Origin of the sequence: Streptomyces nitrosporeus (assembly GCF_008704555.1) — a bacterium.
GTDB lineage: Bacteria > Actinomycetota > Actinomycetes > Streptomycetales > Streptomycetaceae > Streptomyces > Streptomyces nitrosporeus.
On sequence record NZ_CP023702.1, the window covers coordinates 4524601 to 4745000 of the forward strand.

The window sequence follows — 220400 nt, forward strand, 5'->3', positions numbered from 1 at the left end:
CGGCCAGTACTTCGTTACCTTACCTAATCTTTAACGCTTTCTTGACGCCTTTGTGTGTTCCTACGAGGGCTGCGCAAATGGATGCATCTCCATACCGCGTCCGAGTGACCTGGGCGGGGCGCCTATGGTTGCTCCTGCACTCCCAGGACCACCCTGCCCCTCGAAGGACAGCGATGCCCGCCAACACAACCGCCCCTTCCGGTGCTTCCGATGCGAAGAAATCCGGCAGGAAGAAGGGGCGACGCGCTCGCCTGCTCGTGATCGTCCTGGTGCTGGCGCTCGTCGCGGGTGTCGGCTACGGGGGGTACTGGGCCGTGTCCACGGTCCGCGCGTCGTACCCGCAGACCACCGGCACCCTCGAACTCAAGGGCCTCACCGGTGACGTCGAGGTCAAACGCGACGGCTACGGCATCCCGCAGATCTACGCGGACACCGACGCCGACCTCTTCCGCGCGCAGGGCTTCGTGCAGGCGCAGGACCGCTTCTGGGAGATGGACGTCCGCCGGCACATGACGTCCGGGCGGCTCTCCGAGATGTTCGGTTCCGGACAGGTCGAGACGGACGCCTTCCTGCGCACCCTGGGCTGGCACCGGGTCGCGCAGAAGGAGTACGACGAGGTCCTGAACGAGGAGACCAAGAAGAACCTCCAGGCGTACGCGGAGGGCGTGAACGCGTATCTGGAGGGCAAGGACGGCAAGGACATCTCCGTCGAGTACGCGGCGCTCGGCCTGACCAACGACTACGCGCCCACCGAGTGGACCCCGGTCGACTCGGTCGCCTGGCTGAAGGCCATGGCCTGGGACCTGCGCGGCAACATGCAGGACGAGATCGACCGCTCGCTGCTGACCAGCAGGCTCGACGAAAAGCAGATCGAGGACCTGTACCCGGACTACCCGTTCGACAAGAACAAGCCGATCGTCGAACAGGGCGCCGTCTCCCCGGTCACCGGGGAGTTCGACCCGGACGCCCAGCCCTCGGACGGCATCGGGTCCCAGACCCCGCAGGGTGCGACCCAGGGGCTGAACACCCAGCTCGCGGCCCTCTCCGACACGCTGGACGAGATCCCGGCACTGCTCGGCCCCAACGGCAACGGCATCGGCTCGAACTCCTGGGTGATCTCCGGCGAGCACACCACCACCGGGGACCCGCTGCTGGCCAACGACCCGCACCTGGCGCCGATGCTGCCCTCGCTCTGGTACCAGATGGGGCTGCACTGCCGTGAGGTCTCCGAGACCTGCGGATACGACACCGCCGGGTACACCTTCTCGGGCATGCCCGGTGTGATCATCGGCCACAACCAGGACATCGCCTGGGGCTTCACCAACCTCGGCGCCGACGTCACCGACCTCTTCCTGGAGAAGGTCTCGGCCGACGGATACCAGTACGACAACAAGACCCGGCCCTTCGTCACCCGTGAGGAGACCATCAAGGTCGCCGGCGGCAGGAGCCGGAAGATCACCGTCCGGGAGACCAACAACGGCCCCCTGATCTCCGACCGCAGCGCCGAACTGGAGAAGGTCGGCAAGAGGGCCCCGGTCACCAACTCGGCCCCCGACCGGGGCGACGGCTACGCGGTCGCGCTGAAGTGGACCGCGCTGGAGCCCGGCAAGTCCATGGACGCCGTGTTCGAGCTCAACCGGGCCAAGGACTTCAAGAGTTTCCGGGCCGCGGCCGCGCACTTCGAGGTGCCCTCGCAGAACCTCGTCTACGCCGACACGGAGGGCCACATCGGCTACCAGGCGCCCGGCAGGATCCCGGTCCGCCTCAAGGGCGACGGCACGATGCCGAGCCCCGGCTGGTCCTCCGAGTACGGCTGGGAGGAGGAGCCCGTCCCCTTCGAGGAACTGCCCTACGAGTACGACCCGGAGCGGGGTTACATCGTCACCGCCAACCAGGCGGTCATCGACGACACCTACGACCACATGCTCACCAAGGACTGGGGCTACGGCGCCCGCAGCCAGCGGATCAACGACCTGATCCAGAAGAAGATCGACGGCGGGGAGAAGATCTCCACCGACGACATGCAGTCGATGCAGATGGACAACCAGAGCGCGATCGCCGCCGAGCTGGTGCCGGAGCTCAAGAAGATCACCATCAAGGACCAGAGCGTCCGCGAGGCCCAGAAGCTGCTGGAGGGCTGGGACTACACCCAGGAGCCCGACTCCGCGGCGGCCGCCTACTTCAACGGCGTCTGGCGCAACATCCTCAAGCTGGCCTTCGGCAACAAGCTCCCCAAGGAGCTCCGGGCCGAGGGCGACTGCATCTACGTGAAGCCCGCGGTGGCCACCGGTCCGGTGGACGAGCAGAACAAGCTGGTGCGCGAATGCGGCCAGCGGGACCCCGACTCGGCGCAGCCGGACGGCGGCGACCGCTGGTACGAGGTCGTCGGGTCCATCCTCGACGACCAGGACAACGACTGGTGGAAGGTGCCCGCCCAGGGGCGCGAGGAAGCCATCGACACCCGTGACCAGCTCTTCGCGCGCGCCATGGAGGACGCCCGCTGGGAGCTGACCGCCGAACTCGGCAAGGACATCACCACCTGGAGCTGGGGCCGGCTGCACCAGCTGACCCTGCGCAACCAGACGCTCGGCAAGGAGGGGCCCGGCCTGCTGCAGCGGGCGCTCAACCGGGGCCCGTGGCACCTCGGCGGCGGCGAGGCCGCGGTCAACGCGACCGGCTGGAACGCGGCGGGCGGCTACGACGTCATCTGGGTCCCCTCGATGCGGATGGTCGTCAACGTGGGCGAGTGGGACAAGTCCCGCTGGATCAACCTCACCGGTGCCTCCGGGCACGCGTTCAGCGCCCACTACACCGACCAGACCGACAAGTGGGTCGACGGGGAACTGCTCGACTGGTCCTACGGGAAGGACGCAGTGGACGGGTCGACGGTCGACACCCTGACGCTCAAGAAGCCGTAGGCGCGCTTCCCCGGCCGGGGCCCCCTTCCTGACCGGGATCCCCTTCCCGGCCCGGGTCCCCTTTCTGGCCGCAGGGAAGATCCCGGCCGGGGAAGCGCCGTACTCCGGCCGGTGTGACCACGGCGTGCACGGGGTGGTCGTGCGGCTCCTCCGGGACCCGTGCGACCACCTCGTCGTCGTACAGCAGGACGACCAGGGCCGGGTGGGCCCCGGCGGCAGCGAGCCGGGCCAGTACCCGGTCGTAGCTGCCGCCGCCGCGGCCCAGCCGCATGCCCCGGCGGTCCACGGCGAGTCCGGGCAGCAGGACCGCCCCGGCCGCCAGCACGGCCCCGGGCCCCAGACGCGCCCCGTCGGGCTCCAGCAGTCCGCGGCCGGCGGGGACGAGGTGCCCGGCACCCTCGTAGAGCGCCCAGTCCAGGTCGTTGTCGGCCATGAGGACCGGCAGCAGGACCCGCACGCCCCGGGCGCGCAGCCCGTCCAGCAGGGCGTGGGTGCCCGGCTCGCGCCCCACGGAGACGTAGGCGGCCACCGTCCGCGCGGCGGTCAGTTCCGGGAGGGCCGAGGCCGTCCGGGCGAGGACCTCGGCCGTGTCCCTGACCTGCTGCGAGGTCAGCAGCCTGCGGGCGGCCAGCAGTTCGCGCCGCAAGAGAGCCTTTCGCGACATGTCATCGTTCAAGGGGTTTCCGCATACCTCTCATATGGTCTTCCACGGGGACGAAGTTAACCGGACGCTCACCTTCCGCCCATACGCAGCGGTTACAGTTCTGCGCATGACTCAGTCGCGCCCCAGGATCAGCAAGGCTGTCATCCCAGCCGCTGGTCTCGGCACCCGGTTCCTGCCGGCAACCAAGGCCACTCCCAAGGAGATGCTGCCTGTCGTCGACAAGCCCGCGATCCAGTATGTGGTGGAAGAAGCGGTCGCCGCGGGCCTCTCCGACGTACTGATGATCACCGGCCGGAACAAGCGTCCCCTGGAGGACCACTTCGACCGGAACTACGAGCTGGAATCGGCGCTGACGCGCAAGGGGGACGGCGAACGGCTCTCCAGGGTCCAGGAGTCCAGCGACCTGGCCACCATGCACTACGTCCGCCAGGGCGACCCGCGCGGCCTCGGCCACGCAGTCCTGTGCGCCGCACCGCACGTGGGCGACCAGCCCTTCGCGGTCCTCCTGGGTGACGACCTGATCGACCCGCGCGACCCGTTGCTCGCCCGCATGATCGAGGTGCAGGAGCGGGAGGGCGGCAGCGTCGTGGCCCTCATGGAGGTCGAGCCGGAGCAGATCCACCTGTACGGCTGCGCGGCCGTCGACGGGGCCACCGACGGCGATGTCGTCCGTGTCACGGGCCTGGTGGAGAAGCCCGACCCCGCGGAGGCGCCCAGCAACCTCGCCATCATCGGCCGTTACGTCCTGGGCCCCGAGATCTTCGGGATACTGCGCCGGACCGAGCCGGGCCGCGGCGGCGAGATCCAGCTCACCGACGCCCTCCAGATGCTCGCCGAGAACGAGGACGCGGGCGGCCCGGTGCACGGTGTCGTCTTCAAGGGGCGCCGCTACGACACCGGCGACCGTGGCGATTATCTCCGTGCCATCGTCAGACTGGCGTGCGAACGTGAGGACCTGGGGCCGGACTTCCGGACCTGGTTGCGCAGTTACGTCAGCGAGGAGTTGTAACAGCTTGAGCGGCACGATCTGGTCGGTGGACGAACACCTGGACGACATCCTCGCCGCGGTGCGGCCGCTCGAACCCATCGAGCTGCAACTGCCCGAGGCCCAGGGCTGTGTCCTGGTCGAGGACGTCATGGTGGCGGTCTCGCTCCCGCCCTTCGACAACAGTTCGATGGACGGGTACGCCGTCCGGGTCTCCGACGTCGAGGGCGCGAGCGAGGAGTTCCCCGCCGTCCTCACGGTCGTCGGAGACGTCGCCGCGGGCGCCGACGGGCTGGCGGACGGCCGTTCCGTCGCCCCCGGCGAGGCCGCGCGCATCATGACCGGCGCCCCGCTCCCGGCGGGCGCCGAAGCCGTCGTCCCGGTCGAGTGGACGGACGGCGGCACGGGCGGCGGCCCGGCCACCGCCATGCGCGCGCACAGCGACGCGCCGGAAGGGGCGAGCGGCGAGGTCCGCGTCCACCGGCCGGTGAAGGCGCGTGCCCACGTCAGGGCCAAGGGCAGCGACGTACGGACCGGCGATCTGGCGCTGCGCGCGGGCACGGTCCTGGGGCCCGCGCAGATCGGGCTGCTCGCGGCGATCGGCCGCCCCTCGGTGAAGGTGCGGCCCCGCCCCCGGGTGGTCGTCCTGTCCACGGGCAGCGAACTCGCCCAGCCCGGTGAGGAACTGTCCGGCGGGCAGATCTACGACTCCAACAGCTTCGCGCTGACCGCCGCCGCCCGGGACGCCGGGGCCATCGCCTACCGTGTCCCCGCGGTGGCCGACGACGCCGAATCGCTGCGCGCCACGATCGAGGACCAGCTGATCCGCGCGGACATCCTGGTCACCACGGGCGGGGTGAGCGTCGGCGCGTACGACGTGGTCAAGGAGGCCCTTTCCTCGGTGGGGGAGCGTCCGGCACAGGAGACCGGCGACGGGGACGACGGGCCGGCCGGGGGCGTCGACTTCCGCAGACTGGCGATGCAGCCGGGCAAACCGCAGGGCTTCGGGACGATCGGCCCCGACCACACACCGCTGCTCGCGCTGCCGGGGAACCCGGTCTCCTCCTACGTCTCCTTCGAGCTCTTCGTGCGCCCGGCGATCCGGACCCTGATGGGGCTGGAGGACGTGCACCGCCCGAGGGTCCGGGCCGCGCTGGACGTGCAGGAGCCGCTCTCCTCGCCGTCCGGCAAGCGGCAGTTCCTGCGCGGGAGGTACGACGCGGAGGCCGGCACCGTGACGCCGGTCGGCGGTCCCGGGTCGCATCTGGTCGCCGCCCTCGCCCAGGCCGACGCGCTGATCGTGCTGCCCGAGGACATGACCTCGGCCGCGCCCGGCACTCCGGCCGAGGTGATCCTCCTCCGCTGACGCGGGCCCGGTGGCGGTACGGTATCTGGCGCTGTGCCTTCCGGGGGGAGCCCCCGGGCCCCCGGTCCGCACACCTGTGCCGGCCGCGGGGCGACCGGCGCCCTACCGCTAGGCGGAGTGAGTTGAGTACGCAGAACAGGCTGACGCACATCGATGAGGCGGGCGCGGCCCGCATGGTCGACGTGTCGGAGAAGGACGTCACGGCGCGGGTCGCCCGGGCGAGCGGGCGGGTCCTCGTGTCGCCGCGTGTCGTCGAACTCCTGCGGGGCGAAGGCGTCCCCAAGGGTGACGCGCTGGCCACCGCGCGGATCGCGGGGATCATGGGTGCCAAGCGCACCCCGGAGCTGATCCCGCTCTGCCATCCGCTGGCCGTCTCGGGTGTGAAGGTCGATCTGGACGTCGCCGACGACGCGGTGGAGATCCGGGCCACGGTGAGGACGACCGACCGTACGGGTGTCGAGATGGAGGCCCTGACGGCCGTCTCGGTCGCGGCGCTCACCGTGATCGACATGATCAAGGCGGTCGACAAGAGCGCGGTGATCACGGATGTCCGCGTCGAGGCGAAGTCGGGCGGCAAGTCCGGCGATTACCGGCGCCCCGCGCCGGACGGGGCGGGCGCGTGACCGGCCCGTCGGAGGCGGGGTCCGTGGCGGGCGGCGGGGAGCCCGCGGCCGGCGGCGCGCCCACCTCGCCGTACGCGGCTCTCGTCGTGACCGCCTCCAACCGGGCCTCGGCCGGCGTCTACCCCGACCGGGGCGGGCCCCTCGTCGCACAGGGGCTGCGGGAACTCGGCTTCGCCGTCGACGGCCCGCAGGTCGTCCCGGACGGGGACCCGGTGGAGGCGGCCCTGCGAGCCGGGGTGACGGCCGGTTACGACGTGATCGTCACCACCGGCGGTACGGGCGTCTCGCCCACCGACCGCACCCCGGAGGCCACCCGCCGCGTCCTGGACCGCGAGATCCCGGGCATCGCCGAGGCGATCCGGGCGGAGGGCCGCGACAAGGTGCCCACGGCCGCTCTGTCGCGGGGACTCGCGGGCACCGCCGCCGGCACCCTCGTCGTGAACCTGCCGGGCTCCACCGGCGGCGTACGGGACGGACTCGCCGTGCTGGGACGCCTGCTGGTGCACGCCGTCGACCAGATGCGCGGCGGGGACCACGTCCCCGGCCCCGGACCGCACCCCCGAACCGGCCCCGCGGTGCCCGGTGAGCCCCACCGGACCGGAGGCCCCGCGGCGCCCGGGGCTCCCGCCGTGTCCGCAGATCCCGCAGTGTCCGCAGACCGCTCCGTGCCCGGTGACCGTGCCCGACCCGGGAGCCCGAACTGAACGTCCTGACCTGGCCGGTGACCCTGTCCGACGGCGAGATCACGCTCCGCCCGATCAGGCTGCGGGACCAGAGCGCCTGGCGCGAGGTCAACCGGCGCAACCGCGACTGGCTCCGGCCGTGGGAGGCGACGGTCCCGCCGCCGGCGCCGGGCGCCCCGGCCGCGCGCCGCCCCACCTACCGGCAGATGATCCGGCACCTGCGCTCCGAGGCGCGGGCGGGCCGGATGCTGCCCTTCGCCATCGAGTACCAGGGGCGCCTGGTCGGGCAGTTGACGGTCGCCGGCATCACCTGGGGCTCCATGTGCTCCGGCCACGTCGGTTACTGGGTCGACCGGGCCGTGGCGGGCCGCGGGGTCGTACCGACCGCGGTGGCCCTCGCGGTCGACCACTGCTTCCGTACGGTCGGACTGCACCGCGTCGAGGTGTGTATCCGGCCGGAGAACATGCCCAGCCGGAGGGTCGTGGAGAAACTCGGATTCCGTGCGGAGGGACTGCGTCCGCGTTATCTCCACATCGACGGCGCGTGGCGGGACCACCTCGTCTTCGCGCTGACCGCCGAGGAGGTGCCCGACAGCCTCCTCCGGCGTTGGCGCAGGGCACGGCCGGGCACACCGCCGACCGCGGGGGCGCCCCACACGCCCGGGGCGCCACCGACACCGGATACGCCAGAGAAATAAAATAAGTGTTCGAATTCGATCGCCCGGTGGTCCCAAATGGGCTGACTTGTATCGGCTGACGATCCGAAGAAACACAAAAAAAGTCCCCGAGAACAGCCGGATCGTGCGACACACCGGGCCAATTGGCGGATGCCGCCGTGCAAATCCCTCTACGGTGTGAACGTGAGCAGCAGCGGCCTCATCTACGCAGTCATCGTCGGTGCCTGGGCCGCCTACCTGGTGCCGATGTGGCTCCGCAGGCAGGACGAGCTCAATGAGGCCCGTCCCACGGAACGCTTCAGCACCGCCATCCGGCTGCTGTCCGGACGGGCGGCCATGGAGCGCCGGTACGCCAAGGAGCTGCGGGAGCGCGAAGCCGGGGAGGCGCCTGGCGACGTGGACCCGGACGCCGTCACGGACCGACTGGAGTCCGTCGACGTCCGGGCCTTTTCCGCGCCCGTGACACAGGCGGAAGCCCGTCCGCAGGCGCCGGCACCCCCGGGGCCCGCGCGCCGTACGCGTACGCCGGAGGGGGAGGCCGAACGTGAGCGGCGCGCCCGGCGCTCCCAGGTCCTGGCGCGCCGACGGCGTACGACCACCGTCCTGTTCCTGGCGTTCACGCTGGGCGCGATGGTCGCGGCGGTCGGCGGACTCCGCTTCCTGTGGGCGCCCGCCGTCCCGGCGGTGCTGCTGAGCGCGTACATCGTGCATCTGCGCGGGCAGGAACGCCGCCGCTTCGTCTTCGCCATGGACCGGCGCCGGGCCGAGGTCGCGGCCCAGCGGCTTCGTGAGAACCGCCCGCGCGGGCACCAGCCGGCCGCGCCGGCTCCGGGCGGGGCCGACGAGGAGCCCGAGGCGGGCCGCCCGCACCCGGTCCCCGCCCAGGCGGTCTCCCCGCAGGAGGCGGGCCGCCGCGCGCTGGTCGAGCAGACGGACCACGCGGAGTGGGTGGACCAGCAGCGCGAACGGGGCCCGGCCCAGGGCGACAGCTGGGAGCCGGTCCCGGTGCCGCTGCCGACCTATGTCACCGCGCCGGTCGCCCCGCGCGCCACGAGCGGCGCGGAGACCGGTGACCCGGAGGCATGGAGCGCCGCCCGTTCCAGCCCGGCCGACCCCTCCCGTACGGGCACCTCGCACCCCGCCGCCCCGGAGCGGGACGCCGCTCCGCGCCGGCGCGGCGGCCAGCCCAGGCGCTCCCGTGACCGGGGCCGGACACCCCTCTTCGACCAGTACGACGGCGAGGACCGGCCGCGCGCGGCCAACGAGTGAGACCCGGTCCGGCCCCACCTCGGTGACCTGCCGGGATACGGATTTCCGAGCACCCCTGTGAGGGTGCTAGAGTTTCACACGTCGCAAGGGCCTGTGGCGCAGTCTGGTAGCGCACCTCGTTCGCATCGAGGGGGTCTGGGGTTCAAATCCCCACAGGTCCACAGACGACAGTTCGCGAGTAGCTCTCGTGAACGTCACGGGATCCCGTCCGGTCGCAAGACCGGGCGGGATCTCGGCGTTTCAGGGGGAGTAGCCGCCAAACCGGCCACAGCGGGAAGGCGTTCCCGCCCGATGGGTCCGGGATGCGCCGAGCCCGGCGGGCGGGGGGCTGTGCTGTCAGCCGCACTGCCAGGTGGACATCGCCCGTTCGAAGCATCGCTCGGCCAGGTCCTCCGGGCGGATCAGCCAGTACAGGACCCCGGCGTCGCCCCACATCATGTCCGCGGCGTCCTCGCTGTCGAACTGGGCCAGAAGGACCCGGCGGCCTGCCTCCTCGGAGAGCCGCGGGTCGTCCCAGGACGCCGCGCCGCCCATGACCGCCTCCGCGATCTCGATCTCCACCGGATTCTGCACCGAGCGGGCGTGGCCGCCGATCCGGTGCCCCGCCTCGTCACCGAGATCCCCCAGTGCGTCGAGGAACTCCTGGGCGCAGACCGGGTGGTCGTACCGGTTCCCGAGAGGGGCGTGCGGAGCGAAGGCGTCCCGGACGGACGGGTGCCAGGGCTCGGCCGCCGTCATCTCCACGCGGGCGGTCAGCGGCACCGCCGGGTAGGGGGCGATCCCGTCGGGAGTCCCGCGCTCCGACACCTCCTCGCCGGCCGCCACGTGGAACACCCGGGAGCCTGCCCAGCTCTCCCGGTCCTCGGCCAGGACGAGAGCGTCACCGTCGTCCAGTTGACCGTCGGAGTAGAAGAAGAGCAGGGTCCCCGTTTCGGGCAGATCGATGTCCAGCGCGGCCGACGGCAGGTGCGCGCGGTCGACCGGGGCCTGCCGGGGCCGCTCCGGTCAGTCCTGGCGGACCAGCGGCTTGGCCATGCAGATGCTGCTGTCGTACTCGCGGTAGTAGCCGAACTTCGCGCAGACCTCGTAACCGGAGGAGGTGTAGAGCGCGATGGCCTCCGGCTGCTGGTCGCCGGTCTCCAGGACCATGCGGGTGCGGCCTGCCGCCAGCGCGTCGGCCTCCAGGGCCGCGAGGATGCGGCGGGCGAGGCCCCGGCCGCGGCCCTCGGGGACGACGAACATGCGCTTGATCTCGGCATCGCCGTCGGAGTAGCCCTCCGGGTTCGCGTCCTGGCTGCGCCAGCCGCCGGTGGCCAGGGGGGCGCCCTGCTCGTCGTAGGCGAGGAGGTAGAGGCCGCGCGGCGGGTCGAACATGGTGGGGTCGAGCGGTGTGAGGTCACCCTCGTCGCCGTAGCGTGCGGCGTATTCGAGCTGCACCTGGTCGTTGAGTTTGACGGCGTCGGGATGGTCGAAGGGGCGGGACTGGATAAACATGCGAGTCATGGTACAGCTATGCACTAGGTGAAGTAGGTACTGTTTCCGGATGCTGACTGTTACTTCCGCCAATGTCAATGGACTCCGAGCCGCCGTGAAGAAGGGGTTCGTCGAGTGGCTGGGGCGGACCGAGGCCGATGTGATCTGCCTCCAGGAGGTCCGTGCCGAGCCGGGCCAGCTGCCCGAGGAGGTGCGGGAACCCGAAGGCTGGCACGCCGTTCACGCTCCGGCCGCGGCCAAGGGGCGTGCGGGGGTGTCCGTCTACAGCCGGCGCGCGCCGGAGCGTGTGCAGGTCGGGTTCGGCGGCTTCGCGGGACCGGAGGGTGAGGAATTCGACACCGCCGGCCGGTACCTGGAGGTGGACCTCCCGGGGGTGACGGTCGCGAGCCTGTACCTGCCCTCCGGTGAGGCCGGTACGGAGAAGCAGGAGGAGAAGGAGCGCTTCATGGCGGTCTTCCTGCCGTATCTGAAGGGGCTCGCCACCCGGGCCGCGGCCGAGGGGCGCGAGGTGGTCGTCTGCGGTGACTGGAACATCGCGCACCGGGAGGCCGATCTCAAGAACTGGAAGGCCAACAAGAAGAACTCCGGCTTCCTCCCCGAGGAACGCGCCTGGCTCACCAGGGTGTTCGACGAGGCGGCGTACGTGGACGTGGTCCGCGCGCTGCACCCGGACGAGGAGGGCCCGTACTCGTGGTGGTCCTACCGCGGGCGGGCGTTCGACAACGACGCGGGGTGGCGGATCGACCTGGTCGTCAGTTCGCCTCGCCTGGCCGGGCGCTGCGTGAAGGCGTACGTCGAGCGGGCGGCGAGCCACGCGGAGCGGTGGAGTGACCACGCACCCGTGACCGCCGTGTTCGACGTGTAGGAACCGGCTGCGGAAAGCCCCGCCCGGCTGTCTTGCTCGCCGTCGCCGGACGGGGCCGTAGGGAGAGGCGGCGCTGAGCGCGGTTCATGCCTTCTGGCGAGGCCAGGCACTCACGGCCCCGCCCGCGGGGCCTAAGAACGCCGTAGGGCACTTCTGGTGCTCGCTCGGGAGCTGGGCGGGGTCCTCGTGGTCCAGGATCACGTCCCGCAGGATGCCGACCCGTCCCGCGGTCTCCCACGCGCTGCCCGATGTCCGCCGAGGCGACCGTCAATGCCCCCCGGGGTGGCGCCGCAAGTAGACGTTGCAGTCGCTGACGGTCGTCCAGTCGCCCACGACGCGAGCCCGGCCCCGTACTGCGGCGAGCTCAGTGCAACCCGCGCACCCTTCGGCGGGGTCCGGCTCCCGCTCCAGGTCCAGCGGCAGTTCGATCGGCGGGGTGCTGTAGCGCGTGGGCTCACTCATGGCGCGATCGTCGCGCCGGTCGTCAGGACGGGGGAACCTCGTACGTTCCCCACTTCGGGACGTCCCGTCGCGTGTAGAACGTCCCTCAGGATGTCCGGGAGTCCAGGGGGCGCAAGTATGCAGAACGAGCGACTTCGAGCCGTCATGGAGGCCGGCGGTTGGACGCACGCCGCTCTGGCCGACGTCACGGGCGTCGACCCCAAGTCCGTGGAACGGTGGGTCAACCTCGGGCGCACTCCGCGCCGGGCAACTGCACTGGCGGCAGCGGAAGCGCTTGGAGAAGACGTGCATGCCCTGTGGCCGGCACTCCGGCAGGCGCGTGCCGCACGCGCCGTGAGCCCCGAACTCGTCGCCTTGTACGGACAACGGGCGGATCTTCCCGTGTCGGTCTTCGTCGATCTCTTCTCCCAGGCACGGCAGCGAATCGACGTGCTGGTGTACGCGGCCGTCTTCCTACACGAGGCGTACCCCCGCCTCAACGACCTCCTGCACCAACGGGCCGACGACGGATGCGCGGTCCGCATCGCGGTGGGTGACGCCGACGACCCCAACGTCCAGCAGCGCGGACGGGAAGAGAAGTTCGGCCACGGCATCGAATCCCGCTGCCGACTCGCGCTCCTGCACTACCGACCCCTCACGGACGTACCGGGAATCGAGCTGCGCACCCACGGAACGACCCTCTACAACAGCCTGTACCGCGCCGACGATCAGATGCTGCTCAACGCACACGTGTGGGGCGTCAACGCCTACGGCGCGCCTGTGTGGCACCTCCGGCGCCACGGCGACGGGGGCATGTTCGACACCTACGCGGGGAGCTTCGACGCCGTATGGGAAATGGCCCACCCCGTGGAAGGCTGAGCATCGTGGCCCGCACCGAGTACTACGACGATCCGAACGCCCCCCGGCCGAACAGCCTGGTCGTGGCAGCCTCTGCCGTCGTCACCGACGGGTACGGCCGCGTACTTCTCCAGCGGCGCCGGGACAACGACTTGTGGGCGCTGCCGGGCGGAGCCATGGACATGGACGATTCCCTGCCCGGCACGGCCGTGCGAGAAGTCAAGGAGGAGACCGGTCTGGACGTCGAGATCACGGGACTCGTCGGCACGTACACCGACCCCCGCCATGTCATCGCCTACAGCGACGGAGAAGTGCGTCGGCAGTTCAACGTCTGCTTCACCGCCCGGGTCGTCGGCGGCGCCCTGGCCATCTCCGACGAGAGCACGGAGCTCCGCTTCGTGGCGCCCGAAGAACTCGGCTCGCTTCCCATGCACCACACGCAACGGCTGCGCATCCGGCACTTCCTGGAGCACCGCGCCACCCCGTATCTGGGGTAGGGCCACGAACCGCCCGACAGGAGGAAGCCTCACCGGCGGCCACACCGCCGCCCCGTTTCGACCTGCCATCTCAGCGACAGAGGTCCATGATGATGTCGTCGAAGTCAGGGAACTCCGCTGCGGCCTGTTCGATCACGGTGGCTGCCGGCTGACGCTGGTCGGGCGCGAACCGCTCTGCGACGGCCGCCAGCTCGCTGTTCGGGCGCGGAGTCCGATCCGGCTCGTACGAGGTAACCGCCTCCCATGGGCCGAAGCCGTCGGCCAGTAGCCAGAGGAAGCCTCCCAGATCACGTGCGACAACTCCGGTCTCCCCTTCGGATCCGAGGAAGACGACAGGCTGATCGGCGAGGAGCAGCCCTGGCCGGACCAGCCAGAAGGCCGCGTACCCACCTGAGCCGTCCTGGCCGAACACGCGGAAGTCGTCCCCGCGCAGTTCGCCGTTTCCGGTCCACGCCCGGAACCACTCAGTGGTCTCCTCGGCGGGCAGGAAGGCGGTGAAGGGCTCGAAGTCGACCCCATCACCACCCGCGTAGTCGAACGGAGCGGCCAAGGCGGCGGCAAGCGCGGCGGGGAACCGCCGGTCGTCATCAGGCATCATCCGCACACGCTAACGGTGCGGTCAGACACCGATGACAAACAGCCGAGGTCCCTTCAAGGGGGCATCCCGCAAGAACACCCCGATGGCACCCAGCCGGTCTTGACGGCTGCCGGAGCCTCACACGGAAGTCCCTTGGTGCGGGCCCGGCATACGCGGACCGAGTAGCCGTGTGCGGGGACCCGGTACATGCGGCCCCTGCAGGAGGCACGGTGCGGAGCACCGAGCAGGAGCGCGCCGGTGTCCTTTCGGGTCCCGGCTGGCACATCGTCTACCAGGTGGCGACCGCGGGCCTCGCCGGCCGTGCGGTCAAGGCGTGGGTGGAACGGGCGGCCACGCACGGCGAGCGGTGGAGCGACCACGCGCCGGTGACGGTGACGTACGGGGAGAAGTAGCGGGGGAGCGGGGAGGAGAGGGGCGGTGCTTCCCGCGGTCCTACGCGGTCCCGTCGGTCCGCGGGTCCTCCTTCTCCCGTAGCCGCCGGTCCAGGGCCATCGACAGCTCCGCGTCGACCACCGCCCGGGAGAGGGTGCGGAGCTGGTCCTCGGTGGCGTGTGCGGTGTGGGTGCGCAGGATGCCCACGAAGAGGGCGGCGAGGTCCTCCGCGTGGCGGCGGACCTCGCGGCCCGAGTCGAGCACGGCGGCGAGCGGCACTCCCTGCCGTACGAGCTCCGAGGAGACCTCCAGCAGGCGGCGGCTGATGTGGACGATCTCGTCGCCGTCGGTGGCGACGTAGCCCAGTTCCATGGCGGTGGCCAGGTTGTCCGGGGTGACGTCGTCCTTGAAGTAGTCGGCGAGCTGCTCGGGGGTGAGGCGTACCGGGGTCTCCTCGGTCGGTTCGCCCAGGCCCAGCACCTCGGCCAGGTCGCGCCCGCTGTCCAGGGTGGTGGCCAGGTCGGCGATCCCGTTGAGGGTGTGGCCGCGTTCCAGCAGGCCGGCGATGGTGCGCAGCCGGGCCAGGTGGTGGTCGTCGTACCAGGCGATCCGGCCCTCGCGGCGCGGTGGCCGGATCAGTCCGCGCTCACGGTAGAAGCGCAGGGTGCGCACGGTGATCCCGGCCTCCTCGGCCAGTTCCTCCATGCGGTACTCGCGGTGCTCGCGTCTTTCGGCCACATCGGAACCCTATGTTGTACCGCCGGTAACTTTCCTTGGTATGCCCCCTACCCATCGGTACGGAGCTGCTCTACCCTCCCAATCATGCCAGTGATTGCTGGCAGAGTCGTGTGGACGTACCGCGGGAGGCGGCAGCATGGCCCAGCACGAGCACGTACGAGTGGCGGTGATCGGATCCGGATTCGGGGGCCTGGGGGCGGCGGTCCGGCTGCGCCGCGAAGGCATCACCGACTTCCTGGTCCTGGAACGGGCCGCTTCCGTCGGCGGCACCTGGCGGGACAACAGCTACCCGGGCTGCGCCTGCGACGTACCGTCCCACCTCTACTCCTTCTCCTTCGCGCCCAACCCCGACTGGCCGCGCACCTTCTCCGGGCAGGAGCACATCCGCGCCTACCTGGAGCGGGTGGCGGACACCTTCGGGCTGCGCCCGCACATCAGGCTCGGCCACGAGGTCACCCTCATGCGCTGGGACACCGACCAGCTGCACTGGGTGATCGACTCGGCGAACGGCACCACCGTCACCGCGGACGTGGTCGTCTCCGCGACCGGCCCGCTCTCCGACCCCAAGATGCCCGACATACCGGGGCTCGCCGGCTTCACCGGGAAGGTCTTCCACTCGGCGCGGTGGGACCACGGCTACGACCTCTCCGGCAAGCGGGTCGCCGTGATCGGCACGGGCGCCTCCGCCATCCAGATCGTCCCGGAGATCCAGCCGCAGGCCCGCAGGCTCACCCTCTTCCAGCGGACCCCGCCCTGGGTGATGCCCCGCATGGACCGCGCGATCAGCGGGGCCGAGAAGTGGCTGCACCGCACGCTCCCCTTCACCGGCACCGCACGCCGCGGACTGCTCTGGGGGATCAGGGAGTTGCAGGTCGGCGCCTTCACCCGGCACCCCGACCAGCTCGGCCTCGTCGAGAAGATAGCCAAGGCCAACATGGCGCGGGCGGTCAAGGACCCGCAGCTGCGGGCCAAGCTGACACCGTCGTACCGCATCGGCTGCAAGCGCATCCTGCTCTCCAACGCCTACTACCCGGCGCTGGCGGAGCCCAACGTGGACGTCGTCGCCTCCGGCCTCGCCGAGGTGCGCGGGTCCACCCTGGTCGCCTCGGACGGCACCGAGACCGAGGCCGACGTGATCATCCTCGGCACCGGGTTCCATGTGACGGACATGCCGATCGCGGACCGCGTCGTCGGCGCGGAGGGCATCACGCTCGCCGAGTCCTGGAAGGACGGCATGGAGGCGCTGCGGGGTGCGAGCGCGGCCGGCTTCCCCAACTGGATGACGATCATCGGCCCCAACACGGGACTCGGCAACTCCTCGATGATCCTCATGATCGAGTCCCAGCTGAACTACATGGCCGACTACCTGCGCCAGCTGGACGCCCTCGGCGGACGAGCCGCCCTCGGCGCGCGGCGCTCCGCCGTCGGCGCCTGGAACCGGCGGGTCCAGGACCGGATGCGGCGCACGGTGTGGAACACCGGCGGCTGCACCAGCTGGTACCTGGACTCCAGTGGGCGCAACACCACCGTCTGGCCGGGCACCACGGCCGAGTTCCGGCGGGCCACCCGCACGGTCGACCTGTCGGAGTACGAGGTCATCCGGCCCCCGGGGCAAGGGAGTTCGGACCGGGCCGCGCGCGGCGGAGCGGGCGCCACCGGACAGGACGCCTTCGCCGAGGGGAGCGCCCGATGAGCCGGCTGCTGCACCGCGGGGACGCCCCGCCCGTGCCCGTACGCGAACTGACCGCCGTCTCCGCCGACGGTTCGCGGATCCACGTGGAGCTGCACGGCCCCGACGACGCCCCCGCCGTGGTGCTCGCCCACGGCTGGACCTGCAACACCCACTTCTGGGCGGCGCAGGTGCGCGCCCTGGCCGCCGATCACCGGGTCGTCGTCTACGACCAGCGGGGCCACGGGCGTACGCCGGAGCCCGTCAACGGCGTCTACAGCACGAAGGCGCTCGCCGACGACCTGGAAGCCGTGCTGCGCGCCACCCTCGCGCCGGGGCGCAAAGCAGTGCTCGCCGGGCACTCCATGGGCGGGATGACCCTCATGGCGGCGGCCGGCCGGGAAGCCGTCCGTGAGCACGGCGCGGCCGTACTGCTGTGCAGTACCGGGAGCGTGCGGCTGACCGCCGAGTCGACGGTGCTGCCGATACGGGCCGGTGCGCTGCGCACCCGGCTGACCGCGGCCGTGCTCGGTGCCCGGGCACCGCTCGGGCCGGTCACCGCGGTCTCGAAGTCGGTCCTCAAGTACGCGACGATGGGACGGGGTTCGTCGCCGGAGCGGGTCGACATCTGTGCCAGGATCGTCCATGCGTGCCCTCGCGGGGCGCGCGTCGCCTGGGGGCGTGTACTCGCCGGACTCGATCTCCAGGCAGGCGTACGGGAGCTGCGGCTGCCGACCGCGGTGATCGCGGGCACGGAGGACCGGCTGACGCCGCCCGTGCACGCACGGGCCATCGAGGCCGCCCTGCCGCACAGCCTCGGGCTCACCGAGCTGACGGGCGTGGGGCACATGACCCCGGTGGAGGCACCCGAGGCGGTCACCGCCGGACTCCGGCGGCTGGCGGAGCGGTACGTCACTGTGAAAGGCGCGGCGCAGGCCGTGAGTGAGGAGGAGGTCGCATGAGCGGCAGTCGGAGTCTCGAAGGGCAGGTCGTCGTCGTCACCGGTGCGGCGCGCGGTGTCGGCGAGCTGCTGGCCCGCAAACTGTCGGCGCGCGGCGCGAAGCTGGCGCTGGTCGGACTGGAACCGGACGAACTGAAGAAGGTCTCCGAGCGGCTGCACTCGGACAGCGACCACTGGCACGCCGACGTCACCGACCACGAGGCGATGGCCCGGGTCGCCCGCGAGGTCAAACAGCGCTTCGGGAAGATCGACGTCGTCGTCGCCAACGCCGGGGTCGCCACGGGCGGGCCCCTGGTGGACTCCGACCCCGTCGCCTGGCGGCGGGTCATCGAGGTCAACCTGATCGGCGGCGCGGTGACCGGGCGGGCCTTCCTCCCGGTGCTCATGGAGAGCCGCGGCTACTTCCTCCAGATAGCCTCGCTGGCCGCCATGACCCCGGCGCCGATGATGAGCGCGTACTGCGCCTCCAAGTCGGGCGTGGAGGCGTTCGCCCACAGCCTGCGGGCGGAGGTCGGCTACCGGGGGGTGAAGGTCGGCGTCGGCTATCTGTCCTGGACCGACACCGACATGGTGCGCGGGGCCGACGAGGACGACGTCATGCGGGAGTTGCGGCAGCGGCTTCCCTGGCCCACGAATCGCACCTATCCGCTCGGCCCGGCCGTGGACCGGATCGTGGCCGGTATCGAACGGCGCTCCGCGCACGTCTACGCCCAGTGGTGGCTGCGCGGGATGCAGTCCGTCCGCGGATACCTGCCGATGGTGATAGGGGTCGTCGGGCAGCGCGAGATGAAGCGGTTCGGGCCCCGGCTGGACGGCGTCTCCAAGGGGCTCGTGGGGGCCGGCGGCACGGCCGACCAGGAGGAGCGGGCGCAGCACCACTGACCCGCGGGCGCGACGCCGTCGGCCCCTGCACACACCGTCATTGATCGAAATGCGTCGGATGTCCGGGTATGTAAGTCTGAGCGAGGCCCTGAAGGGGCTGTCCCGCACACTCATGGAGGAGTGAACAGATGGGCATCGCAGACCAGTTCAAGGACAAGGCGCAGGAACTCGCCGACCAGGCCAAGAAGCAGAAGCAGGGCCGCGGCGACGAGGACCGTTCGCAGGAGCGCCCGGACCGCGCCGGCAAGCAGACCGACCCGCGTGAGCGGGCGCGGGACGCGGCCGAGCAGACGCGCGAGCGCTTCGACCGCTGACGCCGTGCCCTTGGTGAGGGGCGCGCCCGGGAGACCGGGCGCGCCCCTTTCCATGTGCGGGTGCGGGTGCGGGTGCGGGTGCGGACGAGGGCGGGGCCGCGCCCGGGACGGGGCCGTCAGCGGGGCGGCAGGGGCGGCCTCCGGAGGTCGGGGACCGCGTCGTAGGTGGGCGGGGTGGCCGCCGGGCGGGCGTCCAGCAGCTCCAGGGCCACCCTGACCGCGTCGTCCAGCACCGCGTGCCGCCCCTCGGCCCAGTCCAGGGGGGTGCGCAGGGCCTCCAGGTCGGGCTCGACGCCGTGGTTCTCGACGGACCAGCCGTAGGCGTCGAACCAGGCCGCGTTCATCGGCACGGTGATCACCGTGCCGTCGCCGAGCCGGTGCCGGCCCGTCATCCCGACCACCCCGCCCCAGGTCCGCTGCCCCACCACGGGCCCCAGTTCCAGCAGCCGGAAGGCCGCCGTGATCATGTCGCCGTCGGAGGAGGTCGCCTCGTCGGCCAGGGCGACCACCGGTCCCCGCGGCGCGTTGGACGCGTAGGACACGGCCTGGGCGTTGCGTGTCAGGTCCCAGCCGAGGATCGTTCGGGACAGGGTCTCGACGACCAGTTCGCTGATGTGGCCGCCGGCGTTGCCGCGTACGTCCACGATGAGCGCCGGGCGGGACACCTCCAGCCGCAGGTCCCGGTTGAACTGGGCCCAGCCCGAGCCGCCCATGTCCGGGATGTGCAGGTAGCCGCACTTGCCGCCGCTCAGTTCGCGTACCACCTCCCGGCGCTTGGCCACCCAGTCCTGGTAGCGCAGCGGGCGTTCGTCGACCAGCGGCATGACCGCGACGCGGCGGGGCCGGCCGCCGCCCTCGCCGCCGGCCGGGCGGAACGTCAGCTCGACCGTGGTGCCGCCCGCCGCGGTGAGCAGCGGGTAGGGGCCAGCCACCGGGTCCACCGGCCGGCCGTCGACATGGGTGAGGACCGAGTCCTCACGGATGCCGGTGCCGGCCAGCGGGGAGCGCGCCTTGGAGTCGGACGAGTCGCCGGGCAGGATCCGCCTCACGGTCCACTCGCCGTCCCGGCACACCAGATTGACGCCGAGCAGCCCGATCGCCCGCTGGTAGTGCGGGGGGCCCTCGTTGCGGCGGGCGGGGGACACATAGGCGTGGGAGGTGCCCAGCTCCCCCAGGACCTCACGCAGCAGATCGGCGAACTCGTCGGGGGAGGCGACCCGTTCGACGAGGGGGCGGTACTGCTCCAGCACCCCGTCCCAGTCGATGCCGCACATGTCCGGTTCCCAGAAGTAGGCCCTGATGATGCGCCCCGCCTCGTCGTACGCCTGGCGCCACTCGGCGGCCGGGTCGACGTCGTGGAGGATGCGGCGGAGGTCGAGGTAGACGGTCGAGTCGTTGTCGCCGGGCTCGCCGGCCGGTACGGCCCGCAGCTCGCCGTCGTCCATGACGACCAGCCGGGACCGGTCGCCGCTGACCGCGAACCAGTCGAGGTCGCCGACGAGTTCGGTCCTGCGGGCCTTGGCGATGTTGAAGTGTTCGAGCGTCGGGCGGCCGGACATGTCCGCGGGGTTGGCGAAGGTCTCGCCGAGCGCGCCCGAGATGGGCCAGCGCAGCCAGACCAGCCCGCCCCCGCTCACCGGTTGCAGTGCCGAGTACTTCGACGCGGAGACGGGGAACGGCGTCACCCTGTTTTCCAGGCCCTCGAACTCCACGGTGACCGTGGGCCCTTCGACCGGGCCCTCGGCGATGTCCACCGGGTCCAGTCCGCCCGCCGCCGGACGGCCGTCGGGGAGCAGGGCGAAGGGCGAGGGGGTCGCGGAGGAGAGGGGCACCAGGTAGGGGCGGCAGCCCAGGGGGAAGGAGAGGTCGCCGGTGTGGACGTCGTACACCGGGTCGAAGCCGCGCCAGGAGAGGAAGGCCAGATAGCGGCCGTCACCGGTGAAGACGGGGTTCTCGTCCTCGAAGCGGCCGTTGGTGACATCGACTATCACCGGGGCGCCGGGGCCGCTGATCCTGGCCAGCTTGATCTGCCGCAGGGAACGGCCGACCCCGGGGTGCGACCAGGTCAGCCAGGCGCCGTCCGGAGAGAAGGCCAGGTCGCGGACCGGGCCGTTGACGGACCGGATCAGTTCGGTCACGGCCGCGGGCGGGAACGGCGGCGCGTCCCCCTTGCGGAACTCCCGCAGCCGCCGCCGTCCGCCGGACCCGTCCGTCCGCGCCCCCTCCCCGGCTCCGCCCCCTTCCCCGGCTCCGCCCCCGTCCGTGCCCGTACCGCCGGTCCCGTCCGCGGCGGCGGCCGTGTCCGCGGCGGCAACCGTGCCTGCGGCGGCCGTGTCCGCCCCAGCGGTCACCCCTGTCTCATCGGTCCCATCAGATCCACTGGTTTCACCGGCTCCACCGGCTCCACCGGCTCCACCGGTTTCGCCGGTCTCGTTGGGCTCCTGAGTCCCGGGGGTCCCGGGGGTCCCGTGGGGCCCGTCCGTCCCGTCGGCCTCATCGGCCCTGTCCGTCCCGCCGGTCCCGGTGAGCCCGTCGATGAGTACGGCGGTCTCGTCCTCCGTCACGTCCAGGAGCAGCAGCCGCCCGTCGTTCGACGCGACGGCGAGGCGTTCGCCGTCTGGGTCCGAGACCATCTCGTGGACCCGGCCCAGCAGGCCGGAGGCCAGCCGGCGCGGCCGCCGGTCGCCGCTGGCCCGTGGCAGGTGGGAGATCTCGACCGCGTCCTCCCCGTCCGCGTCGGTGACGTACGCGATCCGTCCACTGCTGCCCAGCATCTCCGGCAGCCGGACGCGCACCCCGGGGGTGTCGGCGATGGTGCGGGCCGGCCCGTCGCGGTGCGTGAGCCAGTACAGGCTGCCGCGTACGGAGACGGCGCTGGCGCGGCCCGTCTCGTCCACGGCCAGCGCGTCCACGTGGCTGGCGGCCGGGACCTGGTGGACGCGGCGGCCGGTCCTGGGGCCGCCGAGCCGTACCTCCAGTTTCCGCGGGGTGGCGTCGCGGTCCTCCAGGTCCTCGACCAGCCACAGCTCGCCCGCGCACTGGTAGACGACCCGGGTGCCGTCGCTGGAGGCGTGCCGGGCGTAGAAGGCGTCGTGGTCGGTGTGGCGGCGCAGGTCCGTGCCGTCCGCCAGGCAGGAGTAGAGGTTGCCGACCCCCTCGTGGTCGGAGAGGAAGGCGATGCGGCGCCCCACGAACATCGGGGCGTCGAGGTGGCCGCCGATGTCCGGCAGCAGGCGTTCGCCGTGCAGCCAGAGCCGCCCGGTGGCCCCGCCCCGGTAGCGCTTCCACGCGGCCGGCTCGTGCGGGGGCTTGCCGGTGAGCAGCAGGGTGCGGCGCTCGCCGTCGATGTCGGCGACCGCGATGTCGGAGACCGGGCCCCAGGGGAGCTTGCCGCCGGGGCCGCCGTCGGTGGGGAGGCTGTAGGCCCACGAGAAGTAGGAGAACGGCTGGTTGTGCGAGGACACCGCGAGGATCTGCGAACTCTCACCCGGGTCGGGGGTCCAGCCGCAGACCCGGGCGTCGGTGGACCCCCAGTAGGTGAGTCTGCGGGCGGGTCCGCCCTCGACGGGGACGAGGTGGATCTCTGGGTCCAGGGTGCGCCAGGTCGTATAGGCGATGCGGCTGCCGTCGGGCGAGAACCGGGGATGGCCGACCCGGGTCCGGTCGACGGTCAGCCGCCACGCCCGGCCGGGGCGGTGCCCGGCCGGGACGAGCGGGGCGACCCACAGGTCGTCCTCGGCCGCGAAGCACAGCAAGTCCTGGTGGAGGTGCGGGAAACGGAGATACGCGACGTCGTCACTCACTCCTCAATGCTTTCCGTGCGAAGGGCCCGGGGCAACTCGTGTCGCACGACGACTTGTGTCGCACGACACAAGCGAAACGTTTTCGTTTCGCGCGGGGCCGGGAGTAACGTCGAAGTGTACGAAACGGTTTCGTTCGGTATTGATCATGCTGCCGGGCGTCGCCGGTATGATCCCGCAGGCACGACGGACACGGAGGAGGTCGACAGGTGGCACGCACCCGGCTCACGCCCGAACGTGAGCACGAGCTGTACACCGCCGTACTCGATCTGCTCGGTGAGGTCGGGTACGAAGCCCTGACCATGGACGCCGTCGCCGCCCGCACCCGTTCCAGCAAGGCCACCCTCTACCGCCAGTGGGGGAGCAAGGCCGAGCTGGTCGTCAGGGCACTCCGCAACGACAAGCCGGTGCATCTCGCCGAGATCGACACCGGAACGCTGCGCGGCGACTTCCTCGCCGTGCTCGGGCGGAGTGACGACTGCCGGATGGAGAAGAACTCCGCGCTGCTGCGGGGTCTGAGCCATGCCGTCCACGACAACCCCGACCTGTTCCAGGCCCTGCGCGAGCTGCTGATCGAGCCGGAGATGACCGGACTCCAGCTGCTGCTCGAACGGGCGGTGGAGCGGGGAGAGGTGCGTCCGGACAATCCGGCGCTCTCCTATGTACCGCACATGATGATCGGCGCCTTCGCCGCCAGGGAGCTCATCGACGAGCGCCCTGTCGACCGGGCGTTCCTCCTCGACTACGCGGAGTCCGTGGTGTTCCCCGCCCTCGGCGTCTGACGTCCCCGCTTCGTCACCCCCTCCCCTCCGTACGACCTGTTCTCCGACCGCTCCACCTGACACCTGACACGCCGCTCTCGTCGTCGGGCTGGTTCCTCACGCCCTTTTCCGTACAACGACCTGACCGGGAGTACCCCTCCGTGGCTGCATTCCTTTACAAAGTCGGGCGGTTCGCCTTCCGGCGCCGCTGGTACGTCGCCCTCGTCTGGGTGGCGTTGCTGGGGCTCGCCGGCTTCGGCGCCGCCTCGGCCTCCACCGCCACCTCCAGTTCCTTCTCGATCCCCGGTACGGAGGCCCAGAAGGCCTTCGATCTGCTGGAGAAACGTTTCCCCGGTGGCAGTGCCGACGGAGCGACCGCACGTGTCGTCTTCAAGGCCCCCGAGGGCGAGAAGGTGAACGACGCCGGCAACAAGGCGGAGATCCAGGAGATCGTCGGCGAGCTGGAGTCCGGCTCGGACCAGATCGCCTCCGTCGCCGACCCGTTCGCGGCGAACGCCGTGAGCCAGGACGGCTCGACGGCGTACATCTCCGTCTCCTACGAGGTCAGCTCGATGGAGCTGACCGACGGGACGCGGGAGGCCCTCGAAGAGGCGGGCGAGGCCGCGCGGGGTGACGGGATGACCGTGGAGATCGGCGGTGACGCGCTCCAGGTGATGCCGGAGACGGGTGTCACCGAGGTCATCGGTGTCGCCGTCGCGGCCGTGGTCCTGGTCATCACCTTCGGTTCGCTGATCGCCGCGGGTCTGCCGCTGCTGACCGCGCTGATCGGCGTGGGCATCGGGGCGTCGCTGATCACCGCCCTGGCGAACGTGCTCGACCTGGGCTCCACCACCGCCATCCTCGCGACGATGATCGGTCTCGCGGTCGGCATCGACTACGCGCTCTTCATCGTCTCCCGCTACCGTGCCGAACTGGCCGAGGGCCGCGAACGCGAGGAAGCGGCCGGGCGGGCGGTCGGCACCGCCGGATCCGCGGTGGTCTTCGCCGGGCTGACGGTGGTCATCGCCCTGGCGGGCCTCGCCGTGGTCAACATTCCGATGCTGTCGAAGATGGGCTTCGCCGCGGCCGGCACGGTCGCCGTCGCGGTCCTGATCGCCCTCACCCTGGTCCCCGCGCTGCTCGGCATCGTCGGCAAGCGGATCATGGGACGCAAGGCGCGCAAGGCCGCCGAGGTGAAGGACAAGCCCGAGGCCAAGCCCAACATGGGCACCCGCTGGGCGCGGTTCGTGCTGCGCCGGCCGGTCTGGGTGCTGCTGGTGGGGGTGCTGGGGCTCGGCGCCGTCGCAGTTCCGGCCGCCTCGCTGGAGATGGGTCTGCCGGACGACGGCTCGCAGCCGAAGAGCACCACCCAGCGCCAGGCCTACGACCTGCTCTCCGACGGTTTCGGCCCCGGGTTCAACGGGCCGCTGCTGGTCGTCGTCGACACGAAGGGCAGCTCCGACGGCAAGGCCGCCGTCGACCGGGTCTCCCAGGAGATCGAGGGCATCGGGCACGTCGCCGCCGTCACCCCGGCCACCTTCAACGAGGCCGGCGACGCCGCGACCATCACGGTCGTCTCCAAGGACCGGCCGAGTTCCACCGACACGGAGGACGTCGTCCACGCCATCCGTGACGCGGGCACGGACATCAAGGACGAGACCGGCGCCGAGGTACTGGTCACCGGCGCCACCGCGATGAACATCGACTTCTCCGAGAAGATGAACAACGCGCTGCTGCCCTACCTGGCCCTCGTCGTCGGGCTCGCCTTCCTGCTGCTGATGGTCGTCTTCCGTTCGCTGCTGGTGCCGCTCAAGGCGGCCCTGGGCTTCCTGCTCTCGGTCGTCGCGGCCCTGGGCGCGGTCGTCGCGGTCTTCCAGTGGGGCTGGCTCGCCTCGCTCTTCGGGGTGGAGCAGACCGGGCCGATCATGAGCATGATGCCGATCTTCATGGTCGGTGTGGTCTTCGGCCTCGCCATGGACTACGAGGTCTTCCTGGTCACCCGTATGCGGGAGGCGTACGTCCACGGGGAGACGCCCGGACAGGCCGTCGTCACCGGCTTCCGGCACGGTGCGCGGGTGGTCACGGCCGCCGCGGTGATCATGATGGCGGTCTTCGCCGGCTTCATCGGCTCCAGTGAGTCGATGATCAAGATGATCGGCTTCTCGCTGGCCATCGCGGTCTTCTTCGACGCCTTCGTGGTGCGGATGGCCATCGTGCCGGCGGTGCTCGCCCTGCTGGGCAGGCGTGCCTGGTGGCTGCCGCGATGGCTGGACCGGATCCTGCCCAACGTGGACGTGGAGGGCGAGGGGCTCCGCAAGGAGCTGGCGTCCGACGGTCCGCCCGAGGGCCCGTCCGGCAGGGAGCGCGAGCCGGCCCGCGTCTGAACGCCGCCGGACCGGAGCGGGAGCGCTCCGGTCCGGTCCGGCCGGAGCGGTCACCGCTCCGGCTCCGAAGACCCCGGGGGCCGTACGAGCGGAACGCGGCCCCGAAGACCCCGGGGCCGTGTGAGCAGAACACGGCCCCGGAGCGCCGGGCACCTGTGGGGACGGGGTCCCGGGGCGGCGGAAGGCCCCCGTGCACATGGCGCGGGGGCCTTCGTCCTGCCCGGCTCCGCGGCCGGGGGACCGGTCTCAGGCCCTGACCGCGGAGGGGCCGGGGGCGGGCCGGGTGCCGCCGTCGGCCCCGGCCTCCTCGTGCGTGCGGCGCAGGAAGCGGATCACCGGCGCGCTGTCGAACTGCAGCACGGCGACACCCTCGGGGGAGTGCAGCTCCACGATCAGCTGGACGCGCCCGCAGGGCCAGACACGGATGTCGCCGCTGGTGACGGGGGAGCGCAGCCCGCCCTCCAGGGCGTCCCGGTCCACGGCCCACTCGATGCCGCCGGGGAACCTGATGCGCACGGTCCGCGGCGCACCGGGGTCGTACCCCAGCACCACGGGTACGGGGCGCGGGTCCGGGCCGTCGGTGATGAGCCGGGCGCGTGCGGGTTCGTGGATCGCGTCGGACATGACCGGCTCCTTGAGTAGGGGCGTAACTACATATAAATGTCCCATATTTTGCACTTTGGGCATGTTGAGTATGGGTGTAGTTGTGATCTGTGCGCTCTTGCGAGTCATTTGCAGGAGCGCACTATCATGGAGCGTTTGCGTTCCTGCCCCCGCACCTAGCCCCCGGAAGCGGAGCCGCCCCATGCATGTACCCGACGGATTCATCAACGCACCCGTCTCGGCCGTCGCGGGCGTGGCCGCCGCAGGCGCGGTCGCCGTCGGACTCCGCGGCGCCCGGAAGGAACTCGACGAGCGCACCGCGCCGCTGGCCGGACTGGTGGCGGCGTTCATCTTCGCGGTGCAGATGCTGAACTTCCCCGTGGCCGCCGGGACCAGCGGACACCTGCTGGGCGGCGCGCTCGCGGCGATCCTCGTCGGACCGTACACCGGGGTCCTGTGCATCGCCGTCGTGCTGCTGATGCAGGGCATCCTCTTCGCCGACGGCGGCCTCACGGCGCTGGGCGTGAACATCACGGTCATGGGCGTCGTCACCGTCGTCGTCTCCTACGCCCTCTTCCGCGCGCTGACCGGTGTGCTGCCCCGCACCCGCCGCTCGACGACCGCGGCCGCCTTCCTCGCCGCGCTGGTCTCGGTGCCGGCCGCGGCCGCCGCCTTCACCCTGGTCTACGCGATCGGCGGGACCACCGACGTACCCCTGGGCAAGGTCCTCACCGCGATGGTCGGTGTGCACGTCCTGATCGGCGTCGGCGAGGCGTTCATCACCGCGCTGACCGTCGGCGCGGTGCTGGCCGTACGCCCCGACCTGGTGCACGGCGCGCGCGGGCTCACGGCCCCGCTCAAGCTCCGCGTCGACGGCGAGCTCGTCGACGCCCCGGCCGCGGAACCGGCGCCCTCCGCCGCCCGCACCCGCTCCACGCGCCCCCTCAGGGCAGCCGGGCTGGCCCTGGCGGTCGTCCTCGCCGGGTTTCTCTCCTTCTACGCCTCGGCCGCCCCGGACGGACTGGAGAAGGTCGCCACCGACCAGGGCATCGACAAGAACGCCAAGGAGCACGGGGCGGCCGACTCGCCGCTCGCCGACTACGGCGTGGAGGGAGTCGAGAACACCCGGATCTCCGGCGGCCTCGCCGGGGTGATCGGGGTCGGTGCCACGGTCGTCGTCGGCAGCGGGGTGTTCTGGGCCGTGCGCCGCCGCACCCGGCGGGAAGCGGACCACACCCCGCAGGGAACCCGCTGACATGGGCGCCGGCCACGCCCACGCCCTCTACCGGCACGGCCACTCCCCGGTGCACCGCCTGCCGCCCCACTGCAAGCTGGTCGCGGTCCTCTGCTTCGTCGTGGCCGTGGTCTCCACCCCGCGCGAGGCGATGTGGGCCTTCGCGCTGTACGCGGCGCTGCTCGCCGGAGCCGCCGCCCTGGCCCGCGTCCCGGCGGGCTTCCTGCTGAAGCGGCTGGTCATCGAGGTGCCCTTCGTGGCGTTCGCGCTGCTCATGCCGTTCGTCGTACCCGGGGAGCGGACCGAGCTGCTCGGCCTGACCGTCAGCGTCCCCGGCCTCTGGGGCGCCTGGAACGTCCTCGCCAAGGGCACCCTCGGGGTGGCCGCCTCGGTACTGCTCGCCTCCACCACCGAACTGCGCTCCCTGCTGCTGGGCCTCCAGCGCCTTAGGCTGCCCCCGCTGCTCGTGCAGATCGCGTCCTTCATGCTCCGGTACGGCGACGTGATCACCGACGAGCTGCGGCGCATGTCGATCGCCCGCCGCTCGCGGGGCTTCGAGGCGCGCGGCATCCGGCACTGGGGGGTCCTGGCCAAGACGGCGGGCGCCCTGTTCATCCGCTCCTACGAACGCGGTGAACGCGTCCACCTCGCGATGATCAGCCGCGGATACACCGGCACCATGCCGGTGATCGACGAGGTGACCGCCTCCCGGGCCCAGTGGGCGTACGCCTCGGTGCTCCCCCTGCTCGCCCTCGGAGTCTGTCTGCTGGGATGGACCGTATGAGCCGACCCTCCCGACCCGCGCCCTCCCTCGAAGTCAGCGGACTCGCGTACGCCTACCCCGACGGCCACCAGGCCCTCTTCGGGGTCGACCTCACCGTCGGCCGGGGCGAGCGCGTCGCCCTCCTCGGCCCCAACGGGGCGGGCAAGACCACCCTCGTCCTGCACCTCAACGGCATCCTCGAAGCGGGCGCGGGAAGCGTCCGCGTCGCCGGACTGCCCGTACGCAAGGAGAACCTGGCGCAGATCCGGCGCCGGGTCGGCATCGTCTTCCAGGACCCCGACGACCAGCTGTTCATGCCGACCGTACGGGAGGACGTGGCCTTCGGGCCCGCCGCCGCCGGACTGCGCGGGGCGGAACTGGAGGAGCGGGTCACGGCCGCGCTCGCACGCGTGGGGATGGAGGAGTTCGCGGCCAGGCCCCCGCACCACCTCTCCTTCGGCCAGCGCCGCCGGGTCGCCGTCGCCACCGTCCTCGCGATGGAACCGGAGATCCTCGTCCTGGACGAGCCGTCCTCCAACCTGGACCCGGCGTCCCGCCGTGAACTCGCCGACATCCTGCGGGCCCTGGACGTCACCGTGCTGATGGTCACCCACGACCTGCCGTACGCGCTCGAACTCTGCCCGCGCGCCGTCATCCTCAGCGACGGCGTCATCGCCGCCGACGACCGTACGCAGGAACTCCTGTGTGACGCCGCGCTGATGCGCCGGCACCGGCTGGAGCTGCCCTTCGGGTTCGATCCGCGCTCCGTGGCCGTACCGCGGGGATGAGAGGTCGTACCGCGGGGGTGAACGGACGGCGACCCGCCAGCCGTTCCGCCCGGGGTGCGATGCACCATGGAGGGATGAGCGGGAGTGCGGGAGCAGGCGTGGACGTACGGGGCACGGTGGCACCAGGGTTCGAGGCGGTGCGGGACGCCTTCGTCCGTAACTTCGAACAGCGCGGCGAGCGGGGCGCGGCCGTGGCCGTCTACCGGCACGGCCACAAGGTGGTGGACCTGTGGGCCGGCACCCGGGACGTCGACGGCAGCGAACCCTGGGCCGTGGACACCGTGCAGATCGTCCGCTCCGCCGGGAAGGGCGTCGCCGCCGCCGTGCCGCTGCTGCTGCACCAGCGCGGGCAGCTGGACCTGGACGCGCCCGTCGGCACCTACTGGCCGGAGTTCAAGGCGAACGGCAAGGAACGCGTCCTGGTACGCCACCTCCTGGCGCATCGCGCCGGGGTGGCCGCCCTCGACACCCCGCTGACCCCCGCCCAGGCGGCCGACGGGGTCACCGGGCCGCGGGCGGTCGCCGCGCAGCGGCCCTGGTGGGAGCCCGGGGAGGACCACGGCTACCACGCCCAGACCTACAGCTGGATCATCGGCGAACTGGTGCGCAGGGTCACCGGCCGCACCATCGGGCGCTGGATCGCCGAGGAGATCGCCCGTCCGCTCGGCCTGGACTTCTGGTTCGGCCTCCCCGCCGACGAGGCCCACCGGATCGGCCGGCTCGGCCCGGTCGAGCCCCCGGCGGCCGGCGACGGGGGCGGCGCCCTGCGGATGCGGCCCAAGCGGTCCGTGGTCGAGGCCTACCGCGACCCCGGCTCCCTGACCCGGCGGTCCTTCGGGGCCATCGACCCCCTCCCGGACGAGAACGACCCCGGCTACCGGGCGGCCGAGCTGCCCGCCTCCAACGGAGTGGCCACCGCACGCGGCCTGGCCCGCTGCTACGCGGCGATGATCGGCGAAGTGGACGACGGGCAGAGGCTGTTCGCGCCCGCCACCCTGACCCTGGCCCGCACCGAGGAGTCCGCGGGGCCCGACCGGGTGCTGGTGGTCAACACCCGCTTCGGCCTCGGCTACATGCTGCACGGCCCGGCCGCCCCGCTGCTGGCGCCCGGCTCCTTCGGACACCCCGGCCGGGGCGGCTCGCTGGGCTTCGCCGACCCCGAGTCCGGCACCGCCCTCGGCTATGTGACCAACGGCCTGCAGAAGGGGGTCACCGCCGATCCCCGTGCCCAGGCCCTGATCCGGGCGATACGGTCGGCGGGTGACTGACATCCGCACCGCACGTTTCCACGGCCACACCGCACTCGTCACCGGCGCGGGCCAGGGCATCGGCGCCGCCACGGCCCGCCGGCTGGCCACGGAGGGCGCCGCCGTCCTCGTCACCGACCTGGACGGCGACCGGGCCGCCCGCACGGCCGGGCAGATACGCGAACAGGGCGGCACCGCCGCCTGGCTGGCCTGCGACGTGGGCGACGCCGAGGCCGTCGGCGCGGCGGTGGCGCACGCCGTCGCCGCCTTCGGCGGCCTCGACGTCCTGGTCAACAACGCCTACGCCAACCACGAGGACGCCCCGCTCTTCGAGGACGAGGACGAGGCGGCCTGGGCCCGCACCCTCGACATCACGCTGACCGGCGCCTACCGCTGCTCCCGGGCCGCGCTGGGGCACCTGGCGGCCTCCGGGCGGGGCGCGATCGTCAACATCGGCTCGGTCAACGGCGAACAGGACTTCGGCGGCCACGCGTACAGCGCCGCCAAGGCGGGCCTGGCCTCCCTGACCCGTACGCTCGCCGGCCACGCCGGACCGCGCGGCGTACGCGTCAACCTGGTGGCCCCCGGCACCATCCGCACCGCCGCGTGGGCGGGCCGCGACGACGACCTGGCGCGGGCGGCCGGGCTGTACCCGCTGGGCCGGCTCGGCGAGCCGGAGGACATCGCCGCGGCCGTGGCCTTCCTGGCGTCCGGGGACGCGGCCTGGGTCACCGGGACGACGCTGCGGGTGGACGGCGGGCTGATGGGCGTCAACACGGGCTTCCGGAAGGCGATGCGGGGGGAGTGACCGGCCGCGGGGTGCCGCCGGGAGCGGATGACGCCCCGGCGGCACCGGCGGTTCAGGCACCGGCGGTTCAGGCACCGGCGGTTCAGGCACCGGAGGTCCTGCGCGCCGGTTCAGGGACCGCCGGTTCAGGGACCGGCGCGCAGGACCACCGGCTCAGGGACCGGCGCGCAGGACCGCCGCCACGACCGGGCCGGCCGCGTCGCCGCCGTGGCCGCCGGACTGGACGACCGCGGCCGCCGCGAGGTCGTTGCTGAAACCGGTGAACCAGCTGTTGGAGGTGCCCTGTCCGTCGACCTCGGCGGAGCCGGTCTTGGCGCCCTTGTCGCCGCCGACGGAGGCCATGGCGGCCTTGCCGGTGCCCCAGCTCGCGGTGGCCCGCATCATGTCGTTGAGCTGTGCGGTGACGTTCTGCGGCAACGAGCGCGAGGCGGTGGCGATCTGACGGCCGTCCAGCTCGGGGGCCACCAGGATCGGCTGGCGGAACGTCCCGGTGCGGGCGGTCGCGGTGATGGACGCCACGTTGAGGGCGTTCATCTGGACGGTGCCCTGCCCGATGTACTGGGCCGCCGCCTCACCGCCGGTCTCGTCCGGCACGCTGCCGTCGAAGGTGACCACACCGGTCTGCCAGTCCAGTCCGATCCCGAAGACCTCCCGGGCCTCCTTGGGGAGGGCGGAGTCGTCCTTGGTGTCGTCGATCAGCTTGATGAAGGCGGTGTTGCAGGACCGGGCGAAGCTGGTGGTGAAGGGGGAGCCGGCCGGCAGTTCGAAGTGGTCGAGGTTGTGGAAGCTGCGGCCCTGGTAGAGCACGTCCTTCGGGCACTCCGCCGGCTTGCCCGCCGAGGCGAGGCCCTTCTCCATCAGCATCGCGGCCGTCACGATCTTCAAGGTGGAGCCGGGTGCCTGCTTGCCCTGCAGGGCCGCGTTGAACTCGGTCACCGGGCTGTTCGCGACCGCGCGGATCGCGCCGGTGGACGGCTTCACGGCCACCACGGACGCCTCGCCGAACTGCTTGACCGCCTTCTCGGCCGCCGCCTGGACGTCCGCGTCCAGCGTGGTCCGCAGCTTGCCCGGTTTCCCCTCGGTGAGGGTCAGCAGGGTGGTGTCCGGCAGTTTCTCGTCGGCCGGCTCGATCCAGGTCTCGATACCGGGGGATCCGCCCGCCTTGTCACCGTACTTCTGGCGCAGGGTGTCCAGGACCGGCCCCAGCGACGGGTACGTCTCCTTGTCCAGCACCTTGCCGTTGTGGTCGACGGCCTCGATCGCCGCCGTCGAGGACTCCCCGGTCCTCAGCACCGCGCCCTCGGTCAGCTGCGGGTGGATCACCGCCGGCTGCCAGTCGACCAGCGCCCGGCCGGTGGTCAGGCCGCGCACCACGGTCAGTTCGGAGGAGTACGACCAGGGCTTGCTCTTCCCCTCGTACGACACCGTGGCCTTCACCGTGTACGGGACCTTCGCGCCGACGGCCTGGCCCGGGGTGATCACGGCCTTGCTGACGTGCACGTCCTCGGTGTACCCGGTCAGCAGCGGTTCGGCCGCCGTCTGGTTGTTCGTCAGCACCGCCGCCGCGGCGGCGTCCCCGGAGGCCCACGCGTCGAGGAAGTCCTTCGAGGTCTCGGCTATCTCCTCCTCGGTCGGCGGGCCCGTCTTCACCTCCCCGGACGCGGACGTGGTGCCCGTGCCGCCGGTCCCGCCGAGTCCGAGCACGTTGTACGCCCCGTAGCCGGCTCCCCCGGCCAGCAGGACGAACGCCCCGCCGATCACCGCGACCTTCGCTCCACTGCGCATGCGAGCGCTTCCCCCTCCCCGTAGCCCCCTTGAACGCGTTCAAGTCCAAGGGGATTTCCTCGGGACTCTACGGGACGGCTGTGACACACGAGGCGGCCGTTACCGGACCGGAACCGCGCCGTGAGAGCGCTTACCGACCCCGGCCGGCTCCCACCGCGCCGGTTTCCGGCCGGTCGCCGGTCCGGTCCGCTCAGATCCAGCTGTCCAGCCACATGCGGTCCCGCCAGGCGTTCTCCGGGAGCGAGGCGCCGGTGTAGACGGGCCAGAAGTAGACGAAGTTCCAGATGATCAGGAGCACCAGCACACCGGCGACGACGGCGCCCACCGTCCGTCTCCGCTCGCCGGCGGGATCTCCCTCCCCGACGCCCTCCTCCTCGGCGAACTCCTTCCCGGCGAACCCCTCCCCGGCGCTCTCCTTCCCGCCGCCTCCGTCCGTCTCCTCCCGCACGCCGCCCGCCTGGGACGCCGGGCCGAGCAGCGCGCCGACCATCATCGTCACCGCCAGGCACAGGAAGGGGACGAACACGACCGCGTAGAACAGGAAGATCGTCCGCTCCTGGTAGAAGAACCACGGCACCCAGCCCGCCGCGACCCCGCACGCGATGGCACCCGCGCGCCAGTCGCGCCGGAAGGCCCAGCGCCACAGCACGTACAGCAGGGCGGCACAGGCCGCCCACCAGAGCAGCGGGGTACCGATCGCCAGGACCTCACGGGCGCACTTGCCGGTCTCCGAGGCCGCACAGCCCGCCTGCTCCTCGTAGAAGTACGAGACGGGCCGGCCCAGCACGATCCAGCTCCACGGGTTGGACTCGTAGGTGTGGCCCGAGGTCAGGCCGACGTGGAACTCGTACACCTGGGTCTCGTAGTGCCACAGGCTGCGCAGCCAGTCCGGAAGCCACGACCAACTGCTGTCCCGGCCCGCGGTGGCCGCCCAGTCGCGGTAGTAGCCCTTGTCCGTGACGATCCAGCCGGTCCAGGACGCGAGGTACGTGGCGAGGGCGACCGGCACCGTCGAGAGGAAGGCGGGGAGCAGGTCGCGCAGCACCACGGCCCGGTACGGCTGCAGGGCCCCGGCCGTGCGGCGCGCGCCGACGTCCCAGAGGACCGTCATCACACCGAACGCGGCCAGGATGTACAGCCCGTTCCACTTCGTGGCGAACGCCAGGCCGAGCATCAGGCCGGCGGCGAGCCGCCAGGGGCGCCATCCGAGGCGCAGGTTCTCGGCCACACCGGCGTCCGGCCGCAGCACACCGTCCTCGTCGACCGGCAGCGCGGCGGCCAGCTTGCGGCGTGACCGGTCGCGGTCGACGAGCAGGCAGCCGAAGGCCGCCAGCACGAAGAACATCAGGACGAGGTCCAGCAGCGCGGTCCGGCTCATCACGAAGTGCAGCCCGTCCACGGCCAGCAGCGTGCCCGCCAGGCAGCCCAGGAACGTCGAGCGGAACAGCCTGCGGCCGATCCGGCACAGCATCAGGACCGAGACGGTGCCCAGCAGCGCCACCATGAAGCGCCAGCCGAACGGCGTGAACCCGAAGAGCTGCTCCCCGAGGCCGATGATCCACTTGCCGACGGGCGGGTGGACGACGTAACCCGGTTCCACGGGGACCGGCACCGAGGACGGGTCCTGGAGAATCAGCTTGTCGACGTCCTTGGGCCAGGCGCCCTCGTACCCCTGGTTGATCAGTGCCCAGGAGTCCTTGGCGTAGTACGTCTCGTCGAATATCACCGCCTTCGGGCTGCCGAGGTTCCAGAACCGCAGCGCCCCGGCCACCAGCGCCACCAGCAGCGGCCCGCCCCAGGCGGACCAGCGCACCAGCCGGCCGGCCAGGGACGGCGGCACGGCGAGCACGTCCCAGAACTGGCGTCCTGGGCTGGTGTACGGCGGCACCAGGCGTTCGCGCAGCCCTGTCTCCGGCCGCGGGGTGTAACCGAAGCGGCGCAGCCGCTGCTGCCAGGACGGCGGCTGGTCGCCGGCGCGGTCCCCGGCGTCGTTGCCCTGCCGGGCTTCGGGCGCAGTACTCGTCACCGCGCCATCGTAGGGAACGCATCTGTGCGAGGGGTGACGTCCGTGCTGGGAGGATGGCCGATGTGACTGGAACGACTGGAACGCTCGTACTCGCAGGGACCCCCATCGGCGATGTGGCGGACGCCCCGCCGAGGCTCGCCGCCGAACTGGAGGCCGCCGACGTGGTGGCCGCCGAGGACACCCGGCGGCTGCGCAGGCTCACCCAGGCGCTGGGCGTCCACACGTCGGGGCGCGTCGTCTCCTACTTCGAGGGCAACGAGTCGGCGCGCACCCCCGAACTGGTCGAGGCGCTGGCGGGAGGCGCGCGGGTGCTGCTGGTGACCGACGCGGGCATGCCGTCCGTGTCGGACCCCGGCTACCGGCTCGTCGCGGCGGCCGTGGAACGGGACATCAGGGTCACCGCCGTGCCCGGGCCGTCCGCGGTGCTGACCGCGCTGGCGCTCTCCGCCCTTCCCGTGGACCGGTTCTGCTTCGAGGGCTTCCTGCCGCGCAAGGCGGGCGAGCGGCTCGGGAAGCTGCGGGAGGTCGCGGACGAACGGCGCACGATGGTCTTCTTCGAAGCCCCGCACCGGCTGGACGACACCCTGGCCGCGATGACCGAGGTGTTCGGCGCGGACCGCCGCGCCGCGGTGTGCCGGGAGCTGACCAAGACGTACGAGGAGGTGAAGCGGGGACCGCTGGGTGAACTGGCCGTGTGGGCCGCCGACGGGGTGCGGGGCGAGATCACCGTCGTGGTCGAGGGGGCGCCCGCCACCACCGGGGAGAAGCCGGACGCGATGGAACTGGTGCGCAGGGTGCGGGTGCGCGAGGAGGCGGGGGAGCGGCGCAAGGAGGCCATCGCGGCGGTCGCCGCCGAGGCGCAACTGCCCAAGCGGGAGGTGTTCGACGCGGTGGTCGCGGCGAAGAACGCGGACCGGACCGGACGGGACCAGGGTAAAGGTCTAGCCTGAAAAGTAACCCGAAAAGTAAAGCGCGAGCCGTGTGAGGGGCCCGCGCGAAGAGGCTGGGCCATGCGGAGCCCAAGAGTGCCTCAACACTCGGCAGGTCCGGTGCGCCGCCGTCCCCGGAGGAGTCCACTGGAGGGTGGACCACCCCTCCGGGTCCCATCGGACCGGGGTGCTTGCCGGAGTGTGCTTGTCCGGCGGACAAGAGGAGCGGGCATGAGTGAGATCGCAGCGACCACCGTGCACGAGGCGTACGCCTTCGCGTGCATGAGATGCGGATACGGCTGGGAACAGGCCTACGAGATAGAGCACCACGTGGACGGGTCCGGCCGCCCGTACGTCGTGTACCGGGCGAACGGGGAGCGGGTGCCCTCGCCCCTGTCCACGCCGACCTGCGCGAACTGCGAGGGCCATGTCGTCCGGATCATGCGGGCCGGCCGGGTCTCGCTGGCCCAGCAGTTGCTCCCGCCCCGCAGGGCGGCCCGCAAGGCCGCGGCCCGTGAGGCGGCGGCCCGCAAGGCGGCGGCCCGTGAAGCGGCGGAACGGCAGGCCGCGGAACGTGAGGCCGCGGAACGGCAGGCGGCCGGGGAGGCCGGGCGGTCCCCGGCCGCCCTCGCGCCGGCCGGGGGCGCCGCGCGGCCGCACCACCGGCAGCTGTCCGGCCTGCTGCGCCCCTTCCACCGGCGGTGACCGGCCGGGGCGGCGGTGACCGGCGCCCCGGCCACCGCCGCGCCCGGTGTGAGGACGGCGGGTGCGCTCGGCCGCCGCGGCGCGGGCCCGCCTTTCGTAGAGTGCGGGCATGAGCCGTACCGAAGCCCCTCCGCTGCCCGAGCCCCTCGCCGTTCCGGTGGCCGACTCGCACACCCATCTGGACATGCAGGACGGAACCGTCGAGGAGGGCCTGGCGCGGGCCGCGGCGGTCAACGTGACCACCGTCGTCCAGGTGGGCTGTGACGTGAAGGGTTCGCGCTGGGCGGCCGAGACGGCGGCCGCCCACCCCGCCGTGCACGCCGCCGTCGCCCTCCACCCCAACGAGGCGCCGCGCATCGTCCTGGGCGACCCGGACGGCTGGTCGCGCCAGGAAGCCAGGGAGGCGGGCGGGAAGGCCGCCCTGGACGAGGCGCTCGCCGAGATCGACGCCCTGGCCGCCCTCGACCACGTACGCGGGGTCGGGGAGACCGGTCTCGACTACTTCCGTACGGGCCCCGAGGGGGTCGCCGCACAGGAGGAGTCGTTCCGGGCGCACATCGAGATCGCCAAGCGGCACGGCAAGGCGCTGGTCATCCACGACCGGGAGGCCCACGCGGACGTGCTGCGGATCCTCGCCGACGCGGGCGCCCCCGAGCGGACCGTCTTCCACTGCTACTCGGGGGACGCCGAGATGGCACGGGAGTGCGCGGCGGCCGGGTACTTCATGTCGTTCGCCGGCAACGTCACCTTCAAGAACGCCCAGCCGCTGCGTGACGCGCTGGCCGTGGCACCGCTCGGCCTCGTCCTCGTGGAGACGGACGCCCCCTTCCTCACCCCGGCGCCCTACCGGGGGCGGCCGAACGCGCCCTACCTGATCCCGGTGACGCTCCGGGCGATGGCGCAGGTGCGGGGCATCGGCGAGGAGGAGCTGGCCGCCGCCGTCTACGACAACACCGCGCGGGCCTTCGACTTCTGACCCGGCCCGCACGGCCGCCGGCGGGAACGCGGACCGGGCGGGCCCTTCGCGCCGCCCGGGCCGGTGCGGGAGCTCCGCCGCCCGCACCGGCCGTAGGCTTACCGGGTGAGCACCACAGAGCCCGACGCCCTCCTGGGCCCCGCAGACATTCGCGAGCTGGCCGCAGCGCTGGGCGTACGCCCCACGAAGCAGCGCGGCCAGAACTTCGTCATCGACGCCAACACGGTCCGCCGGATCGTCCGGACCGCCGGGGTGCGGCCCGACGACGTGGTCGTCGAGGTCGGGCCCGGACTGGGGTCGCTGACCCTGGCGCTGTTGGAGGCGGCCGACCGGGTCGTCGCCGTCGAGATCGACGACGTGCTCGCGGCGGCCCTCCCGGCCACCGTCGCCGCCCGGCTCCCGGAGCGTGCCGGCCGCTTCGCCCTGGTCCACTCCGACGCCATGCTGGTGACCGAACTGCCCGGCCCGGCGCCGACGGCGCTGGTCGCCAACCTTCCGTACAACGTCGCCGTACCCGTGCTGCTCACGATGCTGGAGCGCTTCGCGACCATCGAGCGGACCCTGGTGATGGTGCAGGCCGAGGTCGCGGACCGGCTGGCCGCCCGGCCCGGTAACAAGGTCTACGGCGTCCCCTCCGTCAAGGCCGCCTGGTACGCCGAGGTGAAGCGCGCCGGTTCCATCGGCCGCAACGTGTTCTGGCCCGCCCCCAACGTCGACTCCGGCCTGGTGTCGCTGGTGCGCCGTGCCGAACCGATCAGGACCACCGCGAGCCGCGCCGAGGTCTTCGCCGTGGTCGACGCCGCCTTCGCCCAGCGCCGCAAGACCCTGCGCGCGGCCCTGGCCGAATGGGCCGGCTCCGCACCGGCCGCCGAGGCGGCCCTGGTCGCGGCGGGCGTCTCGCCGCAGGCCCGGGGCGAGTCGCTGACGGTCGAGGAGTTCGCCGCCGTCGCCGAGAACAAGCCCGTCGGGGACAGGCCCGCGGTGGACGGATCCGCGGTGGACGGATCCGCCGTGGACAAGACCCCCGGGAGCGGTTCATGAGCGTCACCGTCCGGGTGCCCGCCAAGGTCAACGTCCAGCTCGCGGTCGGTGCCGCGCGCCCCGACGGCTTCCACGGCCTGGCCAACGTCTTCCTCGCGGTGGGCCTCTACGACGAGGTCACCGTCACCCCGGCCGACGCCCTGCGCGTCACCTGTTCCGGCCCGGACGCCGCACAGGTCCCGCTGGACCGCACCAACCTCGCGGCCCGCGCCGCCCTCGCCCTGGCCGAGCGGTACGGCATCGCACCCGATGTGCACATCCACATCGCCAAGGACATCCCCGTCGCCGGCGGTATGGCGGGCGGCAGCGCGGACGGCGCCGCGGCGCTGCTGGCCTGCGACGCCCTCTGGTCCACCGGCGCCGGGCAGGAGGAGCTGCTCGCCATCTGCGCGGAGCTGGGCAGCGACGTGCCCTTCAGCCTGCTCGGCGGCGCGGCGCTGGGCGTCGGCCGGGGCGAGCTGCTGACGCCCGTCGAGGTGGGCGGCACCTTCCACTGGGTCTTCGCGGTCGCCGACGGAGGGCTCTCCACCCCGGCGGTGTACGGCGAGTTCGACCGGCTCACCGCCGGCACGGACGTCCCGGAGCCGGCCGCCTCCCCCGCCCTCCTGGACGCCCTGCGCAAGGGGGACGCCGCAGCGCTCGCGGATACGCTGAGCAACGACCTGCAAGCCGCCGCACTCTCGCTGCGCCCCTCGCTGGCCGGCACCCTGGAGGCGGGCACCGCCGCGGGCGCCCTGGCGGCCCTGGTCTCGGGGTCCGGGCCGACCACGGCGTTCCTGGCGGCGGACGAGGAGTCGGCGCGGAAGGTGGCCGGCGCCCTGGCGGCCTCGGGCACCTGCCGCAGCACACGGGTGGCGGTGTCACCGGCCCCGGGGGCGACGGTCCAGCGGCCGTAGGGGCGGCACGGGACGGTACGTGGCCCCGTCCCCGGCCGCACGGCGGAAGCGGGGAGGACGGGCCTTGGTACCGGCTCCCGGCCCCCGGCTCGTCTCGGCTCAGTTCAGCCGAAGGCTCTTCTTCGCCAGTTCGTAGGCGGGCAGCATCCGCCGGTGCTCTTCGAGGTCCGGCCCGCCCAGATGCACCACGACCGGGCCCTCGGGGGTGGTGAGGGCGAAGGCGCGCCCGGGCCCCGGCTCGTCCCGCGCCTCGCCGCCCACCGTGTAGGTGACCTCCGCCGCCGCCACGGAACCCGCCTTCACCGGGGTGTACACGGCCTCGCCCGCTCCCGGTTCGTCCGCGACGAACGCCTCCAGCACGGCCTTCGGGTCCGTATCGGGGCCCGCGCCCGTGCCCGGCGGCGTGCCCGTCCAGACCCGGAGGTAGCCGATGTGGCCGGCCGGTTTGGCGTCGATCTCGCAGACCAGGACCACCGTGCCCTGCTCGGCCAGGGCCGTGAAGTCGGCTCCGGGGTCCACATCGACGGCCTCCGGCTCCCAGTCCGCGGCCAGGTCGAAGATGACCGGCAGTTCGCACGCGGAGCCGGCCGCACCGAGCCGCGGGCCCTTCGCGAGGGGAGCCTTCGTGCCGGTACCGCCGTCCACGGCCGGCCGCTCCGCCGGCGCCTTCGAACCGGCCCCGACGCCGTCCGCCGAGCAGCCGGCCAGGGCGAGAGCGGCCGGACCCGCCGCCAGGACCGCCCGAAGAGCGCTACGCACCGTGCCCCGTGTCATGAAGTCCCCACCCGCGGATGTGTCCGCACCCCGCTGACCTGCGGACCGGCCCCGTGGCCGGTCGCCGCACGCTACCGCACCGGCGGCGGCGACTACCCTGGGACGTCGAGCACACGTCGAGCGGTCCCCCTCGGTGTGGACCCCCCGGACAGGAGTGAAATGGCCGTCAATCTGGTCAATGTCGAGCAGGTCAGCAAGGTGTACGGCACCCGTGCCCTGCTCGACGGCGTATCCCTCGGTGTCTCCGAGGGCGACCGGATCGGTGTCGTCGGCCGTAACGGCGACGGCAAGACGACGCTCATCCGGATGCTCGCCAAGCTGGAGGAGGCCGACACCGGCCGCGTCACGCACAACGGCGGACTGCGCCTCGGTGTCCTGACCCAGCACGACTCGCTGGACCCGCAGGCCACCATCCGCCACGAGGTCATCGGCGATCTCGCCGACCACGAGTGGGCGGGCAGCGCCAAGATCCGGGACGTGCTCACCGGCCTGTTCGGCGGCCTGGCCCTCCCCGGGTTCGAACACGGCCTGGACACCGTCATCGCCCCCCTCTCCGGCGGCGAGCGGCGACGGATCGCCCTGGCGAAGCTGCTCATCGCCGAGCAGGACCTGATCGTCCTCGACGAGCCCACCAACCACCTCGACGTCGAGGGCATCTCCTGGCTGGCCGGGCACCTGCGGGCCCGGCGTTCCGCGCTCGTCTGCGTCACCCACGACCGCTGGTTCCTCGACCAGGTCTGCACCCGCATGTGGGACGTCCAGCGCGGTGCGGTCCACGAGTACGAGGGTGGCTACAGCGACTACGTCTTCGCGCGGGCCGAGCGCGAGCGGATCGCCGCGACCGAGGAGGCCAAGCGGCAGAACCTCATGCGCAAGGAGCTGGCCTGGCTGCGGCGCGGCGCCCCCGCCCGTACGTCCAAGCCGCGCTTCCGCATCGAGGCGGCCAACGAACTGATCGCGGACGTACCGCCGCCGCGCGACACCAGCGAGCTGATGAAGTTCGCCAACGCCCGGCTCGGGAAGACGGTCTTCGACCTGGAGGACGTGACGGTCCAGGCCGGACCCAAGACCCTGCTCACCCACCTCACCTGGCAGCTCGGCCCCGGCGACCGCATCGGCTTGGTCGGGGTGAACGGCGCGGGCAAGACCTCCCTGCTGCGCGCGCTCGCCGACGCGGCCCGCAGCCAGGGCGACGTCCAGCCCGCGGCCGGGAAGATCGTCGTGGGCAGGACCGTCAAGCTGGCCTACCTCTCGCAGGAGGTCGCCGAACTGGACAAGAACCTGCGCGTCCTGGAGGCCGTGCAGCAGGTACGCGACCGGGTCGACCTCGGCAAGGGCCGCGAGATGACCGCCGGCCAGCTGTGCGAGCAGTTCGGCTTCTCCAAGGAGAAGCAGTGGACGCCCGTCGGGGACCTCTCCGGCGGTGAGCGGCGGCGGCTCCAGATCCTGCGGCTGCTGATGGACGAGCCCAACGTCCTCTTCCTCGACGAGCCGACCAACGACCTCGACATCGAGACCCTGACCCAGCTGGAGGACCTCCTCGACGGCTGGCCCGGATCGATGATCGTCATCTCCCACGACCGGTTCTTCATCGAGCGGACCACGGACCGGGTGATGGCCCTGCTCGGTGACAGGTCGCTGCGGATGCTGCCGCGCGGGGTCGACGAGTACCTGGAGCGCAGGCACCAGATGGAGGCGGCTGCCACCCCCGCGTCCGCCGCCGCCCCGGCCGCGCCCAAGGCGGCCCCGGTGAACACGGTCTCGCCGCAGGCGGCGCGGGCGGCCAAGAAGGAACTGCAGAAGGTCGAGCGGCAGCTCGACAAGATGTCCACCCGGGAGACCGAGCTGCACGCGCAGATCGCCGCCCACGCCACCGACTTCGAGAAGGTGGCGAAGCTGGACGCCGAGCTGCGCGAGCTCGTCGCGGAGCGCGATGAGCTGGAGATGCGCTGGCTGGAGCTGGCCGAGGACGCCTGACCGGAGTCCGGTCCCGGCCCGCCCGTGACGGGGAGGCGAGGGGGCGCGGGGGAGGGCGCGGGGGGAAAACGGCCCGGGGCGCGCCCATGTGACGTACCGTCCGGTTCTTTCCTCGCCGACAGGCGCCCACGGGCGCATAACGGCGGCATCACGGGCCGGTTCGCCCTTGGGAACAGGGGCTGGACCGAACCGGTGCCCGGTGCTGGGCGGGTGGTACAAAGAAGCCCCGCTCGACTGTCGTCACACCGCGCACTCCGTGCCCGGTTCGCTCCTTCCGGGGGAACGCACCCGCCGGAATCGCGGGGGAGGCCGAACCGGGCACCGGACCGCACCGCACGAAGGGGGACGTGCTGATGACCCAGCCGCCCAGCCAGCAACCGCCGCAGGGAGGCTTCGGGGCTCCGCAGGAGCCGCCGCAGGGGACCCCTCAGCCGCCGCCCCAGGCCCCGCCGCCCCCCGCGGCCCCGCCGCAGGCACCCCCGTCCGCACCGCAGACACCGCCCGCGCAGCCCGGTTACGGCTACCCGCAGGGCCCCGGCCCGTACAGCCAGCAGCCGGGTCCGTACGGTCAGCAGCCCGGCCCGTACAACCAGCAGCCGGGTCCGTACAACCAGCAGCCCGGTCCGTACGGTCAGCAGCCGCCCGGCCCGTACGGGCAGAACCCGCCGCCCCCCGGCCCGTACGGTCAGCCGGGTCCCGGCGGTTACGGCTACCCGCAGCAGCAGCACCCCGGGGCGCCCGCGCCCGGCGGGTCCGGCGGCGGGTTCCTCAAGGGGAAGCCCGCCGTCGTCATCGGCGCGGCCCTCGCCGTACTGCTCGTCGTCGGCGGTGGCGTCTACCTCGCCACCAGCGGCGGCGACGACCCGAAGAAGCCGGTCGCCGGACCCGGCCCGGGCACGGACGAGCCGAGCGCCTCGCCCACCGTCGACGAGGGCGACGGCAAGGGGGACGGCCGGGAGACGGACGACGACCTCAACGCCGGCCGCAAGCCGGGCGAGGCGAAGGTGCTCTGGCTGGCCAAGAACGACATCGACCTGCCCCGCAACGGCGCGGACGTACACGGCCCCTGGACCGTCGGCGACACCCTCGTCAGGGGCATGTACCGCTCGGTCTCCGGCTACTCGCTGGCCGACGGCAAGCAGAAGTGGACCCTGAAGCTCCCCGCCGACCTGTGCGCGGCACCGCACAACCCCACCGCCGACGGCAAGATCGTCATCGGTGTCATGAACGGCACCACCGACAAGGCGGACTGCGCCGACCTCCAGATGATCGACCTCAACACCGGCAAGGCCGGCTGGAAGAAGTCGGTCGAACAGAACGGCGCCTGGGACCTGCTGGGCGACATCGGCCTGGCGATCAGCGGCGACACCGTGACAGTCGGCCGCACCGGCAACTCCAACGCCTACCGCGTCAGCGACGGCAAGGAGCTGTTCGCCACCCCCTCCGGCACCTGCAAGCCGTTCGCCTTCGCGGGCGGCCCCAAGCTGATCGCCGCCGCCAGCTGCCGCACCGACGACCTGGACAACCCGCAGCACCGGATCCAGGAGCTCGACCCGGCCACCGGCAAGGCCAAGTGGACCTACGAGCCCAAGCGCGGCTGGGAGGTCGAGAAGGTCTACTCGGTGAGCCCGCTCGTCGTCTCGCTCACCCAGCGCGAGAAGAAGCAGCGTGCCGTCATCGCCCTCAAGGAGAACGGCACACTGCGTTCGGGGATGATCCCCGACGAGGGCGACGAGTTCTCCGTCGACTGCGGCAACGACTTCGCGGTCTTCGGTGAGCAGCTGGAGGGCTGCACCGGAATCGCCGCCGACGCGAACACCCTCTACAGGGCGACCAAGGACGACACCAGCGGCTCCGGCGGCCGCACCAACAGGATCATCGCCTTCGACCTGGACACCGGGAAGCCGAAGTGGAAGGCCCCGGCTCCCGCCGGACGCGTCCTCAAGCCGATCGGCATGGAGGCCGGCAAGGTGCTGCTCTACATGGAGCCCACCTACGAGAAGGGCGGCGCGATCGCCACCCTCGCGCCCACCGGCGGCGCCTCCACCGTCCTGCTCCAGCACCCCGACTCCACCAACCGGATCGAGAGCGGCTTCTTCACCTCCAGGACCGTGTGGACGGGCGGCCGTTCCGTCGTCGTCAGCACACGTGTCAGCGCCTCCAACGACGAGGAGGAGAAGGAGCAGACGACCATGATGGCCTTCGGCAAGTGACAGGCCGCCCCGGCACCCGCAGCCCCTTCTCTTCGGATTCCCCAGAGGTACGCACGCCATGACCCAGCCGAACGACGAGTCGCCCCAGGGCGGTTTCGGCGCACCGCAGGACCCGCCCCCCGGCGGCTTCGGCGCGCCCGCCCCGCCGCCCTCCGACGCCTTCAGCAAGCAGCCCCCGCAGGCACCGCCGCAGCCCTCCGCGCCCACCCCGCCCGCGGGTGGCTTCGGCGCCCCGCAGGCACCGCCGCCCGGCGGTTACGGCGCCCCGCAGACGCCCCCGCCGCCCGGCGGTTACGGCGCCCCGCAGACGCCCCCGCCCGGACAGCCGCCGCAGGACCCGGCGTACGGCTACCCGCAGGCACCGCCCCCGGGCGGCCCCGCCGGACAGCCCGGCTACGGCTACCCGCAGGGCCCCCCGCCCGGACAGCCGGGCGGGTACCCGCAGCAGGGGTACGGCTACCCGACCACCCCGATGCAGCAGCAGTACGGGACGCCGCCGGCCGGCGGCGGCGGGAAGTTCAGCACCCAGATGAAGATCATCGTCGCCGCGGCCGTCGCGGTGGTGCTGATCATCGGCGGCGGTGTCCTGTACGCGTCCGGCGGTGACGACGGCGGCAGCGGCAAGGAGACCGAGGCGTCCTCGGCCGGCGCCGAGGGCGGCGAGGGCAAGGGCGGCGAAGGCGGCAAGGGCGGCGGACCGGCCGGCGGCGGCGAGAAGGCCCCGGCCGAGACCAAGGCGAAGGTGGCCTTCCAGCTGCTCCAGCCGAAGGTCACCGACACCACCACCGTCCACGGCTCCTGGATCACCGACAAGGCGTATGTGAAGACCGGCGTGTACGAGGTCGCCGCGTACGACCCGGCCAAGGGCACCAAGCTGTGGTCCGTCCCGCTGAAGGGCCAGCTCTGCGCCGCCTCCCGGCACATGAGCAAGGACTACCGGACGGCCGTCCTCTTCGAGGAGGGCAAGCCGACCAAGGAGAACAAGTACCCCGCCTGCAACCAGGTCGGCGTGCTCGACCTGAACACCGGCAAGCTGCTGTGGAGCAAGTCCGTCACCTCGGCCGCCAGCGGTGACCGGCCGGTCAAGTTCAGCGAGGTCACCCTCAGCGGCACCACCGTCGCGGCCGGCGGGACCGGCGGCGGCGCCGCCTTCGCCCTCGCCGACGGCGCGGAGCTGTGGAAGCCGAAGGCCGACGCCGACAGCTGCTACGACATGGGGTACGGCGGCGGCGAGGCCCTCGCCGCCATCCGCAAGTGCGGTTCCTACGACGAACCGAAGCTCACCGTCCAGACCCTGGACCCGGCCACCGGCGCACCGCTGTCCTCGTACGACATGCCCGCGGGCGTCGAGTACGCGAGCATCGTCTCCACCCGGCCGCTCGTGGTGGCCGCCGACGTCGGCGACACCGCGGGTGACGGCAGCGGCATCTCGGACTTCTTCTCCATCGACGCGGCCACCGGCAAGCTGATCGTCCGGATCTCGGCCGACGCCGACCGCTACGGCGCCCGCTGCGGTTCCACCGAGGTCGAGACCTGCCAGGGCGTGGTCGTCGGCGACAACAGGCTGTACCTGCCGACCGAGGAGCACGAGGGCGGCGGCGACTACGGCAACACCAACGAGATCGTCGCCTTCGACCTGACCACCGGCAAGCTGGCCGGCGGCAAGGCCGACGCGGGTGACCGCTGGACGCTGCGGCCGCTGCGCATGGACGGCGACAACGTCATCGCGTACAAGGAGCCCCCGTACGACAAGGGCGGCCAGATCGTCTCCCTCGACGGCTCCACCCTCGAACAGACCGTCCTGATGGAGAACCCGGACGACGAGGCACTCCGTGACGCCGAGTCCAGCTTCTCGGGCGACTACGCCGAGATCCTCTACGAGAAGGGCAGGCTGTTCATGTCGGAGAAGATGCTCAGCAAGCCCAGTTCGAGCTCGCCCGACGAGAAGCGGTACCTGGCGATCTCCTACACGACCACCGGCTGACCCCTTCCCGGGGTGAGCAGCGGCCCTGCCGGTCGATCAACCGACCGGCAGGGCCGATCGTTTTCTGCCTGCCGGCCGGCCCGGACGACACAGAATCCGGCATTCACCGTCGCTCCTGTGCGGTAGAGGACACACCACGTCGAACAAGCGTGTAACTTGCCGGGTCAAAGGACGGCCGGGGGGCTGTTCCGGGTGGTGCGGCACAGGGGGTTTGCTCGAATGGGCGTGCGGCTCATGGTGGTCGACGACCACCGTCTGCTCGCCGAGGCACTCGCCTCGGCACTGAAACTGCGCGGGCACCGGGTGCTCGCGGCGGCGGCGCCGACGGCGGGAGCCGCCGACCTGGTGGTCAGCAGGGCGCCGGAGGTGTGCCTCTTCGGCACGGCGGCACCGGCCGCACCGGGTGCCTTCGACCCGATCGCGCGGATCGGCCGGGAGCGGCCCCAGGTGGCCGTCGTGGTGCTCGGCCCGGTGCCCAGCCCGCGCGGGATCGCCGCCGCCTTCGCGGCCGGCGCGGCCGGTTACGTCCGCCACGACGAGCGGATCGAGGGCGTGGAGCGCGCGATGGCCAAGGCCCGCGCCGGAGAGGCGGCGGTCGCCCCGCAGCTGCTGCGGGGCGCGTTCACCGAACTGCTCCACCCGCCGGCCGGACCGGACGACGAGGGGCAGCGGCTGCTGCGGATGCTCACCCCCCGCGAGGTCGAGGTGCTGGTACGGGTCACCGAGGGCGACGACACCCGGCTGATCGCGGCCGGCATGGGGATCGCGCCGAGCACCGCCCGTACGCACGTCCAGCGGGTCCTGATGAAGCTGGGGGTCGGCTCCCGGCTGGAGGCGGCGGCGCTCGCCGCCCGTACGGGACTGCTGGACCGGGCCGTCGCGGGAACGCCCTCCGGGGCGGCCCGTACCGGGTGATCCGCACAGGGTGATCCGTACCGGTTGATCCGCCGGGGCGCCGGGGGTCCGGGCCCCCGTGCCGGCGCACGGCGTGGTCCGGGCCCCTCGGGGTGCGGGCCGGCTCCCCGGCGCTCCGGGTGCCTCGTCGCGCACCCGGGAGGGGCGGGGCTCCCTCCGGCGGGGCTCCCTCCGGGCGAGCCCGGATGATTCCGGATGAGCCCGGGTGAGTCCTGGTGAGCCCGGGTGAGGAAGAGAAGAGCACCGGCACCGGTACCGCGAGGCCCGTCCCGAGGTTGATGTGGACGGGCCTCGGCCTTCGCGCCCAGGAACTGAACGTGCTCGATGCCGTTCTCTGTTTGAACGTGATCGAACGGAGCGGCATGCTCCGGACCGTCCGCCCCTGCCTCACAGTGCGGTCCGCGGAGGCCGGAGCGATTGACGTGTATGTTTACTCGTGATTAATTGTGTTCGGTTATGTTTGGTGCGTGGTTTCTGGAGGAGCCTGGTGAAGAAGACGGTGACGGCCCTCGCCGACGGTCGTGAGCTGATCTACTACGACCGCGCGGACGGCCGCGTGCGCGACGCCGTCGACCGGCGGCCCCTGGCCGCGGTCTCGACCTCCTCCGAGGTCCGCCGGGACCCGCTGCTCGGCGACAGTGTCGCCGTCGCCTCGCACCGCCAGGGGCGCATCTACCACCCGCCGGCCGACGAGTGCCCGCTGTGCCCCTCCACCGGGGGGCGGCTCAGCGAGATCCCCGACGACGGGTACGACGTCGTCGTCTTCGAGAACCGCTTCCCCTCGCTCGCCGGTGACTCCGGCCGCTGCGAGGTGGTCTGCTTCACCTCCGACCACGACACCTCCTTCGCCGGCCTCACCGGCGAACAGGCCGCCCTGGTCCTCGCCGCCTGGACCGACCGCACCGCGGAACTGGCCGGGCTCCCCCAGGTCGCCCAGGTCTTCTGCTTCGAGAACCGGGGCGCCGAAATCGGCGTCACCCTCGGCCACCCGCACGGGCAGATCTACGGCTACCCCTTCGTCACCCCGCGCACCGGGCGGATGCTGGACTCCGCGCGGGCCCACCGCGAGGAGACCGGCCGCAACCTCTTCGACGACGTCGTCGCCCGCGAGCTGGCGGGGGAGCGGGTCGTCCTGGAGGGCGAGCACTGGGCCGCCTTCGTCCCGTACGCCGCGCACTGGCCGTACGAGGTCCACCTCTACCCGCGCCGCCGCGTCCTGGACCTGCGCGACCTCGGCGAGGACGCCCGCGCGGAGTTCCCGCGGATGTACCTGGAACTCCTGAGGCGGTTCGACCGGATCTTCGGCCCCGGCCAGCCGCCGACCCCGTACATCTCGGCCTGGCACCAGGCCCCCTTCGCGGCGCCCGGCCGGGAGGAGTTCGCCCTCCACCTGGAGCTCTTCACCATCAGGCGGACCACGGGCAAGCTGAAGTTCCTCGCCGGCTCGGAGTCCGGCATGGACGTGTTCATCAACGACGTGCCGCCGGAGGCGGCGGCCCGGCGACTGCGAGAGGTAGCGAGCCAGTGAGCACCCCCCCGAAGAAGTACCTGGTGACCGGCGGCGCGGGATACGTCGGCAGTGTCGTCGCCGCCCACCTGCTGGAAGCCGGCCACACCGTCACCGTCCTCGACGACCTCTCCACCGGCTTCCGCGAGGGCGTCCCGGCCGGGGCCGAGTTCGTCGAGGGCCGCGTCCAGGACGCCGCGAAGTGGCTGGACGCCTCCTACGACGGGGTGCTGCACTTCGCCGCTTACTCCCAGGTCGGCGAGTCCGTCACCGACCCCGAGAAGTACTGGGTGAACAACGTCGGAGGCACCACCGCCCTCCTCGCCGCGATGCGCGACGCCGGGGTACGCACCCTGGTCTTCTCCTCCACCGCGGCGACCTACGGCGAGCCGGTCTCCAGCCCGATCACGGAGTCCGACCCGACCGCGCCCACCAGCCCCTACGGCGCGAGCAAGCTGGCCGTCGACCACATGATCACCGGAGAGGCCCGCGCCCACGGCCTGGCCGCCGTCTCCCTGCGCTACTTCAACGTGGCCGGGGCCTACGGCAGCTGCGGCGAGCGGCACGACCCCGAGTCCCACCTCATCCCGCTGGTCCTCCAGGTGGCGCTCGGCCGCCGCGAGTCGATCTCCGTCTACGGGGACGACTACCCGACCCCGGACGGCACCTGCGTCCGTGACTACATCCACGTCGCCGACCTCGCCGAGGCCCACCTGCTGGCCCTGGAGGCGGCCACCGCCGGGGAACACCTGATCTGCAACCTCGGCAACGGCAACGGCTTCTCCGTACGCGAGGTCGTCGAGACCGTCCGCCGGGTCACCGGCCACCCCGTCCCGGAGACCACCGCCCCGCGCCGCGACGGCGACCCCGCCGTCCTGGTCGCCTCCGCGGCCACCGCCAGGGAACGGCTCGGCTGGCGGCCCTCCCGCGCCGACCTGGCCGCCATCGTCGCCGACGCCTGGGCGTTCGCCCGCCGAGAGGAGACCAGCACCTCATGACCGGCCGCACCGGGCCCACGGCCCCCTCCGCCACCACCGCGCCGCCCGCCCTCCCGGACGAGCGGGCCGTGGCCGCCGGGCTCGTCACCTCGTTCACCGGGCTGTACGGGAGGGCGCCCGAGGGCGTCTGGGCCGCACCCGGACGCGTCAACCTGATCGGTGAGTACACCGACTTCAACGACGGCTTCGTCATGCCGCTGGCCCTGCCGCACGCCGCGCTCGCCGCCGTCGCCCGCCGTACCGACGGCGAGCTGCGCCTGCACTCCACCGACGTGCCCGGCGGGGTCGTGTCGCTGCGCGTCGACGAGCTGGCCCCCCACTCCGGGCACGGCTGGGCCGCCTATCCGGCGGGTGTCGTCTGGGCCCTGCGCGAGGCCGGCCACCCGGTCACCGGCGCGGACATCCAGCTCACCTCGACGGTCCCCGTCGGCGCGGGCCTCTCCTCCTCCGCCGCCCTGGAGGTCGTCACCGCCCTCGCCCTGAACGACCTCTTCGGGCTGGGCCTCGGCGCCCCCGGACTGGCCGTGCTCGGCCAGCGCGCGGAGAACGCGTTCGTCGGCGTGCCCTGCGGGGTCATGGACCAGATGGCCTCCGCCTGCTGCACCGACGGCCACGCCCTGTACCTCGACACCCGCGACCTCACCCAGCGCCAGGTCCCCTTCGACCTGGCGGCCCACGGCCTGCAGCTCCTGGTCGTCGACACCCGGGTCAAGCACGCGCTCGGCGACGGGGCGTACGCCGAGCGGCGGGCCGGCTGCGAGGCGGGCGCCCGCGCGCTGGGCGTCCCCACCCTGCGCGACCTGCCCTACGAGGGCCTGGACGCGGCCCTGCGGGAGCTGGAGGCGGCGGGCGTGGACGAGTCCGTCGTGCGCTACGTCCGCCATGTGGTGAGCGACAACCACCGGGTGGAGCAGATCATCGCCCTGCTCGACGGGGGTGACATCCGGGCGGCCGGCCCGGTGCTCGACGACGGGCACCGCTCGCTCCGCGACGACCTGCGGGTCTCCTGCCCGGAGCTGGACCTGGTGGCCGGGGCGGCGAAGGCGGCCGGGGCGCTCGGTGCCCGGATGACCGGCGGCGGCTTCGGCGGCTCGGCGATCGTCCTGGTGGAGCGGGAGGCCGCGGGCCCGGTCGCCGACGCGGTGACCGGGGCCTTCCTCTCGGCCGGGCACGCCGCCCCGGGCATCTTCCCCGCCGTCCCCTCGGCCGGAGCCCGCCGCCTGGAACCGGCGGAACCGGCCGCCTGACGGCCCGGCCTCCCCGACGGGCAGGAGGAGCCCTCGGACAGGACAGTGAACTTCCCGAAGGGCAGGGAGCTCCTGGAGGGGACAGTGAACTTCCCGAGGGGCAGGAAGCTCCCGGACGGGACAGGAAGCGACACGACCCGATGGAACACGTCGCTTTCTGTCCGTTCGGGTTTCACTTCAGCCCCGAAACAGAGCAGGCGCCCCACCCTCACCGGCCCGCGCCACCAGTTCCGCGAATCACCCTCCACCGCCGCCCGCCCGCCGTACGCTGATGCTCAGCACCGGTGGGGGCCGGTGCTGTTTCAGGGGACGAGACAGTCGGATACGACGCCCGGGAGGAACCCGGCCGGACACGGCGGCGGCCGTGTGCGGCGGGCCTCGAACGATCCGGGCGTCGTATCCGCAGTGGTCCGTCCACCGCCGTCGGGGCCGGCCGCGCAGCGGCGCCCAAGGAGCAGACGCAGCATGGGGGTGCCTGTGGCTCGGATCCGGGTTCTCGTGGTCGACGACCACCGCATCTTCGCGGAATCACTCGCGGCGGCCCTCGCGGCCGAACCGGACGTCGACGTGGCGGCGGCGGGCAGCGGCCCGGCGGCCCTGCGGTGCCTGGAACGCGCCTTCGCCGAGGGCCGGCGCTACGACGTGATGCTGGTCGACGCGGACCTCGGCGTCCGGGACGCCCCGGGCCGCGCGGGAGCCCTCGGCGGCGCCCCGGCCCTCCCCCCGCCCGGCGGCGTCCCGGGCGAGGACGCCCCGGACGCCCCGGAGGACGGCATCTCCCTGGTGGCCGGGGTGCGCGCCGGCCGGCCGTCCGTCCGCACGGTGGTGCTCGCCGAGAGGGACGACCCGGTCCGTGCCGCGCTCGCGCTCCAGGCGGGGGCCTCGGGCTGGGTGGCCAAGGACTGCTCCCTGCAACGCCTGCTGGCGGTCATCCGGGGCGTCCTGCGGGACGAGACGCATCTGCCGCCCGCCCTGCTGACCGGCGTACTGCGGGAGCTGACCACCGCCCGGAGGCACCGGACCGAGAGCGAGCAGCTGGTGGAGTCGCTGACCCCGCGCGAACGCGAGGTGCTGCGCTGCATGGTCGCGGGCCTCGGCCGCAAGGCGGTCGCGGAGCGCCTCTTCCTCTCCCCGCACACGGTGCGTACCCATATGCAGAACGTGCTGGGGAAGCTGGGGGTGCACTCGACCCTGGCGGCCGTGGCGATGGCCCGCCGGGCAGGCGTCGGACCGGCGGTGCCGGGGCCGGGACAGCCCTCAGCCGGGGATGTTGTCGAACGGGGCGGTCAACCGGCGTAGCAGCGCCGCCAGTTCCTGCCGCTGCTCAAAGGAGAGCTCGCCGAGGATGGCGCGCTCCTGGTCCAGCAGTCCCGCGAGCGACCGGTCGGCCTTGTCCTGGCCCTCGGCGGTCAGCCGCACCAGCACCCCGCGCCGGTCGCTGGGGTCGGGCAGCCGCTCCACCAGGTTCTTCTTGGTCAGCCGGTCGATGCGGTTGGTCATGGTGCCGGAGGTGACGAGCGTCTGGGTGAGGAGCTGGCCGGGGGAGAGCTGGTACGGAGCGCCGGCGCGCCGCAGCGACGTCAGTACGTCGAACTCCCAGGGCTCCAGATGGTGCTCGGCGAAGGCGGTCCGGCGGGCCCGGTCGAGGTGGCGGGCCAGCCGGGAGACGCGGCTCAGGACCTCGAGTGGTTCCACGTCGAGGTCGGGGCGCTCACGGCGCCATGCAGCGACCAGTCGGTCGACCTCGTCCTCCATGGTGATCAGTGTAGAGGGTGCCTCGACATGAAGTCTCTTGTTTTCAAGTATCTTGACGTCGAGCTACTGAGGTGGTGGCCCTGACCTCATACTTCCATCACTCCGGGGCCCCGGGGGACGGTTCCTTCGGCGCCCGCCCGGCCGGCCGCCCCTTCTTCCGGCGGCCGGCCGTCCGCCGGTCAGTTCTTGCGGTGGCCGATCAGTCGCGGCTTCGACTCCAGGTTCTCCAGCCCGTGCCAGGCCAGATTCACCAGGTGGGCCGCCACCTCCGCCTTCTTCGGCTTGCGGACGTCCAGCCACCACTGCCCCGTCAGCGCCACCATCCCCACCAGCGCCTGCGCGTACAGCGGGGCCAGCTTCGGGTCGAAGCCGCGGGCCTTGAACTCCAGACCCAGGATGTCCTCCACCTGGGTCGCGATGTCGCTGATCAGCGACGCGAAGGTGCCCGTGGACTGGGCGACCGGCGAATCCCGCACCAGGATCCGGAAACCGTCGGTGTACGTCTCGATGTAGTCCAGCAGTGCGAACGCCGCCTGCTCCAGCAGCTCACGCGGGTGACCCGCGGTGAGGGCACCCGTCACCAGGTCCAGCAGCTGCCGCATCTCCCGGTCGACCACGACGGCGTACAGACCCTCCTTGCCGCCGAAGTGCTCGTACACCACCGGCTTGGACACGCCGGCACGGGCCGCGATCTCCTCGACCGACGTCCCCTCGAAACCCTTGTCCGCGAAAAGGGTGCGTCCGATGTCCAGCAACTGCTCGCGGCGCTCCTTACCCGTCATCCGGACCCGCCGGGCCCGGCGGGTGGGTGCGGGTCTGCTCTTCTCGCCGCTGCTGCTTGAGTCGGTCGCCACGTCCTCAATCATGCAGGGTCGGCGCCGACGGGCTTGCGGCGGGAGGTGATTCGCGCGGCATCCGGCCAGCGCACGTCGTGCGCCCAGCCCAGCTGCTCGAACCAGCGGATCAGCCGGGCGCTGGAATCGACCTGGCCCCGCATCACCCCGTGCCGCGCGCACGTCGGGTCGGCGTGGTGCAGGTTGTGCCAGGACTCGCCGCACGAGAGCACCGCCAGCCACCACACGTTCCCCGAGCGGTCACGCGACTTGAAGGGCCGCTTGCCGGTGGCGTGGCAGATCGAGTTGATCGACCAGGTCACGTGGTGCAGCAGTGCCACCCGCACCAGCGAACCCCAGAAGAACGCCGTGAACGCGCCCCACCACGACATCGTCACCAGCCCGCCGACCAGCGGCGGAATGCCCAGCGAGATCACGGTGAACGTCACGAAGTGACGCGAGACCGCCCGCATCGCCGGGTCCTTGACCAGGTCGGGCGCGTACTTGTTCTGCGGGGTCTGCTCCTCGTTGAACATCCAGCCGATGTGCGCCCACCACAGACCCTTGAGGAGGGCCGGGAGGGTGTCGCCGAAGCGCCACGGGGAGTGCGGGTCGCCCTCTGCGTCGGAGAAGCGGTGGTGCTTGCGGTGGTCGGCCACCCACCGCACCAGCGGTCCCTCCACCGCCATCGAGCCCGCCACCGCGAGTGCGATGCGCAGGGGCCGGTTCGCCTTGAACGAACCGTGCGTGAAGTAGCGGTGGAAGCCGATCGTGACGCCGTGGCAGCCCAGGTAGTACATGAAGACCATCAGGCCCAGGTCCAGCCAGCTCACACCACGGCCCCAGGCCAGTGGTACCGCCACGACCAGAGCCACGAACGGCACCACGATGAACAGCAGCAGTGCGATCTGCTCGATCGAACGCTTCTTGTCCCCGCCGAGCGTGCCGGAGGGCGGTGGAGTACCCGGTCCGGCGGACGGCATCCCGTCGTCGACGACTTCGGTACTGGTGGTCATAGGGGAGTCCCCCGGTGTTGAGGAAATATGACGGTATGACCGGGCTACGGTTCCGTAACCTACGGCAACGTAAGTATGGCAGCGATGAGGCCCACGACACACGACCCGCGCCGCCGTCCACCCTCTGACACCTGCCCCCGCCCCCCGGCACGAACCGCCCCGAAGGGCTGTGAACGCCCCCGCCACCCCGCCACCTATCCTGGGAGGGTCGGACAGCGCGGTCCGCACTCTGCGTTTCCCGGGGGTGACGTGAACACGCGACGCCCCCGGACCACTGAGACAGAAGTGCCCGCCCGTCTCCCGCCGCACCGCCCGGGGAGACCACGCGAGGCACCTCCTCACATCACTGCAAGGAGCCGCACACTGTGAGCAGTGCCGACCAGACCCCCGCCGCCACCACCGAACTGCGGGCCGACATCCGACGCCTCGGCGACCTGCTGGGCGAGACCCTCGTACGCCAGGAAGGCCCGGAACTCCTCGACCTCGTCGAACGCGTCCGCGCCCTCACCCGCACTGACGGCGAAGCCGCCGCCGAACTCCTCGGCGACACCGACCTGGAGACCGCCGCGCAGCTCGTCCGCGCCTTCTCCACCTACTTCCACCTCGCCAACGTCACCGAGCAGGTCCACCGCGCCCACGAGATGCGCGACCGCCGTGCCGCCGAGGGCGGCCTCCTGGCCCGCACCGCCGACCGCCTCAAGGACGCCGACCCCGAGCACCTGCGCGAGACGGTCAAGAACCTCAACGTCCGCCCCGTCTTCACCGCGCACCCCACCGAAGCGGCCCGCCGCTCCGTACTCAACAAGCTCCGCCGCATCGCCGAACTCCTCGACACCCCCGTCATCGAGGCCGACCGCCGCCGCCACGACCTGAGGCTCGCCGAGCACATCGACCTCATCTGGCAGACCGACGAGCTCCGCGTCGTACGGCCCGAGCCCACCGACGAGGCCCGCAACGCCATCTACTACCTCGACGAACTCCACGCCAACGCCGTCGGAGACGTCCTGGAGGACCTCGCCGCCGAACTCGAACGCGTCGGCGTCGAGATCCCGCCCGGCACCCGCCCCCTCACCTTCGGCACCTGGATCGGCGGCGACCGCGACGGCAACCCCAACGTCACCCCCAAGGTCACCTGGGACGTCCTGATCCTCCAGCACGAACACGGCATCACCGACGCCCTCGAACTCATCGACTACCTCCGCGGACTGCTCTCCAACTCCATCCGCTACACCGGGGCCACCGACGAGCTCCTCACCTCGCTCCAGACCGACCTGGAACTCCTCCCCGAGATCAGCCCCCGCTACAAGCGGCTCAACGCCGAAGAGCCCTACCGCCTCAAGGCCACCTGCATCCGCCAGAAGCTGGTCAACACCCGCGAACGCCTCGCCTCCGGCACCCCCCACCGCCCCGGCTGCGACTACCTCGGCACCGCCGAACTCATCCACGACCTCACCCTCATCCAGACCTCCCTGCGCGAACACCGCGGCGGCCTCTTCGCCGACGGCCGCATGGACCGCACCATCCGCACCCTCGCCGCCTTCGGCCTCCAGCTCGCCACCATGGACGTACGCGAGCACGCCGACGCCCACCACCACGCCCTCGGCCAGCTCTTCGACCGGCTCGGCGAGGAATCCTGGCGCTACGCCGACATGCCCCGCGACTACCGGCAGAAGCTCCTCGCCCGGGAACTCCGCTCCCGCCGCCCCCTCGCCCCCACCCCCGCACCGCTCGACGAGGCCGGCGAGAAGACCCTCGGCGTCTTCCACACCATCAGCCAGGCATTCGAACGCTTCGGACCCGAAGTCATCGAGTCCTACATCATCTCCATGTGCCAGGGCGCAGACGACGTCTTCGCCGCCGCCGTCCTCGCCCGCGAAGCCGGACTCATCGACCTCCACGGCGGCTGGGCCAAGATCGGCATCGTCCCCCTCCTCGAAACCACCGACGAGCTCCGCGCGGCCGACGTCATCCTCGACGAGATGCTCGCCGACCCCTCCTACCGCCGCCTCGTCTCACTCCGCGGCGACGTCCAGGAGGTCATGCTCGGCTACTCCGACTCCTCCAAGTTCGGCGGCATCACCACCTCCCAGTGGGAGATCCACCGCGCCCAGCGACGCCTCCGCGACGTCGCCCACCGCTACGGCGTACGCCTGCGCCTCTTCCACGGCCGCGGCGGCACCGTCGGCCGGGGCGGCGGCCCCTCCCACGACGCGATCCTCGCCCAGCCCTGGGGCACCCTCGAAGGCGAGATCAAGGTCACCGAACAGGGCGAGGTCATCTCCGACAAGTACCTCATCCCCGCACTGGCCCGGGAGAACCTGGAACTGACCGTCGCGGCCACCCTCCAGGCGTCCGCCCTGCACACCGCACCCCGCCAGTCCGACGAGGCACTCGCCCGCTGGGACGCGGCCATGGACACCGTCTCCGACGCCGCCCACGCCGCCTACCGCAAGCTGGTCGAGGACCCCGACCTGCCCGCGTACTTCCTCGCCTCCACCCCGGTGGACCAGCTCGCCGACCTGCACCTGGGCTCGCGGCCCTCCCGCCGCCCCGGCTCGGGCGTCTCGCTCGACGGACTGCGCGCCATCCCCTGGGTGTTCGGCTGGACCCAGTCCCGCCAGATCGTCCCCGGCTGGTTCGGCGTCGGCTCCGGCCTCAAGGCCCTGCGTGAAGCCGGCCTCGACACCGTCCTGGAAGAAATGCACGACCGGTGGCACTTCTTCCAGAACTTCATCTCCAACGTCGAGATGACACTCGCCAAGACCGACCTGCGCATCGCCCGCCACTACGTCGACACCCTCGTGCCCGAACCCCTCAAGCACGTCTTCGACGTCATCGAGGCCGAACACGCCCTCACCGTCCAGGAAGTCCTCAAGGTCACCGGCAGCACCGAACTCCTCGGCACCAGCCCCGTCCTCCAGCAGACCTTCGCCATCCGCGACGCCTACCTGGACCCGATCTCCTACCTCCAGGTGTCGCTCCTCGCCCGCCAGCGCCAGGCCGCCGAACAAGGCGAGGAGCCCGACCCGCTCCTCGCCCGCGCCCTGCTCCTCACCGTCAACGGCGTCGCCGCGGGCCTCCGCAACACCGGCTGACCCCACCCGCACACCACCACGGCAGGGCCGCATCCACCGGGAACACCGGCGGGTGCGGCCCTGCCTCACAACACGGCGGAACAACCGCGGTTCCGCCTCACAACGCGGCGGAACGACCGCGGTTCCGCCTCACAGCGCGGCGGAACAACCGCGGCCCGCCTCACAACGCGACGAACACCGCCCCCAACAGGACACCGCCCGCCACACCCGCACCCCACGCCACCCGCGACAACCGCAACCCACCCGCGATCACCACCGCGGCCAGCACCAGCGCACCGCCCAACGGCACCCACGCATGCAGAAAACCCGGCACCCCGGTGCGCACCACCTCACCCGTACCGGGCTTCACCACCACGGGGAAACGATCCCCCTCACCCACCGCCACCGACCGCTCGATCGTCACCCCGCCACGCGGCACCGACCGCGCATCCGGCGAGAACGACCCCGAACACACATCCTCACCACACCCGGTCACCGCCATCGTCCCGTGCTCCCGGCCCTCGTCCAGCACGATGTGATGCGCCGTCCCCCACGACGCCCACACCCCGCCGGCCAGCAACAACACGACGACACAACTCGCCGCGCACACACGGCCGTACCCCACCAGCCTCCCGGCCGCGCTCCGCTTCATGGACGCCGATCCTTGGCCAGGCCCCCGCCCCCGGTCAACCTATGGCCGAAAAACACCCACCGGGCGCCAGAAAAATCAGCAGTTGTACGACGACTGCGCCCGCTCCAGCCCATCCGCCACCAACGACTCCACCGCATCCGCCGCCCGGTCCACCAGATACCCCAGCTCCTTGCGCTCCCCGGACGAGAAGTCCTTCAGCACGAAATCAGCGACCTGCATCCGCCCCGGCGGACGCCCGATCCCGAACCGCACCCGGTGGTAATCCGGACCCATCGCCTTCGTCATCGACTTCAGCCCGTTGTGCCCGTTGTCACCCCCGCCCAGCTTCAGCCGCAACGCCCCGTAATCGATGTCCAGCTCGTCGTGCACCGCCACCACACGATCCACCGGCACCTTGTAGAAATCCCGCAACGCCGTCACCGGCCCACCCGACAGATTCATGAACGACATCGGCTTCACCAGCACCACCCGACGACTCAGCGGACCCGGCGGACCCATCCGCCCCTCCACCACCTGCGCCTGCGCCTTCTGCGCCCGCTTGAACTTCCCGCCGATCCGCTCCGCCAGCAGATCGGCCACCATGAACCCGACGTTGTGCCGGTTCGCCGCGTACTCAGGACCAGGATTGCCGAGACCCACGATCAACCAAGGGGCAGTGGCATCGGACATCAACGCTCGGACTCCTCGCAACAGCCGTACAGGACGGACACACCTACACACGGACAGAACAAACGGGGCGGCGCCCCCCGGAAGGGAAACGCCACCCCGTCAGTGAAACAGGTGGAACGGGAGGACTCAGGCCTCTTCGCCCTCGGCGGCCTCACCGGCGGCCTCCTCGGCCTGCGCGGCCACGACCTGCAGCACCACGGCGTCCTCGTCACCCGCGAGCGAAGAGCCCTTCGGCAGCGCGATGTCCTTCGCCAGAACCGACGCACCCGCGTCCAGGCCCGCCACCGACACCGTCACCGACTCCGGGATGTGCGTCGCCTCGGCCTCGACCAGCAGCGTGTTCTGCACGTACTCCAGCAGGTTGCCACCCGGAGCCAGCTCGCCCTCCACGTGCACCGCGATCTCCACGTTGACCTTCTCGCCGCGCTTCACGGTCAGCAGGTCGACGTGCTCCAGGAAACCCTTCAGCGGGTCACGCTGCACGGCCTTCGGGATCACCAGAGCGTCCTTGCCGTCGATCTCCAGACCGATCAGGACGTTCGGCGTACGCAGCGCCAGCAGCAGCTCGTGCCCCGGAAGCGAGATGTGAACCGGCTCGGCACCGTGGCCGTAGACAACGGCGGGAACCTGGTTGGCACGACGGATACGACGCGCCGCACCCTTACCGAACTCGGTACGGACCTCGGCGGCCAGCTTGATCTCAGACATGACGCACTCCTCGCAAGGTGACGAAAAATCGATGGTCACCCGGCCCACGACAGGCCTGCTACGAAGAGCGCGTCGATAACGGACCGCCGCCTCATGAACCCATGAGAACGGCCTCCCTCGCCGAGCAACTCCACAAGTCTACCCGGCGGGAAGGCCGCACCCAAAGTCGATCAGCCGGGACCCGCCGCGGAACACCCCGCGGCCGGCCCCGCACGACTACTTGTCGTCCTCCTCGAAGAGGCTCGTCACCGAACCGTCCTCGAAGACCTCACGCACCGCACGCGCGATCGTCGGCGCGATCGACAGCACCGTGATCTTGTCCAGCTCCAGCTCACCCGGGGTCGGCAGCGTGTCCGTGAACACGAACTCACTCACCTTCGAGTTCTTCAGCCGGTCCGCCGCCGGACCCGACAGCACACCGTGCGTCGCCGTCACTATGACGTCCTCCGCACCGTGCGCGAACAACGCGTCCGCCGCCGCACAGATCGTGCCGCCCGTGTCGATCATGTCGTCGACCAGCACACACACCCGGCCCTCGACGTTGCCGACCACCTCGTGCACGCTGACCTGGTTCGGGACGTCCTTGTCACGCCGCTTGTGCACGATCGCCAGCGGCGCGTCCAGACGGTCGCACCAACGGTCCGCCACCCGCACCCGGCCCGCGTCCGGAGACACCACCGTCAGCTTCGACCGGTCCACCTTCGCACCCACGTAGTCCGCCAGGATCGGCAGCGCGAACAGGTGGTCCACCGGACCGTCGAAGAAGCCCTGGATCTGGTCCGTGTGCAGATCGACCGTGAGGACCCGGTCCGCACCCGCCGTCTTCATCAGGTCCGCGATCAGACGCGCCGAGATCGGCTCACGGCCACGGTGCTTCTTGTCCTGGCGCGCGTACCCGTAGAACGGCACGATCACCGTCACCGACCGCGCCGACGCGCGCTTCAGCGCGTCCAGCATGATCAGCTGCTCCATGATCCACTTGTTGATCGGAGCGGTGTGGCTCTGGATCAGGAAGCAGTCCGCACCACGGGCCGACTCCTGGAACCGCACGTAGATCTCACCGTTGGCGAAATCGAAGGCCTTCGTCGGCACGAGGCCCACACCCAGCTGGTGCGCGACCTCCTCGGCCAGCTCGGGGTGGGCGCGGCCGGAGAAGAGCATCAGTTTCTTCTCGCCGGTCGTCTTGATCCCGGTCACAGCACAGTCTCCTCAGACATGTATCTGGCACCGCGCGCATGTGTCCCGACGTGCGACGAGCCAGCCGAATTTGGGTGAGCACCTATCACGGTACGCCGACTTCGGCGCACCTGTTTCCGGTCAGCTTTCGCCGTCGGACTCCTCAACAGCCGCCTGAGCCGCCTGAGCCGCCGCACTCCCCGGACGCTTCCGGGCCACCCAGCCCTCGATATTCCGCTGCTGGCCCCGGGCGACAGCCAGGGAACCGGCCGGCACGTCCTTCGTGATCACCGACCCCGCCGCCGTATAGACCCCGTCCCCGACCGTGACAGGCGCCACAAACATATTGTCCGACCCGGTCCGGCAGTGGGACCCGATCGTCGTGTGGTGCTTCGCCACCCCGTCGTAGTTCACGAAGACACTCGCCGCACCGATGTTCGTGTGGTCACCGATCGTCGCGTCACCCACATAACTCAGATGCGGAACCTTCGTCCCCTCGCCGATCGTGGCGTTCTTCATCTCCACGTACGTACCGGCCTTGGCCTTCGCCCCCAGCCGGGTACCGGGACGCAGATACGCGAACGGGCCGACCACGGCCCCGGGACCGACCTCCGCCCCCACCGCCACCGTGTTCTCCACCCGGGCACCCGCACCGACCACCGTGTCCGTCAGCCGGGAGTCCGGACCCACCTCGGCGTCCTCGCCCAGGTGCGTCGCACCCAGCAACTGCGTCCCCGGATGCACCACCGCGTCACGCTCGTACGTCACCGTCACGTCGATCAGCGTCGACGCCGGGTCCACCACCGACACCCCCGCCAGCATCGCCCGCTCCAGCAGCCGCTCGTTCAGCAGACGCCGCGCCTCGGCCAGCTGCACCCGGTTGTTGATCCCCAGGATCTCCCGGTGGTCACCCGTCCGCGAGGCCCCGACCCGGTGGCCCGCCTCACGCAGGATCGACAGCACATCGGTGAGGTACTCCTCGCCCTGGCTGTTGTCCGTACGCACCTGCGTCAGCGCCTCGCCGAGCAGCCGGCCGTCGAACGCGAACACCCCGGAGTTGATCTCGCGGACCGCGCGCTGCGCCTCGGTGGCGTCCTTGTGCTCCACGATCGCGGTGACCGCCCCGGAGGCCGCGTCACGGATGATCCGCCCGTAACCGGTGGCGTCCGGTACCTCGGCGGTCAGCACGGTGACGGCGTTCGCGTCGGCGGCGTGGGCGGCGGCGAGGGCGGACAGCGTCTCGCCGGAGAGCAGCGGGGTGTCGCCGCAGACCACGATCACGGTGCCCTCCACCGCGCCGCCGAGGTCCTCCAGGGCGATCCGGACGGCGTTCCCGGTCCCCTTCTGCTCGGGCTGGAAGACGGTGCGCACGGGGATCTCGCCGTCGGCCAGACGGGCGGTGACCTGATCGCTGCCGTGGCCGACGACCACGACCAGGTGCTGCGGAGACAGTTCGTGGGCGGCGGCGACGACGTGTCCGACGAGCGGGCGCCCGGCGATCTCGTGCAGGACCTTGGGGGTCTTCGACTTCATGCGGGTGCCCTCACCCGCTGCGAGGACGACGACGGCGGCCGGGTGGGGGACGCTCACGGATATGCCCTTCGGCTTCGGGTGATGGACATCCGCAGGATACCGGGGGCGTCGGGGCCGGAACCGGGCACAGGCCCCGACCGTGGGTCGGGGCCTGTGGCTGTGGCTCCGCCGGCTGGATTCGAACCAGCGTCTCAAGGCTCCAAAGGCCTGCGGGATGCCGCTACCCCACGGCGGATCACTGCGTCAGACCATACCCGAGGGCGAGTTGGCCCTGTTCCACGATGCCGCTCCACCAGCCCTCGATCCGACGGTACAACTCGGCTCCCCGGGAGACGCGGATGACCAGGCAGCCCCGGTATTCGTCGCCCACGTTCTTCCGCACGGTCTTCGGGTTGTGCTTCTTGAGGGTCGTCCTCTGGAAGACGGAGACGTCCACCCCCGCCAGTCCGGCCCAGTACGATTCGGCGGCCGCGACGTCCGCGGTTTCGTGGATCATGACGCGGAAACGCAGGTCGTCCCGGGCGATGCCGAGCAGGTCCAGCCACGCGAGGTACACCTCGACCACCCCGGGGTCACTGTTGACGAAAGCGACGGTCTCGCGACGGTCGTAGGCCTTGTCCTTGGCTCCTTCCGCCCAGTAAAGAGCCGCACCGACCAACAGCAGTTCCCGGTCGGTCAAGGCCCCGACCTCCGCCTTCGCGGCTGCCTTCGTGCGTTGCCGCGCCGTGTCGCGCAGGGCCAGTTCGTGTTCCCAGCGCTTCCTGCCGGCGAGCCGGGCCTGCTCGACCGCCGTTCGGCTGCGCTCCGGCTTCGGCAGGTCCCGCACCCAGAGCGAGATCGAGCTCTTCGAGCACCCCAGCTCCACCTGGATCCGGTCGTAGGTCATCCCCTGGAGCCGGAGCTCCCTCGCCTTCGCCCGGAGGTCGTCCTTCGCGTTCGGGCGCTTCGTCCACTCGGGAGGCGGCTCGCCCTCCAGGAGCCGGTTGAGGAGGTCGTTGTTGTGGACGCGGAGCCGGTCGCGGATCCGGCGCCGGCTGAGCCCTTCCCGCCGCAGTGCCACCGCCTGCTCGCGCAGGGACTCGAAGTCCGCGTATCTGCTCGGAGCATTCGTCATGCGAACACCCTCGTCCGGAATGCGGGCTTCCGGCCCTGAAAGGGCGGCGGTTCACCGGGTCGTGGGATCTACCCACTATTGCGTGACGATGGGTGACTGTCTGTGCTGGTGGACTCTTCGGAAAAGCGGATGCGCGCGCCCGTAGGCTGGACGGCATGACCGCAACGGGGGCAGACCGGGAGGCGGCGGGATCGACCACCCGCGGCTACTGGTGGTGGGAGCGGCGGCGCGGTGTCGCCTTGGACGTGGGGCTGGCGCTGGTCTCGGCGCTGGAGTGCGCGCTGGAGGGGATCGAGTTCGCCGGGGACACCGGGCTGCCGGTGCCGCTCGGGGTGGTGTTCGGGCTGCTGGCGGGTTCGGTGCTGCTGGTGCGCCGGCGGTGGCCGATCGTGGTGGTGCTGGTGTCGATCGCGACGACGCCCGCCGAGATGGGTTTCCTGATGGGGCTGGTGGGGCTGTACACGCTGGCCGCTTCGGAGGTGCCGCGCAGGATCACGGTCGTGCTGACGGGGATGACGTTCGTCGGCGCGTTCATCGTGGGTTACGTGCGGTTGCGGCAGAGCGTGAGCGGGTACGCGGGCGCGGGTCCGGGGCCGGAGGACTGGTACGTCCCGTTGGTGTCGCTGTTCATGGCGCTGGGGCTGACGGCGCCGGCGGTGCTGTCCGGTCTGTACATCGGGGCCAGGCGGCGGCTGATGGAGAGCCTGCGGGAGCGGGCGGATTCGCTGGAGCGGGAGCTGTCGCTGCTCGCGGACCGGGCCGAGGAGCGGGCGGAGTGGGCGCGTACGGAGGAGCGGACGCGCATCGCCCGGGAGATGCACGACGTGGTGGCGCACCGGGTGAGCCTGATGGTGGTGCACGCGGCGGCGTTGCAGGCGGTGGCGAGGAAGGACCCGGAGAAGGCGGTGCGGAACGCGGCTCTGGTGGGGGACATGGGCCGACAGGCGCTGACGGAGCTGCGGGAGATGCTGGGGGTGCTGCGGAGCGGTGCCTCGGTGGGGGGCGCGGGGGGCGGCCGGGTTCCGTTGGCGCAGGTGGGGCGGGTGGCCGCGGTGGCCGCGGCGGCTCCGGAGGACGGTCCTCGGCTGAGTGAGGTGGAGGCGCTGGTGGCGCAGTCGAGGGAGGCGGGGATGGCGGTGGAGCTGTCGGTGGAGGGGGAGTCGGGCGCGTATGCGCCGGAGGTGGAGCAGACGGCGTTCCGGGTGGTGCAGGAGGCGTTGACGAACGTGCACAAGCATGCGGCGGGTGCGCGTACGTGGGTGCGGCTGGCGCATCGCGGGGACGAGGTGGCGATGCAGGTGGAGAACGGTCCGGCGGACGGTGCCGGGGCGGCCGCGGGCCTGCCGAGCGGGGGGAACGGCCTGGTGGGGATGCGGGAGCGGGTGCTGGGGCTGGGGGGTGTGTTCGTGTCGGGGCCGACGGACGCGGGCGGGTTCAGGGTGTCGGCGGTTCTGCCGGGCGGGAGCGCGGGGTGATCCCCGGGGCGGTGTGACCCGGGGTGGGGTGGTCCGGGGCCGGGACCAGGGGTGGGGCCGCGGGGTCAGCCGGTGTGGGTGAGGCGGGTGGGCTGGGTTCCGGTGATGAGGGTGGTGAGGGCGCGGTCGATGTCGGAGCCGAGGTACCAGTCGCCGGTGTGGTCGATGGAGTAGACGCGTCCTTCGGTGTCGATGGCGAGGACGGCTCGGCCGTTTCCTTCTTCGCCGAGGGGGGCGACTTCGGTTTCGAGGGCGCGTCCGAGGTCGTTGAGGGTGCGTGCGAGGTGGAGTCCGCGGAGGGGGTCGATGCGGAGGGGGGAGGGGGCGATCTGCCGGCCGGGTGTGGTGGTGGTGATGTGGAGTGTGCCGAATTCGGCCCAGGCCTCGACGGCCGCGGGGAAGACGGCGTGCCGGTGTCCGGCGGGTGAGGTGTGGGCGCGGAGGGTGTCGGCCCACTCCTCGGCCTGGCGGATGTTCCAGCGTCCTGGCTGCCAGCCGGCTTCGCGGAGGGTGGCGTCGACGGGGGCGGGGAAGCGGGTGGAGGGGGTGCGGTCCTGCTGGGCGGGGAGGCTGTCGGGTCGGCGCATGGGCGGGGTCAGCTCTTCTCGGTGGTGGTCGCGCCGGGGGTGAGGTCGACGGGGCGTACGCCGAAGTGGGCGAGCATCGCGGTGCAGGAGCGGCAGGGGGGTGCGTAGCTGCCGTGGAGGGGGTCGCCGTCCTCGCGGATGTGGCGGGCGGTGAGGCGGGCGTGTTTGAGGGCGCGGCGGGCTTCGCCGTTGGTGAGGGGTTTGCGCTGGGCTCGTTTGGAGCGGCTGCTGTCGGCCGAGGTGAGCTGGCGTGAGAGGAGTATGGCTTCGGGGCAGCGGCCGGTGAAGCGTTCCCGCTGGTTGCTGGTGAGGGTGTCGAGGAAGTCCTGGACGAGTGGGTGCAGGGTGGGGGGCCGGTCGCCTTTTCCGGCGGTGCAGGTGAGTGTCTCCCCCCGTACGGACAGGGCTGCGGCCACGGCGGGGAGGATGCCGTCCCGGCGGTGGCGGAGGTGTGGTGTACGGCTGGGTTCGGTGGTGCTCCAGCTGAGTCTTGGGTCTCCGGATGTGACTGTTTGTGCAGGGTACATGTTGTGGATTTCCCTCCCGCAATCCCCCGAGTTGCGGGGGACAGCCTGCCAAATGGGCTGGGTGGTGGGAAAGCTGGGGCGGTATATGGGGGTGGCGTGTCGCGCCCGGGGAGCCGTTCCGGTGTGTGCCGGTCACCTTGTGATGACGGTGTGTGAGGGTTGGCCGGTGGGCGGGAGCGGGTGTTGCGCCAGCGCTTAGGCTGTGCGGAACACCAGACGCAGCAGGGGGCAACCGCCATGACGACAGGTCGGCTCGGGCAGCAAGCCGCGCCACCGAACGCGGCCTATGCCGGGCAGGTCGTGCACTTTCCGGATCCGGTGAGGGCGTCCCGTCATCCGAGGGGTGTGCGCGTGGACGAGGGGGGCCGGCCGGTCTTCTCGCCGTACGCGCGTGCGGCGGCTGAGATCGCGGAGCCGCCCCCGGGGTTCGGTGTCGACGAGCTGCGGCTGACGGATGTGGTGTCGGCGAACGCGGCGATGGCGGCGAGCGGGCATGAGCTGTGGGACACGGTCTCGCCGGTGGCGACGCCGCACGGCTGGACGTGGCATCACGTGGCGGGCAGCCGGCGGATGGAGCTGGTGCCGGTCGAGGTGAAGGCGTTGTTGCGTCATCACGGTGGTCTGGCGACGGCTTCGGTGGACCAGGAGCGGCGGGGTACGCGGCCGTTGCAGGAGACCCGGCCGGTTCATTTCCGTCTGCCGAAGGGTGCGGTGGCGGTGAGTGAGCAGCAGGTCCTGGGGGTCGAGGAGGATCTGGGGTACCGGCTTCCGGGTGCGTACCGGTCGTTCCTGAAGGCGGCGGGGGGTTCGGCGCCGGTGGGTGCGGCGCTGGACGCGGAGCTGGGTCTGCTGGTGGACCAGCCGTTCTTCACGGTGCGTGAGGAAGCGGCTGTGAACGATCTTGTTTATGTGAACAAGTGTCTGCGGGATCACTTCACCAAGGACTACCTGGGTGTGGCTTTCGCCCAGGGCGGGATCGTCGCTGTGAAGGTGCGGGGCGGTGATGTGGGGTCGGTGTGGTTCTGCGTGTACGACGACGCGCGGGACCGGGACGGCTGGTCGGTCCAGGAGCGGGCGGAGCGGCTCCTGTTGCCGTGTGGTGCGGATTTCGACGTGTTCCTGCAGCGGTTGGCGGGGAATCCGCCGGAGCTGGAGACGGTGGCGAACCTGATGGTGGACGGTGGCTTCGCGCGGGCCGTTCCGGTGGAGGGGTGAGCGCGGGATGGTGACGTTCGCGCAGGCGCAGGAGCGGGCGGACGAGTGGGTCAACGGTGATGTGCCCGCTTATCAGCACCGTGAGGTGCGGGTCCGTGAGTTCGAGCTGGGTTTTGTGGTGTGGGCCGAGGACCGGGCGGAGGGTCCGGTTTCGGACGGCGGGTCGCAGCGGCTGGTGATCGCCCGGGACAGTGGTGAGGCCACGTTGTGGCCGGGGCTGCCGGTGGGTGAGGTGATCCGGCGGTACGAGGAGGAGTACGGGGCGGATGTCGTGGCTCCGGCTGCTCCGGAGCGGCCGCAGCGTATCGACCTGAACCAGACGTCGTTTCTGCTGACTCCGCCGGAGTGGCTCCAGGAGGCGGCGGACAAGCTGGGGATCGGTGAGGGGGCCGGGGGGCCGGAGGGGGCGTCCTCGGCGTCGTCCGCGTCGTCGTCCGCCGGGTCCTCGGCCCCGGTGGCTTCCGATGTCTCCGCCGCGCCTTCTTCTGCTTCCGCGCCCGCGGCGTCTGCCGCTCCTGCGGTTCCTTCCGCGCCGGCGGCTCCGGCCGGTCCGGGGCCGGTGGACGCGGACGGGCCGGCGTGGCCGGAGGCCGGCGGCGCTCATGAGCCGACGGCGTCGGACGGTGTGCCGGCCGGGAGTACCCCGTGGGCGGGTACGGATACGAATGCCGGGTCGGACGAGGGCGGGGTGCCGCTGCCCGCGACGGTGTTCGCGCCGCCGCTGTCGGGTTCGGACGACGACGGGACGCCTCCTTCGCGGGTGTCGGCGGACGCGCCGACGGCGCTGATGTCGGGCGGGAGCCAGCTGCCGCCGACCGCGGTGGTTCCGGGGCTCGGACCGCAGCAGGGGCAGGGGGCTGCGGCTTCCGCGGGTCCGGGGGCTCCGGCTCCGGCGGGCCCCGGGGCGCCGGGTGGCGCGGGTCCCGGGCCGGCCGCCGGTCCGGGTGACATCGCGGACGCGGCGACCAGCAAGGCGGTCGTGCCGCCGCGTGGAGCGCGGGGTGCGGGTCCGACGACTCCGCCGCCGCCGGGGGCTCCCGGTACGCCCGGGGCGCGGCCCGGTGCCGCTCCTCCGCCGCCCCCGGGGCCGGGTGCGCCCGGTGCTCCGGCCGGGAACTACGTGCCGACGCAGATGGTGTCGCAGCTGGGCCCGCCGCCCGGCGGGCCGGGTGTGCCCGCGCCTCCGGGTGCGCCGGGTGTGCCTCCGGCTCCTCCCGGTCCGACCCCTCCGCCGCCCGGTGGCGGGGTGCATCAGGCGGCGACGATGTTCGCCGACGCGAGCCCGGGCGGGCCCGCCGCGCCGCAGCCTCCGGGCCCGCCGGGCGCCCCGGGTGTGCCCGCGCCTCCGGGTGCGCCGGGTACGCCTCCGCCTCCTCCCGGTTCGACGCCGCCGCCCGGTGGCGGGGTGCACCATGCCGCGACGATGCTGGCGGGTCCGCCCGGCCCCGCCGCGCCGCAGCCTCCGGGCCCTCCCGGCCCGCCCGGTGCGCCGGGTGCGCCGTCGGGTCCGCCCGCGCCGCCGCCCGCCGGTGTGCACACGCCGCCGCCTCCGGGGGCGTACGGCTATCCGCAGCAGCCGTCCGGGCAGCCGACGGTGGGTCCGGGGTATCAGGCGGTGCTGCGGTACCGCGCGCCGGACGGCAGCGAGCAGCAGCTGATCCGCCGTTCCGCGCCGGGTACGCCGCATCCGGAGTGGCAGATGCTGCATGAGCTGCGGGCGATGAACGTGCCGCCGCAGCAGGTCATCGAGCTGCACACGGAGCTGGAGTCCTGTGAGCTGCCGGGTGCGTACTGTGCGCGGATGATCCGGGAGATGTGGCCGCAGGTGCGGATCACGAGCGTGGCTCCGTACGGGACGGACCACGCGAGCCGGCAGCAGGGTGTGCGGGCGTTGCTGACGCATCAGGGTGAGCTGCACCAGGTGGCGGACGGTCCGGCCCGGCCTGCGCCGGTGCGGGCGCCGTTGCCGCAGGTGGCTCCTGCTCCGGCGATTCCGCCGGAGGCGTTGGCGGAGGAGATGCTGGGGGCGTTCGGCCCGCAGGGCGTGCTCCGTTTCGATCAGCGTGCGGTGTCGCGGCAGGGTGTGCCCGAGACGGTGGCGCGGACCCTGGTGTGGGCGGGTCTGCCCGCTGACTTCGGGCCGTTCTTCTGGGCGCAGCCGGGGAACCCGGTGGTGCCGACGCTGGGTGAGCTGGCGGCGCAGCGTCAGGTGCGGCCGGCCTCGGACGCGGGTTCGTATCTGGTGATGGGTTCGGACTTCGGCCGGGCGATCTGTGTGCAGTACGGCACGGCGAACATCGTGGCGGTGCCGGTGGAGGCGGGTCCGGGTGGTCAGCCGGTGCCGCCGCAGTTCGTGAACACGGGGCTGCCGGAGTTCGTGCGGTCGATGGCGTTGCTGGGCCGGATGTGGCGGCTGCGGTACGGGCTGAATCCGGAGCAGGCGGGCCGTTGGACAGTCGATTTCCAGGCGCAGTTGGCGGCTCTGGACGCGGCGGCGCTGGCGTCGCCGGAGAGCTGGTGGTCGGTTCTGCTGGAGCAGATGTGGGACGGGCTGTTGTGATCTGACCCGTCTTGGAATCCGCTGGGCGTGGCGCCCGGGCCCTGTGGGGTCCGGGCGTTTCCTTTTTTGTTCCTTCTGTGATGCCGGTCGCTTCCGTCTTGTTTGTGGTTGATCGATTCCGACTTCCGGCATCAATTGCCGCATCCTTGACGTATTGCTTGGTGGTCGGGCGTCCGAGAGCGGGAAGAGGCTTCAGGGATGAGTGGTGGACCGGTGTCCGCGTACGGCTTCGTCGGGGTGCGGGGGCGTGGTTACCGTCCGGAGCAGGTGGACCGGGTCGCGGCGGCTCTGGTGGGGGAGCGGGACGAGGCGCTGGCGCTGCTGGCGCGGCTGACGGCGCTGGAGGAGGAGCTGGCGGCGGAGTCGGCGCGGCTGCGCGAGGTGGTGGCGTCGCTGGTGGCGCCGACGTACGCGGAGCTGGGGGAGCGGGCCCAGCGGATCCTGGCGCTTGCCGAGGCGGAGGCGGAGGCGGTCCGGGGCGCGGCCTCGAAGGAGGCGCAGGCGTGGCGGGACGAGGCCGAGGAGGAGGGCCGGGGGGTCCGGGAGGCGGCGCGGGCGGAGGCGGAGTCGGTGCGGGCGGCCGCCGGGGCGCGGGCGGAGGCGCGGCTCGCCGAGGCGGAGGAGGCGGCCGGGGCGCTGGTGCGGGAGGCGCGTGAGGAGGCTGCCCGGGTCCGTGAGGCCGCGGAGTCGGAGATGGCCGGGACCCGTCGGCGTACGGCGGGTGTCCTGGCGCACCAGGAGCAGGAGCACGCGGAGAGGGACAAGGCGGCCCGGGCGGAGTTCGAGGCCGCGGAGGCGGCGGCCGTGGCGCGTGAGGCGGAGCTGGAGGCGCGGGGGGAGGCGTTGCTGGAGAAGGCGCGGCGGCGGCTCGCGGAGGCGGAGGAGTCCGCCCGGCACGGTCAGGAGGACGCGCAGGCGCGGGCGGAGGAGTTGCTGTCGCGGGCGCGGATGGCTCAGGAGCGGGTGGTCCGGGAGACGGAGCGGGTGTTGCGTGAGCACGAGGAGGCCCGCGAGGAGGTGCAGGCGCACATGGCGCATGTGCGGGCGTCGCTGGCGGCGTTGACGGGGCGTACGGCGGCCACCGGGAGCTGAGGGGCGGCCTCGCGGTTCCGGCTGGTTCCGCTCCGGCCGGTCCCGGTGCGGAGGGCCCCGGTGCGGAGGGTCCCGGCCCGGCCGGTTCCGGTGCGGAGGGTTACGGGTGCGGGGTGGGCCGTCGCCGGGGTGGGCCCGGTGGTGGGGGGGGGTCTCCACCCCGGCGGCGGTCCTGTCCGTGGTGCGGTGCCCGCTACTTGATGCCGAGGAGCTGTTCCAGCGGGTCGATCGCGAAGTAGACGAGGAAGAGCACCGCGGTGCCCCAGAGCAGCCAGTGGACTTCCCGGGCCTTGCCCAGGCATGCCTTGATGACGACGTAGGCGATGAAGCCGGCGCCGATGCCGTTGGTGATGGAGTAGGTGAACGGCATGACGACGATGGTGAGGAAGGCGGGGACGGCGAGTTCGTAGCGGTCCCAGTCGATGTGCTTGACCTGGGTCATCATCAGGAATCCGACCGCGACGAGGGCGGGGGACGCGGCCTGCATCGGGACGATGGTGAGGACCGGGGTGAAGAAGAGGGCCAGGGCGAAGAGGCCGCCGGTGACGAGGTTGGCGAAGCCGGTGCGGGCGCCTTCGCCGACGCCGGCGGCGGACTCGATGTAGGTGGTGGCGGAGGAGGCCGAGGCGGCGCCGCCGGCGACGGCCGCCGCGCCGTCGATCAGCAGGACGCGGCCGAGCCCCGGGACCTGGCCGCGTTCGTCCAGGAGGCCGGCTTCGGCGGTGACGCCGACGACGGTGCCCATCGTGTCGAAGAAGTCCGACAGGATGAGCGTGAAGATGAGCAGGACGACGGTCAGGACACTGATCTGCCCGAAGGAGCCGAACAGGTCGAACTGGCCCAGCAGTCCGAAGTCGGGGGCGGCGACGGGGTTGTCGGGCATCGAGGGGGCGGTCAGGCCCCAGGTCCTGACGTCGGCGATCGCGTTGACGGCGATGGCGAGGACGGTCATCAGGACGATGCTGATGAGGATGGCGCCCTTGACCTTGCGGGCGAGCAGGACGACGGTCACGAGTACGCCGAGGCAGAAGACCAGCATGGGCCAGCCGGTGAGGGCGCCGGTGCCGAGCTGGACGGGGACGGTGGAGTTCGCCGCGTCCGGGATGCGGGTGACGAACCCGGCGTCGACGAAGCCGATGAAGGCGATGAACAGGCCGATGCCGACGCTGATGGCCTGCTTGAGTGCCTGAGGGATGGCGTGCATGATCGCCTGGCGCAGGCCGGTCGCCACCAGGACGCAGATCAGCAGGCCTTCGAGCACGATGAGGCCCATGGCCTCGTCCCAGGCCATCAGGGGGGCGACCTGGTAGGCGACGATGGCGTTGATGCCCAGGCCGGCGGCCAGGGCGAGCGGGAGGTTGCCGCCGACCCCCATGATCAGGGTCATCACCGCGGCGACGAGCGCGGTGGCGGTGACGAGCTGGACCGGGTCGAGCTGCTCGCCGAACTTGTCCTTCGCGCTGCCGAGGATGATCGGGTTGAGCACGAGGATGTACGCCATGGTGAAGAAGGTGGCGAACCCGCCGCGTATCTCCCGGCCGTAGGTCGATCCGCGTTCCCTGATGTGGAAGAACCGGTCGAGGGCGCCGCCGGGTTCGGTCGGCGGGGTATCGGCCGGGCTGGTCTTGCTGGGGTGCATGACTGCGTCTCCTGGGCCTGCAGATGATCGGGGGAAGGGGGGTCGCCGTTGCCCGGTGCGGGTGACGGGCTGCCCGGGGTACGGGCGGGCGGCGCCTTGCGAGCGGATCATACGTGCCGGAGCCGCTCCTGCAACTGGCGTGTTTTACAAGACAGTTGATGCCCGAAAACCTTCTGTCGGTTCCTACGGAAACGGTGGTGACCTATCCCGCCAAACCGCCATGGGCACGACATCGGCCATGGATTTCCGGGTGACGGGCCCCCTACTCTCTGTGCGTGCATCCACCGCTCCCCTTCAACGCGCGCGCTGCCCGGGCCCTGCGTGAAAAGCTCGGGATGGCCCCCGGTCACGTCGCCTACGGCATGCGGGCCTCCTTCGGGACGGCCCATGTCACGCCCGAGCACGTCGAGGCGTGGGAACGCGGCACGGCCCTGCCCGACGCGGGCGAGGTCGCGGCCCTCGCGGGTGCCCTGTGGTGTCATCCCAGCGAACTCATGGGCCGCCCGCGCACCTTGCGTGAGCACCGCATCGCCCGCGGGATCCCGGCGGAGGACGTCGCCCGCGGTACGGGCCTGCGCCTCGACGCCTACCACCACATGGAGGAGACGGGCCGGTGGACCGGTGACAAGAGGCAGTCCGCGAAGCTGGGCGCCCTCCTCCAGCTGCCCCCGCGGGACTTCATCGCCGTCACCGGTCTGGAGGGCGAACTCGCCCGCCTCCTCACCGAGGCGGTCACCACCCGGTGGCAGGCCCACGTCCGGGCCGTGGCCAGACTCATCTCGATGGAGCGCAAGCAGCTGCACGGGCCCCTGGACGCCATGTACCACGAGTACCAGGCCCTGATGACGGCCACGCTCAGCCGGGCCGGCGGCACCACCGCCTCCGGCGAGGACGGGCGGCGCTACCTGGAGGAGATCGTCGACCACTTCTGGACCCGGCTCCCGGACCAGCCGTAGGCCGCGCGCCCGGGGGCCGGTCCGGTGGCCGGGCACGGGCGGACCGGGCCGCCCGGCCGGCACCGGCGGCCGGTTCAGTCCGCGGCGGCCGGGGTGGTGTCCTCGTGCTCGGCCAGGACGGGGAAGCGGCGCGGCGCCATGAACACCAGGACCAGGAGCGCCAGTACGGCCGCCACGGCCGCGCCGGTGAAGACGTGGTCGACGGCCGTGTCGACGGCGCGGCGCAGATGGTCGGTCGCGGCGCCGGTCAGCGCCGCGGGATCCTCCAGGGCGTGGGAGACGCCGTCGAGGTCCCCGGGCAGCCCGGGGACGGGTGCGTCGGTGAGCCGGGCCGCGAGCGCGGTGTTGGCGACCGCCCCGAAGAGCGCGGCGCCCAGGCTCTGGCCGACCTGGCGGCAGAAGAGTACGGAAGCCGTCGTGGTGCCCCGCTCGGACCAGCCGACCGTGGACTGGACGCCCACGATCAGCGGGAGCTGGAAGAGGCCGAGGGCGGCGCCCAGCAGCAGCATCAGCAGGGCGGGGTGCCAGGCGGAGCCGGGGTAGGGCAGCAGCGGGAAGGCGAGCAGCACGAGCAGGGCGCCGGTCATTCCGGTGATCGCGGTGCGGCGGAAGCCGATGCGGTTGTAGACGCGGTCGGCGAGGGCGGCGGAGACGGGCCAGCTGAGGGTCATGACGGAGAGGACGAAGCCGGCGGCGATCGGGCCGAGTCCGAGTACCGACTGCGCGTAGGTCGGCAGGAAGACGGTGGGCGCGATCATCAGCAGGCCCATCGCGCCGAGGGCGAGGTTGACCGAGGCGATGGTGCGGCGGCGCCAGACCCAGCCGGGTATGACGGGTTCGGCGGCGCGCCGTTCGATGAGGACGGTCAGGGCGGCCAGTGCGAGGCTCGCGCCGATCAGGGCGAGGGAGGGGGCGGACAGCCAGGGCCAGGCGACCCCGCCCTGCACGAGCGTGGTCAGCACCAGCGCTCCGGTGGCGAACACGGCGAGTGCGCCCGCCCAGTCGACGCGGGGGCGCGGGGTGGTGCGGGAGCGGGCGGGTTCGTGGAGGTGGCGCAGTACCAGCCAGAGGGCGAAGGCCCCGATCGGCAGGTTGATGAGGAAGATCCAGCGCCAGTCGGCGTAGGCGGCGAGGAGGCCGCCGACGGCGGGCCCGGCGACGGCCGAGCCGGCCCAGACGGTGGACAGCCGGGCCTGGATCCTGGGGCGTTCCTTCAGGGGGTAGAGGTCTGCGGCGATGGTCTGCACGGTGCCCTGGAGGGCGCCGCCGCCGAGGCCCTGGACGACCCGGAACGCGATCAGGGCGGCCATGTTCCAGGCGGCGGCGCAGAGCAGGGAGCCGGCGAGGAAGAGGACGATGCCCGCGAGGAGGACGGGCTTGCGGCCGAAGGTGTCGGAGAGCTTCCCGTAGACGGGCAGGGTGACGGTGACGGCGAGGAGGTAGCCGGAGAACAGCCAGGAGAACACGGCGAACCCGCCGAGGTCGCCGACGATCTGCGGGACCGCGGTGGCGACGATGGTGCCGTCGATCGCGGCGAGTCCCATGACGAGCATGAGTGCGGCGGCGACGGGCCGGCGGCGGTCGCGGTCGTCTGTCGGGGCCGCCGGGGCCGCCGGGGCCGCGCGGGTCGCCGGGGTGGCCCGGGCCGTCCGGGTGCCGTCGCGTCCGGGCGCCGTCGCGGCCGTGCCGTCGGGGCCGGGCGCGGGCGCGGTGGTGCCGTCCGGGGCCGGGGCGGGGGAGGCGTCCGGCGGGGTGCCGCCGCCCGGCGGCCCGCCGCCGGCGCCGCTCGTCCCGCCCGCCCCGCCCGCTTCGCCGGTGCCGCTCGTACCGGCTGTGCCGGCGGCGCCGCTCGTACCGGCTGTGTCGTCCGCACTGTTCATGCCGCCCCCCACAGGACTTCCTTCACTGTGCACGCACTTTCCGGGGGTCACTGTCTCACCGCGGGCGGCGCGGCGGGTACGGAGGACCGGTGGCTGAGACCCCCTACTCAGGACCGTCTCCAGGAGCCCGGACCCCTAGGGGAGTTGCCGTATTCCGCCCCGGGGGGCGTTCCTCCCGGCGGAGGACGTGCCGGGGCGGCCGCGTTCCTTAACGTGTTCTTACACCGCAACGTGTTCACGCGCCGCAACGCGCTCCCGCACCGCCGGTGCGGCTGACCACAGCGGACCGGGTGGGGAAAACCCCACCGGAAGACTGCGCCGGGCACCAGCGCGCCGGACCCCCCTCGCGGACAAGACTCGGAACGTACACCGAGACGTCCAGGCACTGACCGACATAGGAGACTTACCGTGACAACGGCTGTGACCATTCCCAGGCACGGGGACACTGGAGGGCTTACGGCCGTCGCCGCACGAGCGCGGCAGGTCGTCAAGGCGTACGGGGCGGGGGAGACCCGGGTCGTGGCGCTCGACCACGTCGATGTGGACATCGCCCGCGGCGAGTTCACGGCGATCATGGGGCCGTCGGGGTCCGGCAAGTCGACGCTGATGCACTGCCTGGCCGGCCTGGACACCGTGACCTCCGGGCAGATCCACCTCGCCGACACCGAGATCACCGGGCTGAAGGACAAGAAGCTCACACAGCTGCGCCGGGACCGGATCGGTTTCATCTTCCAGGCGTTCAACCTGCTGCCGACGCTGAACGCGCTGGAGAACATCACCCTGCCGATGGACATCGCGGGCCGCAGGCCGGACGCCGGCTGGCTGGACCAGGTCGTGGAGACCGTGGGCCTCGCCGGGCGTCTGAAGCACCGGCCCACCCAGCTCTCCGGCGGTCAGCAGCAGCGGGTCGCGGTGGCCCGGGCGCTGGCCGCCCGCCCCGAGATCATCTTCGGTGACGAGCCCACCGGGAACCTGGACTCGCGGGCCGGTGCCGAGGTGCTGTCCTTCCTCCGCAAGTCGGTCGACGAGCTCGGCCAGACCATCGTCATGGTCACCCACGACCCGGTGGCCGCCTCCTACGCGGACCGGGTGCTCTACCTCGCCGACGGATCGATCGTCGACGAGATGCGTGACCCGACGGCCGAGCAGGTCCTGGACCGCATGAAGGACTTCGACGCGCGCGGGCGGACGTCATGACCGTCTGGAAGACCTCCGTGCGCAACTTCCTCGCGCACAAGGGGCGGATGGCGCTGTCGGCCGTCGCCGTCCTGCTGTCGGTGGCGTTCGTCTGCGGGACGCTCGTCTTCACCGACACGATGAACACCACGTTCGACAAGCTCTTCGCGGTGGCGTCCTCCGACGTCACCGTCAGCCCGAAGGCGGCCGGCGAGGCCGACGAACTGCCCGGGAACGGCCGGCCCGCGACCCTTCCCGCCTCGGTCGTCGAGCAGGTGAAGAAGGCCGACGGGGTGCAGGACGCCGAAGGCGGCGTGATGAGCATGTCCGTCACCGTCGTCGACCGCCACAACGAGAACATGGGCTCCGAGACCGGTGCCCCGACGATCGCCGGCAACTGGACGCGCAACGACCTGCGTTCGATGGAGATCACCTCCGGCCACGCCCCGCGCGGGCCCACCGAGGTCATGGTCGACGCCGACACCGCCGAGAAGCACCGCCTGGAACTGGGCGACGAACTGCGCACCGTCGCGGTCACCGGTGAAATCCGGGCGAAGATCAGCGGCATCGCCACGTTCACCGTGACCAACCCCGGTGCCGCGGCCGTGTTCTTCGACACCGCCACCGCGCAGGAGGAACTGCTCGGCGGGGCCGGCCTGTTCACCCACGTCAACGTCACCGCCCGGCCGGGTGTCGGGGACGACCGGCTGAAGGAGGACGTCGCCTCCGCCCTCGGCGGCGCCGGCACGTACAAGCTGCAGACGCAGAAGGAGGCGGCCGAGGCCAACAAGGACTCCATGGGCTCCTTCCTGGACGTGATGAAGTACGCGATGCTCGGCTTCGCCGGGATCGCCTTCCTCGTCGGCATCTTCCTGATCGTCAACACCTTCTCGATGCTGGTGGCCCAGCGGACCCGTGAGATCGGCCTGATGCGGGCGATCGGGTCCAGCCGCAAGCAGGTCAACCGGTCGGTGCTGGTCGAGGCGGTACTCCTCGGCGTCGTCGGGTCGGTCCTCGGGGTGGGCGCCGGGGTCGGGCTCGCCGTCGGGCTGATGAAGATGATGGGCGCCATGGGCATGGAGCTGTCCACCGAGGACCTCACCGTCGCCTGGACGACCCCGGTGACCGGCCTGGTGCTCGGTGTCGTGGTGACCGTCCTCGCCGCCTACATCCCGGCGCGCCGGGCCGGGAAGGTCTCCCCGATGGCGGCCCTGCGGGACGCCGGGACCCCCGCGGACGCCAGGTCCGGCTGGGTCAGGGCCGGTATCGGCCTGGTCCTCACCGGGGCCGGCGCCGCCGGGCTCTGGGCGACGGCGCGGGCCGACGAGGCGGGCGAGGGCTCGCTCTACCTCGGCCTGGGCGTGGTCCTCACCCTGATCGGCTTCATCGTGATCGGCCCGCTGCTCGCCGGGATCGTCGTACGGGCGCTGAGCGTCGTCGTGCTCAGGCTGTTCGGACCGGTCGGACGGCTCGCGGAACGCAACGCGCTGCGCAACCCCCGGCGCACCGGGGCGACGGGTGCCGCGCTGATGATCGGCCTCGCGCTGGTGGCGTGCCTGTCGGTCGTCGGCTCCTCGATGGTCGCCTCGGCCACCGACGAGCTGGACAAGTCGGTCGGTACCGACTTCATCGTCCAGTCGGGCACCGGCCAGCTGATCGTGCCGCAGGCCGCGGAGGCGATCGAGGAGGTCCCGTCCGTCGAGTACGTCACCCACTACAAGGTCCTCAAGGCGAAGCTCACCAACCCCGACGGCTCCTCGGGGGAGGAGCACGTCACCGCCGCCGACCCGACGTACCCGAAGGACCTGCGGCGCGAGACCGTCGCCGGTGACCTGGCGAAGGCGTACGGCGAGAACGCGATGTCGGTCGGCTCGGACTACGCCGCCGCGCACGGGATCGAGGCGGGGGACAGGATCACCGTCGCCTTCGAGGCAGGGAGGACGGCGGAGCTGGAGGTCGCCGCGATCACCTCGGACGACACCAGCGTGGACCAGGGCGCGATGTACATCAGCACCGCGACCGCCGGACGGTACGTGTCCGCGGAGGACCTGCCGGCGGACATGATCATGTTCGCCTCCGCCGTGGACGGCAAGGAGAAGGAGGCGTACGAGGCCCTCCAGGAGGCGCTCGCCCCCTACCCGCAGTACAAGGTGCAGAATCAGGCCGACTTCAAGCAGGACCTGAAGGACCAGATCGGCCAGCTGCTGAACATCGTGTACGGCCTGCTGGCCCTGGCGATCATCGTCGCGGTGCTGGGCGTGGTGAACACCCTGGCCCTCTCGGTGGTCGAGCGGACCCGTGAGATCGGCCTGATGCGGGCGATCGGCCTCTCCCGGCGCCAGCTGCGCCGGATGATCCGGCTGGAATCCGTGGTCATCGCCCTGTTCGGCGCGCTGCTGGGCCTCGGGCTGGGGATGGGCTGGGGGACGTCCGCCCAGAAGCTGCTGGCCCTGGAGGGCCTGGGCGTCCTGGAGATCCCGTGGCCGACGATCCTCACCGTGTTCGTCGCCTCGGCCTTCGTCGGACTGTTCGCCGCGCTGGTCCCGGCCTTCCGGGCGGGCCGGATGAACGTCCTGAACGCGATCGCCACCGACGGGTGAGGCGGATGCCGTGAGACCGCTCCGCCGCCCCCGGCGGGGCAGCCCTTAGGATGGCCGGGCCGGCCCCGGGACGTTCCTCCAAACGTCCCGGGGCCGCTCGCGTCGGGACACCGCCCGGACGGTACCGCTGTCCGGGCGGCGACGTTCCCTCGCGCGGGTGACACACCGGCGTCGTAGGCTGGGAACCCCCGGCCCGTTCCACGTGTCGGGCCCTTCGCGTTGCTCACTCGCCACACCGGACGGAAACCTTCATGAGCCTGCACGGTCTGCTGGACGTCGTCGTCACCGATCCGGCGCTCTCGGAAGCGGTGAAGGCCGCGTCCGACGGCCACCGGGCCCACGTCGACCTGGTCGGCCCGCCGGCCGCCCGCCCCTTCGTGGTGGCCGCCCTGGCCCGGGAGGCCGGGCGGCCGGTCCTCGCGGTCACCGCGACGGGCCGCGAGGCGGAGGACCTGGCGGCCGCGCTGCGGACGCTGCTGCCGCCGGACACGGTCGCGGAGTACCCGTCCTGGGAGACCCTGCCGCACGAGCGGCTGTCACCCCGCTCGGACACCGTGGGGCGGCGCCTGGCGGTGCTGCGGCGGCTGACGCACCCGCGCCCGGACGACCCGGAGACCGGTCCGGTCTCGGTCGTCGTCGCACCGGTCCGCTCGGTGCTCCAGCCGCAGGTCAAGGGGCTCGGCGATCTGGAGCCGGTGGCGCTGAGCAGTGGGCAGAGCGCGGACCTGAACGAGGTCGTGGACGCGCTCGCGGCGGCCGCGTACGCCCGGGTCGAGCTGGTCGAGAAGCGCGGCGAGTTCGCCGTGCGCGGCGGGATCCTGGACGTCTTCCCGCCGACCGAGGAGCACCCCCTGCGGGTGGAGTTCTGGGGCGACGACGTCGAGGAGATCCGCTACTTCAAGATCGCCGACCAGCGGTCGCTGGAGGTCGCCGAGCACGGGCTGTGGGCCCCGCCCTGCCGTGAGCTGCTGCTGACCGAGGACGTGCGGCGGCGCGCGGCGGCACTGGCCGAGGCCCATCCCGAGCTGGGGGAGCTGCTCGGAAAGATCGCCGAGGGCATCGCGGTCGACGGCATGGAGTCCCTCGCGCCGGTCCTGGTCGACGAGATGGAGCTGCTGCTGGACGTCCTGCCGGAGGGGGCCATGGCGCTGGTCTGCGACCCGGAGCGGGTGCGGACCCGGGCGGCCGACCTGGTCGCCACCAGCCAGGAGTTCCTCCAGGCGTCCTGGGCGGCCACGGCGGGCGGCGGCGAGGCGCCGATCGACGTCGGGGCGGCGTCGCTGCGGGGCATCGCGGACGTCCGGGAGCGGGCCCGTGAACTGGGGATGATGTGGTGGACCGCGTCCCCGTTCGCCGCGGACGACGAGGACACCGACGAGGACACCCTGAAGCTGGGGATGCGCGCTCCGGAGACCTACCGGGGCGACACCGCGCGGGCGCTGGCCGACACCAAGGGCTGGCTGGCCGACGGCTGGCGCACGGTGTACGTCACCGAGGGGCACGGCACGGCGTCGAGGATCGCCGGGGTGCTGGGCGGCGAGGGGATCGCGGCCCGGGTCGACCAGGTGCTGACCGGGATCGAACCGTCGCTGGTGCACGTGGCGTGCGCGGCGCTGGACCACGGGTTCGTGGACCCGGGCCTGAAACTGGCGGTGCTGACCGAGACCGATCTGACGGGGCAGCGCACCGCCAGCAAGGACCTGGGGCGGATGCCGGCCCGCCGGCGCAAGTCGGTCGACCCGCTGACCCTCGAATCGGGCGACTACATCGTGCACGAGCAGCACGGGGTCGGCCGGTACATCGAGATGGTCCAGCGGACCGTGCAGGGCGCGACCCGCGAGTACCTCCTCGTGGAGTACGCCCCCGCCAAGCGCGGCCAGCCCGGCGACCGGCTGTACATCCCGACCGACCAGCTGGAACAGGTCACCAAGTACGTCGGCGGGGAGGCGCCCACCCTGCACCGGCTGGGCGGCGCGGACTGGACGAAGACGAAGCAGCGGGCGAAGAAGGCGGTCAAGGAGATCGCCGCCGACCTGATCAAGCTGTACTCGGCGCGGATGGCGGCCCCCGGGCACCCCTTCGCCCCGGACACCCCCTGGCAGCGGGAACTGGAGGACGCCTTCCCGTACGCGGAGACGCCCGACCAGCTGTCCACGATCGCCGAGGTCAAGGAGGACATGGAGAAGTCGGTCCCGATGGACCGGCTGATCTGCGGCGACGTCGGCTACGGCAAGACGGAGATCGCGGTGCGCGCCGCGTTCAAGGCGGTCCAGGACGGCAAGCAGGTCGCCGTGCTCGTCCCGACGACACTGCTGGTCCAGCAGCACTACGGCACGTTCACCGAGCGGTACGCCCAGTTCCCGGTCAATGTGCGGGCACTGAGCCGGTTCCAGTCCGACACCGAGTCGAAGGCGACGCTGGAGGGGCTGAGGGACGGCTCGGTCGACCTGGTCATCGGGACGCACCGGCTGTTCTCGTCGGAGACGAAGTTCAAGGACCTGGGCCTGGTCATCGTCGACGAGGAGCAGCGCTTCGGTGTCGAGCACAAGGAGCAGCTGAAGAAGCTCCGCGCCAACGTCGACGTCCTGACGATGTCGGCGACACCGATCCCGCGCACCCTGGAGATGGCGGTCACCGGCATCCGCGAGATGTCGACGATCACCACCCCGCCGGAGGAGCGGCACCCGGTCCTGACCTTCGTCGGGCCGTACGAGCAGAAGCAGATCGGCGCGGCGGTGCGGCGTGAACTCCTGCGTGAGGGCCAGGTGTTCTACATCCACAACCGGGTGGAGTCGATCGACCGGGCGGCGGCCAGGCTGCGGGAGATCGTCCCGGAGGCGCGGATCGCGACGGCGCACGGGCAGATGGGCGAGGGCGCGCTGGAACAGGTCGTCGTCGACTTCTGGGAGAAGAAGTTCGACGTGCTGGTCTCCACGACGATCGTCGAGTCCGGCATCGACATCTCCAACGCCAACACGCTGATCGTGGAGCGCGGCGACAACTTCGGCCTCTCCCAGCTGCACCAGCTGCGCGGGCGGGTCGGCCGCGGCCGGGACCGGGGGTACGCCTACTTCCTGTACCCGCCGGAGAAGCCGCTCACCGAGACCGCGCACGAACGCCTCGCGACGATCGCCCAGCACACGGAGATGGGCGCGGGCATGTACGTGGCGATGAAGGACCTGGAGATCCGCGGGGCGGGCAACCTGCTCGGCGGCGAGCAGTCCGGGCACATCGCGGGCGTCGGCTTCGACCTGTACATCCGGATGGTCGGTGAGGCGGTCGCCGACTACCGGGCGGCGGTGGACGGCGGGGTGGAGGAGGAGCCGCCGCTGGAGGTCAAGATCGAGCTCCCGGTCGACGCGCACGTCCCGCACGACTACGCCCCCGGTGAGCGGCTGCGCCTCCAGGCGTACCGGTCGATCGCCTCGGCCAACAGCGAGGAGGACATCCGCGCGGTACGGGAGGAGCTGACCGACCGCTACGGCAAGCTGCCCGAGCCGGTGGAGAACCTGCTGCTGGTGGCGGGTCTGCGGATGCTGGCGCGGGCCTGCGGGGTGGGCGAGATCGTGCTCCAGGGCCCGAACATCCGCTTCGCGCCGGTGGAGTTGCGCGAGTCGCAGGAGCTGCGGCTGAAGCGGCTGCACCCGAAGGCGGTCATCAAGCAGTCCGCCCACCAGATCCTCGTCCCGCGCCCGACGGCGGGCAGGATCGGCGGGAAGCCGGTGGTCGGCCGTGAACTCCTGGCGTGGACCGGGGAGTTCCTGACGACGATCCTGGGTTCGTAGGGCGCGGCCCTGCCGCTGTCCGTCCCGCCGGGCCCCGCTGCCCGTCCCGCCGGCCTCCGCTGCCCGTCCCGCCGCCCGGGGTGTCCTTCCGGACGCCGCGGGCGGCGGCGCCCGGCCTTGTCGCGTCGGGCGGACAACCCCTAGGCTCGGCCGGGTGACTGCCGGGTCGGCCATGGGCCACACACGAGTGGGGCACCCGGCCCCGGCGTGAGCCCGGGGCGGGCGAGAGCCCCGCCGTTCCTCCGCTTCCCTCCCTCCCCTTCGGCGCCCGTACGGGGCGCTTCCCAGCGGATCCCAGGAACCGGAGACACATCCCCGTATGTCGTACGACCAGCAGCGCTCGCGCGCGCTCACACCATCGGACACCGTCCGGCTGGACCACACCGCCGTGTACGCGTCGGACCGCCGTCTGTCGGCCGAGTTCATCGCCGTGATCCTGGGCCTGGAGGTCGGTGCCCCCTTCGGACCGTTCCTGCCCGTCGACCTGGGCAACGGCGTGACGCTCGACTACTACGAGAAGCGCACCGAGCCGATCCAGTCCCAGCACTACGCGTTCCTCGTGCCCGAGGACCGGTTCGACGCCGCGGTCGCCCGCCTGGAGGCGGTCGGGGTCACCTACTACGCCGACCCCGGTCACACCGAACCCGGCCGGACCGACAGTCTCTTCGGCGGCCGGGGTGCCTACTTCGAGGACCCGGACGGGCACAACATGGAGATCATGACCCGGCCGTACGCCCGTCCGTAGGGGCCGCCGGGCGGGGCGGCGGCGCGGCCGGCTGCGCGTCGCCGCCCGCCCCGCGGGCGAAGACCAGTCCGGCGAGGGTGCGGAAGGCGTCCTCCGGGGCCCGGCCCTCCAGGGCGCCGGACAGGTTGCCGCTGAGCAGCAGGGTGGCGAAGCCGTGGGCGAGGGACCAGGCGGCGACGCCGGCCAGGCGGGCGTCCTCACCCCGGGCCGCTTCGGGCAGCCCGTCGACACCGGAGCGCAGCGCCTCGGTGGCGCGGGCCCTGGCGGCGAGCAGGGCGGGGTCGTCGGCACGGTGGAGCTCCGGGCGGAACATCACCTGGAAGTGCGCGGGGTGCGTGGAGGCGAACCGTACGTAGGCCACGCCCCGTTCCTGGAGGCCGGGGGCCTTGGCCAGGGCGTCGGCGAAGAGCGCGTAGCCCTCGGCGGCGACGGCGGTGAGCAGACCGGTGCGGTCCTTGAAGTGGTGGGCCGGCGCGGCGTGCGAGACGCCGGCCCGGCGGGCCAGGTCGCGCAGGGACAGGGCGTCGGGGCCGTCGGCCGCGATGACGTCGAGGGCGGCGGTCAGGACGGCCCGTCGCAGGTCGCCGTGGTGGTAGGTGCGTTCGCCTGGCATGGACGTAACCGTACGACACATCTAGTCATTGACAAGTCCGCAGGCGCGGCCACATGCTGGGCAGAGATCTAGACGGTGACAAGATGCGGGGAGACGGGGGGCCTGACATGGCCGACGAGCTGGGGAACGTACGCCGGATGTGGCACCTGCTGGAGCCGCTGCACGCCGTTTTCTACTACGCGCCGGAGGTGACCGAGGAGGCCGCCGCCCTCGGGTACGCCACGGACGGCCGCTGGCCCGGCTACTTCGCGTGGCGGGCGGCACCGCTGGGGGCGGTGGGGGCGGACGAGGTCACGGCCGCGTTCCACAGCTTCAGCCCGGTCATGGTCGGCACCCATGTCCCGGCCGCCTGGTCCGTCGCCGCGCCGGACGCCGTTCTCGCGGCCCGTACACGGGCGGTGGACCGGGCGTACCGGGCGCTGTTCGGTGACCGGGTGGGCGGTGCGGAGTTCGCCGAGGCCGCCGCCCTGGCCCGCCGGGCCGCCGGGGCGGCGGACGTCACCGGCCGGCCGCTCGCCGGGGCCAACGCGGTGCTGCCCTGGCCCGACGCGCCGCACCTGGTGCTCTGGCAGGCCGCCACGGTGCTGCGCGAGCACCGGGGAGACGGCCACATCGCGGCGCTGGGCGCTGCGGGGCTGGACCCGGTGGAGTCACTGGTGTCCTTCGCGGCGGTCGGCGCGGCCCCGCCCGGGGTGTTCGCGAGCCGGGGGTGGAGCGCGGCGGAATGGGCGGCGGCCCGCGAGCGGCTGGCCGCCAGGGGGCTGGTGGAGGCGGACGGCTCGGCCACACCGGCCGGGCGGGCGCTGCGGGCGGAGGTGGAGCGGCGGACGGACGAAGCCGCGGCGGGCCCCTGGGAGGCGCTGGGCGCGGAAGGGCGTGAGCGGCTCGTGGAGCTGCTGGGGCCGCTGTGGGTGGAGGCGATCGGTTCCGGGCTCCTGCCGTCCGAGACGACGCTGGGCATCGGCAAGGTGTGAGGGCGGGCCCGGACGGGTCCCGGGCACGGCCCCTCCGGTGGCCGCGGCCCCTGCGCCTACGCTGGTCCGCTGTGACGCCTCCTTCCGCCGTACGCCGCCCTTCCCGCCTCCTCCCGCTGGTGCCGCTGGCCCTGGCGGGCACACTCGCGCTGACCGGGTGCGACGCCCTGACCGGTCCGCCCGCGCCGGAGCCGGCGCGTACGGCCGCCGGGGGCACGGCACTCCGGGCGGTGGAGGAGCTCCCGGTGAAGGGCAGGGCGCCGCGCACCGGGTACGAGCGGAGCGCGTTCGGGTCCGCCTGGGCGGACACCGACCGCAACGGCTGCGGAACACGCGACGACGTCCTGGCGGAACAGCTGGACGACGTGAAGCGGGACGCGGACGGCTGCAAGGTGCTCAGCGGGGTCCTGGACCCCGACCCGTACACCGGTACCCGGATCGTGTTCCGGCGGGGCCGCAGCAAGGTGGACATAGACCATCTCGTCGCCCTGTCCGACGCGTGGCAGAAGGGCGCCCGGCAGTGGAGCGCCGGGAAGCGGCGGGCCTTCGCCAACGACCCGCTCAATCTGGTGGCCGCCGACTCGTCCGCCAACCGCCGCAAGGGCGACGGCGACACCGCGACCTGGCTGCCGCCCAACAAGGGGTACCGCTGCGTGTACGTGGCGGGACAGGTGGCGGTGAAGGCGAAGTACGGGCTGTGGGTGACCGCCGCCGAGCGGGACGCCATGCGGAAGGTGCTGTCCGGCTGTCCGGACCGGAAACTGCCGGCCGGTGGTGCTCCGACCGAGGCGCCGTCCCGTTGAGGGGCCCGTGGGACGGTTGTGAATACTGGGGCGCATGTGGAAGTGGCGGCTGACAGCCGCGGGGATCAACCTGCTGCTCGGGATTCCGGCGGTCGTGCCGTTGTTCCTGATCTGGTACTACCTGGCGAACGGGCCGCTCGCGGACGCCGGCCTGACCTCCCGTGAGCCGACCGAGAACGACGGCATGACGCTGTGGCTGGTGATCGTCGTGCCGGTGGTGGCGGTCTTCGGGATCATCTGGTGGCTCGCCAACGACTGGGTGCGGCCCAGGGTCTCGCTCGCGCCCGGCACGTACTGGACGGCGGGGGCGGTGCTCACGCTCTGGCCGGTGTGGGCGGCCATCGTCACCTCGGTGGCCTGAGGGCGGAAACAGGCTGGCGGGTGGACGCGGGCGCTGCCTACCGTGACGGCATGGACCTGGAGATCACCACCCTCGCCGAGCGGCCCGAGCTCGCCGGCGCGCTCGACGAGATGCCCGACACCTGGCCCCGGTTCGTGCTGGAGGACCTGGTCGGCTGGGCCAACTTCCCCCGGATAGCGGTGGAGTTCCCCGAATTCGTACTCGTCGCCACCGATCCGCGGGGCGCCGTCGCGGCCCGGGGGTACAGCGTGCCGTTCGCCCTCGGCGCGAAGGGGCGGGGCGGACTGCCCGAAGGCGGGTGGGACCAGGTGCTGTTGTGGGCCTTCTCCGACCTGCGGCACGGCCGGACCCCGGACACCGTCAGCGCGATCGAGATCACGGTGGCGGCCGGACGTCTGGGACAGGGGATCTCCGGGCGGATGGTCGCCGCGATGCGGGAGAACACCCGGCGGCTGGGATTCGGGGAACTGGTCGCCCCGGTCCGGCCGAGCGCGAAGCACGCCGAGCCCACGGTGCCGATGGAGGAGTACGCCCGGCGGACCCGGCCCGGGGACGGGCTGCCCGCCGACCCCTGGCTGCGCGTCCACGTCCGGGCGGGCGGGGTGGTCGACTCGGTGGCGCCGGTCTCGATGACGGTGAGCGGTTCCCTCGCCCGGTGGCGGGAGTGGACGGGGCTGCCGTTCGACACGGAGGGGCCGGTCCGGGTGCCGGGGGCTCTCGTCCCGGTGCACTGCTCCCTCCGCCACGGCCACGCGGTGTACGTCGAGCCGAACGTGTGGGTCCGGCACCGGATCTGACGTAACGGATCTGACGCACCGGATCCGACGCAACGGACCTGTCGGGGGCGGCTCCCGCCCCGGAACGGCTCCCGTTCCGGGGCGGGAGCCGCCCCGGGGCGGCCCGTCAGAGCTTCACGTCCCACTGGCTGGCGTCCCACTCGAAGCCCGGGCTGACCTCGACGGTCAGGTTCTTGGCGTCCGCGGGGGCGTCGAAGGCGAACTTCACCGTGGCCTTCTTGCCCGGCAGCACCGTGCCGGTGAAGCCTTCACCGATCGTGCCGTCGAAGATCTGCTCCGCCTCCACGCCGTCGGAGCCGGCCCGGGCGTTCACCGTGGCGAGCGCGGTGTCGAACTTCTCCTCCGACTTGTTCTCGATGACGACCTCGACCGTGTACGCCTTGTCGCCCTCGGTGTGGCCGATGGCGAACTCGTCGGGCGTGTACGCGGCGGCCTTGCCGACCGTGACCTCCAGGCCGTCGTCGTACGCGGCCGTGTCACCGCCCGCCAGGGTGCCGGCGTCCGTCCCGCCCCCGTCCTTCGGCGCGTCGTCCTGCGCGGCCTTCCCGTCACCCGGTACCACCGAGGCCGAACTGCCCGACAGCTCCTTGTCGATCTCCTCCACCGCGTCGCCCACGGCCTTGAACGTGATGACCGCGCCGACGACCGCGAGGACCAGGGAGACGAGGCCGAGGACGGCACCGAAGGTGGTCACCCCCTTGTTGGTGGCCTCGCCGCGCTTGACGCGGCCCCGGCCGGCCAGGCCCAGGACCAGGGCGATGAGGCCGAGGACGCCGGCCAGCCAGAAGAGCAGGGGGATCAGGCCCGAGACGGCGCCGATGAGCCCCAGGACGAGAGCGGCGATACCGAGCCCGTTGCGGGCCGGACGTACCCCGGGGGCCTGGGCGGGGCTGTAGGGCTGCTGGGGCTGCGGCTGCTGCGTGTACTGGGACATGGGTGCGCCCTCCGGCGAAGAACAAAAACATGTGAGCGGATTCGACCACCGCATGCTGCGGCGACGGGTCAATCACACCAGAGCTTGTGAATCGAGTCAACACGGTTCACGTTGAACGGTCGAGTTGTCGTTGTGAACCGTTGCGCCGCCATCAGTCGGTATGCTCACCGGCACGACGGATCTACTGGGGAGGCAGTCGGTGCCCGAGAACTCGGCAGAGGTGACCGCGGCGGGGATCGCCCGGCTCGCGGGCGTGGGCCGCGCGGCCGTCAGCAACTGGCGCCGGCGTCACCCCGACTTCCCCCGGCCCGTCGGCGGCACCGACACCAGTCCGTCCTTCTCCCTCCCCGAGGTCGAGCAGTGGCTGCGGGACCAGGGCAAGCTGGCCGAGGTACCGCTGCGTGAACGGGTCTGGCAGCAGCTGGCCGGCCATCCGGCCGGTGCCGTCACCGCGCTGATCCACGCGGGCTGCGCCCTGCTGCTCGTCCGGGACAGGCCCGCCGCGTGGCTGGAGATCGCCGCGGGGCCGGACGCGCGGATGGCCGAGGACCTGCCGGGCGCCCTGGACGAGGTCCTCACCAGGCGCCTCGGCACCGCGCGTGCCGTCCACACCCCCGGCCCGGCCGGACTGCTGCCCTCCGTCCCCCTGCTGCGGTCCACCGCCGAACTGGCGGCGGAGGCGGGGGCCCACCGGGCGTTCGAGTTCCTCTTCGTCCGCCAGCTCGACGCCAACCCCCGCCAGTACACGCTCACCCCGCCCGACCTCGCCGCCCTGATGGCGGCCCTGGCGAAGGAGGACGGGCCCGCGGGCGGGCCCGCCCGCGGGGCCGCCCGCCGGCCCGCCCGCACGGTCCTCGACCCCGCCGCCGGGACGGGTGCCCTGCTGCGCGCGGTCGCCGGGCCCGCGGCCCTGTACGGGCAGGAGGCCGACCCCGACCTCGCCGCGCTCACCGCGCTCCGCCTCGCCCTCCGCTCCAAAAGCGCGTCCGGAGCGGCCGGGACGCCCGGGGCCCCCGGGGGGGACGACGGCCGGGGCGTGATCGACGTACGGGCCGGCGACACCCTGCGGTACGACGCCTTCCCCCGGCTCGCCGTGGACGTGGTGCTCTGCCACCCGCCGTTCAACGAGCGCAACTGGGGCCACGAGGACCTGGCCTACGACCCGCGCTGGGAGTACGGACTCCCCGCCCGCACCGAGTCCGAACTCGCCTGGGTCCAGCACGCGCTGGCCCGGCTGCGCGAGGGAGGCACCGCCGTCCTGCTGATGCCGCCGGCCGCGGCCTCCCGCCGCTCCGGCCGCCGGATCCGGGCCGACCTGCTGCGCCGCGGGGCCCTGCGCGCCGTCGTCGCGCTCCCGGCCGGCGCCGCGCCCCCGTACGGCATCCCGCTCCACCTCTGGGTGCTCCGCAAGCCCGGGGCGGGGGACCGTCCCGCGCCCGACCTCCTCGTCGTGGACACGGCCCGGACACCCGATCCGGCGGCCGGAGCGGGCGGACCGGCGGCCGGCGGGCGCGACCGGATCGACTGGGGTGCCGTGAGGGCCGCCGCGGTCGAGGCATGGCAGGCGTTCGACCGGAGCACCACGGACGCCGCCCCCGCCGGTCCGGCCGCCGACCGCCCCGGGACCAGCCGGGCGGTGCCCGTCATCGAACTGCTCGACGACGACGTCGACCTCGCGCCGGCCCGCCATCTGCCCTCCCCGGCCACCGGAGGCGGCGCCGGCGAACTCGGCCGGGTGCGCGACCGGCTGGACGCCACCCTGAAGCTGACCGCCCGCCTCACCCCGCCGCCCCCCGCACCCCGCCGCCCGTCCCGGCGCACCCTCACCACGGTCGGCGAACTCGCCCGCTCCGGCGCCCTGCACCTGCGCACCGGCACCGGTGCGGGCAGCGCCGCCGCCCCCGTCCTGACCGAGCACGACGTCCTCGGCGGCACCCCGCCCAGCGGCACCGCCACCGGCCCGGCCGCCCCGGACGACGAACCGCTCCTGCTGGAGGCGGGCGACGTCGTGGTGCCCGTCCTCGGTGCCGCGCCGGTCGCCCGGGTCGTCGACGAGGCCACCGCCGGGGCCGTGCTCGGCCGCAACCTCCAGTTGCTGCGCCCCGACCCGGCCGCCCTCGACCCCTGGTTCCTCGCCGGGTTCCTGCGCGGCACCGCCAACAACCGGCAGGCCAGCAGCTACGCCTCGACCTCGGCCCGGCTGGACGCCCGCCGGCTCCAGCTGCCCCGGCTCCCGCTGGCCGAACAGCGTGGTTACGGCGCCCGTTTCCGGGCCCTCGCGGAGTTCGAGGACGCCCTGCGCACCGCGGGCCGGCTCGGCGGACAGCTGGTCCAGGGGATGTACGACGGGCTCACGGACGGCACGGTCGCCCCGGAGTGACGTGACGGGAAGCACAACGGTTGCGCACAACCGTGAGCCGGTTGTCCGTGTCGGTGTATACGCTCACTGCACACCTCCGGCCTTCGGTTCCCCCAGGAGCGGCACATGCACGGCTACGGCTACCCGCCGCAGCGGCCACCGGCGTACACCCCGCCGCCGAGGACGCTGGTCGCGCTGCGGGTGATCTTCGTGCTGCTGACGCTCATGAGCTGCGGGTTCGCCTCGTGGGCGTCCCTGCTGCGGCTGGCCCTCGTCACCCGCAGGGCGCTGGACTGGGTGCTGATGGCGGTGGTGATCGCGCTCAACACGGCGATGCTCGCCTACATGTTCACCATCCCCGAGGACCAGCCGGAGCTGACGGACGGCCAGGCCCTCCTCTTCCTCGGCTGGATGTTCTGCTCCGTGGGCGGCACCGTCACCTACTACCTCTGGGCGGAGATCCGGCACTTCGCGGTCCGGCGCGGCCTCCCCGCCCCGGTGGCGTACCCCGGTCCCCTCCCTCCGCAGGGCCACAGCGCGGTCACCGTCCCCGGCCACGGCTACCCGCCGGCCGCCCCCGCCCCGCCCCCGCGGGCCGTCCCCGCGCCCGCCCCGCCGCCCCGCCCCGTCACCCCCTACCCGCCCCAGCGCCTGGACCAGGTGCGGGCCGAGCTGGACGAGCTGAGCGACTACCTCCGCAAGGAGGGCGGCGACAGGTGAACGGGCGTGTCATCGCCGGGCGCTACGAACTGGCGACCCTGCTCGGACAGGGCGGGATGGGCCAGGTCTGGACGGCGTACGACCAGCGGCTGGACCGCCGGGTGGCGGTGAAACTGCTGCGCCCGGACCGGGTCGCCGGACCGTCCGCCGGTGAGGCCGCCGACGAGGTGCGCCGCAGGTTCGTCCGGGAGTGCCGGGTCACCGCCCAGGTCGACCACCCCGGGCTGGTCACCGTCCACGACGCGGGCGACGACGACGACGACCTCTACCTCGTCATGCAGTACGTCGAGGGCGCCGACCTCGCCGACCACCTGGCCGAGCACGACCCCTACCCGTGGCCCTGGGCCGTCGCGGTCGCCGCCCAGCTCTGCGCCGTGCTCTCCGCCGTCCACGCGGTGCCGATCGTCCACCGCGACCTGAAGCCGCGCAACGTCATGGTCCGGCCGGACGGCACCGTCACCGTCCTCGACCTGGGTGTGGCCTCCGTGCTGGACTCCGACACCACGCGCCTGACGCACACCGGTTCGCCGATCGGCTCCCCGGCCTACATGGCCCCCGAGCAGGCGATGGGCGGCGCCGTCGGCCCGTACACCGACCTGTACGCGCTCGGTGTGCTGCTGCACGAACTGCTCAGCGGTGACGTGCCGTTCGCCGGCTCCACCGCCCTCGGGGTGCTGCACCGCCACCTCTACGAGCCGCCCGTCCCCGTCCGCGGCCGCCGCCCCGAGATCCCCGAGGCCCTGGAGCACCTCGTGCTGCGGCTGCTCGCGAAGGACCCGCAGCACCGCCCGGCCTCCGCGCAGGAGGTGTACGAGGCGCTGCGCCCGCTGCTGCCCGTACACGGTTCGCCGGCCGGCCCCCTCGACCCGACCAGGCCCTTCCTGCGGCCGCAGGCGCCGTGGCCGGACCGGGCCGCCGCGCTGCCCCCCATGCCGTCCGCGGCCCCGGCGCCCGCCGCCCTCCCCCGGCAGCAGGCGCCCGCCCCGCCCGCCCGGAGGGACGTCGCGAAGGCGGTCGACGAGGTCAAGCGGCTGCTGGGCGAAGGCCGGATCACCCAGGCCGTCGACATCCTCGGCGACCTCCTCCCGGCCGCCGCGGCCGAGCACGGCGAGCACTCCCCGGTCGTCCGGATCCTGCGCAAGCAGTACGCGGCCACCCTGATGGACGACGGCCAGTACCGCCGCGCCCTGCCCGAACTGCGCCGCCTCGCCGACGACCGCGCCACGGAGTCCGGCCCGGCCGACACCCAGGCCCTGCAGTTCCGTTACGACGCCGCCCTGTGCCTGGAGCAGCTGGGCGAGGCCGCCGCCGCGCTCGCCGAGTACCGCGCGGTCCTCCCGTACTACGAGAACACCTACGTGGCCCCCGCCTCCGTCCCGGGCCGCGCCTTCGACATCCGCCACCGCATCGGCCATCTGCTGCTCGCGGTCGGCGACCACGCGGCGGGACGCGCCCAGTTGCAGGCGCTGCTGTACGACGCGGAGCGGACGTACGGCCCGCACCACCCGCTCCCCGCCGAGCTGCGCAGACAGCTCAGCCACCAGCAGCACGTCCGGGGCGGCTGACCCCGGACCGCGGCCCTCCGGGGGCGGGCGGCGGGCCCCCGCATCCCCAACTCCTCGCGAATCGTTGGTCGAACCGGTGGCCCCAGCCACCTCCACTGCCTAACATCGATCAACGCAAGGCTTGTGCACCGATGCACAAACTCTCCCCGGGAGGCTCCTTTGCACCGCCGTCGTCGCACCGCGCTCGCCGTCACCGCCGCAACGCTCCTCGCGGCACCGCTGCTCTCCGCCTGCGGCAGTGAGGCGCACCCAGGGGCCGCGGCCGTCGTCGGCGGCGACCGTATCGAGATGTCCGCGATCCAGGCGCAGGTCGCCGACGTACGCGGCGCCCAGGAGGAGTCGGGGCAGTCCGGGAAACTCGTGAAGGAGTCCGGCCAGCTCACCCGGGCCAAGCTGCACAGCACGGTCTTCGCCCGGGTCCTGGACCGCGCCTCCGAGGACGCCGGGGTGAGCGTCAGCCGCAAGGAGATCCAGCAGGCCCGCAGTGCCACCGCCGCGCAGGCCGGCGGCGACGAGGGGATGCGGACCGCCATGCTGGAGCAGTTCTGGCTGGCCCCGGACCAGATCGAGCAGGACCTGCGCACCCGGATCCAGCTCCAGAAGCTGGCCCTGGCGCTCGGTGCCGACGTCCAGAGCCCCGAGGGCCAGCAGACCGTCACGAAGGCGCTCACCGACGCGTCGAAGGCCCTGGACATCGACATCAACCCGCGCTACGGCGCCTGGGACGACCAGAAGGTCCAGCTCAGCACCTACGCCTCCCCCTGGATCAAGCAGGTCACGCGCTCCCCGCAGCAGGGGCCCGAGACCGGCGCCTGACCGCGGCGGCCGGACCGGCCGCGGGCCCGGAGCCCGGACGGCGCGCGGTAGGTTCGGTGTGTGAACGCTGAAGATCCCGGCCGCGTCGTCCTGCTCACCGCCAGCCACCGGGTCGCGCCCGGACTGCTGTCCTGGCCCGCCTGGCGGACACTGCACGCCGCGGACCGGGTGCTGTGCGCCGAGCCGGACCACCCGCAGCTGCCGTATCTGCGCGAGGCGGGCGTCACCGTGGAGCAGGCCGCGCCGACGGCCGAGGAGCTCGTCGACGACTGCGCCGGCGGCCGGACCGTGGTGGTGCTGGTGGGCGGCGAGGGCAACCGGCCGCTCACCGACGGCCTGGCCCGGCTCGGCGGGTCCGGCCGGGTGCGGATGCCCGACCTGGAACTGCTGCCCGGTTCGTACGACCTGCCGGGCGCCCGCCTCCTGGACCTGGTCCAGGTCATGGACCGGGTCCGCCGGGAGTGCCCGTGGACCTCGCGGAAGACGCACCGGGGCCTCGCCAAATACGCCATCGAGGAGGCGTACGAACTCGTCGAGGCCATCGAGGAGGGCGACCGCGAGGAGCTGCGCGAGGAGCTGGGGGACGTCCTCCTCCAGGTCGTCTTCCACGCCCGGATCGCCCAGGAGGACCCGGACGAGCCGTTCTCCGTGGACGACGTCGCGGCGGCTCTCGTGGACAAGCTGATCCACCGCCACCCCCATGTCTTCGGCGACGAGACCGCCGAGACCCCGGAGGACGTCCACGCGCACTGGCTGCGTACGAAGGCGGTCGAGAAGCAGCGGGAATCGGTCACCGACGGGGTGCCGGTCGGGCAGCCCGGACTGGCGCTGGCGGCGAAGCTGGGCAGCCGGGTCCGGCAGGCCGGTCTCGACGTCCCGCTGCCCGGCGACGGCTCTGTCGGCCACCGGCTGCTGGCACTCGCCGTGCGCGCCGAGGAGGAGGGCACCGACCCCGAGGCGGCACTGCGGGCCGCCGCGCGCACCTACCGGGACGCGATCCGCGCGGCGGAGGGCCTGGGCCCCGCCCGGGGGTCCGGAGCCGGGGACACGGCGCCCGGCAGCCCGGAGCCCGGCCCCCGGCCCTGACCCGCCGGCCGGGCCCCGGACCGGCCCCGACCCGTCGGCCGGTCCCCCGGCGCCCGGACCGGCCGGACCCCCGGCACCCGGGCGGAGAGCCCTGGGCGGACGCCGGGCACCCGGCAGGACGGGGCCCTGGCCGGACCTCCGGCACCCGGCCGGGCGGAGCCCCGGAAGGGGTCCCGGATAACGTCGTGGGGTGAACGACTGCCCCGCCCGCCCCGCCCCCGAACTCTTCACCTGGGAGTTCGCCACCGATCCCTACCCCGCCTACGCCTGGCTCCGCGAGCACAGCCCCGTGCACCGCACCACACTGCCCAGCGGCGTCGAGGCATGGCTGGTGACCCGGTACGCGGACGCCCGGCAGGCCCTCGCGGACAGCAGGCTCTCCAAGAACCCCGCCCACCACGCGGGGACGGCGAACGCCAAGGGGAAGACGGGCATCCCGGGGGAGCGCAAGGCGGAGCTGATGACGCATCTGCTGAACATCGACCCGCCCGACCACACCCGGCTGCGCCGGCTGGTGACGAAGGCGTTCACCCCGCGCCGGGTCGCGGCGTTCGCGCCCCGCGTACAGGAGCTGACGGACCGGCTCATCGACGGCTTCGCGGACAGGGGTGAGGCCGATCTCATCCACGAGTTCGCCTTCCCGCTCCCCATCTACGCCATCTGCGACCTGCTCGGGGTGCCGCGCGAGGACCAGGACGACTTCCGGGACTGGGCGGGCATGATGATCCGCCACGGCGGCGGACCGCGCGGCGGGGTGGCCCGGTCGGTGAAGAAGATGCGCGGCTACCTCGCCGAACTGATCCACCGGAAACGGGAGAACCCGGGCGACGACCTGATCTCCGACCTGATCCGGGCGAGCGACCACGGCGAGCACCTCACCGAGAACGAGGCCGCCGCGATGGCCTTCATCCTCCTCTTCGCGGGCTTCGAGACGACCGTCAACCTGATCGGCAACGGCATTCACGCCCTGCTGCGCGAACCGGAGCAGCGGGAGCGCCTTCAGCGCTCCCTCGCGGAGGGCGGGACGGAGCTGCTGGAGACCGGCATCGAGGAACTGCTCCGCTACGACGGACCGGTGGAACTCGCCACCTGGCGCTACGCGACGGTCCCCCTGACGCTGGGCGGGCAGGACATCGCCGCGGGGGACCCCGTGCTCGTGGTGCTGGCCGCCGCGGACCGGGACCCCGCGCGCTTCCCCGAGCCGGACGTCCTGGACCTCGCGCGAAGTGACAACCAGCACCTCGGATACGGGCACGGCATCCACTACTGCCTCGGCGCGCCGCTCGCCCGGCTGGAGGGCAGGACCGCGCTGGCGACCCTGCTGACGCGCCTCCCCGATCTGCGGCTCGCCGTGGGGACAGCTGATCTGCGGTGGCGCGGCGGGCTCATCATGCGGGGGCTGCGCACCCTTCCGGTGGAGTTCGGGGCACCGGGCCGGACCGAAGAAAGTGACGCCCCGTCAATTCTGTGACTTTCGCGTGATCTCCGCTGCATCGACTTGTGACACCCGTTCGAGTCCCGCTAGGTTCACCGTTCGACTCTCCAGTCACCTGTCAGTCACACGGAAGGCAATCCCATGGGCTCCGCGAACGGCAGACACCGCCGCCCTCGCCAGGCACCGGCCATCGTCGTCACCGCAGGCGTGACGGGATCGGCGATCGCCATCCCACTGCTCGGCGCCACCGGCGCGAACGCGGCCGAGGCATCCACCTGGGACCGGGTGGCCGAGTGCGAGAGCGGCGGCATGTGGAGCGCCGACCTCGGCAACGGCCGCTACGGCGGCCTCCAGCTGTCCCAGGACACCTGGAAGTCGTACGGGGGCACGGTGTACGCGCCCCGCGCCGACCTCGCCAGCCGCTCGCAGCAGATAGCGGTCGCCGAGAAGGTGCTGGACGACCAGGGTCCGCAGGCGTGGGCCAGTTGCGCGGTGGTCTCCGGGCTGGTGCTCGACGGAGGGCTGCCGGGCGTGGACCCGGGCGGCGACCCGGCGGACACCTCCCTGCCCGGATCCACCGGATCCACCGGGGAGACGACGCGCGAGACGGACGAGGACACGGCGGACGAGGTGTCCGGCGCCGCGGAGGACGACGCCGAGGGCGGTGCGGGGGACGGGGCGAAGGACCCCGCGGCCGACGCCGGCGCGGCGGACGACGGCGGACGGAAGGGGAAGGCGGGCACGCCCGGAGGGAAGGAGACCCCCGGGGACTCCGGCGGATCCGCGCCCTCGGCGTCACCCTCCACCGCCCCCGAGCCCGAGGCGTCCCAGAGCCCCGGCCGCACCGGAGGCGGGAAGCACCGCGGCGCGCCCGCTCCCGAGGCGGGTACGGGGACGGGGGCGGACGCGGGACGCGATACCGGCCGGCACGCCTCCCGCGGCGACTCTGGCGCGCGCGAGGACTCCGGCGCGGACGGCACCTACACGGTCCGCGAGGGCGACAACCTCTGGTCGATCGCGGGCGCCCAGGACGTGCCCGGCGGCTGGACGGCCCTCTACGAGGCCAACAGGGGCGAGGTCGGCTCCGACCCGGACCTGATCCTCCCGGGCCAGGACCTCGACCTGGCGGCCGCGGGCACCGGAGCGGCCGGCGGCACGGCGGCCGGCGATGACACGGCGGCCGGGGACGCGACCGCCGGGGCGGCCGGCGGGAAGACCGCCTCCGGCCACTGATCAAAACGGGAAAACACCCCGAAAACAAGGGTAGTTAAGGGGCCTATGTCCACTTATGCGTAAGTGAGACATGGGTCTCTTTGCTGTTCGCGGCGGGCCTCGCCCGTCCGGTCCGTCCGTATCGGCTCCGACCTGCGGAAATAATCCCCTGCCCCCCTTCGGTACGTGCTGATTGCGCGTTATGTCCAGCTTTGAATGTCGGGGTTGGGTGTGTTTACGGTCGGAGCCGCTCGCACCGCGGGCACCTTCGACCGTCACGCCGAATCCTGCCGTCGGCCGAAGGGAACAGACGCGTCATGCGCCGTAGGCAGGAGCGGGGGACCCAGGTAGGTGCCGGAGCGGACCGTCGGGAAGACGGTCGGACCGGCTCGGGGTGAAGTCGCTCGCCAGTGCGGGCGACCGGGCAGCTCACAGCCCGAACCCGACAGCTCACCTCGTAGGCGTCGGTGAGGAGAACCATGCTGCTTTCGAACAAGGGCAAGCACCGTCGTACCTCCAGGGCCGTCCGCATCGCCACGATGGCCGGTGTCGCCGGTGCCGCCGTCGCCGTCCCGCTGATGGGTGCCACCGGCGCCTCCGCCGCGTCCGTCGAGACCTGGGACGCCGTCGCGCAGTGCGAGTCCGGTGGCAACTGGTCCATCAACACCGGCAACGGCTACTACGGCGGCCTGCAGTTCTCGCAGTCCAGCTGGGCCGCCGCCGGCGGCACGCAGTACGCCGCGCGGGCCGACCTGGCCACCAAGGAACAGCAGATAGCCACCGCCGAGAAGCTCCTCGACCTCCAGGGGCCGGGCGCCTGGGCGTGCGCCGGAGCCGGCGGTCTGACGAACGACGGTGTCGACCCCGGCGTCGACACCGGTGCCGCCGCGAACGGCGACACCGACCCGCAGGCCGCACCGGAGCGCGAGGCCGAGCAGCCCGCCACCCGCAGCGAGAAGCGCACCGCTCCCGAGGAGACCGTCACCACCCCCACCGGTGAGAAGGTCCAGAAGGGTGACGGCGAGTACGAGGTGAAGACCGGCGACACCCTCAGCAAGATCGCCGGTGCGAAGGACGTCAAGGGCGGCTGGGAGAAGCTGTTCGAGCTGAACGACGACATCGTCAAGGACGCCGACCTGATCTTCCCGGGTCAGCAGCTCCACCTGAAGTAGTCCGGGATCCTCCTCCCCGGACGGCCACCCGGCCCGGCGCACCCACCCCCCTGTGCGCCGGGCCGGCGGCGTGCCGGGGGCTTCCCGGAAGGGCTTTCGGGGCGCCGCCGGAACGGCCTCCTGGGGGGTGAGTGTTCAACAGTTGTAGTTACCTGCCAGTAAATTTCTGAAGAAACGCCCGTAATGCGGGTGCTTGAGACCTTTTTCGTCCCAGGGGACGGGCGGTCGGCCGACGCAGCGGGCCGGGCCGGTTAGGCTCGTGTCGCTAGGCCACCGTGACCCTGGACAACCAGTGTCAGATCCCAGAAGGAGATGCCTCGTGCCGTCCATCGACGTCGTCGTAGCCAGGGAAATCCTCGACTCCCGGGGGAACCCCACGGTCGAGGTCGAGGTTGGTCTCGACGACGGCAGCACGGGTCGTGCTGCCGTTCCGTCCGGTGCTTCCACGGGTGCGTTCGAGGCCATCGAGCTCCGTGACGGCGACCCCAACCGCTACCAGGGCAAGGGCGTCGAGAAGGCCGTCCTCGCCGTGATCGAGCAGATCGGTCCGGAGCTCGTCGGTTACGACGCCACCGAGCAGCGCCTCATCGACCAGGCGATGTTCGACCTGGACGCGACCGAGAACAAGGGCTCGCTCGGCGCCAACGCCATCCTCGGCGTCTCGCTGGCCGTGGCGCACGCCGCGTCCGAGGCCTCCGACCTCCCGCTCTTCCGCTACCTCGGCGGCCCGAACGCGCACCTGCTGCCCGTTCCGATGATGAACATCCTGAACGGCGGCTCGCACGCCGACTCCAACGTGGACATCCAGGAGTTCATGATCGCGCCGATCGGCGCCGAGTCCTTCTCCGAGGCCCTGCGCTGGGGCGCGGAGATCTACCACACCCTGAAGAAGGTCCTGAAGACCAAGGGCCTGTCCACCGGTCTCGGCGACGAGGGCGGCTTCGCCCCGAACCTCGAGTCCAACCGCGCCGCCCTCGACCTCATCATCGAGGCCATCAAGGAGGCCGGCTACGTCCCCGGCCGCGACATCGCGCTCGCCCTGGACGTCGCCGCGTCCGAGTTCTACAAGGACGGCGTCTACGAGTTCGAGGGCAAGTCCCGCTCGGCCGCCGAGATGACCGAGTACTACGAGGAGCTCGTCTCCGCGTACCCGCTGGTCTCCATCGAGGACCCGCTGTACGAGGACGACTGGGCCGGCTGGAAGGTCATCACCGACAAGCTGGGCGCCAAGGTGCAGATCGTCGGTGACGACCTCTTCGTCACCAACCCCGAGCGCCTCTCCCGCGGCATCGAGGAGGGCTCCGCCAACGCCCTCCTCGTCAAGGTCAACCAGATCGGTTCGCTGACCGAGACTCTGGACGCCGTCGAGCTGGCCCAGCGCAACGGCTTCAAGTGCATGATGTCCCACCGTTCCGGCGAGACCGAGGACGTCACCATCGCCGACCTCGCGGTCGCCGTGAACTGCGGTCAGATCAAGACCGGCGCCCCGGCCCGTTCGGACCGTGTCGCCAAGTACAACCAGCTGCTGCGCATCGAGGAGATCCTCGACGACGCCGCGGTCTACGCGGGCCGTTCGGCGTTCCCGCGCTTCCGTCACGAGGGCTGACGGCGGTCCGGGGCTCTCGCCCGGACCGTTTCGCCGGGCCCCGGGCCCGGCGGGGCGATCCCGGACGGGAGCCCCGGGGGCGCAGCCTCCGTCCGTCCCCGCACTCGGTCCCGTACCGTGTGCGGGGACGGACGTGCGTAACGGGGAGGCGTGAGAGATGGCCGGGAAGGACCGCGACCGGTTCTCCACCACGACCAGGCTGCGACTGCTCGGCGAGCAGACCGCCGCCCGCGTCTACCGCTCCCAGAGCCGCCGTCAGGCGCGCCGCTCCCGGCTGACCGGGCGGGCCGCGTTCCTGGCGCTGATCGTCTGCTCCCTGGTGGTCGCCCTGGCGTACCCGATGCGGCAGTACATCTCCCAGCGCGACCAGATCGCCGAGCAGGAGAGGCTCTCGCGTCTGGCCCGTGAGCGGACCGAGGAGCTGAGGGACGAGAAGGCGCGGCTCAAGGACGACGCCTACATCCGGCGTCTGGCCCGCGAGCACCTGCACTACGTGCTGCCCGGCGAGACCGGTTACACGGTGATCGACCCGGACGCGGCGTCCGCCCGCGAAGGCGGGCGGGACGGGGACGGCAAGCCCTGGCACTCCAACCTCTGGGACGGGGTCGACAGCGCGGACCGCGAGTGAGCCCGCTCGCGTACCGTCCCCGGCACGCACCACCCCGCCCCGCCCTCCGTACGGACGGCGGCGCCGGGATCCGTACACACCACTGATCGAACGACGACCTTTCAAGGCAGGCATGGACACGCCCCCTCCGCAGACCGAACCCACCGAGCCGACCGCCGCGGACATCGCCGCGTTCGAGCAGCAGCTCGGGCGGCCGCCGCGCGGTCTGCGCGCCATCGCGCACCGCTGCCCGTGCGGCAACCCGGACGTGGTGGAGACACAGCCCCGTCTGGAGGACGGCACCCCGTTCCCGACGACGTACTACCTGACGTGCCCGCGTGCCGCTTCCGCGATCGGCACGCTGGAGGCGAACGGCGTCATGAAGGAGATGACCGAGCGCCTCGGGACCGATCCGGAGCTGGCGGCGGCCTACCGGGCGGCGCACGAGGACTACATCGCGCGCCGGGACGCCATCGAGGTGCTGGAGGGCTTCCCCAGCGCCGGAGGCATGCCGGACCGGGTGAAGTGCCTGCACGTCCTGGTCGGCCACTCGCTGGCCGCCGGCCCCGGGGTGAACCCGCTGGGGGACGAGGCCATCGCGATGCTGCCCGAGTGGTGGGCGAAGGGCCCCTGCGTCACCCCGTGCGGCGGGTCCGGCGAGTCCGGAGAGTCCTGAGCGTGCCGGACGGCCGGGGCATCCGCCCGGCCGTCCGCGTCCCCCGTCCCCGCGCGGCCCCGGCGTCCGCGCACCGGTGTGCCGTCCTGGCGCCCGTACCACCCCAGGAGCCAGCCCCATGACCCGCGTTGCCGCCATCGACTGCGGTACCAACTCCATCCGCCTGCTCGTCGCCGATGTGGACCCGGCCACCGGGCGGTTCACCGAACTGACCCGCCGGATGGAGGTCGTCCGGCTCGGGCAGGGCGTCGACCGCACCGGACGGCTCGCCCCCGAGGCGCTGGAACGCACCTTCGCCCGCTGCCGCGAGTACGCCGCCGTGATCGCTGAACTCGGTGCCGAGCGGATCCGGTTCGTCGCCACGTCGGCCTCCCGGGACGCCGAGAACAGCGAGGTGTTCGTCCAAGGTGTGCGGGACATCCTGGGCGTGGAGCCCGAGGTGGTCACCGGTGACCAGGAGGCCCAGCTCTCCTTCGACGGGGCGACCAGGGAACTCGCCGGTGACGACCGCCTGGCCCGGCCCTACCTGGTCTTCGACATCGGCGGCGGCTCCACCGAGTTCGTGGTCGGCGACGACGAGGTGCGCGCGGCCCGTTCCGTGGACGTGGGCTGTGTACGCATGACGGAACGCCACCTCGTCCGGGACGGGGCGGTCATCGACCCGCCCACCCCCGAACGGCTCGCCGCGATCCGGGCGGACATCGAGGCTGCCCTGGACCTGGCCGGCGAGACGGTCCCCCTGGCCGAGGCGGAGACCCTCGTCGGCCTGGCCGGGACGGTGACCACGATCGCCGCCATCGCGCTCGGGCTGGAGGAGTACGACAGCGAGGCGATCCACCACTCCCGGATCTCCCTGGAGCAGGTACGGGAGATCACCGGGCGGCTGTGCGCCTCGACGCACGAGGAGCGGGCGGCGATCCCCGCCATGCACCCGGGCCGGGTCGACGTGATCCCGTCGGGAGCGCTCGTCCTGCTCGCCGTGATGGAACGGACCGGGGCACGCGAGGTCGTCGTCAGCGAGCACGACATCCTCGACGGGATCGCTCATTACGCGGCGAGCGGGGCACGTTGAGGGGCGGTGCCCCGCGATACGGGTGCCGGGCGGGGCGTCACAGGTTGCGGTGGACGTCCCGCCGGTCGCCCACCTTGACGACCAGGATGACGAGTTCGCCATCGTTGATCTGATAAGCGATCCGGTAGCTTCCGACCCGCAGCCGGTAGAGCCCGGACGGGCCGGTGAGTTTCCTGACGTCGGCGTCCTGGCGGTACGGGTCGTCACCGAGTGCGGTCAGCGCGGCCAGGACGCGCATGGCGTCCGGCCGGCTGATGGCCCGGAATTGCCGCTGCGCCGCCGTGGTGAACCGGAAGGCGTACTTCACGCCGCCTCGCCGTCCCGCTCGGTGAACAGGTCCGCCAGCAGTTCCGCCATGGTCACGGTGGCGCCGCTCTCAGCCAGCACCGCTTCGGCCTCGCGCGCCAGCATCACGTCGGCCGCTTCCTCCAGCGCTTCGAAGTCCGAGATCGGCACCACGGCGGCCACCGGGACGCCATTGCGCGTGATGACGGTCGGGACGCCTTCTTCAGCCCGGTTGATGTGGTCGGAGAGGTGCGCGCGGGCTTCCCGCACGGTCACGGTGTTCTCACTCATGAGGTGAGTGTACGCATGTACGTGTACACGCGGCATCTGCCCGGAGTCCCCTCCGTGGGCGATGCCCGGCGGATCGCGCGGTCCGCCCTCGGGTGGCCGTGCCCCGGGGTGCGGCGGGGATCGCTCAAGCGCGTCCTGGCCTGCACTGTTGAGCGGCCGGAAGCCCTCCCGGGGCCCTCGGAAGGCGGGGTTTCGCGGGGTGCTCCGGCGAACTTCGTGAACTTCTTCACAAGAGATTTGGTCCCTGCGGGCGAAGTTCTGCCCCGAAGGGCCCTTCCATATCGCCGGAGGGCTTCCGCGGAGCCGGGGCGGGGGGATGCCCGGAGAGGGGCGCGGGTGCGTCCGGGGCGGGCGGTCTGGCCTTTCCGGCGGCTCAAGGGCCAGCTCACAGGCGGTGAACAACGTCTGTGATCCCGCCTTGGTTCCCCTGCCGGGTCATGACCTGGGTCACGCGGGCGGCGAAGTGTAGCAGAGGGTCGCGTATACCTTGTGAAGGGGCTCACGAGCACTGCTCCGAAAGGGGGTGGATACTCGATGGCATGAGCACCACGGAGCGTCCCAGGATCCTCGTTGTAGGCGGTGGGTACGTAGGCCTGTACGCAGCTCGTCGCATTCTGAAGAAGATGCGCTACGGGGAGGCGACCGTCACGGTCGTCGACCCCCGCTCGTACATGACGTACCAGCCCTTCCTCCCCGAAGCTGCGGCCGGCAGCATCTCGCCCAGGCATGTCGTCGTCCCGCTGCGGCGCGTCCTGCCCAAGGCCGAGGTCCTGACCGGTCGTGTCACGACCATCGACCAGGACCGCAAGGTCGCCACCGTCGCGCCGCTCGTCGGCGAGACGTACGAGCTGCCCTTCGACTACCTGGTCATCGCGATGGGCGCGGTCTCCCGTACCTTCCCGATCCCCGGCCTCGCCGAGCAGGGCATCGGCATGAAGGGCATCGAGGAGTCCATCGGCCTGCGCAACCACGTCCTCGAGCAGCTGGACAAGGCCGACTCGACGACCGACGAGGAAGTCCGCCGCAAGGCCCTCACCTTCGTCTTCGTGGGCGGCGGGTTCGCCGGTGCGGAGACCATCGGCGAGGTCGAGGACATGGCCCGCGACGCGGCCAAGTACTACTCCAGCGTGAGCCGCGAGGACATGCGGTTCATCCTGGTCGACGCCGCCGACAAGATCCTTCCCGAGGTCGGCCCGAAGCTGGGCGCGTACGGCAAGGAGCACCTGGAGAGCCGTGGCGTGGAGGTCTACCTCTCCACCTCCATGGACTCCTGCGTCGACGGCCACGTGGTGCTGAAGAACGGCCTGGAGGTCGACTCCAGCACGATCGTGTGGACCGCCGGTGTGAAGCCGAACCCGGCGCTGGCCCGCTTCGGCCTGCCGCTCGGCCCCCGCGGTCACGTGGACACCTCCGAGAAGCTCCAGGTGCAGGGCACCGACTACATCTGGGCCGCGGGCGACAACGCCCAGGTCCCGGACATGGTCGGCCGCCGTGCGGGCAACCCCAACGCCTGGTGCCCGCCGAACGCCCAGCACGCGCTGCGTCAGGCCAAGGTCCTCGGCGACAACGTCATCTCCGGCATGCGGGGCTTCCCGCAGAAGGAGTACAGCCACGCCAACAAGGGTGCGGTCGCCGGTCTCGGCCTGCACAAGGGCGTCGCGATGATCGTCATGGGCAAGATGAAGATCAAGGTCAAGGGCCGTCTCGCCTGGTACATGCACCGTGGCTACCACGGCATGGCGATGCCGACCTGGAACCGCAAGATCCGGATCTTCGCCGACTGGACGCTCGCGATGTTCCTCAAGCGCGAGGTCGTCTCGCTCGGCGCCATGGAGACGCCCCGCGAGGAGTTCTACGAGGCCGCCAAGCCGAGCCCCGCGCCGGCCGCCGCCAAGCCCGAGGGTGAGAAGGCCAAGGCCTCCTGAAGGCCCGGGCCTCCTGGCCCCCCGGCGCCTCGGGCGCCCGTACGTCACCGAAGGGACCGTCCGCCATCCGTGGTGCGGACGGTCCCTTCGGGGTTCCCGCCCACCGCCCACCGCCCACCGCCCACCGCCCGCCGCCCCCCGCCCCCGCCCTCGGCCGGTGAAGTGGGTGGTTGATGCAGGTATTTTGCCGTTCCGTTGCGTTCCGCCGGGATGACGGAGTGTCGCGGCGCTGTTGTCGTTCACGGACCTCGCCGCGCCACCGAGGTGTCGTGGCCTGGTTCATGCATGGTTGTGCGAATTTGGGCATGTTCGGGAAACACCACCACGGAGGTGTACGCCATGGCAGACGCCGCGTCGCGGCTGACGGCTCTCGCCGAGGAGCTGCTGGGAGAACCACTGCCGGTCCGGATCCGGGCCTGGGACGGCAGCGAATCAGGCCCCCCGGGCGCGCCCGTGCTCGTCCTGCGCCATCGCCGTGCCCTGCGCAGGCTGCTCTGGAAGCCGGGTGAACTGGGCCTGGCGCGCGCCTGGGTGGCCGGTGAGATCGACGTCGACGGTGACCTGTACACCGCTCTGGACTCGCTGGCCGCGCTGATCTGGGAACGCGGCGACACCGAGGGGGCCGTGCACCCCGTCCGCGACCCGAAGGTGCGCGCGTTCGCCCGTGGCCTGGTCGCGCTGGCCGGTCCCTGGCCGCCCCCGCCCCCGCCCGCCGAGGAGGTCCGCCGCCGCACCGGCCCGCTGCACACCAAGCGGCGCGACAAGGAGGCCATCAGCCACCACTACGACGTGGGCAACGACTTCTACGCCCTGGTGCTGGGGCCGTCCATGGTGTACTCCTGCGCCTACTGGCAGGAGGGCGGCACGCTGGAGGAGGCCCAGCGCGACAAGCTGGACCTGGTCTGCCGCAAGCTGGCGCTGAAGGAGGGCGACCGCCTCCTGGACGTCGGCTGCGGCTGGGGCTCCATGGCCATCCACGCCGCACGCGAGTACGGTGCCCGGGTCACCGGCGTCACCCTCTCCGCGGAACAGGCGGCCTTCGCCCGCAAGCGCATCGCGGAGGAGGGCCTCACCGACCGGATCGAGATCCGGGTCCAGGACTACCGGGACGTCCGGGACGGTCCGTACGACGCCATCTCCTCCATCGGCATGGCCGAGCACGTCGGCTCGGTCCGCTTCCGCGAGTACGCCGACGACCTGTACGCCCTCCTCAGACCCGGCGGCCGGCTCCTCAACCACCAGATCGCCCGGCGCCCGGAGAAGGACGAGGCGGCGTACCGCATCGACGAGTTCATCGACGCCTATGTCTTCCCCGACGGCGAACTCGCCCCGGTGGGCCGCACCGTGGCCACCCTGGAGGAGGCCGGGTTCGAGGCGCGGGACGTCGAGGCGATCCGTGAGCACTACGCCCTGACGCTCCGCCGCTGGGTGGCCAACCTGGAGCAGCACTGGCAGGAGGCCGTACGGGCGACCTCGCCCGGCCGCGCCCGGGTCTGGCGGCTGTACATGGCGGCCTCCGCGCTCTCCTTCGAACGCAACAGGATCGGCGTCAACCAGATCCTCGCGGTCCGCCCCCGGGAGGACGGTGCCTCCCCGATGCCCCTGCGGGCCCGTGACTGGACGGCCTCGGCCCCGGGCTGACCCCCGCGTGCGGGGGCCGGTGCCCGCCCCGCCGGCACCGGCCCCCTCGGGCCTCCGGAGAGAAAGGGAGCTGGGAGACCCGAGGGCCCTCAGGTCCGCTTCCTGCTCGCCCTGCGCTCCTCGACCGCCTCCCGGCGCTTGACCTCCTGCTCCCACAGGGCCTGGAACTGCAAGGCCCGCTCATCGAGTTCGAGCGGCTCGTCCTCCTCCTTCCACAGCCCCTGCTCCTTCAGCAGGCGCACATGGACCTCCACCGGAGGCTCCGGGTCGAAATCGCTGGGACGCGGTCCCTCCGGCCCGTCGGGGCCGACCCGGACCAGCCGCTCGACCCGGGTGACGCGGAAACGGTATCCGTCCACGCTCAGGGTGTTGCAGCGCTTCTCGTCCAGCACGTCGGCCGCGCGCGCGTACTCCGCCCGTTTCCCGTCCGGGAGATCCATGGTGAACGGGGCCATCACCCGCAGCCAGCTCGCCAGGCCGTCCCGGGCCTCCTGCGGCGTCACGTCCGCCGACCCCGGATTGTGCGGGGTCCACCGTCCGTCCGTCCGCTCGGAGATCATGAAGACGGGCGGCAGCAGCACCCCGCCGGGATACTCCACGGCGGCACGCAACGCGTCCTCCCGGACCTCCGGACCGGCGCCGGGCGAGGTGCCGATGAACCGCACGAGGTCCAGCTTGAGCAGACTGTCCGACAGCCCGGTGCTGATGTACGGATCGACGACGAACCCCTTGGTGCGGGAACGCGTCCGGTGGTTCGCGCCGGTCTCCGCGGGGTCGGGGTCGGGGTCCGAGGGGCGGGGCGGTTCGGGGCCGCCGTTGCCCATGCGGATGAACTTGGCGGCGCGCACGATCCGGAACCGCTCGCCGAGGACGCGGATCTCGTCCACGACTTCCCGGTCCATCCGCAGCGCCGCCGCCATCCACGTCTTCTGCGCCTTCTTCTCCCCGGCCTCCCCGGCCGCCGAGGAACGCAGACGGAAGTGCGAACCCAGCGAGTCCCGGGCGCCCTGGGGGGTGTCGGTGCCGTATTCGGACAACTCCCAGCCGCCGGCCTCGTGCTCCCTGGCGTGGAAGAACTCCGCCAGGCCCACACCCATCAGATCGGGGTAGAGCTCGCGTGCCTGCCAGGCCTCCTGCTCGGCGAAGGCGGCGATGGGCCCTTCCTGCGGGGCGACCCGGAAGGTGAGATAGCCGGGCGCCCTGTCCCTGTAACCGGTCATGTACGCACTGTGCCCGAAGCGGACGGGGCTCCGCCGGGGAACGGGAAAACGGAGGCGGGTGTACGGGAGTTCGCACAGGCGGGCGCCCGGGAGCCCGTACGGGCACGGCGGGTGTCCGGGAGCCGGGTACAGCCACAGGCGGGCGCCCGGGAGTCCGTACGGGCAGGCGCGCGGAAGCGCCCGTACAGGCGGGTGCCCGGCTCCTCGCGCGCACGGGTGCCCGGCCGGAAGGTCCGGCCGGGCACCCGCGGCCCTGTACCGGGCCCGCCGCTATTCGGTCTTGATCGCCGTCAGCATGTTCAGCTTCGCGCCGCTGCGGGCCGGCCACAGGGAGGCCAGCACCCCCACCAGCCCTGCCAGCACCAGGAAGACCGCGATCCGGTCCCATGGGAGGACCAGGGCGTAGCCGGGGACCGAGGACGACACCGTCTTGCCGACCGCCCAGCCGAGGAACATGCCGAGCCCGACACCGATCACCGCCCCGAAGAGCGAGATGACCACGGCCTCCAGCCGGATCATGCGCTTGACGCGCCGCCGGTCGAGCCCGATCGCCCGCAGCATGCCGATCTCCTGCTGACGTTCGAAGACCGACATCGCCAGCGTGTTGACGACACCGAGGACCGCGATCACCAGGGCCATCGCCAGCAGCGCGTACATGATGTTCATCGCCGTGTTGACGAACCCGCCGAACATGTCCCGGATGCCCTGGCGGTCCATGACGCTCATCGCCGGGTTGTCACCCAGGGCGTCGACGATGGCCTGCTCGTTGGCCGCGCTCTGGCCGCCGTCCATGGCCAGCCAGACCTCGACGATCTGGGGGAGGCTCTCGTGCCGGTCGGCCACGTCCTTGGCGAGCAGCACGGGGGAGAGGAACTCGTTGCCCTCGTAGAGCGCCCCGACCTTCAGGTTCTCCTTCTTCTCGTCCTGGAACTCCACGGCCACGCTGTCGCCGGTCTTCCAGCCCCGTGACTTCGCCGTGTCGGCGGCGACGGCGATCGCGCCGTCGCCCAGGGAGTCCAGCGAGCCGGAGACCGTCGTGAGCGCGAACACCTTCTCGATGTCGCCGGGGGTGACCGCGGACGCCGAGACGCCCCCGTCCCCGACGGTCAGCCAGACCGCCTGCTGCGGGGAGACGGCGGCGACGCCGTCCGCCTTCGACAGGGCGGTGAGGGCGGACTCGTCGAGCGGCTCACCGCTGGCCATCGAGACCATGTAGTCGGCGCGGATGTTGTCCGTGGTCATCTTGTCCACGGCCCGGCCCAGGGTCACACCGAGCACCGAGATGCCGGTGACCAGGGTGAGGCCGATCGCCAGCGCGGAGGCGGTGGCCCCGGTACGGCGCGGGTTGCGGACCGCGTTCTGCGCGGCCAGCTTGCCGGAGACCCCGAAGACCTTCCGCAGCAGCGGGCGCGCCAGCGCGATCACCGGACGCGAGAGCAGCGGGATCAGCACGATGACACCGAGCAGCGCGAGGAAGGCGCCCCCGGCGACGAGCGCGCGGCCGGTGTCGGTGCTCCGGGTCGAGCCGGCGACGACCACGGCGGCGCCGAGCAGGGCGAGCACCCCGCCGACCGAGTTCCGCAGGACCAGCGACCTGGTGGTGGCCACCGCGTGCACACTGCTCATCGCCGCCACCGGCGGGACCTTCGCCGCGCGCCGGGCCGGCAGCCAGGCGGCGACCACGGTGACCAGGATGCCGACGACGAAGGCGGAGACGACGGCGGTGGGGGAGACGACCAGCGGTCCCGCGGGGATCTTCCCGCCGAACGCGCCCATCGCCGAACGCAGTCCGATCGCGAGGCCGAGACCGAGCAGGAGGCCGGTCACCGAGGCGATCAGCCCGACCACGCCCGCCTCCAGGAGGACGGCGCGCTTGACCTGGCGCCGGGAGGCGCCGACCGCCCGCATCAGGGCGAGTTCCCGGGTGCGCTGGGAGACCAGCATGGTGAAGGTGTTGGCGATCAGGAAGACGCCGACGAACAGCGCGATGCCGGCGAAGGACAGCAGGATGGTGTTGAGCCCCTTGAGGCCCGCCTCGGTCATGTCGGCTTCCTCGGCCGCGAGCGCCGCGCCCGTCTTGGCCTCCGCGTCCTTCGGCAGCAGCGGTTCCACGGCGGCCAGCAGCCGCTCGTCCGAGGCGCCGGGGGCGGCGACGACGGTGACGTCCCGGAACTCGCCGGGCCGCAGGTAGAGCCGCTGGGCGACCTCGGTGTCGAAGAGGACCAGGCTGCCGCCCGCGTTGACCGCGCCGTCCTCGGTGGTGAAGACACCGGCCAGGGTGTACTCCTTCACCGGGCCGGTCGTGGCGACCCGCACCTTCTCGCCGACGGTGTACTCGCCCTTGCGGGCGGTCTCCTCGTCGAGGGCGATCTGGCCGTCCTCCACCGGGCCGGTGCCGTCGGTGAAGTCGTACTGGCGGTCCTCACCGTTCTCGCCGGGGGTGAAGTTGGAGCCGGTGTTGGACCAGCCGTTGCCGATCAGCTTGCCGTCGGGGCCGGCGACGCCGGCGAAACCGGAGACCCGGCCGGTGGCCTCGGCGACCCCGTCCAGGTCCCGGATCTTCTCCAGGGTGGCCTCGTCGACGGCGGCGGTCTCCTCGTCGCCGCGCTCGGCCCAGGTGGTGACGGCCACGGCGACGTCGTCGTAGCTCTTCCTGGCCTGGTTGTGGAAGGCGTTGCCGAGGGTGTCGGTGAAGACCAGGGTGCCGGAGACGAAGGCGACGCCGAGCATCACGGCGAGCACGGTCATCAGCAGTCTGGCCTTGTGCGCGAGGACGTTGCGCACAGCGGTACGGAACATGTCGTCAATTCCAGGGAGGAGTGGGGAAGGCGGAGGGGGAGGGCGGCAGCCGGACGGTCAGCTGGTACGGCCCTTCGCGTCGAACGCCTTCATCCGGTCCAGCACCGCCTCGGCGGTGGGGCGCGGCATCTCGTCGACGATCGCGCCGTCGGCGAGGAAGATCACCCGGTCCGAGTAGGAGGCGGCGACCGGGTCGTGGGTGACGATCACCACGGTCTGGCCCAGCTCGCGTACCGAGTTGCGCAGGAAGCCGAGCACCTCGGCGCCGGAGCGGGAGTCCAGGTTCCCGGTCGGCTCGTCACCGAAGATGATCTCCGGCTGGGAGGCCAGGGCGCGGGCCACGGCGACGCGCTGCTGCTGGCCGCCGGAGAGCTCGGTGGGGCGGTGCTTCAGGCGCTCGGCCAGGCCCACCATGCCGATGACCTTCTGGAGCCACGCGGCGTCCGGCTTACGGCCGGCGATGTCCATGGGCAGGGTGATGTTCTCCAGCGCCGTCAGGGTCGGCAGCAGGTTGAACGCCTGGAAGATGAAGCCGATCTTGTCCCGGCGGAGCTGGGTGAGCTGCTTGTCCTTCAGGGTCCCGAGTTCCGTGTCGCCGATGCGCACCGAGCCGCTGCTGAAGCTGTCGAGGCCGGCCACGCAGTGCATCAGCGTGGACTTCCCGGAGCCCGAGGGGCCCATGATCGCGGTGAACTCGCCCTGCGGGAAGTCGACGGACACCCGGTCCAGGGCGACGACCTGGGTCTCACCCTGGCCGTAGACCTTCGACAGCTCCGTGGCGCGGGCGGCGACCGCGGTGGTGCGGTGGACGGCGGTGGTGGTCACAGGGATTCTCCTGGGTCGGTGAGGCGTGGGCGGTCCGTGGCCGCTGGGGAACCCTCCCATCGTCCCGGCCGTTCTCCTCGGGGGCGTCAGTCCCCGTACCCGTTCCCGGGGCCCTCTTGAGTCGCACCACCGGGGCGGCGGCGTACTCCTCGGGTATGACACCGACCCTGAGGGGTTCCGTCCTCAGCGGGGCGGGGCGGTCGATCCGCGGGGGACCAGCCGGGCCGCCGCGTCCTCGAAACCGGGGGCCGACCCCTCGTCCACCATCGTCAGCAGGGTGCGTGCCGCGTGGGCCCCGTACGCCGGGATGTCCCGGCTCAGCGCCGTCAGCGCGGGCCGTACGACCCGGGACAGCTGGGAGTCGTCCCAGGCGACGAGCGAGAGGTCGGCGGGCACGTCCAGGCCCATTTCCTGGGCGACCGAGAGCCCGGCGACGGCCATGATGTCGTTGTCGTAGATGACGGCGGTCGGCCGCGCGGGCGCGCTGACCAGGCGGCGGGTGGCGTGTGCGCCCTCGTCGCCGGAGTAGTCGGTGTGGACGACCACCGGTTCCTCCAGGCCCAGTCCGGCGCTGATCTCCCGCTGGGCGCGGTCGCGCAGCCGGGTGTGGACCAGTTCCGGCAGCCCGGCGACCCTGGCGATCCGGCGGTGGCCGAGCGCGGCGAGGTAGGTCAGGGTGTCGCGCAGCGCCGCGGAGTCGTCCGACCACACCGGGGTGAGGGAGCCGGCCGCCGAGGGGTGGCCGATGACCACGGCCGGCAGGCCCAGCCCGGCGACCCCCTCGATGCGCGGGTCCCGGTCGCGTACGTCCGCGAGGAAGACCCCGTCGACCCGGCCCTCGCCCCACCACCGCTCGTACATCTCCAGTTCCTGTTCCGGGTCGGTGACGACCTGGAGCAGCAAGGCGCAGCCGCGGGTGGCCAGTTCGGTCTCGATGCCGCTGATCAGCTCCATGAAGAACGGTTCGACGCCCAGCATCCGGGCCGGCCGGCACAGGGCCAGCCCGACGGTGTCGGCGCGTGCCCGGGTGAGGGCGCGGGCCGCGCTGTTGGGCCGCCAGCCGATCTCCTGGGCGATGGCCTTGATCGAGGCACGGGTCGCCGGGGAGACGCCCGGCCGGTCGTTCAGGGCGTAGGACACCGCGACTTTGGAGACCCCCGCACGGCGCGCGATGTCAGCGATCGTGGGGCGGTGTTTGGGCATGCGACCTCGCTTAACCGGTTCGTGATCTGAAGCGCATCCTAACCACACCCTCTGACCTGCGTCTTCGGATACAGGTCCAGACCTCTCGGAGATCTGCGGGAAAAGTCATGTGGGAGCGCTCCCGCTCTCTTGACACCGTCTTGGGCCGCACATACCTTTCCGGCACTTACCCGGTTCAGTAACTCCGCTCGCAGGGACGGCGGGGGAAAAGGAGGGGCCATGGGGACCCACGCCCGTGTGCGGATCACCGCCGCGCTCGCCGTGTTCACTTTCGCCGCGACCGCGTGCACGGGGGGCGGAACGTCGGGTACGACCGCCGGGCCGGGGAGCAAGGGGGGCTCGCTCCCGCGCAACGAGACGCTGTACACCACCGGCACCCAGTGGGGCCCGCCGGCCAACTACAACCCGCTGCGCGACTGGGACCACGCCACCGGCACCAAGGGCCTGGTCTACGAGACCCTGTTCCACTTCGACCCGAACGAGGGCAAGCTGAAGCCCTGGCTCGCCGAGTCGGGCACCTGGACCGACGACAAGACCTACGACGTCAAGCTGCGCTCCGGCATCACCTGGGCCGACGGCAAGCCGCTGACCGCGAAGGACGTCGCGTACTCCTACGGGCTGGGCAAGATCGAGGCGTCCTCCTTCAACTCCCTGTGGAGCTGGCTGGCCGACGCGAAGGCGGTGGACGGGACGACCGTCCGCTTCACCTTCAAGGAGGCCCGCTACCAGGAGTGGGACTACACCCTCTACGGCCGGCCGGTCGTCCCGGAGCACATCTGGAGCTCGCGCACCGAGGAGGAGATCCTCAACGGCGTCAACGACAAGCCGGTCGGCACCGGGGCGTACAAGCTCAAGAGCAAGAGCCAGGACCGGGTGGTCTGGGAGCGGCGCGACGACTGGTGGGGCACGAAGGCCCTCTCCATGACGCCGGCCCCGCGTTACATCGTCGACGTCTCCAACCCGAGCAACGAGGTGGTCATCGGCCAGCTCGGCCAGGGCCAGCTGGACCTCAGCAACAACTTCCTGCCGGGGGCCTCCTCCCTGGTGAAGAGCAAGAAGGTCGTGTCGTACTACGACGACGCGCCGTACATGCTCTCCGCCAACACCGCCTGGCTGGTGCCCAACACCACCAAGAAGCCGATGGACGACGCGGCCTTCCGCCGGGCGCTGGCGGCCTCGGTCGACACCGGGAAGATCGTCAAGGGCGTCTACGGCGAGCTGGTCAAGCCCGCCTCCCCGACCGGACTGCTCCCGCAGTGGGAGCAGTTCGACGACAAGGCGCTGATCGCGGAGAAGGGCTTCGAGCACGACGCCGCAGCCGCGAAGAAGGAGCTCGCGGACGCCGGCTACAAGGACACGGACGGCGACGGCTTCGTCGAGAACAAGGACGGCAAGCCGCTCTCCCTGAAGCTGGCGGTGCCCTCCGGCTGGACCGACTGGATGGAGGCGGCCAAGGTCATCGCCTCCGGGGCCAAGGACGCGGGCATCAAGATCACCACGGAGTTCCCCGACCAGAACGCGCTCACCGAGCAGCGCGGCAAGGGCGACTTCGACCTCGTCATCAACAACGAGCGCCAGCTGTCCAACACCCCCTGGACGTACTACGAGTACATGTTCAAGATGCCGGTCCAGGAGCAGCAGAACACGGTCAACTTCGGCCGCTACGAGAACGAGAAGGCCTGGAAGCTGGTCCAGGAGCTGGGCGGGGTCAGGACCGACGACACCGCGGGCATGAAGAGCACGATCTCCGAGATCCAGGACATCCAGCTGACCGAGATGCCCATCATCCCGCTCTGGTACAACGGCCTCTGGTCGCAGTCCACCACCGGTACCTGGACGAACTGGCCGTCGGACGCCGAGGGCGCCCCGAAGACGGCACCGGCCCTGTGGCGCAACTGGCTGGAGCTGGGCGGCTTCGAGACGCTCACCCAGATCAAGCCCGCCAAGTGACGCGGCGGCAGGGGCCGCCGGGCGGGACCGCCCCGGCCGCGGACCGCCCGCACGCCCCAGCCGCCCCATGACCGCCCCGCCGCGTCCGCGCCGACCTGACCGGTGCGCACGCGGCGGGGCTCAGAACCGGGAGCCCCCTCTTGCGCCGCTACTTCGCCCGCAAACTTCTCGTCTACGCACTGACCTTCGTCGTCGCCGTCACCGTCAACTGGATGATCCCGCGCTTCATGCCCGGCGACCCGGTGGCGGCCATGGTGGCCCGCGCCCGGGTCTCGCAGCCCGAGGCCGCCGAGGCCATGCGCTCCTACTACAACAACCTGTTCGGCTTCGACGAGCCCCTGTGGCAGCAGTACCTGCACTTCTGGGGCGCCCTCCTCCAGGGCGACTTCGGGATCTCCATCTGGGTCTTCCCCACCCCGGTCGGCGACGTCCTCCTCGACGCCCTGCCCTACACCCTGGGGCTGATGATCCCCTCCGTGCTGCTCAGCTGGTTCGTCGGCAACTGGATCGGCGCGCTCTCCGCCCGCCGCAAGGTGCTCGACAACACCGTCCTGCCGGTCGGCTACCTGCTGACCGCCATGCCCTACATGTGGATCGCGGTGATCCTCGCCTGGGGGCTCGGCGGGAAGGCCGGCTGGTTCCCCCTGTCGGGCGGCTACAGCCTGGACATCCAGCCGGGCTGGACCGCGGACTTCGCCCTGGACGCGCTGAGCCACTGGGTGCTGCCGTTCCTCTCCCTCTTCCTGGTCGCGCTCGGCGGCTGGGCGATCGGAATGCGCAACATGATCATCTACGAGCTGGAGTCCGACTACTCCTCGTACCTCTCGGCCCTCGGCGCGCCCCAGCGGCTCATCCGCCGCTACGCCTTCCGCAACGCGGTCCTGCCCCAGGTCACCGGTCTGGCGCTGCAACTGGGCGTCCTGGTCGCCGGCGCCCTGGTCACCGAGATCGTCTTCGCCTACCCGGGGCTCGGCTCGCTGATCCTGGCCTCGATCCAGAACCAGGACTTCTTCCTGCTCCAGGGCGCGTTCCTGTTCATCGTCATCGGCGTACTCATCGCCAACTTCCTCATCGACCTGGTGTACGTCGTCGTCGACCCCCGCACCCGTACGGGCATGGCAGGAGGCACGTCATGAGCACACGGCCCGACCCGGCGCCCGAGACGGCCGCCGCCCCCGCCGCGCCCTCGGCCCCCGGCGCCGCACCGGCGAAGCCCGGCAGCGAGTGGCTGCACTACGCGGTCCGCAACCCGAAGCTGATCATCGGCTTCTCCCTCGTCGTCGTCCTGCTCGCGATCGGCCTCCTCGGCCCGCCGCTGCTCGACAACGGCAACCCCAACGAGTACGTCGGCCCCCAGGCGTCCGCCCCCGACGGCACGTACTGGATGGGCACCACCACCTTCGGTCAGGACGTGTACGCGCAGTTCGTGCACGGGCTGCGCTCGACCTTCCTCGTCGGGGTCGTCGGCGGTGCGATAGCCGCCGTCATCGCCATGCTGGTCGGCTTCCTCGCCGGCTACCGGGGCGGTGTCCTGGACGAGGTCCTCAGCATGCTCACCAACGTCGTCCTGGTGATCCCCACCCTGGCGGTCCTGCTGATCATCAACGCGTACATGGGGGTGCGCAGCGTCGCCGTGCAGGGCCTGTTCATCGGTCTCACCTCGTGGCCGTGGGCGGCACGGGCGATCCGGGCGCAGACCTTCTCGCTGCGCACCCGGGAGTTCGTGGACCTGGCGCGGCTCAGCGGCAGCGGCACCTGGCGGATCGTGTTCCGCGAGATCGCGCCCAACATGAGCTCCTACCTCTTCATGATGTTCATCCTGCTCTTCGGCGGGGCCATCCTGATCGCCTCCTCGCTGGACTTCATCGGGCTCGGGCCCACCGAGGGCGTCTCGCTCGGGCTGATGCTGCAGAGCGCCCAGCAGTGGAGCGCGCTCCAACTCGGCATGTGGTGGTGGTTCATCCCGCCGGGCGCCGGGATCACCGCGATCGTCGGCGCGCTGTACATCGCCAACGTCGGCCTCGACGAGGTCTTCAACCCGAAGCTGAGGGAGTCCTGAACCCATGACCCTGACCGTCGACGACCTGCGGGTCCACTACCGCACGCTGCGGGGCGAGGTCCGGGCGCTGGACGGCGTCAGCTTCTCCCTGGCGGACGGCGAGATCCTGGGCCTGGCGGGCGAGTCCGGCTGCGGCAAGACCACCCTCGGCAAGTCCCTGATCCGGCTGGACGGCCGGATGCGGCACGCGGGCGGCACCGTCACCCTGGACGGCGAGGAGCTGCCGCTGTCCGACGACCGCGCGATGAACGCCTACCGCTTCCACAAGATCTCGCTCGTCCCGCAGTACTCGATGAGCGCCCTCAACCCCACCCGGCGTATCGGCCGCATGATCCGCGAACTCCTCGCCTCCCGGGGCGTCAGCGTCGACACGGCCGAACTGCACCGCAGACTCGCCCTGGTCGGCCTGGACCCCGACGTCCTGGAGCGCTTCCCGATCGAGCTGTCCGGCGGGATGAAGCAGCGCACCGTCATGGTGATCTCCACACTGCTGGACCCGGCCGTCCTCGTCGCCGACGAGGTGACCTCGGCACTGGACGTCTCCAACCAGCAGGCCGTCGTCGGCGCCCTGACCGGGCTCCGCGACAAGGGCCTGGTCAACAGCATGATCTTCGTGACCCACGACCTCGGCCTGACCTCGCACATCGCCGACTCGATCATGGTGATGTACGCGGGCAAGCTGGCCGAGAAGGCCCCCACGAGGGAACTGACGACCAAGCCCCGCCACCCGTACACCAAGATGCTGATCGGCTCGCTGCCCCAGGTCGGCGCCCGCTACAAGGACAAGCCGCTCAGCGGCATCGAGGGCGCCCCGCCCTCCTTGCTGAACCCGCCCGCCGGCTGCCGCTTCCGTGACCGCTGCCCCCTCGCGGACGAGCGGTGCGCCGAGGAGCCGCCCGCCGTCGAGATCGCCCCCCGCCACACCGTCGCATGCTGGAAGGCGGCCTGATGCTCACCCTCGACCGCGTCACCAAGACCTTCCGGGCCGGCGCCTTCGGCGGCGGTTCCGTCACCGCCGTCGACCGGGTGTCCTTCTCGGCCGCGCCCGGTGAGCTGGTCTCCCTCATCGGGGAGAGCGGCAGCGGGAAGTCCACCATCGGCCGCATGGTCCTGGGCCTCACCGAGGTCACCTCCGGCAGCCTCACCCTGGACGGCGAGCAGGTCAGGCCGGGCAAGGACTTCTACCGCCGGGTGCAGGGCGTCTTCCAGGACCCCTTCAGCTGCTACAACCCCGTCTTCAAGGCCGACCGCGTCTTCGCCCTGGTCCGCCGCGCCTACCACCCGGGCGTCGGCGACAAGGAGTGGGCCGACCGTGTCGAGAAGGCCGTACGCGACGTACGCCTGGACCCCGGCCAGGTACTGGGCCGCTACCCGCACCAGCTCAGCGGGGGCCAGCTCCAGCGCCTGCTGATCGCCCGCGCCCTCCTGCTCGACCTGCGTTTCCTGGTCGCCGACGAGATCACCAGCATGCTCGACGCCTCCACCCGCATCGACGTGCTGAACCTGCTCGCCGGCCTGAAGGAGCGCGGCCTGGGGGTCCTCTACATCACCCACGACCTGTCGCTGGGCACCTACCTCGCCGAGAAGACGGTGGTACTGCGCAACGGCCGGGTCGTCGAGCACGGCGACACGACCAAGCTGTTCGCGAACCCGGCGCACCCCTACACCCGGACCCTGCTGGCCGCCGTGCCCCGGCTCAACCAGCCCTGGACCCCGGCCGAACCGGTGGAGAGCTGTGCCTACCACGACGCCGGCCGGGCCGCGTCCGGCGGCGGCCTCCACGAGACGGAACCCGGGCACTTCGTCGCCTGCGCCCAGCTCCCCGCCTGCGGAAGGAACCTCGCGTGACCCTGCGCCACCTGCCCCTGCACGACGGCTGGACGCTCACCGCGGACGGCCCCGTGCCCGTCGGGCTCCCCACAGGCGGCGTCCCGGCGGCCGTACCCGGCACGGTCCACACCGACCTGCTGGCCGCGGGGCTGATCGACGACCCCTACCTCGACGACAACGAGACCCGTCTCGGCTGGATCGGCCGCACCGACTGGACGTACCGCACCACCTTCGAATGGGCGGCCGACGCACACGAGTTCACCGATCTGTGTTTCGACGGCCTCGACACCGTCGCGACCGTCCTGCTCAACGGCACCGAACTCGGTTCCACCGCCAACCAGCACCGGAGCTACCGCTTCCCGGTCCGCCCGCTGCTCCGCGAGGGCGAGAACACCCTGGCGGTGCGCTTCACCGCCCCGTACACCTATGCCGAGGCCCTGCGCGAGAAGCTGGGCGACCGCCCCGGCGCCTACACCGAGCCGTACGCCTTCATCCGCAAGATGGCCTGCAACTTCGGCTGGGACTGGGGCCCGACCCTGGTCACCTCCGGCATCTGGCGCCCGGTCGCCCTGGAGTCCTGGAGCGGCCCGCGCATCGCCGGGGCCAAGGTGCTCGCCGACCTCGACGACGACGGGGTGCCGCGCCTCACCCTCACCCTGGACGCCGACCGCGCCGGGGGCGGCGAGCTGGCGGCCTCGGTCTCGGTGGTGGGCGCGGGCGCGTCCGCCGCCTTCCTCCTCCCGGCGGGCGAGGACCGCGCCACGGTCACCCTCTCCGTCCCCGGCGCCGAGGTCTGGTGGCCGCACAGCCACGGTGCCCAGCCGCTGTACGACGTCGTCGTCCGGCTGGGCGAGGACGAGGTCCGGACCTTCCGGACCGGCTTCAGGGGCGTCGCCCTGGAGCGTGAGGCCTTCCGGATCTCGGTCAACGGCGAGCCGGTCTTCGTACGCGGGATGAACTGGATCCCCGACGACTGCTTCCCCTCCCGCCTCACCCGGCAGCGCGTGTCCGAGCGGCTGGACCAGGCCCTCGCGGCGAACGTCAACCTGATCCGGGTCTGGGGCGGCGGCCTCTACGAGAGCGACGACTTCTACGAACTCTGCGACGAGAAGGGCCTGCTGGTCTGGCAGGACTTCCCCTTCGCCTGCGCCGCCTACCCGGAGGAGCAGCCGCTGTACGACGAGGTGGCCGCCGAGGCCCGCGAGAACCTCGTCCGCCTCGCCCCCCACCCGTCGCTGGTGCTGTGGTGCGGCAACAACGAGAACCTGGAGGGGCACGCCGACTGGGGCTGGCAGGAGAAGCTGGAAGGCCGCACCTGGGGGTACGGCTACTACCACGGCCTGCTGCCCGCGATCTGCGCCGAGACCGACCCCACCCGCCCCTACTGGCCGGGCTCCCCCTACTCCGGCTCCCCGGACCTCCCCCCGCAGGACCCCGCCTCGGGCACGGTCCACCTCTGGGAGGTCTGGAACCGGGTGGACTACCGCCACTACGCCGACACCGCCCACCGCTTCGTCGCCGAGTTCGGCTTCCAGGGCCCGCCCGCGTACGCCACCCTGCGCCGCGCGGTGAGCGGACCGCTGGGCCTGGGCGCCCCGCTGATCGCCCACCACCAGAAGGCGGAGGACGGCGACGCGAAGCTGCTGCGCGGCCTCGGCGACCACCTCCCGCAGCCGGCCGGCTTCGACGACTGGCACTGGCTCACCCAGCTCAACCAGGCCCGCGCCGTCGCCTTCGGCATCCGCCACTTCCGCTCGCACACGCCGTACTGCATGGGCGCGATCGTCTGGCAGCTCAACGACTGCTGGCCGGTGGTGTCCTGGTCGGCGGTGGACGGCGACGGCCGCCGCAAGCCGCTCTGGTACGCCCTGCGCCAGGTCTACGCGGACCGGCTGATGGCCCTGCGCGACGGCGCCCTGCACCTCGTCAACGACTCCTCCCGGGCCTGGCGGGGCACCCTCGTCCTCGCCCGGTACGGGCTGGACGGCACCCTGCTCGCCGAGACGGAGACCGAGGTGTCCACCGCACCCCGCGACGTGAGCCGGGTCCCCCTCCCCGCGGCGCTCGCCACCCCGGGGGACGCCGCCCGCGAGGTGCTGGTGGCCCGGCTCGGGGAGCTGCGCACGGTGGAGTTCTACGAGGAGGACACCCGCCTCGCGCTGCCCCCGGCCCGCTACGACGCGGAGGTCACGCCCCTCACCCACAGTGACGGAACGGACACCGTTTACCGGGTGGAGATCACCGCGCACACCCTGCTGCGGGACCTCGCTCTCTTCCCCGACCGGCTGGATCCGGCGGCCGAGGTGGACGACATGCTCATCACCCTGCTGCCCGGCGAGAGCCATGTCTTCCACGTCAGGGGGGCCGTGCTGAAGGACCCGGAGGCACTGGGAACCGCGCCGGTCCTGCGGTGCGTCAACGACACCGTCGGACGCTGAGGTGGCGTGGGCCTGGCGAACGGTGGCCAGGCCCTGGCGAATCGGCCGTACGGGTGCGGCGACTTTCCGTCAATCCCGTACGGCGGAGTACGTGACCGGCCGACCGCCCGAGCATGTGGTGATGCGGTGCGCGACGTCTGACGACCCATCAAACGGTCAATAAAATAAGACAACATCGAGCACGTGTTCAGCTGTTCGGGGGAACTCCCCGGATAGGGTCATGTGCCGAACAGCAAAACCGCGCGCCCATGCCCGGGTGGTGGAATGCAGACACGGCGAGCTTAAACCTCGCTGCCTCCTCGGGGGCGTGCCGGTTCAAATCCGGCTCCGGGCACCACCTGCTCGGCGGGTGGGTCCGGGGGGCCGCCCGATGATTCAGCTGTCAACTTCTTACACCACTGGTTCACCCGAACGCGAGTCCTTCGGGATTATCACCGTAAGTGAACGGCCGTACGTGCGGGAGCAGGGGATGTCCGGGCTCCCGGCCCGGCCGGTGGCGAGGCGTCCGGCCCCCGGGTTCGCGGGGGCCGGACGTGCCCGGTGCGGTGCCGTGTCCGGCGCGGGGTCAGGCCGTCGGGGCGGGCGCCGTTTCGAGGGCCGGGCCGGGGGCGGGAGCGGACTTCTCCGGGGAGCGCTGTCCGGTGGCGGCCTTCCCGGTGTCCGAGGTGCCGGAGGTGCCGGAGCCGGGCGGCAGGGGGGTGCCGGTCTTCTTCTCCCGGTGCGCCAGCCACAGGTCCACCACGAAGTGGAGCACCAGGCCCGCCGCGCCCCAGAGCGCGATCGTCAGGAGGTCGCGGCCGAGGCCGTGGCCGTCGAAGTAGACCAGGGTGCGGACGGCGTCCACGGCCGCCGGCAGCGGCAGGACGTCCTGGAGGGTGCGGAAGACGTCCGGGACCATGTAGACGGACAGGCCGCCGCCGGAGGCGGGTACGCCGGCCAGCAGCAGTACCGCCATCGCCGGAATGACCGCGAAGAGTCCGAGCGTACGGGTGAGGACGCCGGTGGCCAGCGAGACGCTGAAGACGGTGACCGCGCCGAGGCCGATCAGCTCCAGGGCGTGGCCGTCGACCGCGCCGATCAGGACGTCGAAGAGGAACCACAGCCACAGGGACATGCCGACCGCCCAGCCGGCCAGCTTCGGCAGGAACTGGCGGGTCCGCCTCAGCTCGGGGGCACCGCCGCGCAGCACCGACATGATGAGGAAGCCGGCCATGATCCAGGACATGGCGACGTACATGCTGTTGCTGCCCATGGTGTCGTCATCGGTGAGCGGCTTGACGTCGGTCAGTTCCAGGGGCGTCTGCTGTCCTGCGGCGACCTGCTGGAACACCGCCCGCAGCGTCGTCTGCTGGCTGGACCCGGCGGCCGAGGAGGTGTAGAGCGTCGCCGGGCCGCCCGGGGCGGACGGCAGCACGTACGCGCCGACGACGTCCTGCTCCATGATCCAGTCCTTGGCCGCCTCGGCCGACGTCCCGGTACGGATGTCCAGCATGGCGCCCAGCTTCGGCTCCAGGCCGCCGGCCACCTGCTCGGCCTGCTGGGCGGAGGCGGCCACCACGACCACGGGCATGTCGTGGACCTGCGGCTTGTGCATCGAGGCGCTCATGGTGCCGACGACGGCCACCAGGATGCAGAGCGGGAAGGCGATCGCGGCGAGGTAGCGGGTTCCCTTGGACCGCACCGGGCCTCCCGCGAGTGCGGGCAGCGGGGTGCTGATGTCGGTGACCGGGGGAGCGGCCGGGATCAGGTGACCGGAGCGGCGCTCCTTCAGCAGGGAGAGGGCGAAGGCCGCGACGAGCCAGACGCCCAGGGTCAGCAGGTACCCGCCGGCGCCGCGGCCGTCGAAGTAGAGGAGCGCGCGCAGCGACTCGCCCGCGGCCGGGAGCGGGAGTATCCCGTGCAGCCACTGGAAGAAGCCCGGCATGGTGTGGATGGGCAGTGCCAGGTTGGAGGCCGGCATGCCGAAGCAGACCCACAGCAGCATGCCGAAGAGGACGGCCAGCGGCCCGACCAGCTTGGTGAACAGCAGCTGCGTCATGCCGACCGCGCCGATGGTCAGCATGCCCACGCCGAGGAACTGCGGGTAGTGGCCGTCCACCGCGCCCACGACCGGGCCGAGGATGGTCCAGATGATCGTGCTGGTCACCGCGGCCCAGCCGATCAGGAGCGGCACGAAGCGGCGCAGGGTCAGCAGGAACGGCATCGACATCGTCAGGATGCTCAGCGGCACGTAGCCGGCCAGCATCATGCCCATGCCGGCGAAGAGGACCGCGGTGCCCGACATGTCGCCGTCGGGGAGCGGGGCGGCTTCCCGGGTCGTGATCTGCCACTGGTGCTCGGCGGCCACCGGTGCCAGGAGCTGCTGCACCGTGCTCGCCTGGGAGGCCCCGGCCGCCGAGGCCGTGTGGATCACGGCCTCGCCCTCGCCACCCGCGGGTATCTCCAGCGCGCCCGCGATCTCGCGGTCCTCGATCAGACCGAGGGCCTCACCGGTGGTGGCGACCAGCCGGGCCTCGACCGGGCCGCCGGGCAGGGCGTCCAGCGCCGAGACGACCGCCCGCGCCGTCTGTCCCGAGCCCACGACGGCCACCGGTGTGTCCTTGGGGGCGGGCGCGTGCATGGTCCCGACGTAGCTCGCGTACATCATCGTCACCATCAGGAACGGCATGGCGAAGAGGGCGACGTACCGGGCGATCCGGGCCTTCCGGTTCTCCCCGCCCGGCGCGGGGGCGCCGGCCGGAGGGCCGCCGGGGCCGTCGGTGGGCGGGGCGGTGGTGGATGACTCCACGGAATCGTGCTCCTAGGTGGATCTCGGCAGGGCGTCCGCGGCGGCCGGGGCCGGACCCGAACGGTCCACAGCGGCCGGCGACGGGAGGGATCCTCGGCCGCCGGGGCCCAGAAATAAGCCGCATGACTTACGAATGACTTCCAATATAAGTCATGTGACTTACTCATGCGTCCGTGCGCTACTTTGGCGCTCCCGCCACGCATCACCGCCAGGAGGCGACGACCCCCGATGGCCAGATCAGACGCGGCGCGCACGGCGCTGCTCGACGCCGCCGAACGCCTCTTCGTCCAGTCGGGCATCTCCCAGGTCTCGGACCGCAAGGTCGCCGAGGCCGCCGGAAACACCAACCACTCGGCCGTGGGCTACTACTTCGGGGGGCGCGAAGGGCTGCTGAGTGCGCTGCTCACGCGCCACCTCTCGTCCCTGGAGGAACCGCGCCGGGTGATGTTCGAGCACTCCGGCTCGCTCCTGGAGGACGTACGCGCCCTTGTGGTGCCCGCGACCGACGCCCTGGCCGAGCTGCCCCCGCCCACCTGGCGGGCACGGTTCATCAGCCAGGCGCTCCACGACCCCGTCGCCATGGCGCTGATGCGGGGGATGGAGGACGCCGCGCCCACCGCGGCGCTCATCGTCCGCTCGGTGGCCGCACGGCTGGACCACCTGCCGCGCGCGATCGTCCGGGGGCGGGCCGCCCTGATGTCCCACATCATCACTTCGGCCTGCGCGGACATGGAGGGGCGCGCGGCCCGCGACGGCCGGGCCCCGGGCTGGCACTCGGCGGGCGACTTCCTCTCCGACGCCATCGCCGGGATGCTGACGGCACCGGTCAGCCGCCGGCCGGATGCGGCGACGGAGGACGGGTACGAGAAGTACCTGGCCTGACGTGGTGTTCCGGAGCGGGGCGGAGAGAGTTCTCCAAAGATCCTCCTCTGGCACTAGGGTCATTGTTTTGCCTAGCCATTACTCTTGACGCAAGGCCACGCACGGTGGCCATGGAGGAGTGAGATGAGGAGCAGCAACCCGGTCTTCTCGCGACGGGGGTTCAGCCGCGACAACGGCCACGCGGGCTTCAACGCGGCGCCGCAGGCCGGGGCCGCGACCGCCGGCGCCAACCCGTACGCCCAGGGGACCGCCAACCCGTACGCCACCAACCCGTACGCCCAGCCGGACACGCAGTACGGCGCGCCGCAGGCGCCCGCGCGTTCCGGGGCGATGACGATCGACGACGTCGTCACCCGTACGGCGATGACGCTGGGCACCGTGGTGCTCACCGCAGCCCTCTCCTGGGCGCTGCTGCCGGTCGACGCGTCGAACATCGGCACGTCGTACGGCATCGCGATCGGCGCCGCCCTGGTGGCGTTCGTCTTCGCGATGATCCAGTCGTTCAAGCGCAAGGCGTCGCCGGCGATCATCCTCGCCTACGCGGCCTTCGAGGGTGTCTTCCTCGGAGTCATCTCCAGCGCGGTCAGCACCTACATCGGCCCCGGCACGGTGATGCAGGCGGTCATGGGCACCATGTGTGTCTTCGCCGGTGTCCTGCTCGCGTACAAGATGCGCTGGATCCGCGTCACCCGCCGCTTCTACGGCTTCGTGATGGCCGCGGCGGTCGGCTTCGTGCTGCTGATGATGGTCAACCTGCTGTTCAGCGTCTTCGGCGGCGGTGACGGTCTGGGCTTCCGCAGCGGTGGCCTGGGCATCCTCTTCGGGATCATCGGCATCATCCTCGGCGCGTGCTTCCTCGCCCTGGACTTCAAGCAGGTCGAGGACGGCGTCAACTTCGGCGCGCCGCGCGAGGAGGCATGGCTGGCGGCCTTCGGCCTCACCATGACCCTGGTGTGGATCTACCTGGAGATGCTGCGTCTGCTCTCCATCCTCAACGGGGACGACTGACCCCGGCGGACGTCATGACCGGAGCGGCCCGCAGGCACCACGCCTGCGGGCCGCTCCGTCTTGGTCCTGCCCCGCCCTGTCCTGCCAGGGCGTGCGCTGTCCTGCCGGGGCGTGTCCTGTCTCCGGTCGGAGTGCGGTCTGTCCGGCTGGGGCGCGTCCGGGGCCCGCTGGCCATGGCTCCGCGGGGGCGCGTAGGGTCGCGGGGTGCTCGATACGACCCCTCTGACCGCCGCCGTGGAGCGGTTCGCCGACCGGCTGCGCAGTACCCCGCAGAGCCGGCTGCAACGCGGCGTCGCCGCGGAGGCCCTGGCCGTCGCCAGGGACCTCGCCGCCCGTGCCCAGCGCATCGAGTCCCCCGGCCGGGAACCGCGTGTCATGCCGGACGCCGGGATGTTCACGGTCGGCGACCAGGTCGCCGTCGCCGGCCGGGACCTGGCGGTGGCACTGGAAACGGCCTCGTCCGGGGAGCTGGACGAGGCCGTGCGGTACGTCGAGGAGGCCGCGGAGCGTACGTTCGCCCGCTCCGGCTTCTAGGGCGGACTCTCTCGGAGGGCCCCTGCCGGTGGGGGGCCGGGCCCCGGTCTGCCGGTGGGGCCGGGCCCTAGAAGGAGGCGATGACGCGGTCGGCGAGGATGTAGACGTTCTCGTCGCCGCAGGAGAAGGTCAGCGCGTACGCACCGGAGACGCCGGAACCGCCCAGCAGCACGGGCTGTTCACCGTCCCGCAGCGAGGCGGCGAGCCGCTCGGCGGTCTCCCGGTGGCCCGGGGTCATACAGAGCGTGGTGCCGTCGGCGAAGACGTACACGTCGAGGGTGCCGAGCGGACCGGGCCGTACGTCGGTCAGTTCGGTGCCGGTGTCGGCGAGCAGTTCGAGCCGTTCCACGGTGCGCTCGTGATCCGTGACCACCGGCGTCTGCACGGGGACGAAGTCCGGGTGCGAGGGGTGGCGGCGGCGGGCCGCGGCCAGTTCGGGCGAGTCCTCGGCGAACTCCACCGACTCGGTGATCTCGGGCAGGTCGGTCAGCTCCGCGAGTTCGTCCAGCGCCTCGGTGGAGTCGAGGTCCATCGCCTCCAGGCCGGCGAAGTCGCTCTGCCGGGGCATGAAGAACGGTGCGTCGTCGCCGAGGCCGGTGAGCCCGCCCAGCAGGGACGGCGCGTCGGCGGCGTCCCGCGCTTCCTGGGCCGCCCAGAACGCGCGGGCCTCGGCCAGCTCCCGCTCCCGCTCCTCGGCGAGCGCGTCGGCGACCGCCGCGCGTATCTCCTCCGCGGAGGCGGCACTCCGGTTCTGCTGCTCCGGTACGGAGGTGAGACGGCCGCGCCCCTCCGCGAGTTCGGCACGCAGAGCGACGACCTGCTTACGGAGTCCGTGAGCGGCGTGCAGCGCGGCGGCACCGACAGCCGTCGCGGCGGCGGTGGTCAGCAACAGGGCAAATGGCATGGCGCTCACTGACGTACTCCCGGATTCGATCGACACCCCCCGACTTCCTACATCAGCTTGGCCTGTACCGGTACGCGGTGTCAGTGCATTACGTCACGAAATGGACAGGTCTTTGGACCCGCCGATCCGGTCCGTACCGGCTGTGACCTGCAAAGACGAATCTCCCCTGGGACACAGATCACATCCTGGGGGAGATTCGGTCACGTTCCGGGCTCGGCCGGGTTCGAGGCGGCCCGCACATGGGAGAGGGGCACCGCCCACCGCTGCGGGCAGGTGCCGTCCTCCTGCGTCGGACGGCCCCTACCCTCCGCTACGGCTCAGCTCGGTTCAGCTCAGCCGCTCGATGACCATGGCCATGCCCTGGCCGCCGCCCACGCACATCGTTTCCAGGCCGAACTGCTTGTCGTGGAACTGGAGGCTGTTGATCAGCGTGCCGGTGATGCGGGCACCGGTCATGCCGAAGGGGTGGCCGACGGCGATCGCGCCACCGTTGACGTTGACCTTCTCCAGCGGCAGGCCGAGGTCACGGTAGGAGGGGATGACCTGGGCGGCGAACGCCTCGTTGATCTCGGCCAGGTCGATGTCGCCGATGGTCAGCCCGGCGCGCTTCAGCGCCTGCTTGCTGGCCTCGACCGGGCCGTACCCCATGATCTCGGGGGAGAGGCCGGAGACACCGGTGGAGACGATCCGGGCCAGCGGGGTCAGGCCCAGCTCGCGCGCCTTGGTGTCGGACATGATCACGAGCGCGGCGGCACCGTCGTTGAGCGGGCAGCAGTTCGCGGCCGTGACGAGGCCGTCGGGGCGGAAGACCGGCTTCAGGCCCTGGACGCCCTCCAGTGTGACGCCCGCGCGCGGGCCGTCGTCCTTGGAGACGACCGTGCCGTCCGGCGTCGTCACCGGGGTGATCTCGCGCTCCCAGAAGCCGTTCTTGATGGCTTCCTCGGCCAGGTTCTGCGACCGTACGCCGAACTCGTCCATGTCCTGGCGGGTGACGCCCTTGATCCGGGCCAGGTTCTCCGCGGTCTGGCCCATGGCGATGTACGCGTCCGGGATCAGGCCCTCCTCGCGGGGGTCGCTCCAGCTCGCTCCGGACTCCTCGGCGCGGGCGGCGGTGCGGGCCTCCGCCTCGGCGAAGACCGGGTTGTGCGTGTCCGGCAGGCTGTCCGAGTTGCCCTTGACGAAGCGGGACACCATCTCGACACCGGCCGAGATGAAGACGTCGCCCTCGCCGGCCTTGATCGCGTGCAGCGCCATGCGGCTGGTCTGCAGCGAGGAGGAGCAGTACCGGGTGACCGTGCAGCCGGGAAGATGGTCCATCCCCATCTGCACGGCGATGATGCGACCCAGGTTGTTGCCCTGCTCGCCGCCCGGCAGACCGCAGCCGAGCATCAGGTCGTCGATGTCCTTCGGGTCCAGCTCGGGGACCTTGGCCAGCGCGGTCTGGATGATGGTCGCGGTCAGGTCGTCCGCGCGCAGGTCCTTGAGGGACCCCTTGAACGCCCGGCCGATCGGCGAACGGGCAGCAGAGACGATCACGGCTTCGGGCATCACGCGGCTCCATGAGGGCTGGAAGGCTGGATGGGCTGGACTGTCTTGGAAGTTACCCGTACGTATCGCCGAGGTCACCCGGCAGGCCATGTGATGAGGGCCTCTTTTCTAAGCAACCGCTCAGTCGCCCGGCTTGTTCCCTGCCGCCCACCCGCCCGCGTGGCCGTCCGCCTGTCCCCCGTCCCGCCGTCCCGCCGTTCGCTCAGGCGGGCCGTCGCGTCGCTCCCGGCCCGGGTTCTGACCCCGGCTCAGGTTCGGCCCCCGGTCCTGGTCCGGCCCCCGGCCCGGCAGGCCCTGCCGCTCCCGCGTCCGCCGCCTCCGTATCCATCGGTTCCGCACCCATCGATTCCGTGTGGGCGGGCTCCGTGTGGGCGGGCAGCCGGCGCCGGCGCCGGTGCTTGAGCAGGGCCCAGGGGGCGCGGGCCGCGGTGACCTCCGTACCGGCCTCACGCGCGGCCTGGGAGGCCGCCTTCGCGACCGGCAGCATGTCCTCGCTCCGCGTCACGTCGAGGTGGTCGGACTCCGGCCAGACCCCCAGCACCGCACAGAGCGTGGGCAGCATCGCCATCGCCGCGGTCGCGTACCCCTCCGCGGAGGGGTGGTAGTTGTCCGGGCCGAACAGTTCCCGCGGGTTCGCCTCGAACTCGGGGCCCAGCAGGTCGCCCAGGGAGACCGTCCGGCCGCCCTGTTCGACCGCGCCGATCGTCTGTGCCGCCGCCAGCTGCCTGCTCACCCGGCGGGCCAGCCAGCGCAGCGGCTGGTACACCGGCTCGATGGTGCCGAGGTCGGGGCAGGTCCCCACGACCACCTCCGCGCCGGCCGTCCGCAGTCTGCGTACGGCCGTGCTCAGACACCGCACCGACTGCGTCGCGGGGATCCGGTGCGTCACGTCGTTGGCGCCGATCATGATCGCGCAGACGTCCGGCGTGCCCGTCGGGTCCGCCAGCACCAGGGAGACCTGCCGTTCCAGGTCGTCCGAGCGGGCACCGGGCAGCGCCACGTTCCGCAGGTCGACGGGCCGCTCCGCGACCGCGGCGAGCCCGGACGCCAGTAGGGCACCCGGAGTCTGCCCGGCCCTGCGTACCCCTTGGCCCGCCGCCGTCGAGTCACCCAGTATCACGAAGCGCAGCGGGTCGGCGGGCCCCGCGAACGCCACCCCGTACCGGCCGTCGGCGCTGGGCGGGACCGGTGCGATGCCGCCTCCCACATGCCGTTTCGCCAGCTGTACCTCGGCCAGTACCAGGCCTACCGTCGCCGCACCGATCAGCCCGACGCTCCCACCGCCGTAGGCCGCGCCCGCCGCGATCCGCCGTGCCACCCTCGCTCTCGACACAGTCCGGTCCACCTCCTCCTCGCCGTACAGCCGTACACAGCACTACCTGCCCCGCACGGGGCACCGTCCAATCGCTTCACCACCTGCCGGGCCCGCATACGCATACTCTTGCCTGACCATCTCGGAGACCCCGGAGTACACGGTGCAATTCCACGATTCGATGATCAGTCTGGTCGGCAACACCCCGCTGGTGAGACTTCGTAACGTCACAGCGGGCATCCAGGCGACAGTGCTGGCCAAGGTCGAGTACTTCAACCCGGGCGGATCGGTGAAGGACCGCATCGCCCTGCGCATGATCGAGGCGGCCGAGAAGAGCGGCGAGCTGAAGCCCGGCGGCACGATCGTCGAGCCGACCAGCGGCAACACCGGCGTGGGCCTCGCCATCGTGGCCCAGCAGAAGGGGTACCGCTGCATCTTCGTCTGCCCCGACAAGGTGTCCACGGACAAGATCAACGTGCTGCGCGCCTACGGCGCGGAGGTCGTGGTCTGCCCGACGGCGGTCGACCCCGAACACCCCGACTCGTACTACAACGTCTCCGACCGCCTGGTCCGTGAGACGCCGGGGGCCTGGAAGCCCGACCAGTACTCCAACCCGAACAACCCGCGTTCGCACTACGAGACGACGGGCCCGGAGCTCTGGGAGCAGACGGAGGGGAAGATCACCCACTTCGTCGCGGGCGTCGGCACCGGCGGCACGATCACCGGCACCGGCCGCTACCTCAAGGAGGCCAGCGAGAACCGGGTCCAGGTCATCGGCGCGGACCCGGAGGGTTCCGTCTACTCCGGCGGTTCCGGCCGTCCGTACCTCGTGGAGGGCGTCGGCGAGGACTTCTGGCCGAGTGCCTACGACCGCACGGTCACGGACGAGATCGTCGCGGTCTCGGACAAGGACTCCTTCCAGATGACCCGCCGCCTGGCCAAGGAGGAGGGGCTGCTCGTCGGCGGTTCCTGCGGGATGGCGGTCGTCGGGGCGCTGGAGGTCGCGAAGCGGCTCGGCCCCGACGACGTGGTCGTCGTCCTGCTGCCGGACAGCGGCCGTGGCTACATGAGCAAGATCTTCAACGACGAGTGGATGGCTGACTACGGCTTCCTGGAGGACGCCGGCACCTCCGCGCGGGTCGGGGCCGTCCTCGACTTCAAGGAGGGGCCGCTCCCGTCGCTCGTGCACATGCACCCCGAGGAGACGGTCGGCGAAGCCATCGACGTGCTCCGCGAGTACGGCGTCTCGCAGATGCCGATCGTGAAGCCGGGAGCCGGGCACCCCGACGTGATGGCCGCCGAGGTCATCGGATCGGTCGTCGAACGCCAGCTCCTGGACGCCCTGTTCAACCAGCGCGCCACGCTCTCCGACCCGCTGGAGAAGCACATGTCCAGCCCGCTGCCGCAGGTCGGTTCGGGTGAATCCGTCGAGGACCTGATGGCGGTGCTCAGCGGCGCGGACGGCTCCGACGCGGCGGTCGTGCTGGTCGAGGGCAAGCCCAAGGGGGTCGTGAGCAGGCAGGATCTGCTGGCCTTCCTCGCGAAGGACGCGGCGCCCAAGCGCTAGCGCTCCGGACGAGAGGGCGGCCCGGGTGCTTCTCAGGAGCCGGGCCGCCCGTCCCGGCGCCGAGGGCTTCCCGGGCTTCCGGGCTTCCCGGGCTTCCGGGCTTCGCGAAAACGGTACGGGGGCGTCACGTGCCTGCAGCACCCGCTTAACACGGCTCCGGCACAGTAAGGGGTGTCGGCAGGGAAACCCGCCGGCACCCGATACGGCGACACGGATGACGGAGCGGCTCCCGGCCTTCCGCAGTCGCCCCGGACGCGACATCCGGCCCTGACCCGGACCGCGTCCCTCGTGGGGACCGCCGTCGTCCCGCCCCCCGGGCAACCGGGGGTGCGGCGGTCCCCGCGACATACCCGTGCACGGGGCCCGACGGCCCGGCCGCTGCGTGAACAGCGCGGTCAGTCACCGCCAGTCCGAGTCAGCGTGCTTATGGCGGAGCCAGGGCCATGTACGGGCCGCGTGCACCGCGTTCACACCGAAGATGCCCAGCCAGGCCACGATGAGCCCCTCGATCCCCGCGTTGGCGACACCGATCGCCGAGAGCGGGATGGCGAGCACCAGCGAGACGACCCCGAAGCCGAACCGCTCCCCGAAGGTTCCCGCAGGCTGCCTGCCCGGCTGCGCACCGTTCCGCGCGACGGCCATCTGCTGCTCGGCGAGGTGCCGGCGCACCCGCCGTTCCATCGTGCTGTCGAGCCGCTGATCGACCTTGTCGAGAAAGGAGTCGACCAGCGCGGTCTCGTACTCGGGGCCGAGTTCGGCACGGGCCTGCAAGGTGGCGTCGAGCTCGCGCCGGAGCTCGGGGTCACGGGCTTCCATACGTTTCACCGTACGGAGCCGAGACCGGAGGGACAGTGGGGCTAACCCCCCTGTTCGGCCGGGCAGCCGGGCGGCGCGACGGTGTCACTCCTCGCGGAAGAGTTCCTCGGCTGAGGCGGCGGTGGTGGCGCGGGTGAGCCAGCGACCCAGGACCTGGGACTCCTGGCAGCCGGTGATCCTGGCGCGGTCTTCCTCGGTGAGGGCGATGCCGCGTGCTTCGAGGAACAGCAGAAGGGCTTCCGCGCGGCCCTCCGTACGGCCCTCCGTACGGCCTTCATCCCGGATTTCCTGGGAGAGGGGTGAGGTGTAGAAGGAGAGGTCCACGGCCACCAGGTTCCTCCATTGCTGTGCGGCGGGGCGGTTGCCCAGGCCTTGTGCGGTGAGCTCGACGATGGGGGCGGCGATTGTGTCCGGGGCGTCCCGGAGCGCTGCGGACAGCGTTTTCAGTATGGCACCGATGTCCGGATCGCCTGCGTGTGTGATAGCGGAGAGCGTGGCGAGCGCCAGGTCTTTGCGGGCCTCCGCCACGTCGGTGACGGCGGGGATGTTGTGGGGCCCCGCGACCAGTGGATGAAGGGTGAGTACCGGCCACTGGGGCGCGCCGAGAGGAACAGGGCGGGCTGCCCAGCGAGCGGTGGCGCTGTCCTGGCAGACGATCAGGAGAGTGGTGGGCAGCCGGTACTTCTCGATGAGGTAGGAGAGGTAGTAAAGGCTGTCCCGTAGTCCGTGGTGGAGCAGCGTGCGGCGTCAGACGCGGTGCATCGCAAGGCGGAGGGGCGTTCGCATACTGGATGTATGCGGACGTTCCGACAACGCCGCGAGGTGCCGTGGCTGTCGTCGCACGCCCGCCAGGGATTACGGGAAAGCCTTTAGGCCCAGCTCGTCTGTTTGCCGGGGTCCTTCTTGCCCTGGGCCTCGACGGCGAGGAGGAAGGGGCCGTCGCCCTCGGTCTCGATACGCAGAAGGGTGTCGACGCGTCGTTCCAGGGGCCGGGCCTCGGTGAGGTCCGTGGTGAGGATCCTGGCGGAGGAGACGGGCGGAAACGGGACTCCGAGGACTTCGGAGACGCTGGTGAAGAGGCCCGGGTATTCCTGGAAGACGCGGTGCATCGCTTCGTGGGGTGCACTGACCATGGGTGGTCCGTTCGGTCGCGGGTCATGCGGCTGTCTGTGCGGGGCTGGGGCTGGGGCTGTGGTTGTTGTTGTGGCAGTCGCGGCAGTGGCCGGGGTGGCGGGAGCGGAAGGCGCGGTCGCAGCGGTCGCAGTTCTGGAGGGGGATGGTGATTCTGCGGGGTTGTGCGGCTTCCAGTTCGGTTGTGCTGGGGGGTTGGGGTGGGAGGAGGGTGGTGAGGCGGTGGCGTACGAGGCTGGCGGGGTGTTTGACGGGGTTGGGCAGGTCGTGGGTGAGGGCGTGGCGGATGGTGTCGGGGTGTGTTTCGCGTTCGAGCCAGGCGGCGACGCCGGGGGCGAGTGTGGTGACGTCTTGTTCGGACAGGGTGAGCCGGGGTGTGTGGCGGGGGAGGTCGGCGAGGAGTGTGGTGGCTGCCTGGAGGAGTTCGGGGGTGCTTGTCCGGGGTTGGGGGAGTGGTGGTCGGGGTGTGGTGCGGGCGGTGGGGAGGGGGACGCGCGGGGTTGTGGGGGGTGCGGGGGCCGGTTCCGGGGCCGGTGCTGGGGCTGGTGTGGGGGTGGGCTCGGGCGTCGGGGTGGGCTGGTGTGTGGCCGCCGGTGCTGATGCCGGGGCCGGGGCGAGTGCGGGTTCCGGTGTTTTCCGTGCCTTGCGCTGCCGGGGTGCCGGTGCTGCGGCAGGTGTGGTGGTGGGCTGGTTGTAGGAGATGGTGCGGGTGATGATGCGGCCGTCGGCCAGGCGTACGCGGCTGCGGTGGAGGTAGCCGGTTGCTTCCAGTTCGCGTAGTCCGGCGGCGATGCGGTGTTCGCTCTCGGGGAAGCGTCCGGCGAGGTGTCGGACGGTGGCTTTCGCGCCGGTGGGCAGGGACTGGATGTGCAGGGCCAGTCCGATGGCGACGAGTGAGAGTTGCCGGTGCTGGGCGAGGTGGTTTCCGGCGACGGTGAAGCTGGAGGTGTGCCGGACGTTGACGTGAATGACGCCGGAGGCGGGCGCGAGGTCCCCGGGGGCGGGGGACTGGGCGCACGGGGGCGCGATAACCTGCTGGATACCCATCGGGAAGCCTTCTTCTTCCTCGGTGGTCAGGCCCTCGGCCGGGATTGGTGTCCCGTCGGGGGCCGTCTCATGTCTGTGGTTGTCGAGGTGAGCTTATGCACGGCAACCCACCTCAAATCCAGCTGAGTTGCCCTATGTCACCCGAGTGAGTGACACGACCTGAACGGGGTCGGGTTGGGTGGGGAAGTTCATTTCTTTCCTTACTTGAAAGCCTTTTACCTCGTGGGCCACCGCGACGCGGTTCCCCATGTCGCGGCTCACCGGGTCGCGGGTTTCCACGACCCGGTGGGAGGCATCACGGCACGAGGTCGATTTCCGCCCAGACCGTCTTACGCGGCACAGGTCCCTGGTACACACCCCAGCGGTCCGCGAGCGCCGCTACGAGCAGCAGGCCCCGTCCGGAATCGCCCTCCGGAGAGAGGGGGGCCGGCGTGGGCAGAAGCTCGCTGCGGGTGTCGGAGACCTCGACCCGCAGCAGCTTGTCGTCACGGACCGTCAGGTCCAACCGGAAGTCGCGCCCCCGGACCCGGCCGTGCGTCGCGGCATTGTTCGCCAGCTCGGCGACGACCTGCGCGGCGGCCTCGGAGGTGAAGCCCCAGTCGGCGAGATGGGCGGTGGCCAGCAGTCTGGCCAGGCGCGCTCCCCTCGGGGTGGGGGAGAGAAGCACGGTGAACTCCCGGGCGGGAGCGGAATTTCCGGTTCGGGTGATTTCTTGGCTCACATCACTCAGCGTGGCCATCCGGGGCTACTCTGTGAAGTGTCAGCGCGTGTACGGACGGTGACTGTCCAGAGGTTGTCCGCGTGTGTCCATGGTGTACGGCCTCGGACGCATCGGTACGGGGAAAGTGGGTGTCGCATGACTGAGGAGAGCGTCAAGGGCTGGTCGGCCGATGACTTGGAGGAACCGGACCGCGATATCGATCCGGAGGACGATTCCGGCGCGGTGGTCGCCGTGGTGGGGCGGCAGATTCGCCTCTGGCGGGAGTCCGCAGGGCTGCGTGCTGGAGAGCTGGGCGCGGCCATCGGGTACGGCGAGAATCAGGTCTACAAAGTGGAGGCGGGGAAACGCATTCCGAAGCCTGGCTTCCTGGACAAGGCGGATGAGGTCCTGGGAGCGGGCGGGAAGATCGCCGCATTGAAGAAGGACGTGGCCGAGGCGCGTTACCCGAAAAAAGTTCGGGACCTGGCGAAACTGGAATCGGAAGCAGTCGAGTTGGGGGCGTACGACAACCACAACATGAACGGCCTGTTGCAGACCGAGGACTACGCCCGCGCGTTGTACGGGATGCGGCGCCCGTCCTTTGCGCCGGACCAGGTCGAACGCTATGTGGCAGCTCGGATGGCGCGACAGGAGATCTTCGGCCGTCAGCCGCTCACCATGCTGACCTTCGTCCAGGAAGAGGTAACCATCAGGAGGCCGCTCGGCGGCAGGGCGGTTGCTCGGCGCCAGCTGGAACGGTTGCTGGAGATCGGCCAGTTGCGCAATGTGGAGATCCAGGTGATGCCGACGGACCGCGAGGACCACGCGGGCATGGGTGGTCAGCTCCAGCTGCTGAAGTTCGATGACGGCACGGCGGTGGGACACTGGGAAGGGCAGCTCTCCAGTCGCCTGATCTCTGATCCCAAGGAGATCCGGATCGTTGAGCTGCGGTACGGCATCCTCCGGGCCCAGGCGCTCACCCCGCGAGAGTCGTTGGCCTTCATCGAGAAAGTGCTGGGAGAGTCATGATCCGCAAGTTGTCAGGTGGAGACGGACCCGAGCTGAAGTGGGTCAAGAGCAGTTACAGCAGTAATGACGGCCCGGCGTGCGTCGAAGTCGCCGAGGTCGGCAGTGCGGTCAAGGTCCGTGACTCGAAGAACCTCACCGGGCCGCGTCTCGGGTTCGGTGCGGACGCCTGGTCGGACTTTCTGGTGTACGCGGCCGACGTCTGAGCTGCGAGTTCCCCCTCGGTTCGGCAGCTCGGCAGCTCAGCAGATCAGCCTCGGCGAGGGCGGGCGTACAACCTGGTCGCGGGCCCCACGCCCGGGCCCCGCGCCCGGGCTGATTCGAGGCGGGATCGCCCGGGCGCGGGCGGGCGCCGTTCAGAGCGGGGTCGCCTCCGCCAGGAACGCCTCCGGGGTGACCGCGTAGCCCAGGGCGTTGATGACCGCGATCGGAGTGCGGTCGAACAGAACGGTAGGGGTGGACCGGATGCCGCTGTTCTCGAAGGCCAGCGAGACCTGGGCCGCCCAGGGCAGGTACTTCCCCTCCAGGACGTTCTGGCGGAAGTCTCCCGACTGCAGGGCTTCGACCTCGTCGGCCAGACGCAGCAGGTAATTCCGGTCCGAGAAGGAGTCCTGGTCCTCACTGGGCTGTTCGGCGTACAGCGCGCGCAGATAGTGCATGAACGGCTTCTGGCCCACGTCGACGGCGGCTCCCAGTGCGGCCACCGCCTCCAGGGAGCCGCTGCCGCCGGCCGAAGCGTCGAGAAAGGTACCGAAATGATGGTCCACCGCGAAGCGGCCCTCGTCGGCGGCCTGCTCCATGACGGCGCCGAGATCGAGCTCCATGCGCTTGCAGTAGGGGCAGCGCGGGTCGGCGTAGACACTCAGCACGTGCGTGGCGTCCTCGTCCCCGTAGCGGACGATGACGCCGCCGGGGCCTGTCGTGTTGGCTGGGATCATGGTCCCAGGGTCGGCAGAGGGCCGTTGTCCCGCAATGTGAGCCGACCCGGCTGTATATAGACATTCATCCCCTGTGCTGGCTGAATGGGATGGTCGGCACCGGTGGTGGTGCGCGGGATCTGCGGAGGGGACGGCATGAGCGGGAGCAGCCCGGCTGCGCGGTTGCAGGGGCTCTTCGAGGGGCACAGGCTCACGCCCACCCAGCGGCGGATCGCCCACTCCCTGGTGCGTAGGGCCGCTGACGCTCCCTTCCTGTCCAGTGTGGAACTGGCCGAGCTGGCCGGTGTCAGCCAGCCCTCGGTGACGCGTTTCGCGGTGGCGCTCGGCTTCGACGGGTACCCGGCACTGCGCAGGCACCTCCGGGAGTCGGTACCCGCCGACGGGGAGACGGGGGCGGAGGCGGCGGTGGAACCGGTGTACAACGCCTACCAGCAGGCGGTTCTCGCCGAGATCGAGAACCTGCGGCAGCTGGCCGGGCTGCTCGGTGATCCCGGACCGGTGGAGCGGGCGGGCCGGCTGCTGGCCGGGTCGCGGCCGCTGCCGGTGCTCGGGCTGCGGGCGGCGTCCTCACAGGCTCGGGGGTTCGGTTACTTCGCCGCCAAGGTGCACCCCGACGTCCGGGTGCTCGACGAGGGCGGCAGCATGCTGCACGACCGGATCGAGGCGGCCCGGCGCGCAGGGGCGAGCGCCCTGCTGTGTTTCGCGTTGCCCCGGCATCCCCGGGAGGTCGTCGATGCCCTCGCCTACGCGCGGGAGCGGGGGCTGACCGTGGTGACGGTGGCCGATTCCGCCTTCGCCCCGGTCGCGGCCCACAGCGATCTGCTCATCCCCGCCGCCGTGGGCACGGGGCTCGCCTTCGACACCGCCTGCGCACCGATGCTGCTGGGGCGTGCACTACTGGAGGCGATGTGCGACGGGCTGCCCGAGGCGCAGGCCCGGTTGGAGGAGTTCGACGCGGCGGCGGCGGCGCGGGGGCTGTTCGTGGAGTGAGGCCGGCCGGGGAGCGGAGCCCTCCGGCGGGCCCGCGGGAAGCCCTTCCGCTCCCGCCGGGCTTCGCGCGGACAACCGGGTCAGCGATGCATGGTGAGGTCTCCGGCCAGGCCGGCGACGAGGAAGCCCGCCGCGAAGACCGCGAAGCTGACCAGGGTCATCAGTGCGAGCTTTCGACGGCCGACCCCGGGCGCCGTGTGAGGGCCCTCGTGCTCCCCGGTGTGAGGACCGTGGGATCCGTGGGGTCCGTGGGCTCCGGGCATGTTCCCGTGACCGGCCAGTGCGGCGCCCGCCAGGGCCACGGCAGCCGCCTGGGGAAGAGGGCCGGGACCTTTTCGGACGGTCATCATGCCGTGCTTGAGGCCGTGATCGACCAGCCACCAGTTCATCGGCAGGGCGACCACGAAGCCCGCGCACAGGGCGATGGACATCACGAACCAGAACCGCGCACCGCTGGGGTGCATCGCCTGCATGTCGTGGCTCATCCACGGCACCATCACCGCGGTCATCCCGCCCATGACGGAGTTCATCGACAGGAGCTCGGACATGAACGTCCTGGTCAGCGACTCGCGGTAAGTGCCGAACATGCTTTTCATGAACAGCGCCTGGAAGACCGTCCAGCCGAACAGGAAGCCGAACGCGTACTCGACGAGGACGTCGACCCACATGAGCAGCCCCAGTCCGGAGGTGACGACCGCGGCGGCGACGATGCCGATGCCGTCACCGGCCACGCAGTGCATCGTGGAGCCGACGACCTGGCGCCACTTCTTCGCCACATAGACCTCGTGTGTGCCGGGCAGTGGCTCCCGGCAGCTCAGCACGTACAGCAGGGCCCCGAACAGGCCGCTGAACGCGGTGATGACGACGAAGCCCCACTTCATGACAGCGGCCTCGGGCGTACTGCGGATGTCCACAGCCACGAACACCACACTGATCGCCACCTGGATGAACCACAGCAGCATCACGCCTTCGAGCATGTCGGTCTCCCTCGTCCCCTGCTCCGTCCCGGCACCCGCCGCCGAAGAACCAGCAAAGCACCGCATACACCCCTTTCCGGGCCTGGTGGGGGCGTGTCCGCAGGTGAGGTGATGACGGCTCCGCGCCGTGGTCCCCGGCTCCGTGCCGTGGTGCACGGCCGGGACCGGACGGCGCCGGGGCCCGGGTCTTTCGGGGGTACGGCCCTTGCGGAAGCACGGCCGCCGGATTCTCACGCCCTCCTCATCTGCGGCCACTAATCTCCGGCCTCGGCAGAACCGGAGACAGCCGTGGGAGGAGTGGGGACGTGAGGCGCGGAGCGCAGTCGTTGGCGAGGGTGGCCGTGATCGTACGGGCGGGAGCCGCGCCGATGTGGTGGCCGGGGGTGCTGGCCGCCGTGGCCGGGTCGTTCGTACCGGGTCTGACGGGACGCCGGATCGGGCTGCTGGCCGGTGCCGCGCTGTTCCTGGTGACGGCGGCCGTGGTGGCCACGGTCCGGACGGGGCGGTACGCGCGGCTGGCGGAGACGGCCACCCGGGCCGGGCGGGGAGACTTCCTCCAGGACCGGGACGTGACCGTACGCGCGTGGCGGCGCGGGCACCGGTGGTGGCTGCTCGCCGCGTTCGTGGCGGCGGTGGGGAGCGCGGTCGCGGTGCCGGGTGCCGGTGGACTGCTGCTGGCCGGGGCGGGGGCCGGGCTCTGGCTGAAAGCGGTACGCATCGGGCGCCGGGAGCTGAAGGATGACGCCCTGTACTGGGTGCGTACCGACCGGGTGGAACGGGGGCGCCCGGCGGGTGCCCAGGTGGAGGAGTACCGGACCACCGGGCCGATGGCCGGTGACGCCGCACCCGGCGGGGCGCGGCGTCACCGCCGGTGAGCCGGAGGTCAGACCTCCAGTTCGCCCTCGATCTTCTTCAGCTGGTGCCGGGCCATCGCCAGGTTGGCCCGGCCGGAGTCCAGCACCAGGTAGAGGAACAGGCCGTTGCCGCCCCGGGCCCTGAGCAGCCGGATCAGGTGGTACTGGCTGCCCAGCGTGATGAGGATGTCCTCGATCTCGTCCTTGATGCCCAGGTGCTCCATGGTGCGGAGCTTGGCGCGCACCACATCGGTGTTGCCTGCGGCCGCGACCTCCAGATTGAAGTCCTTGCCGCCGCCGAGGGTGCCCAGGGCCATGCCGCTGGTGTAGTCGACGAGGGCGACACCGGTGGCGCCCTCGATCGACGCCATCGCTTCCTTCAGTGCCGTTTCGGTGTTGGCCATGAGTGCTCGGTTTCCTTTCGCCGGCCGGCCGGGCGGCCGGGCCGTGTTCTGGCTGGTGCGGATGGTGGACGGGGTGTGGGATTCGGGTCGCCCGCGTCGGCGCGGCCGGGGGTGCCGGGCCTGCCGGCCACGCCGGGCCGGGCGCCTCAGGTGGTGTCCGGGGTGGGGCGGCGGGGGAGAGTGCCGGACTGCGCGGGGCGGGGCGGTGGCACCGGGCGGTCGGCACGTTCCTGTGCCGCGTCCACGAACTCGCCTATCCGGGCGCTGGACCTGCGGCCCTCCAGATGGAGCCGGCCGACGTTGATGCGGTCCTCGGCGAGCAGGGTCAGGACGGCGGCGGAGCCGGCCGCGTAGGTGGCGATGTAACCGTCCCCGCCCCGGATCAGCAGCTCGCGGAAGCCGCCGCGTCCGGTGGCGTCCGTCATCCGGATCGCCACACCGAGGGCCGCGGCGGTCAGGGCGGCGATCCCCTCGGCCTCGATGCCCGGGGTGTCCTGGGCGACGATCAGGCCGTCGGTGCTGGCGGCCAGCGCGCCGGTCAGGAGCGGTACCCGTGCCCGTAACCGCTGGAGTTCGGCGAGGACGTCCTGCATGCCGGCCTCGGGCACCATCAGCTGTCTCCTCCCGGCACGCTGTCTGAGCGCGCGAATCACAGGGCCTCCAATGCGTCTCTGAGCCTGCGCAGCAGGGCGACGTCGGGATCGGCCGTGACCTCGGGGAGCGTGATCGGGCCGGCCCCGGAGGCATGGCCGGGCGAGGTGAGGCGAACCGTTTCGACCAGCCCCGCCGCCGCGAGCCGGCGCAGGTCGACCAGGATGTGGAAGGCGGAGCGGCCCAGTTCGCGAGCGATGTCCGCGGCCGTACGCACACCGTCCACCAGCTCCAGGACCCGGCGTTGGCGGGGCGGGACGGGCACGTCGGCCGGCTGGGCCGTGGCGGCGAGCGGGGCACTGTCGGTGTGCGCGTCGGGCCAGATCCGGTCGAGGAGTTCCCGGCGCCGGAGCGTCTCGCGCTGCACGGCGTCCACGGGGACGGGGTGGACCGGCCCGATCCAGTGGGAGACGCCGTACCGGAAACGGGCGGGCGTCCGTGTCGGGGCGAGGGCGAAGAAGGAGGCGTCGTACAGGGCACCCAGGTGGCACAGCTCCAGCGCGCCGCCGGGCACCCGGCCGCTGTCCACGAGGTAGCGGCCGACCCGCTGCCGGGCGCCCGCCTGGGCGACCGCGTCCCACCAGCCTTCGCTGCGTAACGCGCCGCCGGTGGTGAGCAGGACGTCGATGCCGGGGGTGGCCGGGCTCTCGGCGTGGACGACCTGGCCGTCCGCGAGGTAGAGGGTGCCGTTGTCCCGTATCAGCGCACCGGTGGCCCGTTCGGTGGCGAGCCGCTGGAGCATCGGGGAGGGGAGGGTCGTGCCGGGTGTCCCGGGGCTCGCGGTGGCGGCGGACCTCATGCCAGGACCAGCCGCTCGGCGATCTCACCCAGTTTGATGCGGGCGAGAGCGAGGTTGCCTTCCGCGCGGTCGAGCCAGAGGTGCAGGAAGACACTGCTGTCGAACGCCGTCTCGACGAAACGGAGTATGTGGTAGCTGGACGCGGTGGTGACGATGACGTCCTCCACCGAGGTGGTGGCCGGTGCGGTGGGGGCCAGGTCCTCCCGCGTCCGCGCGAACGCCGGCTGCTCCGCGGCCATGCGCGCCACCTCGGCCGTCTCCGCGGCCGTCGCCTCGTGGTCCCCGTTGGGCGACTCGCCGATCGTGCCGAGGGCGAGACCGCTCGTCCAGTCGACGACCGCGGCACCCCGGGCTCCGGGCAGCCTCATGACGTCGAGCAGGCATTCGTCGATTCCGGGCACGGCTGGCTCCCCTCCCCACTGGCGTACGGCTGTGTTGGAGAGGCTACGCAACGTGCATGCTCCAGGAGGGAGTTCTGGCATTTTCCGCTGGAACATGCGCGTGATCGTGTAGAGGAAAGCGCAGGAACGGGGGCGCACCGGGCGGAATGCATTCGTCCGGTTGTCCGATGACGTGCGTTGGGCCTATGCCAACTTGAAGTCGCAGGTCAAAGGGCTGGTGTGACCGGTACTCGTGATGCTCACGCTGGTCGTGGGCGACTGTCTGCGCGGTAGATCATCCGTCAGCGGTTGGTCGGCCGGTTCTTCGGTGCTCGAATGGGTGGCGGGAGCGTGCTTCCCGAGCAGGAACGGGCCGGACTCCGACGCTCGAGCTGCTCGCCGTACGCTGCTGGGATGCACGCAGACAGCACTCGGGACGCTCGCGCCCTCTTCCTCAATGGCACTGTCGGCGTGGGCAAGACAACCGTTGCCGAGGCCGTCGGCGACCTTCTCGCCGACGCCGGGATCTCTCATGCCGTCATCGATCTCGACTGGCTGCGCAAGTCGTGGCCCGCGCCTCCCGGTGACCGGTTCAACTTCGGCATGCTCCTACGGAATCTGCGGAGCGTCACCGGTCACTATCTCGATGCCGGAGCGACGCGCCTCGTCCTCGCAGGTGTGCTTGAGGACCAGGAGGAGCGGAAGCTACTGGCCGATGCCGTGGGCGCTGAACTCACGGTCTGCCGGCTCCGGGCTGAGCTGTCGGTCATCCACCGGCGACTGGCCCAGCGCCACGACAGCGAGCCCGAGGCACTGCGATGGCACCTGAACCGGTCCGGTGAACTGGACGGAATCCTCCGCCGGTCCGCAGCCGACGACCTCACCGTCGATGCCGGAACAGGCTCCGTCACTGACGTCGCCGTATCGGTACTCAGGGCAGCAAGCTGGCCGTGACCATCGGATTGCGGCGGTTGCCGTCACGGAGGCCAGATCGCACCCTTATCCGGAAATCCCCGTCAAAGGCCTTCTACGATCTGTGCATGCTGTATCCCGAGCTGGTGGAACGGATCACCGCGCGGCGCGCGGAACTGGACGAACTTGAAGAGCAACTGGCCAAGCGGTTGGCGGAGGTACGGGCAGAGCGGGATGAACTCGCTGTCGCCGAAAAGGTTCTTGAGCGGGTGAGTGGGCAGCTCGCCCAGGAGCGTGCGGAGGCCGCGCCGGCGCAGGTGGGCGGGATGCCGGTGGTGATGATCCCGCACCGCGCGGCGGGTGCGGAGGAGACCGCGCTCCCGGCGGACTACCAGCGGATCCTCGCGGCCGTGCGACAGGCCGCCGGACCGGTCATGGCCCGCCAGGGCGGAGAGATGGTGGGGGTGGATGTCAGCGTGCGGGCCAAGCTGGAGCCGCTGCGCGGAAGGATGAACAGGATGGTCGACCGCGGGTGGCTGCGGAAACTGCCCGACGGCCGGTTCACCACCCGCCTGTGACCAGGGGAACCGCCGCCCGCGACGGCGGGATCGGAGCGTAACCAGGGTGTCTTCGGCGGCCGTTGGGCACTGTGTGAAGAGAACCGAAAAGCACGCCGAGGACACTTGCCCGCTTGTCTGCCAGTGCCGCCTGCCGCTGTCCACGCGCACCGTCAACCACCTCGCCGACCTCCTGCGCCGCCATCTCAAAGCGATCGGGTCAAGGTGGCGGATCCTGCCACCGGGAAGATCGCGGTGATCGTCTTGGCCGTGCTCCGCCACGATCAGCGCCTGGCCGACCTGGCCGGCGGCAACAACGTCTCCGCCTCCACCGTCCGCCGCTGGCGCGACGAACTGATCTCCCTGCTCGCAGCCCAGGCCCCGCGCCTGGACCGCGCCCTGAAGAAGATCGCCAAGCGGGGCGGGGAGGTCGTTTTGATCGACGGCACCTTCATCCCCACCCAGCGCCGCACGGGAAAGGCCAACCGCCGCAACTACTCCGGCAAACAACACCGTCACGGCATGCACTTCCTCGCCCTGACCGATGAACACGGCCGCCTGGTCTGGATATCCGCCGCCCGGCCCGGCCGCACCCACGACAACACCGCCGCCCGCCACGACCGCATCCTGGCCCACCTCCGCGCCGCCGGCCTCGGCGCCCTCGCCGACCTTGGCTTCCGCGGCCTGGACAACGACGTACTCGACCCCGTGATCATCACCGGCTTCGCCGCCACTCGCACCCGCAAACTCACCCCCGCCCAGAAGGACGCCAACCGCGTCCTCGCCGTCGGACGCGCACCCGTCGAGCACGCCTTCGCCCACCTCAAGAACTGGCGAACCCTCACCAAACTCCGTACCAACCCCACCCGCGCCACCCACCTCCTGCGCGCCCTGCTCGTCCTGACCAACCTCGAAGTCAACCGCTGACCGACGATCTACCGCGCAGACAGTCGCCCACGACCAGCGTGAGCACCACGAGTACCGGTCACACCAGCCCTTTGGCCTGCGACTTCAAGTTGGCGTAGGCCCGTTCAGCCGGATGTCCAGTCGGATGTTCAACCAGGTGTTCAGGTGCCTCATGCGGGTGATCCGTTGCGTTCGCGGGCCGCCAGCACCGCCTTGTTGACCACCCAGAGGCCGATGCCGATCAGCAGCAGGACCCCGGCCCTGATGTAGACATCCGCATCGCGGTCCGCGAGCGGACTGGCCAGGACCAGGGAGGCGACCGCGCCCAGTACCGGCAGCGCGGTCGGGGCGCGGAAGTGGCGGTGGCCCACCGGGTCCTTGCGCAGCACCAGGACGGCGATGTTGACCACGGCGAAGACGCACAGGAGCAGGAAGGAGGTGGTGTCGCCCAGCCCTTCGATCTCACCGGTGCAGACGAGCCCGATGGCGAGCAGGGTGACGAAGACGATGCCCACCCAGGGGGTGCGCCGTCCGGCGAGGACGCGTCCCATGGCGGGCGGCAGGATCCGCTCGTTGGCCATCCCGTAGCAGAGGCGTGAGGCCATCATGATGTTGATCAGCGCGGAGTTGGTGACCGCGAACAGGGCGATCAGGGCGAAGAGTTCCGGCGGGAAGTCGACACCGCCGGCCTTGACCACCTCCAGCAGCGGACCGCTGGACCTCTCCAGGGTGCCGGGAGCGACCAGCAGGGACGAGATCAGGGCGACCAGCACGTAGACGGCGCCCGTGACGCCCACGCCGATGAAGATGGCGCGGGGGAAGGTGCGGGCCGGATCCTCGGTCTCCTCGGCCATGTTGACCGAGTCCTCGAAGCCGACGAAGGCGAAGAAGCCGAGAGCGGTCGCCCCCAGGACCCCGGTGATCAGGGCGTACCCGGTGCCGCCCCCCTCGAACTGGGTCAGCCGCGAGGGCTCCCCGCCGCCGGTCATGACCGCGTACGCCCCGATCGCGAGGATCACGGCCAGCCCGCTGACCTCGACCAGGGTCAGGACCACGTTGGCCTTCACCGACTCGGCGACGCCCCGGAGGTTGACCGCGGCCAGGGCCAGGATGAAGAGCACCGCGATCAGGGTGGGCGGCACCGCGTCGGTGAACTCGGCGAGGTAGTCGCCGCTGAAGGCGCGGGCCGCCGCGCCCGCCGAGGACAGGCCCGAGCACATCACCATGAACGCGATCACGAAGGTCAGGAACGGGACCTTGAATGCCTTCTGCGTGTAGAGCGCCGCCCCGGCGGCCCTGGGGTATTTGCCGACCAGTTCCACGTACGAGGCCGCCGTCAGCAACGCGACGACGAAACCGATCAGGAAAGGCAGCCAGAGCGCTCCGCCGACCTTTCCCGCGACCTTGCCGGTGGTGGCGTAGATGCCGGTGCCGAGGATGTCGCCGATCACGAAGAGGATCAGCAGTCTGGGGCCGATCGCCCGTTTGAGTGCGGGTTGTGCCGCCGGCGCCGTCGGTTCGGGTGTGGGGGATGTCGTCACAGGGCCCTCCCGGGGATCGTGGGTGAGCGTGCCCCGGGGGTGGCCGGGGCTCACCTGTTGACTAGGACTATTCAGCACATCAGGATGTGAATACGAGAGTGACATTCGCGAGGAGGCTTCCCCATGTCAGGACCCCGCCCCGTCCGGGCGCCGCGCGGTACGGAACTGAGCGCCCTGGGATGGCAGCAGGAAGCCGCCCTCCGCATGCTGCGGAACAACCTCGATCCGGAGGTCGCCGAGCATCCCGACAAGCTGGTCGTCTACGGCGGCACCGGCAAGGCGGCCCGCGACTGGCGGTCCTTCGACGCCATGGTCCGCACCCTGCGGACGCTGAAGCAGGACGAGACGATGCTCGTCCAGTCCGGGCGGCCGGTCGGGGTGATGCAGACCCATGAATGGGCGCCGCGCGTCCTCATCGCCAACTCCAACCTGGTGGGCGACTGGGCCAACTGGGAGGAGTTCCGCCGCCTGGAGGCCCTCGGGCTCACCATGTACGGGCAGATGACCGCCGGTTCCTGGATCTACATCGGCACCCAGGGCATCCTCCAGGGCACCTACGAGACGTTCGCCGCCGTGGCCGCCAAGCGGTTCGGCGGGACGCTGGCCGGGACCATCACCCTGACCGCCGGACTCGGCGGCATGGGCGGCGCCCAGCCGCTGGCCATCACCATGAACGACGGTGTCGCGCTGTGCGTCGACTGCGATCCGCGCGCCATCGAGCGCCGTATCGAGCACCGCTTCCTGGACGTCCGGGCCGACTCCCTGGAACACGCCCTCCAACTCGCCGTCGAGGCACGGGACGCCCGGCGCCCGCTCTCCATCGGTCTGCTCGGCAACGCGGCCGAACTGCTGCCCCGGATGCTGGCCGAAGGCGCGCCGGTGGACATCGTCACCGACCAGACCAGCGCCCACGACCCGCTCGCCTACCTGCCCGCCGGAGTCCCCTTCGAGGACATGGCGGACCTGGCCGCACGGGACCCGGAGGGCTTCACCCGGCGGGCCCGTGAGTCGATGGCCGCGCACGTCGAGGCGATGGTGGGCTTCATGGACGCGGGGGCCGAGGTCTTCGACTACGGCAACTCCATCCGCGGCGAGGCCCGGCTCGCCGGTTACGACCGCGCGTTCGCCTTCCCGGGCTTCGTGCCCGCGTACATCCGGCCGCTGTTCTGCGAGGGCAAGGGGCCGTTCCGGTGGGCCGCGCTCTCGGGGGAGGCATCGGACATCCACCGGACGGACAAGGCGATCCTGGACCTCTTCCCGGAGAACGAGTCGTTGCACCGCTGGATCAGGATGGCCGGTGAACGGGTCCGCTTCCAGGGGCTGCCCGCCCGCATCTGCTGGCTCGGTTACGGGGAACGGGACCGGGCGGGGGAGCGGTTCAACGACATGGTGGCGAGCGGCGAGCTCGCCGCACCGCTCGCCATCGGCCGCGACCACCTGGACTGCGGTTCGGTCGCCTCCCCGTACCGGGAGACGGAGGCCATGCTGGACGGCTCCGACGCCATCGCCGACTGGCCGCTGCTGAACGCCATGGTCAATGTGGCCTCGGGCGCGTCCTGGGTGTCCCTGCACCACGGCGGGGGCGTCGGCATGGGCCGCTCCATCCACGCCGGGCAGGTCACGGTCGCCGACGGCACCCCGCTGGCCGGCGAGAAGATCCGCCGGGTACTCACCAACGACCCGGGCATGGGCGTGATCCGCCACGTCGACGCGGGGTACGACATCGCGGAGACCGTCGCCTCGGACCGGGGCGTACGGGTGCCGATGGCGGAGGGGGAACAGCCGTGACCACCGGCGAACCCCGCAGGCCCGGCCCGGGAGCGTCGTTCCAGACGATGTGGCGTGAGCTCGCTCCCCTCGGCAGGCACCCCGGCAGCGGCGGATACCGTAGATATGCCTGGACCGGCGCCGACCGCGAGTGCCGGGCCTGGTTCCAGGAGCAGGCCGAGGCGCGCGGGCTCACCCTCGACACCGACCGGAACGGCAACCAGTGGGCCTGGTACGGCGATCCCCTGGCCCCGGACGCCGTCGTCACCGGATCGCACCTCGACTCCGTACCCGACGGCGGTGCCTTCGACGGCCCGCTCGGGGTGGTCTCCGCCTTCGCGGCATTCGACGAACTCCGCAGCAGGGGAGCGGAGTTCACCAGGCCCTTCGCGATCACCAACTTCGGTGACGAGGAGGGGGCCCGCTTCGGGCTCGCCTGTGTGGGCTCCCGGCTGGCGTCCGGGCAGCTGACGGCCGACCGGGCACGGCTCCTCCGCGACCAGGACGGCGTCCCGCTGCACCGGGCGATGGAAGCCGCCGGCCACGACCCGGACGCCATCGGGGCGGACCCCGAACGGCTCGGCCGTATCGGTGCGTTCGTCGAACTCCACGTGGAGCAGGGGCGAGCCCTGGACATCGGCGGGCACCCGGTCGGCGTGGCCTCCGCCATCTGGCCGCACGGCCGCTGGCGGTTCGACTTCCGGGGCGAGGCCAACCACGCGGGCACCACCCGCCTGGCGGACCGGCGGGACCCGATGCTCACCTACGCCGAGACGGTGCTCGCCGCCCGCCGGGAGGCGGAACTCGTCGGCGGACTCGCGACGTTCGGGAAGGTCGCCGTCGAACCGAACGGCGTCAACGCGATCCCCTCCCTCGTGCGGGCCTGGCTCGACTCGCGGGCCGCCGACCAGAGCACCCTGGACGCGCTCGTCGGCGCCGTGGAACAGGCCGCCCGGGAGTACGCCGACAAGGCCGGGACCGGCCTGGACGTCGTACGGGAGTCCTTCACGCCCGTCGTGGAGTTCCGGCACGCGCTGCGGGACGAGATCCGCCGCCTGCTCGGCGGAGAAGCCCCTGGCGGACCGGGCCCCGGTGGAGGCACTCCCGGCGGGCCGGGCCCGGGTGTGCCCGTGCTCGGCACCGGGGCCGGCCACGACGCGGGGATCCTGTCCGCTTCCGTGCCCACGGCCATGCTGTTCGTACGGAACCCCACCGGCGTCTCGCACTCGCCGGCCGAGCACGCCACCGAGGACGACTGCGTGGCCGGGGTGCTCGCACTCGCCGACGTACTGGAAGGTCTCGCGTGCAGCTGACGACTACCCCCACCGGCACACCGGTCACCGCCACCTACTGGGCGTCCCACGCCTGGCTCGGCACCCGCGTCGAACCGGACGTGGTCCTGGACGTCGCGGGAGGACGCATCGCCGACGTCCGCACCGGGGTCGCCACCCCGCCGCCCGGTGCCACCGTGCTGCGCGGCCTGACCCTCCCGGGACTGGCCAACACGCACTCCCACGCCTTCCACCGGGCCCTGCGCTCCAACGCGCAGACGGGCACCGGGACCTTCTGGACCTGGCGCGACCAGATGTACCGGACGGCGGCCCGGCTCGACCCCGACACCTACTACCGGCTGGCCAGGGCCACCTACGCGGAGATGGCCCTGGCCGGCATCACCGCCGTCGGCGAGTTCCACTACCTGCACCACGCTCCCGGAGGCACGCCCTACGACGACCCGAACGCGATGGGCGAAGCGCTCATCGCGGCGGCCGGCGAGGCCGGCATCCGCATCACCCTGCTGGACACCGTCTACCTCGCCGCCGGATTCGGCGAGGAGCCGACCCGGCCCCAGCTCCGCTTCTCGGACACCACCGCGGACGCGTGGGCCGCACGCGCCGCCCTCCTCAAGGGCGGCGGACACGCCCTGATCGGTGCGGCGGTGCACTCCGTACGCGCCGTCCCGGCGGAGCAGCTGGCCACCGTCGTCGCCTGGGCCGGCGAACGGCAGGCTCCCCTCCACGTCCACCTGTCCGAGCAGACCGCGGAGAACGAGGCATGCCTCGCCGCCCACGGCCGCACACCGGCACAGCTCCTCGCCGAACACGGCGTGCTCGGACCCCGCACCACCGCGGTCCACAGCACCCATCTGACCGCCGAGGACATCGCCCTGCTGGGCTCCTCCCGGACCGGCACCTGCATGTGCCCCACCACCGAACGCGATCTCGCCGACGGCATCGGACCCGCCGCCGCGCTCCAGAAGGCCGGCTCGCCGCTCTCGCTGGGCAGCGACAGCCACGCCGTGATCGACCTCTTCGAGGAGGCGCGGGCCATGGAGCTGAACGAACGGCTGCGCACCCGGGTACGCGGCCACTGGACAGCGGCGGCACTGCTGCGGGCCGCGTCCGTCGAAGGGCACACCGCGCTCGGCCGCCCGGACGCGGGCGTGCTGGAACCGGGAGCGGTGGCCGACCTGACCACGGTCGCGCTGGACTCCGTCAGAACCGCGGGAGCGAAACCCCCGCTGACAGCCGCTGTGGCCGTATTCGCCGCCTCCGCGGCAGATGTGCGCCACACCGTCGTGGGAGGGCGGCACATCGTGAAGGACGGACAGCACACCCTGGTCCAGGACGTGCCGAGGGCCCTGGCCTCAGCCGTCGCCGCCCTCCACGGCTGACCGCACGGATCCCCCCGACCGCACGAACCTCCCCGACCGTACGGACCCCCCGGCCCGCACGGATCTCCCCGACCGCGCGGGCGGGACCGCCCGTACGCACGGGCCGGCCGGCGGGCCGGGCCGCCCCACCGGACGAAAGCCGCATCAGGATGAAGACGACCGCCATCACCCACATCACCGACCTGGTCACCAACGACCCCTCCCTCGACAACGGGACCCCCCTGGGTGTGATCCCGGACGCCGCCGTCGTCATCGGAGGCGACCGCGTCCTGTGGACCGGTGAATCCAGCAAAGCACCCGCCACTGACAACGCCTTCGACGCGGGCGGCCGGACGATGATCCCCGGCTTCGTCGATTCCCACTCCCACCTGGTCTTCGCGGGTGACCGCACCCAGGAGTTCAACGCCCGTATGTCCGGCCGCCCCTACTCGGCGGGCGGCATCCGCACCACCGTTGCCGCCACCCGTGCGGCCGGCGACGAGGAGCTCTCCGCGAACGTCGCCCGCTACCTCGCCGAGGCGCTCCGGCAGGGCACGACCACCATGGAGACCAAGTCCGGTTACGGACTGACCGTCGAGGACGAGGCCCGCGCCCTGCGGATCGCCGGCCGCCACACCGACGAGGTCACCTACCTCGGCGCCCACATCGTCGCCCCCGAGTACGCCGACGACCCCGCCGGCTACGTCGGCCTGGTCACCGGCCCGATGCTGGACGCCTGCGCCCCCCACGCCCGCTGGATCGACGTCTTCTGCGAGCGGGGCGCCTTCGACGGAGACCAGGCGCGGGCCGTGCTCACCGCCGGTGCGGCGAAGGGGCTGCGGCCCCGGGTCCACGCCAACCAGCTGGGCCACGGCCCCGGCGTCCAGCTCGCCGTGGAGCTGGGGGCCGCCTCCGCCGACCACTGCACCCACCTGACCGACGCCGACATCGACGCACTGGGCCAGAGCGACACGGTCGCCACCCTGCTGCCGGGCGCCGAGTTCTCCACCCGCGCGGCCTGGCCCGACGCCCGGCGCGTCCTCGCCGCGGGCGCCACCGTCGCCCTGTCCACCGACTGCAACCCCGGCTCCTCGTTCACCTCGTCCATGCCGTTCTGCATCGCCCTCGCCGTACGGGACATGGGGATGACCCCGGACGAGGCGCTCTGGTCCGCCACCGCCGGGGGCGCGGCGGCTCTGCGCCGTACCGACATCGGGCGCATCGCGCCGGGCGCCCGCGCCGATCTCGTCCTGCTCGGCGCGCCCAGCCACGTCCACCTCGCCTACCGGCCCGGGGTGCCGCTGGTCGAGGCGGTGTGGCAGCACGGCGTACGGGTCCGGTGACCCGCGGGCCGAGGCCCGGAACGCGGAAGGACCCGCCCTTCGCCGGGCAGGTCCTTCCGTGACACGCACGCCACACGCACCGCGCACGCCACACGCACCGCGCACATCACATGCACCGTGCACATCACGCGTACCGCGCACGCCACACGCACATCACACGCGCCGTGCACGCCGTGCCGGGCGACGCGCGCCCGGTGCCGTGAGGGGCGCTCACTCCTCCAGGGTCAGGCCCTTCCGGAGCTTCACCAGGGTCCGGGAGAGCAGCCGGGACACGTGCATCTGCGAGATGCCGAGCTCCTCACCGATCTCCGACTGCGTCATGTTGGCGACGAACCGCAGGGAGAGGATCATGCGGTCGCGCTTCGGCAGCGCGGCGATCAGCGGCTTCAGGGACTCGATGTACTCGATGCCGGCGAGGCCGTGGTCCTCGTAGCCGATGCGGTCGGAGAGCGCCTCGCTGTCGTCGTCCTCGGGCTTGGCGTCCAGCGAGCTCGCGGTGTACGCGTTGCTCGCGGTCATGCCTTCCACGACCTCTTCGTGCGTGATGCCCAGGTGCTCGGCGAGCTCGACCACGGTGGGAGCGCGGTCCAGCCGCTGGGCCAGCTCGTCACCGGCCTTGGCGAGGTCGAGCCGCAGCTCCTGGAGCCGGCGCGGTACGCGCACGGACCAGCTGGTGTCCCGGAAGAAACGCTTGATCTCGCCGATGATCGTCGGCATCGCGAAGGTCGGGAACTCGACGCCGCGGCTGAGCTCGAAGCGGTCGATCGCCTTGATCAGGCCGATGGTGCCGACCTGGACGATGTCCTCCATGGGTTCGCTGCGCGAACGGAACCTGGCGGCGGCGAACTTGACCAGCGCGAGGTTGAGTTCCACCAGGGTGTTGCGGACGTAGGCGTACTCGTGGGTGCCCTCTTCGAGGGTTTCGAGCCGCGCGAAGAGCGTCTTCGACAACGCCCTGGCGTCGAGCGCGCCCACTTCGTCGTAGGGAGGGATCTCGGGGAGTCCCTCAAGGCCGTCACAGGGAAGGCCGGGTCCGCCGCCGGAGGCGGCAGGGGTGCGCGGGCCGGGAACGGCGCTCGCGGCGGGGGAGTCGGAATCGGTCGGTCCCTGAGGACATGTCGACGCCGCGAAGGGGGTACGCGTTACGTCGAGCCGGGGTGACATGGTTCTCCTCCATCGTTCTCGGCATATGGCTGCCGATGCCCATACGTGTTCCTGCGGTGAAGCGGCGCCTCCGAAGCCGGTTGGTCTGCGTACAGAGAAAATGGCCCTTCTACCCTTACCCGGTTCGTGCCAGGAGTTACAAGCGCCAATTGCGCATATATGTCCGGTTTGTTGAACTCTCCGACTACCGTGTGGCGAGGGAAACGCGTAATGTTTCACGGACGTCGGCAAAGGCCGCGCGAAAGCCGCGCACAGGGTGCTGCGGACAGTGACGGACGGCGAAGAGGAACGGCATGGACCGCGGGACGGTCGGCAGTGCGAACCGGGGTCGGCTTCAGGTCGAGGTCCGGACCGAGGGCGGCAGTGAGGTCGTGACGCCGGTGGGTGAGCTCGATCACCACACCGCCGATCTGCTGCGCGAACCTCTGGAGAGCGCGGTCGAGCAGGGGCGTACGCGCCTCGTGGTCGACTGCTCACGACTCGAATTCTGTGATTCCACCGGGCTCAACGTGCTGCTCGGTGCCCGCCTGCAGGCGGAGGCGGCCGGGGGAGGGGTTCATTTGGCCGGAATGCAGCCGGTGGTGGCTCGGGTCTTCGAGATCACCGGGGCCGAGGCGGTCTTCACCGTCCACCCCAGCCTCCAGGAAGCCCTGGCCACCTGACGGACGGCCCCGCCCGCCCGGCGGTGGACGACCCCGCGTATCGCCCGCGTCACTCTTCCGAGGCGGCCGAAGTGGGTGTTGTCACGAATCGCTCGGGCAGAAGACACCTCGTCGGGGTCACGGAGCCCGCACACTGTGTATCTGATCAATATCTTTTCGTCGCCATACGGTGAAACGGTGAGGTGAAGCCCTGATGAGTACCACCCGGCAGCATCCGCCGGGCGGCCTCGGCCGCGAGCCGGACGGTGCGGGCGTCAGCTCGGCCGTTCCGGCGGACCGGCAGTGGCGCTCGCTCTCGCTGAAGCAGGCCAGCGGTATCGTCCCCATGGCCCGCGACTTCGCCCGGCAGGCCCTGTACGACTGGGGCTGGCTGCCGGCGTCCGGCGCGGACCGCAGAGCGGCGGCCGAGGACGTCCTGCTCGTCGTCTCCGAGCTCGTCACCAACGCCTGCCTGCACGCGGACGGCCCCGACGAACTCCGTATCGGCTGCTCGCGCAGGGTGCTGCGGGTCGAGGTCACCGACCGGGGCGCCGGGCAGCCGGCACCCCGCACCCCGCACCGCGCGGGCCGGCCCGGCGGGCACGGCATGTTCATCGTGCAGCGGCTCTGCCTGGACTGGGGCGTCACCCGCACCCCCGACGAGCCGGGCAAGACCGTCTGGGCGGAGCTCGCGGCGCCCGCGTGACCCCCTGAGGGGGCGGGCGGACCCGGAAATACGGACGAGAGAAGGCGAGAGGCGGTACCGGATCCCCGGTACCGCCTCTCGCCCGTTCCGGCCCGCGCCCGTCCTGGCCCGCGCCTGCGCCCGGACCCGCGCACGGGCACCGCCTCCGCCCTCACACGGGCACCGCCTCCGCCCGCACACGGGTACCGCCCCCGCCCCGTGCGCGGGTCCGGTACGGCGGAGGGGCCGCCGCACCCGTCTCCGGATGCGGCGGCCCCTCCGTTCAGAGCCGGGCCCGCCTCAGCGGACGTCGCCCATCAGGGCCTTGACCTTGCCGCGGTACATGAAGATCGCGGCACCGGCGAGGACCGCGAGGGCCGCCTGGAGTGCCACCACCCCGGTGCCGTTGAGCTCGACACCCGCGATGGACAGCAGCCCCGTGGTGCAGTCACCCGCGGTGACCGCGAGGAACCAGACACCCATCATCTGGCTGGCGTACTTCGCCGGGGCCATCTTGGTGGTGACCGAGAGGCCGACCGGGGAGAGCGTCAGCTCGGCCACCGTCTGCACGAAGTAGATCGCCACCAGCCACATCGCGGCGGCCTTGTGCCCGTCGCCCGCGATGGTCAGCGGCATCAGGAACAGGAAGAACGAGGCGCCGACCAGGACCAGGCCGGAGCTGAACTTCACGATGGTGCTGGGCTCCTTGCCCCGCCGGTTCAGCGCCATCCAGAACGCGGCGAAGACCGGGGCCAGCGCCATGATCAGGACCGGGTTGACCGACTGGTACCAGGAGACCGGGAAGTCCCAGCCGAGGACCGAGTTCTCCGCGGAGGAGTCCGCGAAGATCGCCAGGGTCGAACCGCCCTGGTCGTAGATCATCCAGAAGATGGCCGCGGCCACGAAGAACCAGATGTAGCCCGACATCTTCTTCTGCTCGGTGGCGCTGAGCTCCTTGTCGCGCTTGATGCGCGCCAGGACCATCACCGGGATGACCAGACCGGCGACCGTGATCGGGACCAGCAGCCAGTTCAGCGTGTAGACGCCGGTGACGACCGTACCGAGGTAGAAGACGGCGGCGACGCCCAGCCAGATCATGGACTTGCGCAGCGTGGAGGCGCGCTCCGCGGCGGACAGCGGCTTCGGCACGACGAGGCTGCGCTCGTTGAGGTGGCGGGTGCCGAGCATGAACTGGGCGACGCCCAGGCCCATGCCGAGCGCGGCCAGCGCGAAGCCGAGGTGCCAGTTGACGTTCTCACCGATGGTGCCGATGATCAGCGGCGCCGCGAAGGCACCGACGTTGATGCCCATGTAGAAGATCGTGAAGCCACCGTCACGGCGCGGGTCGTCCGGGCCGTCGTAGAGGTGGCCGACCATCGTGGAGATGTTGGACTTCAGCAGACCGGAGCCGATCGCCACGAGGCCGAGGCCCGCGAAGAAGGTGCCCTCGGACGGCAGGGCGAGCGTCAGGTGGCCGAGCATGATCACGGCGCCGGCGACGGCGACGGTCTTGCGGGGACCCCAGACCCGGTCGCCGAACCAGCCGCCGGGCATGGCGAGCAGGTACACCAGCGACAGGTAGACCGAGTAGATCGCCGTGGCCGTGGCGGGGTTCATGTGAAGCCCGTTGGGCGCGATCAGGTAGAGCGGGAGGAGGGCGCGCATGCCGTAATAGCTGAAGCGCTCCCACATCTCGGTCATGAAGAGAGTGGCCAGGCCGCGGGGGTGGCCGAAGAAGGTCTTCTGCGAACCAGTGGTACTGGCCGCGCCCTTCGTCAGGCTGGACGCCATGGTCGATCCTTGCTGGTCGGGACGCGCAGCCGCGTGAGCGTTGACGCGCCCGGTGGGGGGTGGCCGGCACCGGTACGGCTGCGCCACCCCCGACGCCCTGGGGGGATACGGCCCCGGGCTCCGTGGGGGAGCCGTGAGGCGATTGGCGACGGACCGCACCGGGATCCACGCCCGGTACGCATCCTCGCGCTCCGGGCCCGGCCCACAGGTCATTCACTACATTCACCGACGGGCCGGCGGGAACCGGGCCCGTACACAAAAGGACCTTTGGCGCGAAACGCTGCCAGAAGGTCCTTCAGCGGTGAAACAGGCGTCGAGTCACCATACGGCATGTCGATGGGCGATATGGAAGGACTTGAGACATGGATCACAGGTGGCCGGGGAGTGGCACTCTCACGTTCGAAGGCCGGTGACCGATTCGTGGCCCTGGGTCGCAGGGCCTCGTCAGCCCCTCACCTCCGGTGCCCCGTGCGGACTACCATCACTCCATGACCCGTGTACTGCTCGCCGAGGACGACGCATCCATCTCGGAGCCGCTGGCTCGCGCCCTGCGGCGTGAGGGGTATGAGGTCGAGGTCCGCCAGGACGGCCCGACCGCGCTCGACGCCGGACTCCAGGGCGGCGTGGACCTGGTCGTGCTCGACCTGGGGCTGCCCGGCATGGACGGCCTGGAGGTCGCCCGGCGGCTGCGTGGCGAAGGGCACACCGTGCCGATCCTCGTACTGACCGCACGGGCCGACGAGGTCGACACGGTCGTCGGCCTCGACGCGGGGGCCGACGACTACGTCACCAAGCCCTTCCGCCTCGCCGAGCTCCTCGCCCGGGTCCGCGCCCTGCTGCGCCGCGGCGCGTCCGAGCCCGCCCCGCAGCCCGCCACGCACGGTGTCCGGATCGACGTCGAGTCGCACCGGGCCTGGATGGGCGAGGAGGAACTCCAGCTCACCGCCAAGGAGTTCGACCTGCTGCGGGTCCTGGTCCGGGACGCGGGGCGGGTCGTCACCCGCGACCAGCTGATGCGCGAGGTCTGGGACACCACCTGGTGGTCCTCGACCAAGACCCTGGACATGCACATCTCCTGGCTCCGCAAGAAGCTCGGTGACGACGCGGCCAATCCCCGTTACATCGCCACCGTGCGGGGCGTCGGCTTCCGCTTCGAGAAGAGCTGACGTACGACACAGCCATGCGCCGCCGACTGATCAACTCCACGCTCGCCGTGGTCCTCGTGGTGATCGCCGTGTTCGGCCTCTCCCTCGTCATCGTGGAAACCCGCACCATCAGCAACAGCGCCCAGGAGAGCGTCGACTCGGAGGCGCTGAGACTGATCAGCGTCGTGGAGAGCCGGCTCCTCGGCGAGGAGCGGATCTCCCCCGACGTCCTGGCCGAGCAGGTGGACCCCCGGCGCTACGCCCGCGTCGAGATCCCCGGGCGGTCCCCGATCGAGGTCGGAGACCGCCCCGCGGACAGCGTCATCCGCAGTACGGAGACGGGGGAGCGGGGCGAGAAGGTCACCGTCGAGGAGTCCCGCTCCGCCGTGACCCGGGAGGTCGGCCGCACCCTGCTGATCATCGGCGCGGTGGCCCTGCTCGCGATCGTCTCCGCCGTACTCCTGGCCGTACGCCAGGCGAACCGGCTCACCTCGCCGCTCACCGACCTCGCCGAGACCGCCGAACGCCTGGGCTCGGGCGACCCCCGGCCCCGGCACAAGCGGTACGGCGTCGCGGAGCTGGACCGGGTCGCCGACGTGCTGGACGCCTCCGCCGAACGGATCGCCCGGATGCTCACCGCCGAACGGCGCCTCGCGGCCGACGCCTCGCACCAGCTGCGCACCCCGCTGACCGCGCTCTCCATGCGGATCGAGGAGATCTCCGTCACCGACGACCCCGACACGGTGAAGGAGGAGGCCAGCATCGCTCTCACCCAGGTCGAGCGGCTCACCGACGTGGTGGAGCGGCTGCTGACCAACGCCCGCGACGCCCGTACCGGCGGCTCCGCCGTCCTCTTCGACCTGGACGAGGTCATCAAGCAGCAGCTGGAGGAGTGGCGCCCCGCCTACCGCAGCGCCGGCCGTGCCGTCGTCTGCTCGGGCAAGCAGGGGCTCCAGGCCGTCGGCACCCCCGGCGCCGTCGCCCAGGTGCTCGCCGCGCTGATCGAGAACTCGCTGATGCACGGTGGCGGCACGGTCGCGCTGCGCACCCGGGTCACCGGCAACCAGGTGGTCGTGGAGGTGACGGACGAGGGGCCCGGGGTCCCGGCGGACCTCGGCGCGCGGATCTTCGAGCGCACCATCAGCGGCCGCAACTCCACGGGGATCGGCCTGGCCGTGGCCCGTGACCTGGCGGAGGCCGACGGCGGACGGCTCGAACTGCTCCAGCAGCAGCCGCCCGTCTTCGCGCTCTTCCTCAGCCGGATCGCCCAGCCCCGCAAGGAGACGGACCGCCCGGTCCGCTGAACCGCCCGGCCCGGGCGGGAGGAAGCGGCGCGGGAAGGCAGGCGCGCGGGACCGGTCAGCTGCGGCCCCGGCCGGTCAGCCGCGGCCCCGGACCGGTCAGCCGCGGCCGGACCCCGGGGTCGTCACCTCGTCGGCCGGTCGTCGTTGTCCCAGAAACCGCTCCGCGTTCAGCACGGCCTCCTTGGCGGGAAGCGCCCGGAAGACCCAGGTGCGGTACGACCAGAAGCGGAACAGGGTGGCCACCCCGATCCCGACGACCTTGAAGACGTTGCTCTGGACCGGCCCGTCCCATCCGAAGCCGTACGTCGCGATGTACAGCACGCCCGTCTCGATCACCGCGCCCGCGGCGCTGAACAGCAGGAACAGCGTCAGCTCCCGGGTCCGGCCGCTCTTGTCGCGGTCCCGGTAGGTCCAGTAACGGAAGCCGACGTAGTTGAAGAGGATCGCGACGACCGTCCCCATCAGCCCGGCCCGGACCACCGGGATGTCCGTGGCGCGCCAGATCACGTTGGACACGACGATGTTGACGACCAGGCCCAGGGCCCCGACCGCGCCGAACTTGGCGACCTCGCGCGCCAGCAGGTCAAGCCGGGTCCGCAGTGCGCCCCGTTCGCTCATGTGGTGGCTCGTCCCGTCCGGTCGGTGTGCGTCGACCCGGCCATGCTAGAGCCTGTCCGGCGGAACCCGCCGTGGCCGGGGCGTTCGGCGGAGCCCGGCCGGAGCCCGCCGGAGCGGGTGAGGGCCCCCCTCCCGGGCCCGATACCCTGGCAGGGTGACGTTTCCGGTAGTCGGCATGGTCGGTGGCGGGCAGCTCGCCCGAATGACCCACGAGGCGGGTATCCCCCTCGGCCTCAAGTTCAAGCTCCTCAGTGACACCCCCCAGGACTCGGCAGCCCAGGTGGCCGGTGAAGTCGTCGTAGGCGACTACCGCGACCTGGACACGCTGCGCGAGTTCGCGCGCGGCTGTGACGTGATCACCTTCGATCACGAGCATGTGCCGACCGAGCACCTGCGGGCCCTGGAAGCGGAGGGCATCCCCGTCCGCCCCGGCCCGGACGCCCTGGTGCACGCCCAGGACAAGGGGGTGATGCGCGCCAGGCTCACGGAGATCGGCGCACCCTGCCCCCGCCACCGGATCGTCGCCGACCCGGCGGATGCCGCGGCCTTCGCCGAGGAGGTCGGCGGTTTCCCGGTCATCCTGAAGACCGTGCGCGGCGGGTACGACGGCAAGGGCGTCTGGGTGGTGCGCTCCGAGGCCGACGCGGCCGAGCCCTTCCGGGCCGGTGTGCCGGTGCTCGCCGAGGAGAAGGTCGACTTCGTACGGGAGCTGGCGGCCAACATCGTCCGCTCGCCGCACGGCCAGGCCGTCGCCTACCCGGTGGTGGAGTCCGTCCAGGTCGACGGGGTCTGCGACACGGTCATCGCCCCGGCACCCGGCCTGGACGAGCAGCGCGCCGGCGAGGCCCAGCAGCTCGCCCTGCGGATAGCCGCGGAACTGGGCGTGGTCGGCCACCTCGCGGTCGAGCTCTTCGAGACCCGCGACGGCCGCATCCTGGTCAACGAACTGGCCATGCGGCCCCACAACTCCGGGCACTGGACCATGGACGGTGCCATCACCTCGCAGTTCGCCAACCACGTGCGGGCGGTCCTCGACCTCCCGCTCGGCGACCCGCGCCCCCGCGCCCCCTGGACGGTCATGTGCAACGTCCTCGGCGGCGACTACCCGGACATGTACCAGGGCTACCTGCACTGCATGGCCCGTGACCCGCAGCTCAAGATCCACATGTACGGCAAGGACGTGAAGCCGGGCCGCAAGGTCGGACACGTCAACACCTACGGCGACGACCTGGCGGACGTGCGGGAGCGCGCCCGGCACGCGGCCGACTACCTGCGAGGAACGATCACCGAATGACCGCACCCGGTACCGCCCCCCTCATCGGCATCGTCATGGGCTCGGACTCCGACTGGCCCGTGATGGAGGCGGCGGCCAAGGCCCTCGACGAGTTCGAGATCCCCTACGAGGTCGACGTCGTCTCCGCCCACCGCATGCCGCACGAGATGATCGCGTACGGCGAGGAAGCGGCCGGCCGCGGCCTCAAGGCGGTCATCGCGGGGGCGGGGGGCGCGGCCCACCTGCCCGGCATGCTGGCCTCCGTCACCCCGCTGCCCGTCATCGGGGTCCCGGTGCCCCTGAAGTACCTGGACGGGATGGACAGCCTGCTCTCCATCGTCCAGATGCCCGCCGGAGTGCCGGTCGCCACCGTCTCGGTCGGCGGCGCGCGCAACGCGGGCCTGCTCGCCGCGCGGATCCTCGCCGCCCACGACAGCGCGCTGCTGGAGCGGATGAGGGAGTTCCAGCAGGAGCTGAACGACCAGGCGACGGAGAAGGGCAAGCGGCTGCGGGCCAAGGTCCAGGGCGCGGACTCCTTCGGCTTCGGGAAGTAGGGCCGTCATGGAGAACGCCGGGAACACGGACCTCCTCGCCCACGCCCGCAGGCTCCTCGCCGCCCACCCCGTCGTCGACGGCCACAACGACCTGCCCTGGGCGCTGCGCGTGCAGACCGGTTACGACCTCGGCGCCCGGGACATCTCCGCCGACCAGACCGGCGTCCTGCACACCGACATCCCCCGCCTGCGGGCGGGGGGCGTCGGGGCGCAGTTCTGGTCGGTGTACGTCTCCACCGAACTCACCGGTGACGACGCGGTCAGCGCCACACTGGAGCAGATCGACGTGGTCGCCGAGCTCCTCGCCCGCTACCCGGCGGACCTGGCGCGGGCCCTGACCGCCGACGACATGGAGAAGGCCCGCGCCGAAGGGCGCATCGCCTCCCTGATGGGGGCGGAGGGCGGCCACTCCATCAACAACTCCCTGGGCACCCTGCGCGCCCTGTACACCCTCGGCGTCCGCTACATGACGCTGACGCACAACGACAACACCGACTGGGCGGATTCGGCGACCGACTCCCCGGCGGTCGGCGGCCTCTCCGAGTTCGGCCGCGAGGTCGTACGCGAGATGAACCGCGTCGGCATGCTGGTCGACCTCTCCCATGTGGCGGCCACCACCATGCGGGACGCGCTGGCCACCTCCGTCGCGCCGGTGGTCTTCTCGCACTCCTCGGCCCGCTCGGTCTGCGACCACCCGCGCAACATCCCCGACGACGTGCTGCGGATGCTCGCCGGGAACGGCGGGGTGGCCATGGCGACCTTCGTCCCGAAGTTCGTCCTCCCGGCCGCCGTCGAATGGACCCTGGCCGCCGACCGCAACATGCGGGAGCACGGTCTGCACCACCTGGACACCACGCCCGCGGCGATGCGTATCCACGCGGACTTCGAGGCGGCCCATCCGCGTCCGCTCGCCACCGTCGCGACGATCGCCGACCATCTCGACCACATGCGCGAGGTCGCCGGGATCGACCACATCGGCATCGGCGGCGACTACGACGGCACCGCGTTCCTCCCGGCGGGCCTGGAGGACGTCTCCGGCTACCCGAACCTGGTCGCGGAGCTGCTCGGACGGGGCTGGTCGGACGCGGACCTGGCCAAGCTGACCTGGCGGAACGCGGTACGGGTACTGCGGGACGCCGAAGCGGTCTCCCGGGAGCTGAGCGCACTGCGCGGCCCGTCCCACGCGACGATCGAGGAGCTGGACGGGCCCGCGGCCTGACGGTCTCCGCTCCGTCGCGGGCGGGCCCGTGGGCCCTCGCCGCCGTGAGGGGGCGGGGGCCCGGCGGCCGTGCCGGCTCCGCCGCCCGGCCCCCTCGCCCCGTCGCGCGTGTGCGGCGGGGCGTCAGGCCTTCGGGCGGCCCATCGCCCGGTACGTCCAGCCGGCCGTGCGCCAGACCACGGGGTCCAGGGCGTTGCGCCCGTCCAGGATGATCCGCTGCCCCACGACCTCGCCGAGCGACGCCGCGTCCAGCTCACGGAACTCGCGCCACTCCGTGAGGTGGAGCACCACGTCCGCACCGCGCACCGCGTCCAGCGCCGTGTCCGCGTAACCGAGCGTCGGGAAGAGGCGGCGGGCGTTGGTCATGCCCTTGGGGTCGAAGACGGTGACCTGGCCGCCCTGGAGGTGGATCTGCCCCGCCACGTTCAGGGCCGGCGAGTCACGTACGTCGTCCGAGTCCGGCTTGAACGTCGCGCCGAGCACCGCCACCCGCTTGCCCAGGAAGGCACCGCCGCCGACGGCCTCACGGGCCAGCTCCACCATGTGCCCGCGGCGCCGCATGTTGATCGAGTCGACCTCCCGCAGGAAGGTCAGCGCCTGGTCGGCGCCGAGCTCGCCGGCCCGCGCCATGAACGCCCGGATGTCCTTCGGCAGGCAGCCGCCGCCGAAACCGACACCGGCCCGCAGGAACTTCTTGCCGATCCGCTCGTCGTGGCCCAGCGCCTCCGCCAGCTTCACCACGTCACCGTCGGCCGCCTCGCAGACCTCCGCCATGGCGTTGATGAAGGAGATCTTCGTCGCCAGGAAGGAGTTGGCGGAGGTCTTCACCAGCTCGGCCGTCGGGAAGTCCGTCACCACGAACGGCGACCCCTCGCCGACCGGACCCGCGTACACCTCGCGCAGCAGTTTCTCGGCCCGCTCGCTGCGCACCCCCACCACGAGCCGGTCGGGGTGCAGGGTGTCGTCCACCGCGAAGCCCTCACGCAGGAACTCGGGGTTCCAGGCCAGCTCCGCGGCGGCGCCCACCGGGGCCAGTTCGGCCAGCCGGTCCGCCAGCCGGGCGGCGGAGCCCACCGGGACGGTGGACTTGCCGACCACCAGGGTGGGGCGCTTCAGCTGAGGGGCCAGCGACTCGAAGGCGCTGTCCACATAGCTCATGTCACAGGCGTACTCGTTGTGCTTCTGCGGGGTGTTCACGCAGACGAAGTGGACGTCGCCGAACTCGCCGACCTCCTCCCAGGAGGTCGTGAAGCGCAGCCGGCCCGTGGAGCCCTCGATGCCCGCGACGTGCTTGCGCAGCAACTCCTCCAGCCCCGGCTCGTACATCGGCACCTTGCCCGCCGAGAGCATCGCGATCTTCTCCGGCACGACGTCGAGCCCCAGGACCTCGAACCCCAGCTCCGCCATGGCCGCGGCGTGGGTGGCCCCGAGGTAGCCGGTGCCGATCACAGTGATCCTGAGGGCCATGAGTGCTCCTGAACGATGCGGACGGTGGTGCGGAGCCGAGCATATCCGGGGGGCCGGAGGCGGCCGTTTCCGCGTCTGCGGGCCGTCGGCGCGGTCCCGCGGCGCCGTCGGCGCGGCCTCGCCGGGCGTACGGAATCAGCCGTTCCGTGTCTGTCGGCAAGCTCACGCGCCCTGCCTGTATGCCCCCGCGAGGACGGGCACCTAAAATTGGGTTACTTAACAGTAGTTAGCATCGTTGGGGAGTGAACGTCTTGGCGGGTTCGACCGATTTCGACCTGTACCGTCCGGCCGAGGAGCACGACATGCTCCGCGAGACGATCCGTTCGCTCGCCGAGGCGAAGATCGCGCCGTTCGCCGCGGCGGTGGACGAGGAGGGGCGCTTCCCGCAGGAAGCCCTGGACGCCCTGGTCGCCTCGGACCTCCACGCGGTCCACGTCCCGGAGGAGTACGGCGGCGCGGGCGCCGACGCGCTCGCCACCGTCATCGTGATCGAGGAAGTGGCCCGCGCCTGTGCCTCCTCCTCCCTCATCCCGGCCGTGAACAAGCTGGGCTCGCTCCCGGTGATCCTCTCCGGCTCCGAGGCGCTCAAGAAGAAGTACCTGGGCCCGCTCGCCAAGGGCGAGGCGATGTTCTCGTACGCCCTCTCCGAGCCGGACGCCGGATCCGACGCGGCCGGCATGAAGACCCGGGCCGTGCGCGACGGCGACTTCTGGGTGCTCAACGGTGTGAAGCGCTGGATCACCAACGCCGGTGTCTCCGAGTACTACACGGTGATGGCCGTCACCGACCCCGAGAAGCGCTCCAAGGGCATCTCGGCGTTCGTCGTCGAGAAGTCGGACGAGGGCGTCTCCTTCGGGGCCCCGGAGAAGAAGCTGGGCATCAAGGGCTCCCCGACCCGCGAGGTCTACCTCGACAACGTCCGCATCCCCGCCGACCGCATGATCGGCGAGGAGGGCACCGGCTTCGCCACGGCGATGAAGACCCTGGACCACACCCGCATCACCATCGCGGCCCAGGCCCTCGGCATCGCCCAGGGCGCCCTCGACTACGCCAAGGGCTACGTCCAGGAGCGCAAGCAGTTCGGCAAGCCGATCGCCGACTTCCAGGGCATCCAGTTCATGCTCGCCGACATGGCGATGAAGCTGGAGGCCGCCCGCCAGCTCACCTACTCGGCCGCCGCCAAGTCCGAGCGCGTCGACGGCGACCTCACCTTCTTCGGCGCCGCCGCCAAGTGCTTCGCCTCCGACGTCGCCATGGAGGTCACCACGGACGCCGTCCAGCTGCTCGGCGGATACGGCTACACCCGTGACTACCCGGTCGAGCGCATGATGCGCGACGCCAAGATCACCCAGATCTACGAGGGCACGAACCAGGTCCAGCGGATCGTCATGGCCCGCAACCTGCCGTAGGCGGCGGGACCGCCCGGCTCCACGGCCGGCGGGGCGCCCCGGGAGGAGCGCGCCCCGCCGGCCGCTGTTCCGGCTCGCTGCCGGGGGCGGTCAGGCGGTGTAGAGCGTGGGGCGTTCTGCCGTGTGGTCCGGGGTGAGGCCTTCCACGGTGAGGTTGCCTGTCCGGAGCTGATCACGGTTGGCGTAGGTGGTTTCGAAGCTGACGCGCTTCCCGCCGGGCTCCAGCTTCCAGCCCCGGTCGGGGAAGTGTGCGATGCGGTCGCTGCCGCAGACGAACGCCCGGGTGGCCTGGGTGAGTATCCACTGGGCGAGTTCGGTGTCCTTGGCCGTGGGCCTGCCGCAGGAACGGGCCATCTGCCACAGCCGTGGCCACTCGACACCAGGGGTCAGGGGGCCGATCACGGCCACGTCCCCGATCCGCCGTTCGTCCAGGTGGTGTGTGGCGTAGCCGAAGACCGTGCCGAACATCGCGAACACCGTGACCCGGCCCCGCCCGGTCAGGCCCTCGTCATCGCTGCTCATCTCTGGAACCCTTGCCTGGGGCGGTCCGGGCGCCTTGGCCGCGCCCGGACCGCTTCCGATCGGTGGGGACGGGGATCAGCAGCCGTCGCCGTCACCGCAGCACGCGGGCGGATTGCAGTCCGCTGCCGCGCCCCATAGCCGGTCGTCCACGTGGAACCCGGCGGCCCTGACGCGGTCCACCACGGAACCGATCAGCGGGCGGGTGCGGACGGCGGCCTTGGGCTCGTGTCCGAGGAAGAACCCGAACTGCTCCTCGCACCACATGGCGTATGCCTGGGTGTGGAGCACGAACGAGTGCCATCCGGGGTCCACGGTGTCGGACGGGGTCATGTCGAACGCGCGGCTGTCGCCCATGACCTTGAGGAAGGCCAGGGCCTGGTCCACGATCCTGCGGGCGGTGGACAGCTCGTGTCCGTACTCCTGCGCGCAGAACTCCGACACCTTCTCGAACAGCTCAGGACTGACGAGGTCCCGCCCGCGCCGTAGGGCAACAGGCGTTTCCAGCATGGTCGTCACAGTGAAATTCCCTTTTCTCTCGACGGTTGGGGACCGGTTACGCGGCAGGCGGCGATGGGATCCTCTCCGCTGCACCCAGTAGCTGGCCCAGCCGCACGCACTCGGGGCAATCGGCCACCGGCCGGGGCGAGGGGCTTTCCTTCCGCGTAGGCAGCGTCGCCGTTGGTGCGTGCCACCGCTTCGGTTCCGTCTTCGTCACGCCCTGCTCCCCGATCGCTTCCGAGGCCGATGGAACGACCCTAGAAAGCGGGGAACGGAGCGGGCCACGATCTTGCACCAGCTTGCACGCGAACTAGTCGAGGGATGTGATCGCGTCCGAGATCAGAGCTCGGGCGGGGGCACCGTAGACGGCAAGCTTGGACAGCCCCGAGAACGCCTTGGCATACGTGGCGACTTCGCTGGGCGCTGTGACGTTCACTGCGGCCGTGAGCAGTTCCACGCTCGCTTGGCGGCCGTCGAAGAGATAGAAGGCTTCAAGGGGCCAGACGAGCCGCTGGGCCGTGAATGGGATTACCCCGAGGCTCACGTTCGGAAGCGCCATGACAGCCAACAGGTAGCCGAGCTGTCCAGCCATGACCGCTGCGTCGCCAATGCGGTAGCGGAGCACCGTTTCTTCCAGTAGCAGAGCGAAACGGTGGTTACCGTCCTGGAGCACGCGTGAGCGTTCGATGCGGGATGCTGCCGCCGTCTGCGAGTCGTCAGGAGTGCCTTGGAAGGCGGCGATGGTCGATAGCAGAGCTGCCGCGTACGCCTCGGTCTGGAGCATGCCCGGTACCACGTTCGAGCAGTACACACGGAAATGGCGGGTCTGCTCGTAAAGGGGGACAACCTCCTCCTGTGCCCGGCGCATGCCGTGCCGGTGCAGCTTCTGCCAGTGGACGTACATCTGGTCGGCTTGCCGGTTCGCCGCGATCAGGTCGTCTGTCTGGTCCTCCGCTCCGCACGCTTTGCACCAGGCACGGATGTCGGCGGCTGACGCAGGGGTCTTGGCCCGCTCGATGCGGGATGACTTCGCGGGGCTCCAGCCACACCGAAGAGCCAGCTCATGCCCGGTCAGCTCCGCGTCTTTACGTAGGCCCCCGAGGCGGGTGGCGATGGCTTCACGGGCGGCCTGGGCGCTGGACGAGGGGGACGCGGACATGAGTGGACTCTTCGATTTCCTTCAGGTCAGACCGTGTACTTCTCATGCGGGATGCCGCGTTCCCAGACCGCTTCGAACGCAGCCGAGGCCAGTCCTGCCACGGCGGGCTCGGAACGAACCTCCCAGCCGGGCTCGGACCAGTTCCCATCCCCGGAGAAATGGTTGAAGAGCACGATCTCTCCGTCGAACACCCAGCAGTCGTTTCCGGGAAGCGCGATGTCCGAAGCCTGTCGCCTGGGGAGCCAGCGGACCTGCTCCCCGGCGTGAAGGTTGACCACGGTGCCGGCGTGCTCGTACCGGATGTAATCCGTTACCGGTTCCGATACGACGCGAGCACGACGGACCGTCACGCCTCGGGCCACGGAGTTGCGCATCAGATCAACCCACGGCGTCCAGTAGACGGACGCCGGGTCGATGTCACGCCGTCCCGTACGTTTCCAGACCTCGAAATCCTCGGCCTCATCCCCGACGTCGTACGAGTCGCGCAGTTCCAGGTGCACAGCCGAGTGTTTGGCTGCGGCCAGCAGCTCGTTAAAGCCCGGACCGTTCTGCGACATCGCACGCCTTCCTGAGCATCGGCACCATACGGACCGGAATCCGAACCACGGCTTCGTGCAGAGGGATGCCCGGAGCGTGCCCGGGGATCTCGAACGCCGCGCACTCCGCTTCCAGTTCCTCGTCCGGCTTCCAGCCCTGGAACACCAGCTCTCCCTTTCCCGCGTCCACCCATACGGTGGGGGAGCCCTGCTGCCCGGTGTCTGGATCAATCCCGATGAACCGTAGTGCCATGACTGCCTCCGGTGTCGAGTGGCTTACGCCAACTTGCATGAGTGTCATTCCTGCCTCGCTGAGGCGTCAAGAGGGCGGCCAGAGCACCATGGGAGGTTCGGAAGGCGCTGTGGCGCCCTGGCCAGGTAAGACAGACACGCGATCATGGGTGGATGCCAGGGAGTTCTCCTGCATAAGGGATGTCCGTGCAGGTCAGCGTGAGGCGCACTGCGAAGCCCCCAGATCTACGAAGGCGCGAGCCAGGTTCAGCGGATCATGCTGGTTCGTGCCCTGCCGTAGCGGGCGGGTCCGGTCAGCTCCGCGACCGGCGGGGCGCCCCTCGGGCGGCGCCCCGCCGACGCGTTACGAGCGAATGCCGGTCGGGGGGCGGCCGCCCGGCCCGCACTGCTGATGCCGCTGACGAACGCATGGTTGGCAATGTCGTGTTGCTGGACTCCTAGGAGTTGTCGTCAAAGGCCAAGCCCATGTCGTGAGGGGGCGAGGGAGGATCGATCGGGCGGTGCCTCGGTGACATGCCGGGGGGTGCTTCTACGCTTCCGACCATGGATGTGGACGATCTTGCATGGCAGGTGAGCAACTATCGCGGTCTACCCCCGAGAACGGTGCGTCTCCTGTTGGAGCACGGTCACCTGAATCTGGTTGCCCAGGCGGCAGTGGATCGTGGCGAGTGGTTCTGTGCCGAGGGGGCGGTAGAGGAGTTGTGCCAGGCGGGGGACTTCGGGCGCGCGCTTTCTGTGATGGAGCCGTTCGTCGTGGCGGGGTGGCGGGCTGCCTTGTATGCGAAGGCCGAGATCCTGCTCCGGACGGGTCGCAGGACGGAGGAGGCTTTGGATCTGGTACGTCCGGAGGAAGCCGGCCGAGCCTCTGTGACTGAGTGTCGTGATTTTGCTGAGGTGCTCGGCAAGGCAGGGCGCATCGACGAGGCCATCGAACTACTCGTCCCGCACCTCGACAAGTCGTGGCTCCTGTCCATTTTGGTGGGTATCACCGATGGGCAGGGTCGTGACGAGCGGGTGCTGGAGCTGATTGCCCCGCTCGCAGACCATGTACGTCAGGCCCGTGGCGAAGAACACCGGGACTACGCCTTGTCCGACGCTCAGGAGTTGCAGGCCCGTGTGCTGGAGCGGGCGGGCCGTGCTGATGAGGCAATCCGGATCCTCGGCCAGGACATCGCTGGGCGCCGTTTCCTCGCTCAGAACACCCTAATCGCCTATGCCGAACTGCTGGCACGTCACGGGCGGCTCGAGGAGTTGCGCGAACTGGCCGGCGGCGGGGATGCGCGCACCGTCTTGGACATCTACGCGGGTGCGCTGCGCCATCATGGCCGGGTCGAAGAGGCCGAAGCCGTGATGAGAGACGCCATCGCCGCCGACGACTGGGTCGGGTACAGGGCGTGGCTTTCCTCGATGCTGCTGGCAGAAGGCCGGCTGGACGACGCGATCGTCGTCGCGGAGCCCGGCTTCGGCTGGTACGACTGCTCCAACCTCCTGGCACCACTCGTCCACCCGCTTCTCGACCGCCCCGAGGAACTGCTCTATCTGGTCGAGCACCCAAGGGTCGTGCCCCACCACGGTCACGAGGAGTTCCAGCACTGGTGGCGGGCCTGGGCACTCGCCGGCCTCGGCCGCGTCGACGAGGCGATCACCGTGGCCGGTCTTGACCGCCCCTGGACCGATCCCCGTATCGTCAAGGCCGACCTCCTCAGGCGGGCCGGCCGTCTTGACGACGCCGCCGATGAACTGCGGGCCCTGGGCACGATCAAGGCACGTGAGGAACTGTGCGAGATCCTGGTCCTGCAAGGGCGGGCGGACGAGGCGATAGCCGTCCACCCCACAGTGGCGGAACAGCGCGCTGCCGAACCGAAGCCCGAGCCCGTCCCTCTCAGCGACAACGGGTACTCCCTGGAGCCACCTTTTTAGGGATTGCCCCTCGCTTCACACCCACATCAGGAGTGAGGCGAGGGCGACTGGGGCCTTGACCCCGGTTTCTGGACACGGGTTATGCGGCTTGCTTCAGCGTGGTTGACGTCGTTCGGTGCGCATGTGATTCGCGATCGCCCAGCCAGTCAGACGCCGTGAGGCGAGGTCGATGACGGTGGCCAGATAGAGGAACCTGCCGCTCTCCAGGGGGAGGTAGGTGATGTCACCGACGTACTTCGTGTTCGTTTCCCTCGCGGTGAAGTCGCGGCCGATCAGGTCCGGGGCCTTCGCCGCGGCCGGGTCCGCGACCGTGGTGCGGTGTCTTCGTCGCAGCCTCACGCCCGCCAGATCGATGCTCCGCATCACGCGTGCGACCCGCTTGTGGTTGACGCGCTCGCCGTCCTCGCGGAGCTCGGCGGTGATCCTGGGGACACCGTAGGTGCCGTCCGATTCCCGGTGCACGGCCCGTATCCGTGCGGCGAGATGGGCGTCGGTCGCCTGCCGGGCTGCCCGGCAGGCGGCGGTGCGGCGCCAGTAGCAGAAGCTGGAGCGGGCAATGCCCAGGATGGTGCACAGCCGCTTCACGCCGTAACGGCGCTGGTGGTCGGCGACGAACTGGAAGCGGTTCACCAGCGCGTCTCCCCGGCGAAATACTTCGCCGCCTTCCGCAGGATCTCGCGCTCTTCCTCCAACTCGCGGATCTTCTTGCGCAGGGCCGCGTTCTGCGCCCCCAGCGCAGTGGGCGGCTCGACGGACGCCTCGGCCCGACGGCCCCGCGGCCGACTCGCACCGGCCGCCCTGACCCAGTTCCGCAACGTCTCCGGGTTCACCCCCAGATCAGCGGCGACCGGCCTGATCGTCGCTTCGGGCCGCGACTCGTACAGCGCGACAGCGTCCGCCTCGAACTGCGGCGGACAGTTCTTCATGACCACGAGATCTCCGTTCTCAGATCCTCAGGATCCAGTGTCTCGTGTGTCCAAGATCCGGGGTCAAGGCCCCATTTCGTCAGAAGTTTTAAAGCGCCCAGCTCTACGAGGGCACGAACCAGCTCCAGCGGTTCGTAATGGCCGCAACCTGCCGTGAGCGGCGGGGACCGCCCGGCTCCACGGCCGACGAGGCACTCCGGGAGGAGCGCCCCGCCGGTCGCCGTCCCGGCGGGTCGGTCCGGGACCGCGCGTACGGGGACGCCCGGGCCGGGGTTCAGGGGTGCCGGCGCCGGCGTGCGTCCCGGGGTGGCAGCGGTGGTTTCGAGGCGGGGAACCAGTCCATGCCGAAGCCGTAGGCGCGGTCGACCTGTTCGTGGATGATGACGTCCGGCCGGCCGGTGAACCAGCGGACCTCGCGGCACACCGTGACCCCCTCGGTGTCCGGGGTGACCAGGGCGATCGCACAGGCCACCGCGGACTGCGGGGAGTCGTCCAGCAGGATCCGGCAGCCGGGGTCGCCGGGGGCGGTCACCGTCACCGACGCGCCCAGGCGGCGGAAGTCGGCGGCGCCCTCGTAGATGTACACGAAGAAGAGCAGCCGTTCGAAGAGGGCGCCCCGGGCCAGGTCCACCCGCAGCGTCTCGCCGTCGGAGGAGTCCCCGGTCCGGTCGTCGTGGTCGAGGGAGATGTACGGCCATTCGGTCAGCGAGCCGTAGTCGTCGGCCAGGGCCTGCACCACGCGTGCCGTCCCGTCCCTGAACGCCACCAGACAGCACAGGTTGAGGTCCGCGCCCGCGTCGGGCAGCCAGTTCAGATTGGCCTGGAGCGTGCCGCGTCCGCCGAAGCGGGCGCGCGGTGCCCGGCCGGTGAGCAGGGGCGGGTGCTGCGGGGAGGGCTCCGCCCCGCCGGGCACCGGGGTGCGGACCGTCGCCGGGAGCCGCGGCGGCCCGGTCCGAGCCGGGGGCGGGGGTGGTTCCGTCCGGGCAGGGGGCGGGGGCGGTTCCGCCCGCGCCGGGTCCCGTGGTTCCGTCCCGGCCGGGGGCCGTGGCCCCCGGAGCCGGATCACGCCGCGCTTCCGGTCGTCCGTACTCATGGCGGCCCCCCAGCCGATACGTTCCGGTTCTGGAACAACGTCTGGATCCTAGCTCCGCCTGACGGGGTGTGGGATACGCTCGGCGGCCAGTGACACAGCGTACGTCCGGTGTCGCTGCACGGGGGCACGGTGTTCCGGCGCCGTCCGGAGCGCCGCTCCGGGCCGGGGTCCGGGGACGCGAGGCGGGGAGCCCCCTGGGGGTTCTCACATCAGGGACAGACATGCCCGTAGCGAATCCGGTGGACCGTCACGAGGTCTCCAAACAGATCAGACAATTATCGGCCGAGGCCAGGCTGTCGTCCCGCCGGGACGAACTCGAATCCCTGGGCAAGGCGTTGGCGGCGAAGGACACGGCCTCCCTCGACTCCTGGGCGGAACTCGACCTGCTCCACTCCTTCGCACGCCCGGAGAGCATCACCTCCGAAGTCCCCCCGGGCGACCGGCACAAGGCGTGGTCCTGGCTGGAAGCGGCCCTGGGCGCCCTGGTCTTCGTCCCCCTGCTGATGACCTGGTACGGCCTGACCCAGGCGTCCAGCGCCTACCAGGCACTGATCGGCGCGAACCCGAAGGCCGCGGCCCGGCCCTTCCTCCAGCTGTGGCAGAGCGGTTTCGAGGGGCACCTGTCCGGGGCCTTCACCTTCGGGCACGTGGCGACCGGCGCGACCACCGCCATCGCCCTGCTCTTCGCGCTCGTCCTGCTCCACGGCATCCGGCGCTCCTTGGTCACCCGCCGGGAGGAGGAGGCCGCGCATGACGCCGAGAAGCTGATGCGGCGCCTCGTCCCGGTGCTCACCCGGGCCCAACTCGTGCTGAACGCCCACAGGATGGCGTCACCGCAGCGGTTCGCGGCCGAGCTGACCCTGGCGGCGGACACACTGACCCGGCTCAGCGGCCGTGCGGCCGATGTCCAGAAGGACCTCTCGTCGGCCGCCGAGGTCGTGGCCCAGGCGGTCGAACGCGCGGAAGGCCGCCTGGCCGGCGTCGACCACGCGGTACGCCCCCTGGAGGACGCCGCGGGCCGCATCGAGGAGGCCGTGCGGGGCAACGGCAAGGAGGTCGGCGCCGCGGTGGCCGACAGCGGTGCCATGGTGAGCCGGTCCCTGGAGGCGGCCCGGATCACGAGCGGAGAGATCCGGGACGTACTCGACCGGGCGGGCGACCGGGTCGAGGACTCCGTCCTCATGCTCTCCGCCTCCCAGCGGTCCTTCACGACCGGGGTCGAGGTCGCGGCGGACGTCTCGTCGCAGGTGCTGGCGCGGCTCGGGGAGATCACCGAGGAATCCGCCCGGAGCATCGCCGAGTCCCAGGACGCGGTACGGCGGCTGGCCGAGCACACCGAGGGGCTGCGCCGTGCCGCCGAGCGGCTCGGCCGGACCGCGGGCGTGCCGCCGGCGGTGCCGGCGCCTGCGGCGCCCGCGTCCTCCGCATGGCCTTCGTCACCGTCCGCGTCCTCCGCGCCGGCCACGTCCTCGACGGGCCCTCTGTACCCGACCGTTCCCCTGCCCGGCGACCGTCCCGATCCCGCGCCGCCGCTCCGGCCCCCCGAGGACGTCACGGTGACCCTGGCCAAGGGGCCGTCGGACGCCCCGCAGCCGTGGGACGCACGGCCCGAGGACGGCGTACCGCGGGACGCGCCGCCCCAGGACACACCGCCCCGGGACGGCGCGCGGTGAACGCGCCCCGGTTCAACCCGATGCATCTCGCCGGGTGGCTCTTCGCCGATCTGCTGCTCGTGCTGGCCCTGGTCGCGATGGGGGACCGGGGCGACCCGCTGGCGGCCGCGGCCCGGCCGTCCGCCTCGCCCTCGGCCGAACCGGCACCGGCGAAGTCCAGGAAGCCGACCGGCCCCCGGGCCGTCCAGCAGAAACCGGTGAAGGTCTCGATCACCGCGGCCCCCGGCGACCGGCGCCGGATCGAGCAGCGGCTGCGCGCGGTGACGGCCCCGTACAAGGGGCGGCAGGCCGCCTTCGTCCTCACCTTCGGCCGCCATGCCGACCCGGGGGCCGGAGGCGCGTACGCGCACGAGGTCAACTCACTGCTGAAGAAGGCGCGTCCGGGCATGTTCGAGGACACCACCACACGCGACTTCTGGAAGGGCGGGGCCTCCTCGGGCCACGCCGACCTCGAAATCTACTTCTACACCTACTGACACCGGCACCGACGGAGGTACGAGACCGTGCAGATCCTTCCTTTCTATCTGCTCTGCGACGAGTCGGGTTCGATGTCCGGCTCCCCGATAGACGCGATCAACAGCGCACTGCCCGAACTGCACCACGAGATCAGCACCAACCCGACGGTCGCGGACAAGACCAGGTTCTGCCTGATCGGTTTCTCCAGCAGCGCCAGCGTCCTCCAGCCCCTGGTGGACCTCAGCGACATCGACGAGGTCCCCGCGCTGGCGGCCGGAGGACTCACCTCGTACGGAGACGCCTTCCGCACCCTGCTGCGGTGCATTGAGGCGGATGTGGCGGCACTCAAGGCGGAAGGGCACGACGTCTACCGGCCGGTCGCCTTCTTCCTCTCCGACGGCATCCCCACCGACGAGGGCTGGGAACAGGCGCACAAGGAGCTGACCGAGTCGCCCTTCTGCCCGAAGATCATCGCGTTCGGGATCGGTGACGCGGAGGCGGCCACGATCGGTCAGGTCGCCACCTTCCGCGCCTTCATGCAGCAGGATGCCCATGTGTCTCCGGCGCAGGCGCTCCGCGAGTTCGCCTCCAGCCTGACCCGTTCCATCGTGCGGTCGGCCGGCAGCATGGCCGCCGACGGCGGCTCCGGCTTCACCCTCGCCGTGGACGAGACGGTGCCGGGCTTCTCCACCGTCTCCCTCGACAAGCTCTGAGGACGGCCATGCGGAACCAGAACCGGGACCAGGGGCAGAACCGGGACCAGGGCCAGAACAGGGACCGGGACCAGGGCCAGGACCGGCACCACGACAGCGATCCGCTGGAAGAGACCTGGCGCACGGCGGAACAGGTCGTGTCTCCCCCGGGGGACCGGCCGCCCGCCGGGCGGGACGAGCCCGACCCCCTGTACGCCCGGCCGGAACAGCCGTACGGGCCCGCTGTCCGGCCCGACACGCGGCCGGAACAGCCCTGCATGCAGGCCGAGGAAAGGCTCTCCGCGCAGCCGGGACCCCGGTACGCGCAGTCGGCCGCCTCCACGGAGCAGTCGTACGCCCCGCCGGAACAGCCCTACGCGCCGCCGGAACAGCCCTACGCGCCGCCGGAGCAGTCCTACGCGCCGCCGGAGCAGTCCTACGCGCCGCCGGAGCAGTCCTACGCCCCGCCGGAGCAGTCCTACGCCCCGCCGGAGCAGTCCTACGCGCCGGTGGACCGGCCGGCGGCCGGGCCGCAGCCGTGGGACCACCGCGCCGGCCCCGCCGCCCCGGCCCGGACACCGGCCCCGGTCCCGGCGCAGGTGCCGCCCCTGGCCCAGGACCCGCCCCCGGCCCAGGACCCGCCCCCGGAAGCCGCGCCGGTGGACCGGCCGGGCGAACGCCTCGCCCGGCCACCGGAGTTGGGGGCCCCCTGGCACAGCGGGAACAAGCCCCCGATGTACCCGCCGGTGCCCCGGAAACTGCCCGCGGCGGGTACCGACCCGGCAGCCGCCGTGCTGCCCGACATCGTCGTGGACGGCGCGGAGTACGGGGCGCTCAGCGTGCGGGCCGCGTCGGTCCGGGGCGACTCCCACCGCTATCTGGGGGAGCCCCGGCAGGACGCCCTGTGCGTCACCCGCATCGGCGACCGCGACCGGGGGGAGCTGCTCCTCCTCGCCGTCGCCGACGGGGTGGGCTCCGCCGCCCGTTCGCACATCGGGTCCAACGAGGTGTGCCGGCTCGCGGCCGCCTATCTGGACCGTGCCGCGGAAGGGCTGTGCGCGGCCCTGGCGGCGGGCGACGGGGAGACTTTCGCGGACACGGCGGACGCGGTGGTGGGCCGGATCGCCACACTGCTCACGGACCTCGCGGTACGCGGCTCCCACGACCCCGGCGACTACGCGACCACCCTGCGCGTGCTGCTGGTTCCGCTCGACCCGGCCGTCCGCATCCGCGGCTTCCTCGCCGTCGGCGACGGCGGTACGGCCCTGCTGCGTGAGGGCCGGTGGTACCTGGACATCACGGAGGAGGGGAGCGGACCGGGTACCGGTGTGATCGACACCCGTACGGACGCCCTGCCCTCCGCCCGCACGGCCTCGACGACCCTGCTCGGCCCGGCCGCCCCGGGTGACGTGCTCGTGGTCAGCACGGACGGCCTGTCCACCCCCCTCGCCGGGGAGCAGGAGATGCGTGACTTCCTCGCCACGGCCTGGGGCAGCGGCCAGGTACCCGGCCCCGCGGACTTCCTCTGGCAGGCGCAGTTCCGGGTGAAGTCCTACGACGACGACCGGAGCGCCGTCGTGCTGTGGGAGGCCCCGGATGAGCGAGCATGACGGCGCGGACGTCCCCCGGTCGGCACTGAAGCTGCTGGGCAAGGTCGGTGACGGCGGGCAGGGGGAGGTGCACGAGGTCGGAGGACCCGGACGGCTGCTCTACAAGAGCTACCGGGAACCGCAGAAGGCCGACGGGGCCTCGCTCGCCACCCTGGTCTCGCTCCGCCAGGCACTGGGCGAGGCCGACCGCGACCGGCTCGACCGGGAGACCGCCTGGCCTCTGTGCCGGGTCGTGGACGGCCGGCTGGTCACCGGGTTCCTCATGCACCGCGCCCCGGCCTCCATGACCTGGACGACGTCACGCGGGGAGAGCAAGCTGACGGAACTGTCGTACCTGCTGCGCGAACCGAAGGCGGCCTGGCAGGCCGTCGGACAGCCGTCACCGGCGGAGCGCTACGCCTTGACCGTGGCGCTGGTGGACCTGTTCCGCTGGTTGCACACCCTGGGCCTGGTCATCGGTGACCTGTCCCAGGCGAACGTCCTGTGGACCGTCGCCCCCGCCCCCGCCGCCTACCTGCTGGACTGCGACGGCGCCCGGCCCCTGGGGTGCGCGCCGGTGCTGGAACAGGCCGACACACCGGACTGGCAGGACCCCCTGGCACCGCCGGGGGCGGTCTCCGTCGACAGCGACCGCTACAAGGCCGCCCTGATGATCGGCCGGGTGCTCGCCCAGGACGCCTACACCGCGCCGGGCCGGACCCTGAACCCCGTGCCCGGCTCACTGGACGAGCGCCGTGAGGCCGCGGTGCTCCGCCTGTGGGAGCAGGCCGCCGGACCGTACGGCACCCGCCCGGACCTCGGGCAGTGGCAGGCCGCTCTGGCCGGACGCGACACCATCAAGCTGATGGCGGCCCGGCCGGTACCGCGCCCGGTCGTCGACCGCTCGAAGTTCGACGGTGGCGACCGGAACCGGGGGACGATCTCCTTCCGGCGGTGACGGACGGCGGCACCGCTCGTGGGGGCGGTGCCCTGGCCGGGGGACGCACCGGGGGCTCTTCGCCGGTGGTCCGGCGGTCGAGCCTCCGCGCGAGCCGTACGCCGGGCCCGCCACTGCCTTGCCGGCCGGACGGCCTCCGCTCGGGTGCGGGCCCTGGGAAGGCGGCGGGTTCACCGGACCGGCCCTCGGTGAGGCCGTTCTCAGCGGATGGTGATGTGGGGTCCGCCGAAGAGCTGGAGGCGTGCCCGGTCGACGAGGCGGTCGGTGTAGAGGCGCCGGGTGCGGAGTTCGCCGAGGTTCTCCAGGGCGGTGAGGATCAGGGCGGGGTCCGTGGAGGCGGCCGAGCGGAGCAGGGTGATGTCTTCGGCGGTCAGGTCTTCCGTGCTGTCCGCCGGGGGGTGGTCGTCTGCGGGGCGGGTGGCGCCGACTGCCGCTGTCTGTGCTGTGCGCAGGGTGGCGAGGGCTTGGGAGAAGGCCCTGGGCGGGGGCGTGCGGGGGTGCCCGGCGGTCTCGGCGGCGGTGGTGGTGGCGCGGTGGTCACGGGCGAGGACGGCGGTGATGTAGGCGGCGGGGTGGCGGGGGCGCCAGGTGAGGACCATGCCGTGGAGTTCGGCCGCGATGGCGTGGGCGTCGAGTCCGCGGTCGATGAGCGGACGCAGGGCGTGGGCGAGACGGCGCAGGCCCTCGGACTGGGCCCAGGAGACCAGGGGACGCACCTGTCGGGCGACGGCGATGTCATGGGCGACCTGGAGGGGGCTGCGCCGCGGTGCGCGGTCGCGGGTGGGTCTCCTTCGTCGGGTGGTCCTCCCATCGCCGGTCTTCCTGCCGCCGGACTTCCCGTCGCCGGTCTTCCTGTCGCCGGTCTTCCTGTCGGCCTTCCGACCGGCCTTGCCGTCCGGGCGAGGTGGTGTGTCCGGGCTCGCCGCGCGCTTGCGCGGGGTGTAGTTCAACGTCTCGCCCAATTCAGCTGGGGGCACGTGGTGGTGGGCGTCAAGGGAATGGGGCTCATGCCGCCCTGAACGCCGATGGTCCACAAGCGGGTTGTCTACAGGCCGGTGGCGGGTCCGTGCGGTGGTGGTGATCGCCCGGTCCCGGCCGGTATCCGTGACCCCGCGTACGCGCGCGTGGTAGCCGGTGCCGTCCAGGCGGTGGCCCATGGCGGTGTCGTAGAGGGCGGGGACGGTGGCGGCGTAGATGGTGGCGGTGGCGGTGTAAGGGCGGCCGGGCAGGTGGAGGTTGCGTTTGGTGCCGTGGCGTTTCCATACGAGCGCGCCCAGTTCGCGCAGGACCCGCACATGACGTTTGACGGTGGCGACGGTCATCCGGCAGCGGGTGGCGGTGCCCTTGAGGTCGTAGAGGACGAGGCCGAGGTCGTAGTCCATCCGCCGGGCCAGATCGTGTGCGACGGCCAGCGTCGTCGTACGGGCACGTGGGTGCAGGCCGGCTCCGACGAGCCAGGCCACCGCGCGTAACCAGGCGCCGGGCTGGGCGTGCCGGGAGGCCGTCGTGTCGAGTTCCTGGAGGGCGTTCGGGACGGGGACCCACTCCGTAGCAGGGAGCGGTTCCGTTTCCGGGCATGGCGAAGAAGCGCGGCACGAGGCCGCGCCGGAGGGACGGCGCATCACGGTCCGTGGGCAGGGCGCGGCCGTCGGGGCCGCGAGGAGCTATGGGGAGGAGAGGGTCAGGCGGAGGCCGCTACCGGCAGCAGGGCTACCGGGGCGGCGGGCAGTGACCGGATGCGCACAGCCGGGCCGAACGCGGCGAGGGGGAGGCCGCGGTGCCGGGGCCGTGGATGACGCCGGAAGACGGCGTGAGGTCCCCGTGTACGGGGGACGGGGCGCACGAGGGCGCGTTAACCTGCTGGGTATCCATCGGGAAGGTCCTGACTTCCTCGGTGGTCAGGCCCTCGCCCGGGATTCTCATTCCCAGCGGGGGCCGTCTCATGTCTGTGGTTGTCGGGGCGAGCATAGACACGGCAACCCGTCCCGAATCCAGCCCAGTTGTCCTATGTCACCCGAGTGAGTGACAAAGCACCCGATGGCAGGTGGGGAGCCCCCGTCACGGTGCCAGGTCGAGCTCCGCCCATACGGTCTTGGCGGGGACGGGCCCGAGGATGACGCCCCAGCGGTCGGCGAGGGCCCCGACGATCAGCAGGCCGCGCCCGTACTCCGTATCGGCGCCGGGGGCGGGGGAGGCCCCAGGGGCGGGTGGCAGTCGCTCACTCCGGGTGTCGGTCACCTCGATCCGCAGCAACCCGCCGTGCCGGACCGCGAGGCGCAGCCGGAAGTCGCGGCCGGGCACGCGGCCGTGCACGGTGGCGTTCGCCGCCAGCTCGGCCACGACGTGCGCGGCCGACTCCGTGGGCAGCCCCCAGTCGCTGAGATGCGCCGTGGCGAGCAGCCGGGCGAGCCGGGCGCCCCGGCGGGTGGGGGAGAGCAGCACGGTGAACTGCCGGGTGGGAACGGAATGTTCGGTTCGGGTGATTTCTTGGGTCACGGTACTCAGCGTGACCTCGCCTGCGTACCGTGAATAGCGACAGGGGGGCTACGTACGGTGACTGTCCCGCGCTTGTCCAGCGCTGTCCCGGCTGTCCGGGGTGACGCGCGGGGACGACAGGGGTTGAGCAGAGACAGCATGCACATCGGAAGTGGGGCACGGATGAGCGTGGATGAGGCGGGCGCGGCGCGCGGGAGCGACGGTGGAGCGGACGAGCCCGGCTGGGACGTCGACCCGGACGACGAGTCAGGGGCGGCGGTGGTCGCCACGGTGGGCCGCCAGATCAAGGCGTGGCGGGAGGTGGCGGGGATGCGGGCCGGCGAGTTCGGGGCCGCGATCGGGTACGGGGAGGACCTGGTCTACAAGGTGGAGGGAGGGCGCCGCATCCCCCGCCCGGAGTTCCTGGACAAGGCGGACGAGGTGCTGGGGGCGGGCGGTCGGATCGCCATGATGAAGGAGGACGTGGCGGAGGTCCGGTACCCGAAGAAGGTGCGGGATCTGGCGAAGCTGGAAGCACGGGCGGCTGAGCTGGAGGCTTACCACAACCACAATGTCAACGGTCTGCTGCAGACCGAAGCGCATATGCGCGCTCTGTTCGCCTCATGGCTACCCGCTTACACGCTGGACGAGATGGACCGCATGGTGGCCGCTCGCCTGGCCCGGCAGTCCATCTTCGACCGTGATCCGCTCCCGTCGCTCAGCTTTGTCCAGGAAGAGGTGACACTCCGACGTCCGGTCGGAGGCACAATGGTGTGGCGTCGGCAGCTCGAACGCCTCCTGGAGATTGGGCAGATGCGGAATGTGGCGATCCAGGTGATGCCTACCCATCGCGAGGAACACCCCGGGACCGGTGGGCTGATCGAGGTGCTGAAGTTCCCTGACGGCAGCGCGGTGGGGCGGTCCGAGGGCGCGTTCGCAGGACGGCCGGTCTCCGACCCGAAGCACCTCAGAATCCTTGAGCTGCGCTGTGGGATGATCCGGGCCCAGGCTCTCTCACCCCGGGAGTCGTTGGCCTTCATCGAGAGAGTGCTGGGAGAGACATGATGCGTGAGACCTCTGCCGGGGACGCTTACGCGCTGGAGTGGTTCAGGAGCAGCTACAGCAGCAGTGGCGACGGTAATGACTGCGTAGAGGTCGCGACTACCCCAGGCACGGTGCACGTTCGCGACTCCAAGAGTGTCCCAGGGCCGCACGTCGGCTTCGGTCCGACCGCGTGGGCGGACTTCGTGGAGTACGCGGCTGGGAGCTGAACAACGTGCGCCCCGCTGCCGAGCTTGATCCCGGCAACGGGGCGTGATGCTGTCGGAAGCGCCTCCAGGATGAGCGGACAGCCCGTCCTGGAAGCCTTCTTGGGGTTCGGCTGCCGTCAGCTGCCCTTGACCGTGACCTTCTCGTCGTTCTTCAGCTGCTCCACGAGCTGCTTGACCTTCTCCTTGTCCCAGACGAGGTTGCCGTTCACGCTCTGGCCCGTGAGCGGGATGTTCATCGACGTACCGTCACCGCCCGTGACGCCCTTCATCGCGAAGAACATGTTGCCCAGCGACCAGAGCGACATGTCCTTGTCCACGATCAGCGTGTCCAGGCCGGCGCCCATCGTCGGGTACAGCGTGAACGGGTTGAGGATCGTCGACGGGGTGGCCGTCTGGGAGGCCAGGGCCGCGAGGAACTTCTGCTGGTTCTTCGTACGGTCCAGGTCGCTGCCCGCGAAGGCGTAGCGGGTACGGACGAAGGCGAGGGACTGCTCGCCGTTCAGCGTCTGCTTGCCGGCCTGGAAGTCGGCGCCGGACTTCTTGTCCTTGAACGCCTTGGGGATGTCCATCTCGACCCCGCCGATCGCGTCCACGATCTTGGCGAAGCCGCCGAAGCCGATCTCGACGTAGTGGTCGATGCGCAGACCGGTGTTGAACTCGACGGTACGGACCAGGAGTTCGGGGCCGTCCTCGGCGTACGCGGCGTTCAGCTTCGTGGTGCGGCCGGTGCCCTCGAACTTCTTGCCGGACTCCGAGCCCACGAAGCTGGGGATCTCGACGTTGGAGTCGCGGGGCAGGGAGATCAGCGTCGGGCCGTTCGAGCCGTCGTGCAGGATCATCATCGAGTCGGTCCGCTTGCCCTCGGCGGAGCCGGTGTGCAGCTTCTTCTTGTCCTCGGCGGTCATGCCCTCGCGGCTGTCCGAGCCCACGATGAGGTAGTTGGTGCCGTCGCCCTCGCCCGGACGCTCGATGACCTTGGAGAGGTCGACCTCGCGCTTGAGCTTGCCGTCGGCCCAGAAGTACGTGCCGATGGTCACCGCGAGCACCACGACGACGAGCGTCAGCGCGCCGACCTTGATCCTCCGGCCCCAGTCCGGAGCGGGACGGCCGCCCTGGACGTGACCGCGGTCGCCGCCGTACCCGCCGCTCCCGCTGTTCCCGCCGCTTCCGCCGTGGTGACCTCGGCCACCCCCGTAGACCTGGCCGGTGTTGTACCCGCTGTCGTAGCCGGGTGCCTCCGCGTAACCCTGGCCGCCCTGCTGCGGGGGGATCCGGGGCGGGTTCTGCGGGGGAGCGGGGCGGCGCCGCACATGCGGCATGGCGCGGGCGCTCTCGGGCCGCGCGTTCGCACTGCCCTGGCCGTACCGCTCGCCGGGTCCGCCGTTCCGCCCATCGGGCCAATCGCTCATGGGCACCAGTGTGCCGTCTTGGCCTGTGGGTCTTACAGGGTGTACCGGAAATCGGGCCGGGGCTGTTGCGAAGCTGATGCAATGCAACCGGGGGCAAGTCCCCGCATAAGGTGGAGGGCATGACAGATCAGGACCTGCACCAGGAAGGCGGGATTGCGGCCAAGCCGACCTCCGCCTCCCGCACCACCCTCAGCCACATCATGACCGGTAACGACACCAATCTCCTGGGTTCGGTGCACGGCGGTGTGATCATGAAGCTGGTCGACGACGCGGCCGGCGCGGTCGCCGGCCGGCACTCCGGTGGTCCGGCGGTGACGGCCTCGATGGACGAGATGGTCTTCCTGGAGCCGGTCCGCGTGGGTGACCTCGTTCACGTCCGCGCCCAGGTGAACTGGACCGGGCGCTCCTCGATGGAGGTCGGGGTGCGCGTCATGGCGGAGCGGTGGAACGAGTCGACCCCCGCCCAGCAGGTGGGTACCGCGTACCTGGTGTTCGCGGCGGTCGACGGGGAGGGCCGGCCGCGCCCCGTCCCGCAGGTCGTACCGGAGACGGAACGCGACAGGCGCCGCTACCAGGAGGCGCAGATCCGGCGTACGCACCGGCTGGCCCGGCGGCGCGCGATCAAGGAACTCCGTGAGAAGCGGGCCGCCGAGGGGCTCGACGAGGACTGAGCCGCCCGCCGCCCGCAACTCTCCGTCCCCCGCCCGCAGCTCTCCGTCCCCCGCTCACCGCCCGCAGCTCACCGCCCGCAGCTCACCGCCCGCAGCTCACCGCCCGCAGCTCACCGCCCGCCGTCCGCCGTCCGCCCGGACGGTGCGGCTCAGTCGGCGGCCGGACCGGCCGGGCCGCCGCGCAGGCGTTCCAGCAGGGCGTCCTCCGCCTGTTCGGCCACCGGTTCGTCCCAGAACGTCACAGGGACGCCTCTGAGGTGGCGGCCCTCCGGGTCCAGGACGTGGCCCGCCAGCTTGAGCGGCCACAGGGTCACCGCCCGGTCCGCCACGGTGAGTTCGGGGAACCGGTCCGCCAGTCTCGCCTCGAACGCCCCGATGTCCTCGGCCGAACGCAGCCACACCGCCAGCATCAGGTTGTGCGGCCCGGTCAGGGAGGCGCAGAGCCGGGTCTCACGCATCCGGATCAGCTGGGAGACGATACGCGAGGCGTCGGCGGCGGGGGCGATGCCCCACAGCGTGACCGAGACAGGCCAGCCGGACAGGCAGCGGGCGACTTCGCAGCGGTAGATCAGCGCGTCCTGGCGGTGCATCCGGTCCAGCCGGCGGCGCACCGTGGTGGGACTGACACCGAGGCGTTCGGCGAGCCGGGCGGCCGGCTGCCGGAAGTCCTCGCTGAGCAGCAGGTAGAGACGTGCGTCCAGCGCGTCCAGGGCGGCCGACCCGCGCCGGGGCGGAGCGGGGTCCCGCTCCTTCGCCAGCAGGTCCTGACTGCCCGGGGCCAGCCGGTCCAGCCGCCACCGGCTGCCCTCGGTGTGGACGGTGGTCGCCGTCTGGGAGCGGGTGGCCGACACCCCGGGCAGCCGGCCGAGCCGGAATCCGACGTACCGTCCCAGCGCCGCGAGGTTCGGGAAGGCCGCCGTGAGCACCAGGTCACGGGCGCCGGTGACATGCTCGATGGTGATCAGGTGGGGGTCGTCCGCGATCTCGGCCGCCACCTCGTGCAGCGCTCCCGCGGCACAGTCCACCTCGATGAACGCGATGACCGGCACCGTCGGGCCCACCGCCACCGTGTAGCAGCTCAGCCAGGCGTGCCCCGCCTCGGTGAGCCGGTTCCAGCGGCGCGCCGCCGTCGAGGCGTCCACCCCGAGCGCCTTGCCGATCTGGGCCCATTCCGCCCGGGGCGAGGTCTGGAGCGCGGTGATCAGGAGGTAGTCCAGTTCATCCAGCGGAACCGGTTGCGCGGCCCGCAGCAGCCGCTCGGGACCCCCGGTCGATTCGGGCACGGACAGGCTCATCGGCGGCGCTTTCCTGCGTACGGGCGGGGCGGGGGGCTGTGTTTTGCACGATACGCCCATGTCCTTGCTGAACGAGGCACGCGCCCTCGCCCCCGCCCTGACCGAACTGCGCCACGCCCTGCACCGCGAACCGGAACTGGGGCTCGACCTGCCCCTGACCCAGGCGAAGATACTCCGGGCCCTGGAGGGCCTCGGCCTGGAGATCCGGCTCGGTACGGCCCTGAGCTCCGTCACCGCCGTGCTGCGCGGCGGACGCCCCGGCCCCGCCGTACTCCTGCGCGGTGACATGGACGCGCTGCCGGTGCGGGAGGACACCGGCCTCCCGTACGCCTCCGTCCTCGACGGCCGGATGCACGCCTGCGGACACGACCTGCATGTGACCGGGCTCGTCGGCGCCGCCCGGCTGCTGGCCGCCCGGCGCGAGGAGCTGGCCGGGGACGTCGTCCTCATGTTCCAGCCCGGTGAGGAGGGCCAGGGAGGCGCGCGGATCATGATCGACGAGGGGGTCCTGGACGCGGCCGGTGAGCGCGTCGTCGCCGCCTACGCCCTGCACGTGATCTCCACCGGTGTCCCCACCGGCTTCGCCGCGACCCGCCCGGGCCCCATGCTGGCCGCCTCGGACCAGGTGACGGTCACCGTGCGCGGGCGGGGCGGCCACGGCTCGTCCCCGCACTCCGCCGCCGATCCGGTGCCCGCGCTCTGCGCCATGGTCACCGCGCTCCAGACCGCCGTCACCCGGGAGATCGACGTCTTCGACCCGGCCGTCGTCACCGTGGGCCTGATCCAGGCGGGCACCGCCGCCAACGTCATCCCGGAGACCGCCCGCTTCGCCGCCACCGTGCGGACCTTCTCCGACGCCTCCCGGGCCAGGGTGCGCACGGTCTTCGAACGGACCGTGCACGGTGTGGCCGCGGCCCACGGGGTGAGCGCCGGCATCGACTACACCGAGCAGTACCCGCCGACCGTCAACGACGCCGCCGAGGCCGGGTTCGCCCTGGAGACCGCCCGGCGGATCCTCGGCGAGCACCGGGTCCTGGAGGCGCCCGCGCCGATGGCCGGGGCCGAGGACTTCTCCTTCGTGCTGCGGGAGGTGCCCGGCGCCTTCGTCGGCCTCGGTGCCTGCCCGCCCGGTACGGACCCGGCAAACGCGCCGATGAACCACTCCCCGCGAGCGGTCTACGACGACAGCGCCCTGCCGTACGCCGCCGCCCTGCTCGCGGGACTGGCCCTGCGCCGCCTCGGTACCCCGCTCACCGCCCCGGGCGCCACGGCACCCGGCACCGCCCCGCGGTCCGGGTCCGCTCCCGCCGCGCGGGCGTGATCCGGTGACCGCCCCCGCGACCCTGCCCCCGGCCGCCGCTCCCGCCGAGCCGCCGCCCGCGTCCGTCACCACCGTCGTCGGCCTGCTGATCCTCTTCGAGGTGACCAGCGGCTTCCTCCAGGCCGGACTCGCCCCGCTGCTGCCCGACCTGGCCGGCCACCTCGGCATCGGCTCGGCCGCCCTCAACTGGGTCGTCTCCGTCCAGCTCCTGGCCGCCGCCGTCTGCGTCCCCCTCTTCGGCCGCCTCGGGGACCTGTACGGGCACCGGCGGATGCTCCGGGTCGCCCTGGCGGCGATCGCCGTGGGCACCCTCGTCGTCGCCCTCGCCCCGGACTACGGCACGCTGCTCGCCGGACGCGTGCTCCAGGGGCCGATCGCCGCCCTGCTGCCCCTGGAGATCGCCCTCGTACGGGACCGGCTGCCGGTGGCCGACGCGCGACGGGCCATCGCCCGCCTGGTCGGAGCCCTGACGCTCGGCGCGATGGCCGGCGGGGTGGTGATGGGACTCGTGGACTCCGCCTTCGGTGACCTGCGGCTCACCCTGCTGGTACCGGCCGCGCTCGCCGCGCTCTGCGTGCCCGTCTCCTTCGTGGCGGTACCGGAGACACGGAACCGGGCCGGCGGACGGGTGGACTGGGCCGGGGTGACGCTGCTCAGCGGTGCCATGATCGCCCTGCTCGGCGGGGTGTCGGGGGCACAGGGGGGATCCTGGGGGTCCGCGCGGGTGCTGGGGCCCGTCGTACTCGGTCTGGTCCTGCTGGCGGTGTGGGTACGGGTGGAACTGCGCAGCCGGGAACCGCTGGTGGACGTCCGGGCGCTGGCCGCCCGGACCACCGCGCCGTTCTACTGCGCCGCTTTCCTGTTCGGCGTCTTCTACTTCGGCAGCCAGACGCCCAACTCCACCTTCTACGCGGCCGACCCGGACACCGCCGGCTACGGGTTCGGGCTGGACGCGCTGTCCATCTCCCTGGTCCTGCTGCCCGGGGCGCTCGGCAGCGTCGTCGGCTCGCTGGGCACCGCCGCGCTCGCCGCGCGGATCGGCTACCGGCCCACCCTCATGGCCGCGTTCGGCCTGGTGGCACTGACCTTCTGTCAGTTCGCCCTCCTGCACGAGGAGGTATGGCAGATGGCCGCCGGTTCCGCCTTCACCGGGCTGGGGATCGGGCTGGCGCTCGGAGCCATGCCGACGGTGATCGTCGAAGCCTCGGACCCGGCGAGGACCGGCATCTCCGCCGCGCTCTACAACAACGTGAAGACGCTGGGCGGTGCCGTCGCCGGAGGTGTCTTCGCCTCCCTGCTCGGCGCGTTCTCCGCCGGCCTTGCCGGCGAGCCCGGCGAGGGCGGGTACACCGCGCTCTGGCTGGTGTCTTCCGGTGCCGCGCTGGCCGCACTGGTGATGACCGCGCTCGCGCGGCGCCGTGAGGGGTGACCCCCGCGTGGGGACGCGGCCGGCGCGGGGGAGGACGGCCCCGGTGGCGGGCCGTCGGGGCTGGTCGGGAAGGCCCCCTGCGCCGGGTCGTCAGGGGGCGGACGAAACGACGCCCTGCGCCGGGCCGTCAGGGGGCGGACGAAACGGCCCCTGCGTCGGGCCGTCGGGGGCGGACAAAACGGTCCCTCACGCCGGGCCGTCAGGGTCAGACGGAACAGTCCCCTGCGCCGGGTCGTCAGGGGCAGACGACCTGGTCCCCGGTGACGGTCTCGAACTCACCCTTCCCGGGGTTCTCCGACTTCACCCGCCGCACCTCGGTGAAGTCCGAGCCCGCCGTGACCTTCATCATCGCGCCCTGTCCCTTCACCGCCACCAGCTCGCTCCCGGGCAGCGCGGCGGCCAGTGACTTCGCCGAACGGTCCCACCGGGGGTCGTAACTGATCCGCGTCCGCCCGAGGTCACCCGCCCCGCCGTTCAGCGGGGCGCGGGTGGTGTCGAAGCCGGTGCCGCGCAACGCCTTGTCCACCTCCTGGCCGAGCCCGTCCTTCGACGTGCCGTTGTAGACCTGGACCTTGATCTGCTCCGGCGCCACCGCGACGGGCTTCGCCTCCGGCTGCTCCGGCAGCGCCGGGGCGAGCGGCTTGTCCTCCCGCAGGGCGGCGAACAGCGCGGTGGACCTGTCGGGGTCCCACTTCACGGTCGAACCGATGCCCTTCACCTCGTGGCTCTCCTCCTCCAAGGGGACCGAGGTGAACTCCGACGAGGCGGGTGTGAAGCCGCGCATCGCCTTTCCGAGCTCCAGCATCTCTTCCGTACCGAACCCCCTGTCGGCGCGGACCGCGTCGAGCATCGTGGAGGCCACCTCGCGGAACTTCACCGGGTTCATCAGGACGCCGCTGCCGGTCACCCGGCCGACCAGGGCCGCCATGAACCTCTGCTGCCGCTGCATCCGGCTGAGGTCGGCGGCCCCGTCGACGTGCCGCGAGCGGACGTACTGCAGGGCCTGCCCGCCGTTCAGCTCATGGGTGCCCGCCGGCAGATCCAGCCCGGTGTAGGAGTCCTTGAGCGGCTTGGCCGTGCAGATCTCCACCCCGCCGAGGGCGTCGACCGTCTTCATGAAGCTGGTGAAGTCGGCCTCCAGGTAGTGGTCGATCTTCACCCCGGTCAGCTGTTCCACGGTCCGTACCGTCAGCTGCGGCCCGCCCTCCGCGTAGGCGGCGTTCAGTTTGACCGGATGGGCCTCGTGCTTCTCGCCGGTGGTCCGGTCGGTGTGCTCGGGGATCTCGGCGTAGCTGTCGCGCGGCAGGCTGACCACACTGGCGCGCTGCCGGTCGGCCGACAGGTGGACCAGCATGAGGGTGTCGGTGCAGTGGCAGGGAGCACCGCCCAGCCGGTACTCCTTCTTCTCCTGTGCGGTGATCTTGTCGCGGCCGTCGGTGCCGACGAGCAGGAAGTTCATGCCGTGGCCGCCCCGCGGACGGTTCTTCATGTCCTTGAACGGGTCGACCCGGTCGATGCCCCCTTCCAGCCCGGACACCACCGCGTGGCCGATGCCGCTCGCGCCCAGCACCAGTACGGAGAGCCCGGTGGCCACACGCATGCCCCACCGGGGCGGCGTCCTGCGCCCGCCGGGCCGGCCGCCCCGGCCCTTCGCGCCGCCCTTCCCGCCGCGGGCCGCCGCGGACCCGGGCTGCCGGGCGGATCTGCGCTGCGGGGGCGCGGTGCGGGGGTGCGGTGGACGGGGAGATCGGTGCGGTGTAGGCACGAGGGACACCTCCGCGGTGCTAGTGGGACCATCGCACGGTAGGCCCGTACGATCTGATGACCGGGAAGAGGCATGGCGGCACGCCCTCGTGTCCCCCGTTCGCGGTAACGCGGCGGCGGAATCACACCGCCCCCGGGAGACGGCACCCCCTGGGACTCCCGCCCCCTGGGCCCCCGAGGACCACGTGTCCGCCGCGCGTCATCCCGCCGTCTCTGCGATCATGCCGGTGCGCGGCGGGGAACGTCATCCCGGGAACGCGGTCCGGCACCTCCTGGAACAGGAGTACGCCGACGGGACGGAGGAGGCGACCGCCCTCGGCCCCGCGACCGGCCGTACCGACGGGACAGCCGCTGAGCTGGTACGGGAGGACTCCAGGGCCCCCACGGTCCCCGATCCCGCCGGCCGCGCCGGCGCCGCGCCGCACGCCGCGGTCACGGCCTCACACCACCCGATCGTGGTACGCGCCGGACGGCCACGGCACGCTCCCGCCGGACCGCACCGCGGCCGCCGCCCGGCCGTGCGGGGGCAGACCGTCTTCCGGCCGTGCGGGGGCAGACCGCCTTCGACAGCTCTCCGCACGCGGGGGCGGACGGCCCGCTCCGCCGCATACGGCGAAAGGGCCCCGGGGACCGCGGTGCGGCGGTCTCCAGGGCCCTTCCCCGCCCGTCTCACCAGGTGTAGTTCGGGTTGACGTGCATGCACGCCTTCTCGTCCGCGCCGTTGAGCGCCTTCGCCGACTCCGGTGTCTTCTCCTCACCGGCCTTGGCCGGGTAGGACCCGCCCTCGCGCCAGTCGGCGCCCACGGCCAGGACGATGCCCGAGACCTCCGTCGACTTCTTCACCTGCGACACCGGGATGCCGAGCGCCTTGGCGACCGCCTGGGCGTCACCCTCCAGCTCCGCGCTGGGGAAGAGCAGACCGGTGCGGGCCGCCGGTTCGATGTTCCCGGAGTCGACCGACGCCTTGGTGAACCCGGCATCGACGAGCAGGTCCCTGACCGCGCTCGCCCGGCCCTCCGCCGCGGCGGTCCCGGTCGTGGCGGTCCCGTTGCGCACGGCCACCGCGATCTCGGCGACGGGTGCCGCGAGGTCCTTCGTCACCTGGGTCTTCCGCTTGGACGCCTTGCCGTCCAGGGGGATGTCCTCGCGGACCATCCGGAACACCTGCTCGGCCTCACCGGGCTTGGGAAGGACCCGGCCGTCGAGAGCGCCGGTGCCGTAGACGTTCGGCATGGTCGACATGGTGATGCGCTCGGTGGGGACCTTCTTCAGCTCCTCCGCCAGGTCGTACAGCTTCTTGACCGTGCCGAGGCCGTTGTCCACCGTCAGGGCGTTCGTCGCCGCGTCCGCGAGGTCCATCAGCTTGCCGGGATCGGTCAGCTTGGTGCCCTTGCGCAGCTCCCGCACCATCGAGTTGAGGTACTGCTGCTGGGCCTTCGCCCGGCCCAGGTCCGTGTTGTCCTCGAAGCCGTAACGGGTGCGCAGCCATGCCAGCGCCTGCTTGCCCTTGACGGGGTGGGTGCCCTTCTCCAGCTTCAGCCCGGAGCCCTTGCCGTCCCTGCCGCGTGAGTGGATGTTGGCGTCGACGCACACCGGGACCCCGCCGACCGCGTCGGCCATCGAGACCACACCCGCGAAGTCGATCATCATGAAGTGGTCGATGGTGATGCCGGTCAGCTCGTACCAGGCGGCCACGGTGCAGCCGGGACCGCCCCGGCCCAGGCTCGCGTTCGTCTGCACCAGCTGCGTACTGGCCGGGAAGACCTTGCCCGACTCCGGATCCGTGCACTTCGGCATCGTCAGCATGGTGTCGCGGGGCATGCTCACGACCGAGATGTTGCTGCGGTCCGCGGAGAGGTGGAGCAGCATCTGCACATCGGCGAGCGGGGTGGCTCCGAAGGTCTCCTTCGCGCCGCCCAGCTTCTGGTTCTCCTCGGAGTCCCGGGCGTCCGAGCCGATGATCAGGATGTTCAGCGGTGTCTGTCCCGCGGCGTTGGCCTTGTGCTCGGCCATCTTCTTGTCGCCGAGCGTCAGGTCTTCCTTCTTGATGTTGTTGTTGAGGTGCCTGTAGTACAGGTAACCGGCGCCGCCGGTGCCGAGTATCAGCAGCGCCGTGACGGAGGCGACCCAGCGCAGGACGCGCCGCCTGCCCCCTTTGCCGGCGGCCCGGCGGCCGCGGCGGGAGCCGCCGCGATGCCCGCCCTCCGGCGGTTCGGACCTCCGTTCGCGCCGGCCGTGCCCGCTCCCCGCGGCTCTGCCGTCCTGCGCGCCGCTGCCGACGCCCGGGACGGCCTCGTCCCGCGCGCCGTGTCTGACGCGGGACCGCGTCCCCTCCCCGCGCGTACTGCTCCGTCCCACCAGGACCCCCCTGCTGCTCAGAGTTTCGCTGTAGCGCGGTGACCCGTCGTCACTGCGCACACTGCGCCTTGTCGGCGCCGGCCTTCTGGATGTCCTCCGGCGCCTTTGCCGGACCTGTCACCGGGACGCCCGCTCCCCGGAAGTCGGCGCCCAGGGTCAGCACCATCGCCTGAAGGCCCTCGGCGTCGGTGGTTCCCTGCTTCAGCGCTGTGGCGGGCAGGCCCATCATGTCCGCGAGGGCACGGGCCTGGTCGGCCTGGTTCGGTGCGTACTCCAGGGTCGTCCTCGCGGCCTTCGCCGGGGCGTTGGCCTTGTTCGAGGACCTGGGCACGCCCTGCTCGTTCTGCAGCCAGGTCACCGTCGCCTGGGCGGCGCCGGGGAGGTTGCCGCCGTTGTACACATCGACCCGCACGTCGGCGGGTTCGGCCCTGGTCCCCTTCAGGACCGCCGCCTGCTTGCTCGCGGCGGCCTTCTTCTGCTGCTCCACCTCGGTCAGCGAGGTGTCCGAGCGCATCATCGAGAAGAGCTGCTCGCCCTTGACCGGGTGGACGACCACGGTGACGGGCTTCGGCTCGTCGGGGTTGTCGATCACCGGCATCGTGACGAAGGTGATGTTCTTCGTGTCGATCTTCCCGAGTTCCTGGGCGAGCGAGGTCAGCTTCTTGATCGACCCGATGCCCGAGTCGACCGTGAGCGCCTTGGTCGCCGCGTCCGCGAGGCTGTACAGCTTGCCCGGGTTCGTCAGGGTGTCGTCGGACTTCATCTGACGGATCATCGAGCCGATGAACTGCTGCTGGGCCTTGATCCGGTCCAGATCGCCGTGGTTGCCGAAGCTGTGCCGGGTACGGACGAAGGCCAGCGCGTCCTCCCCCTCGACCGTGGACTCGCCCGCCGGCAGCTTCAGATGCGAGTCGGGGTCGTCCACCGGCTTGGCGAGGCAGACCTTGACGCCGCCGACGGCCGTGGAGAGCGTCTTGACGGCGTTGAAGTCGACCATCATGAAGTGGTCGACGGATATGCCCGTTATCTCCTTCACCGTCCGCATGGTGCAGCCGGGGTCGCGGCCCTCCTGGCCCAGGCTCTGGTTGAACCGGACCTTCGGGGTGCCGGGTATGACCTTCTCGGAGCCGTCCGGCTGCTTGGTGGTGCAGTCCGGGATGTCCGTCACCAGGTCCCGGGGGATGCTCATCGCCGTGGCGTTGGTGCGGTCGGCGGAGACGTGGAAGAGGATGTTGGTGTCGGCGTGGCCGAGGCTGCCCTTGTCGCCGTAGCCCTCGTTGCCGGCGCCGGTGCGCTTGTCGGTGCCGATGACCAGGATGTTCAGCGGCCCGTCGGGGGCGACGTTCTTGCTGCCCGCGTCACCGACGTCGACGGTCGACAGGTTGCCGTTGAACTTCTCGTACAGCGCGTACGCGCCGGCCGCCCCGGCGAGGACCACGAAGGCCATGGCCCCGCCGGACCACAGCAGCACCTTCTTCCGCCGTGACGCCTTCGGGCCGGCCTTGCGACGGCCGACCACGGTGGGCCCCGCCTCCGGATCCGTCTCCCGGGCCGGACGGCGACGCCGCCCGGCGGGCTCCGGAGAGGCGCCTTCGCCCGTTTCATTCGGTCTGCCGGAATGGGGGGGATGTGCGGAGCCGGAGACCTCGGACGACTCTCTTCCGGAGTTGTCCAGTCGCAATTCGTAATCACCGGTCCGTGGGTTGAGCACCCACTGGTCGGCGGGGTCTATTTCCTCATCCCGCCCGCGGTTATGCGCATCCACGGTTGCCTGGGTCCTCCGTCGGTGCCACGCGAGGTGCCTCCCCCTGCGGGGCGCTCGGACTTTCGTCCCGGCGCCGCACGGCCTGGTCGCCGTATGCGCCGGATCGCGACACACTATCCGGCGGATTCGGCCGGATGGGGCGCGCGTGAGATATTCCACGCCTTTTACATTCGGGCATTTCGCCTATTCTGTTCTGTTTGGCGCTCCGGATCGGCCATTGCTTTACGGGTCACAGGGGTCGTCGGCGGCGCTCGATCCCGAATAAGTGGGGGCGGGGGTGGGGCTCCCGGCCGTATCGCCGGGCTTTTCACCGGTCCGGTCGCCGGCGGAGCTGTCGACTTCCTGTGAATCCTCGCCGTTGATTTCGTCGGAGGGGAGCACGGTGACGGATTCGTCCTTCCGCAGCTTCTCGAACAGCTGGTCGGCGTCGGGCTGGACGAGTTCGTCGCGGTTCGGGTTCGCCCGGTAGGGCCGGCGGGGCACCGTCAGGAACTGGACCTGTTCGGTCGGCACGTTCCGCATGCTGCGCACCAGGTCGTACAGATCGCGCAGGGAGTCCAGCCCCGGGTCCGTGGTGAGTGATTTCGTCGCCGCGTCCAGCACCGGGTACAGCCGGGCCGGATTGAGCAGTACGCCGTTGCTCTGCATCTTGTTGACGAGGGCCCCCAGGAATTTCTGCTGGCGGTCCATACGCTCCGTGTCGCTGCCGTCACCGATCGACTTCCGGGCCCGCACATATCCCAGGGCCTCCTCGCCGTCGAGCTTCTGGCGCCCCGCGGGAAGGGAGAGGCGCGCGTCCTTGTCGTCCACCGGTTCCTTCAGGCAGACCTCCACGCCGTCCACGGCGTCGACCATGTCCTTGAAACCGTTGAAGTCGATCACCATGTGGTGGTCGACGCGCACCCCCGTCATCTTCTCGACGGTCCGGACCGTGCACGCGGTCCCACCGACCTCGAAAGCCCAGTTGAACTGGGCGAACCGCTCCTCGGTGGCCTTGCCGTCGGCGTCGTGGCAACGGGGGATCCCGGACATCAGGTCGCGCGGGAGCGACACCGCGGTGGCGCTCCCGCGGTCGGCCGCGAGGTGCAGCAGGATCGTGGTGTCCGAACGCTGGCTCCCGCCGTCGTCCCGGCCGTACTCGCTGTTCTCCCCGGACCGTGAGTCGGAACCGATGAGCAGGATGTTCTGCGCGTCCCCGTGGGCGACCGGGGTCGGCCGCTCCCGCTCGTACGCCCTGAGCTCGGCGGCGGCACTCGTGTCCGTGGTGATGTTGCCGTCCAGCTTCCGGTACACCCACCAGCCCGCCCCGGCGGCCACGAGGACCACGAACGAGGCGCCCAGGGCCGTCCGGCGGAGCCAGCGCCGCTTGCGGGGGCCGCCCTCGGGCCGCGCCTCCCAGGTGGCGAAACCGGCATCGTCCGAGCCGCCGGAAGCGCTGGCCGCGCCGTCGTCCGGGCCGTCGGCCGCACCGCTCTCCACACGGCCGTCCGGGCCGTCGGGTTCCGGGCCGGCTTCCGTGCCGTCCGGCGCGGGGGGCGCCCCCTCCTGCCCGGTGGCCGCACTCCCGTCCGGCCGTCCGCCCTCCGCGGGCCCGTCCCGTGTGCTGTCCGCGGACCCGTCCCGCGAGCCGTCCGCGGGCCCGTTCCCGGCTGGTTCTTCCGGCTGGTCCGGGTCGGCCGGGGGGCCCGCGGTGCTGCTCACGTCTGCGTCCATCCTTCACGTTCGGCGGCGCGATGGGCCGCCGGTCGCAGGAGTAGACGGCTGAACCTCACGCTTGGTTGTGCTCGGGTACCGGGTGGTCCGTACCGCCGATCATGTACCGCCGCCGGAGCCCGGCGCCGGGGGCTCGGCCCGTCCTCGTCCGGACGGGTGGTTCCGCCCGGCGTTTGTCATACCGCTCGCCCGGTCACCCGTTCGCTCTCGATCCGCGCGGCCAGGCCGTCCTCGTCCAGTTGTCCCAGGTGGCGGCAGAGCACCACCGACGCGCCGGCGGCCAGCGGGGCGAACAGCCCGGCCGAGAGTCCGGCCCAGTCGTCGTACGTACGCCCCGTCAGGAGCCGGGAGCCCGGCAGGAGTCCGAGTTCCGCCGCGTCCTCGCGGGCGCGGGCGACCAGCTGGGAAGCGGTCAGCGTGACCCCGCCCACGGCCAGCGCCGGGCCGTCGGGGTCCACCGGTGCGAAGGGGGCGAAGCGGTCGCCCTGGCCCGGCACCTCCACCGCGTAGTCGGCGAAACCCTCGGGCGGACGGGGGAAGCGGCCGCCCAGCGGGCGCAGGGCCAGCGCCACCCGTTCGCCGCGGCAGGACCGGGCGCGGTCCAGTGTGTCCGGTCCGCTGACGACCAGATCGGCCCCCGCCGGGTCGCCCTGCACATCGGCGACGACGCCCACCGAGGAGCAGGCGAGCAGCCAGACGGCGGACTGCCAGTGGGCGGGGAGCAGCAGGGCGAGCCGGTCACCCGGCTCCGCGGCGAGGTCTCCCTGGAGCAGATTGGCGGTCTTGGCCACCCAATTGGCGAAGGTGGCCACCGACAGTTCGACGCGTTCTCCGGTTGCGTCGTCGTAGAACGTGACGAGCGGGCGGCCCGGGTCCGCGGCGAGCGCGGATCGCAGCAGGTCGGCGGGGGTGCGGTCAGTGGCGTTCATCCGCGCAAGCGTACGCGGCCGCCCACGCCGTCCCGGATGCCGACAGGGGAGCGTCCACCGGTTCGGCAGACGGGGCGTCAAGTCGGGTGGAATGCCCTCCAGTAGCAGGTTTTGAGTGGTTCTGCCAAGGATCTTCTGTATGCGTGCACTTCTTGTCACCTCGATCGGCGTCACCTGCGCTGCGGCACTCACTTTTCCGCTCGCCGTGCCCGGATCCGCCGCCCCCGTCCCCGCTCCCGTCCCCGCCGCGGCCGCCCAGGCACCCGCGGCCCCCGCAGCCGAGCCCCTGGGTTCCACCCAGTCCCTGAAGCTGCAGCCGCTGGCCGCCGAAGAGGGCACCCGGTCCCCCGGCGCCGGCTCCACGCGCTCACCCTCCTTCGAGCAGGGGCTGCCGCGCCGCGACGCACACCGCTTCTCCCTCGTCGGCGTCATCTGGGACGATCCCGACGCCGAACTGCACGGCACCGTCCAGGTGCGTACCCGGGCCACCGGCACCGGTACGTGGTCCGGCTGGCAGGACATCGAGACGCACAACACCGACCACGGCGCCGACGCCGGCAGCGCCGAGCGGGCTTCCGGCAAGGTCCGCGGTTCCACCGCCCCGCTCTGGGTGGGGGATTCGGACGGCGTCGAGGTACGCGTGCGTTCCGGTGACCCGGAGGACCGGACCGGGCAGGCCGCGCCGCTCCCCGAGGGCCTGCGCCTCGAACTCGTCGACCCCGGTGACGACCCGCAGCAGCCCCCGGACACCGACGTACCCGCCACCCCGGACACCGAGGCACCCGTCACTCCGGACACCGACGCGCCCGCCACCACCGCCACGCCCGCCTCCACCGGGGCCCAGCCGGGCCCGCCGCCCGAGAGCGCCGCCCTCACCGTGGGGGCGGTGGAGAGCTGGGCGGTGAACGCCGACCTCGCCCCGTACGGCTCCGCCGAGATCGCACCGCTGTCCAAGGCCGAGACGGAGGAGCAGGCGGTCGTCGCGGCGGGCGCCGAGGCGTACATCGGCCCCCGGCCGGGCATCGTCACCCGCAAGGGCTGGGGAGCCGACGAGAGCCTGCGGGAACGCACCTTCGCCTACACCTCGACGGTCAAGGCCGCCTTCGTCCACCACAGCGCCACCGGCAACGACTACACCTGCGCCGAGGCGCCCTCGGTGCTGCGCAGCATCTACCGCTACCACGTCAAGAGCAGCGGCTGGCGCGACTTCGGGTACAACTTCGCCATCGACAAATGCGGGAAGATCTACGAGGGAAGGGCGGGAGGCGTGACCAAGGCCGTCCTGGGCGCCCACACGCTCGGCTTCAACTCCAACACCATGGGCATCGCGGTCCTCGGCACCTTCACCTCGAAGAACCCGCCCGCCGCCGCCGTCGAGGCCGTCGCCAAGCTCACCGCGTGGAAGCTGGGCCTGTTCGGGCGCAACCCGAAGGGCAAGGTCACCCTCGTCTCGGGCGGCAGCGGCAAATACGCGAAGGGCGCCAAGGCCAACCTTCACGTGATCTCCGGCCACCGCGACGGGTTCGCAACCGAATGCCCCGGAGAGCGTCTCTACAAGAAGCTCGGCACGGTCCGGACCACAGCGGCCCGGCTGCAGGGCCGCTGACCGGGACGTCCCGAACGGTCTGCATACACTGGCCAGCCGAAACGAGGCCCGGCCCCAGCAGGAAGCAGACGGCGCTGTGACAGAGGCAAGAGAAGCGATCCTCCTGGTCGGGGGCAAAGGCACCCGGCTGCGTCCGCTGACGGTGCACACCCCCAAGCCGATGGTCCCGGCGGCGGGTGTCCCCTTCCTGACGCACCAGCTGGCACGTGCCCGGGCCGCCGGGGTCGAGCACGTCGTGCTCGCCACGTCCTACCTGGCGGAGGTCTTCGAACCGCACTTCGGGGACGGCTCGTCACTCGGCCTCTCCCTCGAGTACGTCACCGAGCGCGAGCCGCTCGGTACCGGCGGAGCCATCCGCAACGTGGCGTCACGACTGGCCTCGGGCCCGGACGAACCCGTCCTCGTCTTCAACGGGGACATCCTCACCGGCCTCGACATCCGGGCCCTGGCCGCGTCGCACGCCACCTCCGGGGCGGACGTCTCCCTGCACCTGACCCGGGTCGAGGACCCGCGCGCCTTCGGTCTCGTACCGACGGACGGGACGGGCAGGGTGACGGCCTTCCTGGAGAAGCCCCAGACGCCCCAGGAGATAGTCACCGACCAGATCAACGCGGGGGCGTACATCTTCCGGCGGTCGGTCATCGACACGATCCCGGCGGGCAGGCCGGTCTCCGTGGAGCGCGAGACCTTCCCCGGCCTGCTCGCCGACGGCGCCCACCTCCAGGGCATGGTCGACTCCACCTACTGGCTGGACCTCGGCACCCCGCAGGCCTTCGTCCGCGGCTCGGCCGACCTGGTCCTGGGCCGCGCCCCGTCGCCCGCGGTCCCGGGGCGCTGCGGCGACCGGCTGGTGCTGCCCACGGCCGACGTGGCGGCCGACGCCAAGCTCACCGGCGGCACGGTCGTCGGGGAACGGGCGCTGATCGGCGCGGGGGCCCGGATCTCCGGCTCCACGGTGCTCCAGGACGCGGTCGTGGAACCGGGCGCGGTCGTCACCGACTCCCTGATCGGTGCCGGTGCCCGGATCGGCAGCCGTACGGTCCTGGCCGGCGCGGTCATCGGGGACGGGGCGCGGGTCGGCGCCGACAACGAACTGCGGGACGGGATCCGCGTCTGGTGCGGTGCCGTCCTGCCCGACGGCGCGGTTCGCTTCTCGTCCGACCAGTGACGGGCACCGGGCGGCGGACGCCCGGTCCGGGAAGCGGCCCCGCCCGCCGTACCCTCGAAGGCACCCCGACGACCGAGGACCTTCAGCCGTGGCAGGACGCTTCACACCCCGCACCCCCGCCGTGCCCCGGCGGCAGCCGGTGCCCGGGCAGGGCCGCGCGCCCGCCCCGTCCAGGGCCCGGATCTGGACGCCCCCCGGGCCGCTCGACCTGCGCCTGGTCCTCGGCCCGCTGCGACGCGGCCCGGCCGACCCCACCTACCGGGCCCTGCCCGACGGGACGTTCTGGCGGGCCAGCCGCACCCCGGACGGGCCCGGCACCCTGCGGGTCTCGGCGGCCCCGGACGGACGGATCGACGCGGCGGCCTGGGGGCCGGGGGCCGGATGGCTGCTGGACACCCTGCCCGCACTGCTGGGCGCCGGCGACGACACCGGCGCCTTCCGCCCCCGCCACCGGCTCGTCGCCCTGACCCACCACCGCAGACCGGGTCTGCGGCTGCTGCGTACCGGGCTCGTCCTGGAGTCGCTGATCCCGTCGGTACTCGAACAGAAGGTCACCACCGACGAGGCGTACCGCGCCTGGCGCCTGCTGGTGCGCACCCACGGCACCCCGGCCCCCGGCCCGGCGGACGGGCTCCCCGGCGGCCACGGCCTGTACGTCATGCCGGACGCCCGGACCTGGGCGCTCATCCCCTCCTGGGAGTGGCACCGGGCCGGGGTGGACGCCAAACGCTCCGCCACGATCCTGCGCGCCGTCCGGGTGGCCCGGCGCCTGGAGGAGGCGGCCGCCATGGACCTGCCCGAGGCGACGGCCCGCCTCCAGCTGATCCCGGGCATCGGACCCTGGACCGCCGCGGAGACCCTGCAGCGCTCGAACGGCGCGGCCGACGCCGTCACCGTCGGCGATCTGCACCTTCCGGGCATCGTCGGCTACGCGCTGGCGGGCGACAGGAACGCCGGTGACGAGGAGATGCTGGCCCTGCTGGCCCCGTACGAGGGCCAGCGCCACCGGGCGGCCCGCCTGATCCTGCTCTCCGGCCGTACGCCGCCCCGCCGGGCCCCGCGGGCGAGCCCGCGCGACATCGCCCCGCTGTGACGGCCGGGGCGGCGCGCCCCGTGTCACCGCACGGTGAGGAAGTCCTCCGGGTCCCGCGGCGCGCGCTCCTTCGGCTCGCCCGCGGCCCGCCCCACGGCCACCGCGCCCAGCGGGTCCCAGCCGGCCGGCAGGCCCAGCACCTCGCGCACCACGTCACGGCAGAACATCGTGGACGACACCCACGCCGAGCCCAGCCGCTCACCCGCGAGCGCCACCAGGAAGTTCTGCACCCCGGCGCCGGCGGCGACCACGAACATCTCGCGCTCTGCGGTGTCCCGGCGCTCGTCGCCGTAGTGGTGGGAGCCCTCCGTCACCAGGCAGGGCACCACCAGGTACGGCGCCTCGCGCAGCACGTCGCCCCGCCGCACCCGCCTGGCGATCGACTCCTCGTCGCGGCCGTCGCGGCGCAGGTCGGCGATCCACGCGTCCCGCATCGCGTCCAGCAGCCGGGTACGGGACTCCGCCGACTCCAGCAGCACGAACCGCCACGGCGTGGTGTGGTGCGGTGCCGGAGCCGTCACCGCGGCGGCCACGGCCCGCCGTACCGCCCCGGGGTCCACCGGGTCGTCCGTGAACTCCCGCACCGTGCGCCGCAGGTTCAGCGCCTCCCGGACCGCCTCGGAGGTGCCCAGCCGGAACATGTCGTCCGCCGCGCCCCGCACCATCGCACGGGCCCCGTCCGGCTCCCCGTCCCCGGCCGGTACCACCACATGGGCCAGCCCGCGTACCACGGCGACCGGCAGACCGGACGCCTTGCCCTTCACCAGGTCGCCGGCCGCGGCGAGTTCGTCGGCCGTGGCGACCACGGTGGCGCTCAGCGGATTGCCGTACGCGTCCGTGCCGCCCCGCAGGTCGTCCAGCACCCGGACGCCCGCGGCGCCGATGGCGACGTCGGTCAGTCCACTGCGCCAGGGACGTCCGAAGGTGTCCGTGACGACGACGCCGACCTCGACGCCCAGGGTGTCGCGCAGTCCGTCCCGGATCGCGCGGGCGGAGGCGTCCGGGTCCTGCGGGAGCAGGAGCACCGTGCCCGCGGGGGTGTTGGAGGCGTCCACACCGGCCGCGGCCATGACGAGGCCCTGCCGGTTCTCCACGATCCGCAGCGTCCCGCGCCGGGCGACCACCCGGACCGTCTCCGCGTCGATCGCGGCCTCACGGTCGGCGGCCTCCATGATCCGGCCCTCGGCCTTGGAGACGATCTTCGAGGTGACCAGCAGGACGTCGCCGTCCACCAGCCCCGGTTCGGCGGCGGCGATCAGCTTCGCCAGGTCGTCCCCGGCCCGCACCTCGCCGATCCCCGGCAGCGCCCATACGCGGTACGCCGGCGCTCCGGCGTCCTGCCCGCTCATACCCGTACCTCCTCGGCGAGCGCGAGCGCCGCGCGCGCCATGGCGGCGGTGGCGTCCACGTCCGTCATCATCAGCGGCACGGCGCGGCAGCGGATACCGGCCGCCTCCACCTCGTCCACCGACGCGGCGTCCACCGTGTCGACGAGCCACCCGTCGAGCAGGCCCGAACCGTAGTGGCGTGCCACCGCCGAAGCGGTCGACTCCACGCCCACCGCTGCCAGCACCTTGTCGGCCATGCCGCGCACCGGGGCGTCCCCGACGATGGGGGAGAGCCCGACCACCGGCACCCCGGCCTCCGCGACGGCCTCCCTGATCCCGGGCACCGCGAGGATGGTGCCGACGGAGACGACCGGGTTGGACGGCGGGAAGAGGATGACGTCGGCCGAGGCGATGGCCTCCAGCACGCCCGGGGCGGGCTCGGCCTGCTCGGCGCCGACCGGGACGATCGCCCGGGCGGGGACGGAGGCCCGCAGTTTCACCCAGTACTCCTGGAAGTGCACCGCCTTGCTCTCCCCGTCGGTCTCGACCGCCACATGGGTCTCCACACGGTCGTCGGACATCGGGATCAGCCGGACCCCCGGCTTCCACCGGGCGCAGAGCGCCTCGGTCACGGCGCTCAGCGGATAGCCCGCGGCGAGCATCTGGGTACGGACGATGTGCGTGGCGAAGTCACGGTCGCCCAGGCCGAACCACTCGGGCCCGACCCCGTAGGCGGCGAGCTCCTCCTTGACGTGGAAGCTCTCGTCCCGGCGTCCCCAGCCCTGCTCCTCGTCGATGCCACCGCCGAGGGTGTACATCACGGTGTCCAGGTCGGGGCAGACCTTCAGCCCGAACAGATGGATGTCGTCACCGGTGTTGCCGATCACCGTGATGTCCGCGTCCGGGGCGGCCTGCTTGAGGCCACGCAGGAAACGAGCACCACCGATACCGCCGGCCAGAACCACAATGCGCATGCCGCCAGTCTGTCAGCTGCCGCGGGGTGCTCAGGCGGAGACGGTGCCCCGGACGGACGGGGAGCACCGGGCGGTGTGCATGGGCATGTCGGTGAGACCCGGGTGGTAGACGTGCAGGCTGACCGCCCCGTCGAGGGAGCCGTTGACGACCTCGTGGGCGTATCCGGGGGCGAAGACACGCTGCGTGCCGGGACCCAGGGTGTGGCTGCCGCGCCCGGTGCGCTCCGTCAACTCGCCGTCCAGGACGGTCAGTACACCGGAGGACGGGCCGTGGTCATGGAGACCGGACCCCTGGCCGGGGACCCAGCTGAGCAGCCAGACCTCGTAGCCCGGCCCCTTCTGCAGCCGGTGGTACCAGCGGCTGGTGGTGTCGTACCGGACGAGGGGGGCCCAGCGGGCGCGGTCGGCCGCGATGGACCGGGCCAGGCCGGCGAACTCGGCCACGGTGGCCGGGTGCGGGCGGGCGGGGCGGAGGAGGTGCTGGACCTGGAGGATGTCGCCGGCGATCGAGAGGTCGCTGTCGCTGTTCATGGGTGCGGTGGTTCCTCGGCATGGGGATGCGCGTGCCGGTAGGCATCGCGGAGACCGGAATGCGGTGGAGAGGTGGAGCGGGAGGAGCAGGCTGGATCAGAGCTGGAGCGCGGAGGGCTTCAACAGCTGTGACAGCTGGAACAGCGACAGCGGGCCCAGGCAGCCGTACGGAACCCGCGGATGCGGGTCGTGCACGTGGCCGTGGTCGCTGACATGCGGACAAGGAGACCGGTTCGCTCCGTCCACTGTCAACTCAATGCCCGGTTTGGCCCCAATGTTTCACCCCATCCGGTAGCACTGCCTGAAGAAAGGTTTTGGCACCCTCGACAGGGGCAAGGTGGCGCATCGACCGTGTACCCGGACGTGACTGACGACCCGTGACCTGACTGTGATCCTGATCGCTTCGGTGATCGAATCGAAACATCGGGGGCACTCTGATCGTCTCGAGGAGTGGGAAACGCCGCCTGACGGTGGCGATGGCATATGTCAGGTTTTTGGTGATTTGAACACTTTCTGTATACGTTTGGTTCCGCAGAGTGAATACCGGGGCCAATAGCAGATCTTCGCTTGACTGGCCCAGAGATACACACTTGTAATTTCACTCGTGTTGTTCGGCCGCGTCGATAACGGCCGCATCACGGGGACGCAAGAGACAGACGAGGGGCGCACATGACCGAGCTGTTCCAGCAACTGCTGGTCGAGGACGCGGACGAGGAACTCGGCTGGCAGGAGCGCGCACTGTGCGCCCAGACCGACCCCGAGTCCTTCTTTCCCGAGAAGGGCGGCTCCACCCGCGAGGCCAAGAAGGTCTGTCTCGCCTGCGAGGTCCGCTCCGAGTGCCTCGAGTACGCCCTCGCCAACGACGAACGGTTCGGCATCTGGGGCGGACTGTCCGAGCGTGAGCGGCGCCGCCTGAAGAAGGCCGCCGTCTGAGGCTGCGCAACCGGGCACCCCGGGCCGCCGGCGGCCCGTGACCGGCCCCCGCACCCGGGGGCCCCGGCCACGGGCCGCCGGCACGTCCGCCCGGCCGGGACCTCCCGTCGGCCAACCGGTCGGCACGGGGCCGACATCCGTACCGTTAGTGTGGGGCCCCGTCCGAGACGCGCCAACGCCCCGCCGGGGCGCGCGTGTACACCGATGCAGCCCCCGGGGGGACATACCCCTCCGGACCCGGCCGGAGGGCCCGTACCCCGATGTCCGTGCACAGCAGCCATTCGGCGGAGCCGAACGCGGCCGCCGCCCCAGAGTTCCCCCGGCACGTCGTCACCGCCGTGCTCGTCTCCCACGACGGCGCACGCTGGCTCCCCGATGTACTCGCCGGACTGCTCGGGCAGGAGCGCCCCGTCCAGAACGCCGTCGCGGCCGACACGGGCAGCGGCGACGACTCGGCCCGCCTGGTCACCGAGGCGCTCGGCGCCGACCGGGTGCTGCACCTGGCCCGCCGTACGAACTTCGGCACCGCCGTCGACGAGGCGGTCCGGACGGCCGGTGTCCTGACCCCCGACGACCTGCCCTACCTCAAGCGCCCGAGCGGCTGGGACCCGGTCACCCGCACCTGGCGGGACGACGCCTACGACCTGCCCGAACTCCCGCACGGCGAACCCGTCCAGTGGCTCTGGCTGCTGCACGACGACAGCGCGCCCGCGCCGGACGCGCTCGCCGGACTGCTGCGGGTCGCCGACAACGACAGACACGCCGCGATCATCGGACCGAAGCTGCGCGGCTGGTACGACCGCAAGCAGCTGCTGGAGGCCGGTGTCTCCATCGCGAACAGCGGACGCCGCTGGACCGGCCTGGACCGTCGCGAACAGGACCAGGGGCAGCACGACCAGGTCCGCACCGTGCTCTCCGTCTCCTCCGCGGGCATGCTCGTCCGCCGCGACGTCTGGGAGGAGCTCGGGGGCTTCGACCGCCGGCTGCCGCTCATGCGCGACGACGTCGACCTCTGCTGGCGCGCCCACATGGCGGGCCACCGGGTGCTCGTGGCCCCCGACGCGGTGCTGCGGCACGCCGAGGCCGCCGCCCGTGAACGCCGCCCCATCGACTGCGCCGGGCGGTCCGTCGCCAGCCCGCACCGCGTCGACAAGGCGGGCGCGGCGTACACCATGCTCGTCAACGCCCGGGGCAAGCAACTGCCCTGGGTGCTGATCCGGCTCGTCGTCGGCACCCTGCTGCGCACCCTCGCCTACCTCGTCGGCAAGGCGCCCGGCCAGGCCGTCGACGAGGTGACCGGCCTGCTGGGCACCCTGCTGCGGCCCGGCCGGATCCTCGCCGGCCGCAAGGCACGGGGCAAGGGTGCCGTGGACGCCGCCGAACTGCGGTCGCTCTTCCCGCCGGCCGGCGCGACGGTCCGCGCGACCGTCGAGCAGATCGCGGGGAACTTCGGTGACCGCACCGACTCCGACTCGGGCGGATCGCGCCACGGCGCCGTCGAGTCCGGGCCCGGCGGCGACGACGCCGACTTCCTGGAGATCGAGCAGTTCGCCCGTCTCAAGCGCATCGGCCGCAAACCCGGCCCCGTCCTCTTCGCGGTGCTGCTCCTGGTCTCCCTGGTCGCGTGCCGGAGCCTCCTCGGCAGCGGCGCGCTCGCGGGCGGCGCGCTGCTGCCCGCCCCCGCCGACGTCGGGGACCTCTGGGACCGGTACGCGGCCGGCTGGCACCCCGTCGGCACCGGCGGCACCCAGACCGCACCCCCCTACCTCGGGGTGATCGCCGCCCTGTCGGCACTGTTCCTCGGCTCCACCGGCTTCGTGCTCACCCTGCTGCTCGTCTGCTCGGTCCCGCTGGCCGGGCTCACCGCCTACTTCGCCTCCCGGCCGCTGCTGGAGTCCCGGCTGCTGCGCGCCTGGGCCTCCGTGGCGTACGCCTTCCTGCCCGCCGCGACCGGGGCACTGGCCACCGGACGCATCGGTACGGCCGTGCTGCTGGTGCTGCTGCCGCTGATCGCCCGCGCGGCCGTCGCCGCGTACGGGCTGCGCGGCGACGGGACCGTCCGCGGCAGCTGGCGCGCCACCTGGGCGTACACCCTGCTGCTCACCTTCACGATGGCGTTCACCCCGGTCGTGTGGCCGCTCGCGCTGGTGCTCGGCATCGCGGTGCTGGTGCTGCGGCGCGGGGACCTCACGGCGTACGGACTGCGGCTGCTGGCCGCGCTCGGCACCCCGCTGCTGGTCCTCGCACCGTGGTCGCTCTCCCTGCTGACCAGCCCCTCCGGCTTCCTGCGGGAGGCCGGGGCCGACACCGGTGCGGGCACCGCCTCCGCCCTCGACCTGCTGGGCATCAGCCCCGGCGGCCCGAAGGCCGCGGGGGGCGTCCTGCTGCTGGGTATCGTGCTGGCCGCGCTGGCGGCGCTGCTGCGCGGGGAGCGGCAGTTCGCGATCCGTACCGCCTGGGCCGTCGCGCTCGCCGGCCTGGCCTTCGCGGGCCTGGCCAACGGTTCGGCCTGGGCGGGCGCCCCGACCCTCGTCTACGGTCTCGCGCTGATCGCCGCGGCCCTGCTCGGCGCCGACGGGGCCCGTATCCGGGTCGCCGCGATGAGCTTCGGCTGGCGGCAGCCCGTCGCCGCGCTGATCGCCCTGGCCGCCGGGCTCGCGCCCGTGCTGGCCGCCGCGGGCTGGATGATCGGGGGCGCGGCCGGTCCGCTGGAGCGCCGCGACCCGGTCCAGGTGCCGGCGTTCGTCGCCGAGGAGAGCAACACCCGGGACCAGCCGCGCACCCTGGTGCTCGGCGGGACGTCCCCGGGCACCGTCTCCTACAGCCTCGTCCGCGGCTCGGGCGTCCGTCTCGGCGATGCCGAACTCACCGAGACCGGCGGCGGCAACCCCCGCCTCGACAAGGTCGTCGCCAACCTGGTGGCCGGTTCGGGCGCCGACCAGGGCAGCCAGCTGAGCGGTTTCGCGATCCGTTACGTCCTCGTCCGGGACGGCGCGCCGCGCGAGATGAGCCGGGTGCTGGACTCGACCCCGGGCCTGAGCCGGCTCAGCCAGCTGGACGGCAGCGCCCTGTGGTGGGTGGACCGCCAGGTCGCCCGTGTCACGATCGTCCCGTCCGGCGAGGGCGCCGAGCCCGTTCCGGTCGGTGCGCAGCCCGTCGAGGCGCACACCGAGATCCCCGAGGGAGACTCGGGACGGGTGCTGCGGATCGCCGACCAGGCGGACCCCGGCTGGCAGGCGACCCTGAACGGCCGGGCGCTCACGCCGAAGACCGTGGACGGCTGGGCGCAGGGCTTCACGCTCCCCGCCGAGGGCGGCAGGCTCGACCTCACCTACGAGGCCCCGTTCACGCACACGGTGTGGATCTGGACGCAGGTGGCGCTCGGGGTGGTCCTGGTGGTCATGGCGCTGCCGGGCCGCCGCCGGGAGATCGACGACGACCTCCCCGAGGAGACCGCGGCCGACCCGGCCGAGGCCGTCGAGGGTGACGGCCGCAGGGCGCGCAGGCTCCGTGCCGCGGCTCAGGCGGAGGCGGAGCGGGCGGATGCGGAGCGGCCGGGGGCGGAGCGGTCGGCGGCCTCGGCCGGCGGGCCGGGGCAGGAAGCTCCGTACGGCTCCCCTCAGCCCCCGTACGGCCAGGGCTGGGAAGCCCCGTACGGCCAGGGCGATGTCCCCTACGGCTACCAGGGCGGCGAGCCGGTCCCGGACGCCCCCGGCGCCCAGGACCCCGCCGTTCCGGACGCGCCGGTCCACATCCCGGCACAGCAGGACGGCGACCCGTACGCGGGGACCCGGCAGGACGCCGACCCGTACGCCCCCGCGCAGGACGGCGGCGCCTATGCGGCGGTGCCGCAGCAGGGCTACGGGGAGTGGGACACACAGCAGTACCAGGACGCCGGCTACGGGCAGTACCAGCAGGGGCAGGACGCGGGCGCCTCCTACCAGGCCGGCCCGTACCAGTACCAGGACCCGTACCAGCAGGGCGCCTACGACCCGTACGGGTACGCCCAGCAGCCCTACGGCGCGGGGACGGACGAGACCTCCTCCCCGTACGGCGGGCAGGACGGGTACGACGAGAACCAGGCCCCGGGCGGCCAGGGCCAGGGCCCGTGGCCGACCGGCAACGCATCGCGAGGCGAGTCCGAGTGAAGTCCCTGAAGTCACTGAAGTCCCTGAAGCCCACCGGGTCCGCCGGACCGGACAAGCCGAGCAAGGCAGCCAAGGCAGCCAAGGCGGATAAGGCGGGCAAGCCGGGCAAGCCGGGAGGGTCCGCACGGTCCACGGCCCTGTCCCTGGCGGCGGGGGCCGTCGCCCTCGCCGCGGTGACCGGTTTCGCCGCGCTCAACGCGCCCGGGGACGACGGTCCCGCGGAGGCGAAGGCCGCGGTCCGGCTGCCCGTCGAACGCTCCAGCCTGCTCTGCCCCTCTCCCGGCGGCTCGGACCTGGCGGAGACGGCGTACGTCTCCTTCACCCCGGCCGGCGGGACCGGGGGAGCGGGCGACGAGGCCGGTGCCGCCGAACTGGTGCCGTCCGTGCCCGCCGCGGCGGACGAGGAGACGGACGAGAAGGACGGGAAGAAGAAGGACGGGAAGAAGAAGGAGGCGGCCGGGAAGCCGGCCGTCGCGGTGGAGGAAGCGGGGAAGCCGGCCGTCGCCGAGACCTCGGACTCGGACGCCCCCGCGCTGATCGGCACGGCCACCGGCCGCCTGGCCCCCGGCTGGACCGCCCAGCAGACCACGGTCAGTGCCGCGGGCGGTGCGCGTGGCCTGCTCGGTGTCGGCTGCACCGCTCCGGACACCGACTTCTGGTTCCCCGGCGCGAGTACGGCCGAGGGGCGGCAGGACTACGTCCACCTCACCAACCCCGACGACGAGGCCGCGGTCGCGGACATCGAGCTGTACGGTCCCGAGGGCGCCCTCGCCTCCGACGTGGGCGACGGCATCACGGTCCCGGCCCGCTCCAGCGTCCCGGTGCTGGTCTCGACGCTGACCGCCGAGGTGGCCGACGACGTCACCCTCCACGTCACGACCCGGTCGGGCCGGGTCGGCGCGGCGGTCAAGGTGGCCGAGGAGCGGGCGGGCAGCGACTGGCTGGCGGCCTCCACCGAACCGGCGCGGTCCCTGGTCCTGCCCGGCATCCCGGCCGACGCCACCTCCGTACGCCTGGTGGCCTTCGCCCCGGGCGAGGACGACGCCGATGTGGACGTGCGGCTGATGGGGAAGAACACGACGTTCACCCCGGCCGGCCACGACAGCCTGCACATCAAGTCGCAGATGACCGCGAGCGTGGACCTGAAGGACGTCACCCGGGGCGAGCCCGGTTCGCTCCTGCTCACCCAGCCGAAGGGCGGGACGCCCGTCGTCGCGGCGCTGCGGGTGGTGCGTGGCACCGGGGACAAGCAGGAGATCGCGTACATCCCGGCGACGGAGCCGGTCGGGGCCCGGGCGAGCGTCGCCGACAACCGGGCGAAGAGCTCGGTGCTGTCCCTCACGGCGCCCGGTGCGAGCGCCAAGGTGAAGGTGACCGCCTCCGCGGGCAGCAAGGGCGGTGAACAGACCGTCAAGACGTACACGGTGAAGGGCGGGACGACCCTCGAAGTCGTCCCGGAGGCGCCCGCCGGGCTCAAGGGTGCCTACGCGCTGACGGTGGAGACGGAGTCGGGCGGCCCGGTCCACGCGGCCCGCACGCTCACGGTGACCGAGGGCGGCATCAAGATGTTCACCGTCCAGACGCTGCCCGACGACCGTGGCACGGTCGAGGTGCCCACGGCCGTCCAGGACCTCTCGGTACTGGACGACTGAACGGGGCGGGGGCCGGGCCGAAGGGCCCGGTCAGTCCTGGCCGTAGCGCGGGTCGACCGACTCCGGGGCCAGTCCGAGGAGTTCGGCGACCTGCTCCACCACGACCTCGTGCACCAGCAGGGCCCGCTCGTCCCGGCTCTTCGTCCGGATCTCGACGGGGCGCCGGTAGACGACGACCTGGGCGGGCTGTCCCTTGAGCGCGGACACCGCGCTGCCGAGGGGGACGGAGTCCTCCGTCGCCCCGGGCACGTCCAGGACCACGAAGTCGACGTCCGCGAGCTGGGGCCAGCGCCGTTCCAGGCGCTCCACGGAGTCCTGGACGAGATCGCGGAAGCTGTCCGCCCTGCTGACCGACAGCGGTACCTGGGGCGGGGCGACCGGTCCCCGCATACCGCGGCCGTGACGGTCGCGGTGCCGGGGCCGTGGCTCGGGCGGGAGGGGCGGTACGGGACTGTCCATCACCGACGCAGCGTAACTCCCCCGGAGCCCCGCCGATCTCGGCTTCCGCGCAGGTCGCCCGATGTGCGCACACGCGGGCGCCCGGGGAGGCCGTGCCCCCGTCCCGCGGGGGGAGATCCCGGCGCCGAGGTGCCGGTCCGCGCCCCGGGCCCGGCCCCCGGTCACCGGGCTTTCGAACGGCCCGGCCCGGCCCGGATCCCTTCGGCCCGACCGGATGTCCATACCTGAGCATTTCAGCCATGGTTCGTCCGAATCCAGCCTGTACTGCGATCGTGACCTCTGCGAACAGTGACTGCTTATGTTCCCGCCGACGACCGGGACCCGGGCCTCCCCGCACCGCTCCGAGCCGCTGCGGCGCAGGTCAGGGAGGCGTGTCCGGACGGCCGGGAGCCATGGCCGCGGGGCGACACGAGGCGTCACCCAGGGGAGAGTCGTCGCAACCCGCTCAAGAGTGCGGTACCGTCCAACATCGTGAGCCCTGTACGTCGCTGTTCGCGAACCGCGTGCGGCCGTCCCGCCGTCGCGACACTGACGTACGTCTATGCCGACTCGACCGCGGTCCTCGGCCCGCTCGCCACCTACGCCGAGCCCCACTGCTACGACCTCTGCGCGGAGCACGGCGAACGTCTCACAGCACCACGTGGCTGGGAGGTCGTCCGGCTCTCCGACCCCTCCGCTCCCACGCGTCCCAGCGGTGACGACCTGGAAGCCCTGGCCAACGCCGTCCGCGAGGCGGCCCGGCCGCAGCCCCGCCCGGCCGACGGCGGGCGCGGGCCCCGCACGGCGGACCCGGTGGAGGTCGCCCGCCGGGGCCATCTCCGGGTCCTGCGCTCACCGGACTCCTGAGCCGACGGAATCCCGGGGCCCTCGGGACCCCTGGACTCACCGGGCCCCGGCCCCTGCCGGGCCCTGCCCCCGTCGGGCCTTACATCCCACAGGGCCCTGCGTCCCGTCGGGCCTTGCACCCCACAGGGCCCTGCGTCCCGTCGGGCCTGCCCCCGGCCGGTCCCCGCGTACTGCCGGGCCCTGAGCCCTGGCCCGGACGCTCCCCTGGCCGGGCCCGGCGGACCGCCCGGTAGTTTGGGCGGTCCGTAAAGACCCCAGGAGGACCGTCCGTGGTTGCCGATCTGTCGCAGCTCGTGAAGGCGTACGACGTACGCGGTGTCGTGCCCGACCAGTGGGACGAGCCGCTCGCCGAACTCTTCGGCGCCGCCTTCGTCCAGGTCACCGACGCGGAAGCGATCGTGATCGGCCACGACATGCGCCCCTCCTCACCCGGCCTGGCCGCGGCCTTCGCCCGGGGCGCGGCCTCGCGCGGCGCCGACGTGACCCTGATCGGGCTCTGCTCGACGGACCAGCTGTACTACGCGTCCGGGGCGCTGAACCTGCCCGGCGCGATGTTCACGGCCTCCCACAACCCGGCGCGGTACAACGGCATCAAGCTGTGCCGCGCCGGTGCCGCGCCCGTGGGCCAGGACACCGGCCTGACGGAGATCCGCACCCTGGTCGAGAAGTGGTCGGAGCACGGCGCCCCCGCCCCGGCCGCGACGGAGGGGACGGTCACCGAACGCGACACCCTCACCGGCTACGCCGACTGTCTGCGGGGCCTGGTCGACGTGAGCCGGATCCGTCCGCTGAAGGTCGTCGTGGACGCGGGCAACGGCATGGGCGGCCACACCGTCCCGACCGTCTTCCGGGGGCTGCCGCTCGACCTCGTACCGATGTACTTCGAACTCGACGGCACCTTCCCCAACCACGAGGCCAACCCCCTCGACCCGAAGAACCTGGTCGACCTCCAGGCGCGCGTCGTCGCCGAGGGCGCCGACCTCGGCCTCGCCTTCGACGGCGACGCGGACCGCTGCTTCGTCATCGACGAACGGGGCGAGGGGGTGTCGCCCTCCGCGATCACCGCGCTCGTCGCCGCCCGGGAGCTCGCGCGCAACGGCGGCACGGGCACCGTCATCCACAACCTGATCACCTCGCGGTCGGTCCCGGAAGTCATCCGCGAGAACGGCGGGACCCCCGTGCGTACCCGCGTCGGCCACTCCTTCATCAAGGCGGAGATGGCCGAGCGCGGCGCGATCTTCGGCGGCGAGCACTCCGCGCACTACTACTTCCGCGACTTCTGGAACGCCGACACCGGCATGCTCGCCGCCCTCCACGTCCTCGCCGCCCTCGGGGGCCAGGAGGGACCGCTCTCCGGACTCGTGGACCGCTACGACCGTTACGCGGAATCCGGAGAGATCAACTCCACCGTCGCCGACCAGGCGGACCGGCTGGCAGCGGTACGGGCGGCATACGGCGACCGCGACGGGGTCACCCTCGACGACCTCGACGGGCTCACCGTGACCGGCACCGACTGGTGGTTCAACCTCCGTCCCTCGAACACGGAGCCACTGCTCCGCCTGAACGTCGAGGCCCGGGACACGGCCATGATGACCGCGGTACGCGACGAGGTACTGGCCCTCGTACGGGAGCGGACGGCGACGCGTCCGTAGCCCTTCGCCCCGGACGGTCCCCGGGGCCGGCGGCGGATGCCCGGAACGGGCGGGCCTGCCGGGCCGCGTCGGTGTCGGCCCGGCGGTAGGCTGACGACGCCCCGGGGGCCGCGGACCGTACGGCCCGTACGGCCCCCACGGCCCGCACCTGATCCGTACCGCATGTTCGAAGGGACCCACCCCATGCCGCTCGAAGCCGGTCTTCTGGACATCCTCGCCTGCCCGGCCTGCCACGCCGAGCTCGACGACCGGACCGCCGACGAAAGCCCCGAGCTGGTCTGCACCGGCGCGGACTGCGCGCTCGCCTACCCGGTGCGCGACGGCATCCCGGTCCTTCTCGTCGACGAGGCCCGCCGCCCCGCGTGACCCCGCACCCCGCGTACCCCGCATCCTGATCCGCCTGGCGATCGGAGGCCCACCGCCATGCTCGACGAGTCGCTGCTCGACGCCCCGGAAGACCTGGCCCGAGCCGACCGGCGCGGTCTGCTCCGCGGAGCCGCCGAGGCCGGGGCACGCGTCCGTACCGCCGCCCGGCACGCCGCCGAGGCGGGCATCGGCACCCTGGCTCCCGAAGGACGGCCCCGCGCCGTCCTCGTCGCGGGGCCGGGCACCGCCGCGCGGGGCGTCGCCGACCTGGTCGGGGCGCTCGCCGGAGCTTCGGCGCCCGTCGTACCGATCCGCCCCACCGGCGTGGCCGCCGCCGCCGGCGCGCTGCGCTGGACCCTGCCCGGCTGGGCGGGCTCCGTGGACCTGCTGCTCATCGCGACGGCCGACGGATCGGAGCCCGGCCTCGCCCTGCTCGCCGAGCAGGCCTACCGCCGTGGCTGCACGGTCGTCGCCGTCGCGCCCGTGCGGTCCCCGCTGCGGGAGACCGTCGACGGCGTGCACGGGCTCGTCGTGCCGATGGCCGCCGCCCCGCACGGCGAGTACGACGCCGAGACCTCGGCCGCCGGGCCCGGCACGCTCTGGGCGCTGCTGACCCCGCTGCTCGCCCTGCTGGACCGGGTGGGGCTGATCGACGCACCCGCCGATGTGCTGCAGAAGGCCGCCGACCGCCTGGACCGCACCGCCGAACGCTGCGGGCCGGCCACCGCCACGTACAACAACCCGGCGAAGACGCTCGCGGCGGAACTCGCCGACAGCCTTCCCCTTGTCTGGACGGAGGGTGACGCCGCCGGCCCCGTCGGGCGCCGCTTCGCCGCCGTCCTGGCCGAGCTGGCCGGGCGCCCGGCCCTCGTGGCGGAGCTCCCGCAGGCGCTGCCCGCCCACGGCGGCCTGCTCGCCGGGGCGTTCGCGGCGGGCGGCGACCCCGACGACTTCTTCCGCGACCGGGTGGACGAACCGGAGGCCATGCGGGCCCGGGTGGTGCTGCTCCGCGACCGGCCGGCCGGCGGTCTCACGGCGGCACCGGCCGCCCGGGAGCTCGCCCTCAGCCACGACACGGCCATCAGCGAGCTCGAACCGGAGGAGGGCAGCGTGCTGGAATCCCTCGCCGAACTTCTCGCGGTCACCGACTTCGCCGCCGTCTACCTCTCCCTGGCCTCGGACAACCGGGCCTGACCGGCGGACGGACGCGAGGAGGTCCCGGGGGCCGCCTGAACTGGCGGCCCTGCTGGTCCTTCCGGTCCTTGCGGGCTCTTCCGGCCCTACGGGTTCTTCCGGTCCGGCGGGTTCTTCCGGTCCGGCGGCTCGTGGATCCTCCTGCTCCGGCGGCCTGCGGATCCTCCTGGTTTGGCGGTCCGCGTCCTTCGCCGTTCCGGCCGCGGCGACCCGGTGTTCTCCTTCCGGCGGCCCGCTGTTCGGTTCTGGCGGACACGCTCTTCGTTCCGATGGCCGGACACACCTTCCGCCGCCGTGTTCCACGGAGCTCCACGCATCAGGCGGCGGCCCGGCCGGACGACCCGGCGGCCGGGGCAGGCGACCATCCGCTACCCGGCACCACCCACCCCTTCCGCACCATCCACTCCTCCTGCACCTCCTGCACCTCCCGCACCTCCCGAGGACGACATCTCATGGACCGGCTCTCCAACACCGTGCGCCCCTACGCCTGGGGCTCCACCACCGCGATCCCCGAACTGCTCGGCACAGCCCCCACCGGCGAACCCCAGGCCGAGCTGTGGATGGGAGCACACCCCGGAGCACCCTCCCGCCTCACCCGCCCCGGCGCCGGGACCCGTGCCGAGCGGCCTCTCACCGAGGTCATCGCGGCCGACCCCGAACGTGAACTGGGCACGGAGACCCTCCGCAGGTTCGGCCCCCGGCTTCCGTTCCTGCTCAAACTCCTCGCCGCGGACGCCCCGCTCTCCCTCCAGGTCCACCCCGACCCCGCCCAGGCCCGGCGGGGGTACGCCGACGAGGAGCGCCGGGGGGTGCCCGTGGACGCACCGCACCGCACCTACAAGGACGCCGGCCACAAGCCCGAACTGATCTGCGCCCTCACCCCCTTCGAAGGGCTGTGCGGCTTCCGGCGGCCCACGGAGGCGGCCGCCCTGATGGCGGCCCTCGGCGTCGACTCCCTCAAGCCGTACGTCGACCTCCTCGGCGCCCACCCCGAAGAGGCGGCCCTGCGCGAGGTCCTCACGGCGGTCCTCTCCGCCGGCCCGGAGGACATGGCGGGCACGGTGGCCGAGGCGGCCGAGGCCGCCGAGCGGCTCGCCGGAGCCCACGCCCCGTACGCCCGGATCGCCCGCCATTACCCGGGCGACCCCGGGGTCATCGCCGCGATGCTCCTGAACCACGTACGACTGCAGCCCGGAGAAGCCATGTACCTGGGAGCGGGCGTGCCGCACGCCTACCTCGGAGGGCTCGGCGTCGAGATCATGGCCAACTCCGACAACGTGCTGCGCTGCGGACTCACCCCCAAGCACGTCGACATCCCCGAGCTGCTGGACGTCGTCCGGTTCGAGGCGGGCGAGCCCGCGATCCTCCGGCCGGAGGCGTCGCCCTTTGGGGAGGAGCTCTACGAAACCCCGGCAGCCGAGTTCCGGCTCTCCCGTCATGTACTGCCGCCCGGCGGGGCCTCTGCGGACCTGACCGTGAGCGCGCCGCAGATCCTGCTGTGCACGGCAGGCGGCCCCCGGGCCGGTGAACTCACTCTCGCACCCGGGGAATCGGTCTTCGTACCGGCGGACGAACCGGTCGAAGTGTCCGGTACGGGCACACTGTTCCGCGCGACCGTGGCGGTCTGACGTACCGTCCGCAACACCGGCTGCAACAATGTCCGGCCGAATCGCGGCACCGTGCCGCAGCACCGAGGAAGGGACACCACGCACCCATGAGCGCGTCAGGCGGAACCAAGGCGATCGTGGCGGCACTCGCCGCGAATCTCGCGATCGCGGTGGCCAAATTCGTGGCGTTCCTCTTCAGTGGTTCGTCGTCGATGCTCGCGGAGAGCGTCCACTCGCTCGCGGACTCCGGCAACCAGGGACTACTGCTCCTGGGAGGCAAGAGGGCCCAGCGGGAAGCCACCCCCCAGCACCCCTTCGGCTACGGACGTGAGCGCTACATCTACGCGTTCCTCGTCTCCATCGTGCTGTTCTCGGTCGGTGGCATGTTCGCCGTCTACGAGGGCTACGAGAAGATCAAGCACCCGCACGAGATCGAAGCCTGGTACTGGCCGGTGGGCGTGCTGATCTTCGCGATCATCGCCGAGGGCTTCTCGTTCCGGACGGCCATCAAGGAGTCCAACGAGACCCGCGGCAAGCTCTCCTGGACGGAGTTCGTCCGACGGGCCAAGGCGCCCGAACTCCCCGTGGTCCTGCTGGAGGACTTCGGAGCGCTCGTCGGTCTGGTCCTGGCCCTCGGTGGTGTCGGCCTCGCCCTGGGCACCGGAAACGGCATCTGGGACGGCATCGGCACCCTCTGCATCGGCATCCTGCTCATCGCCATCGCGATCGTCCTCGCGGCGGAGACCAAGTCGCTGCTGCTCGGCGAGGCCGCCGGGATCGAGGACGTCGAGAAGATCAAGAACTCGGTGGTGGACGGTGACACCGTGACCCGCGTCATCCACATGCGCACGCTCCACCTGGGCCCGGAGGAGCTGCTGGTCGCGGCCAAGATCGCGGTCCGGCACGACGAGTCCGCGTCGGAGATCGCCGACGCCATCAACGCCGCCGAGGCCCGCATCCGGGCCGCGGTCCCGATCGCCCGCGTCATCTACCTCGAACCCGACATCTACAACGCCCAGGCCGCCGCCGCCGGTACCAACCCGGGGAAGGACTCCGGCGGCACGGAACGGCCGGGCGGAACGGAGACGCCCGGCACCACGGGCACGGGGCCGTCGTCCGAAGGCTCCACCGCACCCTGACACACCCCCGTCGGCCTTCTTCCGGCCTTTCTCCGGTCCGCCTTCGGTCCGCCTCCGGTCCCCGGTCCTCTCCTCCGGCTCCTCCGGTGGCCGAGAGGGACCGGTCACCGGAAGGTTCAGGCCACAAGCCCCGCGGTCCGGCCCCGAACGGCCCGGTGACCCATCACGATCCCCGGTGGGACTGGGGTTCGCTGGGCCGTTCGGTGTAGATTCGTCGCAGTACCAGACGTCGCTGCTGATGGCGGTCGATCGGTCCGCGGTCGCGGACCGGCCGAGGGAGAGAGGGCCTCCGACGGACTGCGCTGTGATCGCCCGGGCATCCGTATGCCCGTGGCCACCACGGAGCCATCCAGCCCACTCCCGACCCATCATGAGGAGCAGCCCATCATGACGACGGCCGCCAGGAACACGGACTTCAAGGTCGCCGACCTCTCCCTCGCCCCCTTCGGGCGCAAGGAGATCACCCTCGCCGAGCACGAGATGCCCGGCCTGATGTCGATCCGCGAGGAATACGCCGCGGCGCAGCCCCTGGCGGGCGCGCGCATCACCGGTTCGCTGCACATGACGGTGCAGACGGCGGTGCTCATCGAGACGCTCGTCGCTCTCGGCGCCGAGGTCCGGTGGGCCTCGTGCAACATCTTCTCCACCCAGGACCACGCGGCCGCGGCCATCGCGGTGGGCCCGACCGGCACCCCTGACGCCCCGGCCGGTGTGCCGGTCTTCGCGTGGAAGGGCGAGAGCCTGGAGGAGTACTGGTGGTGCACGGAGCAGGCTCTGACCTGGCCGAACACCCCGACCGGCGGCCCGAACATGATCCTCGACGACGGTGGTGACGCCACCCTCCTCGTCCACAAGGGTGTCGAGTTCGAGAAGGCCGGCCAGGCCCCGGACCCCTCGACCGCGGACAGCGAGGAGTACGCGCACATCCTCACCCTGCTGAACCGGACCCTGGGCGAGTCGCCGCAGAAGTGGACCCAGCTGGCGTCCGAGATCCGCGGCGTGACCGAGGAGACCACCACCGGTGTGCACCGGCTGTACGAGATGCACCGCGACGGCACCCTCCTTTTCCCGGCGATCAACGTCAACGACGCGGTCACCAAGTCGAAGTTCGACAACAAGTACGGCTGCCGCCACTCCCTCATCGACGGCATCAACCGCGCCACCGACGTCCTGATCGGCGGCAAGACCGCCGTCGTCTGCGGCTACGGCGACGTGGGCAAGGGCTGCGCGGAGTCCCTGCGCGGCCAGGGTGCCCGGGTGATCATCACGGAGATCGACCCGATCTGCGCGCTGCAGGCGGCGATGGACGGTTACCAGGTGACCACGCTGGACGACGTGGTGGAGACCGCGGACATCTTCGTGACCACGACCGGCAACAAGGACATCATCATGGCCGGTGACATGGCCCGGATGAAGCACCAGGCCATCGTGGGCAACATCGGTCACTTCGACAACGAGATCGACATGGCCGGCCTGGCGAAGATCGACGGCATCGTCAAGGACGAGGTCAAGCCGCAGGTCCACACCTGGACCTTCCCCGACGGCAAGGTGCTGATCGTGCTCTCCGAGGGCCGTCTGCTGAACCTCGGCAACGCCACCGGCCACCCGTCCTTCGTGATGTCGAACTCCTTCGCGGACCAGACCCTGGCGCAGATCGAGTTCTTCACCAAGCCCGAGTCCTACCCGACCGACGTCTACGTCCTGCCCAAGCACCTCGACGAGAAGGTCGCCCGGCTCCACCTCGACGCACTGGGCGTGAAGCTCACGACCCTGCGCCAGGAGCAGGCCGACTACATCGGCGTGCCGGTCGAAGGCCCGTACAAGTCCGACCTCTACCGCTACTGAGAAGGCCGCCGGCCCCGGTCGGCGCCCCTTCCGGCGAACAGGTCCGAGCGCAGGCCCCCGCACCCCCGTGCCGGGGGCCTGCCCCGTACCGCACCTTGTCGCCGAGCCGGAACCGGCCGCGCCACCCGCAGATCCCGGAGTGGTACCCGCCACCCGCAGATCCTGCAACGGCACCCGGCACCCGGCACCCGGCACCCGAGCCCGGAGCGGCACCCGGCACCCGATGCCACCGGTTACGCAGGGAGCCGTCCCGTCTTACGCCGGGAGCCGTCCCGTCGTCGCACGCGTACGTATCCGAGGAACCCGAAGGACCCCATGCCCCGAGGCAGGTATTCGCTCCACGATCCCCATGACCACACCCCCCTCGGTGAAGAACACTTCCAATGCGCCCCCGGCCCTTCCGGGTGGCGCTACGTCTCCCGGACCACGTCGCCCTCCGGTACACACCTGGGCTCCGTCGACCTGGCTCTGGACGACCTGGGCCGCCCCATCCGGCTCGAACTGCACGCCGCGGACTGGCAGGTCCGCGGAGCGGCGCTCGAAGGCGTGACCTGGGTACGCACGGACCCGGCCGGCCTTCACGCCACCGAAGGCAACGTCCGCGCCCGCACCTTCTCCGGAACCTCCCCCGCTTTCCTCGTCGCCACGAGCCGGCTTCTGCGCCTCACCCCCGATTCCGGCGAGACCCGTGTTCGTCTGGTCACCTTCACGGACCCGGTGCTCGCCCCCCGTACCGTCGATCAGTCCTGGGCCTTGGTGGACAGTGAAACGCACGCCACTGACAACGGCCCTCTGACTGTGGACGAATACCGGGTCAGCGCACTGGACACGGGTGAGCGGCATACCGTTCACATCGCCGGGGACGTCGTCCTCGCGGCCCCTGGCGTCGAGTTGGAGGATCTCGAATCGCCGCCCTCACCGGCCCCCCGGCAGGCGGGGTGAAGCAGCCGGACCCGACGGCAGTGGCTACGCGGGAGGCGCGAAGCCCGTGGCGGCCGATGAGCCGGGTCCCGTCGTACCCGGGGCCCTCTCGGGTACGGGACTGTCGTCTCCGACGGGGCTGGTGAGCGCGGTCGGGACGACAGGGGCGGCAGGCCCGGTGGGGCCGGTGGGGCCGACCGGCCGGTGGGGCCGGAAGGGATCGGCGAGGGCTTGCCGCGCCCCGGACTGCGCCCCTTCCTGTGCCCCGGACGGCAGGTACGCCGTCGGGTGCCCGGAAGCCCGGTGGCCCGCCGTGGCCCTCACCCGGCGGACATCGCGCGTCTGGCGTTCGCTGACCACCGCTGCCAGAAAGGCCGCCGTCGGCACCCCGGGGGGAACGGGAACTCCGGTACGGGCGACGAGGTCCGCCGCCAGACGGTCGGCGATCGACCGGTCCACGGCGGGATCCAGCTGGCGCATACGGGTCAGGTACTGGCGTACCGCCAGCCACAGCTCGTCGGGGACCGTGGACAGGTCCAGCTGCGAGAAACGCCCCACGAGCCAGGGCGGAGGCGGCGGAACGACGGCGGCCCGCCCCGCGGGAACCCGTTCGCGTACGACGAGGGTGCCCGCGAACACGTCACCGAGCCGTCGGCCGCGGGCCGACACCAAGGACGAGACACAGGCGACGACACCGAGGGTGCCCAGGACCTCGACCACGCCCATCGCCCCGCGCACCAAGGCGTGCCGGAACCGGATCGGCCCGCCGTCGTCCCGCACCACCCG

185 protein-coding genes, 3 tRNA genes, 5 pseudogenes and 1 riboswitch (1 of these 194 running past the window's edge) are annotated in these 220400 nt (G+C 71.9%); of the genes and pseudogenes, 119 read left to right on the forward strand and 74 right to left on the reverse strand.

Annotation, left to right across the window (positions count from 1 at the left end; all coding sequences use genetic code 11):
* Positions 1–173: 173 nt before the first annotated feature.
* Positions 174–2918, forward strand: coding sequence for a penicillin acylase family protein (locus tag CP967_RS20100; RefSeq protein ID WP_150489296.1), 2745 nt, complete (start codon positions 174–176; stop codon positions 2916–2918).
* Here the strand turns inward: CP967_RS20100 and CP967_RS20105 are convergent.
* Positions 2905–3582, reverse strand: a complete 678-nt coding sequence (locus tag CP967_RS20105) for a 5-formyltetrahydrofolate cyclo-ligase (RefSeq protein ID WP_150489297.1) — start codon at positions 3580–3582, stop codon at positions 2905–2907. The genes CP967_RS20100 and CP967_RS20105 overlap by 14 nt on opposite strands.
* Before the next feature lie 106 nt (positions 3583–3688).
* Here CP967_RS20105 and galU point away from each other — a divergent pair, with 106 nt between their 5' ends.
* The 7 genes and pseudogenes from galU to CP967_RS20140 all read left to right on the forward strand — a co-directional run bounded on the left by galU (position 3689) and on the right by CP967_RS20140 (position 9346).
* Positions 3689–4591, forward strand: coding sequence for a UTP--glucose-1-phosphate uridylyltransferase GalU (gene galU, locus CP967_RS20110; protein ID WP_150489298.1), 903 nt, complete (start codon positions 3689–3691; stop codon positions 4589–4591).
* A 4-nt stretch (positions 4592–4595) separates the two neighbouring features.
* Positions 4596–5933 (forward strand): molybdotransferase-like divisome protein Glp, encoded by a 1338-nt coding sequence (glp, locus tag CP967_RS20115; protein ID WP_150489299.1) that lies wholly within the window; start codon positions 4596–4598, stop codon positions 5931–5933.
* Positions 5934–6055: 122 nt separating this feature from the next.
* Positions 6056–6556: a cyclic pyranopterin monophosphate synthase MoaC gene (moaC, locus tag CP967_RS20120; RefSeq protein WP_150489300.1), complete on the forward strand. Its 501-nt coding sequence runs from the start codon at positions 6056–6058 to the stop codon at positions 6554–6556.
* Between the two features lie 23 nt (positions 6557–6579).
* Positions 6580–7107, forward strand: a pseudogene (locus CP967_RS20125) (MogA/MoaB family molybdenum cofactor biosynthesis protein); the annotation flags it as partial.
* Positions 7108–7277: 170 nt separating this feature from the next.
* Entirely contained in the window at positions 7278–7937 is a 660-nt protein-coding gene (locus CP967_RS20130) for a GNAT family N-acetyltransferase (protein ID WP_150489301.1), read from the forward strand.
* Positions 7938–8099: 162 nt separating this feature from the next.
* A complete protein-coding gene (gene sepX, locus CP967_RS20135) occupies positions 8100–9185 on the forward strand; it encodes a divisome protein SepX/GlpR (protein ID WP_444545661.1) in 1086 nt (361 codons plus the stop codon).
* Between the two features lie 87 nt (positions 9186–9272).
* Positions 9273–9346 (forward strand) — tRNA-Ala (locus CP967_RS20140).
* Positions 9347–9521: 175 nt separating this feature from the next.
* On the opposite strand, the gene CP967_RS20145 is transcribed toward CP967_RS20140, so the two are convergent.
* Complete coding sequence (locus CP967_RS20145; RefSeq protein WP_150489303.1) at positions 9522–10151, reverse strand: DUF1963 domain-containing protein; 630 nt, start codon at positions 10149–10151, stop codon at positions 9522–9524.
* Between the two features lie 39 nt (positions 10152–10190).
* On the reverse strand, positions 10191–10679 hold the full coding sequence (locus tag CP967_RS20150) for a GNAT family N-acetyltransferase (RefSeq protein WP_150489304.1): 489 nt from the start codon (positions 10677–10679) through the stop codon (positions 10191–10193).
* A gap of 49 nt (positions 10680–10728) precedes the next feature.
* Between CP967_RS20150 and CP967_RS20155 the strand changes: the two genes are divergently transcribed.
* Positions 10729–11544, forward strand: a complete 816-nt coding sequence (locus CP967_RS20155) for an exodeoxyribonuclease III (RefSeq protein ID WP_150489305.1) — start codon at positions 10729–10731, stop codon at positions 11542–11544.
* 267 nt (positions 11545–11811) lie between these two features.
* On the opposite strand, the gene CP967_RS20160 is transcribed toward CP967_RS20155, so the two are convergent.
* On the reverse strand, positions 11812–12006 hold the full coding sequence (locus tag CP967_RS20160; RefSeq protein WP_150489306.1) for a hypothetical protein: 195 nt from the start codon (positions 12004–12006) through the stop codon (positions 11812–11814).
* Between the two features lie 117 nt (positions 12007–12123).
* On the opposite strand from CP967_RS20160, the gene CP967_RS20165 reads away from it, so the two are divergent.
* Both CP967_RS20165 and CP967_RS20170 read left to right on the forward strand, forming a co-directional pair.
* Positions 12124–12864 (forward strand): helix-turn-helix domain-containing protein, encoded by a 741-nt coding sequence (locus CP967_RS20165; protein WP_150489307.1) that lies wholly within the window; start codon positions 12124–12126, stop codon positions 12862–12864.
* 5 nt (positions 12865–12869) lie between these two features.
* Positions 12870–13340 carry an NUDIX domain-containing protein gene (locus CP967_RS20170; protein ID WP_150489308.1) on the forward strand — a complete coding sequence of 157 codons (471 nt, stop codon included), beginning with the start codon at positions 12870–12872 and terminating at the stop codon, positions 13338–13340.
* Positions 13341–13410: 70 nt separating this feature from the next.
* On the opposite strand, the gene CP967_RS20175 is transcribed toward CP967_RS20170, so the two are convergent.
* Positions 13411–13938 carry an SMI1/KNR4 family protein gene (locus CP967_RS20175; RefSeq protein WP_150489309.1) on the reverse strand — a complete coding sequence of 176 codons (528 nt, stop codon included), beginning with the start codon at positions 13936–13938 and terminating at the stop codon, positions 13411–13413.
* Positions 13939–14192: 254 nt separating this feature from the next.
* Here CP967_RS20175 and CP967_RS20180 point away from each other — a divergent pair.
* A pseudogene (locus tag CP967_RS20180) lies at positions 14193–14330 on the forward strand (exodeoxyribonuclease III); the annotation flags it as partial.
* A gap of 40 nt (positions 14331–14370) precedes the next feature.
* Here the strand turns inward: CP967_RS20180 and CP967_RS20185 are convergent.
* Positions 14371–15015, reverse strand: coding sequence for a MerR family transcriptional regulator (locus CP967_RS20185; RefSeq protein ID WP_150491958.1), 645 nt, complete (start codon positions 15013–15015; stop codon positions 14371–14373).
* A gap of 169 nt (positions 15016–15184) precedes the next feature.
* Between CP967_RS20185 and CP967_RS20190 the strand changes: the two genes are divergently transcribed.
* The 4 genes from CP967_RS20190 to CP967_RS20205 all read left to right on the forward strand — a co-directional run bounded on the left by CP967_RS20190 (position 15185) and on the right by CP967_RS20205 (position 18874).
* Positions 15185–16741, forward strand: coding sequence for a flavin-containing monooxygenase (locus CP967_RS20190; protein WP_150489310.1), 1557 nt, complete (start codon positions 15185–15187; stop codon positions 16739–16741).
* Positions 16738–17679, forward strand: coding sequence for an alpha/beta fold hydrolase (locus CP967_RS20195; RefSeq protein ID WP_150489311.1), 942 nt, complete (start codon positions 16738–16740; stop codon positions 17677–17679). Before CP967_RS20190 ends, CP967_RS20195 begins: the two co-directional genes overlap by 4 nt.
* A complete protein-coding gene (locus CP967_RS20200) occupies positions 17676–18560 on the forward strand; it encodes an SDR family oxidoreductase (protein ID WP_150489312.1) in 885 nt (294 codons plus the stop codon). The genes CP967_RS20195 and CP967_RS20200 overlap by 4 nt, the downstream gene beginning before the upstream one ends.
* Before the next feature lie 128 nt (positions 18561–18688).
* Positions 18689–18874: a hypothetical protein gene (locus CP967_RS20205; RefSeq protein WP_150489313.1), complete on the forward strand. Its 186-nt coding sequence runs from the start codon at positions 18689–18691 to the stop codon at positions 18872–18874.
* Between the two features lie 116 nt (positions 18875–18990).
* On the opposite strand, the gene CP967_RS20210 is transcribed toward CP967_RS20205, so the two are convergent.
* Positions 18991–22677, reverse strand: coding sequence for a S41 family peptidase (locus tag CP967_RS20210; protein ID WP_150489314.1), 3687 nt, complete (start codon positions 22675–22677; stop codon positions 18991–18993).
* Between the two features lie 206 nt (positions 22678–22883).
* Between CP967_RS20210 and CP967_RS20215 the strand changes: the two genes are divergently transcribed.
* Together CP967_RS20215 and CP967_RS20220 are read left to right on the forward strand one after the other, a co-directional pair.
* Positions 22884–23456 (forward strand): TetR/AcrR family transcriptional regulator, encoded by a 573-nt coding sequence (locus CP967_RS20215; RefSeq protein ID WP_150489315.1) that lies wholly within the window; start codon positions 22884–22886, stop codon positions 23454–23456.
* Between the two features lie 140 nt (positions 23457–23596).
* Positions 23597–25819 carry an MMPL family transporter gene (locus tag CP967_RS20220; protein WP_150489316.1) on the forward strand — a complete coding sequence of 741 codons (2223 nt, stop codon included), beginning with the start codon at positions 23597–23599 and terminating at the stop codon, positions 25817–25819.
* A 246-nt stretch (positions 25820–26065) separates the two neighbouring features.
* On the opposite strand, the gene CP967_RS20225 is transcribed toward CP967_RS20220, so the two are convergent.
* Positions 26066–26443 (reverse strand): SsgA family sporulation/cell division regulator, encoded by a 378-nt coding sequence (locus CP967_RS20225; protein ID WP_150489317.1) that lies wholly within the window; start codon positions 26441–26443, stop codon positions 26066–26068.
* Positions 26444–26624: 181 nt separating this feature from the next.
* Here CP967_RS20225 and CP967_RS20230 point away from each other — a divergent pair, with 181 nt between their 5' ends.
* The 5 genes from CP967_RS20230 to CP967_RS20250 all read left to right on the forward strand — a co-directional run bounded on the left by CP967_RS20230 (position 26625) and on the right by CP967_RS20250 (position 31262).
* The gene (locus tag CP967_RS20230) at positions 26625–27677 is read left to right on the forward strand and encodes an energy-coupling factor ABC transporter permease (protein WP_150489318.1); all 1053 of its coding nucleotides are present in this window, start codon (positions 26625–26627) and stop codon (positions 27675–27677) included.
* A 1-nt stretch (position 27678) separates the two neighbouring features.
* Positions 27679–28440, forward strand: coding sequence for a cobalt ECF transporter T component CbiQ (cbiQ, locus tag CP967_RS20235; protein WP_150489319.1), 762 nt, complete (start codon positions 27679–27681; stop codon positions 28438–28440).
* Positions 28437–29207 (forward strand): energy-coupling factor ABC transporter ATP-binding protein, encoded by a 771-nt coding sequence (locus CP967_RS20240; RefSeq protein ID WP_150489320.1) that lies wholly within the window; start codon positions 28437–28439, stop codon positions 29205–29207. The genes cbiQ and CP967_RS20240 overlap by 4 nt, the downstream gene beginning before the upstream one ends.
* A 98-nt stretch (positions 29208–29305) precedes the next feature.
* Entirely contained in the window at positions 29306–30475 is a 1170-nt protein-coding gene (locus CP967_RS20245) for a serine hydrolase domain-containing protein (RefSeq protein WP_150491959.1), read from the forward strand.
* 1 nt (position 30476) lies between these two features.
* Positions 30477–31262 carry an SDR family NAD(P)-dependent oxidoreductase gene (locus CP967_RS20250; RefSeq protein WP_190175101.1) on the forward strand — a complete coding sequence of 262 codons (786 nt, stop codon included), beginning with the start codon at positions 30477–30479 and terminating at the stop codon, positions 31260–31262.
* A 153-nt stretch (positions 31263–31415) separates the two neighbouring features.
* Here CP967_RS20250 and CP967_RS20255 read toward each other — a convergent pair whose 3' ends face one another.
* Complete coding sequence (locus tag CP967_RS20255; RefSeq protein ID WP_150489322.1) at positions 31416–33047, reverse strand: penicillin-binding transpeptidase domain-containing protein; 1632 nt, start codon at positions 33045–33047, stop codon at positions 31416–31418.
* 190 nt (positions 33048–33237) lie between these two features.
* Positions 33238–35073 (reverse strand): dolichyl-phosphate-mannose--protein mannosyltransferase, encoded by a 1836-nt coding sequence (locus CP967_RS20260; RefSeq protein ID WP_150489323.1) that lies wholly within the window; start codon positions 35071–35073, stop codon positions 33238–33240.
* A gap of 53 nt (positions 35074–35126) precedes the next feature.
* Here CP967_RS20260 and rsmI point away from each other — a divergent pair, with 53 nt between their 5' ends.
* The 5 genes from rsmI (at position 35127) to CP967_RS20285 (ending at position 39620) form a co-directional block, all read left to right on the forward strand.
* Entirely contained in the window at positions 35127–36023 is an 897-nt protein-coding gene (gene rsmI / locus CP967_RS20265) for a 16S rRNA (cytidine(1402)-2'-O)-methyltransferase (protein ID WP_150489324.1), read from the forward strand.
* A gap of 210 nt (positions 36024–36233) precedes the next feature.
* Complete coding sequence (locus CP967_RS20270; RefSeq protein ID WP_150489325.1) at positions 36234–36707, forward strand: hypothetical protein; 474 nt, start codon at positions 36234–36236, stop codon at positions 36705–36707.
* Positions 36708–36816: 109 nt separating this feature from the next.
* On the forward strand, positions 36817–37683 hold the full coding sequence (locus CP967_RS20275) for a TatD family hydrolase (RefSeq protein ID WP_150489326.1): 867 nt from the start codon (positions 36817–36819) through the stop codon (positions 37681–37683).
* 105 nt (positions 37684–37788) lie between these two features.
* Positions 37789–38724, forward strand: a complete 936-nt coding sequence (gene rsmA / locus CP967_RS20280; protein WP_167535415.1) for a 16S rRNA (adenine(1518)-N(6)/adenine(1519)-N(6))-dimethyltransferase RsmA — start codon at positions 37789–37791, stop codon at positions 38722–38724.
* The gene (locus tag CP967_RS20285; protein WP_150489327.1) at positions 38721–39620 is read left to right on the forward strand and encodes a 4-(cytidine 5'-diphospho)-2-C-methyl-D-erythritol kinase; all 900 of its coding nucleotides are present in this window, start codon (positions 38721–38723) and stop codon (positions 39618–39620) included. Before rsmA ends, CP967_RS20285 begins: the two co-directional genes overlap by 4 nt.
* A gap of 99 nt (positions 39621–39719) precedes the next feature.
* On the opposite strand, the gene CP967_RS20290 is transcribed toward CP967_RS20285, so the two are convergent.
* Complete coding sequence (locus CP967_RS20290; protein ID WP_308436147.1) at positions 39720–40379, reverse strand: lipoprotein; 660 nt, start codon at positions 40377–40379, stop codon at positions 39720–39722.
* A gap of 174 nt (positions 40380–40553) precedes the next feature.
* Here CP967_RS20290 and CP967_RS20295 point away from each other — a divergent pair, with 174 nt between their 5' ends.
* The 8 genes from CP967_RS20295 (at position 40554) to CP967_RS20330 (ending at position 52534) form a co-directional block, all read left to right on the forward strand.
* Positions 40554–42371: an ABC-F family ATP-binding cassette domain-containing protein gene (locus CP967_RS20295; RefSeq protein WP_150489329.1), complete on the forward strand. Its 1818-nt coding sequence runs from the start codon at positions 40554–40556 to the stop codon at positions 42369–42371.
* 353 nt (positions 42372–42724) lie between these two features.
* Positions 42725–44584: an outer membrane protein assembly factor BamB family protein gene (locus CP967_RS20300; RefSeq protein ID WP_150489330.1), complete on the forward strand. Its 1860-nt coding sequence runs from the start codon at positions 42725–42727 to the stop codon at positions 44582–44584.
* Positions 44585–44642: 58 nt separating this feature from the next.
* A complete protein-coding gene (locus CP967_RS20305; RefSeq protein ID WP_150489331.1) occupies positions 44643–46568 on the forward strand; it encodes an outer membrane protein assembly factor BamB family protein in 1926 nt (641 codons plus the stop codon).
* A 219-nt stretch (positions 46569–46787) separates the two neighbouring features.
* Complete coding sequence (locus CP967_RS20310; RefSeq protein WP_150489332.1) at positions 46788–47483, forward strand: helix-turn-helix transcriptional regulator; 696 nt, start codon at positions 46788–46790, stop codon at positions 47481–47483.
* 487 nt (positions 47484–47970) lie between these two features.
* Positions 47971–49011 carry a galactose-1-phosphate uridylyltransferase gene (gene galT / locus CP967_RS20315; protein ID WP_150489333.1) on the forward strand — a complete coding sequence of 347 codons (1041 nt, stop codon included), beginning with the start codon at positions 47971–47973 and terminating at the stop codon, positions 49009–49011.
* A complete protein-coding gene (gene galE / locus CP967_RS20320; protein WP_150489334.1) occupies positions 49008–49988 on the forward strand; it encodes a UDP-glucose 4-epimerase GalE in 981 nt (326 codons plus the stop codon). Before galT ends, galE begins: the two co-directional genes overlap by 4 nt.
* On the forward strand, positions 49985–51235 hold the full coding sequence (gene galK / locus CP967_RS20325; RefSeq protein WP_150489335.1) for a galactokinase: 1251 nt from the start codon (positions 49985–49987) through the stop codon (positions 51233–51235). The genes galE and galK overlap by 4 nt, the downstream gene beginning before the upstream one ends.
* Positions 51236–51700: 465 nt before the next feature.
* The gene (locus CP967_RS20330; protein ID WP_150489336.1) at positions 51701–52534 is read left to right on the forward strand and encodes a response regulator transcription factor; all 834 of its coding nucleotides are present in this window, start codon (positions 51701–51703) and stop codon (positions 52532–52534) included.
* Here CP967_RS20330 and CP967_RS20335 read toward each other — a convergent pair.
* The 3 genes from CP967_RS20335 to CP967_RS20345 form a co-directional block, all read right to left on the reverse strand.
* On the reverse strand, positions 52493–52990 hold the full coding sequence (locus CP967_RS20335; protein WP_150489337.1) for a MarR family winged helix-turn-helix transcriptional regulator: 498 nt from the start codon (positions 52988–52990) through the stop codon (positions 52493–52495). The genes CP967_RS20330 and CP967_RS20335 overlap by 42 nt on opposite strands.
* A 179-nt stretch (positions 52991–53169) precedes the next feature.
* Positions 53170–53856, reverse strand: a complete 687-nt coding sequence (locus tag CP967_RS20340; RefSeq protein ID WP_150489338.1) for a TetR/AcrR family transcriptional regulator — start codon at positions 53854–53856, stop codon at positions 53170–53172.
* A complete protein-coding gene (locus tag CP967_RS20345; protein ID WP_150489339.1) occupies positions 53853–54839 on the reverse strand; it encodes an acyl-CoA desaturase in 987 nt (328 codons plus the stop codon). The genes CP967_RS20340 and CP967_RS20345 overlap by 4 nt, the downstream gene beginning before the upstream one ends.
* Before the next feature lie 365 nt (positions 54840–55204).
* Here CP967_RS20345 and ppc point away from each other — a divergent pair, with 365 nt between their 5' ends.
* Entirely contained in the window at positions 55205–57934 is a 2730-nt protein-coding gene (gene ppc / locus CP967_RS20350; RefSeq protein WP_150489340.1) for a phosphoenolpyruvate carboxylase, read from the forward strand.
* Between the two features lie 160 nt (positions 57935–58094).
* Here ppc and CP967_RS20355 read toward each other — a convergent pair whose 3' ends face one another.
* The 7 genes from CP967_RS20355 to CP967_RS20385 form a co-directional block, all read right to left on the reverse strand.
* Entirely contained in the window at positions 58095–58565 is a 471-nt protein-coding gene (locus CP967_RS20355; RefSeq protein ID WP_150489341.1) for a hypothetical protein, read from the reverse strand.
* Positions 58566–58640: 75 nt separating this feature from the next.
* Positions 58641–59234 (reverse strand): aminoacyl-tRNA hydrolase, encoded by a 594-nt coding sequence (gene pth / locus CP967_RS20360; RefSeq protein ID WP_150489342.1) that lies wholly within the window; start codon positions 59232–59234, stop codon positions 58641–58643.
* A gap of 126 nt (positions 59235–59360) precedes the next feature.
* Positions 59361–59942, reverse strand: coding sequence for a 50S ribosomal protein L25/general stress protein Ctc (locus CP967_RS20365; RefSeq protein WP_150489343.1), 582 nt, complete (start codon positions 59940–59942; stop codon positions 59361–59363).
* A gap of 216 nt (positions 59943–60158) precedes the next feature.
* Positions 60159–61139 (reverse strand): ribose-phosphate diphosphokinase, encoded by a 981-nt coding sequence (locus CP967_RS20370; protein WP_150489344.1) that lies wholly within the window; start codon positions 61137–61139, stop codon positions 60159–60161.
* A 120-nt stretch (positions 61140–61259) separates the two neighbouring features.
* Positions 61260–62708 carry a bifunctional UDP-N-acetylglucosamine diphosphorylase/glucosamine-1-phosphate N-acetyltransferase GlmU gene (gene glmU / locus CP967_RS20375; protein ID WP_150489345.1) on the reverse strand — a complete coding sequence of 483 codons (1449 nt, stop codon included), beginning with the start codon at positions 62706–62708 and terminating at the stop codon, positions 61260–61262.
* 103 nt (positions 62709–62811) lie between these two features.
* Positions 62812–62886, reverse strand: a tRNA-Gln gene (locus CP967_RS20380).
* On the reverse strand, positions 62887–63765 hold the full coding sequence (locus CP967_RS20385) for a hypothetical protein (RefSeq protein ID WP_150489346.1): 879 nt from the start codon (positions 63763–63765) through the stop codon (positions 62887–62889).
* A 155-nt stretch (positions 63766–63920) separates the two neighbouring features.
* On the opposite strand from CP967_RS20385, the gene CP967_RS20390 reads away from it, so the two are divergent.
* Positions 63921–65240: a sensor histidine kinase gene (locus CP967_RS20390; RefSeq protein WP_150489347.1), complete on the forward strand. Its 1320-nt coding sequence runs from the start codon at positions 63921–63923 to the stop codon at positions 65238–65240.
* A gap of 65 nt (positions 65241–65305) precedes the next feature.
* On the opposite strand, the gene CP967_RS20395 is transcribed toward CP967_RS20390, so the two are convergent.
* A complete protein-coding gene (locus CP967_RS20395; RefSeq protein WP_150489348.1) occupies positions 65306–65827 on the reverse strand; it encodes an SUKH-3 domain-containing protein in 522 nt (173 codons plus the stop codon).
* 8 nt (positions 65828–65835) lie between these two features.
* Positions 65836–66354 (reverse strand): YwqJ-related putative deaminase, encoded by a 519-nt coding sequence (locus CP967_RS20400; protein ID WP_150489349.1) that lies wholly within the window; start codon positions 66352–66354, stop codon positions 65836–65838.
* A gap of 237 nt (positions 66355–66591) precedes the next feature.
* Here CP967_RS20400 and CP967_RS20405 point away from each other — a divergent pair, with 237 nt between their 5' ends.
* The 3 genes from CP967_RS20405 (at position 66592) to CP967_RS20415 (ending at position 71221) form a co-directional block, all read left to right on the forward strand.
* Positions 66592–67569: an SMI1/KNR4 family protein gene (locus tag CP967_RS20405; RefSeq protein ID WP_150491960.1), complete on the forward strand. Its 978-nt coding sequence runs from the start codon at positions 66592–66594 to the stop codon at positions 67567–67569.
* Between the two features lie 7 nt (positions 67570–67576).
* Positions 67577–70129: an SUKH-4 family immunity protein gene (locus tag CP967_RS20410; protein WP_150489350.1), complete on the forward strand. Its 2553-nt coding sequence runs from the start codon at positions 67577–67579 to the stop codon at positions 70127–70129.
* 198 nt (positions 70130–70327) lie between these two features.
* Positions 70328–71221, forward strand: a complete 894-nt coding sequence (locus CP967_RS20415; protein WP_150489351.1) for a coiled-coil domain-containing protein — start codon at positions 70328–70330, stop codon at positions 71219–71221.
* Between the two features lie 193 nt (positions 71222–71414).
* On the opposite strand, the gene CP967_RS20420 is transcribed toward CP967_RS20415, so the two are convergent.
* Entirely contained in the window at positions 71415–72860 is a 1446-nt protein-coding gene (locus CP967_RS20420; protein WP_150489352.1) for an NCS2 family permease, read from the reverse strand.
* Positions 72861–73135: 275 nt separating this feature from the next.
* Here CP967_RS20420 and CP967_RS20425 point away from each other — a divergent pair, with 275 nt between their 5' ends.
* Positions 73136–73816 carry a helix-turn-helix domain-containing protein gene (locus CP967_RS20425; RefSeq protein WP_373300369.1) on the forward strand — a complete coding sequence of 227 codons (681 nt, stop codon included), beginning with the start codon at positions 73136–73138 and terminating at the stop codon, positions 73814–73816.
* A 74-nt stretch (positions 73817–73890) separates the two neighbouring features.
* Here CP967_RS20425 and CP967_RS20430 read toward each other — a convergent pair whose 3' ends face one another.
* Positions 73891–75696: an MFS transporter gene (locus CP967_RS20430; RefSeq protein ID WP_229888392.1), complete on the reverse strand. Its 1806-nt coding sequence runs from the start codon at positions 75694–75696 to the stop codon at positions 73891–73893.
* A 408-nt stretch (positions 75697–76104) separates the two neighbouring features.
* Here CP967_RS20430 and CP967_RS20435 point away from each other — a divergent pair, with 408 nt between their 5' ends.
* From CP967_RS20435 to CP967_RS20450, 4 genes are all read left to right on the forward strand, one after another.
* Complete coding sequence (locus CP967_RS20435) at positions 76105–76893, forward strand: ABC transporter ATP-binding protein (RefSeq protein WP_150489353.1); 789 nt, start codon at positions 76105–76107, stop codon at positions 76891–76893.
* Positions 76890–79472 carry an ABC transporter permease gene (locus CP967_RS20440; protein ID WP_150489354.1) on the forward strand — a complete coding sequence of 861 codons (2583 nt, stop codon included), beginning with the start codon at positions 76890–76892 and terminating at the stop codon, positions 79470–79472. Before CP967_RS20435 ends, CP967_RS20440 begins: the two co-directional genes overlap by 4 nt.
* 251 nt (positions 79473–79723) lie before the next feature.
* Complete coding sequence (gene mfd / locus CP967_RS20445) at positions 79724–83257, forward strand: transcription-repair coupling factor (RefSeq protein WP_150489355.1); 3534 nt, start codon at positions 79724–79726, stop codon at positions 83255–83257.
* Positions 83258–83576: 319 nt separating this feature from the next.
* Complete coding sequence (locus CP967_RS20450) at positions 83577–84002, forward strand: VOC family protein (protein ID WP_150489356.1); 426 nt, start codon at positions 83577–83579, stop codon at positions 84000–84002.
* On the opposite strand, the gene CP967_RS20455 is transcribed toward CP967_RS20450, so the two are convergent.
* Positions 83974–84615 (reverse strand): TetR/AcrR family transcriptional regulator, encoded by a 642-nt coding sequence (locus CP967_RS20455; protein ID WP_150489357.1) that lies wholly within the window; start codon positions 84613–84615, stop codon positions 83974–83976. The two genes, CP967_RS20450 and CP967_RS20455, sit on opposite strands and share 29 nt — an antisense overlap.
* 107 nt (positions 84616–84722) lie before the next feature.
* Here CP967_RS20455 and CP967_RS20460 point away from each other — a divergent pair, with 107 nt between their 5' ends.
* From CP967_RS20460 to CP967_RS20475, 4 genes are all read left to right on the forward strand, one after another.
* On the forward strand, positions 84723–85589 hold the full coding sequence (locus CP967_RS20460) for an SCO6745 family protein (protein ID WP_150489358.1): 867 nt from the start codon (positions 84723–84725) through the stop codon (positions 85587–85589).
* Positions 85590–85660: 71 nt separating this feature from the next.
* A complete protein-coding gene (locus CP967_RS20465; RefSeq protein WP_150489359.1) occupies positions 85661–86392 on the forward strand; it encodes an HNH endonuclease family protein in 732 nt (243 codons plus the stop codon).
* A gap of 34 nt (positions 86393–86426) precedes the next feature.
* Positions 86427–86753, forward strand: a complete 327-nt coding sequence (locus tag CP967_RS20470; protein WP_150489360.1) for a hypothetical protein — start codon at positions 86427–86429, stop codon at positions 86751–86753.
* Positions 86754–86803: 50 nt separating this feature from the next.
* Positions 86804–87550, forward strand: coding sequence for an N-acetyltransferase (locus CP967_RS20475; protein ID WP_150489361.1), 747 nt, complete (start codon positions 86804–86806; stop codon positions 87548–87550).
* 106 nt (positions 87551–87656) lie between these two features.
* Here CP967_RS20475 and CP967_RS20480 read toward each other — a convergent pair whose 3' ends face one another.
* Entirely contained in the window at positions 87657–88484 is an 828-nt protein-coding gene (locus tag CP967_RS20480; protein ID WP_150489362.1) for a DUF4190 domain-containing protein, read from the reverse strand.
* A gap of 199 nt (positions 88485–88683) precedes the next feature.
* Between CP967_RS20480 and CP967_RS20485 the strand changes: the two genes are divergently transcribed.
* The 12 genes from CP967_RS20485 to CP967_RS20540 all read left to right on the forward strand — a co-directional run bounded on the left by CP967_RS20485 (position 88684) and on the right by CP967_RS20540 (position 102810).
* Positions 88684–90864 carry an N-6 DNA methylase gene (locus CP967_RS20485; RefSeq protein WP_190175091.1) on the forward strand — a complete coding sequence of 727 codons (2181 nt, stop codon included), beginning with the start codon at positions 88684–88686 and terminating at the stop codon, positions 90862–90864.
* Between the two features lie 105 nt (positions 90865–90969).
* Positions 90970–91563 carry a hypothetical protein gene (locus CP967_RS20490; protein WP_150489363.1) on the forward strand — a complete coding sequence of 198 codons (594 nt, stop codon included), beginning with the start codon at positions 90970–90972 and terminating at the stop codon, positions 91561–91563.
* The gene (locus CP967_RS20495; RefSeq protein WP_150489364.1) at positions 91560–93128 is read left to right on the forward strand and encodes a serine/threonine-protein kinase; all 1569 of its coding nucleotides are present in this window, start codon (positions 91560–91562) and stop codon (positions 93126–93128) included. The genes CP967_RS20490 and CP967_RS20495 overlap by 4 nt, the downstream gene beginning before the upstream one ends.
* A 159-nt stretch (positions 93129–93287) precedes the next feature.
* The gene (locus CP967_RS20500) at positions 93288–93944 is read left to right on the forward strand and encodes a SurA N-terminal domain-containing protein (RefSeq protein WP_150489365.1); all 657 of its coding nucleotides are present in this window, start codon (positions 93288–93290) and stop codon (positions 93942–93944) included.
* A gap of 60 nt (positions 93945–94004) precedes the next feature.
* Positions 94005–95030, forward strand: coding sequence for a nucleoside triphosphate pyrophosphohydrolase (locus CP967_RS20505; RefSeq protein ID WP_229888391.1), 1026 nt, complete (start codon positions 94005–94007; stop codon positions 95028–95030).
* 190 nt (positions 95031–95220) lie between these two features.
* Complete coding sequence (locus CP967_RS20510) at positions 95221–96501, forward strand: cytochrome P450 family protein (protein ID WP_150489366.1); 1281 nt, start codon at positions 95221–95223, stop codon at positions 96499–96501.
* A gap of 105 nt (positions 96502–96606) precedes the next feature.
* Complete coding sequence (locus CP967_RS20515; protein WP_150489367.1) at positions 96607–97698, forward strand: LysM peptidoglycan-binding domain-containing protein; 1092 nt, start codon at positions 96607–96609, stop codon at positions 97696–97698.
* Positions 97699–97987: 289 nt separating this feature from the next.
* Positions 97988–98156: riboswitch (cyclic di-AMP (ydaO/yuaA leader) on the forward strand.
* Complete coding sequence (locus tag CP967_RS20520) at positions 98157–98849, forward strand: transglycosylase family protein (protein ID WP_150489368.1); 693 nt, start codon at positions 98157–98159, stop codon at positions 98847–98849. It abuts the riboswitch before it with no gap.
* A 319-nt stretch (positions 98850–99168) separates the two neighbouring features.
* A complete protein-coding gene (gene eno, locus CP967_RS20525; protein WP_150489370.1) occupies positions 99169–100455 on the forward strand; it encodes a phosphopyruvate hydratase in 1287 nt (428 codons plus the stop codon).
* A 157-nt stretch (positions 100456–100612) separates the two neighbouring features.
* Positions 100613–101083 carry an FtsB family cell division protein gene (locus tag CP967_RS20530; protein WP_150489371.1) on the forward strand — a complete coding sequence of 157 codons (471 nt, stop codon included), beginning with the start codon at positions 100613–100615 and terminating at the stop codon, positions 101081–101083.
* 112 nt (positions 101084–101195) lie between these two features.
* Positions 101196–101738, forward strand: coding sequence for a DUF501 domain-containing protein (locus CP967_RS20535; RefSeq protein ID WP_150489372.1), 543 nt, complete (start codon positions 101196–101198; stop codon positions 101736–101738).
* Between the two features lie 118 nt (positions 101739–101856).
* Positions 101857–102810, forward strand: a complete 954-nt coding sequence (locus tag CP967_RS20540; protein WP_150489373.1) for a Ppx/GppA phosphatase family protein — start codon at positions 101857–101859, stop codon at positions 102808–102810.
* 37 nt (positions 102811–102847) lie between these two features.
* Here CP967_RS20540 and CP967_RS20545 read toward each other — a convergent pair whose 3' ends face one another.
* Together CP967_RS20545 and CP967_RS20550 are read right to left on the reverse strand one after the other, a co-directional pair.
* The gene (locus CP967_RS20545; protein ID WP_150489374.1) at positions 102848–103117 is read right to left on the reverse strand and encodes a type II toxin-antitoxin system RelE family toxin; all 270 of its coding nucleotides are present in this window, start codon (positions 103115–103117) and stop codon (positions 102848–102850) included.
* Positions 103114–103386, reverse strand: a complete 273-nt coding sequence (locus CP967_RS20550; protein ID WP_150489375.1) for a type II toxin-antitoxin system Phd/YefM family antitoxin — start codon at positions 103384–103386, stop codon at positions 103114–103116. Before CP967_RS20550 ends, CP967_RS20545 begins: the two co-directional genes overlap by 4 nt.
* A 539-nt stretch (positions 103387–103925) precedes the next feature.
* Between CP967_RS20550 and CP967_RS20555 the strand changes: the two genes are divergently transcribed.
* Both CP967_RS20555 and CP967_RS20560 read left to right on the forward strand, forming a co-directional pair.
* Positions 103926–105311, forward strand: coding sequence for an NAD(P)/FAD-dependent oxidoreductase (locus tag CP967_RS20555; protein WP_150489376.1), 1386 nt, complete (start codon positions 103926–103928; stop codon positions 105309–105311).
* A gap of 339 nt (positions 105312–105650) precedes the next feature.
* Positions 105651–106952 (forward strand): SAM-dependent methyltransferase, encoded by a 1302-nt coding sequence (locus tag CP967_RS20560; RefSeq protein ID WP_150489377.1) that lies wholly within the window; start codon positions 105651–105653, stop codon positions 106950–106952.
* Positions 106953–107041: 89 nt separating this feature from the next.
* On the opposite strand, the gene CP967_RS20565 is transcribed toward CP967_RS20560, so the two are convergent.
* The 4 genes from CP967_RS20565 to CP967_RS20580 all read right to left on the reverse strand — a co-directional run bounded on the left by CP967_RS20565 (position 107042) and on the right by CP967_RS20580 (position 112999).
* Entirely contained in the window at positions 107042–108172 is a 1131-nt protein-coding gene (locus CP967_RS20565) for a DUF5954 family protein (RefSeq protein ID WP_150489378.1), read from the reverse strand.
* A gap of 270 nt (positions 108173–108442) precedes the next feature.
* Complete coding sequence (locus CP967_RS20570; RefSeq protein WP_150489379.1) at positions 108443–110971, reverse strand: ABC transporter permease; 2529 nt, start codon at positions 110969–110971, stop codon at positions 108443–108445.
* 57 nt (positions 110972–111028) lie between these two features.
* A complete protein-coding gene (locus CP967_RS20575) occupies positions 111029–111796 on the reverse strand; it encodes an ABC transporter ATP-binding protein (RefSeq protein WP_150489380.1) in 768 nt (255 codons plus the stop codon).
* Between the two features lie 183 nt (positions 111797–111979).
* Positions 111980–112999, reverse strand: coding sequence for a LacI family DNA-binding transcriptional regulator (locus CP967_RS20580; protein WP_150489381.1), 1020 nt, complete (start codon positions 112997–112999; stop codon positions 111980–111982).
* A gap of 219 nt (positions 113000–113218) precedes the next feature.
* Between CP967_RS20580 and CP967_RS20585 the strand changes: the two genes are divergently transcribed.
* The 7 genes from CP967_RS20585 to CP967_RS20615 all read left to right on the forward strand — a co-directional run bounded on the left by CP967_RS20585 (position 113219) and on the right by CP967_RS20615 (position 121613).
* Positions 113219–114949 carry an ABC transporter substrate-binding protein gene (locus CP967_RS20585; protein WP_150489382.1) on the forward strand — a complete coding sequence of 577 codons (1731 nt, stop codon included), beginning with the start codon at positions 113219–113221 and terminating at the stop codon, positions 114947–114949.
* 140 nt (positions 114950–115089) lie between these two features.
* Positions 115090–116085, forward strand: a complete 996-nt coding sequence (locus CP967_RS20590; protein ID WP_150489383.1) for an ABC transporter permease — start codon at positions 115090–115092, stop codon at positions 116083–116085.
* Positions 116082–117008 (forward strand): ABC transporter permease, encoded by a 927-nt coding sequence (locus tag CP967_RS20595; protein WP_150489384.1) that lies wholly within the window; start codon positions 116082–116084, stop codon positions 117006–117008. Before CP967_RS20590 ends, CP967_RS20595 begins: the two co-directional genes overlap by 4 nt.
* Positions 117009–117012: 4 nt before the next feature.
* Positions 117013–117957 (forward strand): ABC transporter ATP-binding protein, encoded by a 945-nt coding sequence (locus tag CP967_RS20600; RefSeq protein ID WP_150489385.1) that lies wholly within the window; start codon positions 117013–117015, stop codon positions 117955–117957.
* A complete protein-coding gene (locus tag CP967_RS20605) occupies positions 117957–118856 on the forward strand; it encodes an ATP-binding cassette domain-containing protein (RefSeq protein WP_150489386.1) in 900 nt (299 codons plus the stop codon). The genes CP967_RS20600 and CP967_RS20605 overlap by 1 nt, the downstream gene beginning before the upstream one ends.
* Positions 118853–121276 carry a glycoside hydrolase family 2 protein gene (locus CP967_RS20610; RefSeq protein ID WP_150489387.1) on the forward strand — a complete coding sequence of 808 codons (2424 nt, stop codon included), beginning with the start codon at positions 118853–118855 and terminating at the stop codon, positions 121274–121276. The genes CP967_RS20605 and CP967_RS20610 overlap by 4 nt, the downstream gene beginning before the upstream one ends.
* A 250-nt stretch (positions 121277–121526) precedes the next feature.
* Positions 121527–121613, forward strand: a tRNA-Leu gene (locus tag CP967_RS20615).
* A 228-nt stretch (positions 121614–121841) separates the two neighbouring features.
* Here the strand turns inward: CP967_RS20615 and CP967_RS20620 are convergent.
* Positions 121842–124064: an ABC transporter permease gene (locus tag CP967_RS20620; protein ID WP_229888390.1), complete on the reverse strand. Its 2223-nt coding sequence runs from the start codon at positions 124062–124064 to the stop codon at positions 121842–121844.
* Between the two features lie 228 nt (positions 124065–124292).
* Here CP967_RS20620 and CP967_RS20625 point away from each other — a divergent pair, with 228 nt between their 5' ends.
* From CP967_RS20625 to CP967_RS20635, 3 genes are all read left to right on the forward strand, one after another.
* On the forward strand, positions 124293–124946 hold the full coding sequence (locus tag CP967_RS20625; RefSeq protein ID WP_150489388.1) for a TetR family transcriptional regulator: 654 nt from the start codon (positions 124293–124295) through the stop codon (positions 124944–124946).
* Between the two features lie 123 nt (positions 124947–125069).
* Complete coding sequence (locus tag CP967_RS20630; protein WP_150489389.1) at positions 125070–125954, forward strand: Bax inhibitor-1/YccA family protein; 885 nt, start codon at positions 125070–125072, stop codon at positions 125952–125954.
* Between the two features lie 204 nt (positions 125955–126158).
* The gene (locus CP967_RS20635; RefSeq protein WP_150489390.1) at positions 126159–126488 is read left to right on the forward strand and encodes a hypothetical protein; all 330 of its coding nucleotides are present in this window, start codon (positions 126159–126161) and stop codon (positions 126486–126488) included.
* A gap of 67 nt (positions 126489–126555) precedes the next feature.
* On the opposite strand, the gene CP967_RS20640 is transcribed toward CP967_RS20635, so the two are convergent.
* The 3 genes from CP967_RS20640 to CP967_RS20650 all read right to left on the reverse strand — a co-directional run bounded on the left by CP967_RS20640 (position 126556) and on the right by CP967_RS20650 (position 130258).
* Positions 126556–127392, reverse strand: coding sequence for a hypothetical protein (locus tag CP967_RS20640; RefSeq protein ID WP_229888389.1), 837 nt, complete (start codon positions 127390–127392; stop codon positions 126556–126558).
* Between the two features lie 327 nt (positions 127393–127719).
* On the reverse strand, positions 127720–128940 hold the full coding sequence (locus tag CP967_RS20645) for an acetyl-CoA C-acetyltransferase (protein WP_150489391.1): 1221 nt from the start codon (positions 128938–128940) through the stop codon (positions 127720–127722).
* Between the two features lie 202 nt (positions 128941–129142).
* Positions 129143–130258 (reverse strand): SGNH/GDSL hydrolase family protein, encoded by a 1116-nt coding sequence (locus CP967_RS20650; protein ID WP_229888399.1) that lies wholly within the window; start codon positions 130256–130258, stop codon positions 129143–129145.
* Between the two features lie 157 nt (positions 130259–130415).
* On the opposite strand from CP967_RS20650, the gene CP967_RS20655 reads away from it, so the two are divergent.
* Positions 130416–131819, forward strand: coding sequence for a cystathionine beta-synthase (locus CP967_RS20655; RefSeq protein WP_150489393.1), 1404 nt, complete (start codon positions 130416–130418; stop codon positions 131817–131819).
* A gap of 399 nt (positions 131820–132218) precedes the next feature.
* Here CP967_RS20655 and CP967_RS20660 read toward each other — a convergent pair whose 3' ends face one another.
* The 5 genes and pseudogenes from CP967_RS20660 to CP967_RS20680 all read right to left on the reverse strand — a co-directional run bounded on the left by CP967_RS20660 (position 132219) and on the right by CP967_RS20680 (position 135534).
* Positions 132219–132635, reverse strand: coding sequence for a hypothetical protein (locus CP967_RS20660; protein ID WP_150489394.1), 417 nt, complete (start codon positions 132633–132635; stop codon positions 132219–132221).
* Between the two features lie 84 nt (positions 132636–132719).
* Positions 132720–133343: pseudogene (locus CP967_RS20665) on the reverse strand (hypothetical protein); the annotation flags it as partial.
* A gap of 167 nt (positions 133344–133510) precedes the next feature.
* A pseudogene (locus tag CP967_RS20670) lies at positions 133511–133768 on the reverse strand (hypothetical protein); the annotation flags it as partial.
* Positions 133769–133790: 22 nt separating this feature from the next.
* Positions 133791–134813 carry a helix-turn-helix domain-containing protein gene (locus CP967_RS20675; RefSeq protein WP_150489395.1) on the reverse strand — a complete coding sequence of 341 codons (1023 nt, stop codon included), beginning with the start codon at positions 134811–134813 and terminating at the stop codon, positions 133791–133793.
* Between the two features lie 295 nt (positions 134814–135108).
* Positions 135109–135534 (reverse strand): ATP-binding protein, encoded by a 426-nt coding sequence (locus CP967_RS20680; RefSeq protein ID WP_150489396.1) that lies wholly within the window; start codon positions 135532–135534, stop codon positions 135109–135111.
* Between the two features lie 135 nt (positions 135535–135669).
* Here CP967_RS20680 and CP967_RS20685 point away from each other — a divergent pair, with 135 nt between their 5' ends.
* A complete protein-coding gene (locus CP967_RS20685; protein WP_150489397.1) occupies positions 135670–136542 on the forward strand; it encodes a helix-turn-helix domain-containing protein in 873 nt (290 codons plus the stop codon).
* Positions 136539–136745: a DUF397 domain-containing protein gene (locus CP967_RS20690; protein ID WP_150489398.1), complete on the forward strand. Its 207-nt coding sequence runs from the start codon at positions 136539–136541 to the stop codon at positions 136743–136745. The genes CP967_RS20685 and CP967_RS20690 overlap by 4 nt, the downstream gene beginning before the upstream one ends.
* Before the next feature lie 150 nt (positions 136746–136895).
* Here CP967_RS20690 and CP967_RS20695 read toward each other — a convergent pair whose 3' ends face one another.
* Positions 136896–137477 (reverse strand): thioredoxin domain-containing protein, encoded by a 582-nt coding sequence (locus CP967_RS20695; RefSeq protein ID WP_150489399.1) that lies wholly within the window; start codon positions 137475–137477, stop codon positions 136896–136898.
* Positions 137478–137612: 135 nt separating this feature from the next.
* On the opposite strand from CP967_RS20695, the gene CP967_RS20700 reads away from it, so the two are divergent.
* Positions 137613–138467, forward strand: coding sequence for a MurR/RpiR family transcriptional regulator (locus CP967_RS20700; RefSeq protein WP_150489400.1), 855 nt, complete (start codon positions 137613–137615; stop codon positions 138465–138467).
* Positions 138468–138547: 80 nt separating this feature from the next.
* On the opposite strand, the gene CP967_RS20705 is transcribed toward CP967_RS20700, so the two are convergent.
* Entirely contained in the window at positions 138548–139444 is an 897-nt protein-coding gene (locus CP967_RS20705) for a DUF4396 domain-containing protein (protein ID WP_208838872.1), read from the reverse strand.
* 335 nt (positions 139445–139779) lie between these two features.
* Between CP967_RS20705 and CP967_RS20710 the strand changes: the two genes are divergently transcribed.
* Complete coding sequence (locus CP967_RS20710) at positions 139780–140319, forward strand: hypothetical protein (protein ID WP_150491965.1); 540 nt, start codon at positions 139780–139782, stop codon at positions 140317–140319.
* Positions 140320–140327: 8 nt separating this feature from the next.
* On the opposite strand, the gene CP967_RS20715 is transcribed toward CP967_RS20710, so the two are convergent.
* The 4 genes from CP967_RS20715 to CP967_RS20730 form a co-directional block, all read right to left on the reverse strand.
* Positions 140328–140702 (reverse strand): roadblock/LC7 domain-containing protein, encoded by a 375-nt coding sequence (locus CP967_RS20715; RefSeq protein ID WP_150489401.1) that lies wholly within the window; start codon positions 140700–140702, stop codon positions 140328–140330.
* Positions 140703–140848: 146 nt separating this feature from the next.
* Complete coding sequence (locus tag CP967_RS20720) at positions 140849–141313, reverse strand: roadblock/LC7 domain-containing protein (RefSeq protein WP_150489402.1); 465 nt, start codon at positions 141311–141313, stop codon at positions 140849–140851.
* 38 nt (positions 141314–141351) lie between these two features.
* Entirely contained in the window at positions 141352–142152 is an 801-nt protein-coding gene (locus tag CP967_RS20725; protein ID WP_150489403.1) for a helix-turn-helix domain-containing protein, read from the reverse strand.
* Positions 142149–142553, reverse strand: a complete 405-nt coding sequence (locus tag CP967_RS20730; RefSeq protein WP_150489404.1) for a hypothetical protein — start codon at positions 142551–142553, stop codon at positions 142149–142151. The genes CP967_RS20725 and CP967_RS20730 overlap by 4 nt, the downstream gene beginning before the upstream one ends.
* Before the next feature lie 393 nt (positions 142554–142946).
* Between CP967_RS20730 and CP967_RS20735 the strand changes: the two genes are divergently transcribed.
* From CP967_RS20735 to CP967_RS20745, 3 genes are all read left to right on the forward strand, one after another.
* Positions 142947–143486, forward strand: a complete 540-nt coding sequence (locus tag CP967_RS20735; protein ID WP_150489405.1) for an AAA family ATPase — start codon at positions 142947–142949, stop codon at positions 143484–143486.
* A gap of 86 nt (positions 143487–143572) precedes the next feature.
* A complete protein-coding gene (locus CP967_RS20740) occupies positions 143573–144022 on the forward strand; it encodes a hypothetical protein (RefSeq protein ID WP_190175458.1) in 450 nt (149 codons plus the stop codon).
* A 249-nt stretch (positions 144023–144271) separates the two neighbouring features.
* Entirely contained in the window at positions 144272–144928 is a 657-nt protein-coding gene (locus CP967_RS20745; RefSeq protein WP_229888659.1) for a transposase family protein, read from the forward strand.
* A 149-nt stretch (positions 144929–145077) separates the two neighbouring features.
* Here the strand turns inward: CP967_RS20745 and CP967_RS20750 are convergent, their stop codons facing one another.
* Positions 145078–146448: an APC family permease gene (locus tag CP967_RS20750; RefSeq protein ID WP_229888658.1), complete on the reverse strand. Its 1371-nt coding sequence runs from the start codon at positions 146446–146448 to the stop codon at positions 145078–145080.
* Positions 146449–146571: 123 nt separating this feature from the next.
* On the opposite strand from CP967_RS20750, the gene hutU reads away from it, so the two are divergent.
* From hutU to hutI, 4 genes are all read left to right on the forward strand, one after another.
* On the forward strand, positions 146572–148236 hold the full coding sequence (hutU, locus tag CP967_RS20755; protein ID WP_150489408.1) for a urocanate hydratase: 1665 nt from the start codon (positions 146572–146574) through the stop codon (positions 148234–148236).
* Between the two features lie 47 nt (positions 148237–148283).
* Complete coding sequence (locus CP967_RS20760; protein WP_150491967.1) at positions 148284–149528, forward strand: allantoate amidohydrolase; 1245 nt, start codon at positions 148284–148286, stop codon at positions 149526–149528.
* On the forward strand, positions 149519–150886 hold the full coding sequence (locus tag CP967_RS20765) for a formimidoylglutamate deiminase (RefSeq protein WP_150489409.1): 1368 nt from the start codon (positions 149519–149521) through the stop codon (positions 150884–150886). The genes CP967_RS20760 and CP967_RS20765 overlap by 10 nt, the downstream gene beginning before the upstream one ends.
* A gap of 149 nt (positions 150887–151035) precedes the next feature.
* Positions 151036–152208, forward strand: coding sequence for an imidazolonepropionase (hutI, locus tag CP967_RS20770; RefSeq protein ID WP_150489410.1), 1173 nt, complete (start codon positions 151036–151038; stop codon positions 152206–152208).
* 210 nt (positions 152209–152418) lie between these two features.
* On the opposite strand, the gene CP967_RS20775 is transcribed toward hutI, so the two are convergent.
* Positions 152419–153372, reverse strand: a complete 954-nt coding sequence (locus CP967_RS20775) for an RNA polymerase sigma factor SigF (protein ID WP_150489411.1) — start codon at positions 153370–153372, stop codon at positions 152419–152421.
* A 293-nt stretch (positions 153373–153665) separates the two neighbouring features.
* On the opposite strand from CP967_RS20775, the gene CP967_RS20780 reads away from it, so the two are divergent.
* Positions 153666–154034, forward strand: a complete 369-nt coding sequence (locus CP967_RS20780; RefSeq protein WP_150489412.1) for an STAS domain-containing protein — start codon at positions 153666–153668, stop codon at positions 154032–154034.
* 193 nt (positions 154035–154227) lie between these two features.
* A complete protein-coding gene (locus CP967_RS20785) occupies positions 154228–154719 on the forward strand; it encodes an ATP-binding protein (protein ID WP_150489413.1) in 492 nt (163 codons plus the stop codon).
* Between the two features lie 279 nt (positions 154720–154998).
* Here CP967_RS20785 and CP967_RS20790 read toward each other — a convergent pair whose 3' ends face one another.
* Positions 154999–156489 (reverse strand): oligopeptide:H+ symporter, encoded by a 1491-nt coding sequence (locus CP967_RS20790; protein WP_150489414.1) that lies wholly within the window; start codon positions 156487–156489, stop codon positions 154999–155001.
* Positions 156490–156977: 488 nt separating this feature from the next.
* On the opposite strand from CP967_RS20790, the gene CP967_RS20795 reads away from it, so the two are divergent.
* Entirely contained in the window at positions 156978–157655 is a 678-nt protein-coding gene (locus tag CP967_RS20795) for a response regulator transcription factor (protein WP_150489415.1), read from the forward strand.
* A gap of 14 nt (positions 157656–157669) precedes the next feature.
* Positions 157670–158938, forward strand: a complete 1269-nt coding sequence (locus CP967_RS20800; protein WP_150489416.1) for an ATP-binding protein — start codon at positions 157670–157672, stop codon at positions 158936–158938.
* 96 nt (positions 158939–159034) lie between these two features.
* On the opposite strand, the gene CP967_RS20805 is transcribed toward CP967_RS20800, so the two are convergent.
* Positions 159035–159556, reverse strand: a complete 522-nt coding sequence (locus CP967_RS20805) for a GtrA family protein (RefSeq protein ID WP_150489417.1) — start codon at positions 159554–159556, stop codon at positions 159035–159037.
* Between the two features lie 154 nt (positions 159557–159710).
* Here CP967_RS20805 and CP967_RS20810 point away from each other — a divergent pair, with 154 nt between their 5' ends.
* The 3 genes from CP967_RS20810 to CP967_RS20820 are packed head-to-tail and all read left to right on the forward strand — an operon-like array spanning position 159711 to position 162602.
* Entirely contained in the window at positions 159711–160850 is a 1140-nt protein-coding gene (locus CP967_RS20810) for a 5-(carboxyamino)imidazole ribonucleotide synthase (protein ID WP_150489418.1), read from the forward strand.
* The gene (gene purE / locus CP967_RS20815; protein WP_150489419.1) at positions 160847–161383 is read left to right on the forward strand and encodes a 5-(carboxyamino)imidazole ribonucleotide mutase; all 537 of its coding nucleotides are present in this window, start codon (positions 160847–160849) and stop codon (positions 161381–161383) included. Before CP967_RS20810 ends, purE begins: the two co-directional genes overlap by 4 nt.
* 7 nt (positions 161384–161390) lie before the next feature.
* On the forward strand, positions 161391–162602 hold the full coding sequence (locus tag CP967_RS20820; RefSeq protein WP_150489420.1) for a dipeptidase: 1212 nt from the start codon (positions 161391–161393) through the stop codon (positions 162600–162602).
* A 123-nt stretch (positions 162603–162725) separates the two neighbouring features.
* Here the strand turns inward: CP967_RS20820 and CP967_RS20825 are convergent, their stop codons facing one another.
* On the reverse strand, positions 162726–164069 hold the full coding sequence (locus CP967_RS20825) for a UDP-glucose dehydrogenase family protein (RefSeq protein WP_150489421.1): 1344 nt from the start codon (positions 164067–164069) through the stop codon (positions 162726–162728).
* 251 nt (positions 164070–164320) lie between these two features.
* Here CP967_RS20825 and CP967_RS20830 point away from each other — a divergent pair, with 251 nt between their 5' ends.
* Positions 164321–165478: an acyl-CoA dehydrogenase gene (locus CP967_RS20830; RefSeq protein ID WP_150491968.1), complete on the forward strand. Its 1158-nt coding sequence runs from the start codon at positions 164321–164323 to the stop codon at positions 165476–165478.
* Between the two features lie 90 nt (positions 165479–165568).
* On the opposite strand, the gene CP967_RS20835 is transcribed toward CP967_RS20830, so the two are convergent.
* The 5 genes from CP967_RS20835 to CP967_RS20855 all read right to left on the reverse strand — a co-directional run bounded on the left by CP967_RS20835 (position 165569) and on the right by CP967_RS20855 (position 168446).
* Positions 165569–166000: a hypothetical protein gene (locus CP967_RS20835; protein ID WP_150489422.1), complete on the reverse strand. Its 432-nt coding sequence runs from the start codon at positions 165998–166000 to the stop codon at positions 165569–165571.
* Between the two features lie 75 nt (positions 166001–166075).
* The gene (locus tag CP967_RS20840) at positions 166076–166507 is read right to left on the reverse strand and encodes a glycine-rich domain-containing protein (protein ID WP_229888657.1); all 432 of its coding nucleotides are present in this window, start codon (positions 166505–166507) and stop codon (positions 166076–166078) included.
* A gap of 301 nt (positions 166508–166808) precedes the next feature.
* Positions 166809–167657: a helix-turn-helix domain-containing protein gene (locus tag CP967_RS20845; RefSeq protein ID WP_150489423.1), complete on the reverse strand. Its 849-nt coding sequence runs from the start codon at positions 167655–167657 to the stop codon at positions 166809–166811.
* A gap of 26 nt (positions 167658–167683) precedes the next feature.
* Complete coding sequence (locus CP967_RS20850) at positions 167684–168214, reverse strand: DUF6879 family protein (RefSeq protein ID WP_150489424.1); 531 nt, start codon at positions 168212–168214, stop codon at positions 167684–167686.
* Positions 168189–168446: a hypothetical protein gene (locus CP967_RS20855; protein ID WP_150489425.1), complete on the reverse strand. Its 258-nt coding sequence runs from the start codon at positions 168444–168446 to the stop codon at positions 168189–168191. The genes CP967_RS20850 and CP967_RS20855 overlap by 26 nt, the downstream gene beginning before the upstream one ends.
* 542 nt (positions 168447–168988) lie before the next feature.
* Between CP967_RS20855 and CP967_RS20860 the strand changes: the two genes are divergently transcribed.
* Positions 168989–170365, forward strand: coding sequence for a tetratricopeptide repeat protein (locus CP967_RS20860; RefSeq protein WP_150489426.1), 1377 nt, complete (start codon positions 168989–168991; stop codon positions 170363–170365).
* Positions 170366–170476: 111 nt separating this feature from the next.
* Here the strand turns inward: CP967_RS20860 and CP967_RS34735 are convergent.
* Positions 170477–171297 (reverse strand): annotated as a pseudogene (locus CP967_RS34735) (IS3 family transposase); the annotation flags it as partial.
* 268 nt (positions 171298–171565) lie between these two features.
* Positions 171566–172204, reverse strand: a complete 639-nt coding sequence (locus CP967_RS20875; RefSeq protein ID WP_229888641.1) for a tellurium resistance protein — start codon at positions 172202–172204, stop codon at positions 171566–171568.
* A 401-nt stretch (positions 172205–172605) separates the two neighbouring features.
* Here CP967_RS20875 and CP967_RS20880 point away from each other — a divergent pair, with 401 nt between their 5' ends.
* Genes CP967_RS20880 through CP967_RS20900 form a run of 5 tightly spaced genes read left to right on the forward strand, consistent with a single transcriptional unit; the run spans position 172606 to position 177752 of the window.
* Complete coding sequence (locus CP967_RS20880) at positions 172606–174057, forward strand: methyl-accepting chemotaxis domain-containing protein (RefSeq protein ID WP_150489429.1); 1452 nt, start codon at positions 172606–172608, stop codon at positions 174055–174057.
* Positions 174054–174533 (forward strand): hypothetical protein, encoded by a 480-nt coding sequence (locus CP967_RS20885; RefSeq protein ID WP_150489430.1) that lies wholly within the window; start codon positions 174054–174056, stop codon positions 174531–174533. The genes CP967_RS20880 and CP967_RS20885 overlap by 4 nt, the downstream gene beginning before the upstream one ends.
* Before the next feature lie 27 nt (positions 174534–174560).
* A complete protein-coding gene (locus tag CP967_RS20890; protein ID WP_150489431.1) occupies positions 174561–175226 on the forward strand; it encodes a vWA domain-containing protein in 666 nt (221 codons plus the stop codon).
* An 8-nt stretch (positions 175227–175234) separates the two neighbouring features.
* The gene (locus CP967_RS20895) at positions 175235–176815 is read left to right on the forward strand and encodes a PP2C family serine/threonine-protein phosphatase (RefSeq protein ID WP_229888642.1); all 1581 of its coding nucleotides are present in this window, start codon (positions 175235–175237) and stop codon (positions 176813–176815) included.
* Entirely contained in the window at positions 176802–177752 is a 951-nt protein-coding gene (locus tag CP967_RS20900; RefSeq protein ID WP_150489432.1) for a hypothetical protein, read from the forward strand. The genes CP967_RS20895 and CP967_RS20900 overlap by 14 nt, the downstream gene beginning before the upstream one ends.
* 200 nt (positions 177753–177952) lie before the next feature.
* Here the strand turns inward: CP967_RS20900 and CP967_RS20905 are convergent, their stop codons facing one another.
* Together CP967_RS20905 and CP967_RS20910 are read right to left on the reverse strand one after the other, a co-directional pair.
* Positions 177953–179215 (reverse strand): cell wall protein, encoded by a 1263-nt coding sequence (locus CP967_RS20905; RefSeq protein ID WP_150489433.1) that lies wholly within the window; start codon positions 179213–179215, stop codon positions 177953–177955.
* A 595-nt stretch (positions 179216–179810) separates the two neighbouring features.
* Positions 179811–180248: an ATP-binding protein gene (locus CP967_RS20910; protein WP_150489434.1), complete on the reverse strand. Its 438-nt coding sequence runs from the start codon at positions 180246–180248 to the stop codon at positions 179811–179813.
* 162 nt (positions 180249–180410) lie between these two features.
* On the opposite strand from CP967_RS20910, the gene CP967_RS20915 reads away from it, so the two are divergent.
* Together CP967_RS20915 and CP967_RS20920 are read left to right on the forward strand one after the other, a co-directional pair.
* Positions 180411–181292 (forward strand): helix-turn-helix domain-containing protein, encoded by an 882-nt coding sequence (locus CP967_RS20915; RefSeq protein WP_150489435.1) that lies wholly within the window; start codon positions 180411–180413, stop codon positions 181290–181292.
* On the forward strand, positions 181289–181498 hold the full coding sequence (locus CP967_RS20920) for a DUF397 domain-containing protein (RefSeq protein WP_150489436.1): 210 nt from the start codon (positions 181289–181291) through the stop codon (positions 181496–181498). The genes CP967_RS20915 and CP967_RS20920 overlap by 4 nt, the downstream gene beginning before the upstream one ends.
* Before the next feature lie 116 nt (positions 181499–181614).
* Here CP967_RS20920 and CP967_RS20925 read toward each other — a convergent pair whose 3' ends face one another.
* The gene (locus tag CP967_RS20925) at positions 181615–182907 is read right to left on the reverse strand and encodes an LCP family protein (RefSeq protein ID WP_150489437.1); all 1293 of its coding nucleotides are present in this window, start codon (positions 182905–182907) and stop codon (positions 181615–181617) included.
* 119 nt (positions 182908–183026) lie between these two features.
* Between CP967_RS20925 and CP967_RS20930 the strand changes: the two genes are divergently transcribed.
* Positions 183027–183578, forward strand: a complete 552-nt coding sequence (locus CP967_RS20930; RefSeq protein WP_150489438.1) for an acyl-CoA thioesterase — start codon at positions 183027–183029, stop codon at positions 183576–183578.
* A gap of 149 nt (positions 183579–183727) precedes the next feature.
* On the opposite strand, the gene CP967_RS20935 is transcribed toward CP967_RS20930, so the two are convergent.
* Complete coding sequence (locus CP967_RS20935; RefSeq protein ID WP_150489439.1) at positions 183728–184873, reverse strand: Lrp/AsnC family transcriptional regulator; 1146 nt, start codon at positions 184871–184873, stop codon at positions 183728–183730.
* Positions 184874–184931: 58 nt separating this feature from the next.
* Here CP967_RS20935 and CP967_RS20940 point away from each other — a divergent pair, with 58 nt between their 5' ends.
* Complete coding sequence (locus CP967_RS20940) at positions 184932–186194, forward strand: M20 metallopeptidase family protein (protein ID WP_150489440.1); 1263 nt, start codon at positions 184932–184934, stop codon at positions 186192–186194.
* Positions 186195–186198: 4 nt separating this feature from the next.
* Positions 186199–187623, forward strand: a complete 1425-nt coding sequence (locus tag CP967_RS20945; protein ID WP_150489441.1) for an MFS transporter — start codon at positions 186199–186201, stop codon at positions 187621–187623.
* A gap of 235 nt (positions 187624–187858) precedes the next feature.
* On the opposite strand, the gene CP967_RS20950 is transcribed toward CP967_RS20945, so the two are convergent.
* The 5 genes from CP967_RS20950 to CP967_RS20970 all read right to left on the reverse strand — a co-directional run bounded on the left by CP967_RS20950 (position 187859) and on the right by CP967_RS20970 (position 196152).
* Positions 187859–189388: an LCP family protein gene (locus tag CP967_RS20950; RefSeq protein ID WP_444545666.1), complete on the reverse strand. Its 1530-nt coding sequence runs from the start codon at positions 189386–189388 to the stop codon at positions 187859–187861.
* A gap of 668 nt (positions 189389–190056) precedes the next feature.
* Positions 190057–191745, reverse strand: coding sequence for an LCP family protein (locus CP967_RS20955; RefSeq protein WP_150489443.1), 1689 nt, complete (start codon positions 191743–191745; stop codon positions 190057–190059).
* A gap of 49 nt (positions 191746–191794) precedes the next feature.
* Complete coding sequence (locus tag CP967_RS20960) at positions 191795–193510, reverse strand: LCP family protein (protein ID WP_150489444.1); 1716 nt, start codon at positions 193508–193510, stop codon at positions 191795–191797.
* 222 nt (positions 193511–193732) lie between these two features.
* A complete protein-coding gene (locus tag CP967_RS20965; protein ID WP_150489445.1) occupies positions 193733–195223 on the reverse strand; it encodes an LCP family protein in 1491 nt (496 codons plus the stop codon).
* 176 nt (positions 195224–195399) lie between these two features.
* On the reverse strand, positions 195400–196152 hold the full coding sequence (locus CP967_RS20970; protein ID WP_150489446.1) for a TIGR03089 family protein: 753 nt from the start codon (positions 196150–196152) through the stop codon (positions 195400–195402).
* A gap of 139 nt (positions 196153–196291) precedes the next feature.
* Here CP967_RS20970 and CP967_RS20975 point away from each other — a divergent pair, with 139 nt between their 5' ends.
* The 3 genes from CP967_RS20975 (at position 196292) to CP967_RS20985 (ending at position 200019) form a co-directional block, all read left to right on the forward strand.
* Positions 196292–197758: an N-acetylmuramoyl-L-alanine amidase gene (locus CP967_RS20975; RefSeq protein WP_150489447.1), complete on the forward strand. Its 1467-nt coding sequence runs from the start codon at positions 196292–196294 to the stop codon at positions 197756–197758.
* Between the two features lie 76 nt (positions 197759–197834).
* Positions 197835–198926: a mannose-1-phosphate guanylyltransferase gene (gene manB / locus CP967_RS20980; protein ID WP_150489448.1), complete on the forward strand. Its 1092-nt coding sequence runs from the start codon at positions 197835–197837 to the stop codon at positions 198924–198926.
* 88 nt (positions 198927–199014) lie between these two features.
* Positions 199015–200019, forward strand: a complete 1005-nt coding sequence (locus CP967_RS20985; protein ID WP_150489449.1) for a DNA-3-methyladenine glycosylase family protein — start codon at positions 199015–199017, stop codon at positions 200017–200019.
* A 23-nt stretch (positions 200020–200042) separates the two neighbouring features.
* Here the strand turns inward: CP967_RS20985 and CP967_RS20990 are convergent, their stop codons facing one another.
* Genes CP967_RS20990 through CP967_RS21000 form a run of 3 tightly spaced genes read right to left on the reverse strand, consistent with a single transcriptional unit; the run spans position 200043 to position 202852 of the window.
* Positions 200043–201368 (reverse strand): coenzyme F420-0:L-glutamate ligase, encoded by a 1326-nt coding sequence (locus tag CP967_RS20990; protein ID WP_150489450.1) that lies wholly within the window; start codon positions 201366–201368, stop codon positions 200043–200045.
* Positions 201365–202321 (reverse strand): 2-phospho-L-lactate transferase, encoded by a 957-nt coding sequence (gene cofD / locus CP967_RS20995; RefSeq protein WP_150489451.1) that lies wholly within the window; start codon positions 202319–202321, stop codon positions 201365–201367. Before cofD ends, CP967_RS20990 begins: the two co-directional genes overlap by 4 nt.
* Positions 202322–202351: 30 nt before the next feature.
* Positions 202352–202852 carry a cysteine dioxygenase gene (locus CP967_RS21000; protein WP_150489452.1) on the reverse strand — a complete coding sequence of 167 codons (501 nt, stop codon included), beginning with the start codon at positions 202850–202852 and terminating at the stop codon, positions 202352–202354.
* Positions 202853–203521: 669 nt separating this feature from the next.
* Here CP967_RS21000 and CP967_RS21010 point away from each other — a divergent pair.
* From CP967_RS21010 to CP967_RS21020, 3 genes are all read left to right on the forward strand, one after another.
* Positions 203522–203785 carry a WhiB family transcriptional regulator gene (locus CP967_RS21010; RefSeq protein ID WP_017945871.1) on the forward strand — a complete coding sequence of 88 codons (264 nt, stop codon included), beginning with the start codon at positions 203522–203524 and terminating at the stop codon, positions 203783–203785.
* A gap of 260 nt (positions 203786–204045) precedes the next feature.
* On the forward strand, positions 204046–207933 hold the full coding sequence (locus CP967_RS21015) for a glycosyltransferase family 2 protein (protein WP_150489453.1): 3888 nt from the start codon (positions 204046–204048) through the stop codon (positions 207931–207933).
* A 137-nt stretch (positions 207934–208070) separates the two neighbouring features.
* Positions 208071–209585, forward strand: coding sequence for a DUF5719 family protein (locus tag CP967_RS21020; protein ID WP_150491972.1), 1515 nt, complete (start codon positions 208071–208073; stop codon positions 209583–209585).
* Positions 209586–209615: 30 nt separating this feature from the next.
* On the opposite strand, the gene CP967_RS21025 is transcribed toward CP967_RS21020, so the two are convergent.
* Positions 209616–210044: a metallopeptidase family protein gene (locus CP967_RS21025; protein WP_150489454.1), complete on the reverse strand. Its 429-nt coding sequence runs from the start codon at positions 210042–210044 to the stop codon at positions 209616–209618.
* A 471-nt stretch (positions 210045–210515) separates the two neighbouring features.
* Here CP967_RS21025 and CP967_RS21030 point away from each other — a divergent pair, with 471 nt between their 5' ends.
* From CP967_RS21030 to CP967_RS21070, 8 genes are all read left to right on the forward strand, one after another.
* Positions 210516–210890, forward strand: coding sequence for a DUF3499 domain-containing protein (locus CP967_RS21030; protein ID WP_190175399.1), 375 nt, complete (start codon positions 210516–210518; stop codon positions 210888–210890).
* A 269-nt stretch (positions 210891–211159) separates the two neighbouring features.
* Positions 211160–212542: a phosphomannomutase/phosphoglucomutase gene (locus CP967_RS21035; protein ID WP_150489455.1), complete on the forward strand. Its 1383-nt coding sequence runs from the start codon at positions 211160–211162 to the stop codon at positions 212540–212542.
* A 183-nt stretch (positions 212543–212725) separates the two neighbouring features.
* Positions 212726–212908, forward strand: a complete 183-nt coding sequence (locus tag CP967_RS21040; RefSeq protein WP_150489456.1) for a Trm112 family protein — start codon at positions 212726–212728, stop codon at positions 212906–212908.
* Between the two features lie 57 nt (positions 212909–212965).
* Positions 212966–214102 carry an SIS domain-containing protein gene (locus CP967_RS21045; protein WP_150489457.1) on the forward strand — a complete coding sequence of 379 codons (1137 nt, stop codon included), beginning with the start codon at positions 212966–212968 and terminating at the stop codon, positions 214100–214102.
* A gap of 452 nt (positions 214103–214554) precedes the next feature.
* Positions 214555–215730 (forward strand): mannose-6-phosphate isomerase, class I, encoded by a 1176-nt coding sequence (gene manA / locus CP967_RS21050; RefSeq protein ID WP_150489458.1) that lies wholly within the window; start codon positions 214555–214557, stop codon positions 215728–215730.
* A gap of 86 nt (positions 215731–215816) precedes the next feature.
* On the forward strand, positions 215817–216848 hold the full coding sequence (locus CP967_RS21055) for a cation diffusion facilitator family transporter (RefSeq protein WP_150489459.1): 1032 nt from the start codon (positions 215817–215819) through the stop codon (positions 216846–216848).
* A gap of 387 nt (positions 216849–217235) precedes the next feature.
* Positions 217236–218693: an adenosylhomocysteinase gene (gene ahcY / locus CP967_RS21065; protein WP_150489460.1), complete on the forward strand. Its 1458-nt coding sequence runs from the start codon at positions 217236–217238 to the stop codon at positions 218691–218693.
* A gap of 315 nt (positions 218694–219008) precedes the next feature.
* Positions 219009–219635 (forward strand): hypothetical protein, encoded by a 627-nt coding sequence (locus CP967_RS21070; RefSeq protein ID WP_150489461.1) that lies wholly within the window; start codon positions 219009–219011, stop codon positions 219633–219635.
* 24 nt (positions 219636–219659) lie between these two features.
* Here CP967_RS21070 and CP967_RS21075 read toward each other — a convergent pair whose 3' ends face one another.
* Positions 219660–220400, reverse strand: the 3' portion of a protein-coding gene (locus CP967_RS21075) for an RDD family protein (protein ID WP_150491974.1). Its footprint extends 273 nt past the window's final position; the window shows 741 of its 1014 coding nt (coding positions 274–1014); its start codon lies beyond the right edge, outside the window; its stop codon occupies positions 219660–219662.

Coding starts and splice junctions, on each gene's coding strand:
- CP967_RS20690 (WP_150489398.1), top strand. CDS start 136,539: ATGATCCGCAAGTTGTCAGGTGGAGACGGACCCGAGCTGAAGTGGGTC.
- manA (WP_150489458.1), top strand. CDS start 214,555: ATGGACCGGCTCTCCAACACCGTGCGCCCCTACGCCTGGGGCTCCACC.
- CP967_RS20530 (WP_150489371.1), top strand. CDS start 100,613: ATGGCCGGGAAGGACCGCGACCGGTTCTCCACCACGACCAGGCTGCGA.
- CP967_RS20460 (WP_150489358.1), top strand. CDS start 84,723: ATGGCCGACGAGCTGGGGAACGTACGCCGGATGTGGCACCTGCTGGAG.
- CP967_RS21010 (WP_017945871.1), top strand. CDS start 203,522: ATGACCGAGCTGTTCCAGCAACTGCTGGTCGAGGACGCGGACGAGGAA.
- CP967_RS20240 (WP_150489320.1), top strand. CDS start 28,437: ATGAGCCGACCCTCCCGACCCGCGCCCTCCCTCGAAGTCAGCGGACTC.
- CP967_RS20330 (WP_150489336.1), top strand. CDS start 51,701: ATGGGGGTGCCTGTGGCTCGGATCCGGGTTCTCGTGGTCGACGACCAC.
- CP967_RS20200 (WP_150489312.1), top strand. CDS start 17,676: ATGAGCGGCAGTCGGAGTCTCGAAGGGCAGGTCGTCGTCGTCACCGGT.
- CP967_RS20720 (WP_150489402.1), bottom strand. CDS start 141,313: ATGGTGCCCGAGGCCGGCATGCAGGACGTCCTCGCCGAACTCCAGCGG.
- CP967_RS21070 (WP_150489461.1), top strand. CDS start 219,009: ATGCCCCGAGGCAGGTATTCGCTCCACGATCCCCATGACCACACCCCC.
- CP967_RS20940 (WP_150489440.1), top strand. CDS start 184,932: ATGTCCTTGCTGAACGAGGCACGCGCCCTCGCCCCCGCCCTGACCGAA.
- CP967_RS20385 (WP_150489346.1), bottom strand. CDS start 63,765: ATGACGAATGCTCCGAGCAGATACGCGGACTTCGAGTCCCTGCGCGAG.
- ahcY (WP_150489460.1), top strand. CDS start 217,236: ATGACGACGGCCGCCAGGAACACGGACTTCAAGGTCGCCGACCTCTCC.
- CP967_RS20335 (WP_150489337.1), bottom strand. CDS start 52,990: ATGGAGGACGAGGTCGACCGACTGGTCGCTGCATGGCGCCGTGAGCGC.
- CP967_RS20480 (WP_150489362.1), bottom strand. CDS start 88,484: ATGTCCCAGTACACGCAGCAGCCGCAGCCCCAGCAGCCCTACAGCCCC.
- CP967_RS20675 (WP_150489395.1), bottom strand. CDS start 134,813: ATGGGTATCCAGCAGGTTATCGCGCCCCCGTGCGCCCAGTCCCCCGCC.
- CP967_RS20685 (WP_150489397.1), top strand. CDS start 135,670: ATGACTGAGGAGAGCGTCAAGGGCTGGTCGGCCGATGACTTGGAGGAA.
- CP967_RS20105 (WP_150489297.1), bottom strand. CDS start 3,582: ATGTCGCGAAAGGCTCTCTTGCGGCGCGAACTGCTGGCCGCCCGCAGG.
- CP967_RS20285 (WP_150489327.1), top strand. CDS start 38,721: ATGAGCGTCACCGTCCGGGTGCCCGCCAAGGTCAACGTCCAGCTCGCG.
- CP967_RS20165 (WP_150489307.1), top strand. CDS start 12,124: ATGCAGAACGAGCGACTTCGAGCCGTCATGGAGGCCGGCGGTTGGACG.
- CP967_RS20455 (WP_150489357.1), bottom strand. CDS start 84,615: ATGCCAGGCGAACGCACCTACCACCACGGCGACCTGCGACGGGCCGTC.
- CP967_RS21025 (WP_150489454.1), bottom strand. CDS start 210,044: ATGGACAGTCCCGTACCGCCCCTCCCGCCCGAGCCACGGCCCCGGCAC.
- CP967_RS20355 (WP_150489341.1), bottom strand. CDS start 58,565: ATGAAGCGGAGCGCGGCCGGGAGGCTGGTGGGGTACGGCCGTGTGTGC.
- CP967_RS20790 (WP_150489414.1), bottom strand. CDS start 156,489: ATGGCGTCCAGCCTGACGAAGGGCGCGGCCAGTACCACTGGTTCGCAG.
- CP967_RS20515 (WP_150489367.1), top strand. CDS start 96,607: ATGGGCTCCGCGAACGGCAGACACCGCCGCCCTCGCCAGGCACCGGCC.
- CP967_RS20580 (WP_150489381.1), bottom strand. CDS start 112,999: ATGCCCAAACACCGCCCCACGATCGCTGACATCGCGCGCCGTGCGGGG.
- CP967_RS20535 (WP_150489372.1), top strand. CDS start 101,196: ATGGACACGCCCCCTCCGCAGACCGAACCCACCGAGCCGACCGCCGCG.
- CP967_RS20735 (WP_150489405.1), top strand. CDS start 142,947: ATGCACGCAGACAGCACTCGGGACGCTCGCGCCCTCTTCCTCAATGGC.
- CP967_RS20975 (WP_150489447.1), top strand. CDS start 196,292: ATGCGTGCACTTCTTGTCACCTCGATCGGCGTCACCTGCGCTGCGGCA.
- CP967_RS20490 (WP_150489363.1), top strand. CDS start 90,970: ATGCACGGCTACGGCTACCCGCCGCAGCGGCCACCGGCGTACACCCCG.
- CP967_RS20430 (WP_229888392.1), bottom strand. CDS start 75,696: ATGAACAGTGCGGACGACACAGCCGGTACGAGCGGCGCCGCCGGCACA.
- CP967_RS20195 (WP_150489311.1), top strand. CDS start 16,738: ATGAGCCGGCTGCTGCACCGCGGGGACGCCCCGCCCGTGCCCGTACGC.
- CP967_RS20930 (WP_150489438.1), top strand. CDS start 183,027: ATGACAGATCAGGACCTGCACCAGGAAGGCGGGATTGCGGCCAAGCCG.
- CP967_RS20630 (WP_150489389.1), top strand. CDS start 125,070: ATGAGGAGCAGCAACCCGGTCTTCTCGCGACGGGGGTTCAGCCGCGAC.
- CP967_RS20440 (WP_150489354.1), top strand. CDS start 76,890: ATGACCGTCTGGAAGACCTCCGTGCGCAACTTCCTCGCGCACAAGGGG.
- hutU (WP_150489408.1), top strand. CDS start 146,572: ATGTCAGGACCCCGCCCCGTCCGGGCGCCGCGCGGTACGGAACTGAGC.
- cofD (WP_150489451.1), bottom strand. CDS start 202,321: ATGCGCATTGTGGTTCTGGCCGGCGGTATCGGTGGTGCTCGTTTCCTG.
- CP967_RS20805 (WP_150489417.1), bottom strand. CDS start 159,556: ATGAGCGAACGGGGCGCACTGCGGACCCGGCTTGACCTGCTGGCGCGC.
- CP967_RS21015 (WP_150489453.1), top strand. CDS start 204,046: ATGTCCGTGCACAGCAGCCATTCGGCGGAGCCGAACGCGGCCGCCGCC.
- CP967_RS21055 (WP_150489459.1), top strand. CDS start 215,817: ATGAGCGCGTCAGGCGGAACCAAGGCGATCGTGGCGGCACTCGCCGCG.
- CP967_RS20605 (WP_150489386.1), top strand. CDS start 117,957: ATGCTCACCCTCGACCGCGTCACCAAGACCTTCCGGGCCGGCGCCTTC.
- CP967_RS20270 (WP_150489325.1), top strand. CDS start 36,234: ATGAGTGAGATCGCAGCGACCACCGTGCACGAGGCGTACGCCTTCGCG.
- CP967_RS20565 (WP_150489378.1), bottom strand. CDS start 108,172: ATGACCGGTTACAGGGACAGGGCGCCCGGCTATCTCACCTTCCGGGTC.
- CP967_RS20600 (WP_150489385.1), top strand. CDS start 117,013: ATGACCCTGACCGTCGACGACCTGCGGGTCCACTACCGCACGCTGCGG.
- CP967_RS20595 (WP_150489384.1), top strand. CDS start 116,082: ATGAGCACACGGCCCGACCCGGCGCCCGAGACGGCCGCCGCCCCCGCC.
- CP967_RS20795 (WP_150489415.1), top strand. CDS start 156,978: ATGACCCGTGTACTGCTCGCCGAGGACGACGCATCCATCTCGGAGCCG.
- CP967_RS20305 (WP_150489331.1), top strand. CDS start 44,643: ATGACCCAGCCGAACGACGAGTCGCCCCAGGGCGGTTTCGGCGCACCG.
- CP967_RS20850 (WP_150489424.1), bottom strand. CDS start 168,214: ATGTCGCAGAACGGTCCGGGCTTTAACGAGCTGCTGGCCGCAGCCAAA.
- CP967_RS20800 (WP_150489416.1), top strand. CDS start 157,670: ATGCGCCGCCGACTGATCAACTCCACGCTCGCCGTGGTCCTCGTGGTG.
- CP967_RS20365 (WP_150489343.1), bottom strand. CDS start 59,942: ATGTCTGAGATCAAGCTGGCCGCCGAGGTCCGTACCGAGTTCGGTAAG.
- purE (WP_150489419.1), top strand. CDS start 160,847: ATGACCGCACCCGGTACCGCCCCCCTCATCGGCATCGTCATGGGCTCG.
- CP967_RS20785 (WP_150489413.1), top strand. CDS start 154,228: ATGAGTACCACCCGGCAGCATCCGCCGGGCGGCCTCGGCCGCGAGCCG.
- CP967_RS20860 (WP_150489426.1), top strand. CDS start 168,989: ATGGATGTGGACGATCTTGCATGGCAGGTGAGCAACTATCGCGGTCTA.
- CP967_RS20835 (WP_150489422.1), bottom strand. CDS start 166,000: ATGAGCAGCGATGACGAGGGCCTGACCGGGCGGGGCCGGGTCACGGTG.
- CP967_RS20780 (WP_150489412.1), top strand. CDS start 153,666: ATGGACCGCGGGACGGTCGGCAGTGCGAACCGGGGTCGGCTTCAGGTC.
- mfd (WP_150489355.1), top strand. CDS start 79,724: ATGAGCCTGCACGGTCTGCTGGACGTCGTCGTCACCGATCCGGCGCTC.
- CP967_RS20390 (WP_150489347.1), top strand. CDS start 63,921: ATGACCGCAACGGGGGCAGACCGGGAGGCGGCGGGATCGACCACCCGC.
- CP967_RS20740 (WP_190175458.1), top strand. CDS start 143,573: ATGCTGTATCCCGAGCTGGTGGAACGGATCACCGCGCGGCGCGCGGAA.
- CP967_RS20645 (WP_150489391.1), bottom strand. CDS start 128,940: ATGCCCGAAGCCGTGATCGTCTCTGCTGCCCGTTCGCCGATCGGCCGG.
- CP967_RS20625 (WP_150489388.1), top strand. CDS start 124,293: ATGGCCAGATCAGACGCGGCGCGCACGGCGCTGCTCGACGCCGCCGAA.
- CP967_RS20470 (WP_150489360.1), top strand. CDS start 86,427: ATGTGGAAGTGGCGGCTGACAGCCGCGGGGATCAACCTGCTGCTCGGG.
- CP967_RS20540 (WP_150489373.1), top strand. CDS start 101,857: ATGACCCGCGTTGCCGCCATCGACTGCGGTACCAACTCCATCCGCCTG.
- cbiQ (WP_150489319.1), top strand. CDS start 27,679: ATGGGCGCCGGCCACGCCCACGCCCTCTACCGGCACGGCCACTCCCCG.
- CP967_RS21040 (WP_150489456.1), top strand. CDS start 212,726: ATGCCGCTCGAAGCCGGTCTTCTGGACATCCTCGCCTGCCCGGCCTGC.
- CP967_RS20700 (WP_150489400.1), top strand. CDS start 137,613: ATGAGCGGGAGCAGCCCGGCTGCGCGGTTGCAGGGGCTCTTCGAGGGG.
- CP967_RS20295 (WP_150489329.1), top strand. CDS start 40,554: ATGGCCGTCAATCTGGTCAATGTCGAGCAGGTCAGCAAGGTGTACGGC.
- CP967_RS21045 (WP_150489457.1), top strand. CDS start 212,966: ATGCTCGACGAGTCGCTGCTCGACGCCCCGGAAGACCTGGCCCGAGCC.
- CP967_RS20725 (WP_150489403.1), bottom strand. CDS start 142,152: ATGAGGTCCGCCGCCACCGCGAGCCCCGGGACACCCGGCACGACCCTC.
- CP967_RS20775 (WP_150489411.1), bottom strand. CDS start 153,372: ATGTCACCCCGGCTCGACGTAACGCGTACCCCCTTCGCGGCGTCGACA.
- CP967_RS20160 (WP_150489306.1), bottom strand. CDS start 12,006: ATGAGTGAGCCCACGCGCTACAGCACCCCGCCGATCGAACTGCCGCTG.
- CP967_RS20185 (WP_150491958.1), bottom strand. CDS start 15,015: ATGGAGGAACTGGCCGAGGAGGCCGGGATCACCGTGCGCACCCTGCGC.
- CP967_RS20395 (WP_150489348.1), bottom strand. CDS start 65,827: ATGCGCCGACCCGACAGCCTCCCCGCCCAGCAGGACCGCACCCCCTCC.
- hutI (WP_150489410.1), top strand. CDS start 151,036: ATGAAGACGACCGCCATCACCCACATCACCGACCTGGTCACCAACGAC.
- CP967_RS20345 (WP_150489339.1), bottom strand. CDS start 54,839: ATGACCACCAGTACCGAAGTCGTCGACGACGGGATGCCGTCCGCCGGA.
- CP967_RS20990 (WP_150489450.1), bottom strand. CDS start 201,368: ATGAGCGGGCAGGACGCCGGAGCGCCGGCGTACCGCGTATGGGCGCTG.
- CP967_RS20100 (WP_150489296.1), top strand. CDS start 174: ATGCCCGCCAACACAACCGCCCCTTCCGGTGCTTCCGATGCGAAGAAA.
- CP967_RS20855 (WP_150489425.1), bottom strand. CDS start 168,446: ATGGCACTACGGTTCATCGGGATTGATCCAGACACCGGGCAGCAGGGC.
- CP967_RS20560 (WP_150489377.1), top strand. CDS start 105,651: ATGGCAGACGCCGCGTCGCGGCTGACGGCTCTCGCCGAGGAGCTGCTG.
- CP967_RS20225 (WP_150489317.1), bottom strand. CDS start 26,443: ATGTCCGACGCGATCCACGAACCCGCACGCGCCCGGCTCATCACCGAC.
- CP967_RS20915 (WP_150489435.1), top strand. CDS start 180,411: ATGAGCGTGGATGAGGCGGGCGCGGCGCGCGGGAGCGACGGTGGAGCG.
- CP967_RS20895 (WP_229888642.1), top strand. CDS start 175,235: ATGCGGAACCAGAACCGGGACCAGGGGCAGAACCGGGACCAGGGCCAG.
- CP967_RS20840 (WP_229888657.1), bottom strand. CDS start 166,507: ATGCTGGAAACGCCTGTTGCCCTACGGCGCGGGCGGGACCTCGTCAGT.
- CP967_RS20760 (WP_150491967.1), top strand. CDS start 148,284: ATGTGGCGTGAGCTCGCTCCCCTCGGCAGGCACCCCGGCAGCGGCGGA.
- CP967_RS20695 (WP_150489399.1), bottom strand. CDS start 137,477: ATGATCCCAGCCAACACGACAGGCCCCGGCGGCGTCATCGTCCGCTAC.
- galU (WP_150489298.1), top strand. CDS start 3,689: ATGACTCAGTCGCGCCCCAGGATCAGCAAGGCTGTCATCCCAGCCGCT.
- CP967_RS20190 (WP_150489310.1), top strand. CDS start 15,185: ATGGCCCAGCACGAGCACGTACGAGTGGCGGTGATCGGATCCGGATTC.
- CP967_RS20570 (WP_150489379.1), bottom strand. CDS start 110,971: ATGTTCCGTACCGCTGTGCGCAACGTCCTCGCGCACAAGGCCAGACTG.
- CP967_RS20420 (WP_150489352.1), bottom strand. CDS start 72,860: ATGCACCCCAGCAAGACCAGCCCGGCCGATACCCCGCCGACCGAACCC.
- CP967_RS20300 (WP_150489330.1), top strand. CDS start 42,725: ATGACCCAGCCGCCCAGCCAGCAACCGCCGCAGGGAGGCTTCGGGGCT.
- pth (WP_150489342.1), bottom strand. CDS start 59,234: ATGTCCGATGCCACTGCCCCTTGGTTGATCGTGGGTCTCGGCAATCCT.
- CP967_RS20820 (WP_150489420.1), top strand. CDS start 161,391: ATGGAGAACGCCGGGAACACGGACCTCCTCGCCCACGCCCGCAGGCTC.
- CP967_RS20935 (WP_150489439.1), bottom strand. CDS start 184,873: ATGAGCCTGTCCGTGCCCGAATCGACCGGGGGTCCCGAGCGGCTGCTG.
- CP967_RS20475 (WP_150489361.1), top strand. CDS start 86,804: ATGGACCTGGAGATCACCACCCTCGCCGAGCGGCCCGAGCTCGCCGGC.
- CP967_RS20660 (WP_150489394.1), bottom strand. CDS start 132,635: ATGGAAGCCCGTGACCCCGAGCTCCGGCGCGAGCTCGACGCCACCTTG.
- CP967_RS20155 (WP_150489305.1), top strand. CDS start 10,729: ATGCTGACTGTTACTTCCGCCAATGTCAATGGACTCCGAGCCGCCGTG.
- CP967_RS20715 (WP_150489401.1), bottom strand. CDS start 140,702: ATGGCCAACACCGAAACGGCACTGAAGGAAGCGATGGCGTCGATCGAG.
- CP967_RS20920 (WP_150489436.1), top strand. CDS start 181,289: ATGATGCGTGAGACCTCTGCCGGGGACGCTTACGCGCTGGAGTGGTTC.
- galK (WP_150489335.1), top strand. CDS start 49,985: ATGACCGGCCGCACCGGGCCCACGGCCCCCTCCGCCACCACCGCGCCG.
- CP967_RS20965 (WP_150489445.1), bottom strand. CDS start 195,223: ATGGACGCAGACGTGAGCAGCACCGCGGGCCCCCCGGCCGACCCGGAC.
- CP967_RS20175 (WP_150489309.1), bottom strand. CDS start 13,938: ATGATGCCTGATGACGACCGGCGGTTCCCCGCCGCGCTTGCCGCCGCC.
- CP967_RS20585 (WP_150489382.1), top strand. CDS start 113,219: ATGGGGACCCACGCCCGTGTGCGGATCACCGCCGCGCTCGCCGTGTTC.
- CP967_RS20255 (WP_150489322.1), bottom strand. CDS start 33,047: ATGCGCAGTGGAGCGAAGGTCGCGGTGATCGGCGGGGCGTTCGTCCTG.
- CP967_RS20845 (WP_150489423.1), bottom strand. CDS start 167,657: ATGTCCGCGTCCCCCTCGTCCAGCGCCCAGGCCGCCCGTGAAGCCATC.
- CP967_RS20230 (WP_150489318.1), top strand. CDS start 26,625: ATGCATGTACCCGACGGATTCATCAACGCACCCGTCTCGGCCGTCGCG.
- CP967_RS20150 (WP_150489304.1), bottom strand. CDS start 10,679: ATGTTTATCCAGTCCCGCCCCTTCGACCATCCCGACGCCGTCAAACTC.
- CP967_RS20880 (WP_150489429.1), top strand. CDS start 172,606: ATGCCCGTAGCGAATCCGGTGGACCGTCACGAGGTCTCCAAACAGATC.
- CP967_RS20275 (WP_150489326.1), top strand. CDS start 36,817: ATGAGCCGTACCGAAGCCCCTCCGCTGCCCGAGCCCCTCGCCGTTCCG.
- CP967_RS20550 (WP_150489375.1), bottom strand. CDS start 103,386: ATGAGTGAGAACACCGTGACCGTGCGGGAAGCCCGCGCGCACCTCTCC.
- rsmI (WP_150489324.1), top strand. CDS start 35,127: ATGGCCGATGTGACTGGAACGACTGGAACGCTCGTACTCGCAGGGACC.
- CP967_RS20405 (WP_150491960.1), top strand. CDS start 66,592: ATGACGACAGGTCGGCTCGGGCAGCAAGCCGCGCCACCGAACGCGGCC.
- CP967_RS21000 (WP_150489452.1), bottom strand. CDS start 202,852: ATGAACAGCGACAGCGACCTCTCGATCGCCGGCGACATCCTCCAGGTC.
- CP967_RS20450 (WP_150489356.1), top strand. CDS start 83,577: ATGTCGTACGACCAGCAGCGCTCGCGCGCGCTCACACCATCGGACACC.
- CP967_RS20925 (WP_150489437.1), bottom strand. CDS start 182,907: ATGAGCGATTGGCCCGATGGGCGGAACGGCGGACCCGGCGAGCGGTAC.
- CP967_RS20340 (WP_150489338.1), bottom strand. CDS start 53,856: ATGATTGAGGACGTGGCGACCGACTCAAGCAGCAGCGGCGAGAAGAGC.
- CP967_RS20520 (WP_150489368.1), top strand. CDS start 98,157: ATGCTGCTTTCGAACAAGGGCAAGCACCGTCGTACCTCCAGGGCCGTC.
- CP967_RS20400 (WP_150489349.1), bottom strand. CDS start 66,354: ATGTACCCTGCACAAACAGTCACATCCGGAGACCCAAGACTCAGCTGG.
- CP967_RS20310 (WP_150489332.1), top strand. CDS start 46,788: ATGGGCGTGCGGCTCATGGTGGTCGACGACCACCGTCTGCTCGCCGAG.
- CP967_RS20415 (WP_150489351.1), top strand. CDS start 70,328: ATGAGTGGTGGACCGGTGTCCGCGTACGGCTTCGTCGGGGTGCGGGGG.
- CP967_RS20410 (WP_150489350.1), top strand. CDS start 67,577: ATGGTGACGTTCGCGCAGGCGCAGGAGCGGGCGGACGAGTGGGTCAAC.
- CP967_RS20640 (WP_229888389.1), bottom strand. CDS start 127,392: ATGCCATTTGCCCTGTTGCTGACCACCGCCGCCGCGACGGCTGTCGGT.
- CP967_RS20900 (WP_150489432.1), top strand. CDS start 176,802: ATGAGCGAGCATGACGGCGCGGACGTCCCCCGGTCGGCACTGAAGCTG.
- CP967_RS20205 (WP_150489313.1), top strand. CDS start 18,689: ATGGGCATCGCAGACCAGTTCAAGGACAAGGCGCAGGAACTCGCCGAC.
- CP967_RS20555 (WP_150489376.1), top strand. CDS start 103,926: ATGAGCACCACGGAGCGTCCCAGGATCCTCGTTGTAGGCGGTGGGTAC.
- CP967_RS20825 (WP_150489421.1), bottom strand. CDS start 164,069: ATGGCCCTCAGGATCACTGTGATCGGCACCGGCTACCTCGGGGCCACC.
- CP967_RS20970 (WP_150489446.1), bottom strand. CDS start 196,152: ATGAACGCCACTGACCGCACCCCCGCCGACCTGCTGCGATCCGCGCTC.
- CP967_RS20705 (WP_208838872.1), bottom strand. CDS start 139,444: ATGCTCGAAGGCGTGATGCTGCTGTGGTTCATCCAGGTGGCGATCAGT.